Source organism: Comamonas sp. 23, assembly GCF_049601575.1.
Taxonomy (GTDB): domain Bacteria; phylum Pseudomonadota; class Gammaproteobacteria; order Burkholderiales; family Burkholderiaceae_C; genus Comamonas; species Comamonas squillarum.
Genome location: NZ_CP187127.1, coordinates 1,490,926 through 1,714,479 on the forward strand (window position 1 = coordinate 1,490,926; position 223,554 = coordinate 1,714,479).

Genomic DNA, 223,554 nt, shown 5'->3' on the forward strand with positions numbered 1-223,554 from the left:
CGGTTGCAGGCCACTCGCTGGGCGAGTATTCCGCGCTGGTGGCTGCCGGTGTGCTGACCCTGAGCCAGGCCGCGCCGCTGGTGCGCCTGCGGGGTGCTGCCATGCAAGAGGCCGTGCCTGTGGGTGCTGGCGCCATGGCGGCAGTGCTGGGCCTGGATGCGGACAAGGTCAAGGCCGTGTGCGCCCAGGTGACGGCCCAGCTGGGCGGCGCCGAAGTGGTCGAGGCAGTGAACTTCAACGACCCTGGCCAGACGGTTATCGCCGGCTCCAAGGCTGCGGTGGAAGCGGCCAGCCTGGCCGTGAAGGAAGCCGGTGCCAAGCGCGCGCTGCCGCTGCCCGTGTCTGCGCCTTTCCATTCCAGCCTGATGAAGCCCGCCGCTGAAAAGCTCAAGCTGGCACTGGCAGAGCTGCAACTGGCCGCGCCCCAGATTCCGGTGCTCAACAACATCGATGTGGCGATGCCTACCGATGCCGATGCGATCCGTGATGCGCTCTACCGCCAGGCCTTTGGCCCCGTGCGCTGGGTGGAGTGCGTGCAGCGCCTGCGTGCGCTGGGCGCGACCCACCTGGTCGAGTGCGGCCCGGGCAAGGTGCTCACCGGCATGACCAAGCGCATCGACCCTGAACTCGTCGGTGTGGCTCTGTATGACCCCGCCACTTTGCAAGAAACCAAAGAAGCCATCGCATGACTGAAACCACTTCAACAGCCAAAGTCGCCCTGGTTACCGGCGCATCGCGCGGTATTGGCGCAGCCATTGCCCAGGCGCTCGGCGCTGCCGGCTACCAAGTGATCGGCACGGCAACGACCGAAGACGGCGCTGCCAAGATCTCGCAAGCGCTGTCGGCCTTTGCCGGCTCGCGTGGTGTGGCGCTGGATGTGAACAATGGCGCCGCCGTCGAAGCGCTGATCGACAGCCTGGTCAAGACCCAGGGCGGCTTGCATGTGCTGGTCAACAACGCCGGCATCACCCGCGACACGCTGGCCATGCGCATGAAGGACGAGGACTGGGATGCCGTGCTGGGCACCAATCTGAAGGCCGTGTTCGGCGCCAGCCGCGCTGCCATCCGTCCGATGATGAAGCAGCGTTTTGGCCGTATCATCAGCATCACCAGTGTGGTGGGTGCATCGGGCAATGCCGGTCAGGCCAACTACGCGGCCGCCAAGGCGGGTGTGGCAGGTATGACGCGCTCGCTGGCCAAGGAGTTGGGCAGCCGTGGCATCACAGTCAACTGCGTGGCGCCTGGTTTTATCGAGACCGATATGACGGCCCAGTTGCCCGAAGAGCAGAAGAAAGCACTGCAGTCGCAGATTGCCTTGGGCAAGCTGGGACAGCCGCAAGACATTGCCAACGCTGTGGTCTATTTGGCCTCAGATGGCGCCGGTTATGTGACCGGGCAGGAGTTGCATGTCAATGGCGGCATGTATATGTAGATTTGACGAAAGTTGAATGCCGTTTCCTCGCGACGGCAAGTTGCACTCAGGTATTGCTGAAGCAGCTAGAATCGCGGGTTCATTCACAACCCCCAGAGGGAAACCATGAGCGATATCGAAGCACGTGTCAAGAAAATCATCGCCGAGCAACTCGGCGTGGAAGAGTCTCAAGTAACGAACGAAAAGGCTTTTGTAGCCGACCTGGGCGCTGACTCGCTGGACACCGTGGAACTGGTGATGGCTTTGGAAGATGAGTTCGAGATCGAGATCCCTGACGAAGACGCAGAGAAGATCACGACGGTGCAGAACGCCATCGACTACGCCAACAGCCACCAAAAGGCTTAATTGATTGCGCATGCACTTGGCGCCCTTGTGGCGCAAGTGTCTTGCTGCCAATCTTCCGAGAGATCAACAAGAAAGTTGTAACGCATGAGTCGCCGTCGCGTCGTCGTGACTGGTCTGGGTTGCATCAGCCCCGTGGGTAACACGGTTGCTGAAGCCTGGTCCAACATTTTGGCCGGTCAATCCGGCATTGACCTCATTACCAAGTTCGACACCACGGATTTCAGCTGCAAGATTGCAGGTGAGGTCAAGGGCTTCGACCTTGAGTCCTATATGAGTGCCAAGGAAGCACGCACGATGGACTCCTTCATTCATTACGGCATTGCCGCTGCCCAAGAGGCAGTGAAAGACGCCGGCCTGCCTTTGGGCGAGGCACTGGATGAAGAGCTCGCAACTCGTATTGGCTGTGTGATTGGTTCGGGTATCGGTGGTCTGCCACTGATTGAGAACACGCACGGTGAATATGAGCGCCGTGGTGCGCGTCGCATCACGCCTTTCTTTGTTCCCGCGTCCATCATCAATATGGTCGCAGGTCATGTATCGATGCGTTTTGGCTTCAAGGGCCCGAACCTGTCGGTGGTGACTGCTTGCACGACAGGTTTGCACTGCATTGGTGAAGCCGGTCGCATGATCGAGTACGGCGATGCCGACGTCATGATTGCAGGTGGTACCGAAGCAACTGTTTCTCCATTGGGTGTGGGGGGGTTCGCAGCGATGCGCGCGCTGTCCACACGCAATGACGATCCCAAGGCGGCATCGCGCCCCTGGGACAAGGGCCGTGACGGCTTTGTGCTGGGTGAGGGTGCCGGTATCGTAGTGCTCGAAGAGTACGAACACGCCAAGGCCCGTGGTGCCAAGATCTATGCCGAGTTGCTGGGTTACGGCATGAGCGCTGACGCCGGTCACATGACCGCGCCCAATATGGACGGCCCGCGCCGCGCCATGCTGGCTGCTCTGCGCAATGCAGGTGTCAACGCCGACCAGGTGGACTACCTCAATGCCCACGGCACCTCCACGCCGCTGGGTGACCTCAATGAGACCAATGCCATCAAGGCAGCCATGGGCGAGCATGCCAAGAAGCTGGTGGTCAGCTCGACCAAGTCCATGACCGGCCATTTGCTCGGTGGTGCTGGCGGTCTGGAGAGCGTCTTTACCGTGATGGCCTTGAAGGACCAGAAGATTCCTCCGACCATCAATCTGGTGGACCAGGATCCGGAATGCGATCTGGACTACTGCGCCAACACCGCGCGCGATGCCAAGCTGGACATCGCCGTCAAGAACAACTTTGGTTTTGGCGGTACCAACGGCACCCTGGTGTTCAAACGCGTTTGATGGTGGTTGGCGCCTGGTGCGTCACACCAGCCACGCTGGGATAAGGCCTCTGTGACAGAGGCCTTTGTTGTTTTTGCGCTGCTTCGGTCAGCACGGTGTTGGCGCTTCAACACGGGGTTTGCCCTGCGGGATCGCTGATGGGTGCACTGCAGAATGGGGTGATGCCTCTGTCAATAGCCGCCCAGCCATGCCCCACCATCGCCCAACTGCCTTGATGGCCTTGCAGTCCTTTGCGCTGGTGAGCCCAAGCCGCGTCCGCCTGCTGTTGGCCGGCTGGGTCTGCCTGGTCGCGCTGCTGTGCCTGGCCTGGATGCATGCAGCAGCTCCTACGGCCTTGCCGCGCGCCTTGGCAGTGGCGGTAATGGCATTGGCGTTAGGGCTGGTCTGGCGCATGCCGCTGTGGCCGCAGGGAACTTGTTTGCACTGGACTGGCTCTCAGTGGTGCCTTGGGCCAGCCCCGTTGGCGCTGGAGCAGCGCCAGGAACTGGGGCCACTGACCGTGCTGATGGATGGGCAATCCTGGATATTGCTGCAGGCCCAGGGGTTGCCAAGCCGGTGCCCCAGTCAGTGGCTGCTTGTGGCGAGAGCCGCTAATCCAGAGCGCTGGCCGGATATTCGTCGGGTTTTATACTCGTCGCTTGCCGCTGAACCGCAGAACATCCATCAGGTGTAAGCCTACAGCTGAACAACCACAACAATAGCTGCAAGCTTGTAGCGCCAAGAGGGCCTCTTTTATGACGGGAACGCCAACGGCCAGTACCCCGAATGCAAATGACAGCGATCTGCACCTGGTGCAGCGCACGGTGGCAGGAGATCAAAAAGCCTATGGCCTGCTGGTGCTCAAGTACCAGCGCCGCATCGAGCGCCTGATCGGGCGCATGGTGCGCGATGTGGATCTGGTGCCCGATCTGGCCCAGGAAACCTTTTTGCGCGCCTACCGCGCGCTGCCGCAGTTCCGGGGTGATGCGCAGTTCTACACCTGGCTGTACCGAATTGCCGTCAATACCGCCAAGAAGGCGATGGTCGAGCTCAGCCGCAACCCGGTGATGACCGAGAGCGCGCTGCGCGGAAAAGACGATGACGATGAAACTTATGTGCCCGGGCGCGAACTAACGACCGATGAGACGCCTGAAACGGTGATTGCCGCCCAGGAAATTGCCCAGGCGGTGAACACGGCGATGGACGCGTTGCCCGAGGACCTGCGACAGGCCATCGTGCTGCGTGAGATTGAAGGCATGTCTTATGAAGACATTGCCGCTGCGATGGATTGCCCCATCGGTACGGTACGGTCGCGTATTTTCCGCGCCCGCGAGGCGATTTCCGCCAAGGTAAAGCCCATGCTTGAACGCCAGTCTGGCAAGCGTTGGTAGCTGATATGAGTGTGATGACTGGCTGCAAGGGCCTGGGGCCCGCTAGGAATATGGCTATGAATCTCGAAAACCAAGCATCGAACATGAGCATGCAGGCGGCCTGTGAGCAGTTGTCCGCCTGGGTCGATGGTGAGCTGGACGACCAGGCGCTCGGCCAGCTGCTGGCCGAGCTGCCGGAGTTGGCCCAGGACGAGGCCTGCTACGCCTCGGTGCAGTCCTACCAGGTCATTGGCAATCTGATGCGTTCGGCGCACACACCGTGCTCCGACAGCCTGGCATTCCTGGATGCGCTCAATGCCAAGATTGCACTGGAGCCGCCGTTGGCCGACCAGGGCCAACCCGTGCCTGGTGCTGTCGCCGTGCCGGCGGTGGCCGCTGCCGCTGTGCAGACCGTCCAGCCAGCCGCGCAGGATGCTGCGAACCATTCGGTCTTCCGCTGGAAGATGGTGGCTGGCTTTGCTACCGTGGCCGCTGTGGCGATGGTCGGCTGGAACAGCATCGGTTTGCTCTCGGGTGGCGCAGGCAATGAGGCTCGCCAGCAGATGGCAGCAGCTGCTGCGCCGCAGGTGGTTGCTTCGGCTGCATCACCGAGGTCTGCCGCGTCCAATGCCCAAGGCCTGGTGCAGCAGCAGGTCACGGTGGGCCAGAACTCCAGCATCATGCTGCGCGATCCGCGCCTGGATGAGCTGCTGGCGGCACGCGGGCAGATTGGCGGCACCGCCAACCTGCAAATGCCAGCGGGCTTCTTGCGCAATGCCACTTTCAATGCCGAAAAGCGCAGCGATGGCTGCGCCGACAAGGCTTCACGTTTGTGCTGATGATGCGCTGAACCCCTCAAATAACACCTGCATGGCAGGTGTTTTTTTATGCCTTTCGCGCGCAAAGGCTTGAAACCTGGGTTTTGCTGCCTATCTGATGGTGATGCACGCTTGGAACCTTGAGGCCTATTGCCCCTCCAATTGCGGCAGGGCACCACGAGCGACGCGATTGAATCACTGCGTATACGGTGCCGCCATATTGTCAAATTGAGGAGTGATATGTCTCTAAAGCGTTGGAAGCCTTTTCAGATCAGTGCACTGGCGGCCATCCTGTCCGTCAGCAGCGCGATGATGCTGCCGGCAGCGGCCCAGACCCCTGCACCTGCTGTGGTGCGTGGCCTGCCCGATTTCACCGACCTGGTCGACCAGGTGGGCCCATCGGTGGTCAATATCCGCACGATGGAGAAGGTGTCCAACCGCCAAAGCCAAAGCGGCCTCGATCCGGAGATGCTGGAGTTCTTCAAGCGCTTTGGCTTGCCGGTGCCCAGCATCCCCAAGCAGCAACGCCCCCAGCGCCCCGGCGGCGATGGCGATGAGGTGCCCAGCGGCCTGGGTTCGGGTTTTATCCTGACGGCCGACGGCTATGTGATGACCAACGCGCATGTGGTCGATGGTGCCGATGAAGTGATCGTGACGCTGACCGACAAGCGCGAGTTCAAGGCCAAGATCGTGGGCGCCGACAAGCGCACCGATGTGGCTGTGGTGAAGATCGATGCCACCGGCTTGCCCGCCGTCAAGATTGGCGACGTGAACCGCCTGCGCGTGGGCGAGTGGGTGATGGCGATCGGCTCGCCCTTTGGCCTGGAAAACTCGGTGACCGCCGGCATTGTCTCTGCCAAGCAGCGCGACACGGGCGACTACCTGCCCTTTATCCAGACCGATGTGGCCATCAATCCCGGCAACTCGGGCGGCCCGCTGTTGAACATGCGAGGCGAGGTGGTGGGCATCAACAGCCAGATCTACTCGCGCTCGGGTGGCTTCATGGGCATCTCGTTCTCGATCCCTATCGATGAAGCGGTGCGCGTGAGCGACCAGCTGCGCGCCACCGGCCGTGTGGTGCGTGGCAAGATTGGTGTGCAAATCTCCACCGTGAGCAAGGATGTGGCTGAATCCATCGGTCTGGGCAAGGCCCAGGGCGCGATGGTAACGGGTGTGGAAAGCGGCTCGCCCGCCGAGAAGGCGGGCGTCGAAGCGGGTGACATCATCACCAAGTTCGATGGCAAGCCGCTGGAGAAGCTGGCGGATCTGCCGCGCTGGGTGGGCAACACCAAGCCAGGCTCGAAGAGCACCGTCACGGTGTTCCGCCGTGGCAAGACCTTGGACCTGCCGATCACCATCATCGAAATTCCGTCGGATGCTGCTGCAGACGCTGCTGCCACCAGCAAGGAGCCAGAGAAGTCCAAGCCTTCCACTGCTGCCCAGCAACTGGGTCTGGTGGTCACGGATCTGACCGATGCGCAGCGCAAGTCCATGCACCTCAAGGGTGGAGTGCAGATTGTGTCGGCCGATGAAGCCGCTGCCCGTGCTGGTCTCAAGCAAGGTGATGTGATCCTGGGCATTGCCAACACCGAGATCAATGACGTCAAGCAGTTCGACGCTGCCGTGGCCAAGGCCGACAAGTCCAAGCCCGTCAACGTGCTGTTCCGCCGCGGTGAGTGGACGCAATATGTGCTGATCCGCCCGACCAAGTAAGTCACTGCGCGCTTTGTCGCTGTGCTGACCACAAGCCGGTTTCCGCCATGGAAATCGGCTTTTTTCATGGATGGGTGTGAAAGAGCCAGGCACTGCCCAATACCCAATACCCAGCAACGAAAAAGCCTCAGAGCATTGCTACTCTGAGGCTTTACGTTTGGTGCGGCTGGCAGGAATCGAACCCACGACCCCTTGGTTCGTAGCCAAGTACTCTATCCAGCTGAGCTACAGCCGCTAAGCTGTCGATTATAGCACGCAATTTTTGATCACTGCCATCTTTCTGATGTGCTGGCAGCAAGCACGGTGGTCAAGAGGCACTTGCTGCATCCGGATCTGGAGGTGCTGCGCCCATTATTGCGGCACCAGAGGTGAGGCCAGCAGCCTGCAGCGCCCAGGGCAGCCGTAGTAGATATTCACTAATTTTGGGGATTGACCGTTGGCAGGCACAGTCCGATAGTTAGCGACATTGTTAATTTCTGTATATGGCTGCTGATATGAGGTGGTGCAGGTGTTTGGTTCTAGGCTGGTGGATGGCATCGGGCTGCATGCTCACGCATGCCGTGCCCACGGCTGCCTCATCCGGAGACCTGTCGGCAGCCCACAACCTGGGGTCACAGCACACAGGGGCAGATAGCCAAGGGCTCTACGCAGGACGGCGGGCCAGCGCATGGGCACAAGGGGTGGCGGTGCCCAGCCCTGACATGCAGGCTGCCGCCACGGCGCTTGCGCCAGACGATGGCACGGTTTTCCACCGTGTGCGACACAGCATGGAGGCCGTGACCGAGCAGGCGTCTGGTGTCCTGTCTCGGCCCGCTCCCAAGCTGGGTGGGCTGCTACTGGTGTTGTTGACGGTCTTCGCACTGGTGCTGGGATTTTTAAGCCTGCGCTGGCACCGTGAAACGGCGGAATGACCGCATGCTCCGTGCTGACACCGTCGCCTCTGGCCCCTCCACGCATTCCCAAAAAACATCATTGCGATAGAAATAAATAATAAAACGCTGGGCTTGTTTACATCTAGAAGCAACAATGCGTTCCAACGTTTGAAGTGACTATGAAGCTGTTGTTTCGCATTTTTTCAGTAGGCGCGGTCTGGTTTTGGGCATGCTTATGGGCACCGGGCGCGAGCGCTGCCGTGGTTGCCGCAGCGGATGTGGTGCCGGAGGCGACATTCCAATGGGGCAGCAGCGGCCCCGACCAGTGGGGGCAGGTGGGGCAGACCAGTGCAGGCCTGGCCTGGGTCACCACCGACTTTCCCAACAGCGGCAATGGCTCGCTGCGCCTTGACTTGCCTGTCACCTCGTCCAAGGCCGGGCTCGCTTACTACCCTGCTGCCACCTTCGGCAAGCTGTCGGAGCTGACCACCGTCTCCTACCAATGGCTGGTGCACAGCACCGATGTGGTCGACCAGGCGCCCGTGCTGCGGCTGTACCTGCGCAATGCGCAAGGGGTGCATACGCAGACCCTGGTCTACACCCCGGACATCGCCGGCGTGCACGGTGTGGGCCTCAACCAGTGGACCACCGCCGATATGCTCCACGGCATCGTTTGGCAAGGGCGCAGTGCGGCGCAAGGTGGCTTTGATCCCAACATACGACGGCCATTTTCGGACTTCCAGGCCGACCCGCGCTTTGCCGACATGGTGGTCTTTGCCGTCGAGGGTGGCGCCGGCAATGGATCCAGCGGCTTTGTTGGCGCCATCGACAATATCGAAGTGGTCGGGCCGCTGGCCTCGGTATCGGCCAACTTCGAAGTGGTGCCGCCTACGGCCTCCATACTGTGCGACAAGACGCAGCTGTTGGATTCCGACGGGCAAACTGCTAGCTGCACCCTGAGATTGAGCCGGCCTGCGCAGGCTGCGCTGACCGTGGGGCTGAGCACCTCCGGGGACACGGCGCGCTACAGTGGTTGCGCCGGTCCGCTGGAGATTGCAGAGGGCGCCAGCACGGCGAGCTGCACGGTCACGGCCACCGCCAATACCGTGAGAGGCGATGGCCAGGTCAGCGTGTCGGTCGCCATCGTGCCAGCGGCCAACCCTGGCGGCTACAGCTTGCTGGCGGGCACATCGGTGGCTTCCATTTAGATTGCCGATGAAGACGGGGAGGCTGCTGCGCCGGTCGGCGCAACCTCAATACCTGTTCCAGTGCTCTCGCACGGAATGTTTGCGACGCTATCGCTTGGCTTGTTGGCTTGCGGTGCCATGCTCATTCGACGCACTGGCAAGCCTTGACGAGAGGTGGGGTATCTTGTTCTCGTCAGATTTCTCGTTTTTGGCTGACGACCAATTCCACCGTAATAGGACACTTGTGCTGTATTGCCAAGGGAGCTTTCTTTCTCTGATTAGCCCCCCCTCATTGCTTAAGCGAAAGGCTGTGTTTACATTCGTTTGCCCAGTCAAGGGCCGGTGTACTCTTTCAATAGGGCTCAGGCGGTTATGCTATCGGCTTTATTTTTCCGATAGAAGAGGTCGCCGTGCAGAGGCTTTCAAAAATAAAGAGCGCCCATGTCGCACACATGGCGTTGATCTTGGGTTTGGCAGCATGCCTCGGTGCATGCGTGACGCGGCCCAAACCGCAATATAACTATGCTGGTGCAGCAGACGACCCGGTTTTTTTTCTGGAGTCTGACTTCGGGATAGATACCGGCTTTACCGCGCAGATCAATCCTGTCAGAAACGCCAATCTGTGCAAGAGCCGGCAGGGGGTTGCATATATGCAATCAATGGATTCTTACTACCGCGATTCAAGCCTGAAAGGTCCTTGGAAGATTGTTGCGCCTGCCGGGCAACCTGTGGTGATATCCGGTGGCTGGTTTCAGTACGCGACAACATCCACGAACACGACTTTCGGTACCAAATCGATCTCGCCGGGCAGAGGTTGTAGTGCTGAGAACAAGCTCGTTGTTGGCGAAAGGGGCAAGCAATACCGGGTTCACCTGCGCAAGAGCCCAGATGGAAGTGGCTGCACGATGGACATCACGAACCTAGATGGCTCGGTAGTGGAAGCGGAAGCCTATCCGAGATGCCGAATCCGTTGAATGCATGGCGCTCGCGCACATGCTCGGGCCCTTTGCAATGCGCTCGCCCAATAGGATGGGCTCGGATCGCTCGAACCCTTGCTGAGACCGAGGCTGGGCGTATTGCGGTGTGCCCTTGAGTGGCAAGAAAACGTGAATTGATTTTCTTGGCTCGCTCTTGGGTTTGCATCACTGCTTTTCCGATCTTCGTGGTAGTCGAAACTGGCCATTGAGGGCTGGTTTTTGCTGTGCATTGGTTGCAAGCAACGCCCTGTACGAGGTCTTATGAATACTGAATACTTTTTCAGAACGTCAGCAAAGATTCGCACCGTGGGAGCAAGTTGGGGTGGTTGCAGTTTGTTGCATAAGCGTGATTCATTCTCTTCCTCAGCACGGCCTGATTCTGGTATGTCAACCGGATTTCTACGTAGAGAAACCGTCCATCCATGTTATTTGGAGGTGCTTCGACTATCGTTGGCGGCGCTGTTTGATGCGCGGGTTCTGGACGATGGAAAACCGCGGTAGCCAATGTCTGCGTGGCTTCAAGTCCTCGGTTGGATTGAATGCAACTTTAATCCACAGCAGTCAATGGACGCAGTCAAATGCTCCCCGAGCATTGTTGGCGGAGTAAATGGATTGCTCAGTATGGGCATCAGAATTTCCGGGTCCCAGTGCCAAATGCTGGATGGGTTGAAAGTATTTCATCTATAGTGTTTTGTGGAATCGCTATTTGATAGATGAATTACAAGGAGAGTGGCTTGAAATTTACCCAGAATGAATCACAGAAAAGTGGCTTGGTGCGCCTGGACGGGCTTAGTCGGCGGGTATTTCTTTCTGCACTCGGTGGGGGGGCATTGGTATTGACAGGCTGCGGCGGAGGTTCTGACTCAGAGGGCGGTGAAGTGGTGCCAGCACCTCCACCCGCTGTGCAGAAGCCCGGCATTTTTCTTCTGGCTGGTCAACTGGGCGGAGCCGGTTTGCTGGAGGGCAAAGGCGCAGAGGCGCGGTTGCCAATTCGTAATTACTTGAGTATTGCTCCCGGTGGCACTGTCTACATCCCGATCAATGGTGGTCGTCTTGCGAAGGTCGACCAGGATGCGCAGCTCAGTCTCGTTCCAGGTCCCCCTGCAGGTTCAGAATACCAAATAGCTGCAGATGCCCAAGGGCGGCTTCATGCCTTTGCTTTGGCCTGCGTTTACCGCCAAAGCGACACCGGCTGGATACCCATTGCCGGAAATCCTTCGGAGGCTGGCTACGCCGATGGCGATGGCGCGTCCGCACGGATGGGTTATGTGGCATCCCCGGTGTTGGGTGCGGACGGTAGTTTGTACTTTATCGACAAAGGAACCGTGTTTGGAATGCCGGAAGACATGATGGTTCGTAAGCTGACGAGCGGTGGTCAGATTGTTACTGTTGCGGGGCGGCAAGGTCTTCCGCTAGAGCGCAGGGATGGTCAAGGCAGCGAAGCAGGCTTTGTCGATCTCATCCAACTGCTCGGGCAACCGGACGGCAGCCTTCTGGCGCTGGATAGGAGGCATTTCCGCAGCATCACACTGGACGGTCAGGTCCACACTATGTCCAATGCCAACGAGTTGCGTACAAATGTCAGTAATCTGGTGCAGACCAGCGCCACGTCGTTCTATGCCTTGGAGGGCAGCCGCGTTGTCCAGCTGGGTTTGGACGGCTCCTTCACGCCGTTCGTGGGAATTCCGGATGCGCATCTGGACCTCTGGCACGTGAACGATGGTGTGGGCGAGGATGCGCGTTTGCAGCGCCCGTCCTCTATGGTGCAATTGCCTGATGGTGATCTGCTCATTGGCGAGGATTCCAACGCACTGCGCAGGATCAATCTGCAAACCAGAAAGGTCAGCTCCTGGGTGGGCGCCAACGTTGATAGTATTTCGGTGGATGGCCTGGGGTCCAATGCGCGCTTCACGGGCGTGATGAACGGCATGGCGGTCAATGCCAAAGGCGACATTTTCGTGCTTGAGGGCTATGGGGGCATGTACTCCAATGCTGATGCATATCGCCAAGTTGTCAGAAAAATAAGGCCCGATGGCGCTGTTACTACATTGCCCGGCAAATTATCTGACCGCGTGACGGAGATTGCCGCCGATGGGAACGACAACATCTTCTATGCCTCAGGCTGCGCCATCATGCAACTGAAGGCCGATGGCAGTCTGGCGGTATTTGCGGGCAACGTCGAAGAGAAGGGCTATGCAGACGGTTCTGCTTTGCAAGCGCGGTTTGCATCGCCTAGAGGTCTGTCGTTCGACCAGGCTGGCAACCTCTGGGTCATCGATGCACCGGCGTATGAATATGAGCGAGGCGGTGTCGCGCTTCCTAGCCCTCGAGTGCTGCGACTGTGGTATGGACAGACCTTGCGCCGTATCACCCCAGATGGCAGCGTGACCACCTATGCTGGCACGCCAGGCCAGGTATTGGAGCGGCCTTTCCCGGACTACTCGCCGGCATGGCAGCTATGGAATAGCAAGGTCGACTCGCAAGGCCGCGTCTACCTGTACAGCAGCAGCGGGCGTGCTGCGGTGTACCGCGTTGATGGGCAGGGCGCAGAACCCAGCAAGCTATGGCGAAGTGAAAGCGACGTTTCCACCTTTGACCAGATGGCCGTTTCGCCTTCCGGCCAGATCTTTGTGTCGTCAACGCAGCCGGATTTTGTCGGGGGAAGTAGTGCTATCTATGCCATGGAGCCCGGCGGTGGTCTTCGCTTGGTGGCTGGCAGCGAAGCGCTGGGTAACCTGGGTGTCCGTCTTGGAGCGCTGCCCGGCAGTCTTAACTGGGTATACGGTCTGACTGCGCTGGATGACCGCACCCTGGTTCTAGCGAGTGAGAGTGCAGTTTTGCGCGTTAATTTGTAGCAGAGTTGACGCGGTGGAGACGGGGTAAAGACCGCAAGCCAGGTATGCGCAGGCCGTGTATCGCCAACCAGGGCAACGTAGATGTATTGATTGATTTCGGCCCTGGCCTGCGTAACCGTTCTTAAGCCACTTGGTGCCGGTCAATCCTTGCAGCCATTGCCCGGCTCTGCCGGCATGCGCGGAAAAGAGCTGCGCTCAACTCTCCTCCTTGCCCGCATTCTGCTGCGCATCGATCGCCTTCATGTTGTCCAGCAGCTTGAGCAGGTAGTGCAGGGTGTGAACCATGTCATTGCTCGAGAACCCCTCGAGCGCCTGCTCGTAATAGCGGCCAATCGACTCGGCTGCATCGTGCTGCCACACCTGCTGCCCGGCTGGCGTCAATTGCACCAGACGGGAGCGTTTGTCTGCCGGGTCGGGCACGCTGTGCACATAGCCGGCGGCCTCCATGCGTGACAGCAGGCCGGTGAGGTTCTGGCGGCTCACCAACAGGTAGCGGGCCAGGTCGCCCATGCCCATGCCCTGCTCTGATTCGGGCCGCGACAGCGCGCCCATCACCGCCCACTGTTGTGTGGTCAGGCCCTGGGCTTCAACGGCCTTGGTCCCAGTTTTATGCAACATGTTGGCGCATTGGTAGAGCTTGAAATACAGACGATTGGCCAGGTCGGTGCGCAGTTGCTGCGGGTTTTCTCTAGGGTCTTTGGCGAGTTTGCTCATGATTCCGATATTGCCATGGCATGGCATTTGTGTAAATATATTGTCTAATTAAACGATGCAATGCAAAAGAAAGGTGGGATCATGGCACGTTTTGATGGGCAACATGTTGTAGTAACCGGTGGGGGTGGCGGCATTGGTGGGGCTACCTGCAAACGCTTTGCCGCTGAAGGCGCCCGGGTGACCGTGCTCGACAAGCAGCTGGGCGCCGCACAGGCGGTGGCCGATGCGATTGCAGCGGCGGGCGGCCTAGCGCAGGCGCTGGCCTGTGATATCACCGACCGGGCGAGTGTCGATGCGGCAGTGCAGCAGGCCGAGCAATGGGCTGCGATTGATGTGCTCGTCAACAACGCGGGCTGGGATGTGTTCAAGCCCTTCACCAAGACCCATGAGGGCGAATGGCAGCAGCTCATTGCCATCAACCTGGTGGGTGCCCTGCACATGCACCACGCGGTGCTGCCGCACATGGCAGAGCGCAAGGCGGGGCGCATCGTCAACATCGCGTCTGACGCGGCGCGCGTGGGCTCCTCAGGCGAGGCGGTGTATGCCGCCTGCAAGGGCGGGCTGGTGGCGCTGTCCAAAACCCTGGCACGCGAGCATGCCCGCCACAACATCACCGTGAACGTGGTTTGCCCCGGCCCCACCGATACCGCCTTGTTTGCCAGCTACAAGGAGGGCGCGGGCAACCCCGACAGGCTGCTCGAGGCCTTTACCCGTGCGATCCCGCTGGGCCGCATCGGCCAGCCCGAGGACCTGCCCGGCGCAATCCTGTTCTTTGCCTCGGGCGACGCCTCCTATGTGACCGGCCAGGTCATCAGCGTATCGGGCGGCTTGACGATGGCCGGCTGAAGGCCCCCCCCAATAAATAAGGAGACTGGTATGGAATTTGAAGACATCCTCTACGACGTGCGCAACCATGTGGCCTGGATCACCATCAACCGGCCCGAGAAGATGAACGCCTTTCGCGGCACCACCTGCGACGAGCTGATCCGCGCGCTGAACAAGGCGGGCTATGACAAAAGCGTGGGTTGCATCGTGCTGGCCGGCGCGGGCGACAAGGCTTTTTGTACCGGCGGCGACCAGTCGGCGCACGATGGCAACTACGATGGCCGTGGCACCATCGGCCTGCCGATGGAAGAGCTGCACGACGCCATCCGCAATGTGCCCAAGCCGGTGATTGCCCGCGTGCAGGGCTATGCGATTGGCGGCGGCAATGTGCTGTGCACCATCTGTGATCTGACGATCTGCTCGGACAAGGCCATCTTTGGCCAGGTAGGCCCCAAGATGGGCTCGGTCGACCCGGGCTATGGCACGGCATTCCTGGCGCGCGTGGTGGGCGAGAAAAAGGCCCGCGAGATCTGGTACCTGAACAAGCGCTACTCCGGCGAAGAGGCGGTCGCCATGGGCCTGGCCAATATCTGCGTGGCGCCAGAGCAGCTCGATGCCACCGTGCAGGAATGGGCCGAGACTATCTGCGAGCGCAGCCCCACCGCGATTGCGATTGCCAAGCGCAGCTTCAACATGGACACCGCGCACCAGGCGGGCATTGCCGGCATGGGCATGTACGCGCTCAAGCTGTATTACGACACCGACGAGTCGCGCGAAGGCGTGGCTGCGCTCAAGGAAAAGCGCAAGCCCGATTTCCGCAAACACGCCAAGTAACGCAGCCTGCCGCAAGAGGTGTCCATGAATCCGTACTTGAACGATGACTTGATGAGCCTGGCTGCATCGGTGCGCCGGTTTGCCGATGCGCGCGTGGCGCCGGGCTTTTTGGAGCGCGACCGGACCCGCGTGCTGGACCGTGCCCTGATGCGTGAGATGGGCGCCATGGGCCTGATCGCCCCTGAGCTGCCCGAGCAGCTGGGCGGGCAGGGCCTGGGTTGCCTGGCCGCTGGCGTGGTGCATGAGGAGCTGGCGCGCGCCGATCTGAGCATGTCCTATGTGCCGCTGCTGGCCTCGCTCAATGCGCAGATTCTGGCCGCCCACGGCCAGCCGGAGGTGGCGGAGCGCTGGTTGCAAAAAATGGTGGCGGGCGAGGCGCTGTGTGCCATTGCGCTGACCGAGCCGCGCGGTGGCTCGGACGCGGCCAACCTGCGCCTGCGCGTAGAGCGCGATGCACAAGGCTATGTGATCAACGGCGAGAAGACCTCGATCTCTGCCGCAGACCAGTGCGATATCGCCGTGGTGTTTGGCCGCACCGGCACGGTGGAATCGGGCGCGCATGGCGTGACGGCGTTGCTGGTGCCGATGGACTTGCCTGGCATCACGCGCAGCCGCTTGGATTGCCATGGCCAGCGCGCCATTGGCAGGGGCTCGCTGTTTTTTGACCATGTGCGTGTGCCGCTCTCGCATCGCCTGGGTGAGGAGAACCAGGGCTTTGTGCAGGTGATGCAGGGCTTTGACTATTCACGCGCGCTGATCGGCTTGCAGGTTCTGGCCGTGGCGCGTGCGGCGCTCGACGATGCCTGGCAGTACGTCACCCAGCGCCAGGCCTTTGGCAAGCCCTTGTCGGCGTTCCAGGGCGTGTCGCACCCTTTGGCGGATTTGGATACGCAGGTCAGCGCCGCACGCCTTTTGTGCCTGCAGGCGCTGTGGCTCAAGGACCAGCGCAAGCCCCACAGCGCCGAAGCGGCGATGTGCAAATGGTGGGCCCCCAAGCTGGCCTATGACTGCATCCACCAGTGCCTCTTGATGTTGGGACATGGCGGCTATGACCGGGGCGTGATGGAGCAGCGCCTGCGCGATGTGCTGGGCTTTCAGATTGGTGACGGCACCGCCCAGGTCATGAAGACCATCATTGCCCGCGACCGGGCGGGCAGGCAGGCCGTGCCGGCATAGCCGTGATTTGCTACCAAGCGCGGCCCACCAGCGCGGAGCCCCAACCCACAGGAGACAAGCATGCAATTTGATGCCGTATTGCTGGCGCCGCGCCGTGCGCAGATGCGCAGCCAGGGCTGGTGGCGCGACACTACCATCAACGATGCGCTGGACCAGGCGGCGCAGCACTGGCCCGACCGGCTGGCACTGGTGGCGCAGCGCACGGGCGAGGACACTGCGCAGTCCTTCAACTATGCGCAGTTGGCGCGCATGGCCGACCGCGTGGCCATCGGTTTGTGGCGACTGGGTGTGCGGCCTGCCGATGTGGTGGCCTGCCAGTTGCCCAATGTCTGGCAGTTCACGGTGCTGTACCTGGCATGCGCACGCATCGGCGCGGTGCTCAACCCCCTGATGCCCATTTTTCGGGAGCGCGAGTTGCTCTTCATGCTGGGCCACGGGGAGGCCAAGCTGGTCGTGGTGCTGAAGGACTTTCGCAATGTCGATTACGAGGCGATGCTCAAAGGCATTCAGCCACAGTTGCCGCAGCTCCAGCATGTGGTCGCCATCGGTGGTGCCGGTGTAGACAGTTTTGAGGCGCTGCTGACCCAGCCCGCCTGGGAGCGCGATGCCGATGCCGCGCAGGTCCTGAGCTCACACCGGGTCCCGCCCGATGCCATCACCCAGCTCATCTACACCAGCGGCACCACGGGTGAGCCCAAGGGCGTGATGCACTCCTCCAATACCTTGATGGCCAACATCAACGCCTATGCCGAGCGCCTGGCGCTGGGGCGTGACGATGTGGTGCTGATGGCGTCGCCCATGGCGCACCAGACCGGCTTTATGTACGGGCTGATGATGCCGGTGATGCTGGGCGCCACGGCGGTGCTGCTGGATGTGTGGAACGCCGCCACGGCGGCGCAACTGATACGGCAATGGCACTGTACGTTCACGATGGCGTCGACGCCGTTTCTGGCCGATCTGTCACGCGAAGTGGCTGCCAGTGGGGCGGTGCCCAGCCTGCGCACTTTTTTGTGTGCCGGCGCGCCCATCCCCGGCCCCTTGGTGGAGCAGGCGCAAACGGCCTTGGGCGCGCAGATCATCTCGGCCTGGGGCATGTCGGAGAACGGCGCTGTTACCACCACCTTGCCCGGCGATGGCGCGCAGCGCGCGGTGGAGACCGACGGTCTGCCCTTGCCCGGCGCCGAGGTCAAGGTGCTGGACGACCTGGGCCAGGAGCGCCCGCGCGGCGAGATTGGCCAGTTGTGGGTACGGGCCAACTCCAACTTTGGTGGCTATCTGAAACGCCCGCATCTCAATGCCACCACCGATGACGGCTGGTTCGATACCGGCGACCAGGCGCGCATGGATGCGCAAGGCTATATCCGTATCACCGGCCGCAGCAAGGATGTGATCATCCGAGGTGGCGAGAACATTCCGGTGGTGGAGGTGGAGTCTCTGCTCTACAAGCACCCGGCCGTGGCGCAGGCCGCGGTGGTGGCTTATGCGGACGAGCGCCTGGGTGAGCGGGCTTGCGCGGTGATCGTGCTCAAGCCCGGCGCAGCCGAGCCGGCGCTGGCCGATGTGACCGCGTTCTTGCGGACGCAGAAGCTGGCGCCGCACTACCTGCCCGAACGCCTGGTGGTGCTCGCAGACATGCCGGCCACGCCATCGGGCAAGATCCAGAAGTTCAAGCTGCGCGAGCAGCTCAAGGCCTAGACCGCGTCCGACGCGCCCGAGGAGCTGTCGCGGTTGCGCAGCACAATCGTTATCTGCCCGTTGGTCTCAATCGTCGCCTGCTCCACCTCGTAGGTGTGCAGGCAGCCTGCGCCGCGCAGCGCCGCTTTCAGGTCATCACTGGTGAGGAGTTCGGCATCCATCACCTGGCGGTTGACCTGGCCGTTGGATATCAATCGCTTGGGAATGCCATCGACCCAGCGCGACACCCGCCTGCTGCGGTAGCTCAGCTGCGCCACGATGGAGTGGCAGGCGATCAAAGTCGTGGCTGAGATCAGCCCGCCGATCAGCGAGTTGTCGCCTGCATTCATCGAGTTCTGCACGGCGTTGGACAGGATCAGCAGCAGGATGAGATCGAAGGGGTCGTATTGCCCAATCTGGCGCCGGCCGGTCAGCCGCAGAAACACCAGCAGGAATGCGTAGACGACAAAGCCGCGAACGACAAATTCCCACCAAGGAACACTCATAGAGAACATGGCATGACTCCTCAAGCTGGGGGCGGGCAGCGCCTGCATGAACCCTCGGGCTGCCCACTGACCCGGCCATCATAGTCCGCAGTGGCCGCCGGGCGCGATACTGCCGCGTACGCTGGCAGGCCCCGGCATCGTCGTCTTTTTTCGCCAGTTCCGCTGACGCATCAGTGCCGCGCGTGCATGGGGCGGGCCCCATAAATAAAAAGGCGCCAGTGTTGGCTGGCGCCTGCACAGGGGAGGTGGGCTGGGTGGATTACATGCCCTGTCCCAGATCGGAGATCAGCTGTGCCGACAGGTAGAGGCGCCGCGCGATGGGCTCGGTCAGCACATACTCGGCCAGGTTGGAGTGGTAGTTGGCGCCGGGCAGACCCAGACCCTCAATGACTGGCTTGCCCGACAGCGCGGCATAGGCAGCGTCCGAGCCGCCACCGCCGCGCGTGGTGTACATCTGCGATTTACCGCCCACATCGGCATAGATGGTGATCGCCTTCTGGATCAGCTTGACGCCCTCGTCGTTGGCGTTGAAGGCGGGGCGGCCCCGGGTCAGGTTGATGTCGATGGTGGCGCCGTGCACATGGGGCGTCGATGCGGCTTTGTCGAGCATGCCCTTCATCAGGTCCAGATCCTCGTTCTTGCCATAGCGCACGTCGGCATTGACCACGGCCTTGTCCGGGATGATGTTGGTGGCGCTGCCGCCAGCGGTCATCGTGGTCCAGTTAAAGCCGCGTTCCTTGGATTTGTCCTGGATGTCCTGCGTGCGCAGCACCAGGGCCGAGGCCTCGGTCAGCGCATTGATGCCCGCCTCCGGTGCCACACCTGCGTGCGATGCCTTGCCATGCACCACCGCCTGTACATAGGCAATGCCGGAGGTCGCAGTGCCAAAGCCTTCTTCCAGGCCGGAAGGCTCGTAGGACAGCACATAGTCGTGCGAGGCGGCCAGCTTCTGGATCAGGTCGCGCGAACCGAAGGAGCCCTTTTCCTCATCGGTGTTGAACATCACCGTGATGGTCTTGAACTTGCTGAAATTCTGCGCCTTGAGCAGGCCCAGGCTGTGCAAGATGACGGCGATGCCGCCCTTGGCATCGGCAATGCCGGCGCCATAGGCCTTGTCGCCTTCGACCTTGAAAGGCGCCGTAGCCAGGATACCGCTCGCATACACGGTATCCATGTGGGCCATCAGCAGCAGGCTCTTGGTGCCGCTGCCCTGGAACGTGCCGACAATGTTGTCGCCCACCACACCCGCCTCTGCCTTATGGCGCACCACATTGGCGCCGAGTGCCTGTAGGCGGGCTTCGAGGTAGTTGCCCATCTGCGGAATGCCAACGGGGTCATTGGTACCTGTCTCGATGTTGACCAGCTCCTGCAGTGTTTGGAGGACGGCCGCCTTCTCGGCCTGCGAAGCCTGGTCCAGCGTGGCGTTGTAGCGCAGCGAGGAGGCGCTGCTGTCGGAGCAGCCCGATACGCTCAAAGAAAGGGCCGCAGCAGCGGCGATGGCCAGCAAGGTTTTTTTCATGTTCATTTTGGGTGTGGGAGGAGACCGCGGAAAGGGTCACGGGATTGTCATGCGACGGATGCAAGGATAAGAACGGCACCCCGTCAACGCGGTCACGGCTGAGACAAGCGCTGTGGCCATTGCCCCCTGTCATCGCATTGGCCCATTCCGGGCTGCCACGGCGCGATGCCGGCGCTGACGACGCGGATGCAGCGATATGGCCATACCCATGGTCCTGCGTGACCACGGCCAAGCAATGGGTTTCGTTGTCTCCATCGTTGATCGTGTAGCCGTCCGCGGCTGCGGCACTACCTTCCCCTGGGACCGAATCAGAGCGCTCAGGTCGACGCAAAGAGGACACTCCTTGCCTGCGTTTGTGCAGCCATCGCCCTAGGGTGTCGCCCCAGGGATAGGCTGGCGAATGCCGCCTAGGCTTCCCGTTCTGGTGCGTGCAGCAGATTGCGCCCCGTATGGCGATTAAGCCATCCCGCACAGCCCGCACATGGCCTGCACCGCTGCTGCACCAGACACAGCCATGCGGACTTACTGGCGGTCGCGGCGTTCGCCATGTTGGCCTTCACGAAGCTGCGGGTGGGCGCTTGACTGCGCTTGCTGGTGCATCTGTTGCTGGCGTATTTGCGCTGCTTGTGCATGCTGTTGGGCTCTTATTTGTTGTTGCATCTGTTCATGTTGGGCGCGTTGCTGCGCCATCAGTTGTTGGCGTGATTGCTGCTGCTCGGCCCGTTGCTGCGCCATCTGCTGTTGGTGCATCTGGTCTTGCTGTGCGCGCTGCTGTGCCATTTGCTGCTGGCGCGCTTGCGCTTGCTGTGTGTGCTGTGCTTCCAGGGGTTGGCCGTGTGCTGGCGGCTGTGCCATCGGTTGTGGCATGGTCAACCCGCCGGGCCGTTGATGGGCAGGTTCCGGGGTTGTCTGGGCATGGGAGTCTGGAAGCGGCTGCATGGGTGCCACGGCACTGGGGCGGACCATAGGCTGCACGCCCGGGCTGATTGGCATCTTAGCCGGGTCGATGGTCTGGCGTTGGCTGAGTGCGTAGCCGCCTGCCGCTGCTACGCCGGCTGCCAGCGCGCCCCCGTGGCCGTCGGGGAGCTCGCCAGTGGTCATTGCAGGTCGGGCTGACTCTGCCACTGGAGCCGTGTTGACTACATGCACATGGGTGCTGTTGTGGATGTTTTCCACAACGGTGCGGGAGTTGGATATGTAGGTCTGGTCGTTGTAGACAACGGCTGGACGAGCCAGAGGTGGGGGTGGGCGCTTATCCCTGATCCACTAGCCAGACTGACCCGGCTCTCCCCAATGCAAATGCAATGCGTCTTCCTTTTAACTTTACGTTGTCTGCGCTGGAGGAAGGCAGCCTCGAAAAGGACGATGACCTCCACGATCTCTGGGTCCGGCTGACGTCACGGATGCAGGGGTGGGTGATTCTCCGAGGCTTGCCTACATGTGATGTTTCAATAGCTTGTTCAGCTGGACAAGTCTGGCAAACTGGTGTGACCACGCTTCAGCAACTCCGAGGAATTCTGCCGGATGAGCAGCCTTAAGAATTCGCGCGTATCTGCCAAGCCATGGGTATCAAATACACCTTCAAACGGCCCTATGGCCCGCAAACCAATGACAAGGCCGAGCGTTTCATCCAGACGTGCCTGCGTGAATGGACTTACGGGTGCATATGGGAGAACAGCCAAGAGCGCACTGCGTGGTTCCCCGCCTTCTTGTCTTACTACATCGCCCGAAAACCGCACTCAGCCTTCGGCCGCAAGCCTCCAGCCTCCCGACGTGGATTGAACAACCTATTACAGATCAACAGCTAGGTTTGCGCGCTGTACTTCGGTACCTCACCATGCAACTTCGTGGCTATCTCAGGTTGATGGCTCGCTGGCTTGAACTCCAATGTCGGCACTTGGGCGTGTTCGCTGGCTATAAATTGTGTCCTGCAGTCGGTTAGCCTTGCGAGATGCATGCGCGCTACCCTTGTAGCCACTTCCCCACTCGTTTCCCCCGGCCACGCCTTTCAGGGGTGGAGGGTGGGGGGTACCGGATGCAGGAGGTATGAGTGCGCTGCGATCGTGGGAGCTAGGAGGAGGAGATAGTGGCTGGATTGCACTGTATGCGACCTGTGTGCTCGCTCCGGCTTCACTTATGTATGTTCAGCATTTCTTTAAGTTCAGGGCATGGTAGCTATGACTATCTTCGTGTCAATAGCTGTTATGCAAGGTACACTTCATGTATCGAACACTGAGTTGATTTGTATGAGTGCTTACTTAGAGTTATTCGGTACCGCTTTATCTCCCAGATCTCCTGTTGGGGCACTGTTAATTGGTGCTTTGATTCTGGGATTGATACTTGTCGTCGTCTTGTTGATACGTAGAAGTGTCCGACACGTAGCACTACACCTATCAGACACTACGGCATTGCAATTTGTGAGCGAGTTTGCACAGCTATTAACTTGCGTCTTTGGGTTTGTTCTCTACGCGCATTTAATACCGGAGTTGAGAGCTTTGGGTACAGCGCTACTTGCAGGAGTAAGCGTTGTGTCTGTAGTTGTCGGGATGGCAGCTCAGAGTACGCTGGGCAACGTAATTGCTGGCTTTTCATTGGTGCTATATAGACAAATTCGTGTTGGGGATACTATTCAAATTAATTCCCCTCTTGGGGTAGTGACCGCTAAGGTTGAAGTCATCTCTCTAGGGTTTACGCAGTTGATTAATGCTGACGGGCATGAATTAATTGTGCCCAACAGCGTAATGATGGGTAATTCTATTATAAGATTGAGCCGCGGTCTCTGATCATTAGTATTTGTTTGTTAGCTCCCTCCCTGTAGGCTATTTATGATTTATCGGCACCCGAGGAGGTCTAGGCGATTTTTTTGGATGCGTAGACTTTGGAAGTGCCGCCTAGGTTTTTCGTGCTGCGCTGTGGTAACTCTGCATGCAACCTCGGAACAAGAGCAGTTTGATAGCTCTCTGGCTTGACTTTCGACTCCGCACTGGGCATGTTCACAAGTTAGGTACCGTGTACTGCAGCCGTTTAGCCTTCCGGGGTGCAGGAGGTTCGAGTGCGCTACCAGGGTTAGTCATGGCGCACTTGTTATGCTAAGGTGAATCTGCGTCTCCCTTGGATGGGGCTGTCTGGCTCAGCGCTCTGTGATTCACTTGCACCATGATGCTAGCCTGGGGGATGGACGCTTGTTTCCGTCATTCAATGATCGAGACGGTCGGAGACAGACAGCTGCCAGTAATGCTTTGGCTGCTTTCGGGCTTGAGCCAACTATTTTGCAACTCATGCATGCGCTTCGTAAGGGGAGCGCTTCCATCGACGCAGGAAGCAATAGCCATAACAATACACAACATGCCAGCAGCAACCACCGAGAACCCGATACTTGGCACTACTGCCCAGCTTCTCGATCCTTGCTCATGCACGGCGGTTGATTTCTTGCACCAATAAATGATGGTTGTTATAGTGAGCAGGGCCGGACAGCCTATGTTCTTCATGGAGGAGGGCAAGCATGCACTCATGGGTCATCGCCCGTATTTCCTGGATCATAAGCATGGACGATAGGTCTTGCGCTACGAGGTTGTGGTTGTTTCTGACTATTTTTTCGAGCTTGGGCACTTTGATGCCATGTTTCGAATCTTCTATATGGACTCCAGAAAAAAGAGCATAATTTTATACAGCCTTCGGAGAGTCAAGCTCTAAGAATTGCTGCCCTAATTTAATCGAACCTGAAATTTCCCATGCTACACATCTTGAGCAAATGATGCTGGTAGTCATGGCGACCTGCATCTACCGTGTGAATTCCATCCCTCCTAATTAAAGGCTTCATTTGGAGGGCCAATAGATCGTGCAGCGACGTATCAGTTTGTGGATCTTCCAGCATACTGAGCATCATGGGAGGTGCCGTAATAAAACGCGATAAGGGAATGCTTAGGCTTGCACCCGAAAATAGAAAAAGCCTCCCCTGCGCCACTACGGCACTGGTGAGGCTTATTGTTTATTAACTAACCTGTCAGGCGCGGCGACGGAAGCCCACCAAGCCCAGCATCGCAGCCAACATGGCCAGTGACCAGGTTCCCAGCGTCGGCACAGGGGTTGCAGCAGGCAGCGCAGTGACAGTGATGGACTGAGTCACAGGCTCAGCCACCGTGAAATAGTCGTTGCCTTCCTGGTTGGCTTCAATGGTGCAGGTACCCGTTGTCAGCACGCGCACAGAGCTTCCAGCCACTGTGCATACGGTAGGCGTCAGACTGGTGTAGCTCACCGCCAGGCCAGAGCTAGCCGTTGCAGCAGGTTCCAGCGTAAAGCTGTTGCCCGTCACCACGCTGTGGGCAGACTGGGACGGGAAGGTGATGGTCTGCGCGCTTTGCACGGTCACGCTCTGAGTCACCTGCGCGGCAGCGTTGAAAGCCACTATGCCCACAGTGCCCCCCGGCTGGTCGGCAGCGATGGTGCACAGACCACCAGCCAGTGGCGTCACCGTGGTACCTGATACGGTGCAGATGGATGGGGTTAGGCTTGTGTAGCTCACCGCCAGGGTTGAGCTGGCCGTCGCTGCCGGGTCAATGCTGAACGCCCCATCGGCCACATTGCGCTGCAAGGTCTGTGCTGGGAAGGTGATGCTTTGGTCCGGTGGCGCGTCGATCTGCATGCTTTGGCGCACCGCAGGTGCGGGGTCGACGTCGTAGGTCAGACCACCTATCGTTTGGGTACCCGCTGCGGCGTTGGCCTCGATCGTGCACAGCCCGGTCACTGCCGGTGTGACCAATGTAGCAGCGCCTGTGGTGGAGTCCACCGTGCACACGGAGGGGGTCACGCTGCTGTAAGTCACTGGCAAATTGGCACTGCTGGTGGTTGGCGGCGTCGGGTTCCAGGAAACCGAAGCGCCATTCATCGCCGAATAGGTACCAGGCTCAGGTGCCAGAAAGTTGATGACCTGCTTAGTAGGATCGAGCTCGGCCAGACGTGCAATTCCACGGCGCGCCATGCCGGCAACGCTGGTGAACTTCCCGCCCAGATAGACGGTTCCATCATTGTTGGGCAGCACGGCCCATACCCAGCTATTGGCGCTAAAGGAAGTATCGAACTCGGTATCTAACGAGCCATCCGCATTGAAGCGCGCAATACGCTGGCGCGGAGCGTCGGTCAGGACAGCACCATTGACAGGGTTGGTCACACCGGCCCGGCCATAATCGCCACCGACCACAATCTTCTGCTCGCCACCCACGTTCTGCAGGGCCACCGATGAGGCCCACCAGTTCACATAGGACTGGAAGCTGCTATCCACCGTGCCATCGGTATTCAAGCGCGCAATGCGCCAGTGTATTTCATCGGCATAGCGATGCGTGCCGCCAGCATATACGATCTTGCCGTCATCCTGCAACGCCAGCTGATATACAGGCCAGGAGCCGTCCCAAGCGCCATTGCGCCCTGCAATGGCCTGACCAGCGTCAAAGCTGGTATCCACGGAACCATCGGTATTCAGGCGCGCCACGCTCATACGATTGACGCCATTGACTTGCGAGAAAGTTCCCGAGATCAGAATCTTGCCGTCTGCCTGCAGCTTGACATCTTCAATGCCATTGTTCGGGCCGGTGCCGACGTTGAAGCTGGCATCGAGCGTGCCGTCCGCATTCAGACGGGCCACCCGGTTGGCGACCGTGCCATCGACACGGTTGAAATAACCACCAATAATGATCTTACCATCTGGCTGCAGCGCAATGCCACGCACATTGCCATTGGCCTTGACCGAGCCGGCTGGTGCATTCTGGAAGGCCGCATCCAAAGTGCCATCGGCATTGAGGCGCGCAATGCCCCAGAAGGTGGTGAAGCTGGCAGCGCCTTTGGGCTTGACTGACGTGAATTCGCCGCCAATCAGCAGCTTGCCGTCTGGCTGCACCGCAATGGCCTTGACGAAGTCATTGGTCGCCACCTTGAAGCTGGTATCAAGCGAATCGTCGGTATTGAAACGTGCCACGCCCTGGTAGCCAGCTTGGCCTTCCACGGTGTTGAACAAGCCACCAATAACCACCCGACCACTGCCGTCCTTGACCATCACCATGGTCTCCAGATTGGTGCCTCCTCCAGAAGCGAACGTATCTGGAGCGTATACCGCCCCATAGGCCATGCCGAGCGCGCCAGCGAGAGCGGTCACTACAATACTTTTGAGTAGTGTTTTAATTGGGGCTGAATGATTAAAGTTAGTAGGCATGTCGTTGTTCCATTTGGCATTAGCAGTAAAACTCAGTTGAAATTTTGTCTATGTTTGCTATTTTGCTTTTTTGTTTTTCTTGATATTCATTTGCTTTTTGTTATTGTCTCAAGATTAAATAAATTCTTGATGAAAATGGCTGTTGTGATAGAAAAAATAACATGCAAATCTCTGCATCAAGAAGTGGGTGGCTCACCACTGACATGCCTGCCTTTAACCACTTCTACCGCCAGTTTTAAGTCGCAAATGTGGATTTTGATTCGCTCAGGTTATTCACAGGCGTACTTATCCTTCCACCCCCTTAATTGATCGCGTGCAAACCGTAGATTGGCTCAGGCAAACATCGTCTGCACCTTGTTGTCGTTCTTCGACATGCCACAGCCAAGCACCTTGTTGAATCCGGCGTGCTAAAGCAGGCGGATGAGGGGCATGGGTTGATTTCCAACACAGAAGTGATCCACCAACTTGATAGGGTCAGATTACGTGGTAATCAACAGTGTGGGGCTGGTGCAGCACCCACATCCGCGTGCGTCGGCAGTTACCCAATAGCACGCTGATCAGTGTGCTTAACGCCGGGTGTCACCCATTTCCGAGTTTCAATTTTTTCGCTTTAACGCGTTCGCAGATGCCGGCCGCTTGCGCCTAGCTTCGGCATGCGAGGTGGTACCTAGGCATATTTCTCAGGTACTTGGACTATGGGGGTAGCGGCTAGGTCTTTCGAGCTGCGCATCGGTAACTCCTCGTGCAACCTCGGCGCTAGCGTGGTTTCATAGATCTTTGGCGCTGGCCTACACACCCGGAAGATATTGCGCCGTTTGGACTGGTCGCACCGCCTGGTCCCGCAGGGTTCGACGGCAGCTCGTCCTTTCAGAAAAGAGCCGAATGCTAAATCTTGTGATTGCTGCCAACCCTGATGCTCCGCTGCATCGCGTACCATCATCCATACGTAGGGTTTCTGAAGAGCATGCTCAGAAGTCGTTGCGATTTGATCTGTTTGTAGGCTAGGTAGATGGGGCCCAGTAGCAGCATCCATAGCCATGTGGCTTCCCCGAATTCTTCAATTTGTCCGCTGGCTGGGTTACGAAATCGCATGATGTGGGCTGCCGCTGGTTTCAAAGACACTTTGTCAAGGTGGAAGATGAAACCTGAGGTGGTTTATGGGAGCGAGAAGGCAGTTCAGCTGAGAGTCCAAGCTTGAAGCAGTCAAGCTGGTTAAGGAGCGAGGCGTGGCGGTGGCGCAGGCAGCACGCGACCTTGATGTGCACGAGAACGTGATGCGCAAGTGGATACGCGATGCGACGGTCGACCCGCAGCATGCATTCCCCTGGCAAGGGATCATGAGGCCCAGCAGCCAACGCAGTCCGGCCGGTGAGGTGCTCGGCAGCCAGGTGCGCCAAAGCTTTCTGGGCAGCGACCGCATCTATGTCGCGCGGCGCGTGTGGCATGACGTGCTGGCACTGGGTCAACAATGCGGATTGCATCGCATTGAACGGCTCATGCGAGAACAGCCCCTGCGCGCGAAGCCACGACGTCGAGGCTTGCCGCAGGACCGAGACCAACGCAGCGCCATCGCCGACAACGTGTTGGACCGTCAGTTCCAGGCCGATGCACCCAACCAGAAATGGGTGGCCGACTTCACCTACATCTGGACGGCCGAGGGCTGGCTATATGCCGCTGCGGCGCTGGACCTGTACTAGCGTCGCATCGTTGGCTGGTCGATGCAGGACAGCATGACCTCGCAACTCGTGGCCGATGCGTTGATGATGGCCATGTGGCGCCAGGGCAAGCCGGTGGCGTTGCTGCATCACTCGGACTAGGGCAGCCAATACACCAGCGAGCACTTCCAGGAATTGCTCAAGGAGCAAGGCATTACCTGCAGCATGAGCCGCGCGGGCGAGGTCTGGGGCAACTCGGCAATGGAAAGCTTCTTCAGTTCATTGAAGACCGAGCGCACGGCCAAGAAAGTGTATCGCTCCAGGGAGCAGGCTCGTGCTGACGTGTTCGACTACATCGAGCGGTTCTACAACCCGACGCGTCGTCATTCCACGCTCGGCTATGTCAGTCCGATAGAGTTCGAGAAAGCTCAAGAAGCTGAGGTCAGTGTCCATGATTCCGGCAGCAGCCCAATTTGCTGTAGTCTCTACTCGGTGCGTTTTCTATTCCACGAACGATGGAAGAGAGCATGGCGAGCTCGTTTTCGGTTGGGGGGCCACTGTTTATGGTTAAGGTCATCCCTGCGTCTGCGAAGACTTCGTTAGCGCTTGATATTCTTGCGCCTCTAGTTTGTCCATCTACATCTCCAAATTTGCCGCGGCGCGGCTAGCTCATTGCGTATTCTGATAGAGATTGCGTGCTTCATGGGCGAGCTTTGTCACCGCAATGCAAGCGACTGCCAATCTGAGGTAGGTAGGGCGATAGGTAGCATTGGACCGATTGCGGCTCACCCATGCCGGATGCTGCTTCTTAGCGGCGAGGATGGCTACTTTGTGAACTTCAAATTGGCAGATTGCTCACTGTGGGTGCCTAGCTGCAGTACGGTTGTCGTTGCTCTATACAATGGTGCTGAACATTGCCCCTACCCCGGTTGTCATGGCCATAGCGAAGGTGCCCCAGAACGATACCCGGATAGCGCTCTTGAGGACTGGCGTGTTTCCCACAGAGGCAGCCGCAGCTCCGAGCATTGCTAAGAAAATTATGGCTGTCGCGACAATCCAATAAAGCAGGCTGCTTTGAGGTGCGAGCAGCACCACTACTAAAGGCATTATCGCGCCTGCGGCAAAACTTGCCGCTGATGCCAACGCCGCTTGCACTGGACGAGCATTCAAGGTCTCGGATATGCCTAATTCATCTCGTGCATGAGCGCCCAATGCATCGTGAGCCATTAGTTGTGTGGCAAGCTGATGATCAAGACCGCGTTGAATGTAAATTGCTGTGAGCTCCTTGTGCTCTGCTTCTGGATTGTTTAATAGTTCTTCCGACTCTAGTGAAAGATCTGCTTTTTCTGTATCAGCCTGAGAATAAACAGATACGAACTCACCTGCAGCCATGGACATAGCACCTGCAACTAGAGCCGCAATCGCCGTGGTGATGATGCTGGCATGACTCGCACTGGCTGCAGTTACTCCGGCGATCAGACTGGCAGTAGAAATAATGCCATCATTTGCTCCTAATACGGCAGCGCGGAGCCAGCCAATATGTTCAGTGCGATGAGCCTCAAGATGGGTGCGATAGAAAAGCTTGCTCATAGTCAAATATAGGGTTGTGTAATTCTATTTACTAGCTTATGCGCGATTCGCTGGAAGCATGCGAGTGAGAGTGTTATCTCGCATTATATAATGATGAAAAAGAGCTGCTGCTGCATGCCCGGCAATAAGGTAATAACCTAGGTTGCCAACCGTCTCGTGTACATCTTTCAACTGACGAGATAGTTGGATATCTGGGTTGATTACGCTAGGTATAGATAAGCCAAAGAGGACGATCGGCTTTCCTGACGCGCTCAAAGTGAGCCATCCCAGTAGTGGCATAGCAAACATAAATAAGTAAAAAGCGTAATGCATCGCACTCGCAAGCCTGGTTTGCCATTTAGATGGTGGTGGCACAATATCAGGCCCTACCCCAGATTGACTGCGAACAAGAATTCTTATAAAAACCACCGCTAAAACGCTCAGGCCCAAAAGAAAGTGCAATGACTTCATGACATCTCGTGCAATATTTCCTTTGGGAAATAGTCCATGCAGTTCCATGCTCGCATACACTGCAACGATGAGAATTACGGTTAGCCAGTGCACAAATATAACCCACTAGCTATATCGTTGTTGCGAATTTTTAATGCTCATGTGAAACATCTCCGGTGATCAATTGAAAAAGGCTGCTAGAAGATATGCCCATAGTATAGGTGGATGTGCTGCATTCTATTTCGACATCCACTTAAGCGGGCGAGTATATGAATGCGAAAGATTATCAATCGCTATCACTGCCTAGCCTTATCCGCTGCGTGATCATTTAGACGTAGCTGGGTTATGTAGACCTTAACGCATTAGGTGAAATAGAGGCAATGTCACCTGAGATCGTTTCTCCCAGTGCGGTACTGGCGACGATGGACGAGTAGATGGGTGAAGCACTGGTGTACGTGGAGGCTTCAGAGGTTCAATGATTGTTATCTTGTTGAAATATTTGATAAATATCGAGGATGCTATGGCATAGTAACAATACGTACTACCGCAAGGATTTCTAATGAGCCAGTCACTCACTCATCCTGTTCGTAACGCCATCGCTCTGGCTGTTCTATCCCTCTCTTGTACAGCCTACTCTTGGGCCGCCTGCTCTGATGCAGCGTCAGGCAATCCTGCTCTAACGGCCTCCGCAGGCAGCACGTGTAGTGCCGGTCTCACAGCCTACACTGGCAATAATGTGGCAGGTGCATATCAGGATGGTTCAGTACTGAATCTACAGGCCGGCACCAGCATCACGACCACCAGCAACTCCGGTACCTACACCCTGAGCTCAGGAGGGATGAATATTGGAGGCATCGGTGCGCAACCGGCTGCTGCGTTAGTTCATGCGCTAGGTAACTTGAATGTCACATCCCGTGGAGCCAATAGCCGAGGCGTATACATCTATGGCGGTGCAAATGCTGCCAGCCAACAATCCAAGTTGCAGGTGGATGGAAATCTCGTAGTGATGCGCTCACTGGGCGCTGGTGGGGCTGTAGTACAGAACGTCGGTGGCGTAATAGATGTCACAGGCAACATGCGCATTGGTGCGGATGCCTCAACCACAACCCCAGCGCCGGTGGATGGAATTCGTAACAGCGGCTCAAGTGGCACCGTTGGAACTAATCTGTTCAACAATGGGCTTACGCTTTATACCTCTGCCACTGGCATTTCGAACAGTGCTGGGTTGATTCAGGTGCTAGGGTCATCCGCCAGCGTCAATAGCACTGCAGGCACGGGCATCAATATTTCTGCTGGGACTATCGATATGCCAATACCAGCATCAATCATTAGTGGAACCGGTACTTCAATCATTGCCAGTGGAGGGCAAGTTGCGCTGGGCAATAGTTCGCCTACATCGGCTAATCCAGCAGCAGGAACGAGCCTTATCACCATTGGTACGCAGCCGGTGACGGTACAGGGTGCCAATGGGATCCAAGCTGTAGCCGCTGCGGGTAACACGGTTGAAGTGCATGGAGGCAATGTAGTTGCCACTACTGGTGACGCGATCGCAGTGAACTCTACGGCTGCGGCCAACAGTATCAACATCCTTGCAGGTCAGCTGACTGCTACCTCAGGCCGAGCGATTTTTGATGGCCCGGGCAATGGCAATACCAGCGTCACTTTGGCCAGTGGCGCGGTTGTCAGCGGCAACGTCGTTCTGGGTGACGGCTCCGACAGCCTCACGATCAACGGCACGGATATCAGTCAGATAACGCTAGTTGATGGAGGAGATGATGTCTCCCTTGCGGATGGATACATAGATCGCCTGACCTTGGTAGGTATCAATGGTTCGCAGCCCGGCTCCAAATTTCTTAACTGGGAACGTATCAGTTTAACAGGCAATAGTGACCTATCCTTGACTGGCAGCACTTTGGTTGCCGGCGGTGGCTCTGTGGCGGGCGAGGCTATGGGCCTTGTGGTGGACGCAGGCAGTAGCTTACGTGTGCAAGAAACGGCCTTTACCGTTAGCAGTGATTTAAGCAATCAAGGCCAGTTGGTTCTGACCAATGGCCAGGCAGGAGAGACCTTGACGGTCACAGGTAACTACACTGGTGGTGGCAGCTTGGCTTTGGACACCGTGCTGGGAGACAGCAGCTCTGCTTCGGATGTTCTGCACGTCTCGGGAGGCACGACGGGTACAACCATTTTGCAGGTTAATAATCTGGGTGGAACGGGCGCGCTTACTACCGGTGATGGCATCCTGGTTGTGCAGGTTGACGGAAGCTCTTCGGGTACGTTTGCCTTGCCCGGTGGGTCACTGATAGCCGGTCAGTTTCTCTATTCTCTCCAGAAGATCGGTAACAACTGGTACCTGCAATCCCAGGCTAATACGGGCACGGTACAGGTGTCCAAGACGGTCGTGGGCCCAGAGGGTGCTCCAGCATTTAGTGGCAGCATTCCGTTCACACTCACCTGTGTCTCGCCCGACCTCAGCCAGCAAGGCAGCATCGCCGTCGTGAACAATGCAGGCGCAGCCGATCCGATCACGGTTACTGCTGGCAGCTCCTGCTCGGTAGCAGAGGGTGCGTTGCCTGCTGCGCCAAGTGGTTATGGGTGGGGAGCTGCCACGCTGCCCGCAGCGACTGGGCCTGTGCCATTGGGAGGCAACTTGACTCTGGTCATCACAAACACGCTCGTCAAGCAGAATACCCCGACTGCAACCCCCACACCAGTGCCTTCGCTCAGCCAATGGGCACTTGCACTGCTGTCCTTGGTCGTGGCTGGCTTCACCGCGATGGGCTTGCGCCGCTCCAGAATGCGCTGACCTGTTGAGGGTGGAGACTGCTCGTTGCCCCAGGCGGTACTCGTCAGCTCCACCCCTTCAACTCACCCATCCCTGGTCTAGCCAGGGTAGTAGCTACAGAGACGCAGGCACCGGAGAGCATCTTCGCAGTGCTTGCCCGTCACCAGCCGCCATGGCCCCCCTTGCCCGCTGTTCCAGGTTGGTCCGTCCGTAGCAGGCGAGGTGCTCACCCCGCTCAATCACCACCCTCCTGCACATCACAATTTCCAAGAAATCTGCGTTTCTTCCCGAGACCCTCAAATTGCCTGCTACAATTGAAGCTTCGGCGCTGCGGAGAGGTGGCAGAGTGGTCGAATGTACCTGACTCGAAATCAGGCGTACGTGCAAACGTACCGAGGGTTCGAATCCCTCCCTCTCCGCCATAGGCATCGAAAATTAGCGGCTGTAGCTCAGCTGGATAGAGTACTTGGCTACGAACCAAGGGGTCGTGGGTTCGATTCCTGCCAGCCGCACCAAAACGTCAAGCCTCAGAGTAGCAATGCTCTGAGGCTTTTTCGTTGAGATATTCGCGTTGCCTGAATGCCGTTGCGGCCCATGGCTGGCCGAGTTCGCCGTCGTCTGGCGCGGGCAGGGCAGGGGCCGGCGCTTTGCATTCCATCAGCTCCCGTGATGCAGGGGCGTTCCTCACCGACCTTTGTCCAGGTCACCAGTGCTTTGAACGTTCAACTCACAACACCAGGGCATGGGTATCGCTTCTGTCCCACACGCATATAGGCACAGGAGCGCCAATAATCAACAAGGCCTCTCCAGCGCTGCGGGCGCCGAGTGTATCTCCTTCATATTCTTCATAAATGATTGCATATCTGTACGTCGAGGATGACGAGGACATCCGCGAGGGCTTTATGGCGGTGATGGACGCACCGCATCGCCAGATTGTTGGCGCCGAGAGCGCAGAAGCGGCGCTGGACCTCGGCAACCAAGGGCGCTTTGATGTCTTGGTGACGGATGTAAGTTTGCCGGGCATGTCCGGTACGGATCTGGCAAGGCAGTGGCTCGCTCAGGACCAACAGCGCCATGTGCTGCTGATATCAGGCTATGCGTTCAACCATGGCCTGGCCAGCATCGGTCCCAACGTGCGTGCGCTGCTCAAAAGCTGCGAGCCCGAAGAGCTGGAGGCGATGCTTGAGAGCATCGAGGCGCAGCTGCTGGCGCGCCCCTCCTGAAGGTCAAGCGTCTTTTCCGCGCGGGCTGATCAGGGTCTTGATCAAGTCCAGCAGTTTTTGCGGCTGCAGCGGTTTGGCCAGGTGGAAGTTAAATCCGGCAGCGAGAGCGGCTTGGCGGTCTGCCTCGCGTCCAAAGGCGGTGAGTGCGATGGCTGGCACTTGGCAAAAATAGGCGGGTGCTGCGCGCACCTGGCGCATCAGCGCATAGCCATCCTTGCCAGGCAGGCCAATGTCACTGACCAACAGGTCTGCGCCTAGCGAATGCAGCGACGCCATCGCGCTGTCCACATCCGCCGCTCTGGCTACCGTGGCGCCGCGCTCCTGGAGAATCAGCACCAGTAGATGGGCGACTTCTTCGTCGTCTTCCACCACCAAGATCCGGATTCCACGCAGCTCATCGTGGCCGGCATCCTGGCTCAGCCCTGCTTGCTCACCTTTGGACGCGTCTTCGGGTGCGCCACTGCCCAAAGGCAGGCGAACGGTGACCGTCGTGCCCTTACCCAAGCCTTCACTGGCCACGTCGATATCGCCGGCGTGCAGGTCAACCAGGTGTTTGACAATCGACATCCCCAAGCCCAGGCCACCGGAAGAGCGGCTGCCTGGGCTGGCTGCCTGGGTGAATTTTTCGAAAATGCGCTCCAGAAAGCTGGCCTCGATGCCCTTGCCATGGTCGCGCACCTGCATTATCAGATTGGTGCCCTCCACCGCCAGATGCACTTGCAGCAGGCCCGCGTCGTGTGAAAACTTCACCGCATTGCTCAGAATGTTCCAGAAGATCTGTTGGAACCGCGCGGGATCGACCAGCGCTTTGCGGCCCTGCGTCTGCAACTGCACCTCCAGCACCAGGTGCTTGGCGTCGATAGCCGACTTGAGTGAATCCAGCGAGGAGGTGATCAGCGTAGCCGGGTCCACCCATTCGCGCTCCAAGGTGAGCTTGCCGGAATTGATGCGTGAGACATCGAGGATGTCGCTGATGATGCGCGCTTGCGTGCTGGCATTGCGTTTGATCGCGTCCAGGTTCTTGGCAAACTCGGGCGGCGGGGATTTGCGCAGCACTTGGTGCACGTTCATCATGATGGCGCTCAGGGGATTGCGCAGCTCATGGGAGAGCACCGCGACAAAGTCGTCCTTGGAGCGGCTGTAGCGCTCTGCGGTTGCGCGTGCGGCCTGCTCCCGCTCCAGCAGCTGTTTGCGTTCGAGCTCCAGCTGGATGCGGTTGGAGACGTTGGCCACTGCGGCCACGCGCAGCTCGCCCTTGACGCTGGCGGCCATGCTCCATTCCACATGCAGCAGCTGGCCATGGGCGTCCAGCAAGGCCACTTCTTCGCGCCAGACAGCATCCTTGCTGTGCGGCGAGCACAGGGACCCGATGCGCTCTTCGTGGCCTGTTGCGGCGAATGCCGATACCGCCTGCCCCAGCACCTCGGAGGCGGGGCGGCCCAGCATTTCCAGCATGGCGGGGTTGGCATCCACAAAGCGGCCCTGGTCGTCGATCAGCGCAATACCGCTTTGGGCCTGCTCATAGATCGAGCGGAACTTCGCCTCGCTCTGGTGTACACGCACTTCTGCCAGACGCGCGCGCACCAGCGCCTGGATGGTCGCCACCAGCATCGCCGGCTCGGCTGGGTGCGTCAGGTAGGCATCGGCGCCCGCGTTGAGGCCCGCGACCTTGTCGGTGTCGGCTACAAACGCCGCCGACAAATGCACAATCGGCAGTGAGGTGGTCAGCGTGCGCTCGCGGATCATGCGGCACACCTCGAAGCCACCAATGTCGGGCAAATGCACATCCAGCACGACCGCGGAGATATCGCCCAGCGACAGGTCCAGGGCATCCTGCCCGGTGCCCGCTTCCACGGTTTTGAAGCCAGCGGCGCGCAGCGCACGGGCCGTGGCATAGCAGGTGGCAGGGTTGTCATCGACCACCAGGACCGTGTGCTGGGATCGGTCGATGCTGACATTGAGTCTGGCAGTGACGGAGGGCATGGTGTTTACCGGGATGAACGCTCAGCGGCCGCTGGGCTGGGGGCGGCCACCACACTGATCGGAATGGTGACGAAGAACGTGGAGCCTTTTTGCGGCTCACTCTCCATGGCCACGTCGCCTCCCAGAATCTCTGCCAGGCGCTTGCTGAGCGACAAGCCCAGACCGGTGCCCCGCAGACGTTTCTGGACGGGAGAGTCGATTTGCGAATAGTCCTGAAAGATGGCGTGGTGGAACTCTGGTGCAATGCCGATGCCCGTGTCGGCCACGGCAAACTGCACGGCCGTGTCCGAGATGCGCCTGGCGCTCACCCGGATCTCTCCGTGCTGGGTGAACTTCAAGGCATTGCTGATGAAGTTGCGCAGAATCTGCGCCAGCTTGCGGTCGTCGGAGAACAGCTTGGGCACGTTCTGCGGCTCTTCAAAGATCAGCATCACATCCGGGTTGGTGATCACCGGCTTGAACATGCCGCGCAGCGCCGAAAACAGATCCACCATCTCGAACCAGGCGGGCGATACATCAATGCGACCGGCCTCGACCTTGGCCAGGTCCAGCAGGTCGTTGACCATATCGGCAAACTCGGCCGAGGTGGTCTGGATGAAGCGGACCTGTTTTTGCTGCTCTTCCGTCAGGGGCCCGTCGACCTGGTCTTGCAAAATGCGTGCAATGCTCTGGATCGCCCCGATGGGGGTGCGGAACTCGTGGCTCATATAGGCCAGGAAGCGGCTTTTCAGCTCGGTCGCCTGGCGCAGATTGTCGGCCTGGGCATCGAGTTCGGCATACAGCGCCAGCACCCCCCGGTTGGTCTCATCGAGCTCGGCGCGCAACGCTTCCACCTCGGCCTGGGTGGCTGCCATCGCGTGTGCAAGCTCGCTCTCAGGCGCCGGCGCAGCGGAGGTGGCGCCATGCGGTGCGCTGTCTTGTCGGCTTATGTCATTCATTCGTGCCCTCTCAGTCTGCACGGCGCACGATCAGCACGGTCACATCGTCCCGGCCACGGCCATAGTCACGCAGCAGCACCGCCGCTGCCAAAGCCGGGTCACGCCCGAGCAAGGCGGTGATGGCATCCGGGGACCAGCGGGACTGCAAGCCATCGCTGTGACACACCACGATCGCGTGTTCGGGCCAGGCCATCGTCGTCACCTCCACCTGCCGCATCTGCACGCCCACAGTCCCGTTCTGTACCAGCACCGAGCGGTTGTAAATGCCGCTCATCACCCGAATGGCGACATTGCCCGCCCCAGCCGCCAACAAGCTGTTGGCAGCCGCATCCAGCTGCAGACAGCTGATCGCTGCGCCGCGCGTCATGCGCAGAACCTGGTGGGCTTGTTCCAGGCCAGCCTTCATCTCGGCAAAGGGTTGCCTGGCAAACAAATCAACGGCAGCCTCAGAGGCCTCTGCAGCGAGCACGCCGTGCCCCAGGCCATCAGCCACCAACAAGGCGGCACGCTGTCCATCCAGGGCTATCGCCCAGGCATCGCCGCAGACCACCTCGCCCGGCGCCGGCAGCGCCATCGCTGCCACCCGGAACGCGCGCGCGCTCGGGGGCTGGCTCGAAGGCGGCCGAAAGCGCGCCAGCACCACCGTGCCCTTGTCCATGTCTGAATGGATGTCAAAGTCCGTGGCCAGCCGCTGCACGGCGCCCAGGCCTGTGCCGGGCGTGCCTCCGGTCGAATAGCCGTCGCTCATCGCCAAAGGCAGGTTGCCGATGCCCGGCCCGCTGTCTACCGACACGATCTCCAGCTCCGGCTGCGCGCCCTTGTGCGTGGCAATCCATAACTGGCCCTGGCGTGCGTGCTTGCAAAGATTGCTGCCCAGCTCGTTGACCACAATCGCAGCCTGGCCCGCCAGAACCTCGTCAAAACCCAGATCCTGGCACAAGGCGGCTGCATGGCGTCTGGCTTCACCCACGCAGCTGGGGTCGTCGATCGGAAACGACCGGTGGCTGGTGCCTCTGATTATTTCCATCGGGTCACGCTCACACAGGTGCCAACACCGACGGCCGATTCCAACTCGAACTCATGCACCAGTCTTCTGCTGCCAGACAGGCCCAGGCCCATGCCGTTGCCCGAGGTCCAGCCGTCTTTGAGCGCCAGGTCCAGATCGGCAATGCCCGGGCCCTGGTCGCGGAAGCGCAGGCGCAGCCCTTGTTTGATGCCATCGGTCAGCAACTCCCATTCCATCTCGCCGCCGCCGCCATAGACCACGGTGTTGCGGGACAGCTCACTGGCTGCGGTGATCATCTTGGTCTGGTCCACCAGCGAGAACTTCAGCTGTACGGCCAATTTGCGCACCACTTGGCGGCTGGCGACGATGTCGGCTTCTACACGCAAAGGCACTGAGCCCTGTGTTTCATTCGACACGGTGGTCTCCATCGGAGGCCGCTTCCAGCAGCGCCATGCCCCGGCTGACGTTGAGCGCGGTTCTGACGCCGTCCAGCGACATGCCCAGCTCCACCAGTGTGATCGCGACGGCCGGCTTCATGCCGACGACCACGGTGGTGGCATCCAGGATCTGGCCAATGCCCGAGATGGCGGCCAGCATGCGCCCGACAAACGAATCCACGATCTCCAGCGCCGAGATATCGATCAGCACGCCATTGGCGCCCGTCTTGGAGATCTGTTCGGCCAGGTCATCCTGCAGCGCCATGGCGGTCTGGTCTTCCATGTCGATCTGGATGGTGACCAGCAGGGTCCGCCCCATGCGCAAAATAGGAATGCGATACATGGTCAAACGCCTATCTTGGTCTTGGCAACGGTATAGCCATTGCGCTTGAGCGCCAGCGACAAGGCGTCAGCCAAGGTGGCCTTGGTGGTGACCGATTGCAGATCAATGCCCAGGTGAACGATGGTTTGCGCGATTTGCGGACGGATGCCGCAGATGATGCAGTCGGCGCCCATCAGGCGAATGGCCGACACCGTTTTGAGCAGGTGCTGTGCCACCAGGGTGTCCACGGTGGGCACGCCGGTGATGTCGATGATGGCCAGCGACGATTCGGTCTCGACGATGCGCTCCAGCAGCGATTCCATCACCAGCTGGGTTCTGCTTGAATCGAGCGTGCCAATCATGGGCACCGCCAGCACGCCCTCCCAGAGCTTGATGACCGGCGTCGACAGCTCCAACAGGTCTGCCTGCTGGCGCGAGATCAACTGCTCGCGCGTGCGCTGGTAGGCATCCACGGTCCACTGCGCCATGCCATCGACATGGAGCGACACGCTGGAGATGGCATCGAGCAAGCCTTGTGAGTCGGCAGACAGTGCGCGCTGCAGGGCGTCGAACACCGGCTGCTTGAGCCCCAGCACAAAGGCACTGGTATTTCCTGCCGTGCTGCCTTGGGCAGCGCGAGAGGCAGACAGGCTCTCCAACACGTTCTTGAGTGCCTGCCAAGCACTGGAGCCCGAGTTTTGTGCGTCGTTGGATTGGAGGGCGGGCAAGAAGGCGGTGAAAATCTCGGTCGCCTCGGCTCGCACCTTGGCCGAGGCCTGGGGCCCGTTGGTTGCCAGGACCCAGTTGTCAAGAATGGAGGATTTCTCCCGCTCCAACAACCCAACCAAAAACTGCTGATTTGTACTCACGGAAACCCCCTAGCGTATGTGAAGTGCGTTTATATCTGTAACAATTATGAGGGACTGGGCCCGCCTGCAAAGCCTGCGCGGCGCACGCGGATGCATGTCGGCGCTTTGGCTTACAAGCGCTAGGGGTGCCCAATAGCGCGGGGCTCACAAGAAACATTCCGGGAAGTGCTTACAGCGCGCATATTCCCGGTGGACGGACACGGGCCAGCCACCGGTCATCGCGCGAAGGCCATCAGCGCAGCCCTGCGTGCGCGGCCTGCATGGCAAGCCCAAGTTCCGTTCGGCGGCGATTCCCGCCGGTGTAGCCGCTCTAGGAATGCCGCATTGCGCGATCAACGCCGTATGCGCGAATTCATTGTTCGGTGGCCGGACCCATGTCAGCGCTTGGATGGCCGAGTGGCCATCAACGCAGCCACAGCGCCGCGATCACCCCCAGGGCCAACACGATCAGCACCCCACCCGAGATGCGCTCCAACCACGGCAGCGCCCGCGCAAAGCGCCGCAGCACCGCCGGGTTGCCGATCAGCGCGGCAATCAGCAGATCCCAGAGCAGCACGATGCTGAACATCCAGCTGCCATACGCCAGCTTCCAGCCCACGCTGGCATGCGGGCCCGTCAGCATGGCCGCCAGACTGGCGTAGAACAGCGCGTTCTTGGGGTTGAGGATGCCTGAGAGAAACCCCATGCAGGCAGCGCGGCGCCAGGTGGTGGCAGCTGAGGCCGCCCGGCCCGGGCTGGCCACGACGCCCAGCGCACTTTTGCCCGCATGGCGGATAAACAGCAGGCCCAGGTAGAGCAGATAGCCGCAGCCGGCCATCTGCAGCAGGGTGAACAGCCGGCTGCCCGGCTGGAGCACGGCGACACCGGCAAAGGCGGTGGCGATAAACACGCCATTGGCCAAGGCGATACCGAGGCAGGCGGCGCCAGCGCTGCGGCAACCGCTGGCCAGCGAGGTGCGGGCGATCAAAAAGAAATCAGGACCGGGGGAGAGCAGCGCCAGAAAATGGACGGCGGCGATCAGGAAAAACTGTTGCATGCAAAGGGGCCAGGCGGGTGATGGCCTTGCATGGTGGCGGCTGCCGACTGCCTTGTATTGAACGAAATTGCAGCGGTTGCTATGGGCTACGACTAATGAGCCTTACGAAAGCAGCCCGGCGTGACGCCCGTATGCGCCTTGAACACCCGCTGAAAATGCGCCTGGTCGGCAAAGCCCAGTTGCTGCGCCACCGCGGCGATACCGTCCGGCCCGCGCAGCTGCTGCTTGGCCAGATTGATGCGGTGGTTGAGCTGCCAGGCATGGGGCGCCATGCCTGTTACTTTGCGAAAGGCGCGGATGGTCTGGTAGCGGCCCATGCCTGCCAGATCGGCCAGCTGGTCCAGCGGGATGCTGGCGCAGGGACTGGTACGCAGGCAGTCTAGCGCCGGGCGGATCTGCCGCGCCAATTGCGTTGGCACCGCTGGGGCGCAGATGTGCAGGCCTTGCTGGCTGTCGAGGTCGCCGATGAACGCGATCAAGCTGGCCTCCTTGTCGGCCGCTTCTGCCTGTGAAAACAGCAGGGCATTGAGCTGGCAAAAGCGCGCGTAGCGGGCCGGGTCATTGACGATGCGCACTGGCTCGTTGGCCATGCTGGCCGGGTCGATGTATTCCTCGCGCAGCGCCTGCAGCCAGCTGGCATCGAGGTGCAGCATCTGGTAGCTCCAGGCGGCATCGGGCGCAGGGTTGCAGGCATGCACGCGCTCGGCCGGCACAAAGACCAGCGCGCCAGGTGATAGCCGGACGGGGCCGGCCTCGGCCCCGGTAAAGACGCTGTGGCCGCCATCGACCGCGCCAATGGAAAAGCTCGGGTGGTGGTGCGGCTTGTAGCAGGCCCGGCTCTGGCTGGCGCGGCGGCTTTCCACAAAGGGCAGGGCCGGGTCGCGCCAGAACGCCTGGGGTGCATTGCTGACTGGCGTTGTGGAGGACATGCAAGGGCTTTGACAGGGTCAGGGGGCAGTCAGCCGGGATTCTCGCATGGCCGCGCCCAGCCCCACCGCAGCGCCTGCCGCCCCCGTGCGATGGAACGACTGACGTCGTCAGCAGCGATGTCGGGTCAGCGGCCTGTTGCCACTTCGCGACAGAAGACGGGGTTTGCCGAAAGCAAAGTGAAATTAGTAACGAGAATCGTTATCATTGCGAGTTAGCGCTTGCTCATCTTCTGCGGTGTGGACGGGTATTTCCGATCCAAGCCGATGGATCTGCAAGCGTTTTGTTTACTTTGCTTTCCTCGTTTATGACAACACAAACCTATATCAAAAGTCGCAAACATGGTGCTCCCGTTCCTGCCCCCAAGGCCGGTCTGGTGGCAGCGACTGCCATCGCGGTACTGGGCATGCCGGCTTTGGCGCAGAACGCACCCGCACCGACCGTGACGCTGAAAGAAGTGACCGTGGAGGCACCGCGGGAGACCGGCTATGAGCCCAGCCAGCTGTCCTCGCCCAAGTTCACCCAGCCGCTGGTGAACACCACGCAGACGATCTCGGTGGTCAAGGAACAGGTCATGAAGGAGCAGGGCGCCACCACCCTGACCGAAGCGCTGCGCAATGTGCCGGGTGTTGGCACTTTCTACGCGGGCGAGAACGGCAACACCAGCACGGGTGATGCCATCTACATGCGCGGCTTTGACACCTCGAGCAGCATCTATGTGGACGGTGTGCGCGACGTCGGCGCGCTGTCGCGCGATGTGTTCAACACCGACCAGGTCGAAGTGACCAAGGGCCCCGCCGGCACCGATTACGGCCGCAGCGCGCCCACTGGCGCGATCAATATGGTCACCAAACAGCCCAACATGACCGACAGCTTTGGCGGCTCGCTGGGCTTTGGCAGCGGCAGCTACAAGCGCAGCACCATCGATCTGAACCGCAGCCTGAGCCACGAGAATGGCACGGCATTCCGCCTCAATGCGATGGTGCAGGATGCCGGGGTCGCCGGCCGCGACCAGGTCAAGAACGACCGCTGGGGCCTGGCGCCATCGTTCGCCTTTGGTCTGAACACCGATACGCGCGTCTTCCTGAACCTGCTGCACGTCAAGCAAAGCAATGTGCCCGACGGCGGTGTACTGACCATGGGCCTGCCCGGCTACAGTGCGCCCGACCGCAGCAACTATCCCGGCTATCGCAGCTTCCTGAACAGCGCATCGCGCGTGGATTCGAGCAATTTCTACGGCACGGCCTCGGACCACGACGATGTGACCGCCGACATGGTCACCTTGCGCCTGGAGCATGACATTGCACCGGGCAGCACCTTGCGCAACACCACGCGCTGGGGGCAGACCAAGCAGGATTACCTGCTGTCGGCCTTCATGGCGACCGGCTATTCGCAGAACGCCACCACCGGCGCCTGGACGCCGGGCTCCTTGCTGACGCCCAATCCTGCGGATCCCTCCACCTGGACGATGTCGCGCAACATCAATACCAAGGACCAGGTCAACCGCATCCTGACCAACCAGACCAACCTGACCACGGCTTTTGCGACCGGCTCGGTCAAGCACAGCCTGAGCACCGGCCTGGAGCTGACGCGCGAGGAGCAAACCAATTACGGCCTGGCGACGACGGGCGTGGTGCCCACCGTCAGCATCTACCACCCGGATTCCAGCGTGTCGCTGCCGTCCTATACGCGCAACGGTGCGGACAGCAAGGGCACGACCGACACCGTCGCGCTGTATGCCTTTGACACCTTGCAGTTCAATGACCAGTGGCAAGCCAACATGGGCCTGCGCTGGGACCACTACAAGACCAAGTACAACGCAATGGCCGTGTGCACGGCGACCTCCACCACCCAGCCTTGCGGCGCGAACCCGGCTGGCACCGTGGTGCCCACCACGTCGGATGGCCTGCAGGCTTCGGGCAATCTGCTGAGCTGGAAGGCCGGCCTGCTGTACAAGCCCGCACCCAATGGCAGCGTGTATGTGAACTATGCGCTGTCCCAGCAACCACCGGGCGGCAGCAACTTCACGCTGTCTGCGGTGGGCAACAATGCCGGCAATCCCAACCTGGCCCCACAAAAGGCCAAGACGGCGGAAGTGGGCACCAAGTGGGAGCTGCTTGACAAGCGGGTGCTGCTGACCGGCGCACTGTTCCGTACCGAGATCACCAACGAGATCGTGACCGACTCGGACGGCTCGGTGAACCAGACCGGCAAGAAGACGGTACAAGGCCTGGAGCTGGGCGCCACCGGCCAGATCACCCCCGCCTGGGGCGTGACTGCGGGCTACACCATCCAGAACACCAAGGTGGCCACGGGCGCCAACGTGGCGCAGGACGGTTCCAGCGGCCTGACCTACACGCCCAAGAATGCGCTGTCGCTGTGGAGCAGCTACCAGTTCTCCTCGGGCCTGACCATCGGCGGTGGTGCACGCTATTCCAGCGGCCTCAAGCGCGGCACCGATGGCGCCGTGGGCACGCCCAACTTCACCGAGTCCTACTGGGTGTTTGACGCACTTGCCAGCTACCGCATCAACAAGAACGTGGACATCCAGCTGAACGTCTACAACCTGTTTGACAAGCGCTATGTGGCAGCCATCAACAAGAGCGGCTACCGCTACTTCCCCGGTATTCCACGCTCGGCGCGCGTGACGGCGAACTTTAGTTTCTAATTCGTCTTTTTGGGTACCAGCCCCGCGTCTGCCGGGGCTTTTTTTCATGGAGGAGCTCTAACCATGATGCTGCACATTCCCCATGTACTCACGCGCGACGAGGTGGCCGCCATGCGCGCTGCCATCGATGCGGCCGACTGGATAGACGGCCGAGCCACCGTTGGCAGCCAGGGCGCGCAGGTCAAGCGCAACCGGCAACTGCCCGAGACCTCACCGGTGGCGCTGGAGCAGGGGCGCATCATCGAACGCGCGATGGCGGCCAATACGCTGTTCTTTCAGGCCGCGTTGCCGGCGCGCACGATGGCGCCGCTGTTCAACCGCTATGCCGAAAGCGAAACCTATGGCCTGCATGTGGACGGCGCTGCGCGCCGGGAGGCCGGACAGGCGCAGTGGCTGCGCACCGATGTGTCCTCGACCTTGTTCCTGTCGGACCCCGAGGACTACGACGGCGGCGAGCTGGTGGTGGTCGATACCTACGGCACGCACGAAGTCAAGCTGCCTGCCGGCGACCTGATCCTCTACCCCTCATCCAGCCTGCACCGGGTCGAGCCGGTCACGCGAGGTGAGCGGGTCAGCTCGTTCTTCTGGACCCAGAGCCTCGTGCGCGATGATGCGCGGCGCACGATGCTGTTCGAACTGGACCAGAGCATCCAGCGGCTGCGCAACCAGCTGGGCGAGACGGAAGACACCGTCGCCCTGACGGGCCACTACCACAACCTGCTGCGCATGTGGGCAGAGACCTGAGCTCTGCCCATGTCTCCACTGGGTAAAGTATTTGAAAATGAGAGTCATTAGCATTTATTTTCCTTAAAATCCCTGCTTTTGCCCGGCGCAGGCATTCCCCTCTGCCGGGTCCGAAACCTGCCTCTCTCCGCATGAAAGCCAACGCGTCTTCCTCCTCGCAGCGGGCCTACTGGCTCAAGACCTTGCATGAATGGCACTGGGTCAGCTCCGCCATCTGCCTGGTGGGCATGCTGCTGTTTGCGGTGACGGGCTTTACGCTCAACCATGCCGGGCAGATAGAGGCCAAGCCGACCGTGGTATTGCGCGAGGGCAGCTTGCCCGCGCCGCTGCTGCAGGGCCTGCAGCAGGCTGCAACGCGCCACAAAGAGGGCGCAGACGCAGCCCAGGCGCTGCCCGCCGACGTGCAAGGCTGGCTGCGCGCCGAGCTGGGCGCCGACACCCGCCAGCGTGCGGTGGAGTGGAATGAGGATGAGGTCTATGTGGCCTTGCCCCGGCCAGGCGGTGATGCCTGGGTGCGCATTGCGCTGGGCGATGGGCAGGCCGAGCATGAATCCACCGACCGGGGCTGGATCTCCTACTTCAACGATTTGCACAAGGGCCGCCATGCCGGCCTGGCCTGGACCTGGTTCATCGACATTTTTGCGGGCGCCTGCCTGGTGTTCTGCATCACGGGTTTGTTCATCTTGCAGATGCATGCCGGCCGCCGCCCGATGACCTGGCCCATGGTGGGCCTGGGGCTGCTGGTCCCGGCGCTGCTGGCGCTGCTGTTGGTGCACTGACCCCACCCACACCGACTTTTTCTGAGGAGAGCACATGACAAGCACTGTTTCGCGTTTCACCGTGGCCTTGACGGCGGTGGCTGGGCTGCCGGCCGTTGCCGGTGGGCTGAATCTGGGGGTGGAGCTGCCACGCCTGGAGGTGGCCGAATACCACCGCCCCTATGTGGCCGTCTGGCTGGAGCGCGCCGATGGAACAGTGGCGGCCAACCTGTCGGTCTGGTACGAAGTGAAAAAGCGCGATGCCGAAGGCGCCAAATGGCTCAAGGACATGCGCCAGTGGTGGCGCCGCACAGGCCGCGAGCTGAGCGTGCCCATCGATGGCGTGACCCAGCCGACCAAGCCGGCAGGCAAGCATGCGCTGTCGTTCTCCGAAGGCAGCAACCCGCTGCCCAAGCTGGAGCCGGGCCAGTACAAGCTGCAGATCGAGGCCGCACGCGAAGTCGGTGGCCGCGAGCTGCTGAGCATTCCTTTTGAGTGGCCCGCCAAGCAGGCCACCAGCCTGTCGGCCCAGGGCAAGACGGAGCTGGGCGAGATCAAGCTCGAACTCAAGCCCTGATCCACCACACCTACATTTTTGAGGAGAGTCCCCATGTTTTCTGCCACCCGTATTGCCGCCGCGCTGGCGCTCGGCTGCGCCGCCATCGGCGCCCAGGCCCACAGCGTCTGGATGAAGCCTTCGAGCACCGTGCTGTCCAAGGCGGACTGGGTCACGGTCGATGCCGCCGTGTCCAATGACATGTTCTTCTTCAACCACCGCCCGCTGGGCCTGGACAAACTGGTGATCACGGCGCCCGATGGCAGCACGGTGGAGCCCAAGAATGCGCACAAGGGCGAGCTGCGCAGCGTGTTTGACCTCAAACCCGAGCAAGCGGGAACCTACCAGCTGGCCATCGTCAACAGCGGCGTCATGGGTTCCTACAAGGATTCGGCCGGCCAGATGAAGCGGCTGCGCGGCAGCGCCGACGAGATCGCCAAGCAGATCCCCGCCGATGCCAAGGAAGTGCGCGTCGCAGAAAGCATCAGCCGCATCGAGACCTTTGTGACCATGGGCAAGCCCAGCCCGCTGCGTTTGAGCGGCAAGGGCCTGGAGCTGGTGCCTGTGACCCACCCCAACGATCTGGTCACCGGTGAGGAAGCCACCTTTGCCTTCCACGTCGATGGCAAGCCGGCTGCCGATGTCGAAGTGGTGCTGGTGCCCGATGGCAAGCGCTATCGCGATGCCGTCAACGAGATCAAGCTCAAGACCGATGCCCAGGGCCAGGTCAAGGTCAAGTTCCCCACCGCTGGCATGTACTGGCTGGACGCCGACGTCAAGGACGACAAGACCTCGACCCCCATCGCCAAGGAACGCCGCCTGGCCTATGTCGCGACCTTGGAAGTGCTGCCTTAAGGCGCAGTGGCCGGTGACTGCACAACGGACATGCGCCAGGCTGAACGCGGAGCCGCTGTGAGCACGGCACCGCGCATCCACTATGGCGCCGGCATCTGGCAGATCCCCCAGGCCCAGGCCAGGGGGGAAGGCCAGCTGGCCCCGGCAAGCCCTGCGCTGGCCGGCCGCTCCTTTGCATCCCCCGCCTGGAGGGCGCCTGCGATGCACCATGCGCAGGATGCCAGCCTGCACCGCCTGCAGGGCGCGACGATGGGCACCACCTGGTCGCTGCGCCTGGCCAACCCCGACTACGCCCCGCTGGCGCCGGTACAGGCGCTTGTGCAGCAAACGCTGGAGGCCGTCATCGCGCAGATGAGCAACTGGGAGGCGGACTCCTGCCTCTCGCGCTTCAATGGCGCCGCTGCAGATACCTGGCACGCGCTGCCCCTCGAGTTGGCACAGGTGCTGGATGCGGCCCTTTACTGGGCCCGCGCCTGCGATGGCGCCTATGACCCGACCGTCGGCGCGCTGGTGTCGCTCTGGGGCTTTGGCCCGCGTGCAGACCCGCACGCGCCGCACAGCGGCCAGCCACCTGCGCAGGCCGCTATTGACCGCGCGCTGCAGGTCTGCGGCCACCAGCGCCTGCAGTGGCAGCCGCAGCTGCGGCGATTGCTGCAGCCCGGTGGCCTGCAGCTGGACCTGAGCGGCATCGCCAAGGGCTATGCCGTCGACTGGGTCGCCGAGCGCTTGCGCGCCGCGGGCTGGCAGCATGCGCTGCTGGAGATTGGCGGAGAGATTCGGACCTGGGGGCACAAGCCCGGCGGACAGCCTTGGCGCGTGGCAGTGGCGGGTGTGGCCGGCGATGAGCCGCTGGCGGTGCCGCTGGTCGATGGCGCGCTGGCCAGCTCGGGCGACCACTGGCATGTGTTCATGCATGGGGGCCGGCGCTTTTCGCACAGCTTGGATCCGCGCACCGGCCAAGCGGTGGCCCATGCACTGACCAGCGTCACCGTCTACCACGACGAATGCATGCATGCCGATGCGCTGGCCACCGTGCTCACGGTGCTGGGGCCCGAGGACGGCTGGCAGTTTGCGCTGCAGCAGCAGCTGGCGGCCGTCTTTCACAGCCATCCCGATGCCGGGCAGCCGCAAGGCCTGCGCCGGATGACGCCGGCCTGGCAGCAGCGTTTTGCAGGCGGCATGCAGTGATGATCGATTGGATAGCAAGCCCTGCGCGGGTGGCAGGTGCCGCCGCCTTGGTGGCTGGATATACGCTCTTGTGCGCCGCTGTGGCCGGGCGCTTGTGGCGCCAGCGCCGGGCCGAGCGCCAGGAGCAGCTCGCGCTGCAAGCGGGTACGCAGCAGGGCGCGCCGGTGTTGGTGGCCTATGCCAGCCAGACCGGCCGGGCCGAGGCCCTGGCGCATGAGACCGCGCGCGTGCTGCATGCCGGCGGCTGCGCGGTGCAACTGCGGCCGGTGCAGGCGCTGCGCCTGGCCGACCTGCAGGCCTGCGCGCAGAGCCTGTGGCTGCTGTCCACCACCGGCGAGGGCGATGCGCCCGACGACGCGCTGCCATTTGTGCGCCAGGTGCTGGAGCAGGCGCTGCCGCTGCCCGGGCACAACGCCCATGTGCTGGCGCTGGGCGACAGCGAATACGCCGCCTTCTGCGCCTTTGGCCTGCGCGTGCAGCAGTGGCTGCAGCAGCAAGGCGCCAAGGCCGATGTGCTGTGCATGGACAACGGGGATGAGGCCAGCTTGATGGCCTGGCAGGGCCAGACGGCCGAGTTGCTGCAGTTGCTGACCGGCCAGGCCGGCGATGGCTGGAGCCAGCCGGAAGCCGCCCAGCCCTGGGTGCTGCGCCGCCGCCAGTTGCTCAACCCCGGCAGCCAGGGCGGCCCGGTGTACCTGCTCGACTGGCAGCCGCAGTCGGGCTCGTTGCCGCTTTGGGAATCCGGCGACCTGGTATCGCTGGCGGTGCCGGCCGATCCGCAGCGCAGCCGCGATTACTCCATCGCCTCGGTGCCCGAAGATGGCTGCCTGCAATTGCTGGTGCGCCAAAGCAGGCGTGCCGATGGCACACCGGGCCTGGCATCGGGCTGGTTGTGCGAGGGCATGGCCGTGGGTGATGTGCTGCCGATGCGGCTGCGTGCGCACAGTGGATTCAGGTTGGGTGACAACGCCGAGCGCCCTTTGCTGCTGATCGGCAATGGCACCGGCTTGGCAGGGCTGTGCAGCCATATCCGCGCGCGCATGGTGCAAGGGCGCTCTGACCAGTGGCTGGTGTTTGGCGAGCGCCGTGCCGATGAGGATGCGCTGCTGGACGCACAACTGCAGCAGTGGCTGGCCGCTGGCCAGCTGGAGCGCCTGGACCGCGCCTGGTCCCGCGATGCCACCGACCCTTGCTATGTGCAGCAGTTGCTGGAGCGCCAAGCGCAGCGCCTGCGCGACTGGGTCGCGTGCGGCGCTGCGATCTATGTCTGCGGCAGCCAGCAGGGCATGGCGCAGGGCGTGGATGCGGTGCTGCGCCAGGTTCTGGGTGCCGCGGAGGTGGATGCGCTGGCGCTGGCCGGGCGCTACCGGCGTGATGTGTATTGAGAGCTCGTCTGGCTTGACAGCTTAGGCGGTGGCCAGGCTGCTGTCGGCCTTGCTCGCCAGCTCCGTTTTCTCAAACGCAATGGCTGCCCCATGCGCCAGCTTGGCAGCAGCCTGGTCCCAGCTGCCCGTGCCACCCTTGAGCGCAATCACGAACGGCCCTTCGCCCTTGCTCTGCAGTTGCGGCGCCGTCTGCGTCAGCTCCAGCACGCTGTTGCCCAGCGCAATCGTGGCGCTGCTGCCGCCGTCAGCCGCGTGGATGTGCGCGCCATCGCCCAGCAAGGCGCGGTAGCGCTCCAGGCTTTGCAGCAGGTCGCTGACGGCGACGGTCAGGCGCGCCACACCGGTGGCGCCGTTGGCATGCTGGCGCACTTCACCTTCGGGCACGCGCAGCTTGCGTGGTGTGATGTCGCCGCAGAGGAAGGGCAGGTCATGCGTGTGCGGGCGGCCGGTCTGCCATTGCAGCTTTTCGCCATCGGGGCGCAGGCGGCCGCCATCCAGCGGGCCTTGCAACTCCAGGCCGCGCGCCTTGGCCGCAGCAATCACCTCGGCGGTGCTGGTGGGCAGCAGCGCAAAGTCGATGATGCCTTCGCCATGCTGGTCCAGCAGCTGCCACCAGCGGTCTTGCGGCGCAGGGCTGCGCCAGGCGATCAGCTCGAAATAGGCGCCATCTTCAAACACCACCAGCGCATTGTGGGTCGGGCGGCCGGGGTGCTCGCCGCCGCGCACAACGGTAAAGCCGAGGGCCGCGTAGTCGTCAATGGTTTTGTCGAGGTCGTGGACCGCGATCACGATGTGGTCAAGTGTCAGTGCCATGGGATAGATCCGATAAAGGGGAGGGAAGGGTTCAAGCCGCTTGCTTCTGCGTCTGGGCCAGCGAATCGCTGTGCTCAACGCGAGCGCGGATGGTCTGCGGCTGGCGCAGCAGGTTCAGGATCGGGCAGGTCCGCTCGACGGCGGCAAACAGCGCATCGATGTCGGCGCGCGGTGCGGGCGAGTCGATATGCACGGTGTAGGCAATGTCATGGGGCCAGACCGGCGTGGCCTCGTGGCCGGGCTTGCCGGCGCCCGGGTCGATGACACCGCTCACCTCCACCTCCAGGCTGGTCAGCGGTACCTGCTGCGCCGATGCCTGGATCAGAAAGATATGGGTGACGCAGCTGCCCAGCACACCCAGCTGCAGCTCGGGCGAGCTGGGGCCCAGGTTGTAGCCGGCAAAGCTCGGCGGGCTGTCGCTGATGACCTGGTGCTCGCGGATACGGATGCGGCGCACGCCGCTGCGCCCTTCGGCGCTCACGCTGGCGCGCAGGGCCGTGGCCTGGGCCGTGCCGGCATCGATCTGGGCATCGCGGGCCAACACGGCGCCGCGCTTTTCAGCCAGGTAGTCATTCAAGGTAGCAGGGCTTGCACTCATGGAGTCTCTTGGAAATGTGCTGCATCGGCGGGAGGTGATGCATGCCGAAGACCATTGTTGGTGTGGAGAGTCTGCGCGTGAACTGCGCAGATCGCATGTGCATATGCGGCTGCCGCGCATGTGCTTATGCGCAAACCCTCTATGCGGCAGCAGGCCTGGCGGCCGCGCGCTTCCTTGGTTTGCGCATATCGATGCTCCGAAAAATACCTTCTCGCCACGCGCCAAATGTCTAGCATGACAAACCCAGATGGCGGCATTTTCAACAAAGGTGCTGCTGGCCGGTGGCCGCGGTTGGCGCGCCGGTGCAGGCAAGGTTGCCCGATGGTTAGCGAGGGTGGTGTGTGGTGGTGAAAGCAAATAAATTCAAAAAATTGGCGCTATGGAGTGCGGCGCTGCTGGCGCTGAGCGGGCTGCTGTCGGCCTGCTCCAAGAACGAGGGCGTGGCCGAGGCCAAGACCGATACCGGCCCTGCCAGCGGTGGCGCGCTGGTGTACCTGGAGCAGCAGGCGCATACCAACCTCTACCCGCCAGCCGGTGGCTTCTATCCCAATGGCGGCGTGCTCAACCAGATAACAGACAAGCTCACCTACCAAGACCCCAAGACGCTGGAGATCCAGCCCTGGATTGCCAAGAGCTGGACCATCAACGACACGGCCACCGAGTTCACGTTCGAGCTGCGCCCGGGCGTGACTTTCTCCGACGGCACGCCGCTGGATGCAGCAGCGGTGGCCAAGAACTTTGACACCTATGGGCGCGGCAACAAGGCGCTCAAGCTGCCGGTGTCCGAAGTCATCAACAACTACGAACGCAGCGAGGTGCTGGGCCCGCTGACGGTGAAGTTCTACTTCAGCAAGCCCTCGCCGGGCTTCCTGCAGGGCACCTCGGTGATCGGCTCGGGCCTGGTGGCACTGCAGACGCTGGAGCGCCCGTTTGACGAACTGGGTGACGCGACCAAGATCATTGGCTCGGGCCCCTTTGTGGTGGCGAGCGAAACGCTGGGCAAGGAGCTGCTGCTGTCGGCCCGCAAGGACTACAACTGGGGCCCTGCGCAGCTGGCGCACCAGGGCCGCGCGTGGCTCGATGAAGTGCGCTTTATCGTGACACCGGAGGACAGCGTGCGCATTGGCGCGCTGCTGTCGGGCCAGGCCGGTGTGATCCGCCAGGTGCAGGCCTATGACGAAAAACGCGTCGAGGAGCAGAAGTTCGTCATCTACGCGCCGTCCACACGTGGCGTGAACAACAGCATTGTTTTCCGCCCCGACAACGCGCTGGTCGCCGATCTGAAGGTGCGCCAGGCGCTGCTGCATGCCACCAATACCCAGGAGGTCGTGCAGACCCTGTTCTCGCACAACTACCCGCAGGCCACCTCGGTGATCGCAGCCAGCGCGCAGGGCTATGTCAACCTGGCGGGCAAGCTGGCCTATGACCCGCAAAAGGCCCAGCAGCTGCTGGACAGCGCGGGCTGGACGCCCGGGCCCGATGGCATCCGCCAAAAGGACGGCCGCGCGCTGGTGCTGGCTGCCTACGATTCGCTGCCCCAGCCGCAGAACAAGGAAACCCTGCAACTGGTGGCCCAGCAGTGGGGCAAGGTGGGGGTCAAACTGCAGGTGCTGAGTGGCGATGCCGGCGTGCGCGTTGTCGACAACCTGGACCCGGAAAAAACCCCGGTCGCGCCCGGCATGGTGGGCCGCGCCGATCCCGATGTGATCAAGAGCAACTACTACCCGACCAACCGCAACGTGCTGCTGCAGCAAGGCGGCGTGAGCCAGAAGGTCAAGGGCTTTGTCGATCCGCAGCTCAATGGCTTGCTGGAGGCGATTGCCGCGCAGACCGATACGCAAAAGCGCCTGGCGCTGACGGCCGAGGTGCAGAACTACCTGATCGACCAGGCCTATGTGATCCCCATTTTTGAAGAGCCGCAGGCCTTTGCCGCAGCCCCCTGGGTGCGCGAGGTGGGCTTTGAGGCGGTGGGGCGCCCGAGCTTTTACAGCACCTGGCTGGCCAAGCGCTAAGGCGCAGCCCCGCTGAGCGGCAAGGAGCATCCCGATGTCCTTCTATCCCTACCTGGCCCGGCGCAGTGCCCAGGCGCTCTTGGTGCTGTGGGCGGCGTTCACCGCGTCCTTCGTGCTGCTGCAGCTGCTGCCGGGCGATGCGCTGCTGATCAAGTTCTTGAGCCCCGAGCTGGGCCTGGGCCCGCAGGAGGTGGCCGACATCCGCGCCGCCTATGGCGCGGACCAGCCCGTGTGGCAGCAGTACTGGCACAGCCTGACGGGCTTTGTCAGCGGCAACTTTGGTTACTCGCTGCAGGCGGGCGTGCCGGTCAGCCAGGGGCTGGCCACCAGCCTGCCGCCCACCTTGCGGCTGGCGGGGCTGGGCTTTGCCTTGGCGCTGGTGCTGGCCCTGGTGCTGGCGCTGCTGGCCCAGTTGGCACCCTGGCGCTGGCTGCGCGGCGCGCTCTATGCGCTGCCTTCGGTGTTTGTCTCGGTGCCCGTGTTCTGGCTGGGCATTGTGCTGATCCAGCTGGTCTCGTTCCGCCTGGGCTGGATCCCCGTGATCAACCCCGGCAAATGGCAGGGCCTGGTGCTGCCGACCTTGACCTTGGCGATCCCCATTGCCGCGCCGCTGGCGCAGATCCTGCTGCGCAATGTGGACGAGGTGCTGACCCAGCCCTTTGTGGCCGTGGCCCGCGCCAAGGGCGCGCCGCGCCTGTGGGTGTTGCTGCGCCATGTGGCCGGCAACGCTGCACTGCCGATGCTGACGATGGCCGGCGTGCTGTTTGGCGAGCTGCTGGGCGGCGCCGTCGTGACCGAGGCCGTCTTTGGGCTCAATGGCCTGGGGAGCCTCACGCAGCAGGCTGTCGGCAACCAGGACAGCGCCGTGCTGCAGGCGGTCGTGGTCATCTCGGCCACCGCCTTTGTTTTGATCAATCTGGTGGTGGACTTGCTCTACCCGCTGTTCGATCCGCGTTTGCGCAACCGTTTGGGAGTTTGACCATGTCTGCAAGCACTTCATCACCCGCCGGCCTGGGGGCCCTGGCCGCCGAGCCGGCCCTGTTGGGCGCAGCCCGTGGCGCTGCCAGTGCGGCGGTGCAGGCGCCGCCGCAGCGGCTTGCCGCGCCGCGCCGCGCTGCGATCTTTGCTGCCGCCTTGCAGCGCCTGCGCGCCGCACCGCTGGGCCTGTTGCTGGCCTGGGGCGTGCTGGCGCTGGTGGCCTTGTGGGCCATCGCACCGGGCCTGTTTACCAGCCACAACCCGGTGCTGGGCACGGCCGGCCAGCAGCTGCAGGCGCCCAGTGCCGCCCACTGGCTGGGGACGGATGCGCTGGGGCGCGACAGCTATGCCCGCCTGGTCTATGGCGCGGTGCATTCGCTCAGCGGCGCCTTTGTGGCCGTCAGCGTGGGCCTGGTGCTGGGCAGCTTGCTGGGCCTGGTCGCAGGCGCTACGGGCGGCTGGGTGGAGGATGTGGTGATGCGCATCGTCGATGTGCTGCTGTCGGTGCCCTCGTTGCTGTTGTCGCTGTCGGTGATCATCATCCTGGGCTTTGGCACGGTGAACGCGGCGCTGGCCGTGGGGGTCGTATCGGTGGCCAGCTTTGCGCGCCTGCTGCGCTCGGAAGTGGTGCGGGTGCGCCGCTCAGACTACGTGGAGGCAGCGCTGGGCAGTGGCGGGCGCTTTGCGGCTGTGCTCTGGCGCCATGTGCTGCCCAATTCACTGACCTCGGTGATCGCGCTGGCGGCGCTGCAGTTTGGCTCGGCCATTCTGGCCATCTCCACCCTGGGCTTTCTCGGCTATGGCGCGCCACCGCCCACGCCCGAATGGGGCTTGCTGATTGCCGAAGGCCGCAACTATATCTCCACCGCCTGGTGGCTGACGGCAGCGCCCGGCCTGTTGGTCGCAGCGGTGGTGCTGGCGGCCAACCATATCAGCGCCGATCTGACCCGGAGGCGCGCATGACGGACACCGCCATTCCCGTTTTGCAGGTGGAGAACCTGTCGATCGCCTACCACGATGGCCAGGCCGAGCAGCGCACCGTGCACGAGGTCTCGTTCTCCATCGCCGCCGGTGAGGTGCTGGCCCTGGTGGGCGAGTCCGGCTCGGGCAAGACGACCACCGCCCAGTCCATCATGGGCCTGCTGGCCGACAACGGCCGGCTGCAGGCCGGCAGCATCCGCATCAACGGCCAGGACGTGGCAGGCTGGTCGCAGCGCCAGCTGCAGGCGCTGCGTGGCAAGGTGGTGAGCTTGATTCCGCAGGACCCGACCACCTCGCTGAACCCGGTGCGCACCGTGGGCGACCAGGTGGGCGAGATGCTGCGCCTGCATGGCTGGCGCGACAAAAAGCAGATTGCCCAGCGCGTGCTGGAGCTGCTGCACAAGGTAGGGCTGTCGCAGCCCGAGCTGCGCGCGCGCCAGTTTCCGCATGAGCTCTCGGGCGGCATGAAGCAGCGCGTGCTGATCGCCATTGCGATTGCGCTCCAGCCAGCGCTGATCATTGCCGATGAACCGACCAGCGCACTCGATGTGACCGTGCAGCGCCGCATTCTCGATCTGATCGACGACCTGCGCCGCGAGATTGGCACCGCCGTGCTGCTGGTGACGCACGACCTGGGTGTGGCCGCCGACCGCGCCAACCGCCTGGTCGTTCTGCAGGCCGGCCGCATCCAGGAGCAGGGGCCCACGGCCGATGTGCTGCGCAATCCGCAAAGCCGCTATACGCGCCAGTTGCTGGCCGATGCGCCATCGCTGGGCCATGTGCCGGTACGCGCGCCCCGGGCCGTGGATGCCGAGCCGGCGATTGTGGTGCGCGATCTGGTGCATGAGTTTGCGGTGGCCGGCCAGCGCGGCCTGTACCGCGCGGTCGATGGCATCTCGTTTGACGTGCCACGGGGCAGCACGCATGCGATCGTTGGCGAGTCCGGCTCGGGCAAGACCACGACCATCCGCGACGTGGTCGGCTTTGGCAAGCCCACATCGGGCAGCATCATGGTGGAGGGCGTGGATGTGACGGCCTTGCGCGGAGAGGCCTTGCGCCAGTTCCGCAAAACCGTGCAGCTGGTCTACCAGAACCCGTTCAGCTCGCTCGATCCGCGCCAGAGCATCTACGCGATCATCGAAGAGCCGCTGTTGAACTTTGAGCGCCTGGCGGCTGCCGAGCGCGAGCGCCGCGTGCACGACATGCTGGCGCGCGTAGGCCTGCCGCAAGCGGTGCTGACACGCCGGCCGCGTGCGCTCTCGGGCGGCCAGCGCCAGCGCGTGGCCATTGCCCGGGCGCTGATTCTGCAGCCCCGCGTGCTGGTGCTCGACGAGGCCGTGTCCGCCCTCGATGTGACGGTGCAGGCGCAGATTCTGGCCTTGCTCGACCAGCTCCAGCGCGAGCTGCAACTGACCTATCTCTTTATCTCGCACGACCTGGCCGTGGTGCGCCAGATTGCCGACACCGTCTCGGTGCTGCAGGGCGGCCGCCAGGTCGATGCCGGGCCGGTGGACGAGGTGTTCTCGCGCCCCGGCAGTGCCTATACGCGCGAGTTGATCGCCGCCATTCCCGGAAAAAAACACCAGCATGAACCCGAGCCCCTCTCACAACTCGCCGCCTAGAAAACGCCTGGGCTTTTTCAGCCGCCTGCTGGACCAGGCCAGCGCGGCCGAGCGCTACCGCCTGGTGACCGCGCAGATCCAGCATGCCGAAGCCCATGGCTTTGACACGGCCTGGGTCGCGCAGCACCACTTTCATGAAGCCGAAGGCGGCCTGCCTGCACCGCTGGTGTTTCTGAGCCATGTGGCCGCTCGCACGCAGCGCATCCGCCTGGGCACCGGCATTGTCACCTTGCCGATGGAAAACCCGATCCGTGTTGCCGAAGATGCGGTGGTGCTCGATCTCCTGTCGGGCGGCCGGCTGGAGTTTGGCGTGGGCACCGGTGGCACGCCCGAATCCTTTAGCGCCTTTGGCCTGCGCAGCGACGACCGCGCCCGCATCTATGCGCAGCATCTGGCCGTGTTGCGCAATGCCTGGGCCGGGCTGCCGCTGCCCGGGGGTGACCGCCTCTACCCCGCCGGGCCGCAGCTGCTGGCGCGCATCTGGCAGGCCACGTTCTCGGCCGCCGGGGCCGAGCGCGCTGGCCTGGCTGGCGACGGGCTGATGCTCTCGCGCACCCAACCGCGCAGCGCCGAGGCACCGCATGCCAGCCTGGCCGATATCCAGAACCCCTTGATCGACATCTACCTGGCGGCATTGCCGGCAGGTGCCGCGCCGCGCATCCTGGGATCGCGCACCCTGTTTGTGGGCGAAGACCGTCAGCGTGCCTTGCAGCTGGCCGAGCTGGGCCTGCGCCGCAGCCTGGCGCGTGCAGCGGCTGCCAACCCGGGCGGCCCGGCCAGCCAGTGGGGCCCGGATGCACCGCTGGCGCAGCTGCTGGCCGCCTACGACGTACATGTGGGTACGCCCGATGAGGTGATTGCCTCGCTGCGCGCCGACACGGCGCTGGCGCGGGCGACCGATATCTCGTTCCAGGTGCATTCGATCGACCCGCCGCATGCCGACATCCTGCGCTCGATCGCGCTGACCGCGCAGTATGTGGCTCCGGCACTGGGCTGGCAGCGCGAAGACGCACTGGTGCCACCTGCGGCCGCCTCTTATCCCCTGCCAATACCGGCGCTGGCCTGATTTTTTGGAGTGATGACTTGATGACTTCTGCATGGAACCCATCGCCTGGCGATGATGTGATTGACCAGCTCGCCGGCATAGCGCCGGGCAGCCACCTGGATGCCGTGCGCCGCCACCGCCTGCAGGCGCGCGAGCAGGCCCAGCAAAGCTTTCTGGCGCTGTTGGCGCCGCGTGCGCCGCTCAGCAGCGATTGGCCGTTGGCCGAGCGCCTGGCCGTCGCCGCCTTTGTGGCCGGCCTGCACCAGCAGCCGCAGGTGCAGCGCTTTTACCGCGACGCGCTGGCGGCCCAGGCCAGCCTGGCGCTGGGCAAAGCCATTGACGCCGAAGTCGCGCAAGGCCTGGCCCGTGGGCCTTACGGCCAGTACCCGCAAGGCCCTTTGAGCGCCGAAGAACAGGCCGGCCCGGTCTATGCGGTAGGCGCAGAGGCACGCGCGGTGCTGGGCGAGCGTCTGTCCGCTGGCCTGGCGCATGCACATCTGCTGGTCTTCCACCCCCGTGATGCCCAGCCCGCGCATCTGCAGGCCTTGCTCGATGCCGGCTGGAGCGAGACCGACCTCGTGGTGCTGTCGCAGCTGGTGTCGTTCCTGGCCTTTCAGATCCGCGTGGTGGCGGGCCTGCGCCTGTTGCAGGCGCATCCTGCTCCAGCGGCATCTGCCCAACAACCCACCGCCGAGGAGAGCGCGGTATGAGCAAGCACACATTGAACTACCCGAACAGCACCGCGCCCCAGGTCTTTACCCAGGCCCAACTGGACTGGCTGCCCTGGATCGAGCCGCTGCCCGAAGCCGAGCTGACCCCACGCCATATCGAAGGCCTGGTCGATGCATCGCGCGCCAAATCGCCGTACTTTCGGCTGCTGGCGCGCGATCCCGACACCCTGGGCGCGCGCACCCGCACCGACAAGGACATCTTCTACAACCCCGAGGGAGGCTTGCCCCGCGCCGAGCGCGAGCTGGCCGCTGCCGCCACCTCTCGCCTCAACGGCTGTATTTACTGCGCCTCGGTGCATGCACGCTTTGCCTCGCATTTCTCGCGCCGCGAAGACGATGTGCAAAAGCTGCTGGATGATGGCGTGCAGGCCGATCTGGGGCCGCGCTGGAACGCGATTGTTGCCGCCTCGGTTGCGTTGACCGAGACGCCGCTGGCGCTGGACGCCAGCCATATCGATGGCCTGCGCCAGGCCGGGCTGGATGACTATGCGATTGCCGATGCCTTGCAAGGCGCGGCCTTCTTCAACTGGGCCAACCGGCTGATGCTGAGCCTGGGCGAGCCAGCGCTGGAGACGGCGCCGGCCTAGAGCGGCCAAGCAGCTTGAAAAGCCCTGGGAGGAGGCGCAGCGCCACCCAGGGTTTTTTCTTGGGACGGTTGCCGCCGGGCGGCAGAAGAAAAAGCGGATACTTTGGCGCTGTATCCCTTTTAGTCCATGGCTGCCATGCTCTTTCCTCTGCATCCTTCCAGCGGCGGCATACGGCAGCAGCGACCCGTGCCCAGGCGGCGGGCCAGGGGCTCGGTATGAGCGCCTTGCAAGTCTTGCGTGCCTGGTTGGGGTTGCTGGCACTCAGCCTGGGCCTCGCTTGCGCCCAGGCTGCGCCGCCCGACTACCAGGATCTGTATGCCCACCCCGAGCGCGCCATGCCGATGCAGCAGCACTGGCAGATGCAGCCGGTGTCGTCGTCTGCGCCACCCTGGGCAGAGATCTTCATGTTCCAGATCCGCTTTGATCCCCGCCTGGTCGATCGCCTGCGCTGGCTCAGCCTGAACCCCGACCCCGACACGGCACTGGCCCCCGCTTTGTTCGATGCCCTGGATGGCCGCACGCTGTTTCTGGCACCGTCCGCGCGCAGCCTGTGCGATGGCCGCTGGCAGGTGGTGCGGGTCGAATCCATCAGCAACTCCAGCGTCAACAAGGTGCTGCAGCCCGCTACCAAGGTCTGGCTGGTGCAGCACAAGCCAGGGGGCACACTGGAGGCCACCACCGCCTATGGGCGCCTGGATGCGCAGGGCCATTGGGCCGTGCCGCCGCTCACCTGCGACGGCAGCACCACCAATGTGGTGTTCTCCGCCGATGCGCTCGCCTATCTGAGGCCGGACGATGCCCAGCCCCTGCCCTCGGACCTCCAGCTGGACCTGGTATATGCGCAGCCGGGCCTGCGCGATGCCCGGGGCCGCTGGCTGGCGCCGGTGCCGCCCAGCGATATAACGACCGCGCATTGGATGGACTACAAAAAGCAGATCATCACGCCCGGCTCGGGCGGCTCAGGCCTGATCGATCCGCAAGGGCGCATGGTGATTCCGTTCATCTTTGGCGACCTGCCCGATGCGACGGCGCAGCGCCGCATCCACCTGTGCAGCAACGCCGGGCTGCGCCTGCTGCGCGACGCCCGAACGCCCCGGGTGTGCCGCTGGCAGCGCCTGCAGCGCAGCCAGGGCGGCGAGGCGCTGCGCCCCGTGTTGGATGCTGCGAGCGGTCGCTGGGGCTACCAGAATGCGCGCGGCCAGTGGGCGATTGCGCCGCAGTTCCACGAGGCACGCCGGTTTCGCCATGGCTACGCGGTGGTGGCGGCGCCGTTTGCCGATGACTGGCGGCCGCCCGGCTGGCAAGACGCGTGGCCGATGGTCCGGCAGTACTGGCGCATGGGCCGCTACTGGGTGGCTGAGGCACTGGTGCGCAATCCCTCGACTGCCGGGCAGTGGGCCATCCGCTATGGCCTGATGAACGATGCCGGCCAATGGCTCGCGCCGCAGGCGCAACTGCCGCTGCAGATCACCGTGCCATCGCCCGCCGGTGGCCGCAATGGCCACTATGCCCAGATGCTGGCCGCCCATTTGCCGGCGCTGCTGGGCCGCCAGGTCGAGGTGACACATCTGCCCGATGCCAGCGTGGCCGACTACGAACGGCTGGCTGCCCAAGGCGGCAACCGCCAGCTGCTGTTTACGGCCATGACCCTTCCGCGCGGCGGCATCCCGGGCCTGCACCAGGGGCCTCCCATCGATACGGCGCTGCGATCGCTGCAGCCGGTGACCTTGGTCGCGTCGCAGCCCATGGTGCTGGCCATCGACAGCACCCAGGCCGATGCGCTGGGCATCCATAGCACCGATGATCTGCTGGCCTACGCCCGTGCCCACCCGGGCCGGTTGCGGGTGGGCACGGGTGAGGATGGCTGGATCGGGCAGCTGGCGTTGGCCCAGCTGCTGGCTCGCAGCGGCGTGGACCTGCAGCGCGTGGTCTTCCCCGGCAGGTACCCCGACTCCGATGTGGTGACGAAGGCGCATGCGGTGGAGCTGGTGTTGGCGCCTGTGAATGGCGTAGCCACCGCAGTGCGGCGCGGCCAGCTGCGGGTGCTGGGCACCACGGCCGACCCGGCCCATCCGCAAAGCCTCGATGGCATTACCTGGCCCACGCTGGGCGCCCATGCCTTGCTGGCCGGTTTGGCGGTCTACGACCACTTCATCCTCTGGGCCGCTGCCAACTCTGATCCCGCCGCCAACCGCGAACTGCAGCAGGCCATCGCCCAGCTGCTGGCCAAGCCCGAGGTTCAGCAGCAGCTGCAAGAGATCCAGGCCGTGGGCGGCGGCGGCTCGCCCGAGAGCCTGCTGGCGCTGGAGGCGCAGATGCGCGAGCAATGGCTGCGCGCCCAGGCCTTGACGGCGCCGTGAGTGTGATGCAGCTGCGATTGGTCAAATAAGCCTATAAGGCAGTTGCGTTAGACTGCAGCATCCTCGCGCGGGGCCTGCCCGCGCTCCCACCATGACTTTTTGCCGGTCCGGCGACTGACCATGCGACGGGTGCTCTCCAACCGCTCTCCTGGGCGGGCTGCGGCAGCCGGTGTGTCTGAGACGACCGTGCGGGCCTCCCAACACGATGAGCACTTCCTCCCCCTTGCTGACCGACAGCGCAAGAACCGATATCGCACAGCGCGCCTATGTGCTCGATACCCAGGCCGAGCTGGCCAGCACCGTGCTGCCGATGCTGGCCCACCATGACCTGCTGCGCACTGGCCTGCCGGTCGCGCAAGGCGGCCATGGCGGTGATGTGCGCGATGCGATTGCAGCAATCGCCGAGGTCGCCAGCCTGTCGCTGACGACGGCCTTTGTGTTCTGGAGCCAGCGCGCCTTTATCCACTACCTGCAAGCCAGCGGCAATGAGGCCGCGCGCGAGCGCTGTTGGGATGCCTTGCTGCGCGGTGAGATCGCGGGCGCAGTGGGCCTCTCCAATGTGATCAAGTTCCTCTCGCGCATCGAGGCCTTGCAGGTGCAGGCCAAGCCACAGGCGCAAGGCTGGAGCCTCGATGGCGTGCTGCCTTGGGTCTCCAACGTGCGCAGCCAGGGTTTTGTCGTGGCTGCCGCCGTGCAACCCGAAGGCGGGGGTCTGCCGATGGTGATGGCGCTGGAGAGCGGGCTGCCTGGCCTGGTGCGCTCGCCCGATCTGGACCTGCTGGGCATGCGCGCCAGCAATACCGCTGCGCTGCAGCTCAACCAGGTGGCGGTGCCAGCGCATGCTCTGCTGGCCCAGGCCGGGCCGCCCTACCTGAAGGCCGCGCGCCCAGGTTTCTTGGGCATGCAATGCGCGCTGTCGATCGGCCTGGCGCGGGCCGCGCTGCAGGCCGCTGCCCAGGGGGGGGGCGCGCGTGGCCCCTTGCACGGACGGGTGGTGGAGGCGCAGAAGCTGCTGGGCCAGATCGAGGCCGAGCTGCTGGACGGTGTGCTGGGTGACCGCTGGGTTGCTGATGTCAGTCCCTTGTTTGCATTGCGCATGCGCCTGGCGGGCTTGGTGCAGCATGCGCTGCAGCTGGAGCTGCAAGCCACCGGAGGCCGCGCCTATCTGCAGGACCAGCAGCCCGATTTTGGCCGCCGCTGGCGCGAGTCGGCCTTTATCCCGATCGTCACGCCCAGCCTGACGCAGCTGGAGGGCGAGCTGGCCCAGCATGCCGCGCAGGTGTCGGCATGACGGCAGCCCTTGCACCCCGCCAGGCCTTGCAGGGCCGGGGCCTGGCCTATGGCTACCGGGCCGGTCAGCCGGTGTTTGCCGGTATCGATATCGATATCGACAGCCAGGAGATTGTGGCGCTGCTGGGCGGCAGTGGCTGCGGCAAATCGACCTTGCTGCGCACGCTGGCGGGGCTGCAGCCGCCCGATGCGGGAACCCTGCAGTTTCTCGATGCGCCTTTGCGGGCGCCGCACCCGCGCGCCGCCGTGGTGTTCCAGCAGGCCAGCCTGCTGCCCTGGCTGAATGTGCAGGACAACGTGGCCTTTGGCCTGGACTTCAAGCACCAGCCCCAGGCCACGCAACCGGTGATTGCGCAGCGCGTGCAGGCCAGCATCGAGGCCGTGGGCCTGCGCGGCAAGGAAAAGCTTTTTCCAGCCCAGCTCTCGGGCGGCATGGCCCAGCGGGCGGCGCTGGCCCGGGCGCTGGCGCGCGAGCCGCGCCTGCTGCTGGCCGATGAGCCTTTCTCGGCGCTCGATGTGCTCACCCGCAGCGACATGCAGGCGCTCTTGGTGGAGGTCGTGCACCGCTGGCATACCGCCGCGCTCCTGGTCACCCACGATATCGACGAGGCCCTGCTGGTGGCAGACCGGGTGCTGCTGATGGGCAGCACACCCGATGTGCAAGCCGGCGCTGGCCGCATTGTGCAGAGCTGGCGCATCGACATTCCGCACCCACGGCGCATGGACGACGAGCGCGTCGCTGCGATGCGGCTGGAGATCTTGCATGCATTGCAAAGCCTGCGCGGGCAGGCCACGGCCGTCTGACAGACCTGAGACACCCCCCAACGACGAGGAGAGAGAACCATGACTTACCAACACATTTGCGCCTCCAGCCACTGCGACTGCGGCATCAGCCGGCGCGACTGGCTGCGCATTGCCGCCATCAGCGGCGCAGCGGCCACGCCTTGGCTGCGCGCGGGCGATGCCTTCGCACAAAAGTTCAAGGGCGACGATGTGCCCGTGCGCATCGGCTACCTGGCCATTACCGATGCCACCCCGTTCTTTGTGGCGCACAGCCGCAAGCTGTTTGAGGCCGAGGGCCTGCAGACGGAAAAGCCGCGCCTGTTTCGCAGCTGGGCGCAGCTGATCGAGGCCTTTATTGCCGGCCAGGTGAACGTGGTGCACTTGCTGTCGCCCACCACCTTGTCCGTGCGCTACGGCTCCAAGTTTGGTGCCAAGGTGGTGGCCTGGAACCATATGAGCGGCTCGGCCATCACGGTGGCCCCCCACATCAACAATGTGGCCGATCTGGCGGGCACCACGTTTGCGATTCCGTTCTGGTACTCGATCCACAACATCCTCATCCAGCAGGTGCTGCGCAAGAACGGGCTCACGCCGGTCAGCAAGCCCAAGGGCACGGCGCTGGGCGCCAAGGAGGTGAACCTGGTGATCGTGCCGCCCGCCGAGATGGTGGCCGCGCTGGCCTCCAAATCGGTGTCCGGCTTTATCGTGGCCGACCCGTTCAACGCGGTGGCCGAGACCATGGGCGTGGGCAAGGTGGCGCGCTTTTTGGGCGATATCTGGAAGGACCATGCCTGCTGCCTGGTGACCTTGTCCGAGCGCGACATTGCCGAGCGCCCCGAATGGGCCCAGCGCGTGACCACGGCCATCGTCAAGGCGCAGCTGTGGACGCGCGACCACATGGGCGAGACGGCCGAGCTGATGTCCAAGGACGGTGCCAACAAGTACACGCCGCACCCGCTGCCGGTGCTGCAAAAGGTGTTTGACCTGAAGGACTTCGAGCAGTACCGCGCCAAGGGCGTGCTGCAGCACCCCGAGTGGAACCAGCGCCGCATCGATTTCCAGCCCTATCCCTTCCCCAGCTACACGCAGGAGCTGGTCAAGGCCATGCAGGGCACCTTGATGGAAGGCAATGTGGACTTTATCCGCGAGCTGGATCCGGCCTTTGCTGCCAAGGACCTGGTCGATGACCGCTTTGTGAAGCAGGCGCTCAGCCAGGTGGGTGGGCTGAAGGCCTTTGGCCATGCCGATGACTTCAGCCGCAAGGAAGTGATCGCCGCATGATGCAGGCTGGCAAACGCTGGGCGGCGCGCCTGGCCTGGCCGCTGCTGGGCATGGCCATCACGCTGGCGCTGTGGGCGGTGGCGGCCCGGCTTCTGTCCGATGTGGAGGCCATCCGCGCCGCCTTTGCGCCGCAGGCAGGGCTCCAGGCGCTGGTGCATCTGCTGGGCAGTGGCGAGCTGTGGCCGCATATCCGCATGAGCCTGGAGCGCATTGCCATTGCGCTGGCCCTGGCGCTGGCCATCGGTGTGCCGCTGGGGCTGTGTCTGGGGCTGTCGCCGCTCTTTGCGCGCATCAGCGGGCCCACTTTTCAGTTCTTGCGCATGGTCTCACCGCTGTCGTGGATGCCGCTGGCGGTGATGGCGCTGGGCGTGGGCGAGGCACCGGTGATTTTCTTGCTCAGCTTTGCCACCGTCTGGCCCATCATGCTCAACACCGCCGCTGGTGTGGCTGCGCTGGACCCGGCGTGGATGCGGCTGGCGCACAGCCTGTCGGCCACGCGCTGGGAGACCATTGCCCGCGTGGTGCTGCCCGGCTGCATCAGCCATATCCTCACCGGCTTTCGGCTGGCGGTGGGCATTGGCTGGATTGTGCTGGTGCCCGCCGAGATGCTGGGCGTCTCCAGCGGCATGGGCTATTTTGTGCTGGACACGCGCGATCGCCTGGCCTACGACGAGCTGATGGCCGGCATTGTCGTCATCGGCTGCCTGGGCTTTGTGCTCGACTGGCTGGCCCGGGCCCTCAGCAGCCGCTGGACGCAGCGCGGCCAGCAGGGCTGAGCGCCTGCCCCGCCGCTGCCAGCCTCGCTGCTCCTAATCAGTGCGGCGCGCTGCTGGCGCCGCGCTTGCTGCGCAGCGCCAGTTGGTGGATGCCGGCAAAGTCAAATTGCTCGAGCCGGTCCAGCAGCTGGGCGGTGAACAGCGGATGGGCTGTGTGGTCGGTGTGGCGGTTGATCCAGCCTTCGATATCGGTGAGGCGCCCATGCAGGGCCAGCTCGGCGAGCTCATCGAGCGCTGCATCGCCAGGGGTGGCTATCGCAGCGACGGGCGCCAGCGCTGCGCGGGCCGGCTGCCCCGGCTGCGCCGTGGCCGCTGCGCCGCCGCCGTCGATGATCGGCACGGACAGCTCAAAGGAAAAAGTGGTGCCCTGGCCGGCGGCGCTGCTCACCTCCAGGCTGCCGCCCATCGCCATCAGAATGCGCTGCGAGATGAACAGGCCCAGGCCCGTGCTGCCGCCCTCGGCCTGGATTTGCTGGAAGGCGTCAAAGATATCGGGCTTTTGGGCCAGATCGATGCCGATGCCGGTGTCGGCCACGGCCACATGGAGCACGCAGAACTCGCCCTCCTGGCGGGCGTTGACCGACAAGGTCACGACGCCATCGCGGGTGAACTTGGCGGCGTTGGACACCAGGTTCAGCAGCACCTGCTGCAGGCGCTTGCCGTCCATCGCGATGCGCCGGGGCAGGGCGCCGCTGACATGGCTGTGGAAGTGGTTGTTCTGCTGCGAGCACAGTGAGACGGCGTAGTCGGAGATGTCGTCCAACAGCGCCTGCAAATCGAGGGGCGCGGGGCGCACGGCCAGCGGTTGCAGCTCGGACTTGGCATATTCCAGCAGCTCGTCGATCAGGTCCAACTGGTACTTGACACTGCGCTGGATGGTCTTGACCAGGCCCTGCTGCTTGTCCGGGGCCTCTGTCAGTAGCAGATCCGAATAGCCCTTGATCGTTGCGAGCGGCGCGCGCAGGTCATGGCCGATATAGCCCAGCACTTCCACCTTCTGGCGCTCCTTGGTTTGGGCATCGCTCAGCGCCGTGCTCAGGTCGGCATTCAGGGCCGACGTGACCATGGCCGCGTACTTCTCATCCTGGCGGCGCACCACCATCTGGCCCAGGATATGGCAGGACAGCAGGATCAATACCGTACCGACAGCGGCGACCAAAATGGCGGTCCACAGGTGCTGCTCGCGGATGGCCGCCAGGGGCTCCAGCGACGCCAGGGTCAGCAGCTGGTATTGCCGGTTGTTCAGCGGCTGGCGCTTCATCACATAAGGCGTGCCGTCGATCAGCCATTGACCCTCCATGCCTTTGGCCGCGATGGGCTGGATGTCCATGGCATCACCGAGTTCTTCGCCGTCCTCATCGTCCGAGGGGTGCAGCACGCCGGCGGGCAGCATGGCCGCCACATTGCGCAGCATGAAGGGCTCGGACGAGCTGGTGGTCACGCGCCCCTGGCGGTTGACGATCAGCGCAATATGCCGGCCGGTCAGGTAGTGCGCCATATCGGGCGCATCGAACTTGACGGTGACGGAGCCCTGCACGACATCCTGGGCATCGTCGATGCGGCTGGCGACAAAGTAGGATGGGGTCTTGTTGATGCGCGCAATACCAAAGGAATGGCCGCTGCCATCGCGCAAGGCATTGTTCAGGTAGATGCGGCCCGAGTAGATCATGCCGACGATGCTGTCGGGTGCAGCCCAGTTGCTGGCCGTGATCGTGTCGTCGGACAGGTTGTTCTGGTAGATGCGGGCATAGCGCAGGTCGGCCCCCAGCGCGTCCATGAAGTCGCCTACCTTGCGCACCAGCGGGTCGGTGGTGAACTGGGCCGCGCGCTGCTGGCGGGTCAGCGCTTCGAGGCCTGGCGGGTCCTCGCGGTAGCGCGTGGCCAGCTCAATCACCTGGCTTTGGCTGGCCACCATATTGGCCACGCTCACCATCTGGGTAAAAAGCCGGTCGACCACGCGCGCCGTGGTCTCGGCTTCGTAGGCGGCGCTGGAGGCCTGGCTCTGGGTCCACTGCGTGGCCACGCGCTGCGATAGCCACCAGCCCAGACCTGCCACCAGGCAGAGCCAGAAAAGCACGAGCGCAACGGTGGCGCGGCGCACCAGGGGCAGCATCTCCCGGCCGCGTTTCATCGCAGCGGGTGGATTGCTGGCAGCAGCGCTGCTTGGGTCAGCGAATGGCGAAGGCGGGGCAGGTATGTCCATGGTTTTGATGATGCGCAGAGTCAGGTAGCACAGGCCACGGGTGCAGGTCACCGATGCCGAGGTGGGTAGGGCCCAGGCCTCAACGGAACTTGGAAGCGACCAGGTTTTGCAGCACCTGGGGATCGGCCTGGCATTCGCTGCGCAATTGGGTGGGCGATTTTTGCCAGAACTTCTTGAACTCGGTGGAGAAGTTGGCCGAGTTCAGATAGCCCACTTCCAGCGCCACATCGGCAATGCTCAAGGTGCTTTGGGCCAGCATCAGCGCAGCTCGGCGCATGCGCTCCTGGCGGATGAATTCAAAGGCCGACAGGCCGTCGCTGGACTCGAACACCATGTTCAGGCGCCGCATGGACAGGCCCAGGCTGGCGGCGACGTCCGAGCTTTTCAACTCGGGGTTCTGGATATTGCCCAAAATGTATTCGGTCGCCACCTGCTTGAGCGTGAGGTTGGCCGGAGACTGGCTTGGCGGCGCGGCGGCTCCGTCTGCCTGCCCGTCCGGCCCATCCTGGCCTGGCGGCAGGTTGTGCCGGGCCAGCATCAGGTGGATGCGCACGCGCTCCTGGATCTCTTCGACGAAAAAGGGCTTGGTGATGTAGTCCACGCCACCGGCGCGCAGGCCCGAGAGCCGGTCGTCCTGCTCGATGAGGGCCGACAGAAAAATGATCGGAATGTGCTGGGTCGCCGGGTTGGTCTTGAGCAGGCGCGCGATCGTGATGCCGTTGCGCCCAGGCATGCGCACATCGAGCAAGATCAAATCGGGCAGCAGCACCGCAGCCCGCGCATAGCCTTGGTCGCCATTGAGCGCGACGCTGACCCGGTAGGAGGTATTGCGCAATGCGGCGACCAGCAAACGTAGCTGGTCTGGATCATCGTCCACGATCAACACATGTGGAGACTGGATATCTGCATTGCTCATAGCTTCTGTAGAACCTTGATACACCTTTAACGGTTGTCAATTGTCACACATGGGGTCTGGTGTCTTGCTTGTTTGTTTTAAATCAATGTTAACTGCGGCATCCATGATAGGAGCTTCACAACGCCTGCGAAAACGGGGTTTGGCTCTATGAGTACGCCTGTTTTGGTCGCTTTTCGCTGGTTTTTTTTAAATGTCTTTGGTATGTTTTAAATTTCTTGAACTTTATAGAGAAATTGGATAACAAAAAATGTTACCTATTTCCAGTCCTGAGAGGGCCGTGCCGATCTCAGCGCTGGCCGAGGCGCGGGTGGGCTGCTTGCAACGGGGCAGACGCTGCAAAACCGCTGACGAGCAGTTGGGCAGGGGGCGGCATCCCACCCCCAACGCATCCTTTGCTGGCGAGCCTGTGTGCTTGGCCCAGCGAGGGCTTGCACGATCGGGCGCATGCCACTGTCGCCCGCTCCCGTGCCCAGGTCAATGCGGGGGCTTTTGCACAGGGCCCCTAGTGGTGGCCATGCTCGGCGACCGTACCAAGGCGCTGGCGACGCTTGGCCGCATGGGTGTCCCACAGCGCCACGCCCAGGATGAGCAGTGTCGTCAGCCAGCCCAGCACCAACAGATTGCAGACCTGGCCTAGAGTCACCAGCACCAGCACCAGCAGCATCAAGGCGCCCCGCCAGTGCGACGCGGGGGGCGCGCTATAGACCGTCTTCTTATAGATGGCACTGCCTAGTGGTGGCCATGCTCGGTGACCGTACCAAGGCGCTGGCGACGCTTGGCCGCATGGGTGTCCCACAGCGCCACACCCAGGATGAGCAGGGTCGTCAACCAGCCCAGCACTAACAGATTGCAGACCTGGCCCAGAGGCACCAGCACCAGCAGCATCAATGCGCCCAGCCAGTGCGATGCGGGCAGCGCGCCATAGACCGTCTTCTTGTAGATCGCACTGCCCAGCAAGTAGATGGCGGGACCGGCGAGCAAGATGGCGATCTGCGGCGCCGCAGCGAGCGCATGGGGGTGTGCCAGCACCAGGTCGTTGCCCACCGCAGAGGCAATCACCCCGGCGATCAAAATGGCGTGCACATAGTGGAAGTAGGCGCCAATGCGGCCCGGATCAGCGGCGCGGGTGATGGCCTCGGTGGCATCCTGGCTGGAGGTGCCAAAGTACAGCCACCACATCGCCAAGGTGCCGATAAAGGTGGCGCCCAGCGCCATCAGCACATCCCACTGCCAGGTCTTGGTATCGGCCAGCGTGGCGCCGCTGGCCAGCAGCGTCTCGCCCAGTGCCACGATCACGAACAGCTGGCAGCGCTCGGCCATGTGGCCGCCCTCGATGGTCCAGTCCTGCGTCTGGCTGCGGCCCAGGCCCGGCAGCGCAAAGCCGAACATCGGTGACACATACTCGCACAGCACGGCCACCAACCACAAAAGCAGGCGCAGTTGCGGGTCCGCCAGCCCTCCCGCAATCCAGAACACAGCAGAAATACAGACCCAGCCGAGCATGCGGCGGAAGTTGTGTGCCAGCGGGTGCCAGGCCGGCAGCTGCGACCAGATGAACGCGGTGCGTCCCACCTGCATGGCCACATAGGCCAGCGCAAAGACCAGCCCGCGCTCGGCGAAGGCTTCGGGAATGCTGGAGGCCATCAGCAAGCCCAGCAGCATGGTGGAAAACAGCATGCCGCGGATACGGGGTGTCTGCGGGTCGAACCAGTTGGTGACCCAGCAGGTGTACTGCCAGCCCAGCCAGACGGCAAACCAGAGCACCAAGGTCTGTGCCACGCCCATGAAGCCCAGATGGTGCAGCAGCTCATGGCTCAGCTGGGTGACGGCAAACACATAGACCAGGTCAAAGAAGAGCTCTTCATAGGTCACGCGGGCGTGGTGACCGTCACGCTGGCGCAGCAAGGGATGGGAGAAGGCGGGAGTTATCGGCATGGCAGTTCTGCAGTGGCTGGCAGGCCCTCAGGCCTGCGAGAGGATGCGGGTGACAAAGGCGGCCAGCAGCACTGGCACCATCAGCACGATGAGCAGGATCAGCGCTTCGTCGCGCACGCTGTAGCCTGCCTGGGTGACGCCGACCCACATATTGGTGCAGGCAATGAGCAGCCACACCGGCATGAACAGCTTGGCCGCCACCACCATGCCTGCCGTGCTGGCCGACCACAGCCAGCCAAACAGCACAAACACGGCGAGCAGCAGCAGGCCCCCGCCCGTGACCATCAGTACATGCATATAGAAGCTCTCAAAGGTTCAGGATCCATGGTGGCGCTGGTGCACAGCAAGACTGGCGCTGCAAACCCATTGCCCGTGGAGGGGCAGGGATAGGCATCAGCGACACCGCGTTTTGTGGCGGGCCATAGCCCTAGCCTCAGCCCCGCAAGACCATGCCCGCGTTGCGACCCAGGCCGGCGCCAGCGCTGCTCCCGGGCGCCTGCCATGCAGCGCGCGGCAGGCCCCCAGCCAGCATCTTTTACTTCGTGGTGTAGCCGCCGTTGATCAGGATCGTCTGGCCGGTGATCCACCAGCCGTCGGTGACCAGATGGCGGATGAAGGGCACGACATCCTCGATATCGGTGAGGCCCGTATTGCTGAAGCCCGACAGCGCAGCGGCTGTCTTGTGGTAGGCCACCGCATCGGCCCCTTCTGCGGGGTAGAAGAAGTTGGTGTCCATGGGGCCGGGGCCGACGGCAGTGACCGAGATGCCGCGTGCGCCAAACTCCTTGGCCGCTGCACGGGTGTAGTGCTCGACAGGTGCCTTGGTGCCGGCATAGGACGAGTAGAACGGGGTGAAGGCCCCCAGCAGCGAGGTCACCAGCGTGACGATCTTGCCGTTGTCATTGAGGTGCAGGCCCGCTTCCTTCAAAAAGAAAAACGCCGCCTTGCTGTTGGCATTGGACATCTCGTCGAACTCGGCCTCGGAGATATCGACCATCGGCTTTTTGAGCACCTTGCCGACGGTGTTGATGGCGATATCGGGGCGGCCCAGTGCCGCCACCGTGTCTGCAAACAGCTTTTGTACGGCAGCTGCACTGTTCAGGTTGCCTTGCAGTGCGATGGCCTTGGCGCCCAGCTTCTCCACCGCTGCCACGGTGGCCAGTGCTTCATCACGGCTGGCGGCGCTGTTGTAGTGGATGGCTACAGCTTTGGCGCCTTGGCCGGCCAGATCGCGGGCAATCAGGCCACCGAGGTTTTTGCCTCCCCCTGCAATCAGAACGACTTTGTCTTTAACGGTGTGGGCTTTGCGCATGCTGCATCTCCAAATGAGTGATGGGAATCGATGGGTATCACAGTGGAGATTTTTATTGCCTTATTCAATCGTCTGAATTTGCAAAGCGGATGAAGCTTTTGCTAAAACAGCGATTGGTCATTGATTTTTTGTATGCAAGGACCATGGCGTTCATCCGGGGCTTGCCGGCAATGCGCGCTGAATGGCCATGGCCCGAACGGGCTAGGCCATGGATCGCAGCCACGCCAGCAGGTGGTGCTGCACACTGCCTGGCAGCAAGGCATGGGGCGAGAGCAGGCAATACTGCGAGCCGTCCTCGACAAAGCCCAGCGGGGCGACGAGCAGACCGTGGTTAATGTCGTCCTGCACCAGATGCCAGGGGCCAATGGCGACCCCGAGCCCGGCAATGGCCGCTTGCAGGCTGAAGTAGAAATGCTCCAAGCTTTGCCCGGTGGCTGCGGGCAGCGGCCGGCCCGTAGCCGCGCACCAGTCCTGCCAGGCGCCAGGGCGCGTGCGGGTATGCAAGGGCACGGCCTTGGCCTGGAGTGCCGCGCTGCGCGGGCCCATGCGGAACCAGGCCGCTTGCTTGTCCGGGCGGCAAACCGGGCCAATGCGTTCTGCAAACAGGGGCTCGGCATGGCAGCCTGGGGGACAGGCAAAGTCATCCCGGCGAATAGCGAGGTCGATACCGCTGGCAAAGGAGAAGGGTCCGCCACCGGCGACCAGGTGCAGCTCCAGCCTGGGATGGCGCGCCTGGAAATCCGGCCAGCGCGGAATCAGCCAGCGCATCAGCAAGGTGGGCTCGCAGGACAGCACCCAGCGCCGCTGCTGGCGCGCGCGGGCGCGCAGACCGGCAATGCCCTGGCGCATCAGATCCAGCCCCTGGCTCACGGCCTGGGCCAGTGCCCGGCCCTCCGCCGTGAGAAAGACGCGCCGGCTGCGCCGCTCGAACAGCGCCAGGCCCAGGTCGTCTTCGAGCAGCCGCACGGCGCGGCTGACGGCGCCATGGGTGAGGTGCAGCTCGTCTGCAGCGCGGCTGAAGTTCTCCAGCCGGGCGGCGGCTTCAAAGCAGCGCAGCGCCAGCAAGGAGGGCAGGCGGCTGTCAGTGAATGGTGAGTCTGGCTCACCATGGCTGTCAGAAATCATCGTTTTTCATGGCGCAGTATTGCAGGCACCATGCGTGCAGTTGTTACTGTTGCACAGGATACGCGATGACCGAATTGTTAGCTGTTATCACCATCACCTTGCTCGCTGTCATCAGCCCGGGGCCCGATTTTGCGATGGTCACGCGCAACAGCCTGCTGCTGTCGCGCCGCGCCGGCGTGCTGACCGCTGTGGGCATTGGCTTGGGGGTGCTGGTCCATGTGACCTACACCTTGCTGGGTCTGGGCCTGCTGATCCAGCAGTCGCTGTGGCTCTTCAACGCGATCAAGCTGCTGGGCGCGGCCTATCTGGTCTACCTGGGGCTAAAGATGCTGCGCAGCCAGCCCGTAGGGGATACACCGGAGGTGGCTGTAGCACCGCTGTCCGATGCGCAGGCGCTGCGCACCGGCTTTCTGACCAATGCGCTCAATCCCAAGACCACCGTTTTCATGGTGAGCCTGTTTTTGCAGGTGGTGCAGCCCCGGACGCCACTGGCGCTGCAGCTGGGCTATGGCCTCTTTATTTCGGTCGCGCACATGACCTGGTTCAGCCTGGTGGCGCTGTGCTTCTCGGCGGGCGCTGTGCGCAGCCGCCTATTGGCGGCGCGCCACTGGATCGACCGCGCGTTTGGTGGTTTGCTGGTCGGCTTTGGCGTGTTGCTGGCGCTGTCGCGCGGCACGCGCTGAGCGCGCGACCTGGCCATCAACGCGTGTAGCGGAGGCGGCGCTGGCGTATTCCAAACCATCCCAGCAGTACTGCCAGCAATGAGAGACTGTATGCGCCCAGCGTCGGTACTGGTGTGGGCGTTGCCGCCACGGCATTGGGCTGTGGCGCGGACACGCGCACGGTGGCCGTCGCGCAGACCGCCTGGTTGGGCGCTGCCAGGCAGATGTTGTACTGGTAGCTCACCGGGCTGGTCAGCCCACCCGCAGGCGGCACATAGGTGCAAACGCCCGCCGTGCAGCTGACGGTGCCCGTCGTGGGTGGCGTGACGAGGGTGACGGAGGCCGGATCCACCACCCCACCGGTGCTGCTGTCGTTGGTGGCCACCGGCGTTGCAGCGCTGGCGGTGTTGCTGGTCAAGGTCACCCCATCGTCCTGCGCTGTGATGGTAGGGGGGACCAGCGAGAGATCCGCCGTGTTGTTGGTGCTGATCGGATCGGCAGGGCTGCCTGCTTGGGGCTGTGCGGTCACGGTATGCGTGCTGGCTGCCGTGATGCCCGGGCCAGTCCAGGTCACGGTATAGACGGCAGTCTCGCCAGAATTCAAAGCTTGAACCACGGCGCTGATGGGACCACTGCCCGAAGCGGTGGTGCAAGGCGCGCCAGAAGGCTGCAATGTGCAGGACCAGTTCGCGGTTGCGCCATTGGCCGTCGTTGGCAAGGGGTCCGACACGACGGCGCGGGTCGCGTCGGGGCCGTTGTTGTAGACGTTGAAGCTGTAGCCGTAGTTGTTCTGGGCGCCCGCGGGCACGGCGGCGACGGCGCTGGCACTGACGATGATTTCTGCCAAGGTCTGGCGGCTCATCGTGAACAAGGTGTCGTCCCAGGATGCGCGCCCATCGGTATTGGTTGCCGTGCGGTACAGGTAAAAGCGCAAGGCGTAGGGGGTGCCAGGTTGCAGCGTGATGCCGGGGCCAGGGCCGTCCGGGGGGCGGACCAGTTGGAAATCACCACCGGACACCGTGCTGACATCGTCTATCTGCTGCACCAGCGTGCCGACCGGACTGCCGCCAGCGTCCACGACGTAAGCGGCATAGCCAAAGGCGCGCGGATGCGCGTTGTTGTTCAGGTTCCAGCGCTTGGCCGTGACGACCGTATTGACATAAAACAACGCCGCCGATGCTGTCGCATCCGCATACTGCATCGTGCCGGTGGTGAACGGGAACTCGATGTACTGCTGGGCGGCTATTGCCGCAGCGGCCGTATTGTTCGCAAGGCCGGAGATGACCTGAAAATCGGGGTAGATGGGGTCGGGGCTGGCGCTCAAGCCTGCGCCAAAGCGCTGCGGGCCCGTGCTCGACAGGAATGTGCTGTCATGCGTGGGGCCCGAAACCGGCGTGGCGCCCGTACTGCCTTCTGCCGAACCTGGATACCAGTCCTGGGTCAGCGTGCCTGGCGGGCGATTGCTCATCCAGCCTGCGACCCAGCCGTCGATACCGGAATCGGTACTGGGGGCAAACACATACTGCTGCGCCACGCTGGGGCCCGCTGCGCTGGCAAGCCATAAGGCGCCGATGCACCATCCAGAGTGATTTTTTGCGCGAACAAACAGAGATGGCATGGTCGGATCCTTGGGGCAGCAGGGACCCTCGTTGAGCGGGGCTGAAGTGTCACCTGGTGATGTGTTGAAAGAAGCTGTAACTGTGGCTAGTTGTAATAATTATCACCAGGCATGCCAGTGATGGGCCCCACCATGCCCGTTTTTCTCAGCCTGTCGCGGAAATAAAACATGTGGATGGTGTTGAGAAAGGCTGCCGACCACCTGCGCTGAATCTGCTAGGCGGTGGCCTGCGCCTGCGCTGGACCCAGCCCCGTTGGCCAGCAGCAATCGCTGGCGGCGATCATGCGGCATCAGGAGGCGAAGCCGCCGATACCTTCTGGATGTAGATCTCGATCGGCCCCACTGTCACCCGGTCGCCGGTGTAGAGCACCTGGCGCTTGACCTTGGTGCCGTTGACGAAGATGCCATTGGTGCTGTCGTGGTCCTCCACCACCAATACCCCGATGTAGTAGCTGAATGCGCCATGGTCCCTGCTGACACCCTGGTCATTCAGGCGCAAACCACAGCCCTGACCACGGCCAATCAGGGTCTGACCTTTGCCCAGTCTGAGCTGGCTGGGCGATGAAGACTGGGGTGATCGAACCTGGATAAGCGCTGGCATGGAAAACCTCCCACGGTGGAAGGCCAACCTGGGAAAACAGACCCTGGTGGCTATCTTGAGACCAGGGATTCTGTATGAAATTATTGAAATGGATTGTCAGCAATCTCTAACCTTGGCCGCTGCAGATCGGTGTGGCCAGCCCGCAGAATGTCAGCGTTTGGTTTGCAATTAATTACAACCATGACGGCGCCTAGCCGGACCTGTGGCTTGACTTTGCGCAAGCAAGGCTTACATTCTTAAATCATTGACTGAATCGATTAAAAAGTCTTTTGTGAAAGGAGTTGAGTATGCAAAACCAGCCATCATTTCCGATGCTGACCATGCCGACTCGTCCGCTGGTGGCCCATCGCGGCGAGAAAGCGAAGCGCTATGTGCCTTCGGTCTCCACCGACATCAGCAAGACTTTCGAGAAGTACCGCCGGCTGGCTGCGATGCAGCATCCCAAGCCCCTGGGGGATTGATTCGGTTTCCAGCCGCGCGCATGTGGCTCACTCCCAGTCCCACAGACGTATTGCATGCGCCGCCTGCAAAGGCAGCGGCTTTATTTCAGCAAAACGCCCCAGCCTGATCGCCTGTTGGCAGCATCACTGGCGGCGGGCTCTGGGCGCAGCATCTGCAGGCTGTGTCACTGCGCGGGCGGCAGATGTCTGCCCGCCTTATCGGCACAAAAATGGGCTGCCCAGCGGGCGACTGCGGCTCGTGCCCAAAGGCCGGGGGGCGTGCGCATGGTTCTCGCCCTGGCGATGCAAAGGCCGGAGGGTTATGTGGGATGGCGTCGCGGTTGGCGGTGATGGTGTGGCCATTCAGTCCTGCTGCAGATGCTGGTAGACCGCCTGCGAAACACGCATCAGCTCGGCCCGGTCGGCATCTGCCGCTATGGCGTAACCCAGGTGGTTCTCCACCCAGTAGAAGACGTTGACAGGGCCGTCCTGGCCAAACTTGAACTGCGCATCGCTCTGGGTGCTCACCTCGCGGGTCACATACAGGGTCAGGCGCAAGCCCGCCTCGGTCTCGTACATGAATTGCGCCACCGGCCCGCTGTCGCCGGGCAGCAGGCGGCCGCCCATCAGGCGGTAGCCCAACGCATTGAGTGGCGGTGGGCGCACCTGGGTGCCCATGCGCTTGGTCAGCCAGGTGACCAGCGCCTGCTCCTGCTCGGCGCCAACCTCCACCGGGCGCCGCACATCGGGGCTGTAGACCACATGGGCAATCGCGGCGCGCTGGGCAAAACCGCTCAGGGCGCTGCCGCTGGCAGGTGGCAGCGGGGGCTGGGCGGGTCGCGGGCTGTGGGCTGCGGGCTTGCCCGCCATCGCGAGCTGGACGGCCCTGGCATCGACTGCGCCGCGGATCGACCAGGCCGCACCGGCGCTGATGACCGCCACCAGCACGCCGGCGGCCAGGCTGCGCCAGGGCAGGCCGCTGTGTGTGGGGCGCAGCGGCAGGCCCATCGGCAAGGGCTCGTCCATCACGGGGGCCAGCATCTCGCGCAGCCGCGCATTCTGCTGCTGCCAATCCTGCACCCGGGCGCGCTCTTCCGGGTGCTCGTGCAGGTAGTGCTCGACCTGAAGGCGGCGCGCGCTGGGCAATTGCCGGTCCACATAGGCATGCAGATCGGCTTCGGTCACCGGCGGCATGGGACTGGCGTCCAGGGCTTGGAGGTTGGGCTGGTCCATGGTCACTTCACCCGTTGAATTCTTTGCGCTGCATGGCTGACTTTGTCCTGCTCCTTGCGCTGGCTGGGGCTGGCCATCTCGTCGCGCAGCCGTGCGCGCGCCCGCGACAGCCGCGACATCACCGTGCCCAGCGGCACGCCGGTGATCTGTGCCACCTCCTGGTAGCTCAGCGCCTCAACGCTGACCAGCAGCAGCACCTCGCGCTGCTCGGGCGGCAGGCGCTGCAGCAGCCGGTCGAGGTCACGCACTTCCAATGCATCGGTCTGCTGGGCCCGCTGGGGCAGCTCAGGCAGCTCGTCGCCTGCGCTGTCTTCGGGCCGGCTGCGCTGGGCGCGCAGCCGGTCGATGAAATGGTTGTGCATGATGCCGAACATCCAGGCGCGCAGCTCATTGCGCTTTTGCCACATCGACAAGCGCGACCAGGCGCGCTCCAGCGTGTCCTGCACCAGGTCATCGGCGCGGTCCGGGTCACTGACCAGCCCGCGCGCATAACGCCGCAGGCTGGGGATGCAGGCCACAATCTCCGCTTCGTCCTGTGCGCGCATGGGGGCAGTGGGGTCCGGGGTGAGGAGGGGAATCAGCAGCAGCCAGCGCTTACTTGACGACGTGCCAGACGTCCTTGAAGTTGTCGCCCGTGGCGTCGCCGGCCTTCTTGTCCGCAGTATAGGTATAGAGCGGCTTGCCCTGGTAGGCCCACTGCTTGCTGCCGTCGTCGCGGGTGATGATGCTGTAGTCGCCTTCGGGCTTGGCATCGGCCGCCGCAGCGTGGGCTGGCCACAGTGCGATGCAAGGGCCGTTGCACATGCTCTTGTTGCTGCCGGCCACATCCTTGTCAAAGGTGTAGAGCGTCATGCCGCTGGCATTGACCAGCATGCCATGGGCCATCTTGGCCGCTGGCTCAGCCTGGGCCAACGGGGCCAGCAGCGCGGCCAGAGACAGAGCGATCAGGGATGCATAAGGGGTTTTCATGGTGACCATCTTTCAAGGTTGGGTGGAGGAACACCTCTGTAGACGGATGGCCTGCCGGGATTATTCCCGGCATGCTGAGAATTTTGATGGCGCGCAGTTTGCGCTGGTCTGGAGCGCTGAGGCGACGCCCAATCTTCAGACCTTATGGACCGCTTATAGCGACCAGGCCTTGAACCGACCACGGCCCCGCGCCATGCCCAGCAGTGCCAGCAAGGCCGACAGCGCCAGAAGACCCCAGGTGCCCAGGCCAGGAACAGGCGTCGGCGTTGACGCCACGGGCGCTGCCGTGATGGTAATGCTGAAGCTCTGCGTTGCGGTATGGACAGCCGCCGCCTTATCAAAGGACTGTTGCGCGCTTACGCTGTCCGTGACCGTGATGCTGAACTCTTCCGTCTGCACCGTAGTGGGCGTTCCGCTGATCACGCCGGTATTGGTGTTGAGACTGAGGCCTGCAGGCAGGTTACCGCTGAGTGCAAAGCTGTAGGGGAGCAAGCCACCACTGACTTGTATCGGTGCGTTGTAGTTCTGGCCTATGGCGCCTTGGGGCAAAGTAATGGTGGGACCGGCGCCAGAAAAGAGCAAATCTGCGCTGGGGATGACGGCAACGCTTGCAGCTGAGGCGGCGCTGCTGCCGCCCAGATTCTTGGCCACCACCGTAAAGGTGTAGGGGGTGCCGTTGGTCAGACCGGTGATCAGGCAGCTTGTCGACACCGATGTGCAGCTGCCCTGGGGCAGACCCGTCACAACATATTCCGTGATGGCCGAACCATTGTCTGCAGGTACGGACCAGCTCAGCTCTACCTCTGCATTGCCTGCAACGGCCGAAGTGATGGTCGGGGCATCAGGAACCGGCGCTGCTGCAACAAGCGTATTGTTGGATGTGCCGACGATGCCGGGGACGACTGTATCTGTAGCTACGATAGTTTGTGTACCTGTGGTGAGGAATGTTGCCGAGAATGTGCTCTGGCCATTCACCAGTGTTGCACTGGCGGGCAGCGTCGCAGCTGCATCCGAGCTGGAAAATTGCACCGTACCGGTATAGCTCGGCACTTGGTAACCTGCGGCATCGACGGCGGTCACGCTGAAATCGAGCGCCGTGCCTTGGGTTGCGGTGGCAGGTGTTTTGACGGCAAGGCGGCTGGCGGGGCCCACGACTTCGTAGTGGATGGCACCGTTCCAGACCCGAGGTTGGTATACCGCTCCCGTGTTGTTGGTAAAGGGGTATTCCATACCGCCTCCCTCGAAAAATGACAACACACTGTCTGAAGCAAAAAGCGCTCCCACATTGCTGCCATCGCTGTAGTTCAAGCTGACTTCGGTTGATGTGGAGGTGATATAGAACGCATATGTCTGATTGGCAAGCAGGCTTAAAGGGGTGTCCAGTGCTACCGGTACACCTGTACCTGACACATTTGCCGATACCGGTCCTGTTTGCAGCAAGGTCCAGTCAGCAGGCGAATTGGCATGGCCTACCCAGGTGCCGATCCTGTAGTAGATTTCATAATCCGTATTTCCCATCGGCGACATATCAAACTGCGTAATGGCAATGGCCTGGTTGGCCATGACATCGAACATATTGCCTCGATGGTTATTGCCTGCGTTATACGTGGTCGTCAGTGTGGCTGCATGGGCAAGCGCAGTACATAAAAGTGCGATGAGAAAAAGCGATGCGCGCCGCAATATGTGAAGGGATGTGTGCATGGCAAGGGCCTGGTCAAAATGGTCGGTGGTGGTCGAAGTGGTGAAGAGATGGCAGCAAGCCACCCCGTTGGGGTGGCTTGCTGCGCTTATGCGCCAGGGCGTCTGCGAACTGCAGTGAGTCCGACAAGTGCCAGAAGGGCGGACAAACTGAGTGCGGCCCATGCGGATAGCGTAGGCACCGCCGTGGGCACTGCTGCCACAACGGATTGGACAAAGGCTTCGCTCTGGAGTGCGGGGTAGTTGGCATCGCCGCTGTAACTGGCAACGAGGCTGTGCGCTCCCGCAGTAGCAGGCAGTACGGCAGTGATGGTGGCCGTGCCATTGACGAGTGCAGCACTCCCCAGCGATGTGGAGCCGTCCAGGATCTCGACCGTTCCCGTGGGCACTGGCGCTGCTTTTGCCTGCAGAGCAGCGGTCTTGTTGGGATCAAACGTCACCGATACGGTGAACGTCACGCTCTGACCTGGCTGTGAAGGGTTTTGGCTGGAGCTGATGCTGATGCCCGATCCACCTTGAGCGACAGCGACCGTCTGTTGCACCTGGGGAGCGTCGCTGTAGTTGGCGTTGCCCAGTTGGTTCGCTTTGATGCTGCAGTTGCCGGCGCCATTGAAGGAGACCAGGTTGCCGCTGATGCTGCAGACTGACAGGCTGCCGCTGTCGATCGAGAAGCTAACGGCGTTGCCAGAGGCGCCACCATCGGCTGAAACGGTATAGCTGCCGCCTACCTTGGCATTGGCGGGGATGAACGAGCTGAAGCTGATGGTCTGCGCTGCCTTGTCAATGGTGACGTTCTGAGACTGGGACGGCGCAGCTTTGTAGTTCACATCTCCAGCTTGTTGTGCGACGAGTGTGCAGATGCCGCCACTGTTGATGAAGACATTGGTGCCTGCCACCGTACAGACCGCTGGCGTGCTGCTGTCATAGTTCACGGGCAGGAAGGAGCTTGCACTTGCCTGAGGATTGATCGAGAAGCTGCCCCCGGGTGTGTACAGCTGGCTGGCAGGGCTTTGCGATGGGAAGCTGATGGATTGCAATCCCTGTTCCACAGAGATGGAATAGGGCTGGGCTCCCGAACAACCGCTCGCATCGTTCGCCGTGACCGTGAAGTTGGCGGCTCCGGAGGCTGTGGGGGTGCCGGAAATGGCGCCGCTGCTCGACAACGTCAAACCTGGTGGCAGTGCCCCCGAGGTGACGGCGAAGTTTGGAGCGCCCAGCGCGCCACTCTGGCTGAGTGTGGTGCTGTAGCTTTGGCCCACGCTGCCTCCAGCAAGGGCGCCCGCAGGCGTCAGCACGACAGAAGGGCATACATAGGGCGTATAGCTCACAGTGTCGATGCCGATGTAGTCAGAGTTCGTTCCGGACAAACCGCCACTGGTGACGAAATAACGGAAGGCCATGCGTGAGGACGTGGGGGCTGGCAGGCCCGAAACGGTGACGGAGTACTGCGTCCAGGTGGTTGGATAGACCCCCAAGGTGAGGCCAGGGTTGACACTCATCAGCAGCGTCGTGAAATCACCTACGCCAGTGCCGCTGCCGACATTTGTGCTGGCCCCATTCGTGCTGAGGCGCACTTCCAGGCGATCGGCGTAGGTGTCCGGGGAGGGCTTTCTTGTATAAAAAGTCAGCACATCGCCGTTGCGTATGGTTCGATCAGGCATGAGCAGCCAATTGCTGATCGTTCCGACACTGCCAGTGTTGTTGTAATTGGCCCCGATGTACGCATTGGCCGCGCCGCTTTGTGCGTCAAAAGGACCACCTGCAGTGGGCGGATTGCCTTGAAACCAGCCGGTGGACCCGACACCCACGCTGGCATTGCTCATTACCCATCCGCCACTAGCCAGGGTGTTGATGTCGTTAAAAGCTTCTGTAAACGCCTGAGCATGTGCACTGTGGTGCACCCCTATGGAAACCAATGCTGCAAACGCTCCCGCACTTAAAAACTGGTTCACGGCCATTTAGTACACCTTCATAAGCTTTTTACATATGTTGACATTTAAATGTGCGATGTGTGCAAGACGGTGTCAATCCCTGAAAGTGGTGATAGAGCTCACCCTAGTGCCTTCGATGGCGATATAAAAATACTGTATATTCATACAGCATTTTCGATAAACTGGCTAGGCTTGATGTCGCCATCCGGCAGCAGCTGTAAACGAAGCTCTGCGTTGGCTGCCCACAAGAAGAGAGGAGTTCGCATGATTGAAGTAGCCCATGACAACCTGAGCGATGCCTGGGAGGAGGGAGACGGTGCTGCCGCGTTGCCGCAGCTGGCCGCCGCGTCGGTGTTTCGGCAACTGGCGCACAAGCATGGCTTGCTGGCGCCGGGTGAAGAGGCCAGCCCTCAGATGCAGGCGTTTCTGGCCGAGCTGGCGGTGCTTGCGAATCTTTTTTGAGGCCGGTTCGCTGTTGGGCAAGCGGCAATCACTGCGCATTTTGACAAGGAGGAAGAGGGGCCTCATCCCTTTGATGCAGCGCGGATAGACCGCAGACTTGGCGTCTCTCTCTCCTAGGCCAAACCCGGATGTCTGCCAAATTACATTACACGCATAATGTATTTCAGGAGACCCCCCTGTTGTGCCCAACCTGCATCAGATCAAAAGTGAACAGACGCGTGAGCGGCTGATGGATGCTGCGCTCGAGGTGATGCAAGCCAAGGGGCTTGCGAGCCTGTCGATGCATGAGGTGGCCCGTATCGCGGGCATGACGACCGGAGCGGTGCAGCACCATTTCCCGTCCAAGGCCGCGCTGATGCTGCAGATCATTGAGCGGTTGGTGCAGCAGATCGACACCGACGACAGTTTCTGGCCAGCGCCGCACTGGCCCCTGCAGCGGCGCGCCGACCACTTTGTGCAACAGGCCTGGCGGCGGCTGTATGGCCAGCCCCGCTTTGCGGTGGCCTGGGAGGCCTACCTGGCAGTGCGTGCCGACGCCGCGATGGTGGCGCATATCCAGGCCGCACGCGCCCCGATCAACGACAAGCTGCTGCTGCGCATGCTGCGCAGCTTTCCCGAATGGGCCGGTGGGCCCGCCGCTGAAGCGCGCTTTCAGCTGGTGCTGTCCTGCCTGCGCGGCCTGGGCGTGCTCGCGCCGTTCTCCAGCCCGGCTGCGATTGAGCAGCAACTGCAGCAGCTGTCTGTCCTTCTTCAATCTTTTTCCAGCGAGGTGACCCCTTGATCAGAGCAACCCTTCTTGCCTGTGGCCTGTCGGCCTGGGCCCTTGGCGCCGCCGCCCAGACCCCGCTGCAGGTGATCGCGCAGCAACCGCCAGGCAGCGGATCGGACGCGATGACCCGCGCCTGGGGCGAATGCACCGGGCGGCTGATGGGGCGGCCGGTGGTTGTGCAGAACAAGCCCGGCGCCAACGGTATCCTGGCCATCAACTACCTCAAGGGCCAGCCGGCCGATGGCGCGTTTGCGATGACCATCGGCATGTCGCAGATGACGATCACGCCCTATGTGCACCAGCAGATGCCCTATGACCCGCTCAAGGACTTTGCCGGTGTCGCGATGATTGGCTCATCGCCGCTGGTGCTGGTGGTGCCGGCGGGCGCGGGCATCCACAAACTCGCCGACCTGGAGAAGGTCGCCAAGTCCCAGGCCGGCGGGCTGAACTTTGGCTCGCCCGGCAAGGGCAGCCCCGCGCATTTGCTGACCACGGCGCTGACCGATGCGATGCACTGGCCCGCCACCCATGTGCCCTTTGTCGGCGAGAGCGCGGGCCTGACGGCCTTGATGGGCCAGCAGATCCAGGCGATGACTCTGGTGCTCAACACAGCCGCGCCCCAGGTCAAGGCCGGCAAGCTCGTGCCGCTGGCGATTTTCGCTGGCCAGCGCTCGGCGGTGCTGCCCGATGTGCCGACCATTGCCGAGGCCGGTGGGCCGGCCGTGCTGGCGCGGCCGTCATGGATTGCGGTCGTGGCCAAAAAGGGCACGCCGCTGGAGGTGGTCAAGGCCTTGAACGACGCGACCAACCAGTGCTACAGCGACCCGGTCTATGCCAACAGCATGGACAAGATGGGTGTGACCTTGATGCGCAGCCAACCTGCCGATGTGCTGGGCTTTGCCGAGCGCGACATCGCTGTCTGGAAGCCTTTGATCGACAAACTGGGATTGGCCACACAATGAGTTTGGTAGAACACAGCGCCGTCGAGCTGCGCAGCCTGATCCAGAGCCGGCAGATCTCGCCGGTCGAACTGCTCGATGACTGCATCGCCCGCATGCAGGCGCTCAACCCGGCGGTCAATGCACTGTGCGCCACCGATTTTGAGCGTGCCCGCACTACCGCCCAGCTGGCCGAAGCGCAGGTGGGGCGGCGCAGCCAGCTGCCGCTCTTGCATGGCCTGCCCTTGGGCGTGAAGGACTTGCAGGCCACCGAAGGCCTGCTGACCACCAGCGGCAATGTGCGGCTGCGCGGCCATGTGCCGGGCAAGGACAATGCCTTCGTGGCCCGGCTGCGCGGCCAGGGCGCGATCGTGACGGCCAAGACCAATACGCCCGACATGGGCGCAGGTGCCAACAGCCGCAACCCGGTCTGGGGTGCTACGGGCAACCCCTTCAACCCGGATCTGAATGCCGGGGGCTCATCGGGTGGCTCGGCCGCGGCGCTGGCCACCGACATGTTTCCGCTGTGCACCGGCTCGGACACCGGCGGCTCGCTGCGCATTCCGGCGGCGCTGTGCGGCGTGGTCGGCCTGCGCCCCTCGCCGGGCCTGATCGCCAATGACGACCGGCCGCTGGGCTGGTCGGCCATCTCGGTGCTCGGCCCCATGGGCCGCGATGTGGCCGATACCGCGCTGATGATGCAGGCCAGCATGGGCCCGCACCCGATGGATCCGCTGAGCATGGGGGTGAGCCATGCGCCCGTCTGGCCCGTGCCCGAGATGGACCTGCGCGGCCTGCGCGTGGCCTATACCGAGGACTTTGGCACCTGCGCGGTCGACCCGGTGGTGCGCCGTGCCTTTGCAAAGCGCGTGCAGGCCTTGGCCGGTGAGGTGGCCTGCATGGACGCCTTGCCCTGGAACCTGGAAGAAGCGCACCGCTGCTTTGACATCATCCGCGCCGAGAGCTTTGTCGCCGCCTTTGCCGATATCTACCGCACCGCCCCCGAAACGCTGGGCCCGAATGTGCGGGCCAATGTCGAGATGGCTGCGAGCATCAGCCTGGGCGACCGGGCCTGGGCGCATCTGGCGCAGACGCGCATCCAGCGCATGTTCCAGCGCACATTCGAGCAATACGACCTGGTGCTGGCACCGGTGACTCCCCTGTCGCCCTTCCCCTGGCAACAGCTCTATGCGCAGGAGGTGGAGGGCAAGACCCAGCGCAACTACTACGAATGGCTGAGCCTGACCTATGTGGTGACCTTGGCGACCAACCCTGCGCTGTCGCTGCCCTGCGGCCGTGACGAGGCGGGCATGCCTTTTGGCCTGCAGATGATTGGCCCGTTGCACCAGGACGGGCGCCTGCTGGCGATGGCGGCGGCAGTCGAAAAGCTGGGCCTGCACAACAGCGACTTTGCCCGCCCCCGCCCCGACCTGGCTGCACTGGCCCAGCCCCGGCCCGCGCTGCGCAGCATCGTCACCCACCCGCCAGAGCTGGGTGGTGCTGCGCAGGCCAACGTGGGCCAGGCGGTGTAAGCAAAGCGGCCTCCCCTGAGACGGCAAGCCTGCCATGGCGATGGCAGGCTTTTTTCTTTCTGGTGGGAGCCTTCGCCAATCTTTGTTTAAATAGCAGGATGAACAAGGCCTTTACCAAAGAGACAGACAACGACGACGATGATGACCTGCCGCAGCTGCCCAAGATTGCTGGCGGCAAGAACTACATCACGCCCGGGGGCTACCGCGCGCTCGAGCAGGAGCTGCTGCAACTGATCGATGATGAGCGGCCCAAGGTGGTGGAGGTGGTGCACTGGGCGGCGAGCAATGGCGACCGCTCGGAAAACGGCGACTACCTGTATGGCAAGAAGCGCTTGCGCGAGATTGACCGGCGTATCCGCTTTCTGACCAAGCGCATGGAGGCGGCCGAGGTGGTGGACCCGGGGGTGCACCACGGCAGCGACCAGGTGTATTTTGGGGCGACGGTGCACTACTGCGACCAGCATGGCAGCGAGGAGTCGATCACCATCATGGGCATCGACGAGGCCGATGCCAGCCGGGGCCAGGTCAGCTGGGTGGCCCCGATTGCGCGGGCGCTGCTCAAGGCCCGCATTGGCGATGAGGTGCAGCTGCCCACGCCCGGCGGGATGCGGGTTTTGGAGGTGCTGGGTGTGCAGTACCCGGAGCCGGGGACCTCTTGAAATAGCCCGTTCTCAAAATACAAGCGCGCCTTTAAGGCGCGCTGTTGTTGGGGGGCTGTCCCGATCGCTATCGGGAGGAGCTCAGGCGACGGGCAGCACCCGGTGCGCACGCAGCACATAGGGCAGCTTGACCAGCTGGCGCAGCAGCAGCTCAACCTGGGCACGGTCCTTGACGGTCAGCACAAAGCGCAGCGCCATCGTGTCCATCGCCACTTCGTCATCCATCGTGATGTGGGTGATGTCCGAGCCCATGGCGGCAATCTCGGCGGCAATCTTGCCCAACACTCCCTTGCCATTGTTGATGGTGACGACGACGCCGGTGTCGAACTCGCTGGCGGGCTCATCGGCCCATTCCACATCGACAAAATGCTCGGCATCCTTGGCCAGCAGTCGCTTGCAGACGGCGCACTGGGCGTTGTGCACCACGAGGCCGGCATTGCGGTCCAGGTGGGCGGCAATCGGGTCGCCCGGCACGGGGCGGCAGCATTTGGCGTATTTGACAGCGGCATTGGGTGAGCCATCAAGCACCAGCGCTGAGGTGGCGGTGCTGGCGCCGGTCTTGAAGCGCTCCTGGCTCAGCAGCACAGCGTCCGGCCGCTGGCCTTGCTCGGCCAGCAGGTCCACCACCTGCTTGGCGGCAAACACGGCAATGCGCTTGCCCTGGCCGATGTCGTTGAACAGCTCCACCTTGTTGCGCGCTTCAAGGCGGGTGAGCAGGCTGTCCCAGACGGCCTTGTCTTCGGGCAACTGCGAGATGCCTTCGGCCCGCATCGCCTGCAAGAGCAGGCGCTCGCCCAGCGCAGCGGTCTCGTTCTGGCCCTGGGTCTTGAGGTAGTAGCGGATCTTGGACTTGGCGCGGCCCGTGCGCACAATCGTGAGCCAGGAGGGATGGGGCGCGGCATCGGGCGAGGTCGAGATCTCGATCACATCGCCGCTCTTGAGCACGGTGCTCAGCGGCACCTGCTCGTTGTTGATGCGCGCGCCTTGCGTGCGCTCGCCCACATTGGAGTGGATCGCGTAGGCAAAGTCCAGCACGGTCGCGCCCCGGGGCAAGGTGAGCATCTGGTTCTTGGGCGTGAACACATAGACCGAGTCGGGGAACAGGTCCACGCGCACGTTGTCCCAGAACTCATGGGCGTCGTGTGTCTCATCCTGGATGTCGAGGAGCGACTGCACCCATTTGTTGCCCAGCTGCTCGCCGTTGGGCATGGCCCGCGCCTGGATCATCCAGTGTGTGAGCACGCCGTACTCATCGACCAGGTTCATGTCTTCGGTGCGGATCTGGAAATCCATGCTCACGCCCGAGGGGCCGACCAACGTGGTGTGCAGCGACTGGTAGCCGTTCGACTTGGGGTTGGCGATGTAGTCGCGGAATTTGGAGGGCACGGGGCGGAACACCTGGTGCAGCACGCCCAGCGCAGTGTAGCAGTCGATCAGGTTGGGCACGATGACGCGCACCGCGTAGGAGTCGGTCACCTGGGCAAACGACAGGCGCTTGCCATCCATCTTCTTGTAGATGGCGTAGAGTGTTTTTTCCTGGTTGCCCAGGCGGATCTTGATGCCAGATTTGGCAAAGGCCGAATCGACCTCGGCATGGATCTTCTGGACCACGTCCTTGCGCCGGTTGCGCGAGCGGCCCAGCGCCTTGACCAGCGTGTCATGGCGCCAGGGGTAGAGGTGCTTGAAGGCCAGGTCCTGCAGCTCGCGGTAGACCCGGTTGATGCCCAGCCGGTTGGCAATGGGCACATGGATCTCCATGGTCTCGGTCGAGATGCGTCCCCATTTGCTGCGCGGCATGTCGGACATGGTGCGCATGTTGTGGGTGCGGTCAGCCAGCTTGACGAGGATGACGCGCACATCGCGCGCCATCGCCAGCAGCATCTTGCGGAACGACTCGGCCTGGTTCTCTTCGCGCGAGTTGAACTGCAGCTTGTCCAGCTTGGTGAGGCCATCGACCAGCTCGGCCACCGTGTCGCCAAACTGGCGCGCAATGTCATCACGGGTGACGCCGCAGTCCTCCATCGCGTCATGCATCAGCGCGGCCATCAGCGCCTGGGCGTCGAGCTTCCAGCTCGCGCAGATCTCGGCGACCGCAATGGGGTGGGTGATGTAGGGGTCACCACTGCTGCGGAACTGGCCGGTGTGGGCCTTGGCTGCGAAATCAAAAGCTTCTTCGACCAGGGCCAGATCTGCTTCACCGAGGTAGTCGAGCTTCTCCAGAAATTCGGCGTAGGCACTCACCACTACCGGATACGACATGGCAGGCTTGGCTGCGGCGGTAGCGATGACGCCAGAGACTTGGGCGGGTGCGGAGGGGATGGACACGGACTTCACGCCTTAACTGTAGCGTGCGATGACAAATTTGTGTGAATACCAAGAAAAATGGCACCGCCATTCGGTGCCATTTTGTTGCATAAGCAGGGGCTTAGCCGGGTACTTTTTTCAGCATTTCCAGGCCTACCTTGCCTGCAGCGATTTCGCGCAGCGCGGTCACGGCCGGCTTGTTGCGGCTTTCGATTTTGGGCGTGTGGCCTTGGCTCAGCATGCGGGCGCGGTAGGTAGCGGCCAGAACCAGTTGGAAGCGGTTAGGGATTTTGTCGAGGCAGTCTTCAACGGTGATGCGGGCCATCAGGAGTTCTCCAGGGTAACAGGGATGTCGAGTGACGAGAATATTTCGCTGCGAACACGCTTTTGGGCCGAATAGCGCAAGCGTTGTGAATGTACAACGGCCTTCAAATCGAACAAAGCGCGTTCGAACAATTCGTTAATTATAACGAAGTCGAATTTGTGGACCTGCGCCATCTCCTCGCGCGCGTTCGTGAGGCGCTTTTCGATGACGTCGGAGGCGTCCTCGCCGCGGTTCTCCAGGCGCGAGCGCAGCTCTTCCCAGCTGGGTGGCAGGATGAAGATCAGCACGGCGTGGGGGAAGCTTTGCTTGATCTGCAAAGCGCCCTGGTAGTCGATCTCCAGCACGATATCGGTGCCCTTGGCCAGGCGCTCCTCGATGGCCTTCTTGGAGGTGCCGTAGAGGTTGCCATGCACATTGGCCCATTCGACAAACGCATTGGAGGCAATCATGCGCTCGAAGTCATCGCGCGAGGCGAAGTAGTATTCGCGCCCATGCTTTTCCTGGCCACGCGGCGAGCGCGTGGTGTGGGAGATGGAGCGAAAGACTTGCGAGTCGAGCTCGAGGAGGGCCTTGACGAGGGACGACTTGCCCGCGCCGCTGGGGGCTGAGACGACAAAGAGGTTTCCGGGGTATTCCATAGAGAGACTCTGGCTTCTTATTCGATGTTTTGCACTTGTTCGCGCATCTGCTCGATCAGGACCTTCATGTCCACGCTGATGCGGGTCAGATCCAGCGCAGCGGACTTGGAGCCCAAGGTGTTGGCCTCGCGGTGCAGCTCCTGGATCAGAAAGTCCAGGCGCTTGCCGATATCGCCACCCTTGGTCAGCAGGCGGCTGATTTCTTCCAGGTGCGAGCGCATGCGGGTGAGTTCTTCGGCCACATCGATGCGGATCGCAAAGGAGGTCGCTTCGGTCAGCGCACGGTCCTGGGCCGCTTCGGGCGAGACGCTGCCGGCGCTCAGCGCCATCGCTTCTTGCCAGCGCTCCAAAAAGCGCTGCTTTTGCTGTTTGACCAGCTCGGGGATCAGGGGCTCGGCCTGTTCAGCCAGTTGGCGCAGCTGCTTGATGCGGTCTTGCAGCATGTCGGCCAGGCGCTTGCCTTCGCGTTGGCGGGCGTCGAGCAGGGTCTTGAGGGCTTGCTGGCACAGCGCGGCCACATTGTCGGCCCAGTTCTCGGGCAGCTCGATGTTGCCGCTGCCGCTCAGGCGTAGTACTTCTGCCACAGTGAAGGGCTGGGCCGTTGGCATCCAGGCCTTGACAGTGTCCTGGAAGCTGCCCAGCTGCTGGAGCAGGCGGGGCGAGGCGACGGGCACGCTGGAAGCCTGTTCACTGTTGATCAGTACACGTACTTCCACCTTGCCACGCTTGAGACTATTATCTACCAGAGAGCGTAACTGTGGTTCGCAGCTTCTGAGATCTTCCGGAAGCTTGAAAGATAAATCGAGAAAACGGCTGTTAACCGAGCGAATTTCCAGTCCGACGCGCCAGAGGGAGGGAGCATTGTTGTCACCGTCAGGTGGGATGCTTTGCTGGACAGAGGCATAGCCTGTCATGCTGTAAACTGGCATAGGACTGTATGAGGTTGCTTGCAATCGCGCTCATTATCAGGCTTCTCATATACCTGCGTTGTTCATCAAACTATGTCAAAAGTAAAGCCTGCGCCGCTACCAGCCAATACCGTCATCGGTGGCTACCGGATCGTGCGGCGCATATCGGCGGGGGGGTTCGGGGTGGTCTATCTGGCGCTGGCGCCCGATGGCCAGCAGGTCGCCATCAAGGAGTATTTGCCGTCCAGCCTGGCCACCCGTGCGCCGGGGTCGCTGTCGCCGAGCATCGAGCCCGACAAGCTGTCGCTGTACCGCCTGGGCCTCAAGAGTTTCTTTGAAGAGGGCCGCGCGCTCGCCCAGATCTCGCACTCCTCGGTCGTCAGCGTATACAACTTCTTCCGCGAGAACGACACCGTCTACATGGTGATGAACTACCTGCAAGGGGCCACCTTGCAGGATTTTGTCGTCACCGCCCGCGATCTCAAGGAAGCCAAGGTCTTCCGCGAGTCCACGATCCGCTCGCTGTTCGACGAGGTGCTGCGCGGTCTGCGCATCGTGCACCAGCACAAGATGCTTCACCTCGATATCAAGCCGGCCAACATCTTCATCACCGACGACAACAAGGCGGTGATGATCGACTTTGGCGCTGCCCGCGAGGTGCTGAGCAAGGAGGGCAACTTTGTCCGCCCCATGTACACGCCCGGTTTTGCCGCGCCCGAGATGTACCGCCGCGATATGTCGCTGGGCCCCTGGACCGACATCTATGCGATCGGTGCCTGCATCTATGCCTGCATGCAGGGTATTCCGCCCAACGATGCGCCCAAGCGCCAGGAAAAGGACCGCCTGAGCCTGGCCATGTCCAAGGTGCGCGGCGTGTACTCGGACAACCTGATCGAGCTGGTGGAGTGGTGCATGGCGCTTGACCCCCAGGCCCGGCCCCAATCGGTGTTCCTATTACAAAAAGAGCTGGCGCGCGAAGACGAGCGCCGCTATACCAAACTGAGCGTCTCCGAGAAGGTTCGTATGTCGATTGATTCGCTGGTCAGCGATACCAAAAAGCGCGTGGGCGGAGGCCAAACCAAATGAAGTTCTCGGTCTTCCAGCTCAGCCGCAAGGGCGGGCGGGAAAAAAACGAAGACAGGATGGGGTATAGCTATACCAAGGAAGCCTGTCTGTTTGTCGTGGCCGATGGCATGGGAGGGCATCCGGAAGGGGAAGTGGCCGCGCAACTGGCCTTGCAGACGGTGTCGCTGGATTTTCAGCGCCTCGCGCGCCCCAAGCTGGAAGACCCGGCCGAGTTCCTTGAGAACGCGCTGCTCTCGGCGCACCACAACATCCTCAAGTACGCGATTGCCAACAATATGGATGACCCGCCACGCACCACCTTGGTGGCCTCGGTGGTGCAGGATGGCAATATCTGGTGGGTGCATTGCGGCGACTCGCGCCTCTACCTGGTGCGCAGCGGCAAGGTGCTGGCGCGCACGCGCGACCACTCCTATATGGAGCTGCGCGGCTCGGGCGTGACCAGCATCAACCCCGACCGCTTCAACCGCAATGTGCTGTTCACCTGCCTGGGCAGCCCCTCGCGTCCGTTCTTCGATGTGGCCGGCCCCACCGAGATGCACCGCAGCGACCGCATCATGCTGTGCTCCGACGGCCTCTGGAGCAGCGTCTCCGAGACCGTGATTGCCCGCGAGCTGGCCAACAAGTCGGTCTCGCGCGCCATTCCCGACCTGATCGATGCCGCGCTGCGCAAGGCGGGGGCGACCAGCGACAACGTCACGGCCGTGGCGATGGAGTGGGAGATGCCCGGTGCCGAGCGCTTTGAATCCGAAGACCCGGTGAGCGACACCTTGCCGCCAGCGCCTGACCCTGAGGCTGGTGACCAGGCACCGCCCAAGCCCGACGCCCCGGCCGCATAAGCCCGGCACGCACTGCGTTTTGTCGCTGGTCCGATAATTCAGCCTGTCCTGGCATGGCGGCGCAAGGCCGCCAGGCCTGTTTTTACCGTTCTCAAAAAAGCAGCGGGCTGCCCGGGGATCCCGGCGCAGCCGCTGGTGCCGACCCATGAAAATCGTTCTTGCTTCCAACAACCAGGGCAAACTCGCCGAGCTGCAGGCCATGTTCGAGCCCCTGGGCGTGAGCCTGGTGACCCAAGGCGCGTTGATGGAGGGCGAGGCGCCCGAGCCTTATGGCACCTTCCTGGAAAACGCCTTGAGCAAGGCCCGCTTTGCCGCCGAGCGCACCGGACTGCCCGCGATTGCCGATGATGCCGGCCTGTGCGTGGCAGCCTTTGGCGGCCTGCCCGGGGTGGATACCGCCTACTACTGCACGCAGTTTGGCTACGACAAAAGCGATGCCAACAATGTGCGCGCGCTGCTCGAGCAAATGCAGGGCGTCACCGACCGCCGCGCGGCCATGGTGAGCACGCTGGTGGCGGTGCGCCACCCCAAGGACCCGGAGCCGCTGGTGGCCGTCGGCCGCGTGGCCGCCGAGATCACGACCGAGCCGCTGGGCGAGGGCGGCTTTGGCTTTGACCCGGTGCTGCTGATTCCCGCACTGGGCATGACCTTTGCGCAGATGGCCACCGAGGTCAAGCATGCGCACAGCCACCGGGGCCGCTCCTCGCGCCAGATGATGGCACTGCTGCGGGACAGCTGGCTGGCCGGCGCGCCGATGGTGGCCGCTGCCCCCAAGGACTGAGATGGGGGTGCATATTCCGCTGCAAGTGGCGCAGCCTTCTGAGCAGGTGGTGCAGCGCGACATCCAGCATTACATGCGCCCGGGCACCTTGCAGCTGCCCAGCCTGCCGCCGCTGTCGCTCTATGTGCACCTGCCCTGGTGCATCAAGAAATGCCCGTACTGCGATTTCAATTCGCACGAAGTGCGGGACGGCCGCCATGCGGTGCCCGAGGAGCGCTATATCGATGCGCTGATCGCCGACCTGGAGCAGGCCCTGCCGCTCATCTGGGGGCGCAGCATCCACAGCATTTTTCTGGGCGGCGGCACGCCCAGCCTGTTTTCGCCCGAGTCGATTGACCGGCTGATCTCGGCCATTCGCGCCCGCCTGCGCGTGGACGCGGGTTGCGAGATCACGATGGAGGCCAACCCTGGCACCTTCGAGAAGGACCGCTTTCGGGCCTTTCGCGGCGCGGGCATCACCCGGCTGTCGATTGGCGTGCAGAGCTTTGATGACCGCTTTCTGGAGGCCATTGGCCGCGTGCACAATGGCGCGCAGGCGATGGCCGCCGTCGAAGAGGCCGCCAGCAGCTTCGAGACCTTCAACCTCGACATCATGTATGCCCTGCCAGGCCAGACCGCCCAGGACCTGGCGCGGGACCTGGACAAGGCGCTGGGCTTTGCGCCGCCGCACATCTCGATCTACCACCTGACCATCGAGCCCAACACCTTTTTTGCGAAGTACCCGCCCGCCGTGCCCGAGGACGATGTGGCCTATGCCATGCTTGACCAGATCACCGCGCGCACGGCGCAGGCCGGCATGCAGCGCTACGAGGTCTCGGCCTATGCCAAGCCCGGCCATGCCTGCGTGCACAACAGCAACTACTGGCTGTTTGGCGACTACCTTGGCATTGGCGCGGGCGCCCACAGCAAGCTGAGCTTTGCCCACCGCGTGGTGCGCCAGGTGCGGCTGCGCGACCCGGCCCGTTACATGACCCAGGCTTTGCAGGGCAATGCACTGGCGCAGGACGACGAGGTCAAGCGCGCCGATCTGCCGTTTGAGTTCATGCTCAATGCGCTGCGCCTGCGCGAGGGCTTTGCGCTACAGGACTACCTGGACCGCACCGGTCTGCCGCTCAGCTCCATTGCCAAGGCCTTGCACGAGGCCGAGGCCAAGGGCCTCGTGAAGCTGGACTTTCAGAAGGTCACCCCCACAGAGCGTGGTTTTGACTTTCTGAGCGACCTGCAGGAGCTGTTTCTGGCTTGAATCTTCCACAGGAGGCGGTCATTTTTTACCGACTAGTCAATATGTGGACTGCGCTGCCCCTACGCAGAGCGTATAGATATCGCGCACAATAGCGCCCGCTGCTGAGCAACCATGCCGCCGTCTGTGCGGCATTTTTGTGCGCGCAGCTGTCATAACACCTACTACAAAGCGCTTGTCATGTCTTCTTCCGCCGCCGGGTCTGCCGCTTCAGGCACTGCCTCTCCCTCGTCCGATACCGTCAACCGCTATGGCTGGAAGGCCCTGGCCGGCTCGGCCGTGGGCTACGCCATGGACGGCTTTGACCTGCTGATCCTGGGCTTCATGCTCAGCGCCATCCGCGAGGACCTGGGGCTGACCACGGCCCAGGCCGGCTCCCTGGTCACCTGGACCCTGATCGGCGCAGTGCTGGGCGGCATTGTGTTTGGCATGCTCAGCGACCGCTATGGCCGCATCCGCGTGCTGACCTGGACCATCGTGCTGTTTGCGGTGTTCACCGGGCTGTGCGCGTTTGCGCAGGGCTACTGGGACCTGCTGATCTACCGCACCATTGCCGGCATTGGCCTGGGCGGCGAGTTCGGCATCGGCATGGCGCTGGCGGCCGAGGCCTGGCCTGCGCGCTACCGGGCGCGGGTGTCGTCCTATGTGGCGCTGGGCTGGCAGGTGGGGGTGCTGGGCGCGGCCTTGCTCACCCCCTTGCTGCTGCCCCATATCGGCTGGCGCGGCATGTTCCTGGTGGGGGTGATCCCCGCCTTTGTGGCCTGGTTCATCCGCAACCGCCTGCATGAGCCCGAGGTGTTTGTGCGCAGCCAGGAGAAAAAGCAGTCGGTGCTGCAGTGCTTCAAGCTGCTGGTCAAGGACCGCGCCACCACCCGCATCAGCGTTGGCATTGCCGTGCTCACCTCGGTGCAGAACTTTGGCTACTACGGCATCATGATCTGGATGCCCGCTTTCCTGGCCAACAAGCTGGGCTTCAACCTGACCAAGTCCGCGCTGTGGACGGCGGTCACCATCCTGGGCATGATGGCTGGCATCTGGATCTTTGGCCAGCTCGCCGACCGCATCGGCCGCAAGCCCAGCTTTTTGCTGTTCCAGGCCGGTGCGGCGCTGATGGTGCTGTTCTACTCGCAGCTCAATGATCCCCTCACCATGCTCTGGGCGGGTGCGGTGATGGGCATGTTCGTCAACGGCATGATGGGCGGCTTTGGCGCGCTGATGAGCGAGGCCTACCCGACAGAAGCACGCGCCACCGCGCAGAATGTGCTGTTCAACATTGGCCGCGCCGTGGGCGGGGCAGGCCCCGTGGTGATTGGCGCGATTGCGGCGCAGTACTCTTTCCAGATGGCCATTGGGCTGTTGGCCGCCATCTATGTGCTCGATGCGTTGGCGACGGTGTGGTTGATTCCCGAACTCAAAGGCAAAGAGCTGCACTGAGCGCTGCCGCCCAGCCTGTGACAGCGCCAGCTAGCGCGGCTCCTGCTGCGTGCCCGGCGCCTTGGGCAAATGCAGGCTGAAGCACGAGCCCTCGTTGACGCCGCTGGTCACATGGACAAAACCCTGGTGGCGCAGCACCACGGTTTGCACAAAGCTCAGGCCCAGGCCAATGCCCGAGATCTGCGGCTGGCTGTTGTGGTGAAAGCGCTGGAAGGGCTGGAAGAGCTGGTTCAACTGCTCCTGCGTCATGCCAAAGCCCTGGTCGCGCACCTCCACCCGCCAGTACGCGCCATCATCGGCAATGCTGGCCTCCACCGCCGTGCCGCTGGGGCTGTACTTGATGGCGTTGCTGAGCAGGTTGACAAAGCAACGCTGCAGCAAGGAGCGGTCGCCAAAGCAGGCGATATCGGTTTCGGCCGCCTCCAGGGCCCCGGGCAGGTAGCGCACCTGGATCTTTTTCTCCGAGGCCTTGGCCCAGCAGTCGTCCACCGCCTCCTGCAGCAGCACATCGAGGCTGAGCAACTGGGGCTGCATGGCCTGCGACTGGGCCGAGGCCAACTGCACAAAGCTCTCGGCCATCTCCAGCGATTGGTGGGCCAGGCGGTTGATCTTCTGGTGCAGCTCGGCCTCGCTCATCTGGCCGGGAAACTCCTTGTACATCTCCAGCAAGGTGATGATCGAGGACTGGGGCGAGCGGAAATCATGCGAGATAAAGCGCAGCGCCTGGTCGCGCTGCTGCTGGGCCTTGTGCAGCTCGGTCAGGTCCACCAGCATCAGCAGCCAGCCCGCAGGCGCTGGCGCGCGGAAGGCCTCGGCCAGCAGCAGCCAGGGGTGTTCTTCGCGGTCCAGCACCTCGCATTCGGCCGGCAGCGCGCGCAGCTGCTCGGCATTGGCAAAGGACAGCACCTGGCCCGAATCCTTGATGCGCATGCCGCTCAGCGCCGACTGGATCGCGATCAGGCCCTGGCTGGGCATCCCTAGGTTTTGCAGGTAGCGCACCGCTGCAGCATTGTGCAGGCTGACCATGCCCAGCGGATCGACCACAAAGGTGGGCGAGGGGATCTGGCGCAGCGTATCGCGCACAAAGCCATGCATCTGGCGCAAGGTGTCGGTCGCGGTCTCCACGGCCTTGATGCGCCGCTCCAGAAAGTCATCCATCAGCATGCCGCTGCGCTGCGGGGCGCTGGTGGTATCGAGCGCGGCGCGCAGGTTGTGCATCTCCTGCTGCAAAAACCGGGCCGCTGCACTCAGGCGCCGCCAGCTCCAGATGGGGTAGATGACCAACAGGCCCACCAGGGCCGCGCCGGGCGCCAGTTGCAGGCCGGCAAAGCTGCGCAGCGCCAGGCACAGCAGCAGCAGCAGCGCTGCCGCGGCAATCTGGGCGATCAAACCTGCCATGGGGCCCAGCAGCGCAATCGCCATCAGGGCCAGCACGATCGCTCCCAGATTGACTGCCAGATTGGCGCCGGTCGGCAGCGCATGCACATGCTGGTCCGACAGCTGCGAGTCCAGCGCATGGGCAATCAGCTCCACCCCTGCAATATGCCGGGATGCGGGCCGGGCGGGGCTGGCAAAGTAGTCGCCCAGGCCCGAGGCCGTAGCCCCCAGCAGCACATACTTGCCGCGAAAGCTGTCTTCGGGGATACGCCCGGCCAGCACATCTTCGGCCGAATACAGCGTGTAGGGCCGGTCACCGCGGGCAAAGTTGAACATCTCCGGCGAGCGCTGCTCCCACTGCTCGCCGGGCTCGGGCGGGCGGGTGCCCTGGCACAGCGGGTGGCTCTGGCCGCTGGCGCAGAGCATCGCAATGCTGAAGTGGGGCCAGGGCCCGGTGTTCTCACCCTGCGCACCAAAGTAGCGGCGTATCACGCCGTCATCGTCGACAGTCACATTCACATGGCCCAGCTGGCGCGCGGCTTGGCGCAGGCTGGCCAGCGGCAGCTCGGCGCCAATGTCCACATTGGCCATGCGCCAGTCCACCGGCAGCACGACATTGCTGGCCTGGGCAATCGCCTGGGCCAGTTGGGCATCGTCGTCGGGGTGCTGCCTGTCGGGCTCGCTGAACAGCACGTCCACGCCCAAGGCTTTGGGGTGCTGGGCGGCAATGCGTGCGATCAGCTGCGCATGCACGGCGCGGCTCCAGGGCCAGCGCCCCACGCTTTGCAGGCTGGCATCATCAATGGCGACGATGACGATGTCATCGCGCGGCTCCGGTGCGCTGAGCCAGCCGGTGATGTCCTGCACAAAGGTGTTGATGACGCGGGGCTGCTCGCGCAGGCTGGCCCAGGCCACCAGGCCCAGCAGCAGGGCCGACAGCGCCAGCCATTCCAGCCAGCGCAGTTGCGTTCGGCTCAGCGAAAAGGAAGGGGCAGCCATGCGCTAGGGAATGGACGGGGGGTCAACGCGGTCATGCGCATGGGCAGGGGCCGCCGTGCCCCTTACCTCGGGCTGAGCACCGATTTGCCGTCACCGGTTTTGAGCACGCCACCAGCACCGGTCAGAATCGCCGGCTCGACGGGCAGCTTGCGCGGGGCCGAGTAGCGGCTCTTGAGGCCGGACGGGTCCAGCACCTGGATGCGCACATAGTAGTCGCCCGGGGGCAGGCTGTCCGATGCCCATTGCGGGGTATCGAGCGCGAAGGTGCGGGCATCGGTGAAGCTGTCATCAGAGGCCAGCTGCAGGTTGAAGCGCTGACCGGCTTCAGCAGGCCAGGACAACTGCAGCTGGTTGGGGTTGTTGGACTCGGCAGGGCTTAAGGCGTCGGCGCCCAGGGTCGGCGGGTTGCTGCCGGTCTTGAAAGCCTGGGGCTGTGCAAACGGGCCCTGGTCCAGGCTGCCATCGGCGAGCCTGCGCACACTGGCCACGCGCCAGAAATAGGAACCCACGCCCAAGCCGGACGCACTGGCCTGGCAGTTATCGACGACGCCGCTGTCTTGTAGCGGGGTGCTGAAGTCCTGGCTGGCAGCGACCTGGATGCGGTAGCCCACAATGCCCGGGCCGCCTTCGGTGCACAGCAGCTCGCCGTCCGCTAGGCCAATGAGGCCGCCGGGGGCCGGGTTGGCGTAGAGCGGTGGCACCGGTGTAGCCTTGACCTTGACGGTCTGGACTGCCGGTGTGCCCGGGATGTCCTGGCCATCGATGGCCCGGGCGCTCATGTAGTAGGTGCCATCGGCAATGGCGTCGAACTTGAACGTGGGGCTGGAATGGCTTTGCTGAAGCACCACGCGCGCGAGCTCTGGATCCAGGGCCAGAATCACACCGTATTTCTGGGCCTGTGGCACCTCGCCCACCTGCAAAGTCAGAAAATTAGCGTCCTCAAACACTGGCGGATTGGCCTGCAGGCTGGGCGCTGGCAGCAGTGCCACCGTGGGCCCGACCTGGCCGCTGCGGGCCACGGCCACCCCTTGGCCAGCCTGTACGCGCGCCTGCTGCGCCGCCTGGCGGCCCTGGACCTCGACCACCCCTTTGTCGACAGCGGTGATGGCCTTGCCGGAGTCGGAAATGCTGACGGAGAACACGGTGCCGCGCACGCTGGTGGTGGCCATCGGGGTCTTGATCTCGAACTTGCGTTTGCGGCGCTGGTCCATCACCGGCGTGACATGCGACTCTAGCCCGCCGCGGCTCAGGTCCAGCACCGACTGCTGCTCCTCGGTGCGGCTGTTCTTGCGCAATTCGCTCAGTTTGAGTTCGGAGTTTTCGTTGATGCGCACCGAGCTGCCATCGGCAAAGCGCAAGGTCACAAAGCTGCCAGCCGGCACCTGCAGCTCGTCGCCCTCGGTCAAGATGGTGCCCGAAGCTGCACTTTGCCAGTCGCCACCGGCCAGCGGCGAGCGCACGCGCGCCACGCCCTTGACGTGGCTGATCGTCACCTCCTGGTAGCCCACCATGTGCGCGGGGATGACGATCACCGAGCCAATGGGCAGGCGCAAAGGGTCCTTGACGCCATTGAGCGTGCCCACGGCGCGCCACTGCTGCGGGTCCTTCAGGTAGCGCTTGGCCACGGCCTCGAGCGTGTCACCGCTGATCACCGTGTGGCGGATGTCGGGCAACTGGTCTGCCGATGCCGCCAGCGCGAGACCAGGGGCGGCCACGCCAAAGGCCAGCAAAACGGCAGCAGAAAACGGCAGACGAGAAAGATACAAAATGGCTCTCCTTACAGCCAGGCCATGGTGCCTGGCAGGGCCGCTGCATGCGGCAGAGTAAATACGGCCAACACGTGTGGCGTGTTGGCCGTAAACCGCGCTGCATGCAACAGCAGAAATTTATTCAGGCTGCGTCTCGGACAGCGGTTTGACGGCCTCAAACCGGTAGCCGACGCCATAGACTGCCGTGATGATGAAACCGTTCTCCGGTCGCAGATCGAGCAGCGTGCGCAGCCGCGATACATGGGTATCGAGCGAGCGCGAGATGACATCGGAGTTCTGGCCCCAGATGATTTCGCGCAAATGGTCGCGCGACAGCAGGCGGCCCATGTTCTGAAACAGGAACAGCGCCAGGTCGTACTCGCGGTTCTTCAGCTCGACCAGCTTGCCATCGACCTCCAGGGCCCGCGAATCGGAGAGGAACTTGTAGCGGCCAAACTCCAATACGCCCTTGGTGGCAGCCGGGTAGGCGCGGCGCAGCAACGCGCGCACGCGCGCCACCAACTCGGCCACCCGCAGCGGCTTGATCATGAAATCGTCCGCGCCAGACTCCAACCCCTCAACAATGTCGGCCTCACCATGGCGGCTGGTGATGAAGAGCACCGGCAACTCCTGGTTGACGTTCTCTCGTATCCAGCGCACCACCTGCGGACCCGTGGTGTCTGGCAGCTGCCAGTCCAGGATCAGCAGGTCATAGGTCTCGCGGCGCATGTCCTTGATCAGAGAGGCGCCAGAGGAATGGGTTGTACAGGCGTGGCCCTCCGCCTCCATGGTTTTGGAGAGCATATCCAACACCACCAGATCATCATCCAGTGCCACAATTCTCATAACAGCTCACTCCCACTAAGCTCAATAGCTTGCTTTTATTTGATAGCTCAATAATAAAAGCAAATTGAATCACCGGCTCCACACTGCGTTAAACGGGGAAATTGCCACGACGGTGACAGCTTCAACAATTGGTTGCAAATGCAGTATAGGCAGTCTCTTAACTCTCGGCTATCTCTTTCAACGCCAACCGCACATCCGACAGCGAAAAGCCGTCGCCCAATTGCAGGTTGTCCATGGCGTCTTGCAGATTCTGCGGCGCAGCCTGCAAATGGGCAATCATGGCGCCCGCATCCCGGGGGGCATCAAAGCCCTGGCTTTGCAGCAGCAGCCCGCCATCGGCGCGCACCAGTTTGAAATAGAACTTGCCGTCCTTGTCGCGGTACTGCTTGAAAGCAGCGCCGCCTTGCTTGGCCGCAGCCTTGGGCGCAGCGGCCGTGCTGGCCGGCGTCAGTGGCCGCAGGCCAACAGCCGCACGTAACTTGTGTAGTAAAGGGCCCGAATATGCACGCGCCTTTTGTGCGCCGCTTTGCAAAATAGCTTCCACTTCCTGGGGATGGGCCATCAGGTAGTTGTAGCGTTCACGCAACGGGGCGAGCTCCCGGTCAATGCATTCGAACAGCAGGGTCTTGGCCTCGCCCCAGCCAATGCCATCGGCATAGGCCTGGCGCAGGGCTGCGGTTTCCTCTGCGCTGGCAAAGGCCTGGTAGATCTGGAACAGCGCCGAGCCTTCCACGTCCTTGGGCTCGCCCGGTGCACGCGAGTCGGTGACGATGCTGCCGATCAGCTTCTTGAGCTGGGCCTGGGTGGAGAACAGCGGGATCGTGTTGTCGTAGCTCTTGCTCATCTTGCGGCCGTCAAGGCCGGCCAAGGTCGCCACGTTGTCGTCCACCGCCGCCTCGGGCAGCACGAAATGCTCGCCATACAGGTGGTTGAAGCTCGATGCCATGTCGCGCGCCATCTCGATGTGCTGGATCTGGTCGCGGCCCACCGGCACCTTGTTGGCGTTGAAGGCCAGGATGTCAGCGCCCATCAGCACCGGGTACATGAACAGGCCCGCAGTCACGCCGTCATCGCCGTCCTTGCCGGTTTCGGCATTCTTGTCCTGCGCGGCCTTGTAGGCGTGAGCCCGGTTGAGCACGCCCTTGCCGGTAACGCAGGTCAGAAACCAGGTCAGCTCGGGAATCTCGGGGATGTCCGACTGGCGGTAGAAGGTGACGTGCTCGGGGTTCAGGCCTGCGGCCAGCCAGCTGGCGGCAATCTCCAGCGTCGAGCGGTTGACGCGCTCGGGATCCTGGCACTTGATCAGCGCGTGGTAGTCGGCCAGAAAGTAGAAGTTCTCCACATCGCCTGCGCGGCTGGCAGCGATGGCCGGGCGCATCATGCCAGCGTAGTTGCCCAGGTGGGGCGTTCCCGAAGGGGTGATACCAGTGAGATAACGTGTCTTAGTCATAACTATCCATCAATATGCTTTGCGGTGCTGCACGGCAGTGGGGCCGGGCGATCAGCTAAAGGGCATCAGCACCACGCTGACCACAGCGTAGCCCAGGCTCATCAGGGGGCGCATCCAGAAGGTGCTGACGACGCCGGCAATCACCAGACCCATGACGATGAAAAAGCCATAGGGCTCGATCTTGGAGACGGCCACCGCCTGCTTGTAGGGCAGCAGGCCCACCAGTACCCGGCCGCCATCGAGCGGGGGCAGCGGAAACAGGTTGAAGGCCCACATCACGAGGTTGACCAGCACCCCCGCCTGCGCCATCTTGAGGAAAAAGCGCTCATCGACGCCGGAGGCGACCAAGATGCCGTAGACCAGCGCCCACAGAAGGGCCTGCACAAAATTGGTGGCCGGGCCGGCCAGTGCCACCCAGATCATGTCGCGCTTGGGGTTGCGCAGGTTGCCGAAGGCCACGGGCACGGGCTTGGCATAGCCAAACACAAACGCGCCCGAGGTCATGAAATACAGCATCAGCGGCATCAGGATGGTGCCGATAGGGTCGATGTGCTTGAGCGGGTTGAGCGTGAGGCGGCCCAGCATGGCGGCGGTGTTGTCACCAAAATGGCGCGCAGCATAGCCATGCGCTGCCTCGTGCACAGTGATGGAAAACAGCACAGGCAGGGCGTAGATCAGAACGGTTTGTATCAGGTCAGCGTTCACGGAATGGGCAGTGGTCAAAGGGGAGGAGGGCACGCCGCAGCGCACCAGGCAGAGGCGAGCCTATCAGATTTGCCAGTGGCCGCTGCCAGGCCATGGCAATGGCCGTGGCAAACGATTGCGCGGCCCGGGCAGGCAGCCCTGGTGCGGCGCTGCTGCCACCAGCCAGTATGGGGCTACAGGCCCAGCTGCGCCAGCGGGCCGCGGCCCTCGCGCACCACCACCGGCGCGCCACCGGTGCCCATCGGCGTCAGGTCGACAATCGTCGTGGGCTCGAGCGGGCAGGGGCCGGCGTTGACGACCAGCTCGATCTGCGATTCAAAGCGCTCGCGGATCTCCTCGGGGTCGTTGAGCGGCTCGGTCTCGCCCGGCGGGATGAGGGTGGTGGACAGCAGCGGCTCGCCATGCAGCTCCAGCAGCATCAGCAAGCCCTTGTTGTCGGGCACGCGCAGGCCGATGGTCTTGCGCGAAGGGTGGCTGATGCGGCGGGGCACTTCCTTGGTGGCATCGAGAATAAAGGTGAAGGGCCCGGGCGTGCCCAGCTTGAGCATGCGGAACTGGTGGTTGTCCACCATCGCATAGCTCGACAGTTGTGACAGATCGCAGCACAGCAAGGTCAGCATGCGCTTGTCGTCGATCTGACGAATGCGGCGCAGGCGGTCGACCACCTGCTTGTTGTCCAGCGCGCAAACAAAGGCGTAGCTCGAATCGGTGGGCACGGCCAGGATGCCGCCGTCCTTGAGCATGGCGGCGGCCTGCTTGAGCAGGCGCGGCTGGGGATTGTCTGGGTGAACCTCGAAATATTGGGCCATGGTGTTGCTGTTGCTTTTGTTATCGTGAGGCTGCCGTGCGGCTGCAGGGCGCCTGGATCAATGGGCAAGGCCCTGCGGCGGTGGGCGGGGGTGCACAATGCGCCCCTCCAGCGCCTGCCAGACGGGTTGCACCCCGCTGGGCAGCGGGGGCAGGGCACCAAAATCGGTACCCGATTCCCCCGGGCTGTGAAAATCGCAGCCACGCGAGGCATAAAAGCCAAAGCTCTTGGCCATGTCCGCGTAGGTGGTGTATTCATGCGGAAAGTGGCTGCCGGTGACCACTTCCACGCCTTGGCCGCCATAGTCCTTGAAGGACGAGAACAGCGCATGCTCTTCGCCGCCATTCAAGTGGTAGCGCGCCGGGTGGGCAATGACGGCCATACCGCCCGCTTGCACGATCCACTGCACCGCATCCTGCAGCCGGGCCCAGCGGTGGGGCACAAAGCCGGGTTTGCCTTCGACCAGGTAGTAGCGAAACACCTCGGCCGGATCGCGGCAGACCCGCGTATCCACCAAAAAGCGCGCAAAGTGCGTGCGCGAGATCAGATCGGGGTTGCCCACATAGCGCAGCGCGCCCTCATATGCGCCACCGATACCCACTTTTTCCAGGCCAGCGGCCATGTCGCGGGCGCGTTGTTCGCGGCCGCCCCGTGTGCGGGCCAGCCCGGCGCGCAAGCCGGGGTGCTGCCAGTCAAAGCCCAGCCCTACGATGTGCACCGTGGTTTCGCCAAAGCTGACCGAGATCTCCACGCCGCTCAAAAACGCCATCTGCTGCTGGGCGGCAGCGGCGCTCGCCCGGTCCAGGCCGCTGACCTCGTCATGGTCGGTGAGCGCCCACAGCTGCACACCGCGCTCGCGCGCACGCTGCGCCAGCGCTTCCGGGCTCAGGGTGCCGTCGGAAAACGTGGAGTGGCAGTGCAGATCGGCGTTCAGCATGTCTGGCATGAATTTGGCTAGGGGAATAGCGAACCATTGTAGGCCGCGAGCCGCGCCCAGCGTGTCAGACCCGGCGCAGCATCCTGGGGGAATGCGCGGTTTTCCGGCATCTGCTGTCTCTGAAATGTCAGTATTAACCCTTAAATTGTCATTGTTTCGCCGATTTGACGAAAATAACAATGCATCTCGACGTTTTGTGTTTTTTACTAGGGTTTTTAACAGGAATACACTGTCGGTTTTTCACGGTCGCGCAGCCCGTTTTCGCTGCGTCTAGAGGATACGTAGATGTTTTCTGTCAAAAAGTGGATGGGTGCAGCCGCCTTGGTGGTCGCAGGTGTATCGGTGGCTGGCGCGGCCCTGGCGCAAAGCGGTGAGTCCACGATGGACCGCGTCAAGCGCACCAAAGAGCTGCGCGTGGGCACCGTTGCGGGTGCGATCCCCTACTTCAGCAAGGACCTGGTGACGCAGAAGTGGGAAGGCTTTGGCCCTGACTTTGGCGAGAGCCTGGCCAAGAAGCTCGGCGTGAACGTCAAGTTCGTCGAGACCACCTGGGGCAATGCCGTGCTGGACCTGCAGGCCAACAAGATCGACCTGATGTTCGCGATGGCCCCGACCCCCCAGCGCATGGAAGTGGTCAACTTCTCCAAGCCCTTGCTCAACAACACCTTCACGGCCGTCTGCAAAAAGGGCCATGCCCCGGTGCAGACCTGGGAGCAGCTGAACAACCCCGATGCCAAGGTGGTGGTCGATATCGGCTCCAACCAGGACCAGTTCGCCACCCGCGCGCTGCCCAAGGCCAATATTTCGCGTCTGGAGAGCTCGGGCGCGGCGACGATGTCGGTGCAAACCGGCCGCTCCGACTGCCAGGTGCTGGTGGTGCTGCTGTCGCAGCCACTGGTGGCCAAGCGCCCCGATGTGGGCACGGTCTATGTGCCAACGCCGGTCGAGACGGCCAACACCAACGTGGGCCTGCGCAAGGAGCCGAACAAGGACTTCGAGAACGCCGTCAATGCCTGGCTGGATGAAGCCCGCTCCAAGGGCGAGATCCAGTCCGTGGTGCTCAAGAACATGGAAAAGCTGGCCGGCGTCAAGGCCGATTCCTTCCCCAAGGAAGTCAAGTTCTGATGGTTGGTCCACATGGGCGTGGTGCCCATGTGAAACACCCCGGTTGCAGCCGCGTGCTGCCTCCGGGGTGTATGCGTTAAAGGTAAATTGATTTATGTACGAGTGGGACTTTAGTTTCCTGTGGAAGTACCGCATGCTGCTGGTCGGCGGCGTGGGCTACACCTTGCTGTTCACGGTGATCTGTATCCTGGGGGGCCTTGCGGTCGGGCTGGTTGCAGGCCTGGGGCGCCTGTCGAGCAACAAGATCGTCACGGCGCCGCTGCGCGCCTTTGTCGAGGTCTTTCGCTGCACGCCGGTGCTGGTGCAGCTGGTGTGGTTCTACTACGCGCTGCCCGTGCTCACCGGCATCGAGATGAGCGCGCCCGTGGCCGCTGCGCTGTGCCTGTCGCTGTACGGCGGCGCCTTCTATTCCGAAATCATCCGCGGCGGCATCATCTCCACCGATATCGGCCAGACCGAAGCGGGCCAGGCCATTGGCATGACGCGCGGCCAGGTGATGCGCCGCGTGATCCTGCCCCAGGCTTTCCGCAAGATGATTCCGCCGCTGGTCAACCAGTCGATCCTGCAGCTCAAGAACACCTCGCTGCTGATGGTGCTGGCCGTGCCCGATCTGCTCTACCAGGGCCAGGTGATCGCGCATGACACCTACCGCCCGCTGGAGGTCTACACCTTCATCGCCATCACCTATTTCGTGATTCTTTTCCCTGTGACCTTGTGGGCCAAGCGCCTGGAGCACGGCACAGCGGCCGGCAAGGAGGCCTGAGATGCAAGACCAACCGCTCATTTGTATTCGTGGCCTGAAAAAATCCTTTGGCAAGCTCGATGTTCTCAAGGACATCTGCCTGGATGTGAACCGGGGCCAGGTGGTGGCACTTATCGGGCCGTCGGGCTCGGGCAAGTCCACCTTGCTGCGCTGCATCAACCTGCTGACCGTGCCCGATGGCGGCGACATCCGCGTCGATGCGCAGTCGCTGGCCTTCAGCGGCAAGCAGACCCAGCTGCCCAAGGACAAGGTGTTGGCGGGCTTTCGTGCACGCACCGGCATGGTGTTCCAGCATTTCAACCTGTTCCCGCACATGACGGTGCTGCAAAACGTCATGGAAGGCCCGCTCACGGTGCTGCGCATCAGCAAGTCCGAAGCCCAGGCCCGCGCTACGGCCCTGCTGCAAAAGGTGGGTCTGGCCGAGCGCGCGCAGATGATGCCCGACCAGCTCTCGGGCGGCCAAAAGCAGCGCGTGGCCATTGCCCGCGCGCTGGCCATGCAGCCCAGCGTGATGCTGTTTGACGAGGCCACCTCCGCGCTCGACCCCGAGCTGGTTGGCGAGGTGCTCCAGGTCATCCAGTCGCTGGCGCGCGACGGCATGACCATGATCTTGGTGACCCACGAGATCGCCTTTGCCCGCGAGGTGGCCGACAAGGTCGTCTTCATGCGCGATGGTGTGGTGGTTGAGGAGGGCCCGCCCGCGCAGGTGATCGACAACCCGCAGCACGAGGCCACGCGCAGCTTTCTGGGCCGCATCATCGGCCACACCGCCTAACCAGCAGGGAGGAGAACCATGGATTTTCGACTCGACGATATTGACCGCAAGCTGCTGGCACTGTTGCAGGCTGACGCCCGCGAGTCCACGGCCAAGCTGGCGCGCAAGCTCAACCTGGCGCGCACGACGGTGGTTGCCCGCATTGCGCGCCTCGAAAAAGAAGGCGTCATTGCCGGCTACGGCGTGCGCCTGGGCTCCAAGCTCGAGCAGTCGGCCGTGCGCGCCTACTGCGGCATCAGCGTGATGCCCAAGACCGCCCAGGCGGTCATGCAGGTGCTCGAGAGCATCCCCGAGGTCGAAGAGGTCTCGGCCGTCTCCGGCCAGCATGACTACATGATCTTTTTGCGCTGCGACTCCAACGAAAAGCTCGATGCCTTGCTCGACCGCATCGGCCTGATCGAAGGCATTCGCCAGACCTACACCTCGGTGGTGCTGAGCCGCAAGATCGACCGCCGTGGCGCACTGCCGGCGCTGCCCCTGCTTGACTGAACCTGCCCATGTTGCCCGCCACTGCCTCTGTGCCCTTCCTCGGCATCCTGATGCTCGACACCCAGTTCCCGCGCCCGCCCGGGGACATCGGCAACCTGCAGACCTGGGCAGCGCTGGGCATCCCCGTGCAGATGCACAAGGTGCAAGGCGCCTCGCCCGCCAAGATCGTGCGCGAGGCCGATCCCCGCTTTGTGCAGCCCTTTGTCGATGCGGCCCGCGCAATGCAGGCGCAAGGCGCGGCGCTGATCACCACCAGCTGCGGCTTTCTGGCCGCCTACCAGGAGCTGCTGGCCAGCAGCGTCGATGTGCCCGTGGTCAGCTCCAGCCTGCTGCAGTGCGCGCAGCTGCCCCGGCCCGGTGTGGTCACGATTGCCGCTGCCAGCCTCACGCCGCGCATTCTGGCTGCCGCAGGCGTGCCCGAAGGCACCCCCGTGCAAGGCGTGGCGCCGGAGGGGGAATTTGCCAGGCGCATTCTCGGCAATGAATTGGAGATGGACATCGCCCAGGCCGAGCGCGATGTGGTGGCCGCTGCCGTTGCACTGTGCCAGGCCCATCCGCAGCTGGGATCGATCGTGCTGGAGTGCACGAATATGCCCGTCTACCGCGATGCGGTGGCGCGCGCCACCGGGCTGCCGGTGCACGATGTGGTGAGCCTGCTGGCGCAGCGCTGGGCGGCGCTGCCCGCCTGATTCTGGCCAGGCCTGAAGCGCCCGGCCATGCGGCCCGGGCGTAATTACAGAAGTTCTTTAGCCCTTGAGAAAACGCTCGGCGCGGAACGGGCGCACATCGACCGGTGCATCGTCGCCGCGCATCAGCGCCGCCAAAATGGCGCCCGTGCCCGGCCCGGTGCTAAAGCCGATGTGCTGGTGGCCAAAGGCCAGCCAGAGGTTGCGCTGGCCCGGCATCGCGCCAATGATGGGACGGCTGTCGGGCAGGGTGGGGCGGCTGCCCATCCAGGGCGCGGGCTCCAGCGCCTGGCCCATGTCGATCGCCTCGCGGGCAGCGGCTTCGGCCAGGCCCAGCTGCACCGGGTTGGCGGGGGCGTCGATATCGGTCAGTTCCACGCCACTGGTCAGGCGCAGGCCTTGCTCCATCGGGCTGAGCACATAGGCGCCGGCGGTGTCATAGACCGGGCGCGAGATATTGCAGGACGCGGGCGGCGCAAAGTGCATGTGGTAGCCGCGCTCATAGGCCATCGGCACCTTCACGCCCAGGGTCGCCATGAACTGGCGGCTCCAGGGGCCCAGCGCGACCACCACGCGGTCGGCCTCCAGGCCATCGTGCGCACCATCGGCGCGGATGCGCCAGCGGCTGCCGGCCAGCGGCTCGACGGTCTTGATGCGCGCCTGCGCATACTGGCCGCCCTGCTTGCGGAACAGCTCGGCATAGGCCTTGACGACGTCGCCGGGGCTGTCGACCGACCAGCTGTCCTTGATCCACAGCGCGCGCTCAAAAATCGGGTTCAGGGCCGGCTCCAGCTGGCGGATGTGGTCGCGCTCGAGCACCTCGGTGGCCACGCCGAAGTGCGCCATGCGCTCGCGCGCCAGCGCGCCGCCGGCAAAGGCACTGGACTGGCGGTAGAGAAACATCCAGCCGTTGTCGCGCATGCGGTGGGCCGCGCCGCTGGCGCGCAGCAGCTGGGCATGCTCGTTCATCGACAGGCGGATGAGGCTGTCGAGCGCGGTGGTGGTTTCCTCAAACACCTGGGTGCGGGCCTGGGCGACAAAGCGCGCGGCCCAGCCCAGGTTCTGCAGCAGAAAGCGGGCCTGGTAGCGAAAGCCGGCGCTCTGGTTTTTCAGCAGCACCGGCAGGTTGCCCCAGAGGCTGGGGTTGTTGAAGGGCATCAGCGAGCTGCGCGCGATCACCCCGGCGTTACCGTACGAGGTCTCTTCGCCAGGGGCCAGCCGGTCCAGCAAGGTGACGCGAAAACCCTTTTTCTGCAGCGCCAATGCGCTGGCAACGCCCACCATGCCGGCGCCCAGCACGGCCACGGAAATATTGCTCATGGAATGTCTTGGTGCTTCACAGCCATCTAGAAAGTATCTAGCCTATGACTGATATTAAATTAACAATCAAACCCATGGGGTGGGCGACCACTGGCGCCCGGGCCCGTGCCGGACTGGAAGGCCAGCCCGTCCCGCCGCGCACCCCAAGGTCAGAATGCCAGTGCAACACGGATCTTGTGCACGGGCGACTGCGGCGCGTATTTTAGAAAATTACGGTGACCCAGGTCTTCCGCATTCGCGCTATTTCCTTAACTTTTAGTAAAGTCTTGCGGCCCCTCAAACCCCCGGCCCCGCTCAGCTGGGCAGCTGCGCGCCTTCGACCAGGAACTGCAGCTTGCGCTGGCCCTGCCATTCATTGATGTCCAGCCGGTAGGCCAGCAGCACCTTGGCCGGCAGTGGCTCGGTATGGCCAAACCAGATGCCGTCCACCATCTCGCCATGGTGGCGCAGCTTCAGCGACAAATGTTTTTCCCCCACCAGGCGCTGGCTGACGATCTCCAGCTCTTCGCTGAAGGTGGGCGGCGCAAAGCCCTGGCCCCAGACCTGGCTGTTGAGCGTGTCCACGGTCTCGGCATGGCGAAACTGCACCGGCAGCGGGCCATCGGTCTCCAGCTGGCGGGTGAGCGTGCGCTCATCGAGCCATTCCTGCGCAACCTGGGCGAGGGCCTGCTCAAACACCTCGAAATCGTCCAGCGCAATCGTGCAGCCCGCCGCCATCGCATGGCCGCCGAACTTGATCAGCACGCCTGGGTGGCGCTTGGCCACCAGGTCCAGCGCATCGCGCAGATGGAAGCCGGGGATCGAGCGGCCCGAGCCCTTGAGCTCATGCTCATGGCCCGGTGCGCTGCTGGCGGCAAACACAAAGCTTGGGCGGTGCAGCTTGTCCTTGATGCGCGAGGCAACGATGCCCACCACGCCTTCGTGGAAGTCCGGGTCAAACACGCTCACAGCCGGTGGCGGCTCGGTGCCTTCTTCAAACAAGGCCTCTGCCAGCAGCATCGCGTGCTCGCGCATGCCCGTCTCGATATCGCGGCGCTCGCGGTTGATGGCGTCGAGCTGGCGCGCCAAGGTGTCGGCCAGCAAGGTGTCGTCGGTCAGCAGGCATTCAATACCGATGGTCATGTCGGCCAGGCGCCCGGCGGCATTGATGCGCGGGCCCAGCGCAAAACCAAAGTCAAAGGTGCTGGCGGTGGCCGCGCGCCGGCTGGCGGCCGAGAAGAGTGCGCCCAGGCCCGGGGGCATATGGCCGGCGCGGATGCGGCGCAGGCCCTGGGCCACCAGGCGGCGGTTGTTGGCATCGAGCTTGACCACATCAGCGACGGTGCCCAGCGCCACCAGCGGCAGCAGGCTGTCCAGGCGCGGCTGGGCCATGTCGGCAAAGGCGCCGCGATCGCGCAGCTCGGCGCGCAAGGCCATCAGCACATAGAACATCACGCCGACACCGGCCATGGCCTTGCTGGCAAAGCTGCAGCCGGGCTGGTTGGGATTGACGATGGCATCGGCCGCCGGCAGGGTGGCTGCCGGCAGGTGGTGGTCGGTGACGATCACCGTCATGCCCAGCGCCTTGGCACGCGCCACGCCGTCCACGCTGGCAATGCCGTTGTCCACGGTCACCAGCACCTGTGCGCCTTGCTGGTGCACGCGCTCGGCAATCGCTGCCGTCAGGCCATAGCCATCGACCACGCGGTCGGGCACCAGGTAGCTGACCTGCTGGGCGCCCAACATGCGCAGGCCGCGCAGGGCCACGGCGCAGGCGGTGGCGCCGTCGCAGTCGTAATCTGCCACGACGCAGATGCGCTGCTGGCGGCCAATCGCATCGGCCAGCAGCAGCGCCGCCTCGCGCGTGCCCAGCAGGCCAGCGGGCGGCAGCAGCTGCGCCAGGCCATCGTCCAGCTCAGCAGCGGCCTGCACACCGCGCGCGGCAAACAGGCGGGCGAGCAGCGGGTGCACGCCTGCCTGCTCCAGCGCCCAGACGGTGCGCGGGGGAATATCTCGGGCCAGAATTTTCATAAAGAACTTAGAAGCGCCATGGGCTTGGTCGGAGCCAGCCATTGCTTGATTTGGGGTAGCCAGCCGGGGGCCGGGGGCGCCAGCGTGATGGCATTTTTTTCGCCGCACAGGCTGATCTGGCTCCACGCGGTGGAGGCCAGTGTCGCATCCAGCTGCTGCCACTGCTGCTGCCAGCTGCGCCAATCCCCCACCAGGGCGCTGTCGCGCAGCGTGGTGTTCAGCACCGGCGTCTGGGCGGGCAGTTGGTAGCCGGCGGGCAGGGCGCCAGCGCCATGCACCCAGAACGAATTGATGGGCGCGCGGCCACTGGCCTCGCGTGCGTCGCTGAAGGCATGGGTGTAGAGCAGCATCTGCATCTCGGTCTGCAGGCGCTGGAGTACCGCCGCTTGGGCCTTGTCGGGCAGCCAGGGCCGCACATCGCGCAGCGCAATGCGGTCGAGCGCCGCAGTATCGAGCTGCGCAAACACGGGGCCACGCGCCAGCCAGCGGTCGGGCCGGTCGTAGACCAGCGCAATGCCGTCTTCGCTGAACCAGGGCGCCATGATGGCCAGCAGGCTGCGCGATTCGTCCTCGCTCATCTGCGCGGCAGAAAGGTCGCTCATGCGCACCTGGTCGGGCGAGATCTGCCAGTGGCAGGGCGAGAGAAAGGCCCAGGCGGCATCGCCCGGCGCCTGGCCGTTTTGCAGTTGCTGCAGCGCAGCCCAGGGTGTGGCCTTGGGCGGCAGGCCCAAAGCCTTGGCCAGCACACGTTCATGGGGCGGGGCAAAATCTTCCAGCGCGCCGTTGTCGCTGGCGCTGACAGACCACCGCTTGAGCAGGCGTTGCAGGTTCGGCAGGGGGAGCGCCTGCAAGGCTTGCTGGCAGCCCGGCTCGTCCGTGGCTGCGTAGGAGATGATCAAATGCTGGTTTTCCGACATGGGTCTATTGTCGGCGATGCCACAATGCGGTTTGCGGTGCAGTGGATTAAGGTGCTGTATTTGCCGAGCGGATGCACCAAATATATTTTTAGAACGATTTATGCAGATTCCCTATGAATTGGCGCTGGGTTGGCGCTACACCCGTGCGGGCCGTGCAACCCGGCGCAACGGGTTTATTTCGTTCATCTCGGGCGTGTCCATGCTGGGCATTGCGCTGGGGGTGGCGGCCTTGATCATTGTGCTGTCGGTGATGAACGGTTTTCAAAAAGAGGTGCGCGACCGCATGCTCAGCGTGGTCTCTCATATCGAGATCTTCACGCCCGGGGGCGACGCCTTGCCCGATCCGGCCCGCACCATTGCCGAGGCCAAGGCCAACCCGAACGTGATTGGCGCGGCGCCCTTTGTCTCGGCCCAGGCGCTGGTCGCCCGCGGTGAGGACATGCGCGGCGCCTTGCTGCGCGGCATTGACCCGGCGCTCGAGCCCGAGGTCACCGACATGACCACCGGCATCGACCAAAGCAGTTTGCAGGCGCTCACACCAGGCAGCTTCCATGTGGTGCTGGGCTCGGAGCTGGCGCGCATTCTGGGCGTGGGTCAGGGCGACCAGGTCACCTTGATCGTGCCCAGCGGCCAGGTCACACCAGCGGGCACCGTGCCGCGCCTCAAGCAGATGCAGGTGGTGGGCACCTTCAATTCCGGCCACTACGAGTACGACTCCACCCTGGTGCTGATGCACCATGAGGATGCCGAGCGCCTGTTCCGCCTCGAAGGCCCGACCGGCGTGCGCCTCAAGCTCAAGGACCTGCACCAGGCCCCCGAGGTGACCCAGCAGCTGGCCCATAGCCTGAGCGGCAACCTGCTGATCCGCGACTGGACGCAGCAGAACAAGACCTGGTTTGCCGCCGTTCAGGTTGAAAAACGCATGATGTTCATCATCCTGACGCTGATCGTTGCCGTGGCCGCGTTCAACCTGGTGACCACCTTGGTGATGACGGTCACCGACAAGCGCGCCGATATCGCGATCCTGCGCACCCTGGGCGCGAGCCCGCGCAGCATCATGGGCGTGTTTGTCGTGCAGGGCGCGCTCGTTGGCGTCATCGGCACCCTGGCCGGTCTGGGCCTGGGCCTCTTGGTGGCCTGCAATATCGATGTGATCGTGCCCGCCATCGAGCGCGCACTGCACACCAGCTTCCTGCCCAAGGACATTTACCTCATCAGCCAGATGCCCAGCGAGCCCCAGCGCAGCGATATCGTGCCGATTACCGTCATTTCCCTGATCCTGGCCTTTGTGGCCACCCTGTATCCCAGCTGGCGCGCCAGCCGCGTGAACCCCGCCGAGGCGCTGCGTTATGAATGATTCGTCCATCGTCCTGGAGGCCTCGGGCCTGACCAAGCGCTTTACCGAAGGCCTGCTCGATGTGCAGGTGCTCCATGGCATCGACTTGCAGGTGCGCGCCGGCGAGACCCTGGCCATTGTCGGCGCCTCGGGCTCGGGCAAATCGACCCTGCTGCACTTGCTCGGCGGGCTGGATGCGCCCAGCAGCGGCACGGTCAGCCTGCACGGCCAGCGGCTCGATACGCTCAGCGCCAGCCGCCAGGGCGAGCTGCGCAACCAGCACCTGGGCTTTATCTACCAGTTCCACCATCTGCTGCCCGAGTTCAGCGCGCTGGACAACGTCGCGATGCCGCTGCGCATCCGCCGCCTGCCCTATGCCGAATGCGCCGAGCGCGCGCGCGACGTGCTGGCCTCGGTGGGCCTCAAGGACCGCGTGCTGCACCGCCCCGCCGAGCTCTCGGGCGGCGAGCGCCAGCGGGTGGCCATTGCGCGCGCGCTGGTCACGCAGCCCGCCTGCGTGCTGGCCGATGAGCCCACCGGCAACCTGGACCGCGCCACCGCCGACACCGTGTTTGCGCTGATGCTGCAGCTGGCGCGCGAGCGCGGCACGGCCTTTGTCATGGTCACCCATGATGGCGAGCTGGCCCAGCGCTGCGACCGTGCGGTGCGCATGGTCAACGGGCGTTTTGAAGCCTGAGAGCGCTGCTGAGGCCGCATGCCTTTCTGGATTGACACCCACTGCCACTGGGATGCGCCCGAGTTCGATGCCGACCGCGATGCACTGCGCGCCGCTGCGCAAGTGGCCGGGGTGGCGCATTGCGTGATCCCGGCGGTGGAGCGCAGCAACTGGGCCACCGTGCGCGAGCTCGCCCAGCGCTGGGGCGACAGCTATGCGCTGGGCATCCACCCGCTCTACACCGGCCGCGCGGCCGAAGCCGACATTGACGCCTTGGCCACCATGCTCGAAGACTGCCAGGCTGACCCGCGCCTGGTCGCGATTGGCGAGATCGGCCTGGATTTTTTTGTGCCTGGGCTCGATGCCGAGCGCCAGACCTGGTTTTACGAGCAGCAGCTGCAGCTGGCGCGCCGCTTTGACTTGCCCGTGATCTTGCATGTGCGCCGTTCGTCGGACCAGCTGCTGCGGGCGCTGCGCCGCTGGCCGGTGCAGGGCGGCATTGCGCATGCCTTCAACGGCAGCCTGCAGCAGGCGCAGCAATTTATCGAGCGCGGCTTTGCGCTGGGCTTTGGCGGCGCCGTCACCTATGAGCGCGCGCTGCACCTGCGCCGCCTGCTGCAGCAGCTGCCGATGGAGGCCATCGTTGTCGAGACCGATGCACCCGATATTCCGCCGCACTGGCTCTACACCACCGCCGAGCAGCGTGCCGCCGGCCAGGCCCAGGGCCGCAACCAGCCGGCCGAAATTCCGCGCATTGCCCAGGTGATGGTCGACCTGCGAGCCCAGGCCCAAGCGGAGGAGGCATTGACTGCGACGGACTGGCAGCTGGCCACCAGCGCCAATGCCGCAAGGGTGCTGCCAAGGCTGCAGCCTTTGCTGCCCGGCGCCGATGGGGGATCGCCGCATGGCTGATGCGCTGCTGTGCGGTCTGGCCCCGGTTGTGGGGCCGGGCACCAAGGTCGTGATTCTGGGCAGCTTCCCCGGTGTGCAGTCCTTGCAGCTGCAGCAGTACTATGCCCATCCACGCAACCAGATGTGGCCGCTGCTGGCAGCGCTGTGGCCCGCGCACCCGCAGCCCGCCGCCTATGCCCAGCGCTGCGCCTGGCTGCTGGCGCGGGGCCTGGGCCTGTGGGATGTCTATGCCGCCTGCGAGCGCGAAGGCAGTCTGGACACCAGCATCCGCCATGCGCAGCTCAACGATTTTGTGGCGCTCCAGCAGCAGTGCCCGCAGCTGGTGGCTGCCGCCCACAACGGCGGCGAGAGCTTTCGCCATGCGCCCCGGGTGCAGGCCGTGCTGGGCCTGCCCAGCTACCGGCTGCCCTCCAGCAGCCCGGCCAATGCGTCATGGAGCTTTGAGCGCAAACTGGCCGGCTGGCGCGAGGTGATGCATCACTGTGGACTGCTGGCCTGAGCGCTTGCAGCAGCAACGCTTGCGCGCGCAGGGCTTGGAGAGACGGGGCTGCCGCCGACCATGCGCCATGACAGGCGCTGCACTGCAGGCGCCAGCAGCACCACGATCGTGAATGCCGCTGGCCAGGACAGCAGGTAGGCATGCAGCCAGCGCGAGAGAAAATCCCCGACAAAGCCCAGATTCAACCAGGTGACCCAGGCGGTCATCAGGCCCGAGAGCAGCATGGACATGATGACGGAGGACAGAAAGCGTTGTTTGAGAGCGTTGGACATCAGCGAGCCAGAAAAAACAATGCCGCAGTCTAAAGCGATGCATCGCCTGCCAAGTGCCTCACCGTGGTCTGCAAGCGACATTGCCTATCTATGGCAATCGTTTATTTCGAAATAACTATGAAAGGCTTTCAAGGAGCGCATGCTGCCTTGTCCCGATCCGCTCCCAGGCTGGCGGGCCAGGGTTATGCACTGAGCCGGGCAGGACAACGGCTGATAATCCCACCCCATGACGACGAAAAGAAAATCTCCACAGGCGGCCCAGCCGCTGCCCGAGGTCACGATCTCCGACTTTGACGGAGCCCGCTACCTGCACCTGGGCACCCCTTGGGTGCAAGGCTCGATGCGCATCAAGAAGCCTTTTGATATCGACCTGGAATATGTGCAGCGCATGATGGCCTGGCTGCTGCTGGTGGACTGGCCCACAGTGCCCGAGCGCCGTGCGATGCAGCTGGGTCTGGGGGCTGCGGCTGCGACCAAGTTCTGCGCGCAAAAGCTGGGCATGGCCAGCACCACCGCCATTGAGCTCAATCCCCAAGTGATCACCGTCTGCCGCCAGTGGTTCAAACTGCCGCCCGACAGCGACAAGCTCCAGGTTGTGCTGGGCGATGCGGGCGTGGAAATCCAGAAGCCCCAGTACCTGCAGACTGTTGATGCGCTGCAGGTCGATCTGTATGACCACGAGGCCGCAGCGCCCGTGCTCGACAGCCCCGACTTCTACCAGCACTGCCGCAACCTGCTGACCGAGGACGGCTGCATGACCGTCAACCTGTTTGGCCGCACCAACAGCTTTGCCCGCAGCCTCGCCCATATCCAGGAGGCCTTTGGCCCCGACGCGGTCTGGCGCTTTGCGGCGACCAAGGAGGGCAACACCGTGGTACTGGCCCAGCGCATGGCCAGCCGCCCCAGCCGCGAGCTGCTCAGCCAGCGCGCCGACCAGGTGCAGCAGCAGACGGGCTTGCCGGCGCTCAAGTGGTTAAAGGTTTTTAAACCTGTGCAGCCGGTCGCCGCCTGACTTTACGCAGCGAGTCTCGGTCATTCAGGTATAAAGCCAGAAGACAAAAAATACCGAGGGAATAAACCATGGCAGCGCCTGACCAGCCAAGCAAACACCACAAGAGCCGGGGCGATGCCTTGCCCGGCGATACCGCCGTCAAAAGCCGCTCGTCCAGTGGTGCGGGGGGCAGTGGTTCGTCCGGTGCTGCGGCGCCGATCCGGCGCTCGGCGGTCTTTGTGCCTGGCAAGGTGGACGAGGGCCCTGCGCCGTCCCAATCCACGGGGCCGGCCTCGGTGCCGTCCACACCCAACGGGTCGGGCCCGGCCTCGGCGCCACCAGCGCGCAGCGGCCTGCCTGCGCTGATGCAGCGCGGGCTCGAGCTGACCCAGATCATCAACTGGCTGCAGGCCGATGGCTGGATCAGCTCCGAGCTGGCCCAGGCCACCATCAACCGCTGCAGCCACGCGGCAAGCAGCCAGCACCCGATCGTGCGCCTGGCCAGCGTGGTGGTGCCGCGCCAGCAGGACGGCAAGGCGCTCGATGTGGAGCTGCTCACCGAATTCGTCGCCAAGCACTGCGGCCTGCCTTATTACAAGATCGATCCGCTCAAGGTCGATGCCGCCAAGGTGGCTGAAACCATGGGCGCGCCCTATGCGCAGCGCCACGGCATCCTGCCAGTGCAGGTCACCGCCCACGAGGTGGTGATTGCGGTCAAGGAGCCCTGGATTGACGAGTGGGTCAGTGAGGTGGAGCGCCAGGCGCGGCGCAAGGTGCGCCGGGTGCTGGCCAACCCCAAGGACATCGACCGCTACCGCAGCGAATTCTTTGCGCTGGCCAAATCGGTCAAGGCCGCCAGCAAGCTGGGCGGCTCGCTGAGCTCACTGGGCAACTTCGAGCAGCTGGTCGATCTCAGCAACACCAACCAGCAGTTCGATGCCAATGACCAGGGCATCATCCGCCTGGTGGACTGGCTGTGGCAGTTCGCGTTTGCGCAGCGCGCCAGCGATATCCATCTGGAGCCGCGCCGCGACCAGTCGGTGATCCGTTTTCGCATTGACGGGGTGCTGCACAAGGTCTACCAGATGCCGCTGGGCGTGCACAACGCCATCGTCTCGCGCGTCAAGCTGCTCGGCCGCATCGACGTGGTGGAAAAGCGCCGCCCGCAGGATGGCCGCATCAAGACCCGCAACACCTTGGGCGACGAGGTGGAAATGCGTCTGTCCACCTTGCCCACCGCCTTTGGCGAGAAGATGGTGATGCGGATCTTTGACCCGGAAAACACCGTCAAGGACCTGTCGGCCCTGGGCTTTACCGCCCATGATGCGCAGCGCTGGGAGCAGCTGGTTGAGCGCCCCCACGGCATCATTTTGGTCACCGGCCCGACCGGCTCGGGCAAGACCACCACCTTGTATTCCACGTTGAAGCGCCTGGCCACCGAAGAGGTCAATGTCTCGACCGTGGAGGACCCGATCGAAATGATCGAGCCGGCATTCAACCAGACCCAGGTGCAGCCAGCGCTCGATTTCAGCTTTGTCGAAGGCCTGCGCGCGCTGATGCGCCAGGACCCGGACATCATCATGGTCGGCGAAATCCGCGATCTGGAAACCGCTGAAATGGCGGTGCAGTCTGCGCTGACCGGCCACCTGGTGTTCTCGACCTTGCACACCAACGATGCCCCCAGCGCCATCAGCCGCTTGATGGAGCTGGGCGTGCCGCCCTACCTGATCAATGCCACCTTGCTGGGCGTGCTGGCCCAGCGCCTGGTGCGCACGCTGTGCCCGCAGTGCAAGCAGCCTGACGAAGCAGCATCGACCGACGCACTGACCGCCGCCATCCAGCCCTGGAAAATAAAGCGCGACTACCGGCCCTACAAGCCGGTGGGCTGCGAAGAGTGCCGCGACACCGGCTTTCGCGGCCGCATGGGCCTGTACGAGCTGCTCACGGTCTCTGAAGCGCTCAAGGACCAGGTGCATGCCTCGCCGTCGATGTCGGTACTGCGCCGCCAGGCGGTGAAGGACGGCATGCACCCGCTGCGCCTGGCCGGCGCCCTGCGCGTGTCCGAGGGCCTGACCACCATCGAAGAGGTGATGGCCAACACCCCCCCCATCGAGATGGGCGACCGCTAAAAAACCGGCTGCATCGACCACCACCAGCGGACATGGTGGCGTTGCGCCGGCAGGGACTTACCCTTGTCACTGCACGCGCTTGGGCAGCTCTTCATACTGCGCAAACCCGTGTCCAGCTTGGGTTTCGGCGCTGTACGCACTGGTGTCACCCTAGGGGTTTTCCTGTGTGGAATCGTAAGTGGAATCCACATGCGTCAGCTGGCCGTCAGCGTTGACAATGCGCTGCATCCCTAAAATTGTTTGGAGACAAAGGTAATGAAGCTCAAAAGCCAGAAAGACTTCTGGGCGGGCATCATGTACATGGCAGTGGGTATTGGGTTCGCCGTCGGCGCCCAGAACTACTCGATTGGTACAGGTGCTCGCATGGGTCCGGGGTACTTCCCGTTGATTCTCGGCGTCCTGCTGACGCTGATCGGTGCGGCCGTGGCCTTCAAGGGCCTCACTGCCGGCCCCGCTGGCGGAGACCCGATCGGCAAATGGGCATGGCGACAAGTGTTCTTCATCTTGCTGGCCAACTTTGCCTTCGGCATCTTGCTGGTGGGCGTGCCCAGCATCGGCATCCCCGCGATGGGCCTGATCGTCGCCATCTACGCACTGGTCTTCATCGCCAGCATGGCTGGTTCCGAGTTCCGCGCCAAGTCGGTCTTCATTCTGGCCACCATCCTGGCCATTGGCAGTTACGTCGCTTTCGTGTGGGCACTGAACCTTCAGTTCCCCGTGTGGCCTAGCTTTATTACCGGTTAAAAGGGGCCAGGACCATGGAATTGTTTGACAACCTGGCCACCGGTTTCGGTGTTGCCTTTACCTTTCAAAACCTGATTTACTGCTTTGTCGGCTGTCTGTTGGGTACCCTGATTGGCGTGTTGCCTGGTATCGGCCCGGTGGCCACCATCGCGATGCTGCTGCCTGCCACCTACGCACTGCCTCCCGTGGCAGCGCTGATCATGCTGGCCGGTATTTACTACGGCGCCCAGTACGGCGGCTCCACGACAGCGATCTTGGTGAATCTCCCGGGAGAGTCATCGTCCGTCGTGACCGTGATTGACGGCTACCAGATGGCCCGCAAGGGACGCGCCGGTCCGGCACTGGCGGCAGCGGGCATTGGCTCGTTCTTCGCCGGCTGCGTGGGCACCGTGATTCTGGCTGCCTTCGCGCCTCCACTGACTGAAGTGGCCTTCATGTTCGGCCCTGCCGAGTACTTCTCGCTGATGACCCTGGGCCTGATTGGCGCCGTGGTGCTGGCTTCGGGCTCGCTGCTCAAGGCCGTGGGTATGATTGTGCTGGGTCTGCTGCTGGGCCTGGTGGGTACCGACGTGAACTCCGGCGTGGCCCGTTACTCCTTTGACATTCCTGAGCTGACCGATGGCATCGACTTCGTCGTGATCGCCATGGGTGTGTTCGGCTACGGTGAAATCATCGCCAACCTGTCCAAGCCTGACGATGAGCGCGAAGTGTTTGCTGCCAAGGTGACTGGCCTCATGCCCACCAAGGAAGACTTCAAGCTGATGTTCCCCGCGATGCTGCGCGGTACGGCGCTGGGCTCGGCCCTGGGTATCTTGCCCGGTGGCGGCGCGATGCTGTCGGCTTTTGCAGCCTACACGATCGAGAAGAAGACCAAGCTGCGTCCTGGTGAAGTTCCTTTCGGCCAAGGCAATATCCGTGGCGTGTGCGCTCCAGAATCGGCCAACAACGCCGGCTCGCAGACCTCGTTCATTCCACTGCTGACCCTGGGTATTCCACCCAACGCCGTGATGGCGCTGATGGTGGGTGCGATGACCATCCACAACATCCAGCCTGGTCCCCAGGTGATGACCAGCAACCCAGAACTGTTCTGGGGCCTGATTGCCTCGATGTGGATCGGTAACCTGATGCTGATCGTTCTGAACCTGCCGCTGATCGGCGTCTGGATCAAGCTGCTGACCGTGCCTTACCGCTGGTTGTTCCCCTCGATCGTGCTGTTCTGCGCTGTCGGTGTGTACGGCACCAACAACAACAGCTGGGACGTGTGGATGGTGGGTATCTTCGGTTTCGTCGGCTATGTGTTCCACAAGCTCGGTACCGAGCCGGCTCCCTTGCTGCTGGGCTTTATCCTGGGCCCGATGATGGAAGAAAACCTGCGCCGTGCGCTGCTGCTCTCGCGCGGTGACTGGTCGGTGTTCGTCACCCGCCCCATCTCTGCCGGTCTGCTGATTGCTGCTGCGATCTTGCTGGTGGTGGTCTGCTTGCCAGCGGTGAGCAAGAAGCGCGAAGAGGCCTTCGTCGAAGAAGAATGACCGCCCGCAGCGCTGCTGCAAGACTGACAAAGGCACCTTCGGGTGCCTTTTTCCATTTCAGCGGCCCAGGAATGCTGCGGCTTATCGGTGATAATGAGAGTTATTCCCATCTGGGAGGCGGAAGCCGGACCACTGATGGAGACCTTGGCTTTCCATGGGGCAATGCCCGTTCGTGCTTGAGCGCTATTACCGAGAACTGCTGAACTTCTGCCTGCGCAAGGTCAGAGACCGCGACACTGCGGCCGACCTGGCGCAGGAGAGCTATGCGCGCGTGCTGGGCATGCAGCGCGCCGGCAAGGTGATCGAGCAGCCGGCCGCCTTGCTCAAGCAGGTGGCGTTGAACGCCAAGATCGACCTGGACCGGCGCACCCAGCTGCGCCAGCACGAGGACATCGATGCGCTGGACGAGGCCCTGCAGCCGGCCAGTCCCCAGCGCCTGCAGCCCGAAGCGGTCTATGCCTCGTCGCAAACCGTACAGGCCTACCTGGCCACCATTGATGCGCTGCCGCCGCGCTGCCGCGAGGCTTTTTGCATGTACCTGTTCGACGAGCTGTCCAACCAGCAGATCGCCGAGCACATGGGTGTCTCGGTCAGCATGGTCAACCAGTACATCAGCCGTGGCAAGATCGCCTGCGCCGCCCGCAAAAAGGAGCTTGACCTTGGTGACTGATCCAATCCGGCGGGGGGCCGACATGCAGTTTTTCTGCGCCCATGCGTCTATAACTTTGAGATGAGCCGTTTTTCCACCTTGCCCTCCCGTGCATGTGCCCCGTCTGTTGACGAGGCGGCGGAGCAGCGCGCGCTGCAGGCCTTCTTTGGCGAGCAGGACGCGGTGGATGTGCAGGCCGCGCAGTGGCACACCCGCCAGGAGCAGGGCCTGAGCGCGGGCGAGCAGGCGGCGCTGGCGCAATGGCTGCAGGCGAGCGCTGCGCATGCCCAGGCCTGGGCCCGGATCGATGCGAGCGTGGCCAGCTTGCGTGCGCTGCCCACAGCAGCGGTGGCCCAGTGGCGTGCCAGCCAAGTGGCGAGCCCGCCCGCAGCCGCTGCCGCAGTGCCAAGATCCGCAGCCGCAGCCGCACCCGCAGCCGCCAAGCGAGCGCCGGTCCGCCCCCTCACATGGCTGCAGGCGCTGCTGCCCGGCCCGCGTGGCCTGGCCTTGTGCGCCGTGCTGCTGGTGGCGCTGGGCCTGGGCTGGCAGCAGTGGATGCAGCCGGTCTACAGCGCGCACTATGTCGTCCAGCGCGGCCAGCACCAAAGCCTGCAGCTGCCCGATGGCTCTACCTTGGAGCTCGATGCCGAGACCGAGGCGCAGGTGCGCCTCTACCGCGACCGGCGCGAGGTGCAGCTGGCGCATGGCCAGGCGATGTTCATCGTGGCCCCCGATGCCAGCAAGCCTTTTGAAGTGCAGGCCGGCCCGGCCCGCGTCAGCGTGGTGGGCACCCGCTTTGCGGTGCGCTACCGCCAAGACGGCATCGACGCAGGTCAGGTGCGGGTCGAGGTGCAAGAGGGACGGGTGCGCGTGGCCGCCGTGCACAGCCCGGCCACCGCACTGCTGCTGGGCGCCGGCCAAACCACGCAGGTTGCAGGCGATGGTCTGCTGGCACCCGTGGGCAGCGTAGCCCCCGACAGCGTGGGCCTGTGGCGCAAGGGCTTGCTGCGCTTTGACAACACCCCGCTGGCCCAGGCCTTGCAGGAGATGGAGCGCTACGGGCCTACCGGCCTCATGGTGCGCGACCCCGCTGTGGCGGCGCTGCCCCTGGGCGGCAGCTACGCGACGGCCAGGCCGGCCGAGTTGGCCCATATGCTGACCCAGGTACTGCCGGTGCGCCTGGTGCCGGGCCCAGAGGGCCGCGCCGAAATCGTCGCGAAGTCCGATAAAAAATAATTCAGAAAATGCAAAAACGGGGTGCAGTTCTGCGCCTGCAGTGCGTCATAAAAGGTAATGAGATTTATTTACTGCATTGCCTGACCATGTCCAAACCCCGTTTGTCCCTCCGCTCTCCCTCCCGCTCCACTGGCGCATCGGTTGCCACCATGGCCCGCTTCCATCCTGCACCGTTGGCGCTGGCCGCCGCATTGGCGCTGGCGATGCCGCCCGCCGCGTATGCGCAATCTGCCACGCCCGCCCACCAGGCGAGCAGCCTGTCGATTGCGGCCCAGCCGCTGGGCTCCGCACTGCAGGCGCTGTCCGCAGCCACGGGCGTGTCCATCGGCTTTGCGCCGGCGCTGGTCGAGGGCAAGACGGCGCCCGCCGTCTCCGGCACGCTCACGCCGCAGCAAGCGGCCGAGCGCCTCTTGGCCGGCAGCGGCCTGATGGCGCTGCGCCAGGGCGAGGCCCTGGTGATCAAGGCGACGCCCTCGGCTGGCGACACCAGCACCTTGCCCACGGTGACGGTGACCGCACAAGGCGAGCGCAATGCGACCAGCGAAGGCTCGGGCTCGCTGGCGGCCTCGGCCGTCAGCCTCAACAAGGGTGACCAGGCGCTCAAGGACATTCCGCAGTCCATCAGTGTGGTCACGCGCAAGCAGCTCGACGAGCAAGGCATCACCGACTTGCGCGATGCGATGAACAAGGTCACCGGCACCATGGGCGTGCAAGGGGTGGGCCAGGGCATGGTGCTGTCCGCGCGCGGCTTCCAGATCGATGCCTGGCAGTACGACGGTGTGGCGATTCCGCGCAACCACTACTCGCTGGGCAACTGGGGCACCGAAGGCATGGTCTTCTATGACCGGCTGGAAGTGCTGCGCGGTGCCTCGGGCCTGCTGCAGGGCACGGGCAGCCCGGGCGGCGCCGTCAACCTGGTGCGCAAGCGCGGCCAGCGCGAGAAGACCGTCACCGTCACCGCCCGCGCCGGCTCCTGGGACCGCTATGGCCTGCAGCTCGACGCCGGTGGCCCACTCAATGACGAGGGCAGCTTGCGCGGCCGCCTGGTGGTGGACGAGTCACGCGGCCACTCCTTTGTCGACTATGTGAATGAGCGCACACGCTCGCTCTACGCCGCATTGGATTACGACATCAGCCCCGACACCACGGTAGGCTTTGGCGTCAGCCAGCTCGACAGCAAGGGCCGCCCCTTCATCATGGGCCTGCCGCTGTATGCCGATGGCAGCATGACCGACCTGCCACGCTCGACCTTCACCGGCTCTGACTGGAACCGCTCGAACGTCAGGCAAACGACGGTCTATGCCGACCTGAACCACCGCATCAACAACGACTGGAAGCTCAAGGTCTCGGCCCTGCATGTGAGCGAGCAGAACGCCTCCTTGCACCAGCGCATGACCGGCAAGGTCGAGCCCGATGGCAGTGGCGTGACCTATGACAACTGGTACACCGACTTCGACCTGAAAAAAGTGGCCTTCGATGCCTTCATCAACGGCCGCTTTGACCTCGCTGGTTTCCGCAACGATGTGACCGTAGGTGCCAACTATTCCAAGTACCGCTCCAACGATGTCTATGCCCGCACCTTCACGGCGGGCGCGAATCTCTTTGACATCGACCACCACCGCCCCGAGCCCACCCTGGACAGCCTGCTGGCCGCCGGTGGCCGGCAATGGAAGTCGGCCTACGATGTGCGGCAAAAAGGCATCTATGGCAGCTTGCGAACGCGGCTGACCGAGCCGCTCACCGCGATTGTGGGCGCTCGCACCAGCTGGTATGACTCGCTCTACACCAATGCGGTCACGGGTGAACGCCAGGTCACCACCACGTCTGCAGAGATCACCCCCTATGCCGGCCTGGTGTATGCACTCACCCCCGAATGGTCGCTGTACGGCAGCTACACCAGCGTGTTCGAGCCCCAGTCCGAGCGCACGGTCGATGGCAAGGTGCTCGACCCGATCACCGGCACCAACTATGAACTGGGCATCAAGGGCGAGCTGATGAACGGCAAGCTCAACACCTCGCTGGCCCTGTTCCGCTACGACCACAAGAACCGGGCGGTCAACGACCTGGCCTCCGGCTTTGCCTGCGACGGCTGGTACTGCTCGACCTCGGCCGGCAAGGTGCGCAGCCAGGGCGTGGAGGCCGAAGTGAGCGGCGAAGTGGCGCGCGACCTGCAGGCCATGGTGGGCTACACCTTCAACACCAGCAAGTTCCTGAATGACCCGACCAACCAGGGCCAGGTCTTCAGCACCTGGACGCCCAAGCACATGCTGCGCGCCTGGCTGTCCTACCAGCTGCCGGGCGATTGGAACCGGCTGAGTGTGGGCACTGGCGTCGTGGCGCAAAGCCATACCTTGAGCTATGACCGCTCCTTCAAGGTTGCGGGCAACACCATCACCAGCCTGCGCCTGGCCTACCAGGCCACGCCCGAGATCAGCGTCGCCCTCAACGTGAACAACCTGTTTGACAAGCACTACATCCTGCCCGGCTTTGTCGGCTACACCGGCGGCACCTATGGCGATCCGCGCAATGCCATGTTGACCCTGAAGTACACGCCCAAGCTGTGATCGGTCGCTGAACTGCCCAGCTGCAGTGGCAAAGCCTGGCCTTGGTCCAAAAAACGGCAGGGTTCAGGTTTTGCACCACGCAAACTGCGTTAGGCTGCGCGTTGCAATCCGCAAGCGGGTGGGCGGGCCATGCAGGGAACCACCCACTACAGCTTGCACCGGGGCCTGCAACCAGTGCCCCAGGCGATTGCCAACCAGAGCCAGCCATTGCCGGCCCATGCCCCGCGCATGCGGCAGGGAACCCGCCAGCCAGCCATTCAGCCCAAGAGGAGGAGCCATGTCCAAGAACAACCAACCATCCACCCTGTGTCGCCCGCTGCTTGCGGCGGCCCTGGCCGTTTCGGCCAGCTTCGGTGCCGCGCTGCCAGCGCATGCCGATTACCTGTGGCTGCAGACCGAGAACGGCCAGACGCGCGCCCAGGTGGGCGAGCTGCACAAGGCGCCAGGGGCGCTTGGCGAACTGAGCGAGCCGCGCCAGGTGGTGGCAGAAGGCAAGAGCGTGCCCGCATCGGCCGATCCCTATGTGCTGACCCAGCAAGAGGGCGCCCCGGCCGACCAGCGCTTTGCCGCGACGCGCGCGGGCAGCGATGGCGTGCTGACCTACTACCAGGCCCGCTTTGGCCGCCAGGAAACCAAGGCCGTCAATGACCTGGAGCTGGTGCCCACCACGCCCCAGGGCAACACCTACCAGCTGATGTTCAAGGGCCGGCCCGTAGCGGCCAGCCAGGTGAATGTGGACACCAGCGAAGGCTGGCGCCGTGTGCTGGCCCCCGCCAAGGATGGCACGGTGAGCTTTACGCCGTCCTTCCCCGGCCTCTACGTGCTGGAGGTCACAGCCCGCGTCAACAACGGTAGCGTCAAGATCGATGGCAAGCAGTACGACGAGGTGCGCCACACGGCGACCCTGAGCTTTGAGGTGCCGCAGTAACGCGCTAATCCCCCGCAGGGGCGGGCACACCGCTTTTATCGGGCGCCTGCACAAGTATTGGCTTGGCACGACAATTGCAGCAGTTCGACGGCTTGCCGTCTGGTGTTTGCCGCTTTTTGTCTTTCATGAAAAACCTGCCTCTGCTGCAGCAGCACGACCTGCGCCGTGCGCTGCACAACGAAGTCCATTCCCGCCCCCCTGAAGCCCTGCCCGATAACACCGCCGTGTTCTGCACGGTGATGTGGGCCGATGCCGCCGAGCGCGCGGCCAGCCGCCAGTGGCTGCACCAGCTGCTGCGCGATCTGCAGCTGCCCGTGCCCGATGCCGAGGCCAACCACCTGCGCCTGGACCTGGGCAATGGCCGCCTGCGCTGGGAGCTGCACACCGAATTTGTCTCCTGGACCTGGATGGTGCCCATCCGCCCCGAAGCGCTGGACGAGGCCGAGCTGCCGTCTGCCAGCGACCTGGTTCCCGCCCAGTGGCTCGCCGGTTTGCCCGGCCGCTGCCTGCTGGCGATGAATGCCTGGGTGCTGCCCGCGTCCCCCGCGCTGGAGAAAAAGGTCGAGCAACGCTGGCTGTACGAGGACAAGCTGGTCGCCTCCAAGGCCTCCGAGCAGAAGGCGCAGGTCTATACCGATTTTTCCATCCACTCGGATGGCGCATCGCGCCTCTTTGTGCTGAACCAGGGCCTGTCGGCCGCGCGCAATGGGCGCCTGGTGCAGCGCCTGCTGGAGATCGAGACCTACCGCATGGCCGCCTTGCTGGGCCTGCCTGCGGCGCGTGAGACCATGGAAAAGCTCGCCAGCACCGAGACTGAGCTGGCCGAGCTGTCCGCTGCCATCCGCAGCGCGGGCGCGGCCAGCGAGCCGCAGCTGCTCGACCAGCTCACGCGCCTGGCCGCGCAGGTCGAGAGCCAGTACGCCGCCCACCATTCTCGCTTTTCGGCCAGCAGCGCCTACTTTGCATTGGTGCAGCAGCGTGTGGGTGATATCCAGGAGACGCGCCTGGGCAGCTACCAGAGCATCGGCGACTTTATGGACCGGCGCCTGACCCCCGCACGCAACACCTGTGTGTCGGCCCACCAGCGGCTCGAAGCGCTGTCCCAGCGCGTATCGCGCCTGAGCAACCTGCTGCAGACGCGGGTCGATATCAGCCAAAAGCAGGGCCGCCAGGCGGTGCTCAAGGCGATGAACGAGCGCCAGGGCCTGCAGCTCAAGATGCAGTCCACGGTCGAGGGCCTGTCGGTCGCGGCCATCACCTACTACATCACCGGCCTCATCAGCTACCTGGCCAAGGGCCTGCAGAAATGGGGGTGGCCTCTGTCGCCAGAAACGACGGCGGCGCTGGCCATCCCGGTGATAGGCTTGGGCGTCTGGTGGTCGATTCGCCGCATGCACCACCGTTTGTTCCATGGGTCGGCGCACCAGCACTGACTGGTTCTTGGAGAGTTATCTTGTCTGTTTCTGTTGCACCGGCTGCGGTGCTCACGCCCAGTGTGCGCCGCGCCGGCATGGTCTGCGCCGTGGTGGGCGCCATCGCGTTCAGCGGCAAGGCCATCATCGTCAAGCTGGCCTACCGCCATGGGGTCGACGCGATCACCTTGATCATGTACCGCATGCTGTTTGCGCTGCCGCTGTTTGTCATCATGGCCTGGTGGGCCGGGCGGGGCAAACCGGCGCTGTCGCTGCGCGACTGGCTCGCCGTCATCGCGCTGGGCTTTTGCGGCTACTACCTCTCCAGCTACTTGGATTTTGCCGGGCTGAGCTATATCAGCGCGGGCCTGGAGCGGCTGATCCTCTACCTCAACCCCACCTTGGTGCTGGCGCTGGGCTGGCTGCTCTACCGCAGGGTGGCCAGCGGCCGCCAACTGCTGGGCCTGGCCATCAGCTATGCCGGCGTGATGCTGGTGTTTGGCATGGAGCTGTACACCCATGGCGCCGGCCAGCAGGTGGGCTGGGGTGCTAGCTTGGTGTTCCTGAGCGCCGTGAGCTATGCCGTCTACCTGGTCTACAGCGCTCAGTATGTCAAACGCCTGGGCGCGCTGCGCCTGGTGGGCCTGGCCACCAGCTTTGCCTGCCTGTTCTGCATTGCGCAGTTCTTGCTGACGCGGCCACTGCAGGCCGCGCAGGTGGATGCGGCCGTCATCTGGCTGTCTGTCCTCAACGCCACCTTGTGCACTGCCGTTCCCGTCTTGCTGGTGATGCTGGCCGTTGAGCGCCTGGGCGCCGCCACCGTCGCGCAAACCGGCATGATCGGTCCGCTCTCGACGATCCTGATGGGCGTGTGCCTGCTGGGCGAGCCGCTGACGCCGGTGATGGTGGCCGGCACGGCCTTGGTGCTGACTGGCATCTATGTGTTCACCCACCAGGCTAAAAGACAATAAAGGGCATGTCCAGGCGCCTGAGCGCAACTGCCATTTGTGACATAGCATCGATACCCACAAGGAGATTTGAATATGGATTTTGGAATTGCCAACAAATGGGCACTGGTCTGTGCGGCCAGCAAGGGCCTGGGCCGTGGTTGCGCGCAGGCGCTGGTCAATGAGGGCGTCAATGTCGTCATCAACGCCCGCGGCGAAGAAGCGCTGAAGGATACCGCCCGCCAGCTCAAGGTGATGGCCGCGATGTGGGCCGCAGCAGCGCCTGGCCGCGTCGCGCCCCAGGTGATCGCCGTGGCCGCAGACATCACCACCGAAGCCGGTCGCGCTGCGGTGCTGAATGCCGAAGGCGGCCCGGGCCAGCGCTTTGACATTCTGGTGAACAATGCGGGCGGCCCGCCACCCGGTGATTTCCGCGACTGGGACCGTGAGGCCTGGATCAAGGCGCTGGACGCCAACATGCTCACCCCCATTGTGCTGATCCAGACCTTGATCGACGGCATGGCCGAGCGCGGTTTTGGCCGCATCGTCAACATCACCTCCAGCTCCGTCAAGGCCCCCATCGATATCCTGGGCCTGTCCAACGGCGCGCGCAGCGGCCTGACCGGCTTTGTCGCAGGCGTTGCACGCAGCCCCATTGCCGGCAAGGGCGTGACCATCAACAACATCCTGCCGGGCAAGTTCGACACCGACCGCATTGCCGCCACGATCTCGGCCACCGCCAGCAAGACCGGCAAGAGCGAAGCCGACATCCGCGAGGCGCAGCAAAAGCAGATTCCTGCCGGCCGCTACGGCACCGCCGATGAGTTTGGCGCGATCTGCGCGTTTCTGTGCAGCCAGCAGGCGGCCTATATCACCGGCCAGAACATCCTGCCCGACGGCGGCTCCTACGCCGGTACGTTCTAAGAACCTGTTCAAAGTCTCTACGCAGCCGCGTTGGAGTGCAATCGGGATGAGTTCGAAGGGCTGGTCCGCAGCTTGCACCGGGGTGCAAGCAAGGGCCAGCGCGAAGAAATCGCCCGATTTCACTCCAACCCGTAGGGACAGTGGCTTTGCGGCCGCCCGGGCAGGGGCGGTCTGCGGCGTTGCAGCGCTTGCCAATAGCTGGCTATTGGCTGCGCACTGCGCCTAGCATCCCATCCCGCAAAGACACTGTCGCGGCGCGAGGAGACATTGAACAGGTTCTAAGCGCCCGCACCCACCAAGCAAAACCGCCCGAGCAGCTGCCCGGGCGGTTTTTTGATGTCTAACGTTCTGGCCGGCGATCAGGCCTGGTCATCGTCAAAGAAATCAAAGCCATCGTCCCCGCCGTCATAGTCCGCCACGTCCTGGCTGTTGCTATCACTGCTGCCGCTGCTGCTGTCCGTATCCGGCATCCAGCGGTTGGCCGCCGCGTCCACATGGTCGCGCCCGGCTTGCTGGGCGAGCTGGTCCAGGCCACCGTTGTCGCCGCTGCCGCTGCCGCTGGTGTTGGCCGTGCTGGCGCTGTCTGCAGCCGGGCTGCTGCTGGCCGCATGGCTGGGGTTGGCCGCCGCCTGCGCGGGGTTGCTCCAAAGGTGGCTCAGACCATTGAACAGCAACATGCCACCCGCCACACCGGCGGCAGAGGCAGCGGCCTGGCCCAGAAAGCCGCCCGCTGCCGACCCCGCCGAGGGCTGCGCAGGCATGGGGGCGGGCGCTGCCGGGGTGGCTGCTGCCGGGGCCGCGCCAAACCAGCGCCCCGTGCTGGCCGGGGCTGGCGTATCGCCATAGCCTGCGGGCGCAGCGCTGTTGGGCGGATAGCTGGGGGCATAGCCAGCGGGGCTGCGGCTGGCCAGGTTGGCATCCGGGCTGCGGCCAAAATGCGTGTCCAGCCCGGCACCTAAGAAGCTGGAACTGCCGCCAGACGGTTTAGCGGCAGCAGCCCGGGCCTCGACCAGTTGCGCCTGCAACTGCGCCTCTTGCTGCTGAGCCTGTTGCAGCGCCTGCTCCAGCAGCAGGCCGCGCTGGGTCAGCCAATAGAGCGCATCGGGGGTTTGCTGGGCCTGCTGGCGTACCCAGGCTTCTGCCTGGCCGTCCTTGGGCTGGCCATCCAACTGGCGCAGTTGCTGGAAGAGGTTCTCAATCAGGGTCTGTTCTTGCGCGTTCATCTCGGCATCCTCGCAGGTGGTGGTGTCACCGCATATGGGATGCACTGTGCGCTTGCGCAAGGGCGCCAGTGTGAAGCGCGCGTTCTATCCGTAGCAGGTTGTAAACGCCTGGGCCGGCCCGCATCAGGCCCGGCGCGACGAAATCACAATCCCGGCGACCACCAGCACAAAGGCCGCCGCATGGTAGAAGCGGGGCGGCTCGCCCAAAAAGGCGGCCGACAGCACGGCAGCAAACAGCGGCGTGAGGTTGGTAAAAAAGCCCGCCACCGTGGGGCCCACGCGCTGCACGCCCACGCCCCAGCAGCGGTAGGCGACCAGGGCCGGGCCAATGACGATATAGGCAATGGCCCAGAGCAGGGTGCTGTTGATCTGCAGCTGGCTGGCGCCCACGGCCCATTCGCCAGCAGCAAACAGCCCGGACCAGAGCAGGCCAAAGGTCAGCTGGGCCATCAGCAGCAGCGCCCACTGGCTTTTGATGCCGGCCGGATCGGGGGTACGCACCAGCAGCCAGCTGTAGAGCGACCAGCAGGCGGTGGACAGCAGCATGAACAGATCGCCCGGCACCAGGCGCAGTTGGGTCAGCTGCTGCCAGCTGCCATGGCTGAGCACCAGCAGCACGCCGCTGACCGAGAACAGCGCGCCCAGCATCTGCGGCCGCGTGATGCGGGTCTGGAAGAACAGCGCGCCAAAGGCCATCATCCACAGCGGCATGCTGGATGCCACCAGGGTCACATTGATGGGCCCCGAGGTCTTGAGCGCCATGTACTGGAAGGCGTTGTAGCAGCCAATGCCCAGCAGGCCGATGATGGACCAGCGCTTCCACTGCGGCCACAGCGGGCTGCCCCGGCGCAGCAGCGGGTAGGCCAGCGGCAGCATGATCGCAAAGGCCAGCAGCCAGCGCACAAAGTTCAGCAGCATGGGGGAGACCAGCTCGTGCACCAGCCGGCCCACGACGGCATTGCCCGCCCACATCAGCGGGGCGGCGGTCAGCAGCGCCATGGTCGACGGTGTCAGTTTTTGTTGCATCGCGTGACTGTACATCCCCGTGACAGCAGCCGGTGTGAAAGCGTGGCAGCATGGTGACTGACGGCACCAAGCACCTACCCAGAACCTATCTCAGTTCACACAGGAGAATTCCCATGTCTTTGGCAGTACAGATTGCGCGCAATGGCGGACCCGAGGAGATGAAACTGGTCGACGTGGATGTCGGCGCCCCTGGCCCCGGCGAAGTGCGCATACGCCACCATGCCATCGGGCTCAATTTCATCGACGTCTACCAGCGCACGGGCCTCTACACCCTGCCGCTGCCTTTGAACCTGGGCATGGAAGGCGCCGGTGTCGTCGAGGCCGTGGGCGACGGCGTGCAGCACCTGCAGGTGGGCGACCGCGTGGCCTATGCCAGCAACCCACCGGGCAGCTACAGCGAAGTGCGGGTGATGCCCGCCGCCTATGTCTGCCAACTGCCCGACAGCATTGATTTTGAAACCGGCGCGGCGATGATGCTCAAGGGCCTGACGGCCCAGTACCTGCTGCGCCAGGCCAAGCCGGTTGAAGGCCTGCATGCGGGCGACTTTGTGCTCTTCCACGCTGCGGCAGGCGGCGTGGGGCTGATCGCCTGCCAATGGGCCAAGGCGCTGGGCCTGCGCCTGATTGCGACCGCTGGCTCCGCAGAGAAATGCCAGCTGGCGCTGGCCCATGGCGCCGAGGTCGCGATCAACTACCGCACGGAAAACTTTGCCGAACGCGTCAAGGACATCACCGGCGGCAAGGGTGTCAAGGTCGTCTATGACTCGGTCGGCAAGGACACCTGGGATGGCTCGCTGCAATGCCTGCGCGCCTTTGGCCTGATGGTGTCGTTTGGCAATGCCTCCGGCCCGGTTCCGCCATTTGCGCCGGCCATCCTGGCGGCCAAGAGCCTGTATGTCACGCGCCAGGGCCTCTTTACCCACCTGCGCTCGCGCGAGGCCTGCCAGGCCATGGCCAATGACCTGTTCGCCGTCGTGGCCTCGGGCCAGGTCAAGATCCATATCGCGCAGCGTTTTGCGCTGTCCGAGGTGCAGGCCGCGCACCGCGCGCTCGAGGCACGCCAAACCACGGGCAGCAGCATCCTGCTGCCCTGATGGTCCCGTAGCCGATGTCCGCATCGGGTTTTGGGCGGGGGCTGGCAGCCCCCAGGCGCAGATGGACTAACATCCATCTGCTTTTATTTTGATAGTGCACCATGACCCGTGTTTCTCCCCCGCTGTTCGCGCCCGAGCCGCCCACCTGGCTGGCTGCTGCGCGCAGGGCCATGCAGTCGCCGCCGCGCAAGCCCCGGCTGCCGCTGTGGGTCAACGGCCAGGCGGTCGGCTCCCTGGTCGAGCATTTTCTGATCGACACCGGCATCGCCGGGCGCCTGGGCGGTGATGCACTGCTGTCCAAGCGCGAGCGCTCGGGCACGGCGGTGTGGCTGCTTGAATCACCCACGCAGGACGCGACGGCGCTGATGGGCCGCCTGGCCGATGCGCTGCGCGATGCGGGCCGCAGTGGCCCCTGGCGCAACGAGCAGCTGGCCGTGCAGGCGGTCGATGGCAGCCTTATCGGCACCGTCGAGCGCGGGGCGGTGCGCGTGCTGGGCATTGCCACCTTGGCCGTGCACCTGGTGGGCATCGCGCCTGATGGGCGCCTGTGGGTGCAGCAGCGCGCGGCCAACAAGGCCAACTACCCGCTGCACTGGGACACCTTGATGGGCGGCATGGTCTCGGCCCAGGACAGTTTGGATGAAGCCCTGGCGCGCGAAACCTGGGAAGAGGCCGGCCTGCAGATTACTGACTTGCAGGGCCTGCGCCATGGCGGCGTGCTGTGCTTTCGCCAGCCCGACAGCGATGGCGGCGACGACCTGGGCTATATGTACGAAGACATCCACTGGTATGCCGCCACCGTGCCCGAAGGCCAGGTGCCCCGCAACCAGGATGGCGAAGTGGCGCAGTTTGCGCTGTGGCAGGCCGCTGAGGTCCAGCAGCAGCTGGCCCAGGCACGGTTCACGCCCGAGGCCGCCTTGGTCTGGGCCGGTTTTGCAGATTGGATGACATGACAGAGACAGTGAACAAGCAGGGCGCCCCGGTGCAGGCACCCAAGCAGGTGGTGGTCGTCGGCGCCGGTGTGGTCGGCGTAGCTACCGCCCTGGCGCTGCAAAGCTATGGCGTGGCCGTCACCTTGATCGACCGGGGCGAGCCCGGCATGGAATGCAGCTACGGCAACTCCGGCGCGATCAGCCCCGGCTCGGTCGCGCCGCTGGCCCTGCCTGGCATCTTGAAAACCGTGCCCGGCATGCTGATGGACCAGGACGGCCCGCTGTCGATTGGCTGGAAGCACCTGCCCAAGGCGGCGTCCTGGCTGGTGGCCTTTGCGCAATCGGCCGAGCCCAAGCGTGTGGCTGCGGCGGCAGAGCGCCTCAACGACCTGTACCAGGGCGCCGTCGATGCGCATGCGGCGCTGGCGCAGAACCTGGGCGTGTCCGAGCTGTTCATGCGGCGCGGCCATCTGCACCTCTACCCCGATGCCGATTACGCGCAAAAGGATGCCACCGGCTGGCAGCTGCGCGCCAAGTATGGCTACCAGGTCGAGGAGCTGGACCGCGCCGGCATCGAGGCGCTCGAGCCCCATGCACCCCAGGGCTATGCCCATGGCCGTTATCTCGCCGACCACGGCACCATCCTGAACCCGCTGCGCTATGTGCAAAGCATGCTGCATGCCTTTGTGCAGCGCGGCGGCAAGCTGGTGCAGGCGGAGGTCAAGGCCATCCGCCCCGATGACAAGGGCTGGGCCGTGCGCACGGGCGATGCCGCGCTCGATGCGCAGCGCTGGCCGCATATCGTCGTGGCCGCTGGCGCCTGGGCGCCTGCATTGCTCAAGCCGCTGGGCATGCTGCTGCCGATCGAATCGCAACGCGGCTACCACGCCCAGTTTGCCGGTGCCCAGCACCTGGTGGAACGCACCGTGGTGCTGGCCGACAAAAAGGTGTTTATCGCGCCGATGGAAGGCGGGCTGCGCGTGGGCGGCACGGTCGAGATCGCTGGGCTGAAGGCCCCGCCCAACCCGCGCCGCGCAGCGGGCATCGAGCGCATGGCGCGCGAGGCCTTCCCGGCGCTGGCAGGCCTGGAGGCCCAGCACTGGATGGGCCACCGCCCCTGCCTGCCCGGCTCCGTGCCGGTGGTGGGCCATATCGATGCAATCCAGGGCCTGTGGCTGGCCGTGGGCCATGGCCACCTGGGGCTCACCGGTTCGCTGCCCACCGCACAGCGCATTGCGACCGGCATGTGCGGGCCGCAGGCGCTGCCTTTCTGGCAACTGCGCACTGCTGGTTAACTAGCATCACTTGCAGCCGCTTGGCTGATCGCAGGCGCGCTCAGCCCATCAGCTGGGCCAGCCTGCGCACCGCCGCCGGTATCGGCGCAATCACCGGCAGATGCAGGCGCTGGGCCAGCGCAATGGCGGCCTGGCCCAGCGGGCCGCCGCCAATGATCACGGCCTGCGCGCCATCCTCGTCCACACAGCGTTGCACGGCTTGGGCCAGTGCGGCTTCCAGCGCCTGCGCATCACCACTCAAGGCGCGCGGGTCGCCCTCGGTCAGGCGGATGCCGGTGTAGAGGTGTGCCAAACCCACGGCAGCCACGCGCCCGGCAATCGGCTCCACCAAGTCCGGTGTCACGGTGGCCACACCAAAGCGCCGCCCGCCGCTGGCCGCCTCCAGCATCGAGGCCTCGGCAATGCCGACGACGGGCACGGCGCTCAAGGCGCGCAGCCGCTCCAGCCCTGGGTCGCCAAAGGCGCTGATGATGACACCGGCGCAATCGCTGGGCGCCTCGCGCCAGCAGTCTTCTACCTCCAGCGCGGCTTGCGCCAGCTCGGTCGCGTTGACGATCATCAACGGGCCCTTGCCGGCGGTGCGCGGCAGAATCTGCCACGGCGCGGGCGCCGAGCGCTGGGCAATGTCGGCCATCATCGCAGTGGTGGCCTCGGAGGCATTGGGGTTGATCAGCAGGATTTTGGACATGCAGCAAAACTAGGATTGGGCCGTGGCAGGCGTGCCAGCCAGCGGCTCGGCATCGGGGGAGCGGCCATAGGTCTCGGGCACGCATTGCACGCTGATGATGAAAATCAGGTACATCGCAGCGGCCAGGCCAAACACGCCGCCCAGGCCAAAGCCATCAAACAGACGGCCGGCCACCAGCGGCATCAGCGCGCCCGCTGCCGTGCCGGTGGCCAGGATGAAGGCGGTGCCAAAGGCACGCACACGGGTGGGGTAGAGTTCGGGCGCATAGATCCAGATGGTGGTGTTGAGCAGCAGCACAAAGAACTGGAAGGTGGCCCCTGCAATCAGCAGCACCACAATGCTCTTGGCGGCAAAGCCAATCGTGAGCGCCGCCAGGCAGGCGCAGATGGCGCCGGCCGTCAGCACCCGCTTGCGCGGAAAGTGAAAGCCCAGCGCCGACGCCGCAATCGCTCCCAGCAGGCTGCCGCTTTGCATCACCATCGTGAACAGCAGGCTCTTGGACATGCTGTAGCCCAGGCCCACCAGAATCGTCGGCATCAAGGTCAGCACCGAAATCTGCGCGCCATAGGTCATCCAGATGGTGATGCACAGCGGCACCGTGCGGCGGCCGAGCGCGCCCCGGAAAATCTCGGTGATGCGCACCTTGATTTTGGCCGCCGTGGTGCTGGCGCCGTCATCGCTGATATAGGGGTGGGCGGCTTGCGCGGCGCCCGCCAGCTTGCCCGATGCCAGGCGCGTCAGCACCGCATTGGTCTCGGCAATACGGCCTTGCGACAGCAGAAAGCGCGGTGTCTCGGGGATGTAGCGGCGGTAGAACGCCGCCAGCAGCGCAGGCACCATCAGGCAGACAAACAGCCAGCGCCAGCCGTTGTCGCCCGGGAAGATCCAGAACACCAAGAGGCCAAAGGCCGGCGCCAGAAAATTGCCCAGCCCGCCCGCGCCCACATTGACCAGGCCGACTGCCGTGCCCCGGAACTTGGACGAGCAGAACTCCGACAGCATGGTCACCGCAATCGCAATCTCGCCCCCCAGGCCAAAGCCCACCACCGCGCGGCCCAGCGCCATCACCGCCAGATTGGGCGCCATCGCGCAGATACCCGCACCAATCGTGAACAGCAGCAGGTCCACCGTCAGCATCACGCGGCGGCCATAGCGGTCTGCGATATAGCCCGAGACAATGCGGCCAATCGCCGCGCAGGCAAAGGTCACCGAGTTGAGCATGCCGATGTCCGACGCCGTCAGCCCCCATTGCTCCTTGAGCATGGGCCCGATGATGCCGACTGCGTTCTGCTCGAAGCTGTCAAACAGGCAGCCAATCAGGATCAAAAAGATGATCGTGTGGTGCGAGCGGGTCACCCCTATCTTGTCCAAGGCCTGGTCGAGTTCGGCCACCTTGGGAGAGTCGGGTGCAGAGGAAAGTGCAGGTCCACCAGCCATTGAAAGCTCCTTGAGAAGAGTCGTACTTGCTCGATTCGGATCGCTGCGCCAGTGTTGGGCAGTTCATCGAAGTTTGGTATAGGTATTTCACTAATATGGTGCATATGAAATTGAAATTTCATGCGCTAGGCAGGGTTAAGCAAGCAACGTGCCATTCAGGGTGGCATTGGGGGGCAGGGTGGTGGGGGACGTTGAAGCTAGGCCACGGCAGCTGATGCGGCGGCGTAGGTAGCTGTGGCGATAGGGGCTGAGACCAATAGGAAGAGGGCTGCCGACTCAGTGCGTAGGCCATAGTGTTTCGAACGAATTCGCTCACGGGTGTTCCATAAACTGTGTGGCGTTTAACACGGTGAGGGAAGCGGGCTTCATGGATGAACTTTGTGCTTTAAAATCGGGCGCACTGGTTAATTTAAATCCGTTGGTTTCTTTTCAATAATTTAATGAGATATTATTTATGACCTCGCAAACATCTTATTATGCTCAAAATGAACAAATATATCTATTCGAAAGATTGAGGATATGTCGAGACTTGGCAGCAGTTCTGTGCGCCAGTTTGAAAAATAACGAGCTATCACAGTATATCGACAAGGCTGATGCTGAGGCGGGGCGCGAAAAAATTAGAGAAATTCAGTGGCGGTTGAATGTGCTGGCTGAAGCAATATCAGCAGCTTTAGATAATACAAAAACGCCAAGCAATGAAGTTCTGCTGAAGACTCTTGAATGGGTTAAGAATGACATGCAAGGCTTATGAAATTAATGCTTGTATTTTCAAAAGCTTGACGGAACAAGCGTTTGCCGCCACTTGTTTTAAGCCAGTGCTCAAGCGAACTTGCCTACGGCAATCCGCTGATTTTGTTCGTTGAATGTCTGCTTCTTGATTCCATCAACGAAGGCTGACGTCCGATAGCGACTGTCGCAGCCTATCTCGTAGCCAATGATGGTCAAGCTGCGAGCCATTGATTGGAACCAACCCATCTATCGATCCGATTGCGCCCGGAATGCTAGTGCGGCCACGCGTGTCAGACTTTAGGCTTTGCTTTTGGGGCTTTCATGCCAAACACTTGCGACGACTGTGGCTGTAATGAGGGCCAATTGCATGAGCTTTTTTGCCTTCGAGAACGCTGCCCGTTTTGTGGCCAGCAGCTTGCTAGCTGTGGTTGCATATCTGCAGTCCTCAAGCTCTCTCAGGAGGAGCAGCAAGCCGTTGATGACTACATCGATGACTCCATAGAGCCTTTGCTCGGAATCAATGGGCGGTGGATTTCCGCACTTAATCGCAAAGGTAGAGTGCCGTTTTAAAAAATGCGCTGGCACCCACGTAGGGCGTCTGCTTTTATCTTCCGCGACCGGAAGCTTGTGGCCGGAGCCTTAGTCCCAACGTCGAATCCACATCGGACGCTACTAGGCCCAGCTCAGCCAGCGGCCTTGAAGGGCCCATCCGCCTAGTGTCTCTGCTGATCCATCACCCTTCAGCGACCTTTCGCCATCCGCAGGTTCGCCACATGGTTTCTGGAATCTGATGGGAAAACCGTGCTCCAAATCGCTAGCGATACGACGCTCTGCAGGCAGGTCAGCGGGCCTGCACCGCGCCAGTGCAGCCCAGCCAGCATCAAAACTCCCGGTGCTGCTCATGCTGCTGCTCAATCGCAGCCAGGCGCTTGCGCCCCGGCGCTCCCGCAGCCTCCAGCACCATGGTAGCCAGCAGGTCGCAGACGGCCATCACGGCCACATGGTTGTCCAAAAGGCCTGGGCCATGGCAGTCGCACTGGATGGACCAGGTGGCAGCGGCATAGTGGGGGGAGGCCTGGTCGCTGACCAGCAGCACAGCGGCACCCGCCTTGCTGGCGCTGGCCAGCAGTGCGGCCATCTGGCGGGTCTGGCGGCGCATGCCAAAGACGATGACGCAGTCGTTTTGGCTGAGGCTGGCGGTGTACTCGGCAAGTGTTTCGCCCGGGCCGGGCAGGCTGATGACCTGGGGCACCACCTGGATGATCTGCCAGCGCAGGTACTGCGCAAAGGCATGGCTGCTGCGGCTGCCAAAGATGAGCACCTGGCGCGCGGCGATGATGGCCTGCACGATCTCGCTCAGCTGTGGCTCGCTCAGCTGGTCCAGGGTGTTTGTCAGGTTGGCCAGCGAGCGCTCGCGGTGCGTGGCCAGCATCTGCCCGCGCTGAAAAGCTTCGGCCGCCGACTGGAACAGCGGTGAGCCGCTTTGCTTGTCCTCGCGCACCTGGCGGCGCGCTTCTTCGTAGTTCTCATAGCCGAGGCGCCGGATAAAGCGGCTTACCGTCGAGGGCGACACCTTCGCCAGCTGGGCCAGCTCATTGCCGGCGTAGCTGGCCAGCTCGCCGGGGAACTCCAGCACAAAGTCGGCCAGTTGCCGCTCGGTCGCGGGCAGTGCCTGCAGGTGCTGGCGCACCCGCTGCAAAAAGGATTCGGTCGCTGGTGGTCGCATCGCAGGGCGGCGGGCCGGGGGGCCTGCGGCTAAAGGGGGATGAGGGGATTCTAGGCCACCCCATCCACCACGGGGGTGCGTCGAGCCGCTTACTCAGCCTTTGCCAGATAGGGCTTGAGCCAGCCCAGGCCATCGCTGGTGGCATGGGGCGCTGCGCCGCGTGCGGGCTTGTACTCGCAGCCAATCCAGCCGTCCCAGCCCAGGCGGTCAAGCAGCGCAAACAGATAGGGGTAGTGCAGCTCACCCACATCGGGCTCGTGGCGCTCGGGCACGCCGGCAATCTGGATATGGCCGACCTGGCCCGTGGGCAGGTACTGGCGGATCTTCATCGCCAGGTCGCCCTCAACGATCTGGCAGTGGTAGAGGTCCATCTGCACCTGCACATTGGCCGCGCCCATCTCTGCGACCAAGGCATGGGCCTGGTCCTGGCGGCTCAGGAAGAAGCCAGGCATATCGCGGCCATTGATGGGTTCCAGCAGAATGCGTACATCCTGCGCCGCTGCCTGCTCGGCCGCATGGCGGATATTGGCAATATAGGTGGCACGCACGGTAGCGGTATCCACGCCCGCAGGCACCAGGCCGGCCATCACATGCAGGCGTGGGCATTGCAGCGCTTGGGCGTAGCGCAGCGCCTGTGCAATGCCGTCGCGGAACTCGGCCTCACGCCCGGGGATGCAGGCGATGCCGCGCTCGCCCCGGTCCCAATCACCCGGCGGCGCATTGAACAGCACCTGCTGCAGGCCCTGCTGCTGCAGCAAGGCTGCCAGCTGCTCTGGCGCGTAGGCGTAGGGGAAGAGGTACTCCACGGCCGTAAAACCATCGCGGGCGGCGGCGGCAAAGCGGTCCAGAAAGTCCAGGTCGTTGTAGAGCATGGACAGGTTGGCAGCGAAACGGGGCATGGGTGATTTCCAAAAAAGGGGCGGCCGGCAGGCAATCGATCAGTGTGCGGCAGGCCGTGAGGTAGTTTTACCAGTGGGCGCCAAAGCTCTGGCGCAGCTCGTCAATCTGGGCCTCGCTCAGCGGCGCGGGTGCTTGCTGGCGGCACTGGTTCCAGAGCAGGGCCGTTTCTTCCAGCTCTTCCAGTGCGGCCATCGCGGCAGCCGGGCTTTCGTGCCAGACATTGGGGCCCAGGCGTGCCAGCATCACCGCGCGAATCGGCCGGCCCGCTGCCGCGTACTGCGCAATCGCCTCGGCCACGGCCTGCGCCGCATCGGGCGAGCCGGGGCGGTAATAAGGGATATGCGGCACGCGGCCCACCTTCATCACAAAGTAGGGCGTCAGCGCCGGCAGCAGCTCGGCGGCCGGCTCCACCCCCGGCACAGCAGTGGCTTGCAGCGAGCAGGCGACCAGCTGGCGGCTGTGGGTGTGGATCACGCAGCCGGCCGGTGTCGGCGTGTTGGCGCTGGCCTCGTAAATGCGCCGGTGCAGCACGATGGTCTTGCTGGCGCGGTCACCGCTCAGCTGCTGGCCTTGCAGATCGAGCTTGGCCAGGCGCTCGGGCAGCAGTTGGCCCAGGCTGGCATCGGTCGGGGTGATCAGGTAGCCATCGGCCAGGCGCACACTGATATTGCCAGCGCTGGCATGCACATAGCCGCGCTGGAACAGCGATGCGCCTACCCGGCAGATCTCGGCGCGGGCGCTGGGTTCGTCCATAAAGACCATGGTTGTCAGCCTTGCAAAGCGGTGAATGCCTTGGTGAAGAAGTCGGTGCTGCCAAAGTTGCCCGATTTGAGCGCGATGTGCAAGCCCTCGGGCGCTGCCGGGCTGGCCGCATGGCACCAGGGCACCCCCGGGTCAATCTGGCCACCAATGCGCATCTGTGCAATGCCCAGCGCCTGCACGCAAGCGCCCGATGTTTCGCCACCGGCAACGATCAGCTGCCCCACGCCCATTTCCACCAGGCCGCGCGCAATGGCGGCCAGGGTCTGCTCGACCAGCGCACCGGCCTGCTCCACACCCAGCTGGGCCTGGATGCTGCGCACCGCATCGGGCTCGGCGGTGGAGTAGACCAGCACCGGGCCCTTGGCCAGATGCGGCCGGGCCCAATCCAGCGCTTCGCGCACGACCGCATCACCAGCGGCCATGCGCAGCGGCGCAATCGCAAGCGCCGGGCGGCCGCTGGCGATAAAGTGCGCCACCTGGGCATTGGTCGCTACCGAGCAACTGCCCGACACCACTGCTTGCAGCCCACTGGCCGCAGGCAAGGCGGCAGCCTGGTTGCTGGGCTGCAGGCCAAAGTTGGCGGGCAGCGCAATGGCGACGCCCGAGCCGGCGGTCACCAGCGGCAGATCCGCCAGCGCCGGGCCCATGCGCAGCAGGTCATCGTTCGATACCGCATCGACAATCGCAATGCCCACGCCGTCGGCCTTCAGCGCCGCAATGCGGCTGCGGATGGCGTCTGCGTCCTGGGCCACCACGCTGTGGTCGATCAAGCCCACCTTGCGCCGGGTCTGCGACTGCAGCACGCGCACCAGGTTGGGGTCGGTCATGGGGGTCAGCGGGTGGTTCTGCATGCCGCACTCGTTCAGCAGCACATCGCCGGCAAACAGATAGCCCTTGAAGACGGTGCGCTTGTTGTCGGGGAACGCCGGGGTGGCGATGCTGAAGTCGCTGCCCAGCGCATCCATCAACGCCTCCGTCACCGGGCCGATATTGCCGGTGGGCGTGCTGTCAAAGGTGGAGCAGTACTTGAAATAGATCTGCTGCGCGCCCTGGCCCTGCAGCCAGCGCAGGGCATCGAGCGACTGGGCAATGGCCTGGTCAGCGGGGATGGTGCGCGACTTGAGGGCCACCACCACGGCATCCACCTCGGTATCGAGCGGGCCCGTAGGCACGCCAATGGTCTGCACCACGCGCATGCCGGCGCGCACCAGGTTGTTGGCCAGGTCAGTGGCGCCGGTAAAGTCATCGGCAATGCAGCCCAGCTTCAACGCGGCGCCGCTCATCGCTGGCCTCCGTCATTGGCAGCCTGGGGCAGGGTGATGCCGGGGAAGATCTTGATCACCGCGCTGTCGTCTTCCTTGGCATAGCCGGCTGTGGATGCCTGCATGAACATCTGGTGCGCGGTGGCTGCCAGCGGCAGCGGAAACTTGCTGGCGCGTGCCGTATCCAGCACCAGACCCAGGTCCTTCACAAAGATATCGACGGCCGACAGTGGTGTGTAGTCGCCCGCCAGCACATGGGCCATGCGGTTTTCAAACATCCAGCTGTTGCCGGCGCTGTGGGTGATGACCTCGTAGATAGCAGCAGCGTCCACGCCTTCACGCAGGCCCAAGGCCATGGCCTCGGCCGCTGCGGCAATGTGGACCCCTGCCAGCAGCTGGTTGATGATCTTGACCTTGCTGCCCGCGCCGGCCTTGTCGCCCAGGCGGTAGACCTTGCCGGCCATCGCATCGAGCACATCGCCCGCGGCCGCATACGCCGCTGGCGTGGCCGAGGTCATCATCGTCATCTGGCCGGCCGCTGCCTTGGCCGCGCCACCGGAGATCGGGCCATCGACATACAGCACGCCGCTCTGGGCCAGGCGCGCCTCCAGCGCGATAGACCAGTTCGGGTCCACGGTGGAGCACATCACAAAGGTGCTGCCGGGGCGCATCGCTGCAGCGGCGCCATGCTCGCCAAACAGCACGGCCTCGGTCTGCGCAGCGTTGACGACGACCGACACCACCACCTCTACCTGGGCCGCGAGCTCGGCCGGGTGGGCACAGGCCACACCGCCAGCGCTGGCAAAGTCGGCCGCCGCCCCCGGGCGCACATCACAGACATGGACCTGGTAGCCCCGGTTGCGCAAGGTTTGGGCAATGCCCAGGCCCATGGCGCCCAGGCCGATGACGCCTACCTTGGCGCCTTGCTGTTGTGTAGTCATTGGAGATGCTCCCGTGAATCAGAGATAGAGAATGCCCGGCCGGGGGCCGGCGCACAAGAATGCAAGTGACAAATTGGTTCGCGACAAATCAGGCAGCGGATCAGGCCACCAGCGCCCAGACCAGGCAGGTCAGCGCAAAGCCGGCCAGGCCCAGCACCGTTGTCAGCACCGTCCAGCTGCGCAGGCCATCGGCCACGCTCAGGCCCAGGTAACGGGTCACAATCCAGAAGCCCGAGTCATTGACATGCGACAGCCCCAGGCCGCCAAAGCCGATGGCCACCGTCAGCACAGCGACCTGCACGACGCTGTAGCCGCCGCTGTGGATGCTTTCGGCCAGCAGGCCGCAGGTGGTGAGAATGGCCACCGTGGCCGAGCCCTGCGCGGCGCGCAGCGCCAGCGAGATGATGAAACCCAGCAAAATCAATGGCAGCCCCGTGCCCGCCAGCGCCTGCGACAGCGCCGTGCCAATGCCGCTCACCGTCAGCACCTTGGCAAACACGCCACCGGCGCCCGTCACCAAAATCACCGTGGCCGCTGCTGGCAGTGCCGATTCCATCACGTCATTGGTGCGCTTGCGCGTCCAGCCCAGCGGGCGCACCAGCAGTACAAAGGCCAGGCCAATCGCTACCATCAGCGCAAACACCGGGGCGCCGGTAAAGGCCAGAAAATCACGCAGCGCGTCGCCCTTGGGCAGCATGGTCGCGGCAGTCGTGCCCAGCATGATGAGGGCCAGCGGCGCCAGGATCAGGGTCAATACCGCGCCCACGCCGGGCAGCTTGGCGGCAGGCGCATCGGCTGCATCACCGCTGCCAAAGTTGCGGAACTGCGCCTCGGCTTCCGGCTGCATCGCGTAGTGGCGGCGGTTCAAATAGCCGCCCACCCACTGGGCGACAAAGGCCAGCGGAATGCAGATGCCCAGCCCAATCAGCGTGATCCAGCCCACATCGGCCGAGAGCACGGCCGCGCCGCCCACAATGCCCGGGTGCGGTGGCACCACCACATGGGTGGCCAGCATGATGCCGGCCACCGGCAGCCCGAACTTGATGGGGCTGACGCCAGCGGCCTTGCAAAAGCCATAAATGATGGGGATCAAAATGATGAAGCCCACATCAAAGAACACCGGTATCGACAGCACCAGCGCCGCCGCCGTCAGCGCTGCCGGCACCCGCTTGGGGCCCAGCAGCTGGCTAAAGCGCTGTGCCAAGGTATTGGCTCCGCCGGATACCTCGATCATCCGCCCCAGCATCGCCCCCAGCGCCACCAGGATCGCGACTGATCCCAAGGTGCCGCCCATGCCGGATATCAGGGTGGGAATGATCTCCGCGAGCGGTATGCCGGTTGCCAGCGCCACCAACAGGCTCACCAGCATCAGTGCCACAAAGGCATGGACTTCAAATCGGATGATGAGCAGCAGCAGCGCAGCAATGCTGGCGCCCGCAATGCTCAGAAGGGCAATGGTCGTCATAGAAAGGACTTGTCTCGTTGACTCGTTAGAAGAACTCCTGAGACCCTAAAACCTCGGGAGACTGGTATGGTTATCATACAAATTTTGCGGGATCATAGCATTGCCTTGCTGCGGCTTTGCGCGGTACTTTCCCGAGGCGTTGCAGGGTTTTTTGCCGGCACAAGCTGGGCCCATGCGCAGGCTCGAATCGGCCGGTGCTCGCTGGCGATGGACGCAAAAAAGGCGCCACAGCTTTCACTGCAGCGCCTGCTGGCGGGGCTTCAAGGGCGCATCGGCAGCCCCTGAAACTGGCTATCAAGCCAAGGTACGCACCTTAGGCTCGCGGTCCCAGAAGCGCGACTTCGCGCCCTTGATAAATCCGGCCACATCCTTGGGCTCAAACACGCCTTCATCGGGCTTTACGCCAGCGGCATCCAGGATCAGATGCGTTGCCTTGCAAGCGGCAATCGCTTTCAGATGCCCAAAGGCATCGCGGAACCAGTCTTGCGCCGCGCCATCCTTGGCCAGCATTTCGCCCGATGCCATCGGGATGACCGAGGCGACCGCATCAAACTGCGCCGATGGCGCGCCGGCCAGCTGGGCATCGGCGGCGATGTGCTTGCCGTCGCTCAAGGTGGCGCCGCCAATCTTGGGGGCGATGATCTTGACCATGGCCTTCTCGGCCAGGATGGCCTTTTGCAGCGCGGCCACGTTTTCGGCGTTGGAGCCATCGTCCACCAGGATGGCGACACAGCGCCCTTCCAGGGTCGGCTTCATGCGGTCGATGATGCGCAGCGCGGGGCTGGGCGGCAGGTCTTGCACCGGCACTGCAGGCTTGGCGGGCTTGGGCAGCGCCGCCAGGCCCAGGCCCTTGGCCACGCGCTTGCCCAGGTCGTTGTCAATCACCAGCAGATGGGCAACCACGGCTTCACGCACATGGGGCGTCTGCACCTTGGACAGCTCAAACACCAGGGCGCTGGCGATATGGGCTTGCTCCAGCGCGCTCTGGCTTGTGTAGAACAGGCGCGCCTGGCTGTAGTGGTCGGCAAAGCTTTCAGGGCGGATGCGGCTCTTGGCATCGGCCTCCGAAGGCTGCGCAAACGAGCGGAAGCCCTGGGCGCGCGATTCGCGGGGTGAGTTCGGGTCCAGGCTCGATGGCTCATACGCCACACGCCCCTTGGGCACCTGGGTTTGCATATGGCCATCGCGCTGGGTATGCGCAAACGGGCACTTGGGCGCATTCACGGGGATCTGCGTAAAGTTGGGCCCGCCCAGGCGCGAGAGCTGCGTGTCCAGGTACGAGAACAAGCGGCCTTGCAGCAGCGGATCGTTGGAGAAATCAATGCCTGGCGGCACATTGGCCGGGCAGAAGGCGACCTGCTCGGTTTCGGCAAAAAAGTTGTCCGGCCAGCGGTCCAGGGTAAAGCTGCCGATCTTGGTGAGCGGAATCACCTCTTCCGGAATGATCTTGGTCGGGTCCAGGTGGTCATAGGGCAGGGCATCGGCCTCTTCCTGCGTGAACAGTTGCACCAACAGATCCCAGGCGGGCGCATGGCCGGCTTCAATCGCCTCGAACAGGTCACGGCGGTGGTAGTCGTTGTCGGCAGACTGCAGCTTGGCGGCCTCGTCCCAGACGGTGGACTGGATGCCCAGCTGGGGCCGCCAGTGGAACTTCACAAAGGTGCTCTCGCCCTTGTCGTTGATGAGGCGAAAGCTGTGCACGCCAAAGCCTTCGATGGTGCGCAGGCTGCGCGGGATGGCGCGGTCGCTCATCGCCCACATGATCATGTGCATCGACTCGGGCATCAGCGAGATGAAATCCCAGAAGGTGTCATGCGCAGAAGCAGCTTGCGGAAAGCCCCGGTCCGGTTCCATTTTCACGGCATGTACCAGGTCGGGGAACTTCATCGCATCCTGGATAAAGAACACCGGAATATTGTTGCCCACCAGGTCCCAGTTGCCTTCTTCGGTGTAGAGCTTGATCGCAAAGCCGCGTACATCACGCGGCGTATCGACCGAGCCGGCGCCGCCTGCCACGGTGGACATGCGCACAAAGATCGGCACCTTCTTGCCCACTTCGGTCAGCACCTTGGCCGTCGTGTATTTCTTCAGCGAATCGCTCAGCTCAAAATAGCCATGCGCTGCCGTGCCGCGTGCGTGGACGATGCGCTCTGGAATGCGCTCATGGTCAAAGTGCGTGATCTTCTCGCGCAGCACAAAGTCTTCCAGCAAGGTCGGGCCGCGGTGGTAGGCCCGCAGAGAATTCTGGTTGTCCGATACCGGAATGCCTTGCTGCGTCGTCATCACTGGGTGGCCGTCACCGGCCTGCGCATGGAGCTCGCCTGCGTTGCCTTGGGTCTTTGCTGCGGACGAGGTCGATTTGCGAGTGGTCATCGTGGATCTCCGTGGGGTTGGCGTTGTGTTCAGCCGGTGGGCTGGAACCACTAAGGATGACAGTTGCACCACGCCGCGCTTGTAGGTGTTTGGAGGGCTTGGCTGTATGCGTAGGCTGAGGTAGCGGCCTGTTTTCTCCGATGCACCGGCCCAACGCAAAAAGGCCGCTCATCGAGCGGCCTGGGTGCTGGGGGAGCGATCTTCTTAATGGAAGAAGATGGCAATCAAGATGATGATCGGGATCGGCACGCCAATCAGCCAAAGCAGGATGGATCGCATGGTGTTTCCTTTCTAGGCTTGCCCGTAGGCAAAAGGGTTAAATCAAGTCAGGCAGAGGGTGGTTCAAGCGTCGCGCTGGCGGCCGCCAAAGGTGGCAGACAGGCTGCCGACAAAGGCCCCGATCAGCAGCACCACAAACATCCACAGCAGCGAGTAGGCGGTGGCCTTGCGGGCTTGCTCGGCCGCTTGCTTGGCCTTCACTTCTGCGTCTTGCGCAGCTTGCTTGGCCTTGTCGATCTGTTGCTTGACCTGGTCGTAGGTGGCTTGCACCTTCTTCTCAGACTCTTCCTGGCCCATGTCGGTGCGTTGTGCCACCAGGCGGCCCAGGTACTGGCGGTCGTCGTTCGACAGCGAGCCAGCTTGCAGCGAGTGCACAAACACGGTGCTCATCTCGCTGGCGTCATCGGCGGCGGAGCGGGCCTTCTGGGCGGCGTTTTGCGCGCTGTCCTTCATGTCCTGCTTTTGCTGTTCGGTAGGGCCACCCTGGCGCAGCAGGCTGTTGATCCAGTAGTTCAGGTCCGAGCCCGGCTCATTGGCCTTGCCGGCGGTCACGCCAGCAGCGCCGGTCAGTGCGGCAGAGGCGGCACCACCGATCACACCGGTGGCACCACTGGCTGCACCGCCCACCACTTGGGCGGCGCCGCTGACCACCGCACCGGCGGCCTTGGCCGTGCCGGAGATCGCAGCTCCTGCCACCGAGCCGGCTACTGCCACCATCAGCATCGTCGCCAGCGCCCAGGACAGAAAGCCATGGGCGGTGTCGCGGAAGTACACCTCATCGGTGTGCACGCCTTGCCACTTGGTGCGCAGTCGGCCAGCGATATAGCCACCCACGCCGGCCGACGCCAGCTGCGTGAATGCCAGCCAGGCAACCGCGCCCCAGCCAATCGTCTCGCCGTCGGCGCCACGGCCCGACCAGACCGAGACCGACGACAGGCCCAGGCCAATGCCCAGCATGAACAGCAGCAGCGACAGCACGGCTGCTGCCAATGCGCCCGCAAAAATGGCGGCCCAGGAGACCGCACTTTCGCTGCTGCCCGCTAATGCACGCGGTACTGCGCCGGTGACGACACGCTCTTCCTCTACATATGTGGTGACCATGGCTATTCCTTGTTAGATGACGCCCTTATTCTGCTTTTGGCCCCCAAAAAGTTTGTAGTCCAAACGCGGGCCAGACCGTGCGCGCTTCGCTGTTAGCGCCATCAGCCAATCTGCGCAAAGGCGCGCCAGGATTGGGTTTTGGCGTTGCTGCAGCTGGAATGCAGCGCCCGTTTGAGAGAAAGAGGAAGCTGGCGATCAGCAAAGTGCCATCAATACACCGCAATCGGCGCGGTGCCTTCGCCGGCAAACAGCCAGGCATGCAGTGGCTGCACCGCCATCGGCCCCGAGCCGGTGAACTCCGAGAACGCCGGCAGGTTCAGGTAGGGCGCAGAGTAGGCCAAGCAAGGCAGGCGCTTGCACAGCTGTGGCACGCGCATGGCAGGGTGGATATGGCCGTGGATATTGAGCGCAAAGTGGTGCACGCCCGGGCCCATGGGCTCATGGCTCATCAGCACCTGGTGGCGCACCAGGTGGGTGTGCACGTCATCGAGCAGCAGGGCTTCGGTCTGCAAGAAGCGGTCATGGTTGCCACGTGTCAGGCTAAATCGGGTTTTGAGGTTGGCGCGGCGCAGGTTCTGCCACAGCTGAAAGGTGTCTTCGCCAATAAAGCGGCCATGCACAAAGTCGCCCAGAATCACCAGCTCCTGGGGCTGCCATTTCTGCAAGACCTGGTGCAGGCGCAGCAGGTCTTGCCGTTGCACTTCCAGCGGCACGGCCACGCCCCGGCGCCGGAAGATATCGCTCTTGCCCAGGTGCAGGTCGGCAATGATCAGCAAGCTCTCCTGGGGCCAGAACAGCGCCCGCTCTGCCAGTACCAAAAACTCCATGCCGGCAATGCTGGCGGCAACATGGTCCTGGGGCGAGGGGGAGACTTGAATTGGGGAGAAGAGCTGGGCGGAATGCGTACCTGCCATTAAGAACGGTCCTCTGGTTGCCGGGAGCGGCGCGCGCGGCGGGCCGCTCCCTGGGTCGGGGCGCCCGGGTGGGCGGCCTGTCGGGGGTGAGTGTCGCCAAGGCTTTGGCGCTCTTGCTGCGCGGCCATGCGCCGCACCTTGTCCTGCCAGGTCTCATTGCTGAGCTGGCCACGAAAGCTCTCCGCCCACAGCCCAAACGAGAACGGCGTGTGTTTGGCCGGAAAGCGCAATGCGATCTGCCGCCCTGCAATGCTGGCCAGCAGCCTTTGCATCGTTGGCAGGTGCAGCTCCTGGTCCAGCGCCTCTTGCCGGGCCTGGCGCAGCAGCAGGTGCTCGGGGTCATACTTGCTCAGCACATCAAACAGCAGGCTGGCCGAGACCTGCAATTGCCGGTCGCTGGCGCGGCTCTTTTTGCCCGGCACCTTGGACTGCACCAGGCCGGCAATCTGTGCAATTTCCTTGAAGCGCTTGCGTGCCAGCTCGCTGAAGTTCACGGCAGAGCGCAGATCGGTATCCAGCCCGTCGAGTTGAAATATCTCTGACCAGTCCACCGCATTCGCATCGATGGGCAAGGTGGGCTGGATCATCAGCCCAATCTCATTGCAGGCCCAGGCAAAGGTGTTGGGCTGGATGTGGGCCAGGCGCGTGGCAATCAGCACCGCCAGCCCCTCATGCGCCACGCGGCCGGCAAAGGGATAGACAAACAGCGGCGCCGTCTTGCCCGCCTGGACTGTTTGTGTTTTGCCCACCTGCTCGATCAGCAGCTGGCCCGCACCCGGCACCAGCGAGCGCTGGCTTTGCAGCTGCAGCAAGGGCTGCAGCCATTGCAGCTCGCGGGCGTGCGGCGCGTCATCGGCGGCAGGGCTGGTAGCGGCGGTGCTCAGCAGCTGCTGCATGCGCTCACCCAAGGATGAGGACATCGGCATCAGCGAGCCGGCCCAGGCCGGCGTCAGCAGGCCTACCTGGGCACTGCGGCGCACCCAGGCGGTGTTGTTCTCCAGCCGCACCAGCACCAGGCTGCGTCCGGCAAAGTTGAATACATCGCCAGCGTTCAGGCGCGCGATAAACGCCTCTTCAACCGAGCCCAGCCGCGCGCCGCGCAGGTACTGCACATTGACTGCGCCATGCGCGGTGATCGTGCCAATCGACATGCGGTGCATGCGCACCACGCCGGTGTTGGCTGGCTGGCACAGGCCATCGGCACAGTGCAGGCGCTCGTACTGCGGGTACTGCACGAGCGAATCGCTGCCATGCTCCAGAAACGCCAGCACGGACTGCCACTGCGCATCGCTCAGATCACGAAAAGCCGCTGTGCGCCGCACCTCGGCCAACAGCTCCGGCGGCCTGAATCCTCCCGCCAGCGCCGCGCTCATCGCATGCTGGCTCAGCACATCAAAGCACAGGCGCAGGGGCTCGCGCCGCTCATACACCTGGGCCTCGGCCAGCTCGCGCACGGCGGCAAACTCGGCCAGGTCCATCGCCTGGGTGGCAACGGCTTCCACATGCACGGCAGCACCAGGCCGGTGCTTGGCACGGCCGGCGCGCTGCACCATGCGGGCCACAGACCGTGCCCCGCCAATCTGGATCACGCGCTCGACTGCCGGGAAGTCCACGCCCAAATCCAGGCTGCTGGTCGCCACCACGCAGCGCAGGGTGCCAGCGCGCAGGCGCTGCTCCACCGACTGCCGTACGCCCTGGTCCAGCGAACCGTGGTGGATCGCCAAGGTCTCGGCATCTTCCGGCCATATGCTCGCCAGCGCCGTGTGCCACAGCTCGGCCTGCGCGCGGGTGTTGGTAAACACAATCGTGCTGGGCGCGCTGAACACCAGCTTGGCCACCTCGCCCAAATTGGCCAGGCCCAGATGCCCCGCCCAGGGCATGCGTGTGCCCAGCTGCGGCGTGATGCTGTGCAGATGAAAAGGCTTGGGCCGCATGTCCTGGACCAATGCTGGCTCCTTCACCTGCCAGGCGCTCAGCAGCACATCGCTGGCCTCTGCCAGGTTGCCAATCGTCGCCGACAAACCCCAGACCTGCGCGGCAGGTGCCAGCGCCTGGATGCGCGCCAGGTTCAGCTGCAGCAGCACGCCGCGTTTGCTGGGCAAGAGCTCATGCCACTCATCCACCACGATGCAGCGCAACTGGCTGAACTGCTCGCGGCTGCGCTCATGGCTCAGCAGCAGCGCAAGCGACTCAGGCGTTATCACCACCAGCTGCGCCTTGCCGGTATCGGTCAACCGCTTGTCGCGCGATGTGGCGTCGCCGGTGCGCATCGCCACTTGCCAATGGGGCAGCACGGCTGCTACCGGGCCGGTGATGCGCTCGCGGGTATCGCTAGCCAGCGCGCGCAATGGCGTCACCCACAGCATGCGCGGGCCATGCGCTGCGCGGCCCTCGGACGTCTCGGCCTCGGCCATCGCCTGCATCAACGGGCCCCCCAGCGCTGCCAAGGTTTTGCCCCGGCCGGTGGGGGCGGATATCAGACCGCTGTGCCCTTCGGCATAGGCGCGCCAGGCCTGTTGCTGGAAGACGGCCGCGCCTATGTCCTGCTCCTTCAACCAGTCGCGCCAGCGCTTGGCCGCGCGCTGCATCGCGCGGCCGCTGGGGGCCGTAGTTTGGTCCAGATCAGCCATCGGCCAGCTCCAGCAAGGCGCTCAATTGGTCGGCATCTTGCGCGGTCTTGTCCTCGCGCCAACGCAAGATGCGCGGAAAGCGCACTGCCACGCCCGATTTGTGGCGGGTGGAGCGGTTCACGCCTTCAAAGGCAATCTCAAACACGAGGCTGGGCGTGACAGACCGCACCGGCCCAAAGCGCTCCACCGTGTGGCTGCGGATCCATTTGTCCAGCCGCAAAATCTCCACATCGGTCAAGCCCGAGTAGGCCTTGGCGACAGGCACCAGCGCATCGCCGCTCCACACGGCAAAGGTGTAGTCGGTGTGCAAGGTGCTGCGGCGGCCGCTGCCGCTTTGCGCATAGATCAGCACCGCATCAATGCTGAACGGGTCCACCTTCCACTTCCACCAGTCGCCCCGGCGCCGGCCTTCCTTGTAGGGGGAGGCCAGCGCCTTGAGCATCAGCCCTTCGGCGTTGCGCTCTGCAGCGCTATTGCGCAGCGGGGCCAGTGCCTCCCAGTCATCAAACGGCAACTGGGGCGATATGCCCAGCGCGGGCAAGTCGGCATGGTGGATGATCCGCTCCAGCTTGACGCGGCGCTGCTCCAGCGGCTGGGAGCGCAGGTCGTCGCGTTCAAACTCGAGCAGGTCGTAAAACAATATGCGCGCTGGCACCGTCTGCATCAGCTTGGGCGAAGGCTTGCGCTTTTGGATACGGCTTTGCAGCGCGACAAAGCCCAGCGGCTTGTTCTGTTCGTAGTCCCAGGCCAGCAATTCACCATCGAGCACCATGTCGCTCGGTAGCAGCGCAGCAGCAGTCTCCAGCTCGGGAAAGCGGCCATCCAGCCGTTCCTCGCCGCGCGACCACAGGTAAGGCGCATGGCCCTGGCGCCGCACCAGCTGCACGCGGATGCCATCCCATTTCCATTCGGCCAGCCAATCCTTGGGGTCGCCCAGTGCCGCTGGCTCTTGCGGCAGCGGGGAGGCGAGGTAGAAGGGGTAGGGCTTGTCCAGCAGCTGCGCGCTGGTGTCCGGGTCCATCAAGGCCTCATAGGCCTGGGCGCTGGGCAGCCATTCGCCCACCATGCGGTGGGCCATATCGGCGGCAGATATGCCCACCAGGGGCGCCAGGCTGTTTTGCAGGCTGCGCTTGTTAACGCCTGCGCGCAGCGATCCGGTCAACAGCTTGTTAAAGACCAGGCGCGAAGGCGTATCCAGCTGCTGCCAGGCCTGCTGTATCGCGCGCTTGCGCTGCTCGGCACCCGCTGCCACCAGCGGCAGCAAAAACTGCTCGGTCCATTCGTCCAGGCGGCTGTCGTTGTCGGGTGTTTTAAAGGTGGCGCCCAGCAAGCTTGCATGCCAAGGCGCGTCGTCATCGGGGGCAATGGCTGTGCTGGGTGCAGCAGTCAGCTCAGGATGGTTGATACCCTGCTTTTGCCAGGCTGCTACCAACAAGGACAAGGTCTCCGCCAAATCGCCCACCTGGCGGTAGCTCTCTTCCACCAGCCACAGTGGCAGGGCGGTCAGCTCGCTCACCCAGCTGCGCAGCTCGGTGGTGGTGGCCAGGCGGTTCTTGCCGGTGTTGACCTTGCCGCCGCTCAGCACATAAACGGCCCAGGTTGCCTCGGCGGCAGTGGCACCGGCAAAGTACTGCTGCAGGGCCAGCTCGCGGTCGCGTGTGCCGGATGCCTCGTCCAGCAACTGGTACAGCGCCACAAAGCGGTTCATTCGGCCGCCTCCTCTTCATCGCCATAGGCGGTGCGCAGCCGCTCCGCCTGTATGCCCAGGCTCTGCAGGTAGGGGATCAGCGCATCGGTATTGCCATGGGTGGCCAGCACTCGCTGGGCGCCACTTTCGGTAATGGTGTCGACGAGTTCCTGCCAATCGGCATGGTCCGATATGACAAAGCCGCGCTGCATATTGCGCCGCCGCCGGTTGCCGCGCAGCAGCATCCAGCCCGAGGCAAAGCCTTGCTCCACCTGTTTAAAGCGCTTGAGCCAGGCGGAATCTTGTGCAGAGGGCGGCGCCAGCACCATGCGGCCGGCAAAGTCGGTATCGGTGGGCACATCGGCCACCATCTCGGTGGCGGCCAGCGCAATGCCCGCCTGCCGGTAAATATCGGTGCCGCGCGCCATCGCGCCATGCAGTAACACGGGCGCATCCAGCTTGCCCGCCAAGCCTGCCAGCACCCGCTGGGCCTTGCCCAGGCTGTAGGCATACAGCACTGCCGCCTTGCCTTGCTCCTTGCAATGCGCCACCCAGCGCTCAATGCGCTCCACCTCATGGGCCATCGTGGGCCAAGCGTACACCGGGTAGGCAAAGGTCGCTTCGCAAATCAGGGTGTCGCAGCGCAGCAGCTCAAACGCCTCACAAGTCGGGTCAGGCTCGCGCTTGAAGTCGCCCGTGAACACCCATACCGCATCACCGTGCTGCACCCGCACCTGGGCCGAGCCAAGGATATGCCCCGCAGGGTGCAGCGATACCTGCACCTCCCCCATCGTGATCGTCTGCCCAAACGGCAGCGCATGGATGTTCTGCTCCCCCAGCCGCCATCGCAAAATTGGTTCGCTGGTTGTGCTGCAGTAGTACTCGCCCATCCCCACATGGGCATGGTCCGAGTGGCCGTGGGTGACGAACGTGCGGTGTACCGGCTTCCAGGCATCAATAAAAAAATCCCCAGCCGCGCAGTACAGACCTTTGTCGGTCAGCGTGATGACGTCAGCGGGTGGGGCGTTGGCAGATGCAGAAGCAGCGAGCATGGGCAAATTCTGCGGCTGCGGGGGAGGGGGTGGGCGTCAGAGTTTGCCTTGTTGGGGTGCGGGAGTGACGGGTATCTCCTTAGTCAAATCGATATGAAGGTGGATTAGCAGGCTAAGAGCACAGGCTCGATCCTGGTGATAGGCATTAGTCAGCGGATCAATTTAATGGTTTACCCTGAAGTCCAAGGGTGAAAATTTAATTTACAAATAGAATAATTTAGATACAATGCGCTCATACCAGATGTTTCGTCTGGGCTGTTTTCCTGTGTTGATCTAGCTTTAGAGAAGTCTGAGTTTTTCTTTTTGGAAAAACGTTCTGTCCAACAGAACTTTACCGGCTCCTTGGGACGTTGTGCCCCCGTCCACCAGACGGGAACAACTGCGCCTGAGGCTCTCTCCTTGAGAGTCGGTTGTTGTGCTAAAAAGTAAATACCTGAGTCAGCTACAAGTTTTTATTCTCTAGGTTTCCTTTCTTGCGTTGTGCAGGTGTGCCGGCTTCCGGTGCACCAAAACAGAAAGGAAACCATATGGCAAAAAAGTCTAAGCACAAAAAATCAAATTTAGGCCGACGCAAGAAGGCTGCAGGAATGGATAAGAACAAGCGAGGGCGAGTTCTTATTAGCAACAGCGCTAGTAGCTGGCTCGGAAATCTGTGGACCTTAATACGGACTATAGATGGCCTTAAATCCATATTTGAATGGGTTGATTTTAGTCAATTCATCTGATGGTAGGTATTTGCGTTTTCAATTTCTTGAAAATGCGTCCTTATTACAATGCTAAGCCAATAGGTTCGCTTGCTGCACTGTCAAAAACATTGCAAGTAGACTTGGGTATACTTCAGAAAATTTCTAAAGAAATTGCAAATCATTATCATCCGCATGTTGTTCCTAAGAAGAATGGTGGTGATAGGGAAATATGCATTCCCAGTAACTATTTGAAAATAATTCAAAAAAGAATTAATAGAAAGATATTTGATAATGTAGTGTACCCTCATTATTTGCATGGTGGTATATCCGAGAGGGACTACGTTAGGAATGCGGCAACTCATTCAGATGCTGAAGTGGTGATATCGTTGGATTTGAAAAACTTCTATCCAAATATTAAAATTAATAAAGTCGAAGAAATCTTTCAATATTTTTGCAAATTTCCCCCTCCTGTTGCGAAATTGCTATCTGAACTGTGTTGCTTTAATGGGGTTGTCCCACAGGGTGGTTGTAGTAGCTCTCATCTGGCTAATTTAATTCTGAATGGTACAGAGTATAAATTGGTTTCAATGCTGGAGAGTAAAGGATATTGCTATACCCGTCTATTGGATGATATTTCAATTTCTACAAAAAAGATAATAAATCAAAATGAAATTGAAAAAATAATTCTAGCCGTTAAAGCCGATCTTAAGAAATGCGATCTAAAGCTAAATAATCGTAAGCAAAAGATTACCTCTAAATCTAATCCTGAAGATTTAATGGAGGTTACTGGGTTGTGGTTAAATCGCGGTAGGCCTAAAGCACATAAAAGTGATAGACGATTGATTCGTGCCGAGGTGCATAGATGTGAAAAAGAAGCTGCAGTCAGTAGGTATAGTGACAGCTATCATGCGTTACATAATAGTGTATCGGGTAAGGTCGCAAAATTAGCTTACCTAAAACATCCTGAAGCTGAGATTTTTAGAAAAATACTTAGATCAATATTGCCTTTGTATGATGTAAGCGCAACTGCATCTATATTCAAACAGGCTACGTACTTGTCGAAATCAAAAATAGATTATCGTAGTAAATTTGTGTATTTTCAGAAGTATTATAAAGTACAGTATAAATTAAATATTCTGATGCGAAGCGATAAATCTAAAGCAATTGAAATTAAAAGAGTGCTGAAAAATTGCCAGCCCCTCGGTAGAAAGGATGATTTACTCTACAATGAATCAATCTGAAGAAAAAAATTATGATACGGGCACTGTGAAATGCTTTTTCCCGTTCAAAGGATATGGTTTTATTACAAGAGAACGAGGCAAGGATGTTTTCTTTTTTTATAAAAATGTGAAAAACGAAGCTCATATCTTCGAAGGTGCTAAAGTTAAATTTCAGACTGATAAGAATGTAAATGGCAAAGGTCCGTTTGCAATTGAAGTCGAAAGAATTGGTTAACGACCGCAATTCTTTATTGTCATCTATACTTTGATGATATGAATCAATGGCTGAGCTTTTAACTGATTAACCTATTTTTGAAATTTTTAGAAAGTATGGATTTGTAGAATTAATAATATTTTCATTGGGTTGAATTTTAATATTAAATATTAAATCAATTCGATCAAGTGTGAACATTTAATTATTTAATAAAAATATTAAAATAGTGTGTAACACTGCTTCATTTAGCGGAGCAGGCAATGGTGAATGAGACGATTAGCAGTTTTTTTGAAAGACTCGGTTTCAAACTGCGAAATAACAGGAACTCTTGGGGCGCTGCCTCTAATAGAGCAATCTTGCTCCGCACGTGGGATGACGATCTGAGAAATTTCAACTCAGAGGTGATTGTTTTTAAAAATGACCAGATCCCGAGCCGTGCAAGGCGCCCCGGCAGCATTGAGCGAAAATCACATCTCCGTTCGATCTGGCAGGGGGGTATTGCTGCTTACACAGCAATCGTAGAAACACAATCTGTAGGCGAAAACGGCGCTAGAAGCTTGGGAAAGTTTTCAGCGGAGCGGGTTGTTCCGATTGAGCGTCTTATAGAGGACGGGGACGAGATCCTCGCGGTGCTAGGTAAGCCAGTCGAAGTTGAACGACTGGCGGAGCACATGCAGTGGTACAAGGTTGAGGCCAATGGTGATCTTCTTCCCGAGATGCTCAGTGGGCCAGAGCGAGGTAGCAGTGGCGGCTGGACAGATGACGAGCTAAAAGCAACCGTTGCCAGCTATTCAGAAATGATGCAGTTCGATGCGGACGGAACACCATACGTGAAAGCTCACTACTATCGCGAGCTTTCAAAGCGGTTTGGTCGAGTCGAGGGTGCATTTGAACGCCGCATGCAGAACATCTCGTATTTGCTTGAGTCGCAGGGTTTGGAGCGGCTCCCTGGCCTCAAACCTCAAAGGAATGTTGGGGCAAACGTTCAGCCGCGGCTGGAGGGGTTCCTCGATGGGGCTTTTGGCGAGCTGACCACTCCGCTTAGATTTGCGGAAGAACTGGGGGATACCGCTGGCGTCATCGAAGGTGCCAAGAAGCAGGTGACGGTCAACGCGTATGAGCGTGATTCAACAGCGAAGCGACGGTGTATCAAGCGATGGGGCTGTACTTGCGCTGCATGCGGCTTTGATTTTTATAAGGTGTATGGGGATCTCGGCAAAGGGTTCATTCATGTGCATCACCTCAAACCGATTCATACCCTCGGTGGGTCTTATTTACTAGATCCAGAGAATGATCTACGGCCTGTTTGCCCCAACTGTCATTCCATGTTGCATCGTAAGAAGGAGGTTTTGTCGATTGAGGACCTCAGAAACATCCTTGCACGTGAACGAGAAAACTAGGTCAGTCCAACAATAAGTTGGAGATGGATTACCCCTTCCCCCCCAACAACACCCGAGCCAACCGTTCCCCGTCCTGCCGCCAAAACGCCGGATCCGCCTGCCGGATCCGGTCAATCGCGTTATTCATATGCGCGGTCGCTGCCGCCCGCGCAGCGGCCGGGTCGCCCGCCTCAATCGCCTCCACAATCCGCGCATGCTCTTGCGTCACGGCAGCAGCAAAGTCCTGCCGCCGCGCCTCATTGGCGCGGGTGATGCGCGTGGCACCCGCCAGCACCTGCGACAGGTAATCCAAGGTACTGAGCAGGAAAGGGTTGCCGGAGGCCTGGGCGATGACGCGGTGCAGGGCGACGTCTTCGGCTACGCCGTCTTTACCGTCGGCCACGGCTTTGGCCAATGCCTTGACGCCAGCGCGGATGCGGCGCAGATCGGCGGTGCTGCGGCGGGCGGCCGCTAGTTCTGCCACTTCGGCCTCTAGCGCGCGGCGCACTTCTACGATTTGGATGACGGCCTCTTGCGAGGCGGCGTGGCCTTTTTCCAGATCGAGTGGTTCAGCCCGTTGGGCTTGGACAAACACGCCGCTGCCTTGGCGGGAGGCGACCAGGCCGCTGGACTTGAGGCGGGACAGCGCCTCTCGCACCACTGTTCGGCTCACGCCAAACTGTGCGACCAGCAGCAGCTCTGTGGGCAGGCGGTCACCGGGTTGCATTTGCCCTTGCCGAATGCTGGCCTCCAGCGCCTGGGCCACTTGGTCGGCGAGGGAGTTGGCGGCCTTGACGGGCGTGAAGGAGATCGGCATGCGTGGGCAGGAGAGCTGGTTGCTGGGAGTGGGCGCTGGCTGCTGCCAGGCCGCAAGATGGCGCTTACTGTACTCCAGCCCAGGGGCGCTGCCTGCGCCCTAGGCGCAATGGATGGCTATGCCTTGTGTTTGGCCAAGGGGCAGGCCGCTGTGGATGCGGTGGCTACACCTGCCGCAGCGGAGCGATCTGCTGGCCGCCAGCCTGCATAGTCAAGGCACGCCAACTCCAAAGCCGCAGGCCCTTATTGGCGGCCTGCGGCGCGGTGGTGCTAGGTGGCCGCTGCCCTGCATGCTTTGCAGCAGCTGCGGCCCCATCAGCAGATGCCCGCCTTATTTAGGCAGCAGCACCTTGTCGATCACATGGATCACGCCATTGGATTGGTAGACATCGGGGATGGTGACGGTGGCGGTGCCGCCTTTTTCGTCCGTCAGCATGACCTTGGAGCCTTGGGCTTTGGCGACCAAGGTGCCGCCGCTGACGGTCTTGATGCTGGCCATGCCTCCGCCATCCTTGATCATTTTGCTGATCGCTGCGGCATCCCACTTGCCTGCCACCACGTGGTAGGTCAGCACGGTGGTCAGCATGGCCTTGTTCTCGGGCTTGAGCAGGTTGTCTACCGTGCCGGCGGGCAGGGCCGCAAATGCTGCATTGGTCGGGGCAAACACGGTGAAGGGGCCTGGGCCCTTGAGAGTGTCTACCAGTCCTGCAGCCTTGACTGCTGCCACCAGGGTGGTGTGGTCCTTGGAGTTGACGGCGTTGTCGATGATGTCCTTGGTGGGCAGCATGGGCGCTCCCCCCACCATCACATCTTTGGCGATCGCTGCCATGGTGGTGCTTGCCACCATGAAAGCCATGCCATAAGAGACCAGTTTGCGCGTACTTTGGATCGAGGCCATGAGATGCTCCTTGCGTGTGGATGTTCAGCCGAAAAACGTTGCGGCTGTTTGGAATACGCAGCGGGTGGCGCAGTGGATTCAACAAATCTAGAAATAGCTTTGCAAAGAGGTGAAGCAGGGGAGTGATGCAGGGTGCGCAAAAAAATTTTGCATCCACTGCATCCAAATCTGCCCGAGATTACTAGTACTACTAACAGCACACCAAACAGCGCTGTTTTCACTCTCGTCCTTCTGTCCCCCTCACTTAGGAGAACTCGTATGTTGACCTCTCGCACAGCACCCCGTATCGCCGCCATCGCCACCGCAGTGGCCTCCATCGGCCTGCTCACCGCTTGCGGCTCGATGCAGAAAAAGGAAATGGCTTTCTCGCAGGCATCGCTGCCCGCAACCATCCAGGTGCCAGCGGGCCACAAGGTGGCCTGGGAGACGGTGGGCTCGGGTGACATCACCTACGAATGCCGCGACAAGGCCAATGCCCCCGGCCAGACCGAATGGGTGTTTGTGGGCCCCGATGCGGTGCTGAAGGACCGCGCTGGCAAGACGGTGGGCCGTTACTATGGCCCGCCTGCCACCTGGGAGGCGAATGACGGCTCCAAGCTGACGGCAACGCAGCTGGCCGTGGCGCCATCGGGTGCCGGCAACCTGCCCTACCAGTTGGTGAAGGCCAACCCTGCAATGGGCAGCGGTGCACTGGTGGGCGTGAGCCATATCCAGCGCGTGGCCTTGAAGGGCGGTGTGGCACCGGCTGACAAGCCTTGCACGCCAGCGCAGAAGGGCCAGAAGGCGGTGGTGCAGTACCAGGCTGACTACATCTTCTGGAAGCCTATGTAAGTTTCTGTGCGGTAGCGGCTACACTCGAAGAAGGACGTCTTGCTCCTTCTTCCACCTCAATCTCCATGCCGCCAGCCGCATCTGTGACCGACGACAATTTTGACCATGCCTTGGCGCTAGCAGCTTGCGCGCGTGGCGACCGCCATGCGCTGCAGCGTATTTACGAGCAAGAGTCGCGCTATCTGCTGGGGGTGGCGATGCGCATTGTGCGCAGCCGGGCAGCGGCCGAAGATGTGCTGCACGATGCCTTTGTGGCGATCTGGAGCAAGGCGCACAGTTTTGATGCGGCGCGGGGTGCGGCTAGAGGCTGGATCTATAGCATTGTTCGGCATGCCGCATTGAACCGGGTGCGCAGCAGCGCCCGCGAAAGCACACTGGATGAGCCGACCGCCGCTGCCTATGAGGCCAGCGCCGCGATGGCTGCCTGGCAGGAAGAGGGCGATGCCCTGGACCGCCAGGCCCAGCTGGGCCGCCTGGGCCAGTGCCTCGAAGGCCTGGAGCCGCAGCGCCGTGAATGCCTGCTGCATGCCTATGTAGATGGCTGCAGCCACAGTGAGATTGCAGCGCGGGTGCAGGCCCCGCTGGGAACCGTCAAAGCGTGGATACAGAGGGGCCTGCGCGCCCTGCGGGAATGCATGCAATGAGCGCCGATACCAACCACCAATTGCCGCCCGATGGCGACAGCCCGGACGACCTGCAGACGCTGGCCGGCCAGTATGTGCTGGGCACGCAGGATGCTGCAGAGCGTCGCGCAATCGAAGAGCGCCTGCCGCAGGATGCTGCGCTGCGCGCCGCCGTGGATGCCTGGGAGCAGCGCCTGCAACCCTTGACCACTCTGGCCCCGCCGCAAGAGCCGAGCACGGGCCTGTGGCCGCGCATTACCGCCAGCCTGTGGCCCGCAGCCGAGCCGCAGCGCGCCGCCGCCGCAGTGCCGCGCCGCTGGTGGCATTGGGACAGCCTGGCGCTGTGGCGTGGCCTGGCCGGCAGCGGTTTTGCAGCCGCTGCCGTGCTGGCCGGTGTGCTGGTGCTGGGCGATGCCGCAGCGCCCGCCCCCGCACGCTACTTTGTCGTGCTGGCCGCGCCGCAAAGCCAGGCCCCTGGCTGGCTGGTGCAGGCCCAGGCCGCCGACCGGCTGCGCTTGGTGCCGCTGGGCAGCGATGTGGTGCCGGCCGAGAAATCCTTGCAGTTCTGGACCAAGGCCGATGGCTGGAACGCACCGGTATCGCTGGGCCTGGTCAAACCGGGTGAGGCAATTGAAGTGCCCGTGGACAAGCTGCCACCACTGCAGCCCAACCAGTTGTTTGAGCTGACCCTGGAGCCCGCAGGCGGATCGCCGATTGGCAAGCCGACGGGGCCGATCCAGTTCATCGGCCGCGCGGTGCAGATTTAGAGTCGCTAACACAACCCTTGATACGTCGTTGCCGAACCTTGTCGTACTACTGTACTGCCTGCGGCTCGACGCCTAGTCGGGGACGCCTAGTCTCAATCGCAAACCTTCGGTTTGCTGGGTCGTGTTAGCGACTCTTAGCCGCTGTCACCAAACACCAAGGGACCCTTTCATGGAACGGGCCCCTTTGTTGCGGTTGCTGTGATTCAGCCTGAAAGCTTCGATCCGCTTTAGTGGTTGTTCGCGCCTCGGTGCGCCCATGCGGTAGTCCGCTTCTCAACAAAGCTGAACAGCTCGTACATCACCATCGCCATCGCGCCCACCACCAACAGGCCCGCAAAGGCCAGGCCCATTTGCATGGACGAGCCGGCAGAGATCAGCAGGTAGCCAATGCCTTCGTTGGCGGCGGTCATCTCGGACACGGTGGTGCCGACAAAGGCGAGGGTGATGGCAACCTTGAGCGAGCCGTAGAAATAGGGCAGCGAGCGGGGCAGGCCGACCTTGATGAGGACATCCCAGCGTTTGGCGCCCAGCACGCGCAAGACGTCTTCCAGCTCGGGCTCCAAGGTCGCCAGGCCGGTGGCGATGTTGACCATGATGGGGAAGAAGCTGATCAGAAACGCGGTGAGGATGGCCGGGCCAATGCCGATGCCAAACCACACGACGAGAATGGGCACAAAGGCGGCCTTGGGCAGCGCGTTGAAGGCGGTCATCAGCGGGTAGACGGCGGCGTAGGCCAGGCGCGAGCTGCCAATCAAAAAGCCCAGCAAAACACCGACGACGATGGCCACGCCAAAGCCTGCCATCGTCACCCAGAAGGTGCGCCAGGCATGCGCGGCGATGACGGCGTGGAACTCCAGAAACTGCTGCCAGATCAGCAAGGGGCTGGGGAAGATGAACTCCGACACCTGGAAGGCCGAGCAGATGATTTGCCAGACGATGACGACGGCCGCCAGCAGCAGCCAGGGCGACCAGCGTTCGAGCTTGGGGTTGTTGAGCTTGTACATAAGTGAATGGGCCTGGGCGCTTACTGGTTGATCACGGTGCCGGTCTTGCGCATCGCGCCGATGTGGCCGCGCAGCTCATGCACGATGTCGCTGAACTCTTTCGTGTAGGTCAGCTCCAGATCGCGCGGGCGCGGGATGTCGATATCGCGGCGCACCACAAAGCGGCCGGGGCTCTTGCTCATCACGTAGATGGAGTCGGCCAGGAACACGGATTCGCGCAGGTCATGCGTGACGAGGATGACGTTGAACTGCTGCTCGGCATGTAGATCGCGCAGGATGCACCAGAGCTCTTCGCGGGTAAAGGCATCGAGGGCGCCAAAGGGCTCGTCGAGCAGCAGCATCTTGGGCTCATGGATCAGCGCGCGGCAGATGCTGGCGCGCTGCTGCATGCCGCCCGACAGCTCCCAGGGGAACTTGTCCTCATAGCCCGCGAGGCCCACCTTTTGCAGCAGGCGGCGGGCGCGCTCTTCGTACTCCTGGCGCCGGGCCTTGAACTGGCTGCGGTGGGGCTCGACGATCTCCAGCGGCAGCAGCACATTGTCGACCGTGGTGCGCCAGGGCAAGAGTGAGGGCGACTGGAAGGCCATGCCCGATATCTTGAGCGGGCCGGTGACGGGCTGGCCATCGATGCGGATCTTGCCAATGCTGGGCATGCGCAGGCCGGTGGCCAGCTTCATGAAGGTGGATTTGCCGCAGCCCGAGGGGCCGACGATGGCGATGAACTCGCCACGGCGCACTTGCAGGTCAATGGCTTCGACGGCGAACTGGTTCTTGGCCTGCAACTCGTCGTTGTAAGCCAGCCAGACATCGCGAAACTCAACAAAGGCAGGGTCTTGGAGGGAGGCCGTCATAGGGTGCAATCGTCTTCAAAAGGGCAGGGCGCAGGCTGCGCCCTGCAGGCGGCAAGATCAGCGCTTGGGGAGGATGTCCAGCTCGGCAGCGCTGGGCAGAAAGCTGCCGTTCCAGACCGCTTGGGCGGGCACGGGGTTCTTGGTTTCATAGGCCTTGGCGACCTGCTCGGCCATCAGGCCCAGGCGCTCGGGGCGCAGCTGGCCAAAGCCTTCTTCGCGCGCGCCCTTGCTGTCGATGGCGGTGTCGATGGTGAGCTTGAGGCGTTTGACTTCCAGCGGCACATTGACCAGGCCATCCTTGGCCTTGAGCGAGGCGATGGCGGCCTGCGGATCGGCAATCGCTTCCTTGGCGCCTTTCGCAAACGCCTTGAGGAAGGCGCGCACCGCTTCGGGCTTCTCGGCAATCAGCTTGGGGCTGGCGATGATGACATTGCCGTAGAGCTGCACGCCATGGGTGGCATAGGGCAGCACCACCACGTCTTCGGCCTTGATGCCACGCGCTTCCAGGTTGAGCAGGCTGGTGAAGGTGTAGCCGGTGACGGCATCCAGATCACCACGCACCAGCATGGTTTCGCGCAGCGGTGGGTCCATCGTCGTCCACTGCACGGCGCCCACGCCATTGGCTTGCGCAAAGATTGGGAAGGTGCGGCGGCCTGCGTCAAAAATCGGTGCGCCCATCTTCTTGCCGGTCAGGTCGCTGGCCTTGGTGATGCCCGATTTCTTCAGCGCCATCACCGATGCCGGTGTGGTGTTGTAGATCACCATGATGGCCACCGGCTTGATCGGCGCATCGGGGTTGTTGGCATGGAACTCCATCAGCGCCGCCAGGTCGGCAAAGCCCAGGTCATGCGTGCCCGAGGCCACGCGCTGGATCGCGCCCGCGCCGCTGGCAGCTTCCACCGTCACATCCAGACCTGCCTGCTTGAAGTAGCCCTTTTGTTCGGGGTGCACAAAGAGAGCGGCCGGGCCTTCAAAGCGCCAGTCGAGCTGGAACTTGAGCGGCGTCAGCGGCTGGGCCAGGGCGCTGCAGGTGCTGGCGGCGGCCAGCAGGGCGATGGAGGCATGGAGGAAGCTGCGTTTTTTCACGGGATGGTCTCGTCAGGTGGTGGTTGATCAGTGAAAGGGAGCGGGGCGATGCGATGTGCTCAGCTGGTGGATGGCTTACTTCTTGGGGAGCACATCCAGCGCGGCGGCAGGCGGCAGAAAGCTGCCGTTCCAGACGTCTTCGGCCTTGACGCGGGTCTTGGTGCCATAGGCATCGGAGACCTGGGCGGCCATCAGGCTCAGGCGGCTGCTGTCGAGGCGCCCAAAGCCTTCCTTGCGGGCGTCGGCGCTGTTGATGACGGTGTCGATCGCCAGCTGCAGGCGGCGCGTCTCCAGCGCCACATTGGCGATGCCATCACGCGCCTTGACGGACTGGATCGCCTGGGCCGGGTTGGCAATCACGCCCTTGGCGCCCTGGGCAAAGGCGGTCAGGAACTTCTTGATCGCCTCGGGCCGCTCCTGGATCATCCTGGGGCTGGCGATGATCACATTGCCGTAGAGCTTGACGCCATAGTCGGCGTACTGCATCACCACCACATCGCTGGCCTTGGCGCCGCGCGCCTCCAGGTTCAGCAGGCTGGTAAAGGTAAAGCCGGTGATGGCATCGACATCGCCGCGCACCAGCATGGTTTCGCGCAGCGGCGGGTCCATCGCCGTCCAGGCCACGTTGCTGACGCCATTGGCCTTTTCAAAAATGGGGAAGGCCTTGCGGCCGGCATCGAACACCGGCGCGCCCAGCTTTTTGCCAGCCAGATCGGCGGGGGTCTTGATGCCCGACTTCTTGAGCGCCATCACCGAGGCCGGCGTGTTGTTGTAGACCACCATGACGGCGACGGGCTTGTTGGGCGCGTCGGGGTTGTTGGCATGGAACTCCATCACCGAGGCCAGGTCGGCAAAGCCCATGTCGTAGGTGCCCGATGCCACGCGCTGCACCGCGCCGCCCGAGCCATTGCCGGCATCCACCGTCACATCCAGGCCCTGGGCCTTGAACAGGCCTTGCGCGACGGGCTGCAGGAAGAAGGCGGCTGGCCCTTCAAAGCGCCAGTCGAGCTGGAACTTGATGGGCGCATCTGCCGCCTGGGCCGCACCCCAGGACAGCGCCAGAGCGGCGACGGTGGTCTTCAGAAAACTGCGCTTGTGCATGGGGAGCCTCCGATGTTGCATACAAGGTCGTTTGCAAGATCGGTGCCAGTTTGTAAGCCCCTGTATTGGCGTGCGTAGCTGCACCAGCCTGGTGCAAATTCCAGGTGATGCAGCTGGGGCGTGCACGCGCAGATGCATGGCAGCGCATCTGCTTGGTGCAGCTTGTATACATGCTTGGTCGGCTACTGGGGCGGCGCCGCCCGGGCATGGCAATTGCAAGCAAAATGCCCCATTCAGACGATGAGAAAGCGCCCATGACCGAGATCGACTTTGCCCAGCTGGGCACCTACGAACGCTACAAGCTGATGGCCAGCCTGATCGTGCCGCGCCCCATAGCCTTGGTGACGACCCTGGGCGCCGACGGCACCGTCAACGCCGCGCCTTTTAGCATGTTCAACATGATGGGCGAGGACCCACCGGTGGTGATGCTGAGCGTGAACAAGCTGCAGGACACCGCGCAAAAGGACACCGCCACCAACATCCTGCGCGACAAGGAGTTTGTGGTGCACATCGCCGACGAAGCGATGGCCGCCGCCATGCACCGCTGCGGCGACCGCCTGGCCCCGCACGAGAGCGAGCTGGACCACACGGGCCTGACAGCCACCCCCTCCCAAAGCGTGCTCCCCCCACGCATCGTGCAAGCCCCCGTCGCCTTCGAATGCTTGCTGCACGAAACCTTGGAAACCGCGAGCCGCTATGTCTTTATCGGCCGCGTGCAATGGCTGGCCGTGCGTGACGGCCTGGTCGACACCGAAAAATGGCGGGTGCGCCTGCAGGAGTTCTTCCCCGTCGGGCGCTTTGGCGCGAGCTTCTATATCAACTGCCGGGAACGCTTTGCGATTGAGGCGGGGGAAGGGCTGGCGGGGGCGCAGGGTAGCGCTGCAAGTACGGCGATTGATGAGATGTGACGGAGCCGACCGGCGCGTTGGGATCGATTGGTTGCGGGAATGGATAGATCCCTAAAACGCTTGCACAAACAGAACCTCGCGCTGGATACGGGACACCTCGGCTTCATGGAAAGGGAAGACATGGTAGCCGCAGTGTTCCGTGAAGACCGCAATCGCGAACTTCTGCGCATTGACCACATGGAATGCGTGTTCGAACTGAACAAACGAGCCGTCCATCAGTTTGATGTGCAAGCTTCCGTTCGATGGAAAGTCTGCTGCGCCCAGGCCCTTTTGCTGTATTTCTTCAACAGAGCGGCCAAGGACAGGGGCTAGGTCTTCAGCCCATTCAGTGACAAGCTGTTGGGCCAAGCGCGGTACAGGATGCATGTCATTCCTTGGGTTGGGGGAGGCGGGGGATTCCGCTGAAGAGCACTTGGGAGTGGATTCTAGCTACAGGAGGTATGTGAGTTAGGTACGTGCTTGGCGCGTGTACTGCAATGGGGGACCCCGCCCCTCAAGGCAAATTCTCCCGAAAAATGACCTGACTCCGCACAATGTCCACCGCCGTCATCGTGTCGAGCTGGTCGCGCAGATTGCTGAACATGCGGATGCAGCTCATGATGATGCCCAGGTGGCTTTGGGTGATGACGGCGTCCATGGTGCCGTTGATCAGCAGGGCGCGGGTGTCGGGGGTGAGGCCGTGGCCGATGAGGACGACCTGGTGCTCGCGGCCGGCTTCCTGCAATGCGCGGCCTACGCCATCGGATGAACCACCGATGTTGTAGATGCCGGCGATATGCGGGTGGCGTTGCAGCAGCTCCTTGGTTTGCTGGTAGTTGCGGGAGGAGTCGTCATAGCTCTCGCGCAGGCCCAGGATCTGCATGTCGGGGAACTGCTCGGCATGCAGTTGCAGAAAACCGCCCTCGCGCTCCTCATGCGCCAGGTAGCTGCGCGATCCTGCGATCAGTGCGATTTGCGCATCGCGGCGCTGGCTGCCGATAAAGCGGGCCAGCAGGTAGGCGGCGGTGCGGCCGGCGGCCCGGTTGTCCAGCCCCACATAGGCGATACGGGCGCTGTTGTCCAGGTCCGAGATGACGGTCAAGGTCGGCACACCCCGGTCGGCGAGTTGCTGCACCGCTTCGCGCACGGCCGGGTGCTCGATGGCCATGAAGGCGATGCCCTGCACGCGCTTGCCCAGGCGCAGCAAGGTGGCGGCCAGCGCTTCGGGGTTGAAGCTCTCGACATATTCCACCTGGCATTTCACATTGAACGGCGCCTGGTGGCTTTCTGAAAAGCCAATGGTGTCGCCCAGCATACGCAGGTAGGGGTTCTGTCCCTGGGGCAATACAAAGGCCAGCTTCCAGGGCGCGGATTGGGGCGCGGCATCGGCCAGGGCATCGGGCAGGTAGCCCAGGGCCTGCGCGGCCTGGCGCACCTTCTGCACGGTGATGGGGCGCACGCCGGGGCGCTGGTTCAGCACCCGGTCGGCGGTCGCGGTGGAGACGCCCGCCAGGGCGGCCACGGTTTTGAGCGTGAGACGCTGCGGGGGCATTGCTGGGTGGCTAGGCATCAGAAAACATCAGATTCAATCATTTTGTGCGTTTGACTATAGCAAGTCGTTTGCATATCTTCCAGTATGAGATCTGTGCCATTACATCAATTCAAATCAAATATTAGGAGACAAGCATGACCGAACTCAGCCGCCGTTCCCTCATCAAGGGACTGACCGCCCTGCCTGCCGCAGGCGTGGTCTCGGGCTTTCCATTGATCGCCCGTGCGGCCGAGTTCTCGCTCAAATACGGCAACAACCTGCCGCTCAGCCACCCGCTCAACGTCCGCGCGCAAGAGGCGGCCGACCACATCCGCAAGGAAACCAATGGCCGTGTGGAAATGGCCATCTACCCCAACAACCAGCTGGGCGGTGATACCGACATGCTGGCGCAGGTGCGCTCGGGCGGTATCGATTTCTTCACGCCGTCGGCGCTGGTGATTGCGACCCTGGTGCCGGCAGCGGCCATCAACGCGGTGGGCTTTGCGTTTACCAACTACGACCAGGTCTGGAAGGCGATGGATGGCCCGCTGGGCGCGATGGTGCGGGCCGAGATTGCCAAGCGCAAGCTCTATGCGTTCGAGAAGATGTGGGACAACGGTTTCCGCCAGACCACCAGCAGCAAGGGCGCGGTGCAAAGCGCCAAGGACATGGATGGCCTCAAGATCCGCGTGCCGGTGAGCCCGATGCCGATTGCGATGTTCAAGGGCCTGGGCGCGGCGCCGGCCAGCCTGCAGTTCTCCGAGGTGTACTCGTCGCTGCAGACGCGCATTGTGGATGCGCAGGAGAACCCGCTGCCCATCATCCAGGTGGCCAAGCTCTACGAGGTGCAGAAGTTCTGCTCGCTGACCAACCATATCTGGGACGGCTACTGGTTCATTGCCAATGGTCGCATGTGGGAGAGCCTGCCGGCGGAGCTAAAGAAGATCGTGGCCACGGCGATCAACGATGCCGGCATGGCGCAGCGTGCGGATATCAGCCAGCTCAATGCCTCGGTGCAGGCCGATCTGGCCAGCAAGGGCCTGCAGTTCAACCAGCCCGATGCGGAGAGCTTTCGCGCGGCGCTGCGCAGCTCGGGCTTTTACAAGGATTGGCAAGGCCGCTTTGGCAAGGACGTGTGGAGCCTGCTCGAAGGCGCCGTTGGCAAGCTCGCTTGAGCGCTGCTCTGATTCACGCCCTGAAAGAGCATTGCCATGTCCCACCCTGCAACCCCCGCGCTGGCGGGGCACTCTGCTGCGCCGCCCGACAACGCCTTGGCCTCGCTCGCGCGTGGCGTTGACCGTGGCCTGGGCGCCATCGTCGAGACAGCGGCCGCTGCCTTGGTGCTGGCCGAAATCATCGTGCTGTTTGCCGGCGTGGTGGCACGCTATGTGTTCCACCAGCCGCTGGTCTGGTCCGATGAGCTGGCTTCGCTGATGTTTCTGTGGCTGTCCATGCTGGGCGCCGTGGTGGCGCTGCGCCGGGGCGAGCACATGCGCATGACGGCCTTTATCAACAATGTGCGGCCAGGCCTGCGCGCGGCGCTGGAGGCCTTTGCGCTGGCCGCATCGCTGGCCTTTTTGCTGATGGTGCTGGGCCCCGCCTACGAGTACGCGGAGGAGGAGGCCTTTATCACCACCCCGGCGATGGAGCTGAGCAATGCCTGGCGCGCCGCAGCGCTGCCGGTGGGCATGGGCCTGATGGCCGTGGTGGCCCTGCTGCGCCTGCTCACGCAGACGACCTGGCAAAAGGCGCTGGCGGCGGTGGCCATGGTGGCTGCGCTGGTGCTGCTGTTCTGGCTGTGCCAGCCGCTGTTCAAGAGCCTGGGCAAGTTCAACCTGGTGATCTTTTTTGTGCTGGTGGTGGCGGGCACGGTGTTTGCCGGTGTGCCGATTGCGTTCTCGTTTGCGCTGGCCACCTTTGGCTACCTGGCGCTGACCACCCGCACACCGCTGGTGGTGATGGTGGGGCGCCTGGATGAGGGCATGTCGCACCTGATCATGCTGGCGGTGCCGATGTTCATTTTTCTGGGCTCGCTCATAGAGATGACCGGCATGGCCAAGGCTATGATCCAGTTTCTGGCCAGCTTGCTGGGCCGCGTGCGCGGTGGGCTGTCCTATGTGCTGATTGGCGCGATGTACCTGGTATCGGGCATCTCGGGATCGAAGGTGGCCGACATGGCGGCGATTGCGCCGGTGCTCTTCCCCGAGATGAAAAAGCGCGGCGCCAAGGAGGGCGATCTGGTCGCGCTGCTGTCGGCCACCGGCGCGCAGACGGAGACCATCCCGCCGTCCATCGTGCTGATCACGATTGGCTCGGTCACCGGCATATCGATTGCCGCGCTGTTTACCGGCGGCATGCTGCCCGCCGTGGTGCTGGGCGCTGCGCTGTGCTGCGTCGTGTGGTGGCGTTACCGCAAAGAGGATCTGGGCGGTGTGGAGCGCTTTAGCGGCAAGCAGATTGGCCGCTTGCTGGTGATCGCGCTGCCGGCGCTGGCCTTGCCCTTTGTGATCCGCGCCGCGGTCGTGGAGGGCATTGCGACGGCGACCGAGGTCTCCACCATCGGCGTGGTCTATTCGGTGCTGGTGGGCCTGTTCATCTACCGCTGCTTTGACTGGCGGCGCCTCAAGCCCATGCTGGTCGAGACCGCTTCGCTGTCGGGCGCGATCATGCTGATTGTCGGCTGCGCCACTGGCATGGCCTGGGGGCTGACGCAGTCGGGCTTCTCGTCGGACCTGGCCAAGGCGATGACCAGCATGCCGGGCGGCAGCTGGGGGTTCCTCGCGATCTCCATCGTCTGCTTCATCGTGCTGGGCAGTGTGCTCGAAGGCATCCCCGCCATCGTGCTGTTTGGCCCGCTGCTCTTCCCCATCGCCAAGGAGGTGGGCGTGCACGAGGTGCATTACGCAATGGTCGTGATCTTCGCGATGGGCATTGGCTTGTTTGCGCCGCCCTTTGGCGTGGGCTACTACGGCGCCTGCGCGATCAGCAAGGTCAACCCCAACGAGGGCATTCGGCCCATCGGCGGCTACATGCTGGCGCTGTTTGTCGGGCTGCTTTTTGTCGCGGCCATTCCCTGGATTTCTACCGGATTTTTATAAGCGGACTGCGGCCCCAAGGCCACCCGGCCAGCTTCCCGGCCTTGGTCTGCATCGCGTGCACCCACGTGAGGCAGCGCCCATGCCACCAACGCAACAACCAACTTAACAACAAACGAAAGACAAGCTATGAGCCGCTTTTTGGGAGAAATCCGCCAGCTGGGCTATGTGGTCGACGACATCGAGGCCGCGATGCAGTACTGGAGCGAGACCTTGGGCGTGGGCCCCTGGTTCTACAACCCGCAGGTGCCGATCGAGAACTACCAGTACGCAGGCGAGCGCTACCAGCCGCACAACTCGGTGGCGCTGGCCAACTCGGGCTTTGTGCAGGTGGAGCTGATCCAGGTGCGCAACGATGTGCCGTCGATGTACCGCGATTTTCTGCGCGCGGGCCGCACGGGCCTGCAGCATGTGGCGTACTGGACCACCGATTACGACGCCGATCTGCAGCGCTTGCTGGCGCAGGGCTTCAAGCCGCAGATGAGTGGCGAGGTGGGCAAGAACGGCCGCTTTATCTACTTTGACACCGAGTACCACCCGGGCACGGTGATCGAGCTGTCCGAAGTGATGGGCCCCAAGGGAAAGATGTTTGATCTGATCCGTGCGGCCTCGCAGGACTGGGATGGTCAGAACCCCGTGCGCCCTTTCCCTGACCTCAACACCCTGTGATGGCCGGCCCGCCCTGGGCCTGGAAATGCGATGAAATCTACCCATTTTGAAGCCAGCTACCTGATTGAGACGCCGCTGGCGCCCGAGGCCGTGGCCGAGGTGATGGCCGGTGAGCAGTCCTGCGGCACCTTCACCCGCGTGGCCGGCGAGACCGATGACCTGCGCGCGCGCGCACGTGCCCAGGTGCTGCAGGTGCAGCCGCTGGGCACGGTGGAGCGGCCCAGCCTGCCCAATGCCTGGCTGGAGCGCCAAGGCTATGGCGCAGGCGCCAACTGGCAGCGTGCGCGTGTGCGCATTGCCTTCCCCATCGCCAATGTGGGCGCCAATCTGCCCACCTTGGCCGCTACCGTCAGCGGCAATCTGTATGACCTGGGAGAGGTATCGGGCCTGCGGCTGGAGCGCCTGGACCTGCCGCCGGACTACCGCGACCAGTTCGATCTGCCGACGATGGGCGTGGCCGGCACGCGGCGCAGTATTGGGGCCAGCGCAGGCGCCATGGTGGGCACCATCATCAAGCCCAATGTGGGGCTATCGGCCCAGCAGACGGCCGACCTGGTGCGGCAGCTGTGCGACGCGGGTGTGGACTTTATCAAGGACGATGAGGTATCGGCCAACCCGGCGCATGCGCCGCTTGAGGAGCGCATTCCTGCCGTGATGCGCGTGATCCGCGAGCACCGGGAGCGCACCGGCAAATGGGTGATGGTGGCCTTCAACATCACCGATGAGACCAGCGCCATGCTGCGCCATGCCGACCTGGTGCAGCAGGAGGGCGGCAGCTGCGTGATGGCCAGCATCAACTGGTGCGGGCTGTCGGGCATCCAGAGCCTGCGGCGCCACACGCCCTTGGCGCTGCATGCGCATCGCAATGGCTATGGCGCGCTGTCACGCGACCCGATGCTGGGCATGGGCTACCAGGCCTACCAGACCCTGTGGCGCCTGGCTGGTGTGGACCATGTGCATGTGCATGGCTTGCAAGGCAAGTTTGCGCAGCCTGATGCTGAGGTGGTGGAATCGGCGCAAGACTGCCAGCGGCGCCTGTCGGCCGCGCAGGATGACTGCGTGCTGCCCGCCTTCTCATCGGGCCAGTGGGCGGGTACGGTGCCTGCCACCTGGGCGGCGTTGCAAAGCGATGACCTGCTGTTCATGTCGGGCGGCGGCATTCTGGCGCACCCCGATGGCCCCGCCGCTGGCGTGGTGAGCATTCGCCAGGCCTGGGCTGCCGTGCGTGAAGGCAGCAGCCTGGACGACTATGCCTGGCATGCGCCGGAGCTGGCGCGGGCACTGCAGTTTTTTGGCAAGCGTGGATAGGCCACATGCTGGACACCTTGCTGCGCGGCAAGCCCGCTGTCGTCTGGTATGGCGATGACTTTACCGGTGCGACCGACACCCTGGCCACGGTGGCGCAGGCGGGCCTGCGGTCTCTGCTTTTTCTGGAGGTTCCGACCGAGGCGCAACGGGCCCAGGCTGGGCCCTTGCAGGCCATTGGCATCGCCGGTGCGGCCCGCAGCCTGGCCCCCGCTGCGATGGCCGAGGTGCTGGCGCCGGTGGCGCAGTTCATGGCCGCCAGCGGCGCGCCGCTGCTGCACTACAAATGCTGCTCCACCTTTGACAGCGCCCCGCATGTGGGCAGCATTGGCGCGGCTGTGACGGCATTGCGCAAGGTGGCAGTCGCATCGCCAGCGGTGATCGTTGGCGGCCAGCCCAATATCGGGCGCTTTTGCGCCTTTGGCAACCTGTTTGCGCAGGCCGGGCCAGGGGGGGCGGTTCACCGTATTGACCGCCACCCCACCATGCGGCAGCACCCCGTCACCCCCATGGACGAGGCCGATCTTCGCCTGCATCTGGCCAAGCAGCGGCTGGCCGATATTCGGCTGCTGAGCACCCGGCAGCTGGAGCTGGCGGGCGCCGATACCGACGTGCTTCTCCGCTGGATGCAGGCTCAGGAAGGAGCAAGCCCTGTGCCAGATGCCTTGCTGATCGACCTGGTGCACGAAGCCCAGCTGCCGCAGATTGGCGCGCTGCTGTGGGCGCGTGCGCAGCAAGCGCCGTTGCTGGCCGTGGGGCCCAGCGGCGTGGAGCAGTGCCTGATCGCAGGCTGGCGCCAACTGGGGTTGTTGGGGGAAGTGCCAGCGGCTGAACCGCTGGCGCCCGCGCAGGGCCCGGTGCTGGTGCTGGTGGGCAGCTTGTCGCCGGTCTCCAGCCAGCAGATCGCGGCCAGCCAGCAGTTTGACAAGCGGGAGGTGGATGTGGGCCGGCTGTTGGCCGAGGAGGGCTATCTAAGCGCTTGCGCGGCCCAGCTGGCCCAGGGTCTGCACGAGGGGCGCCCTATGCTGGCGCACACCAGCCGACCCGATCAGACCCTAGACGCCGCGACCACGGCAGCGGTGGCACAGCGCAGCGCGCAATTGCTGGCAGAGACCTTGCGCCTGATGGCGGCACAGGGCCAGCCCCTCAAGCGCTTGGGCATTGCGGGCGGCGATACCTCCAGCCTGGCGACGCAGGCGTTGGGGCTGTGGGGGCTGGCCTTCCACAGCACCCTAGCGCCCGGAGTGACCATGAGCGTGGCACGCAGCGATGATGCGCGCATCGATGGGCTGGAGCTGATGCTCAAAGGGGGGCAGATGGGCGATGCGCAGCTGTTCGACCGGCTGGTGACGGGGCCGGGCTGAGAGGCGCCTGGGCTGAGGTGCAGACGTAAAAAAGCCCCAGGCGCGGTGCCTGGGGCTATCTTTTTATGGGCTGTGCAGCGCAAGCAAAGGCGCGGCGGGTGCCGCGCCAGCGCTTACTTGCCTTCCTTGCGCGCTTGGGCTTGGGCGGCGACCAGGGCCGTCATGTTGACCACGCGGCGCACGGTGGACGATGGGGTCAGCACATGGGCGGGGGCCTCGCTGCCCAGCAGGATCGGGCCGATGGTGGTGCCATGCGAGGCGGTGGTCTTGAGCACATTGAACAGGATGTTTGCGGCATCCAGGTTCGGGCAGATCAGCACATTGGCCTCACCGGTCAGGCTCGACTCGATCAAGGTGCGCTCGCGCACGTGTTCGTCCAGCGCGGCGTCGCCATGCATTTCGCCATCGCATTCGATGTCGGGGTTGGCAGCGGCGAACAGGTCGCGGGCAGCGCGCATCTTGAGCGCCGACTTGCGGGTGGACGAGCCGTAGTTGCTGTGCGAGAGGAAGGCCACCTTCGGGGGCAGGCCAAAGCGCTGCACCTCTTGCGCGGCAAGCTTGGCGATCTGGGCCAGCTCTTCGGCGGTCGGATCTTCGTTGATGTAGGTGTCCGCGATAAACAAGGTGCGGCCTTCCAGCATCAGCGCATTCACGGTGGCCAGGCGGTTGGCGTCGGTCTTGTGGCCGAGCACGTCTTCGATATGGCCCAGGTGACGGTCAAAGCGGCCCATCACGCCGCAGAGCATCGCGTCGGCATCGCCCAGGTGCACCATCAGTGCGGCGATCACGGTGTTGGAGCGGCGCACGGCAGACTTGGCCACCTCAGGCGTGACGCCATTGCGGCCCATCAGCGCGTGGTAGGCCTCCCAGTACTGCCGGAAGCGCGGGTCGTCTTCGGGGTTGACGATGTCCACATCCTTGCCCAGTTGCAGGCGCAGGCCGGCCTTGGCAATGCGCGCTTCGATGACCGCAGGGCGGCCGATCAGGATGGGCTTGGCTAGGCCGTCGTCCACCGCCACTTGCACGGCGCGCAGCACGCGCTCGTCTTCGCCTTCGGCGTAGGCCACGCGTTGCACATTGGCTTTGGCTGCTGCAAAGACCGGGCGCATGAACATGCTGGTCTGGTAGACGAAGCGGGTGAGGTTCTCACGGTAGGCTTCGATGTCCTCGATCGGGCGTGCTGCCACGCCGGACTCTTGCGCAGCCTTGGCCACGGCGGGCGCAATGCGCAGGATTAGGCGCGTGTCGAACGGGGTGGGGATCAGGTAGTCGGGGCCGAACTTGAGCTCCTTGCCCTGGTAGGCGGCGGCCACTTCGTCGCTCACGTCCTGCTTGGCCAGCGCGGCAATTTCGCGCACGCAGGCCAGCTTCATCGCTTCGGTGATCTTGCTGGCGCCGCAATCGAGCGCGCCACGGAAGATGTAGGGGAAGCACAGCACGTTGTTGACCTGGTTCGGGTAGTCCGAACGGCCGGTGGCGATGATGCAATCGGGGCGAACGGCCTTGGCCAGCTCGGGGCGGATTTCTGGCTCGGGGTTGGCCAGTGCCAGGATGATGGGCTTGTCGGCCATGGTCTTGACCATGTCGGCGGTCAGCACGCCGGGAGCCGAGCAACCCAGGAACACGTCAGCGCCGTTGACCACGTCGGCCAAGGTGCGGGCCTCGGTCTTTTGCGCGTAGCGCGCCTTGGACGCGTCCAGGCCACCGGGGCGGCCGTCATAGATCACGCCCTTGGAGTCCACCATGAAGATGTTCTCGCGCTTGACGCCCAGGCCCACCATCACATCGACGCAGGCAATGGCAGCAGCACCGGCGCCAGAGACGGCGATCTTGACGTTGCCGATCTGCTTGTCGACCAGCTCCAGGCCGTTGAGCAGCGCGGCGCTGGAGATGATGGCCGTGCCGTGCTGGTCGTCATGGAACACCGGAATGTTCATGCGCTTGGACAGCTCTTGCTCGATGTAGAAGCACTCGGGTGCCTTGATGTCTTCGAGGTTGATGCCACCCAGTGTGGGCTCGAGGCTGGCGATGATGTCGATCAGCTTGTCCGGATCGCGTTCGGCCAGCTCGATGTCAAACACATCGACGCCAGCAAACTTCTTGAACAGGCAGCCCTTGCCTTCCATCACCGGCTTGCTGGCCAGCGGGCCGATATCGCCCAGACCCAGCACGGCGGTGCCGTTGGTGATCACGCCCACCAGGTTGCCGCGCGAGGTGTAGTCAGCCGCCAGGCTGGGATCGGCTTCGATGTCCAGGCAGGGGTAGGCCACGCCTGGCGAATAGGCCAGCGACAGGTCACGCTGGTTGGACAGCGGCTTGGTCGGGGTGACGGAGATCTTGCCCTTGCTGGGGCTGCGGTGGTATTCGAGTGCGGCTTCGCGCAGTGCCTGTTCGGCGGCGGACAGTTGTTGTGCCATAAGAGTGAGTCAATCCAGTGTGTACCAAGCGGATGATAAAGGCGCAGGCCCACCCCTAGGGGGCAGTGGGCCTAAGTTTCGATGCTGCACCGCAGCAATCTTGTCAGTGGGCATCTGCTTGCTGCGCAGCCTTGATGATCTGGGCCTGGTCGAGTTTGGCGCCGTTGAAAAACAGGTTCAAGGCGACGGCACAGATGGAGGCGAGCAGGATGCCCGATTCGATCAGCGGGTGGATGGCATGGGGCATCCATTGGCGGAACTGCGGTGCAATCAGCGGAATCATGCCCACGCCAATGGACACAGCAACGACCATGGCGTTGTAGCGGTTATGGCGAAAATCCACATTCGACAGGATGCGGATGCCGGTGGCGGCCACCATGCCGAACATGACCAGACCGGCGCCGCCCAGCACCATCGTGGGCAGCGATTCGACCAGCGCGCCCAGCTTGGGCAACACGCCCAAAATGATCAGGATAAAGCCGCCGGCCACGCAGACAAAGCGGCTCTGGATGCCGGTGACTGCCACCAGGCCCACGTTTTGCGAGAAGCTGGTGTAGGGGAAGGTGTTGAAGATGCCGCCCAGCAAGGTGCCCAGGCCATCGGTGCGCAGGCCCCGGGTCAGGTCGGCGGGGGTCACTTCCTTGTTGGTCATGTCACCCAGCGCCAGGAACATACCCACCGATTCGATCATCACGACGACCATCACCAGGGTCATCGTCAGGATCAGGATGGGGTCGAACACCGGCATCGCGATCTCGAACGGCATGACAAAGTCAAACCACTCGGCATGCGCGACTTTTTCATAGGTCATCAGGCCCATGGCCGAGGCCACGATGGCGCCGATGACAATGCCGGCCAGCACCGCAATATTGGTCATGAAGCCCTTGGCAAACTTGGTGATCAGCAGGATGGAGACGAGCACCAGCGCGGAGATGCCCACGCCGCTCAGGTCGGCATAGCGGGGGTTGGGCACGGACGGCAGGATGGCCAGGCCCTGCGGGATGGGCGGCAGCGCCGAGCCCGGCGCACCGGCGGCCATCTGGGCACTTTGCAGCCATTTGACATGCTCGGGGTTGGGCACGGAAGGCGCCGTGGGGCCGACCGGGTTGCCAAAGATCCAGTTGATGCCCACGCGCATCAGGCTGATGCCGATCACCGTGATGATGGTGCCGGTGACGACCGGCGGGAAGAACCGCAGCATGCGGCTGACCAGCGGTGAGATCAGGATCGATATGACCCCCGCGCCGATGACCGAGCCAAAGATGAGGCCCGCGCCATAGACGCCTCCTGTGGTCTGCGCCATCGAGATCATCGGCGCCACGCTGGCAAAGGTCACGCCCATCATCACCGGCAGCTTGATGCCAAACCAGCGGGTTGCTCCCCAGGCCTGGATCAAGGTGACCAGGCCGCAGACGAAGAGATCAGCAGAGATCAGCTTCGCTATCTGGTGCGAGTCGAGGTTGAGTGCGCGCCCTACTATCAGCGGCACCGCCACGGCCCCCGCGTACATGACCAGCACATGCTGCAAGCCCAAGGTGGTGAGGCGCCCCAGGGGCAGCACTTGGTCGACGGGGTGTTTGTCAGACTGCATCTTTATCACTCCTCATGCGGGGAATTTCTGACCAGAAAAGCCAGTGTTATGTCTTAAAAATCCATACAAAAAGTGTATACACATGCGCTGATGGCGCACCCCCCTGATTACCCTCAAGCCGCCACCATGCGATGGGGAGTGGCCGGTTGGATGCGCGTGGCTCGTTCACAAAAATGCCTGCCGCCACATGCAAAACCGCCCCCAGGCGCGGGGCCTGGGGGCGGTGGATGTAAAAACCGCTGAGGCGGCGCAGCCGGGCGCCGCGTTGGATCAGGCCAACAGATCGACCAGCGAGCGGGCGATGACCTTGGTGGCGCGGCGCAGGTCTTGCAGGTCCAGGCGCTCGTCGGCGCGCTTGGCATGGCTCTCCAGCACGGTGCGGGGGCCGGCGCCGTAGATCACGCCGGGAATGCCGCGCTCCACATACAGGCGCACATCGGTGTAGAGGGGGGTGCCCACAGCCGGGGGCTTCTCGCCAAACACGGCTTCGCCATGGGTCTGGATGGCATCGACCAGCGGCTGGTTGCCCGCCAGCGGCGTCATCGCATTGGCCAGCAGCAGGCGCTTGATGTCGATGCGCACGGCGTCGTCGCCCTGGTAGCCGCGGTCGCTGTTGAAGCGCTCCACCGCCTGGGCAATGACCTGGCGGATATGGGCTTCGACCTCGACCGGGTTTTCTTCGGGGATCATGCGGCGGTCGATCTTGAGCAGCACCTTGCCGGGGATCACATTGGTGTTGGTGCCCCCTTCAATGCGGCCAATGTTCAGGTAGGGGTGCTTGATGCCGGCGACCTGGGAGCTGACCTTTTGGTAGGCGGTGTTTTCCGCATACAGGTCGTTCATGATCGCGACGGTGGCCTGCAGCGCATCCACGCCGGTGTGGGGCACGGCGGCGTGGGCCATCTTGCCGTGCACGGTGATCTCCATCTGCAGGCAGCCATTGTGGGCGACGACCACTTCGTAGCTGAAGCCGGCAGCGACCATCAGGTCGGGCTTGGTCAGGCCTTTTTCGAGCAACCAGCCGGGGCCCAGCAGGCCGCCAAACTCTTCGTCATAGGTAAAGTGCAGCTCCACCGCGCCCTGGCTGGGCTTGGCCACGGCCTCCAGTGCGCGCAGCGCGTAGGTGAAGGTGGAGAAATCGCACTTGCTCACGGCAGCGGCGCGGCCGTAGAGCTTGCCGTCGACAATGCGGGCGCCATAGGGGTCATGGCTCCAGCCCTCACCGGGTGGCACCACATCGCCATGGGCGTTGAGCGCAATGGTGCGGCCCGAGCCGGCCGAGCCAAAGGGGCGGCGCACGATCAGATTGGTGATCGAGGTCATGCCATAGGCCTCGACATCGGCCTGGGGCACGACATGCTTTTCAGCGGTGTAGCCCATGGCCTGCAGCAGCTCGGCGGTGCGCTCGGCGTGGGGCGTGTTGTCGCCCGGCGGCGTGTCGGTAGGCACTTGCACCAGCTTCTGGAAGAACTGCACCTGCTCATCAAAGTGCTGGTCAATCCAATGGTCCAGGGCGGCGTAGGTGGCGTTGTTCGTGGTCATACGGTTTCGTTTTCTAGTTGTTGAAGGACGTGGCTGAAGCTGTCGATCGCCAGCTGCATGTCATCGGCGGTCGAGGACTCCAGCGGGTTGTGGCTGATGCCGCTGTTGATGCCGCGCACAAAGAGCATGGCCTGGGGCATGATCTCGTGCAGCTTCATCGCATCATGGCCAGCGCCGCTGGGCATGCGAAACAGCGGCACGCCCTGGGCGGCCACGGCTTTCTCCCAGCGCTGCTGCCAGGCCGGTGCGCTGGGGGCCGCTGCGGCCTGCATGGTTTGCTCGGCGCGGTAGCGCAGGCCGCGCTTGTGCGCAATCGCCTCCAGTTGGCCCATCACATCGCGCACCAGCGCGTCGCGCTGCGGATCGGTGGGCGCGCGCATGTCGATGCTGAACTTGCACTGGCCGGGCACAACGTTGATCGAGCCGCTGGGCACTTCGAGCATGCCGACGGTGGCGACCGAATCGCCATCCTGCGCGGCGCGCTGCTCGGCATACAGCATCAGCTCGGCCACGCCACAGGCGGCATCGCGGCGGCGGTCCATCGGCGTGGTGCCGGCATGGCTGGCCATGCCCACCATTTCGCAGACATAGCGCGAGCTGCCGTTGATCGAGGTGACGATGCCCAGCGGAATATCCAGCTCGGTCAGCACCGGGCCCTGCTCAATGTGCACCTCGATAAAGCCCAGGTAATTGGATGCATCGCGCTGGATCTTGGGGATGTCGTCAATGCACAGGCCGGCATGCTGCATGGCTTCGCGCATCGTGATGCCGGCGGCATCGGCCTGGTCCAGCCACTGCGGGTTGAAGTGGCCGATCAATGCGCCTGAGCCCAGGAAGGTGGCCTTGTAGCGCTGGCCTTCTTCCTCCGCAAAGGCCACCACTTCGATGCCAAAGGGCAGGCGCTTGCCGGCGCGGTGCAGCTCGCGCACGCAGGCCATCGGCACAAAGATGCCCAGGCGCCCGTCGTACTTGCCGCCGTTGCGCACGGTGTCGTAATGGCTGCCGGTGAGCAGGTACTTGCCGCCTTCCTGCGCGGGGCGGTAGCGGCCCACGACGTTGCCGACCGCATCGATCTCGACCTCGTCAAAACCGCTGTCGCGCATCCAGTGGCTGATGCGCTGGGCGCAGGCGCGGTGGGCATCGGTCAGGTAGGTGACGGTGAGCTGGCCTTTTTCGGCAAAGCCCTCGTCGCTGTGCTGGGCCAGGCGCTCCTGCCAGTCCCAGACATCATTGCCCAGCACCGGCTCGTAGCCGAATTTGTCGTTCAGGCGGATCTCGGCAATGCGGTGGATGTTGCGCAGCGCCTCGTTGCGTTCGAAATCGGGGTGGTGGTTCAGGCGCCGCGCAAAGGTGGCGATGATCTCCTGCTTAGCGAGGCCCAGGCCCCGTGGCCCGCGCACCGCCAGGATGAACGGAAAACCAAAGCGGGCGTTGTAGTCCGCATTGAGCTGCTGGATCTGCGCGAACTCCTCGGGCGTGCATTGCGTCAGGCCCGCGCGGTTTTGCTCCAGCGTGGACTCTGCCGTCAAGGTGTTGGCCACCATGGCCTTGCCCGCCAGCTCCGGGTGGGCGCGGATCAGGGCCAGCTGCGCATCGATCGGCGCCTGCGCCAGCACGCGCACCATCGCGTGCTTGAGCTGGGCGAGCGAGGCAAAGGGCCGCTGGGCCAGCGCGGCTTGGGCAATCCAGGGCGAGTGCTCGTACAGCCCATCGAGCATGGCCAGCGCCGCATCGGGCGTGGCTTGGTTGAGTTGTTCCAGGGTCAGGGCCATGTGTTTCCTATCGAATGGATGGAGTACTAGCGCTTCTTTTCGCTCGGGCGCGGCGCTGTGTCATCTTTCAAAGCGTGGGGGCGGGAAAGTGCTCGGCCCAGTGGCGGGCAATGTCGATGCGGCGGCAGACCCAGACGTTCTGGTGCTGCTGGATGTGGTCCAGAAAGCGCTGCAGCGCGGTGATGCGGCCCGGGCGGCCCAGCAGGCGGCAGTGCATGCCGATGCTCATCATCTTGGGGCGGTTCTCGCCAGCAGGGTCACCTTCGGCGTACAGCACATCAAAGCTGTCCTTGAGGTACTGGAAGAAGGCATCGGCGTGCGAGTAGCCCTGGGGCAGCGCAAAGCGCATGTCGTTGCAGTCCAGGGTGTAGGGAACGATCAGCTGGTGCGCGGCGCTGCCATCGCTCTTGCCGACCTTCATCCAGAAGGGCAGGTCGTCGCCGTAGTAGTCGCTGTCATAGGCAAAGCCGCCAAAATCGGCCACCAGGCGGTGGGTGTTGGGGCTATCGCGGCCGGTGTACCAGCCCAGGCCGTGGGTGCTGCGGCTGCCGTAGAGGCTGTGGAAGATGTCCATCGCCTGCTGCATATGGGCGCGCTCGACCTCTTCGGGCGTATTTTGGTAATGCACCCATTTGAGGCCGTGGCAGGCCACTTCATGGCCCAGATCGGAAAACGCCTGGGCCAGTTCGCGGTGTCGCTGCAAGGCCGTGGCCACGCCAAACACCGTCAGCGGCAGGCCGCGCTTTTCAAACTCGCGCAGCAGGCGCCAGACGCCGGCGCGCGAGCCGTATTCATAGATGCCATCCATGCTCATGTGGCGGTCCGGGTAAGAGGCCGGGTTGAACATCTCCGAGAGGAACTGCTCGCTGCCCGGGTCGCCGTGCAGCACATGGTTTTCGCCGCCTTCCTCGTAGTTCAGCACAAACTGCACGGCAATGCGTGCGCCCTGGGGCCACTGGGCATGGGGCAGATCGCGGCCGTAGCCGATCAGGTCGCGGGGGTAGGGGGTGGTAGCGTCGTAGGTCATAGCGTGATCGAGGACAGAGCCATGGATAAATCGTTGCTGGGAATCTCGCGTTCGAACTGCAGGCCTTGCTCCACATGCTCCAGGTGCGCGATCATCAGCTGCACGGCGCCTTCGGCATCCTTGCGGGCGAGGGCCTGCACAATCTCTTCGTGCTCCTCATGGGAGTGGGCGGCGGCGCTGGCCGACTGGTACATCAGGGTGATCAGCGCGCAGCGAGAGATCAGATCGCCCAGCAGCTGGGCCAGCACATCGTTGCCCATCAGCTCGGCCATGCGCACGTGGAAGTCGCCCAGGAGTTCGGTGCGCTCGGTGACATCGGCGCGGTGCACGGCGGCGGCTTCCTGGCGCACATGCTCGCGCAAGACCTTGATCTGCTTGGGCGTGACGGTCTTCACAAAGCTGCGGGTCATCTGCGCTTCGAGCATCTTGCGCACGGCAAAGACCTGGCGCGCTTCGGTGACGGACGGGGTGGACACAAAGGCGCCGCGTGCCGGCTCCAGCGTGACCAGGTGGTTTTGCGACAGCTGGAACAGCGCCTGGCGCACCAAGGTGCGCGATACGCCAAAGTGGTCGGCGAGTTTTTGCTCGGCCAGCTTGGTGCCCGGCAGCAACCGGTGCTCGACGATGGCACGGGTCAGGGCTTGGGCAATGGTGGACGTTGAGGTGGATTCCATGTCAGGATAGTAGGCCGAATGACAAAAAGTGTATACACTTTTAGTGCACATCACCAGTCCGATCTTACCCAGAATCATCAGGAGATTTACCTATGGGCCTGAGCACCCACGTTCTCGATACGATGCACGGCTGCCCCGCTGCGGGCATGGACATTGCGCTGTACGCCACCGATGGCGGCGAAGCGCGCCTCATCCGCCGCGAAACCCTGAACCACGACGGCCGCACCCAGACCCCGTTGTTTGACAATGCGACGCTGCGCCCCGGCACCTACCGCCTGAGCTTTGAAGTGGCGGCCTACTTTGCCGCCAAAGGCGTGGAGCTGCCCAGCCCCAACTTTTTGAACCAGGTGAACCTGGACTTTGGCGTGGCCCATGCGGACCAGCACTACCACGTGCCGCTGCTGGTCAGCCCCTGGAGCTATTCGACGTACCGGGGGTCTTGAGGCGGGGCGAGGGCGGGTGGGGCATTGGGGTAGGCGGCTGCCCTTGACCTGTCTCAAACGCGCATCGCCAAAACTGTAGGCCGAAGCCGCAAGTTGCGGCTGCGGCCTTCCAGCGTCATCGGGGATGGCTACTATTTGCTCCTAGGCGCACCGCAGGATTCACAGCGGTGCCAACCTGATCGATATAACAGCAAATTTCATAGGAGTAGGTATGCAACGTTTTTCCATGCGCACCCTGGGTGTCGCCGCTGCAGTGGTTGCCGGTGCTCTGTCGATGGCGGCCTGCACGGTCACCAAGCCTGAAACCAGCAATGCGCCTCGTGCCGATGAGACGTCGGTAGACGCCCGCGCCAACGCCGCGCTCGAGCGCCTGTACCAGACCGCTCCTGGCTCCAAGGACCTGGTCGCACGCTCCAAGGGCGTGCTGGTGTTCCCATCAGTGATTGGCGGCAGCTTTGTGGTGGGCGTGGAGCACGGCCGCGGCGTGCTGCGCGTGGGCAGCCGCAGCGACAGCTACTACAGCACCACGGGTGCGTCGATCGGCTGGCAGGCCGGTGGCCAGTCCAAGGCCGTCATCTATGTGTTCAACACGCCTGAAGCGCTGGCGAAGTTCCGCGACAGCAATGGCTGGTCGGTGGGTGCAGATGCCACCGTGGCCGCAGGCCGCGTAGGCGCCAATGGCAGCATCGACACCACCTCGGCCCAGGCCCCGGTGACCAGCTTTGTGCTGAACAATGCCGGCCTGGAAGCGGGCGTGTCGCTGCAAGGCGCCAAGATCACCAAGATCAAGGAATAAAGCAGCGCCTACAGCGCCTGCAAAGCAGAAACCGGCCAGCAGGCCGGTTTTTTTTGCGCTTGTCGCACCTGTCCTATGCCAGCCTTTATTGCTGGCCTTCGCTCAAGGTATGCAGCTGGAACTTGCCTGAGGCATCCCAGAGCCAGGTCTCGGTGTAGGAGACCATGACCTCGCCGTGGCGCAAGTGCTGGGGGGCGGGAAAGGGCGCAGCGGCCTGCACCAGCGCCTCGATCAGTGGCGGCACCTCCTGGGCCTGCGCGGGCTCGCGCATCCAGTTCATGTCCTGGATATTGCCGTCTTCGTCGAGCAAGAGCTCCAGCACGCCAATGGCATAGAGCATGGGCGGCAGCATGCCAGGGTAGATGCGATCGGCGTAGCGTTCATACAGGTGCTGGGCACACTGCTTGCGGTAGGCCTCGTCGGCGACCGGGTTGAGGACGGAGTCCTGCCCATCGGCTTGCGGGGACCATTGGGGCATGCGCGCGCCGGGCAACTGGGTCAGCACCGAGAGATAACTGTCCTGGTCGTCCTCCTGCTCGGCGGCATGGGGCGGCTTGGCGCTGCCCCTTGCCTGTGCAGGTGTTCGCGACGGGTGCGGTATACGAAAAAGCGTATGCCAAAGTCGTGACAGCAGGGAGGTGGAGGGTCGATCGCTCATGGTACAAATCCGTCTATAGCGGACCTGCAGTATGGCAGGCCGATCTTCATCATGGAACAAGGCATGCCCGTTCTGCAGCAATTATTGGCGCGCCTGGCGACGCAGGAGGCCTGTCTGGTACAGGTGGCGTCGACCCAGGGGTCGGCTCCGCGCGATGCCGGCGCCTGGATGGCCGTGTTTGCGCAGGACCAACTGGGCACGATTGGCGGTGGCCACCTGGAGTGGCAGGCCGCCAACAAGGCCCGCAATCTGCTGGCCAGCAGCGGCGCCCCGCAGAGCGAGCGCTTTGCGCTGGGCCCGCGCCTGGGCCAATGCTGCGGCGGCGTGGTGCATCTGCGTTTTCAGCGGATTGGACAGGCTGACCGCGAACCGCTGGCGCAGCAGCTGGCGCCCGAGTGCAGCCCCGTGGCGGTGTTTGGCGCGGGCCACGTGGGCGCAGCGCTGGTGCAGGTGCTGAGCAACCTGCCTATGCGCATCACCTGGGTGGACAGCCGCGAGGCGCTGTTTCCGGACGCGTTGCCTGCCAACGTGCAGACCGAGTATTCCGACCCCATCGAGCGCGCGGTGGCTGACCTGGCGCCGGGCAGCAGTTTGTTCATCCTCACCCACGACCACCAGCAGGACCTGCAGATCACCCAGGCCTGCCTGCAGCGCCAGCGCAACAGCGGCGATCTGGACCTGATCGGGCTCATTGGCAGTGCTACCAAGCGTGCCAGCTTTGCGCACCGGCTGGCCGAGCGGGGTTTTGCCGATGCGGAGTTTGCCCGCATCACCTGCCCGATCGGGCTGCCGGGCATCCAGGGCAAGGCGCCGGAGGTGATTGCCATTGCGGTGGCCGCGCAGCTTTTGCAGCATCTGCAGCGAACGCAGCATGCCTGATGTGGCTTGCCCCCCGGGCAGGAGCCATGCATGCGGTGTAGAGGCCACCTGCAGCGGGTTTGCTGCGTTGCATCAGGGTTTTATCTAGGGGGTGTGCAGCTTTTTGCCGACCTTTGGGTGGCAGAAATTGCATACACTTTGAGTCTACAAAAGGTCGCAGCGGTGCCCCGGTCATCCCGATGATGGCTGTGGATTGCGGCCTGTCTGCTGCTCAGATCGCCCGCCGTGGTGAGCAGGTTCAACAAGTGGCCGGTGCCTCCACGCTGGCTGCTTGATGAGGAGAGCGGGCATCACCCCTCCCTCGCACTGGCAGACCCCACGCTGCCAAGGATGAGAGCAATGGAAGGCTATATCCTCGATTGGGCGAACCTGTTGTTGCGCTGGCTGCATGTGATCACAGCCATTGCCTGGGTCGGTTCGTCGTTCTATTTTGTGTTTCTCGACAGCAGCCTGACCCCGCCCGAAGACGAAGACCTGAAAAAGCAGGGCGTCAGCGGCGAGCTCTGGGCCGTGCATGGCGGCGGCTTCTACCACCCTGTCAAGTTCAATGTCTCGCCGCCCAAGCTGCCCGACCACCTGCACTGGTTCTACTGGGAGAGCTACACCACCTGGCTGTCGGGCTTTGCGCTCCTGACGGTGTCCTACCTCTGGAACGCCAATATCTACCTGGTCAACCCGGCCGACCCCAATGCGATGAGCGCGCCGCTGGCGGTGTTCACGGCGCTGAGCTTTCTGGCGGTGTTCTGGCTGCTCTATGACGGCATCTGCCGCGTGTTTGGTTTCAAAAAGCATGGCGATGCGATTGTGGGCGCCATGGTGCTGGCGCTGGTCTGCATTGCCGCGTATCTCGCCTGCCATATCTTCCCGGGCCAGGCAGCCTTCTTGCTGATGGGCGCGATGCTGGCCACCTCGATGAGCGCGAACGTGTTCTTCTGGATCATCCCGGGCCAGCGCACCGTGGTGCGGGCGCTCAAGAATGGCGACCCGGTCGACCCCATCTACGGCAAACGCGGCAAGCAGCGCAGTGTGCACAACACCTATTTCACGTTACCGGTGCTGTTTGCGATGCTGTCCAACCACTACGGCTGGCTCTACAACCAGAAGTACAACTGGCTGGTGCTCATCGGCATGATGTTTGCCGGCGCGGCCATTCGCCAGTTCTTTGTGCTGCGCCATGGCCACAAGCTCGGCCGCAACAAGCACCCCTGGCCCTATGCACTGATCGGTGTGCTGGTGATTCTGGGCGTGATCGCCTGGCTGCGGCCCGGCCCCAAGCCCGCAGCAGCCGCTGCGCCCGCATCGGCCCCTGCGAGCCAGCCCGCAGCTGGCGCCGTGCCCTATGGCGAGGTGGCCAAGGTGTTTGCCCAGCACTGCGTGCTGTGCCACAGCTCCACGGGCCTGGCGCAAAAGAATGTGAAGCTCGACAGCCCCGGCGAGGTGGCCCAGCACACCCAGCAGATCTACCAGCAGGTGGTGGTGCTGCGCAAGATGCCCTTTGGCAACCCCGAGGGGTTGAGTGCCGACGAGCGCGATCTGGTCAAGCGCTGGTTTGAATCCGGCGCCTCTACCGCGCCTTGATGGCGGGTGGCAGGGGGCGGGGCAGGGCCCCCGCCCGCCGAAATCCGACTACAGCCTGGGGTGGCTGATCGGCGTAGGATGGGAGGGTTGGGGCATGCCCTAGCCCCTCTTTGCGGTGGGTGGCTGGGGATGCGTGTCACAAATCCACATCTTCTCGCATGTCAAATTTCGATATCCAATTGCTGCTGACCGCCTTGGTGAGCGTGCTGGTGCTGGTGGCGCTGATTGTTTCGCGCATCCGCATGCACCCCTTGCTGGCCTTGCTGATCGTCTGTATCGGTGTGGGCTTTGCCACCGGCATGGCGCCGGGCGACATTGCCAAGAACATCACCAACGGCGCGGGCAAGACCCTGGGCGCGGTCGGCGTGGTGATTGCCTTGGGCGCGATGCTCGGCAAGATCCTGGCCGACTCGGGCACCACCGAGCGCCTGGCCAGCGCCATTCTGCGCCACACCTCGGACCGCATGATCCCCTGGGCGATGACCCTGGTAGCCTTCATCATCGGCATCCCGATGTTCTTCGAGGTGGGCCTGGTGGTGATGCTGCCGCTGATCTTCAGCGTGGCGCGCAAGCTCGAGAGCCGCGAAAACTTCAAGGGCTCGGCCTATGTCTATGTGGGCGTGCCGGTGATTGCGGCACTCGCCTCGATGCACGGCATGGTGCCGCCCCATCCTGGCCCGCTGACCGCGATTGCCACCTTGAAGACCACGGTCGGCCCGACGATGCTCTACGGCTTTTTGGCCGCCTTGCCCGCGATGGTGCTGGGCGGGCCGCTGTACGGCGCCTTCATCACCCCGCGCATGACTACCCGGCCTGAGCAGGCGCTGCTCGACCAGTTCACCGAAGCGAAGCCCGACAGCGGCAAGGACCAGCCGGGCATCGCGATGGGCGTGCTGTCTGCCCTGCTGCCTGCGCTGCTGATGCTCGCCCATGCGCTGGCCGAGATGGCCTTGCCCAAGGGCTCGGCCCTGCTGCAGGTGGCCAGCTTTCTGGGCAACCCGCTGATTGCAATGCTGCTGGGCGTGCTGTTTGCCGCCTTCACCCTGGTCTACCTGCGCGGCGGCGATGCCGAAAAGCTGCGTGACACCCTGGGCGCCAGCCTCAAGCCGATTGCCGGCATCATCATGATCATTGCTGGCGGCGGCGCTTTCCAGCAGGTGCTGACTAGCGCCAAGGTGGGCGACGCCATCGTGCACCTGACGCACCAGTTTGCATTTCCGCCGCTGGTGCTGGGCTGGCTCATTGCGATGCTGCTGTCGGTCTCGACCGGCTCGGCCACCGTGGGCATCGTGGGTGCGGCCGGTTTGCTCGCGCCGCTCGCCGCTGCCGACCCCAGCCTGAACCTGCCTTTGCTGGCGCTGTCGATTGGCTGCGGCTCGCTGTTCTTCAACTATGCCAACCATGCCGGTTTCTGGATGGTCAAGGAATCCTTTGGCATGACCATGGGGGAGGCAACGCGCACGATCACCGTGGTGCAGTCCATCGTCTCGTTTGTGGGCCTCTTGATGGTGCTGCTGTTCAACACCTTGCCGGCGCTGGGCGGCTAGCGCCTTTTCCCATAAGCAAAAGGGCCGCAGCAGCAATGCTGGCGGCCCATTTTGTTGCGCCCAAGGGCGCGGCGCTCAGTCGGCCGGCTTGTCTTGCGCAGGCGCGCCGCTGCTGTCCGCGCCGGTCGCTGGCTCCTGCTCGGGGGCGTCGCCATCAGCGCCATCAGCGCCATCAGGTGTGTCCGAGGCATGCCCGCTGGCCTTGCGCAGGGCTTTTTCTTCCTTTTTCTTCTTCTTTTCCAGCTCACGCTGGCGCTTTTCATACTGGTAATTCGGCTTGGCCATGTTTTTTGTTCCTTATCGGTGTGCAGCCTCCACCATACAGCATGCGCCGTACTCGGGGCGCCGCCATAGGATTGTTTGAAGGCCGCGATGGGTAGAGTGGGCGGTTTGGGGGCCTGGCCGAGGCGGTCAGGATGTCGGCACTGCTCCCACCGGCTGGGAATGCGGGGAGCGGGCAGCAAAAAACCGCCCGAAGGCGGTTATGGGGAGCGGTGCCGGGCGATCAGGCGCCTGCCACTTCAATGCCCTTGAATTCACCGGTGGCGATCTTTTCCTTCCAGATCGCCGGGCCGGTGATATGGGCACTGGTGCCGCCGGCATCCACGGCCACGGTCACGGGCATGTCGACCACGTCGAATTCATAGATCGCTTCCATGCCCAGATCGGCAAAACCGACCACCTTGGCCTGCTTGATGGCCTTGGAGACCAGATAAGCGGCGCCGCCCACGGCCATCAGGTAGGCCGACTTGTGGTTCTTGATCGCTTCGATGGCGACCGGGCCACGCTCGGACTTGCCGATCATCGCGATCAGGCCGGTCTGCGACAGCATCATGTCGGTGAACTTGTCCATGCGGGTGGCGGTGGTCGGGCCGGCGGGGCCGACGACTTCGTCACGCACCGGGTCCACCGGGCCCACGTAGTAGATCACGCGGTTGCTGAAGTCGACGGGCAGTGGCTCGCCCTTGGCCAGCATGTCCTGGATGCGCTTGTGCGCAGCGTCGCGGCCGGTCAGCATCTTGCCGTTGAGCAAGAGGGTGTCGCCCGGCTTCCAGCTGGCCACTTCTTCCTTGGTCAGCGTGTTCAGGTCCACGCGCTTGGACTTGTTGTAGTCCGGTGCCCAGTCGATCTTGGGCCAGGTGTCCAGCGATGGGGGATCGAGGTATACGGGGCCGGAGCCGTCCATCACGAAATGGGCGTGGCGGGTGGCGGCGCAGTTGGGGATCATCGCCACGGGCTTGGAGGCCGCGTGCGTGGGGTACATGTTGATCTTGACGTCTAGCACGGTGGTGAGGCCGCCCAGGCCCTGGGCGCCAATACCGAGGGCATTGACCTTCTCGAACAGCTCCAGGCGCAGCTTTTCCACCTGGTCGAGCTCGGCACCGCTGGCAGCTTTTTGCTGCAGCTCGTACATGTCGAGGTCTTCCATCAGGCTTTCCTTGGCCAGCAGCACGGCCTTTTCAGCGGTGCCGCCAATGCCGATGCCCAGCATGCCCGGTGGGCACCAGCCCGCGCCCATGGTCGGCACGGTCTTGAGCACCCAGTCCACAATGCTGTCGCTGGGGTTCATCATGATCATCTTGGACTTGTTCTCCGAGCCGCCGCCCTTGGCCGCCACGGTCACATCCAGCTTGTCGCCCGGCACGATCTGCACATTGATGACGGCAGGCGTGTTGTCCTTGGTGTTCTTGCGGGCGAACTGGGGATCGGCCACCACGGAGGCGCGCAAGGTGTTGTCGGGGTGGTTGTAGCCCCGGCGCACGCCTTCGTTGATCGCGTCTTCCAGGCCCATCGTGAAGTCTTCCCACTTCACGTCCATGCCCACCTTCAGGAACACGTTGACGATGCCGGTGTCCTGGCAGATGGGGCGCTGGCCGGTGGCGCTCATCTTGGAGTTGGTCAGGATCTGGGCCATCGCATCCTTGGCCGCCGGGCTTTGCTCGCGCTCATAGGCCCGTGCCAGGTGCTGGATGAAATCCGGTGTGTGGTAGTAGCTGATGTACTGCAGGGCGCCCGCGATCGAGTCGATCAGGTCCTGCTGACGGATGGAGGTGGTCATCGTGCTTGTGGGGTGGGTTTTGGATTGCGCAAGGCTATGGTGCCGTTGGCGCTCGGTATCACGGGGGCAATTATCGGCCTTTCGCCAGGCCGGTGGTGGCAAATGCCCGATAAGTCTTCTAGAAGACTCAGGTGTCGAGATGGTGCAAGAGCATGCGCCCAGTATGGCTGCTTGATGCAGATGAGAACGGCTGTCATTGCCTGCGTTAGGATGCGATTCCGCGCCCGCTTTGCCGCAAAGCGGGCGGCATCCTATTTACGAATCCTGCGGCCCACCAGCCACATGCTTACCAGCCAGACGAGCCGCGTTGCAATTGTTGAGATACAAGGAGTGATCCAGACATGACAGCTACCCGCCAGGAAAAAGACACCTTCGGCCTGATCGATGTGCCGGCCGACAAACTCTGGGGTGCCCAGACGCAGCGCTCGCTGCAGAACTTTGACATCAGCGGCGAGAAGCAGCCCGGCGAGATCATCCACGCGCTGGCGCAGGTGAAAAAGGCCAGTGCCACCGTCAACCACGCGCTGGGCCTGCTCGACGAGAAGAAGGCCAAGGCTATCAATGCGGCGGCCGACGAGGTGATTGCCGGTCAGCACCCCGATGAGTTCCCGCTGGTGGTCTGGCAGACCGGCTCGGGCACGCAGACCAATATGAACGTCAACGAAGTGCTGGCCAACCGCGCCAGCGAGCTGCTGGGCGGCGAGCGCGGTGAGTCGCGCCTGGTGCACCCCAATGACGAGGTGAACAAAAGCCAGTCCAGCAACGACGTCTACCCCACCGCCATGCATGTGGCCGCCGTCACCGCCATCGAGCGCAAGCTGCTGCCCGCGCTGGAAAAGCTGCGCCGCACCCTGCAGGCCAAGAGCGAGGCCTTCAACGACATCGTCAAGATCGGCCGCACCCATTTGCAGGATGCGACGCCGCTAACCCTGGGCCAGGAGATCTCCGGCTGGGTGGCCCAGCTCGAACACGGCGCCAAGCACATCAAGTCGGCGCTGCCCCATTTGTATGAACTGGCGCTGGGCGGCACGGCTGTGGGCACGGGCCTCAACGCCCCCAAGGGCTATGCCGAGGGTGTGGCCCAAGAGCTGGCCAAGCTGACCGGCTACCCCTTCATCACCTCGCCCAACAAGTTCGAATCGCTGGGTTCCTGCGACGCGCTGGTGTTTGGCCATGGCGCCCTCAAGACGCTGGCCGCCAGCCTGATGAAGATCGCCAACGATGTGCGCTGGCTGGCATCGGGCCCGCGCAGCGGCCTGGGCGAGATCTCCATCCCCGAGAACGAGCCGGGCTCGTCGATCATGCCGGGCAAGGTCAACCCCACGCAGTGCGAAGCGATGACCATGCTCTGCGCCCAGGTGTTTGGCAATGACGCGGCGATCAACGTGGGCGGTGCCTCGGGCAACTTTGAGCTCAACGTGTTCCGCCCCATGGTGGCGCACAACTTCCTGCAAAGCGTGCGCCTGCTGGCCGATGGCATGGTAAGCTTCAACGACCACTGCGCCGTGGGCATCGAGCCCAACCGCGAGCGCATCACCGAGCTGGTCACCCGCTCGCTGATGCTGGTGACCGCCCTGAACACCCATATCGGCTACGACAAGGCGGCCTATATTGCGAAGAAGGCGCACAAGGAAGGCAGCAGCCTGCGCGATGCGGCCGTGGCCAGCGGCCATGTGACCGCCGAGCAGTTTGACCAGTGGGTCGTGCCCGAGCACATGGTGGGCAATCTGTAAGCGCCAGCCAGACGCACTTGACCGTTCCAGGGCCCGCATGACTGCGGGCCTTGTGCTTTTACACTGGCGGTTTCTGCCTTTTCCCTTTGGACCATTCATGCCCTCAGCGCCCATGCAGTCGTTGACCGCCAACTCCCAGCCAGGTGAAGGCTTGGTGGTCGGTGGCCTGGATATCCATGTGCTGGCCCAGGCGCTGGGCGTGCCGGTGTTCCAGACTCCCTGGCATATGCCGCAGTACGAGTTGGGCGAGCAGGGCGCCTGGCGGCTGCTGCGCGGCGGCATGGGGCTGGACAGGGGTTACTACAGCGGCAGCTGCGTCTATGCGGGCTCTACCGCGCTGTTGCGCCAGAACGCACAAGGCGGCTGGGATACGTGGATGTCGCTGTCGCCTTTCGAGATCGAGAGCCAGGAGCTGGCCTGCCGCCATGCGCATGGCCACACGGTGGTCATGGGCCTGGGGATGGGATGGGTGACGGCCAATATAGCGCTGAACCCGTCCGTGGAGCGGGTCACCGTGGTCGAGCGTGATCCAGAGGTGATCGCGCTGTTCCAGCGTATGCAGGTGCTGGAAGGCTTGCAGGCAGATGTCGCCGCCAAGATTCATATTGTGCAAGCCGATGCGCTGCAGTGGCGCCCGGCGCCGCAGCAGCCGGTGGACTTTCTGTATGCCGATATCTGGCTGCAACTGGCCGAGCCCCAGGCGATGGCCGAAGTGCGGCAGATGCAGGCAAATGTGCAGGCGACGCAACTGTACTTTTGGGGCCAGGAGTGGGTGCTGGCTGCTTCTTTGCAAGCACTGTGGGGCAGCCCAAGTTGGTCCCCTGCATTGGCAGACGCTTTGACCGCCACGCGCCTGCCCTTGCTCACCGCCGTGGACGGCGGATTTGCCCCCTGGGTGGAGCGCATCTGGCGTGAGCGCCTGGCACGCACGCCTGCTTCAAGCATTCGGTGATCTAGGCCCGCGCCCGCGCTGCCCAGACCGAGCGGCCGCCTTGCCAGGCCAGCATGGACAAGGCCAGCAGCATCGCCACATTCACCGCCTGCCAGCCCAGCGTCTGGATCAGCACGCCGCAGCTGAGCGACATCAGCGCGGCGCTGCCGTTGTTGCTCCACTCCATCATCGGCTGGGCCTGGGGGCGCTCCTCGGGCGTACAGGCCTGGTTCAGCAAGCTGGTGCCGGCGAGGATCATCAGGTTCCAGCCGGTGCCCAGAAGCAAGGAGCTGAGCAGGAACGGCACAAATTCCGTACCGATCAGCGCCACGCCTGCGCTGGCGGCCAGCAGCGCCGCGCCCAGCCAGGCCAGGCGCCGCGCGCCAAAGCGGTCCACCGCGCGGCCCGCAAACAGCGACGGCGCAAACATTCCCAGCACATGCCACTGGATCACCTGGGTGGAACTGGCCAGCGAGTGGCCCGCGCCATGCATGGCCAGCGGGGTGGCGTTCATCACCAGCACCATCAGCCCATGGCCGCAGGCGCTCAGCACAATGGCCTGACGCAGCGCAGGGCGCTGCCACAACTGGCGCCGCGAGATGGCGGGCTGGCCAGCGGTCTTGGCCTGCATCGGCAGCTGCAGGCGGGGCGGCAGGCATTGCAGCAGCGCGCAGGCCAGCAAGGCCAGCACGGCAATGGCCAGGTAGGCGCCGGCCAGCGGTGTGGCCAGGGCGCCTGCGGTGTGGATGGCCAGGCTGGGGGCGAGCAGGGCGGCCGCCATGCCCCCTGCCAGCACCCAGGCTGCGGCACGGCCGCTGTGCTCGGCCGGCATGCCGTCCAGCGCGGTGAAACGGTAGAAACCGGCCGAGGCCTGGTAGCCGCCCAGCAGCAGCATCGCCAGGCAAAACAGCCCAAAGCTCGCCTGCACCACCGCCCAGGCCGCCAGCAGCCCCGCTGCGACCCCCAGCAGTGCGCCACCCTGCAGGCCCCGGGCGCGGCCATGCCGCTGCATCCAGCGGGCCAGTGGGCCAATCGACAGCAGATTGCCCGCCACCAGCAAGGTCAGCGGCACCGTGGCCAGCACCGGCCAGGGCGCCAGCTGCCGGCCCACGAGGCCAGTGAGGGCGATGCCGATGATGGAGCAGGACCAGTACAGCGCTTGCGCGATGCTGAGGGTGAGCAGTTGGGGATGGCGTTGGAGCAGCATGGGCGGTGATTTGGGACTAAAGGGGCGTGTGGGTGCTGCCGGGCAGCATCGGCTGTCCGGATCGCATGGTTTGGGCGGGAGGATTCAGCCGCTTAGTGGCGGGCGCTGGTTAACCCACGCCAAAGCGCTCGGCAAAGGCCTGGGGGCTGACGGCCAAGGTCTTGTGAAAGCTGCGGCGCAGGTTTTCCGGGTGGCCAAAGCCGCACAGCTGCGCCACGGTGGAGACGGAGGCCTGACGCTGGCTGAGCAAGGTGGTGGCGGCCTGCAGCCGCACCCGTTCCACATAGCGGGCCGGCGTGGTGCCCAGCTCTTGCTGGAACACCCGCGCCAAGGTGCGGGGCGGCAGGCAGGCCTGCGCGGCCAGCTGCTCCACACCCAGGCGCTCGCCCAGGTGGCCGGGAATCCATTCAAGCAGGCCAGCCAGGCGCGGCGCCTGCGTGGTCTCGGCTGCCAGCAGTGGGCTGAACTGCGCCTGGCCGCCGGGCCGGCGCACAAACATCACCAGGTGGCGGGCGACGGCCAGCGCCATGCTGCGGCCCAGATCGGCCTCGACGAGGCTCAGCGCCAGGTCGATGCCCGAGGTCACCCCCGCCGATGTGAAGATATGGCGCTGCTGCGGATCGCTGGCATCAAAGGTGTGCAGCCGGTCGCCATCGACCTGGATGGGGCGCTCCATCGCCGCGAGCTCGGCCAGGCGGCACCAGTGGGTGGTGGCAGGCAGGCCATCGAGCAGGCCGGCGCGCGCCAGGATCAACGCACCCGAGCAGACCGAGCCCAGGCGCTGCACCTGGGGCGCCGTGCGCTGCAGCCATTGGCGCAGGCCGCTGTGGTGCTGCACATCGACCACGCCATCGCCCCCCGGCACCAGCACCGTGCTGTTGGCGCCCGGGCGCAGCTGGCCCAGGCCCTCGGTGGCGATGGTCTGCAAACCGCAGGACAAGGTCACCGGCCCGGCCTCCAGCCCGGCAAAGACCAACTGGTAGAAGGCAGGCAGGCCCTGGCGCTGGCGCACATCGTTGGCGGTGGCAAACACCTGCATGGGCCCGGTGATGTCCAGGCTCATCGCGCGCGGGTAGGCAATGCAGATGACGTGGTGGCCGGGCTGGGCGCTGTGGGCGGCGGTGGTGCGGGATGGAGACATGCGCACAGTGTGCATGCAGCGCGATGTGGCAGCAATGACATTGATCGCACAGATTCTGCCAAGCTGCGGCTCAAGCGCAACAGCTATGGGGGTGATTGGGCAATGCAAACGGACAAGCGCGGAGTTTGTAGGACAGCTGCGCGACAATAGCCGATTGCCATCCAACCGCCAAGACGCAGCGGCACAGCTGCGCGTCCCCAAATGATGACCGCTTTGAACCAACCCGGAATCCTGCTGGCGCTGCCAGCTGCCAGCCGCTACCAACTCTGGAAACTCTCGGGCGACGCCCCGGCCGTGCGCGCCGCGCTGGCGCGCCTGCAGCAATGGGCCGATGGCGAGCAGGCTGTCGTCTGCATTGGCCAGCCGGTGGCCGATCTGCTGGGCGTGCAGGTGCCGGGCCTGCGCAATTTTCCGGCCATCAACGGGCCCCAAGGCCCGCTGGCGCTGACGCCCCATGCGCTGTGCCTGTGGCTGCGCGGCAATGACCAGGGCGATGTGCTGCGTCTGTCGCGCGAGGCCGCTGCGCTGCTGGCGCCGGCCTTCAGCCGCGAGAAGGTGGTCGATTGCTTCCGCCATGGCTGGAACGGCAAGGACGCGGTGCGCGATCTGACCGGCTATGAAGACGGCACCGAAAACCCCCAGGACGATGACGCCGTGCATGCCGCCATTGCCGATGGCATGGGCCCGGGACTGGATGGCGGCAGCTACTTTGCCGTGCAGCAGTGGCTGCATGACATGGACGCCTTTGCCCGCATGAGCGCCTTGCAAAAGGACCACATGATTGGCCGCCGCCTGAGCGACAACGAGGAGCTGGACGACGCGCCCGAGTCGGCCCACGTCAAGCGCACCGCGCAGGAGAGCTTCGAGCCCGAAGCCTTTATCCTGCGCCGCAATATGCCCTGGTGGAAGGTGCAGCCCGATGGCAGCGACGCCGTGGGCGCCATCTTTGCCGGTTTTGGCCGCAGCTTTGAGGCCTTTGAGGCGCAGATGCGCCGCATGGCGGGCGAGGAAGACGGCATTGCCGACGGCCTGTTCCAGATGTCCAACCCGGTCACCAATGCCTACTACTGGTGCCCGCCGATGCGGGACGGGCGCATTGATCTGCGCGCGCTGGGTTTGTAAAACGCTAGTTCCAAAGCGTGGGTTTGTTGACCATCAGGTAGTACACGCCCAGCATCGCCACAAAGGCCGGGTAGCCCAGCGCCTCCCAGCGCCCGGCCAGGCGCCGGTAGGCGTCGGGCAGCGGCAGGCCCTGGGCATCGGCCTGGGCGGCCATGTGGGCCATGCGGATCTGCATGGCCACCACTGGCAACCAGCACAGGCCTGCTAGCACATACAGTGCCATCGACAAGAGCAGCCAGGGCGTGTGCCAGGGCCAGCCGGCCATCACCATCATTGCCCAGCCGCTGAGTGGCTGGATGATGACCGCTGGCGTCGTGAACCACCAGTCGGCCCGCACCACCAGGCGGCTGACCACCGCCTGGGCCGCTACATTGCCGCTGCGGTTGGCAAAGAACATATAGAAGGCCGAGCCAAAGCCGGTGCCGACCATCAGCACGCTCGACAGGATATGCAGCGTTTTGAGCAGCAAATAGGTGTTCATCATCGGCTCCATCCGTCGCGGGCGCTGCTTTGCCACAGCAGCCACAGCGCAGCGGCAATCGGCAGGTTCTTGGACAAGGGGCCCAGCGGGTGCAGCCACAGGCTGGGCAGCAGGGTGGTGGCGGCCAGGGTCATCGCCAGCATCGCTGCCAACGATGCGGCATAGGCCCGGCGCCCGGGCCGGCACAGCAGCCACAGACCCAGCAGCAGATCCAGCGCAGCGCCGCCGCCTATCAGCCAGGCTTGCAGGCGAGGATCAGCAATGCCGCCCGCTACCAAGAGCGCGGTGCTGTCGCCCTGCCACTGCAGCCAGCTGGCTGCGGCCGTCCACAGCCAGACGGCGACCAAGCTCAGGCGCAATAGCTGCAAGGGCTGCTGCATGGGCTGAGCGCGGGGCGGGGTGGTCATGCGCGGCTTTCGGGCGATGGGTGGGCTGCCGGGTTGCGGATCAGGGCCAGCATCTGCGCCGGATCGGTGGGCGCACGCCCCAGCCACTGCGCCATTGGCGCGGGGTCGCAGCAGTTGTCCAGCGATGCCAGTTGCAAGGAGGCACTGCACCAGGGGCTGGTGGGTACTGCATCGCCCAGGCGTGCACTGGCCTGGGTGGCCCAGCCGGGCAGGCGCAGCTGCAGCGCCTTGCTGCGGCCCGCTTGCTGGCGCAGGCTGTCAATCATCTGCGCCATGCTGAGGCGCTGGGGCCCGCCCAGCAGCACAACGCCGGTGGTGGGTGATTGCAGCAGCCGCACCATCACCTCGGCCAACTCGTCAACGGCGACCGGCTGCATCAGGCGCTGCTGCATCACCGCTGGCAGCACCAGCACCGGCAGCAGCGCCAGGCGCATGAACAGCTGGGTGCTGGCGCCTTGCGCGCCGATGACGATGCTGGGCCGCACGACGATGCCTTCGAGCTGGCCCTGCGCGGTCAGCGCCAGCAAATGGGCATCGGCCGCACGCTTGGTGCGGGCGTAATCGGTGTCGTTGCTCTCCACCCCCAGGGCCGAGAGCTGCATCACGCGCCGCACGCCCGCCTGGGCGCAGGCATCGAACAGCGCTTGCGGGCTGGTCTGGTGCAGCGCCTGCAAGGGGGCGCCGTTGGGCCCGGGCTGGTCGCGCAGGCTGCCCACCGCGTTGATGACCATGTCCACGCCTTGCAGATAGGGCAGCCAATCGGACGGCTGCTGCATCTTGCCAAACTGCAGCGGCGGCTGCGAGCGCCTGCTGGCTGCGATAACCCGCAGGCCCAGGGCGCGCAACTGGCGCGCCAGCGCCTGGCCGATAAAGCCCTGGCCGCCGCAGAGCAGGACGGTGGGTTGGGGAGCATTGGGGGTATGCATGGTCTCTCCTGATTGGCCAAGGGCGTTGGGGGTTGCAGCGCGTTTAGCGCGGGCGGTCGATGTCGCAGGCGTCGCTGCCGCGTGCGCAGGCCTCGCTGCGCGCTGCGGCCTGCCGGGCCTGGCGCCGTACGGTGCATTGCAGGCCCTGCTCCAGTACCCAGGCCATCGGGGCCAGCGGCAGGCGGTAGCGGTTGCGGGCCAGCAGCGGGTAGAGCGTGTCCAGTGCACCGGCCACCAGCGGCAGCCCGGCCAGCCGGGGCACCCAGTCCCAGCCCACGCCCAGGTAGGCGCGCGTCAGGCAATCGACGCCGGTGTAGACCTGGCCGTCGGCCCCCATGCCATGGATGGACTGCATCAGCGCGGCCTTGTCGGCCGGGGCCTGGCTCAGATCGGCGGTGCTGGCATCGACAAAGAGGAGCTTGCCCGCGCGGTTGCGCAGCATCAGATGGCGCATCTCGGCATTGCACATGCGGCAGCTGGCGTCGTAGTAGATCGTCAGCGGAAACTGGGTGGCAAAACTGTCACGGCGGGGCATATGCTGTCCTTTCAATATTTCTGTCAAAACAGAAATAAATAGGTCAAAAAAAGGCCGGTGCCCTGTCGGGCGCGGCCGCTGTGTCTCAGGGCTTGCTCAGCGCCTCGGGCTCCTGCGCTGCCGCACTGCCGCGCACAAAACGCTGCACGGTCGCGCCCAGGGTCAGGATCTTGTCCAGGGTGGCGGGCGAGAGGCGCAGCATCTCGTCGCTCCAGGCGCCCAGCTTTTGCATCAGCTCCAAGGTCGCCAGGATGCGGTCCTGGCCATCGGCGCTCTCGCGGGCAAAGTCGGGGCTGTTGACCAAGGACTGCAGCAGGCGGGTGGTGGGGTCGAACTCGCGCTCCTTGCGCTCCCGCACGATGGTGCGAAACAGCTCCCAGACATCGACGCTGGTCTCGAAATAGTCGCGCCGGTCGCCCAGCACATGCGTCACCCGCACCAGCTGCCACGATTGCAGCTCCTTCAAGCTGTTACTGACATTGGAGCGCGCCACATTCAAGGTCTCGCTCAGCTGCTCGGCATTGAGTGGCTTGCCCAGCACAAACAGCAGCGCATGGATTTGCGAGACCGTGCGGTTGACGCCCCACATCGATCCCATCTCGCCCCAGTGCAGCACAAATTGTTGTTGGATGTCGGTCATTTGCATGGTTGCAATTCTATGGCTTCATTAATTTCTGTCAATAGAGAAATTTGAATTCGATAAAAAGGCCATCGCGGAGGATGGCCTTGTAAGGGGGCATTGCTGGCGGTCTGGTGACAGATACCGCCAGCGCCGTGCTCAGTGCAGCAGGTTATTGCCCGGCGCCTGGGGTTGCACGCGGAAAAAGCCGGTGCCGCAGGTGCCCGTGCCAATCTCTTGCTCGGTTGCCTCGCGCACGCCAGCGACCTGGATGTCCAGGCGAATGGCGATGCCGGCCAGCGGATGGTTGCCGTCCAGCACCACATGCTCGGGGTAGAGCTCGGTGACGGTGTAGATCATGTCGCGCGGCGCATCGGGGTTGGTGCCCTGGGGCAGAGCATGGCCTTCGATGGTCATGCCTTCTTCCAGATCGGCGGGGAAGAGCGCGCGCGATTCCAGAAAGACTTTTTCTTCGTCGTAATCGCCAAAGGCATCTTCGGGCTCCAGGTGCAGCTGCACGCGGCTACCCACGGTATGGCCTTGTAGCGCCTGCTCCACGCGCGCCAGCAGATCCTGGCCTCCGACCAGGAATTCCACGGGCTCGTCGAGCACATCCAGGGTCTCGCCCAAAGTGTCTTTCAGCGTCCAGGTCAGTGCGACCACGCATTGATCAATGATTTCCATAGGACAATTGTCGCAGTTTGGGCCCGGGCGCCCAGAGGATTACCGAGAAAGCCATGCAAATCGAACAAGCACTGCCTCTGCTGGGGGGCATCTCCCCGGCCCAGTTCATGCGCCGTTACTGGCAGAAAAAACCACTGCTGGTGCGCGGCGCCGTCAGCGACTGGAAGGACCTGCAGTTGCCGCTGCCGCGCAGCGAGCTGTTTGCGCTGGCCGGCGAGGAGGGTGTTGAGTCGCGCCTGATCCAGCACAAGGCGGGCGCCTGGACGGTCAAGCACGGGCCTTTCAGCCGTCGCGCGATCCCCTCGCTCAAGACGCCGGAGTGGACCTTGCTGTTGCAGGGCCTGGATCTGCACAGTGACGCCGCCCATGCGCTGCTGCAGCGTTTTGCCTTTGTGCCGGCCGCGCGCCTCGATGACCTGATGGTCAGCTACGCCAGCGATGGCGGCGGCGTGGGCCCGCATTTCGACAGCTATGACGTGTTCCTGCTGCAGGCCCATGGCAAGCGCCGCTGGCGCATCGGCAAGCAAAAGAACCTGGCGCTGAAGGACGGCATTCCGCTCAAGATCCTGGCCGAGTTCGAAGCGCAAGAGGAGTATGTGCTTGAGCCCGGCGACATGCTCTACCTGCCGCCGCGCTACGCGCACGACGGTGTGGCCGAAGGCGAGTGCATGACGTACTCGATCGGCTTTCGCTCGCCCGCGCAGCAGGAGCTGGCCGGCGAGCTGCTGATGCGCATGTCCGAGAGCGACGAGATGGACGAGGTCAACGCCAAGGCCGCCTCGCCAATCTACCAGGACCCCAAGCAGACGGCGGTGCAGGCGCCCGGAGCGATACCGCCTGCGATGCTGGACTTTGCCCGCGCGGCGATCGAAAAGCGCCTGGCCGAGCCGCTGGCGCTGGCCCGTGCGCTGGGCGAGGCGCTGACCGAGCCCAAGGCCAATGTCTGGTTCGAGCCCGAGGACTCGCCCGCCATGCTCGAAGCCGTGGCGCTGGACCGCAAGACCCGCATGGTGTACGACGAGCACCATGTCTTCATCAATGGCGAGAGCTACCGCGCCGCAGGCCGTGACTTCAGCCTGATGAAGAAGCTGGCCGATGGCCGCCACCTGGACCGGCGCGACATCAGCGGCGCCAGCGACGATGCCTTGCAGCTGCTGTCGCAGTGGTGCGAGGACGGCTGGGCCCACGCGGTGCCGCAGTGATGGCCAGCGCCAGCCCAGCCCCCGCAGCATCGCAGCCTGCAGGCGGCCTGAGTGGCCGTTTTGAGGGCCGGGCTGCGTTCGATGCGCAGGTGCTGCATTTTCTGCAGCAGGCCGCGGTGCAGGGCTGGCGCCAGGTCATCGTCGCTGACACGGATTTTGCCGACTGGCACTGGGGCAGCGCCGATGCGGTGGAGTTGCTGCACCAATGGGCGCGCCAGGGCGGGCAGATGACGGTGCTGGCCCACCGCTTTGACCGCCTGGTGCAGCGCCACCCGCGCTGGGTGCAATGGCGCAGGACCTGGGACCACCGCCTGCAGTGCCGCAGGCTGCTCAGCCGCGACGAGGCGCAGGTCCCCAGCGCGCTGTGGTCGCCCCAGTGGGCCGTGCAGCGCCTCGATGCGGCGCGCTGCGTGGGCGTGGCCAGTGCCGAGCGCAGCGCCATCGTGCCCTTGGGCGAGCGCCTGCAGGAGTGGATCCGCTCGGCCAGCACGCCGGACTTTGCCGCGACGGTGCTGGGTTTGTAGGCCATTGTTGACAAGCGTGTCTTTCGTTGCTGCGCGGCAACGAAAGACATACGCCTGGCATAGTCAGCCAGACCGGGTAATCCCTATAATTCATTTCAGACGCTCAGGCGTTAATTACTTTGTGCTACGCACTCTTGGCCCGGGCGTTCTGTTTGCCCTGGCCCGTTCCACAAAAATCCACCGTCGTTAGGAATATCCAAATGAAGAAATCCCTTGTTATCGCATCGTTGATGGCTGCTGTTGCTCTGGCTGCTTGCGGCAAGAAGGAAGAAGCTGCTGTGCCCGCACCAGCACCTGCGCCCGTGGAAGCGCCTGCACCTGCACCGGCACCTGCTGTTGAAGCTGCCAAGGATGCCGCCAACGCTGCAGCTGACGCTGCCAAGGACGCTGCTGCCGATGCCAGCGCTGCTGCTTCGAAGGCTGCCGACGCTACCAAGGAAGCTGCTGGCAATGCCGTCGATGCGACCAAGGACGCAGCCCACAACGCTGCTGAAGCCGCCAAGGACGCAGGCGCTGCTGCCGCTGACGCTGCCAAGTCGGCTGCTGACGCTGCTGCCAACGCCGCTACCGCTGCCAAGGAATCGGTGAGCAAGTAAGCGCTGAGCCGCTGGCCTGGTGGATGCCGGGCCTGCGCTGCAGACTTGCCTGAACGAGCCCGTGCTTTGCACGGGCTTTTTTATTGGCGCGCGCGGGGTGCATTGCGAGCAGCCGCTGGCATGGCTCTGAAGTCAATGTCCTTGGCTGCCCACAGTCCATTCCATAGCCCGCGCCCATGAAAAAAGCCACTGCGTCGGCGCAGTGGCTTCGGGGGTGTTGCGGTACACGGCCAGGTCAGGCCGCGCAGCGCATCACTTCATGTCGTCTGCCAGCACCTTCAGAATGCGCTGGGCGTTCGCCGAGGTGTCGGCCTTGCCGCTCTCGTTGAGCACGGTGACATTGCTGGTGTTGGCTTCGCTCTTGACCTGGATGCGGTACTTGATCGGGTCCGGTGCATCCGGGTTGCGGTTGAAGATCTTGGCAAAGAAACCGTCGGGCTTCTTGTTCAGATCGGTCGGGTCGATGTAGCGCACAAAGTACACGCCCTGGCTGCGGTCGCGGTCCTCAACGGTAAAGCCCGTGCGGTCCAGCGCCAGGCCCACACGGCGCCAGGTGCGGTCAAACGGATCGCTGACCTGCAGCACGGGCGAGCCATCGGCAGCGGTCGCGATCTTGGAGGTGCTCACAGGGGCCAGCGGCGCTGCGGCAATCGCCTTGGACTGCTCTTCGCTCACGCCCAGCTTGACCATGATGCGGCGCAGGAATTCGGTTTCCAGCTCTGGATCGGCCTTGCGCGGCTGCCAGATAGTGCTGTCCTTTTCCTTGTTGGAGTAGACCTCTTCCATGCCGCGGTGGCTCACGTAGATTTCGGTCTTGCCATCGGGGCGGCGCTCGATGCGGGTGCGGAACTTGTCCTGCTCGCCGGTCGAGTAGATCGAGTCAAACACCTTGCCAATGGAGCGGCGGATGAAATCCTGCGGCAGCTTGGCGCGGTTTTCGGCCCAGTCGGTTTCCATGATGCCGATGTCGGGGCGCTCGATGGTCAGCGCAAAGCCGCTTTCCTGCCAGAAGTCCTTGACCGGCTCCCAGACCTTGTCGGCGGGGCGGTCGATGACCAGCCAGCGCTGGTTGCCATCGCGCTCGATTTGCACGTCGCCAATCTGCGACGCGGCGGTGTTGGCCGTGCCCTTGGGGGCCGCATCCTTTTGCACCTGGTAGGCCGCAGCCGAGACCGTGCCGCCAGGCACGACATAGCGCGAGTCCTTGGACAGCTGGGTCAGGTCCGGGGGGACTTCCAGCGTTGGCCCCTTGGAGGCGCTCTTGTAGTCGATCTTGTCGCCTTCGAGAATATTGCCGGTACCGCAAGCGGCCAAAGTGACAGACAGGCTCAGCACGCTGAGTTTTGCGAGGGAATTCACGTTCAAATCCTTAACAGAGGCAACGCGCGGGTGTTGCTTTAGAGCAAGGAGGCTCCGCGCATTGCAGCTTCCACCGTGCCATGCAGACCGGCGGAAAGCTCGGTCATCGGCAGGCGCAGGGTCGGGCCACACAGGCCCATCTTGTTGGCCGCCCACTTTACCGGAATGGGGTTGGCCTCCAAGAAGAGGGCTTTATGCAGCGGCAGCAGTTTATTCTGAATTTCCATAGCCCGACCAACATCCTTGGCAATTGCCGCCTGGCATAGCTGGCTCATCAGGCGTGGCGCGACGTTGGCGGTGACGCTGACATTGCCGTGTCCGCCGCACAGCATCAGGGCCACGGCGGTGGGGTCATCGCCTGAGTAGATGCCAAAGCCGGCTGGCGCATCCTTGATCAGCCACTGGGCGCGCTCGATGTTGCCGGTCGCTTCCTTGATGCCGACGATGCCGGGCACTTCGGCCAGGCGCAGCACCGTGTCGTGCTGCATGTCGGCCACGCTGCGGCCCGGCACGTTGTAGAGGAAGATGGGCAGGTCGCCCACCGCTTCGGCAATCGCCTTGAAGTGCTGGAACTGGCCTTCCTGGGTCGGCTTGTTGTAGTAGGGCACGACCTGCAGCTGGCTGTCGGCGCCCACGCTCTTGGCGTACTTGGCCAGCGTGATGGCTTCGTGGGTCGAGTTGGCGCCACAGCCGGCCATGATGGGCACGCGCTTGTTGGCCTGCTCGACGGAGACGCGGATGATCTCCATGTGCTCTTCGACGGTGACCGTGGGCGACTCGCCCGTGGTGCCCACCACACCGATGCAGTTGGTGCCTTCGGCGATATGCCAGTCGATCAGTTTTCGCAGGCTTGCATAGTCCACGCTGCCATCGGCATGCAGGGGGGTGATCAGGGCAACAATACTACCGGTCAATGGAACACTGGTGGAAGTCATAGCGTGGAATGGAAGCTGGATGGAAGATTCTAGCGGGGGCTGGACTGCCGCCGCCGCAGGCAGTATAGCGCGCCCAGCAGCAATTGCTGTCATATTGATTGCAAACACGTTTATTGTTTGGTCATTTTGAATGTCTTGTAGCAGTTATTTGGTTAATTTGACGTAAATTTTGGGGTGATGGCTTGATATCGATTGTGTAATCGAATGCGCATGGGTGCGGGTAAGTCCTGTGGCTCCCACTGGGGATGGCGCTGCCTGCCGTGAACTGCGGCACAATGCCTGCCATGCTGATGTATCCCCAATTTGACCCGATTGCCATCAAGCTCGGCCCGCTGGCCGTGCATTGGTATGGACTGACCTATCTGGTCGCCTTTGGCCTGTTTTTGTTCCTGGGCATACGCCGCCTCAAGGACCAGCCCTTTGCCTCGGTCACCACGCCCACGCGCTGGCAGCGCAAGGATGTCGAGGACATTCTGTTCTATGGCGTGCTGGGCGTCATCGTCGGCGGCCGCCTGGGCTACTGCCTGTTCTACAAACCCGCTTACTACCTCAGCCACCCGCTGGAGATCTTGGCCGTCTGGCAGGGCGGCATGAGCTTTCATGGCGGCCTGGTGGGCGTGATCGTGTCCATGGTGCTGTATGCCAAGCTCAAGGGCCGGCCCTGGCTGCAGGTGGCCGACTTTGTCGCGCCCTGCATCCCGCTGGGCCTGGCCTCGGGCCGCGTGGGCAACTTCATCAATGGCGAGCTCTGGGGGCGCTTCTCAAGCCCCGATCTGCCCTGGGGCATGGTATTTCCGCAAAGCGGCTCGATGCTGCCGCGCCACCCCTCGCAGATCTACCAGTTCCTGCTCGAAGGCGTGCTGCTGTTCGTGGTGATGTGGCTGTACTCGCGCAAGCCGCGTGGCGAGGGCCAGGTCGCTGGCGTCTTTCTGATCGGCTACGGCCTGCTGCGCTTTATTGCCGAGTACTTCCGCGAGCCCGATGACTTTTTGGGCCTGCTGTCGCTGAACCTGAGCATGGGCCAGTGGCTCAGCCTGCCGATGGTGCTGCTGGGGATTTACCTCTGGAGCCGGGGCCGCAACCAGCCGGTGTTGACGACGGCCTAAACCGCGTATCCCCTGAATTTATAGGGCTATACTGATCAGCCGCTGTGCCGGATTCCTCTGGCACAGCGGCTTTGTTTTTTGTCTGAGCGGAGATAGGACGATATGACCAAAAAATGGGTGCTGGGCCTGGTGGCCGGTGTGTGCGTGCTGGGCAGTGCAGCGGTGTCTGCGCAGCAGGCCTTGCCCGATCTGAAAGTGGCCGTGGACCTGAGCTATGAGCCCTTTACCTACAAGCTGCCCACAGGCCAGCCCGCCGGTTTCGACGTCGACATCGCCAACGCGCTGTGCGCCCAGATCAAGCGCAAGTGCGTGTTTGTCGAGCAGGTCTGGGACGGCATGATCCCCGGTCTGCAGGCCAAGAAGTACGACGTGATCATCAGCTCGATGGCCAAGAACGAGGACCGCGCCCGTGTTGTGGACTTCACGAACAAGTACTACCACACCGGTGCGCGCATCGTGATGCCCAAAGGCTTCAAGTACACCGGCCCCGAATCACTCAAGGGCAAGAAGATTGGCGTGCTCAAGGCCAGCATCCAGGAGAAGTGGGCGCTGACCTACCTCAAGCCCGCAGGCGCCGATGTGGTGTCCTACCCCGGCCGTGACCCGGTCTACCTGGACATCAATTCCGGCCGCCTGGACGGCTCGGTCGCCGACAGCGTCGAGATCGCCTACGGCTTTTTGAAAAAGCCCGAGGGCCAGAACTTTGAGTTTGTCAGCGACACCTTGGTGGACAAGAAGATCTTTGGCGAAGGCGCCAGCATTGCGATGCGCAAGGGCCAGCCCGAGCTGAAGAAGTCACTCAATGATGCGATTGCCGCCATCCGCGCGGACGGGCGCTACAAGCAGATCGCCGACAAGTACTTTGACTTTGACCCTTACGGCAAGGACTGAGAACGCAACGTAGTTCGCAGCGGCAGGGGGCGTGGCCCCCACCAATGACGCAAGCAGGTCTGGAGCAACCGGTGCCTGCTTTTTTTGTGTCCGCAAAGCGGGAGGGTAAGCGTTTGCACCGGTAACAGTGGTCGCGGGGTATGAACCGGGTGTTAACACGGGGGCCAAAATGCGCTGTAATTTCTCATAATTACAGCATTGCACCGTTGATTCGGCCCTCTGAGTCAGAGTCAATGCCAGAGCCAACCTGAGATTTTGGCGCGGACGGTGCAGAACGACTTTTTCCAAAGGAGTGAGCGGATGGCGGTTGCCGGACAGTCCTTGCACGACACGGTGGCGATCCAGGTGCGCGACCTGATCTTTGCCGGCACCTTGGCGGCGGGCGAGCTGCTCGATGAAAAGGCGCTGTGCGACCAGCTCTCCGTCTCGCGCACGCCGCTGCGCGAAGCGCTCAAACTGCTGGTCTCCGAAGGGTTACTGCGCCATGAGCCGCGGCGTGGCTGCTTTGTCGAGACCGTGACCGAGCGCGATCTGGACGATATCTTTCCGGTCATTGCGCTCTTGGAAGGGCGCGCCGCGTACGAGGCCACCAAGAAACTCAGCAGCGCCGACCGCGCCGTGCTCGATGTGATGCACGAGCAGCTGGCCCACTACGCCGAGGCGGGCGATATCGCGGCCTACTACCGCATGAACCACCAGATCCATGAGGCCTTCATCACCCTGGCCGACAACCGCTGGCTGGCCCAGGCCATTGCCGATCTGCGCCGCATTTTGCGCCTGGCGCGGCTGCACCAGCTGCGCGCGCCGGGCCGCCTGCAGGCCAGCTTGCAGGAGCACCTCGATATCTATGCCGTGATGCTGACCGGTGACGCCGATGCCGCCGAGCAGACCATGCGCAACCATTTGCTGCAGCAGCGCAAGGCCCTGCTGCGCACCACCCCCCTTTCACTGTCAAGGATTGCTTTATGACCACCGCTACCGAAACTTCGCCCGCTACCGCGGTGGACAGCGCCGCCAACAACTGGCTGCAAAAAAGCGCGGCCTGGCTGCGCTCGGTCGGCATTCCTACCGAGTTGGGCAGCAGCAGCGCTGCCGAAGGCGAGCGCAGCACCACCGAGCGCCTCAAGGCCACCTTGCGCCGGGGCAATGAGGCGCTGTCGCCGCGCGAGTTGCGCCGCCTGCTGGCGGACCTGCAGGCCGTGGGTGCCAGCGAGGTGAGTGACGCCGAAGGCGGGCGCCTGGCCGAGCCGGTGATGCAGTGGTATGCCGCCGCCCAGCCCGAGCAGCGCCTGGACTGCTGGCGCCTGCTGTGCGAGCAGTTCATGCCCGATGTGACCAAGATCGGCCAGGCGCGCCAGCGCTACGAAGACGCGATCGGCACCGCCAGCATGGCCGCTGCCGAGCGCCACCTGCGCAAGGCCTTGCAGACCCCGCGCATGCGCCTGTTTCAGCGCTTTGCGGTGCCCGCGCAGGGCATGCGCTTCTTGCTCGATCTGCGCGCGCAGATGCTGCCCCAGCTCAAGAGCCAGGAATGGCTGGTCGCTGTGGACGCCGATCTGGAATACCTGTTCTCGACCTGGTTTGACATCGCCTTTTTGGAGCTGCGCAGCCTCAGCTGGGATTCGCCCGCGTCGCTGCTCGAAAAACTCATCAAGTACGAAGCGGTGCATGACATCCGCAGCTGGACGGACCTGAAAAACCGCCTCGACAGCGACCGCCGCTGCTACGGCTTTTTCCACCCGCGCCTGCCCAACGAACCGCTGATCTTTGTCGAGGTGGCCCTGGTCGACAAGATGTCGGACAGCATCGCGCCGCTGCTGGACGAGGCCGCTGCCGCAGCCGATGTGAACAAGGCCAGCACGGCGATCTTCTACTCGATCAGCAACACCCAGACGGGTTTGCGCGGCGTGAGTTTTGGCGATTCGCTGATCAAGACCGTTGTCGAGCAGTTATTGCAGGAGTTTCCCAAGCTGCGCCAGTTCGCGACCTTGTCGCCGATACCCGGTTTTCGCAGCTGGCTGGGCAAGAACGCTGGCGAGGTCTGGGAGGGCGCCGACAAGCGCCTGCGCGCTGAGCTGGGCAAGGCGCTGGACAAGGCCGAGCCGACGGTGGACGACTGGATGGCCGCGCTGGAGCAACCGGGCCAGTGGCAGGCGGGCGATGCGGCCGCCAAGCTGCTGCTGCATGCCGCTGCCCGCTACCTGGGCAAGAGCCTGGTCAAGGACAAACCGGTGGACCCGGTCGCGCGCTTTCACCTGGGCAATGGCTCGCGCGTCGAGCGCCTGAACTGGGCGGGCGATACCTCGGCCAAGGGCATCAAGCAGTCCTATGGTTTGATGGTGAACTACCTGTACGACTTGAAGCGCCTGGACAAGCACCGCAATGCGCTCGCCCAGGGAAAGATTCCGGTGTCATCGGGCATTGAGGCGCTGGCCAAGGTCTGAACCTGTTTTTGAGGATGGCAGGCCAGCATCGCGCCCCCGGGCGCTGCGCTGGCCTGGAGAGAGCTGCAGGCCCCCATAGGGCCGCAGCCTGGGTGGTAGGCATTCTTTGCTGACCACCTAGGGCCTGAGCGTTGCTGTCGGCGCGCGCAGGCGGGTGTGCGTGGATCTTTAAAAATAACCGTTAGGAGACAAGATGACCAAGAGTAATACACCTTCCCCGTCCAGAAGACGAACTGTCCTGGGCCTGGCCGCTGGCATGGCGGGCAGCGCGCTGCCCGCCTGGAGCTGGGCCAGTGCGGCCGCTGCGCGCGACTGGCCGAGCAAGCCGGTGACCTGGGTGGTGCCCTTTCCTGCAGGGGGTGGCACCGATGCCTTTGCGCGGCCGCTGTCCTCGCAGTTCTCGAAAATCTCGGGCAAGACCCTGGTGATCGACAACAAGGGCGGCGCAGGCGGCACCCTGGGGGCCAGCTTTGCCGCGCGCCAGCCCTCCGATGGCTACCATTTCTTTATGGGCGGCACCCACCATGTGATTGCGCCCTCGGTCTATCCCCGGCTTGATTACGACATTCAGAAGGACCTGGTGCCGCTGGCCTTGCTGGCGACGGTGCCGCAGGTGCTGGTGGTCAACCCCAAGCGGGTGACGGCGGCCAATATGCAGCAGCTGCTGGCCCAGCTCAAGGCCAACCCGGGCAAGATGAGCTTTGCCTCGGCTGGCGCCGGCACCAGCCACCACCTGGCCGGCGAGCTGTTCAAGATCCAGAGCCAGACCGACATCCTGCATGTACCCTACAAGGGCGCGGGCCCGGCGCTGCAGGACCTGATTGCCGGCAATGTGGACATGCTGTTCGATGGCCTGGGCTCGTCGGCCGCGCATATCGCCGCCGGGCGCATCAAGTGCCTGATGGTCTCGGGCAGCCAGCGCAACCCCTCGCTGCCCGATGTGCCCTGCGCTGCCGAAGTCGGCTTGCCCGACTACAACGTGACCACCTGGTACGGCCTCTGGGCCATCAAGGGCACCTCGCCCGAGCTGCAGGCGCGCATGTTCGAAGAGGCCAAGCGCATGGGCGCCTCCGAAGAAATCAAGGCCATCTGGGCCAAGAATGGTGCGGAATATGGCAGCATGACGCAGCCGCAGTTTGCCGCCTTTGTGGCCGACGAGGTCAAGCGCTGGGCCGAGGTGGTCAAGGCCTCGGGCGCGAAGATTGAATGACAAGAGGAGCGAGATGATGGCGGGGCAGGTTCGTGTGCAATCGTGGGTGGCGGGCGAGGAGGCATCCCGCGCGCAGGCCGTGCGCGTGGTGCTGAACCATGCGGGCAAGCGCAATGCCATGTCGCGCGCCATGTGGCGCCAGCTGCGCAGCGTGTTTGAGGACCTGCAGCGCCAGCCCGGGCTGCGCTGCATCGTGCTGCAAGGCGAGGGCGAGGCCTTTTGTGCCGGTGGCGATATCTCGGAGTACGCCGACTTTCGCTTTGCCCCAGAGAGCCTGGCCGCCTTCCACGAAGGCGAGGTCTGGCCGGCGCTCAACGCCATGCTGCAATGCGATGTGCCGCTGGTCGCTGCCATTGAAGGCGCCTGCATGGGCGCGGGCGTGGAGCTGGCCAGCTGCTGCGACATGCGCCTGGCGGCCGACACCGCCCAGTTTGGCGCGCCGATTGCCAAACTGGGCTTTCCGATGGCACCCAAGGAGGCGGCGTTGGTGCTGAGCCAGGTGGGGCCTGCCAAGACGCGGCAGATGCTGCTGGAGGCAGCGCTCTTTGGCGCCGACCAGATGCTGGCCTCGGGCTTTTTGAGCCAGGTTCACCCCGCTCAAGACCTGCAGGCCCAGCTGGAACGCAGCGTGGCCCGCATCTGCGGCCTGGCGCCCCAGGCTGCCCGCATGACCAAGCAGCTGCTGCGTGCACTGGCCGAAGGCGATGCCCAGGCCCCGGTGCTGCAGCAGCCCTATGCCTATGCCGATTCGGCAGAACACCGCGAAGGCATTGCCGCCTTTGTCGACAAAAGAGCAGCCCAGTTTTGACCGTGCCTGCGCTGGCCACCGGCCGGGCCGCAGGCGCCAAGGAAACCACCAACCAAGTAGACAAACATGACCAACGACAACCTGTTCTGCGCCCTGCGCGCGGCCTTTCCTGAGGACCTCGATGCCATCGCCGTGGAGACCACGTCGGCCAGCGGTGAGCCGCTGAACTACAGCTGGCGCGATCTGGACCGCATGAGCGCGCGCATCGCCAACCTGCTCGATTCGCTGAATATTCCTTCCGGCAGCCGCGTGGCGGTGCAGGTGGAAAAGTCGGTCGAAGCGATGGCGCTATACCTGGCCACCTTGCGTGCCGGCCATGTGTTTCTACCGCTCAACACCGCCTACCAAAGCGCCGAGATCGAGTACTTTGTCACCAATGCCGAGCCGGCCGTTGTGGTCTGCTCACCGGCCAACTTTGGCTGGGTCTCCAAGATCGCCTTCCAGTGCGGCACGCAAAGCGTGTTCACCCTGGGCGATGACCGCAGCGGAACCTTGCTGGAGCGTGCGGTGCACTGCGCCGATGCACACACGCCTGCGCAGAAATCTGCCGACGACATGGCCGCCATCCTCTACACCAGTGGCACCACTGGGCGCAGCAAGGGTGCGATGCTCAGCCACGGCAACCTGCTGAGCAATGCCGTCATGCTCAAGGACTACTGGGGCTGGAAAAAGGGCGATGTGCTGATCCATGCGCTGCCGATCTTCCATGTGCATGGCCTGTTTGTCGCGATCCATGCGGCCTTGCTCAATGGCAGCAAGATGATCTGGTTTGCCAAGTTCGAGCCCAAGGCGGTGATTGCCGCGATGGCGCGGGCGACGGTCTTCATGGGCGTGCCGACCTTGTATGTGCGCCTGCTGGCCGAGCCGGGCCTGACCAAGGCAGCGGCCCAGCACATGCGTCTGTTCATCTCCGGCTCGGCGCCGTTGCTGATCGAGACCTTCCGCGACTGGCAGACCCGCACCGGCCACACCATCCTGGAGCGCTATGGCATGAGCGAGACCATCATGCTGGTCTCCAACCCCTACCAGGCCGATGCCCGCCATGGCGGCCAGGACGAGCGCCGGGGCGGCACGGTGGGCTTTGCGCTGCCGGGTGTGGGCGTGCGGGTGCAGGGCGATGACGGCCAGGCGCTGGGCGCCGACGAGATCGGCCATATCCAGGTGCAAGGCCCCAATGTGTTCAGCGGCTACTGGCGCATGCCCGAGAAGACCGCGCAGGAGTTCACTGCCGACGGCTGGTTCAAGACCGGCGACGTAGGCAAGATCGATGCGCGCGGCTATGTGACCATCGTCGGCCGCAGCAAGGACCTGATCATCTCCGGCGGCTACAACGTCTACCCGGCCGAGATCGAGGGCTTCATCAACGAACTGCCGGGCGTCGCGGAAAGCGCGCTGGTCGGCGTGCCGCACCCCGATTTTGGCGAAGTGGGTGTGGCGGTGGTCATTGCCAAGGCGGGCCAACCGCTCGATGCCGACGGCATCATTGCGACCTTGAAAAAGCAGCTGGCCAATTTCAAGATTCCCAAGCGCTGCTTTGTCGTGGGCGAGCTGCCACGCAACACCATGGGCAAGGTGCAAAAGAACCTGCTGCGCGACCAGTACCAGGACCTGTTCAAGGGCTGATGCGCCTATGGAGGCGGCATGCGCCGCCATGACAAAACCCTCGCGCTGTGGCCGCTCAGAAGCTGCCGCAGGCGAGGGTTTGCTATGGGGATGATGCGGTTATACGGCGATCAGCGCAGTACCAGCACCGGTATCGTGGCATGGGTCAGTACATGCTGTGTTTCGCTGCCCAGCAGCAGGCGCTTCAAGCCCCGGTAGCCGTGCGATGCCATGACGATCAGGTCGCAGTTTTCCTTCTTCGCCGTCTCCAGCAGCGCCTCGGCAATCATGTCGGACTTGATCACCAGGGTCTTGATGGGCACGCCGGTCGCGGCGCCTTCGGCCACCACCTTATCGACAATGCCTTGCGCTGCGCGTTCCCAGCCATCCTCGATGCGCGCAATGTCATCGGGGTTTTGCATGGTGCTGCCTTCGAAGTAGCTGCGCGGGTAGTTGGGCGAGATGTTGACGGCAGTCACCGTGGCATGGCTCAGCTTGGCAAGCGCCAGTGCGTGGCGCACGGCCTTCTCGGACAGCTCAGAGCCATCGGTGGCAAGCAGGATATGTTGGTACATGGCAGGCTCCTTTCAGGTCAGACATGGGGCAGGGCTGTGGGTGGCAGCCTTGCCGTGGATGCAACTCAGAGCATCGCCGCTTGCGGCTTGAGCGGATGTCGGATCAGACCGCGTTTGTATCCGCTGGCGGAGCGACTTGGAACAGGGTCTTAAGCCGAGCAGGCCTGGGTGTTGATCAGGCCCTGGAGCTTGTCGGTGTCCAGAATGCGCACATGGCGCTGCTTGACCTCGATGATGTTCTCCTCGGCAAACTTGGAGAAGGTGCGGCTGACGGTCTCGAGCTTGAGGCCCAGGTAGCTGCCGATTTCCTCGCGCGTCATGCGCAGGATCAGCTCATGCTGCGAAAAGCCCCGGGCATGCAAGCGCTGCACCAGGTTCAGCAAGAAGGCGGCCAGGCGCTCTTCGGCGCGCATGCTGCCCAGCAGCAGCATGACGCCATGCTCGCGCACGATCTCTCGGCTCATGACCTTGTGCACATGGTGCTGCAAGGCGGTCACCTCGCGCGACAGGTCTTCGAGCGAGGAGTAGGGCATCACGCAGACCTCGGCATCTTCGAGCGCAATCGCGTCGCAGGAATGGCGGTCGTTGACGATGCCGTCCAGGCCGATGATCTCACCCGCCATCTGGAAGCCGGTGACCTGGTCGCGCCCGTCTTCGGTGGCGATGCTGGTCTTGAAGAAACCGGTGCGTATCGCATACAAGGAGGTGAAGGTCTCACCGTTGCGGAACAGCGCGCTGCCGCGCTTGATCTTGCGCCGGGTGGCGACGATCTCGTCGATGCGCTCCATCTGTTCGGCCGACAGTCCCACGGGCATGCACAGCTCGCGCAAATTGCAGCTGGAGCACGCTACTTTGATGGAGTTGGATGTCATGTATCAATACCCGTGAACAACTATTCAGATAGGAACGACGTTCCTTGGATGGGCCTATTGTGCGTGCTGGCGCCCAGAGGCTTCTTGATGTACATCAAGGACGCGTGGCAGGCCTTGGGGCACATTGGGGCGTCCGCTAGGAAGAAGAACCATGATTTCCCTGACCCCCGAACTGCTGTGCCGTTTTGATGTTCCCGGCCCCCGTTACACCTCGTATCCTACCGCAGACCGATTTGTTGAAGCCTTTGCTGCGAATGAGTACAAGCTGGCGCTGGCGCAACGCGGCACCGGTCTGGCGGGCCGGCTGTCGCCGCTGTCCTTGTATGTGCATGTGCCGTTCTGCGCCTCGCTGTGCTACTACTGCGCCTGCAACAAGATCATCACCAAGCACGCCGAGCGGGCCGACGAATACCTGGATTACCTCGAGCGCGAGCTGGACCTGCAACTGGCCCATGTCAGCGCCCGCCCGACCATCAGCCAACTGCACCTGGGTGGGGGCTCGCCCACCTTCCTGACCGATGCCGGCCTCAGCCGCCTGATGGATATGGTCAAAGAGCGTTTTCATCTGCAGCCCGGTGGCGAGTACGCGATCGAGGTCGACCCGCGCACTGTGAGCGGCGAGCGCCTGCAGCACCTGTACCGGCTCGGCTTCAACCGGCTGAGCTTTGGCGTGCAGGACTTTGACCCGCTGGTGCAAAAGGCGGTGCACCGCGAGCAGCCCGCTGACCAGGTGTTTGCCTTGGTCGAGCAGGCGCGCGCTATCGGCTTTGAATCCATCAATATCGATTTGATCTATGGTCTGCCCCAACAAAGCCCGGCCAGCTTTGTGCGCACCATGGAGCAGGTCAACGCGCTGCGGCCCGACCGCATTGCGCTGTATGCCTATGCGCACCTGCCCGAGCGCTTCAAGCCCCAGCGCCGCATCCAGGCCCAGGACCTGCCCAGCCCCGCCGACAAGCTGGCGATGCTGGCCCAGGCCCTGGCGGCGCTGGAAGCCGCCGGTTATGTGTATGTGGGCATGGACCATTTCGCCTTGCCCGACGATGCCTTGGCGGTGGCCAAGCGCCAGGGCCGCCTGCACCGCAACTTTCAGGGCTACAGCACCCAGCCCGATTGCGATCTTATGGCGCTGGGCGTGTCAGCCATCGGACGCATTGGCGCCACCTACAGCCAAAATGCCAAGACCCTGGAGGAGTACTACGACCTGATCGACCAGGGCCAGATTCCCGTGGTGCGTGGGCTGGCACTGACGCGCGACGACCTGCTGCGCCGCACGGTGATCATGGGCCTGATGTGCCAGGGGTGCCTGGCCATTGAATCGCTGGAGCAGGCCTGGCTGATTGATTTTGCGCAGTACTTTGCCGCCGAGCTGGCCCAGCTGCGTGAGCTGCAGGAGCAGGGCCTGGTGCAGCTGAGCGACGAATCGATCAATGTGACCGAGCTGGGCTGGTACTTTGTGCGTGGCGTCGCCATGGTGTTTGACAAGAACCTGCAGGCCGACCGCAACCGGGCGCGCTTCTCGCGGATTATCTGAGGGCAGGGCGTGGGCAGGCCTCAGCCCTGCCAGGCCGCCAGGCTCTTGTAGAGCATGTAGAGCGCCAGGCACAGCAAGATGCCGCCAAAGATCTTCTTGAGCTGGCCCACCGGCAGCCGGTGCGCGGCGCGGGCGCCCAGCGGCGCGGTCAGCACGCTGCAGGTGGCAATGGCGGCCAGGCCGGGCAGCCAGATATAACCCAGCGAATGCGGTGGCAGCCCCTGCAGGTGCAGGCCGGCCACCATGAAGCCGATGACATTGGTGACCGCAATCGGAAAGCCCAGCGCCGAGCTCGTGGCTACCGCGTTGTGCATCGGCACGCTGCACCAGGTCATGAAAGGCACGCTGATGAAGGCGCCGCCCGCGCCCACCAGGCCCGAGAGGCAGCCGATCACGCCACCCGCAGCCAGCTGGCCGGCCGTGCCCGGCATGGCGCGCATGGCCTGGCTGTTGGGCTTGCGGAACATGCGCAGTGCCGAGTAGCCAATGAACAGGCCAAAAAACAAACCCAGGTAGCTGCCCTTGAGCACCGCAAAAATACCCAGGCTGGCCAGCAGGCCGCCCAGCACAATGCCCGGGGCCAGGCGTTTGACAAGGTCCCAGCGCACCGCGCCATGCTGGTGGTGGGCGCGCACGCTGGACATCGAGGTGAAGACGATGGTCGCCATCGAGGTGGCAATCGCCATCTTGATCGCCAGCTCCGGCGCCACGCCCTGGGTGCCCAGGATGTAAGTGATGAAGGGCACCAGCACCATGCCGCCGCCAATGCCCAGCAGGCCCGCCAGAAAACCGCCGATCAGGCCCAGAAACGACAGCGGCAGCAAAACAAGAGGATCAGTCATGGCGCGCAGTAAAAAGGCCACCTGAAACAGGTGGCCTGAAACCCCGCTGTCGCGGAGAGGAGAAGACAGGTTGGGCGGAGCCTGCCCGAAAAATCAGGTGTTCGCAGCGGATCCACTGGACCGTCATCCTGAACCGGGGGTTCAGGTGGGCGAGGGCAACCTATCGTTGGGTTCATCTGACGCGAGACGATCACGCTCAATAGGTAATGTACCAAGCCCGTGCTCGTAGAGCATTGGTTCAAGGAACTATAAAGTCCAGCAGGGCTGCGAACGCTTTCATTGTAATCGCTCGCGCCTGCCGCACCCACCAAAACTGCAATTCAATGTGCCTGGATTGGTCAAAAAAGATAGCTGGTTAGCCAGATTGAGCAATGGGTGGCGTGATATTTTGCAGCCAGGCATTGCATGGCGCGGCAATCTGGTGTTGGCGCCTGCTCGCGGCAGTGCCTCAAGCGCTGGTGCCCAGGGTGTCGGCCGGTTGCGCGGGGGCCGGCGCCAGCGCCGCGTCCAGCCGTTGCATCACCGACTGCACACGGGGCGCATCCCAGTCCAGGCTCGCCTGGTCCCCAGGGGCGGTCTGGGCCTGAACCTCAACCATCGCGGCAGACTGCGCAGCAGCTTGCGCCTGCAGGGCGTCTGCGGTCTGGCTGAGCTGGCTGTTTTGCGCTTGCAAATCAAGCAGGTCAAAAGCGACATTGAGGGCCGCCAGCACAGCGATGCGCTCGCGGCCACGGATCTTGCCCGCGTCGCGGATGCCGCTCATGGCCTCATCGACATGCTTGACGGCAGCCAGCAGACGTGCTTCCTGGCCTTCGGGGCAGCCCAGCATATAGCTTTGCTGCATGATGTGTACTTCCAGCTGTTTCATCATTCGTCCTGGTCAAAGGTCTTGGGCAGGCGTTCGATCAGTGCATCCACGCGGGCGCGGGCCGCTGTCAGGCGCGATTGGAGGGAGTCGCGCTCCTGGGTCAGGGTGGTGACTTGCTCTTGCAATTGGGCGTGGGCGCGTTGCAAAGCCTCATGACGGCTCAGCAGTGCCTCCACCCGCTCAAGCATCAGATCCATAGAAGGCGTAGTGGCCATAGAGAGACAGTCTTCTTAAGTGCGCAATGGGTTTAACGCTAAAATTGTACCCGTTGGTGCTCGCCCCAGTGGTTCACATGGGGGCAGTTCAACGGGAAGCAGGAGCGCCGCTTGTGCCCTACAAGCCTTACGCAACCTGCGCTGCCCCCGCAACGGTAAGCGATGGTTGGCTTTTGCGCCATCCACAGCCACCACTATGCCACTGAATACCTTGAACAAGTGTTTGGGAAGGCGTGTGCTGTGTCATCGCCAGCCCGGATACCGGCCAACAATAGTGGAGGCGCGTGGCTGAGGCCTTGCCGCGGCTTCCGTGTTCCCCATTGCCGGCGGGGAGGCTGGCGCGGGGTGGTTCATCACCAACTCAGTGCATGTTTTCCTCTGCTTTTTCGACACGCCCCTGCGCGCGTCCCGCGCTTGCGCCCCGCTCGCGCACCCTCCATACCCCCCGTTTTTTGGCCTTGGCCATCGCAGCGGCGCTGCCCCTGTTTGCGCTGCCAGCACAGGCGCAGCAGGCCCCAGCCGCCCTGGAAACAGAGGGTAAAAACCTGCAAGAGATGGTGGTGACCGCCAACCGCATCGAGCAGCCGCTGTCCGATCTGGTGGCCGACATGTCCATCATCGATGCGCAGACCATCGAGCGCCAGGGCCCGGGCAGCGTGGCCGATGTGCTCGCGCGCGTGCCGGGCATCCAGATTTCGCGCAACGGCGGGCCGGGCACGACGACCAGCGTGTTCATGCGTGGCGCCGATTCGCGCTTTACCGCTGTCTATGTCGACGGCGTGCGCATGGACTCGCAATCGACTGGCGGCGCCTCCTGGCAATCGATTCCGCTGGCGCTGATCGATCGCATCGAAGTGCTGCGCGGCCCGGCCGCTGCCGTCTACGGCTCGGACGCGATGGGCGGCGTAGTGCAGATCTTCACCAAGAAAGGTGAGGGCGCGCCCCAGCCCTATGTCGGCCTGGGCGTTGGCAACCGGGGCACGTTCACGGCCGAGGCCGGTATCTCCGGCGGCGCCGACGGCTGGGATTACGCGCTGGGTCTGAACCGCTCGCAGACCGATGGCTTCAATGCCCGCACCGTGGCCACCGCCAACCCGGACAAGGACGACTACCGCAGCAATGCGGTCAGCGGCCGCCTGGGCTACCAGCTCAACGGCCAGCACCGGCTCGAAGCCACCTTGCTGGCCAGCGATGTGAACTCGGGCTACGACAGCAGCCTGACCGAGGACGACCGCAGCCTCAACAAGATGTATGCGCTGGGCCTGAACTGGCAGGCGCAGTGGACCGAGCACTACAGCACCAAGCTGCAGTTCAGCCAGTCGCGCGACTATTACGAGACCCGGCCCTCGCCCTACCAGACGGACACGCGCCTGCATAACTACCTGTTCCAAAATACCTGGCGCCTGGGCGTCCACACCTTGACGGCCGCACTGGAGCGGCGTGACGACGCGCTGACGAATGGCGGCATTGACCGCGACCGCCACCAGAATGCGCTGGCGCTGGGCTATGGCCTGAACACCGGCCCGCACACGGTGCAGCTGAATCTGCGCCGGGATGACGACAGCGAGTTCGGCGGCAAGACCACCGGCAGCGCTGCCTATGGCTATGCCTTTGCAACCAACTGGCGCGCCACCGCGACAGTGGGCACGGCCTTTCGCGCGCCCACGCTCTACCAGCGCTTTAGCGAATACGGCGACGCATCGCTGCAGCCCGAGAAAAGCCGCAATGCCGAGCTGGGCCTGCGCTGGGCGCAGGGTGCCGACAGCTTCTCGGCCACGGCCTACCGCAACCGGGTCACCAACCTGATCAACTTCTCGTCGCCCGGCAGTTGCGACAGCGAATTCGGCTGCTATGCCAATGTGGGCAAGGCACGCCTGGAAGGCATTACCTTGGCGGCCACGACCAAGCTGGGCGCGTTCAACCTGCATGGTTCGGTCGACTTCCAGAACCCGCGCGATACCGAAAACGACAAGCTGCTGGCGCGCCGCGCCAAGCGCTATGCCACCCTGGGCGCCGAGACGCGTGCAGCCGGTTGGACCTGGGCGGCCGACCTGCAGACCAGCGCCAAGCGCTTTGACAATGCCGCCAACACCAATGTGCTGGGCGGCTACACCTTGTTCAACCTGTCGGCGCAGACCGAGGTGGCCAAGGATGTGAACCTGATCGCCCGTATCAACAACCTGGCCGACAAGCGCTACCAGACCGCACGCACCTATGCCACCGAAGGTCGCAGCGTGTATGTGGGTGTGAAGTGGATGCCGCGCTGAGCGCAGAGGGGATAAGCCAGCCATGACAGAGACGACGGTTCAGGACCGCCCAACGGCCGCTTGCGTGGCACTGCTGATTGCGGCGCCCGCATCGGGCCAGGGCAAGACCACGGTGACGGCAGCCTTGGCGCGCCTGCATGCCCGCCAGGGCCGGCGGGTCCAGGTGTTCAAATGCGGCCCGGATTTTCTCGATCCGCAGTGGCTGCGCCTGGCCAGCGGCCAGCCCGTGCATGCGCTGGACCGCTGGATGAACGGTGAAGTGGATGTGCGCGCACGCCTGTTTCAGGCCGCGCAAA

General features: G+C 63.3%; 202 protein-coding genes, 3 tRNA genes, 4 pseudogenes and 1 riboswitch (2 of these 210 cut by a window edge). Of the genes and pseudogenes, 112 read left to right on the forward strand and 97 right to left on the reverse strand.

Annotation, left to right across the window (positions count from 1 at the left end):
* The 8 genes from fabD to ACPEE1_RS06680 all read left to right on the forward strand — a co-directional run.
* Window positions 1–689: the 3' portion of an ACP S-malonyltransferase gene (fabD, locus tag ACPEE1_RS06645; protein ID WP_116927550.1), read on the forward strand. The gene continues 256 nt to the left of window position 1, outside the view; 689 of the gene's 945 nt are visible here — the last part of the coding sequence; the start codon falls outside the window, past its left edge; the stop codon is at window positions 687–689.
* Window positions 686–1,432, forward strand: a complete 747-nt coding sequence (gene fabG, locus ACPEE1_RS06650) for a 3-oxoacyl-ACP reductase FabG (protein WP_116927551.1) — start codon at window positions 686–688, stop codon at window positions 1,430–1,432. Before fabD ends, fabG begins: the two co-directional genes overlap by 4 nt.
* Before the next feature lie 105 nt (window positions 1,433–1,537).
* Window positions 1,538–1,777, forward strand: a complete 240-nt coding sequence (gene acpP, locus ACPEE1_RS06655) for an acyl carrier protein (RefSeq protein WP_021027954.1) — start codon at window positions 1,538–1,540, stop codon at window positions 1,775–1,777.
* An 84-nt stretch (window positions 1,778–1,861) separates the two neighbouring features.
* The gene (gene fabF, locus ACPEE1_RS06660; RefSeq protein ID WP_021027955.1) at window positions 1,862–3,106 is read left to right on the forward strand and encodes a beta-ketoacyl-ACP synthase II; all 1,245 of its coding nucleotides are present in this window, start codon (window positions 1,862–1,864) and stop codon (window positions 3,104–3,106) included.
* 211 nt (window positions 3,107–3,317) lie between these two features.
* On the forward strand, window positions 3,318–3,779 hold the full coding sequence (locus ACPEE1_RS06665) for a hypothetical protein (RefSeq protein ID WP_423935630.1): 462 nt from the start codon (window positions 3,318–3,320) through the stop codon (window positions 3,777–3,779).
* Between the two features lie 61 nt (window positions 3,780–3,840).
* Complete coding sequence (gene rpoE, locus ACPEE1_RS06670; RefSeq protein WP_182343191.1) at window positions 3,841–4,476, forward strand: RNA polymerase sigma factor RpoE; 636 nt, start codon at window positions 3,841–3,843, stop codon at window positions 4,474–4,476.
* A gap of 56 nt (window positions 4,477–4,532) precedes the next feature.
* Window positions 4,533–5,294 carry a sigma-E factor negative regulatory protein gene (locus ACPEE1_RS06675; protein ID WP_423935632.1) on the forward strand — a complete coding sequence of 254 codons (762 nt, stop codon included), beginning with the start codon at window positions 4,533–4,535 and terminating at the stop codon, window positions 5,292–5,294.
* A gap of 219 nt (window positions 5,295–5,513) precedes the next feature.
* Window positions 5,514–6,986, forward strand: coding sequence for a DegQ family serine endoprotease (locus tag ACPEE1_RS06680; RefSeq protein ID WP_423935634.1), 1,473 nt, complete (start codon window positions 5,514–5,516; stop codon window positions 6,984–6,986).
* A gap of 158 nt (window positions 6,987–7,144) precedes the next feature.
* Here the strand turns inward: ACPEE1_RS06680 and ACPEE1_RS06685 are convergent.
* A tRNA-Arg gene (locus ACPEE1_RS06685) sits at window positions 7,145–7,221 on the reverse strand.
* Between the two features lie 532 nt (window positions 7,222–7,753).
* Here ACPEE1_RS06685 and ACPEE1_RS06690 point away from each other — a divergent pair.
* The 4 genes from ACPEE1_RS06690 to ACPEE1_RS06705 all read left to right on the forward strand — a co-directional run bounded on the left by ACPEE1_RS06690 (window position 7,754) and on the right by ACPEE1_RS06705 (window position 12,877).
* On the forward strand, window positions 7,754–7,897 hold the full coding sequence (locus ACPEE1_RS06690; RefSeq protein WP_165841243.1) for a hypothetical protein: 144 nt from the start codon (window positions 7,754–7,756) through the stop codon (window positions 7,895–7,897).
* A 221-nt stretch (window positions 7,898–8,118) separates the two neighbouring features.
* Window positions 8,119–9,066: a hypothetical protein gene (locus ACPEE1_RS06695; protein WP_260720190.1), complete on the forward strand. Its 948-nt coding sequence runs from the start codon at window positions 8,119–8,121 to the stop codon at window positions 9,064–9,066.
* A 431-nt stretch (window positions 9,067–9,497) separates the two neighbouring features.
* Complete coding sequence (locus ACPEE1_RS06700; RefSeq protein ID WP_182343184.1) at window positions 9,498–10,019, forward strand: hypothetical protein; 522 nt, start codon at window positions 9,498–9,500, stop codon at window positions 10,017–10,019.
* 737 nt (window positions 10,020–10,756) lie between these two features.
* Window positions 10,757–12,877 (forward strand): hypothetical protein, encoded by a 2,121-nt coding sequence (locus ACPEE1_RS06705; protein ID WP_182343182.1) that lies wholly within the window; start codon window positions 10,757–10,759, stop codon window positions 12,875–12,877.
* Window positions 12,878–13,072: 195 nt separating this feature from the next.
* Here ACPEE1_RS06705 and ACPEE1_RS06710 read toward each other — a convergent pair whose 3' ends face one another.
* A complete protein-coding gene (locus ACPEE1_RS06710; RefSeq protein ID WP_116927119.1) occupies window positions 13,073–13,591 on the reverse strand; it encodes a MarR family winged helix-turn-helix transcriptional regulator in 519 nt (172 codons plus the stop codon).
* A gap of 81 nt (window positions 13,592–13,672) precedes the next feature.
* Here ACPEE1_RS06710 and ACPEE1_RS06715 point away from each other — a divergent pair, with 81 nt between their 5' ends.
* The 4 genes from ACPEE1_RS06715 to aliA are packed head-to-tail and all read left to right on the forward strand — an operon-like array spanning window position 13,673 to window position 18,121.
* Window positions 13,673–14,437, forward strand: a complete 765-nt coding sequence (locus ACPEE1_RS06715; RefSeq protein ID WP_182343181.1) for a glucose 1-dehydrogenase — start codon at window positions 13,673–13,675, stop codon at window positions 14,435–14,437.
* A gap of 30 nt (window positions 14,438–14,467) precedes the next feature.
* Window positions 14,468–15,250, forward strand: coding sequence for a 2-ketocyclohexanecarboxyl-CoA hydrolase (badI, locus tag ACPEE1_RS06720; RefSeq protein WP_182343179.1), 783 nt, complete (start codon window positions 14,468–14,470; stop codon window positions 15,248–15,250).
* A 24-nt stretch (window positions 15,251–15,274) separates the two neighbouring features.
* Window positions 15,275–16,426, forward strand: coding sequence for a cyclohexanecarboxyl-CoA dehydrogenase (gene aliB / locus ACPEE1_RS06725; protein WP_116927121.1), 1,152 nt, complete (start codon window positions 15,275–15,277; stop codon window positions 16,424–16,426).
* Window positions 16,427–16,486: 60 nt separating this feature from the next.
* Window positions 16,487–18,121, forward strand: coding sequence for a cyclohexanecarboxylate-CoA ligase (gene aliA, locus ACPEE1_RS06730; RefSeq protein WP_423935639.1), 1,635 nt, complete (start codon window positions 16,487–16,489; stop codon window positions 18,119–18,121).
* On the opposite strand, the gene ACPEE1_RS06735 is transcribed toward aliA, so the two are convergent.
* The 3 genes from ACPEE1_RS06735 to ACPEE1_RS06745 form a co-directional block, all read right to left on the reverse strand.
* On the reverse strand, window positions 18,118–18,615 hold the full coding sequence (locus ACPEE1_RS06735; RefSeq protein WP_116927123.1) for a DUF421 domain-containing protein: 498 nt from the start codon (window positions 18,613–18,615) through the stop codon (window positions 18,118–18,120). The genes aliA and ACPEE1_RS06735 overlap by 4 nt on opposite strands.
* A gap of 250 nt (window positions 18,616–18,865) precedes the next feature.
* Complete coding sequence (locus tag ACPEE1_RS06740; protein WP_232539418.1) at window positions 18,866–20,131, reverse strand: glutamate carboxypeptidase; 1,266 nt, start codon at window positions 20,129–20,131, stop codon at window positions 18,866–18,868.
* A 516-nt stretch (window positions 20,132–20,647) separates the two neighbouring features.
* Window positions 20,648–20,992, reverse strand: a complete 345-nt coding sequence (locus tag ACPEE1_RS06745) for a hypothetical protein (RefSeq protein WP_423935641.1) — start codon at window positions 20,990–20,992, stop codon at window positions 20,648–20,650.
* 674 nt (window positions 20,993–21,666) lie between these two features.
* Between ACPEE1_RS06745 and ACPEE1_RS06750 the strand changes: the two are divergent.
* Window positions 21,667–21,933, forward strand: a pseudogene (locus ACPEE1_RS06750) (integrase core domain-containing protein); the annotation flags it as partial.
* Window positions 21,934–22,302: 369 nt separating this feature from the next.
* Entirely contained in the window at window positions 22,303–22,908 is a 606-nt protein-coding gene (locus tag ACPEE1_RS06755) for a mechanosensitive ion channel family protein (RefSeq protein WP_260720184.1), read from the forward strand.
* A gap of 408 nt (window positions 22,909–23,316) precedes the next feature.
* On the opposite strand, the gene ACPEE1_RS06760 is transcribed toward ACPEE1_RS06755, so the two are convergent.
* Both ACPEE1_RS06760 and ACPEE1_RS06765 read right to left on the reverse strand, forming a co-directional pair.
* Window positions 23,317–23,625 (reverse strand): hypothetical protein, encoded by a 309-nt coding sequence (locus tag ACPEE1_RS06760; RefSeq protein WP_423935643.1) that lies wholly within the window; start codon window positions 23,623–23,625, stop codon window positions 23,317–23,319.
* Window positions 23,626–24,128: 503 nt separating this feature from the next.
* The gene (locus ACPEE1_RS06765; RefSeq protein WP_423935645.1) at window positions 24,129–26,270 is read right to left on the reverse strand and encodes an IPTL-CTERM sorting domain-containing protein; all 2,142 of its coding nucleotides are present in this window, start codon (window positions 26,268–26,270) and stop codon (window positions 24,129–24,131) included.
* Window positions 26,271–27,535: 1,265 nt separating this feature from the next.
* On the opposite strand from ACPEE1_RS06765, the pseudogene ACPEE1_RS06770 reads away from it, so the two are divergent.
* Window positions 27,536–28,408 (forward strand): annotated as a pseudogene (locus tag ACPEE1_RS06770) (IS3 family transposase); the annotation flags it as partial.
* Between the two features lie 468 nt (window positions 28,409–28,876).
* Here the strand turns inward: ACPEE1_RS06770 and ACPEE1_RS06775 are convergent.
* Window positions 28,877–29,572: a VIT1/CCC1 transporter family protein gene (locus tag ACPEE1_RS06775; protein WP_423935647.1), complete on the reverse strand. Its 696-nt coding sequence runs from the start codon at window positions 29,570–29,572 to the stop codon at window positions 28,877–28,879.
* Window positions 29,573–29,608: 36 nt separating this feature from the next.
* A complete protein-coding gene (locus ACPEE1_RS06780) occupies window positions 29,609–30,115 on the reverse strand; it encodes a cytochrome b (RefSeq protein ID WP_332839213.1) in 507 nt (168 codons plus the stop codon).
* Window positions 30,116–30,560: 445 nt separating this feature from the next.
* Here ACPEE1_RS06780 and ACPEE1_RS06785 point away from each other — a divergent pair, with 445 nt between their 5' ends.
* The 4 genes from ACPEE1_RS06785 (at window position 30,561) to ACPEE1_RS06800 (ending at window position 34,009) form a co-directional block, all read left to right on the forward strand.
* Window positions 30,561–32,807 carry an IPTL-CTERM sorting domain-containing protein gene (locus ACPEE1_RS06785; protein WP_182343165.1) on the forward strand — a complete coding sequence of 749 codons (2,247 nt, stop codon included), beginning with the start codon at window positions 30,561–30,563 and terminating at the stop codon, window positions 32,805–32,807.
* Window positions 32,808–33,118: 311 nt separating this feature from the next.
* Window positions 33,119–33,208: transfer RNA gene (locus tag ACPEE1_RS06790), tRNA-Ser, on the forward strand.
* Between the two features lie 16 nt (window positions 33,209–33,224).
* Window positions 33,225–33,301: transfer RNA gene (locus ACPEE1_RS06795), tRNA-Arg, on the forward strand.
* Window positions 33,302–33,637: 336 nt separating this feature from the next.
* A complete protein-coding gene (locus ACPEE1_RS06800) occupies window positions 33,638–34,009 on the forward strand; it encodes a response regulator (RefSeq protein WP_182343134.1) in 372 nt (123 codons plus the stop codon).
* Between the two features lie 3 nt (window positions 34,010–34,012).
* Here ACPEE1_RS06800 and ACPEE1_RS06805 read toward each other — a convergent pair whose 3' ends face one another.
* The 8 genes from ACPEE1_RS06805 to ACPEE1_RS06840 all read right to left on the reverse strand — a co-directional run bounded on the left by ACPEE1_RS06805 (window position 34,013) and on the right by ACPEE1_RS06840 (window position 41,529).
* Window positions 34,013–35,992 (reverse strand): response regulator, encoded by a 1,980-nt coding sequence (locus ACPEE1_RS06805; protein WP_182343132.1) that lies wholly within the window; start codon window positions 35,990–35,992, stop codon window positions 34,013–34,015.
* Window positions 35,993–35,997: 5 nt separating this feature from the next.
* Window positions 35,998–36,846 carry a sensor histidine kinase gene (locus ACPEE1_RS06810; RefSeq protein ID WP_232539699.1) on the reverse strand — a complete coding sequence of 283 codons (849 nt, stop codon included), beginning with the start codon at window positions 36,844–36,846 and terminating at the stop codon, window positions 35,998–36,000.
* A 94-nt stretch (window positions 36,847–36,940) separates the two neighbouring features.
* Window positions 36,941–37,957, reverse strand: coding sequence for an ATP-binding protein (locus tag ACPEE1_RS06815; protein ID WP_182343128.1), 1,017 nt, complete (start codon window positions 37,955–37,957; stop codon window positions 36,941–36,943).
* Window positions 37,948–38,352 (reverse strand): anti-sigma regulatory factor, encoded by a 405-nt coding sequence (locus ACPEE1_RS06820; RefSeq protein WP_198424337.1) that lies wholly within the window; start codon window positions 38,350–38,352, stop codon window positions 37,948–37,950. Before ACPEE1_RS06820 ends, ACPEE1_RS06815 begins: the two co-directional genes overlap by 10 nt.
* Window positions 38,342–38,716: an STAS domain-containing protein gene (locus ACPEE1_RS06825; protein WP_116927135.1), complete on the reverse strand. Its 375-nt coding sequence runs from the start codon at window positions 38,714–38,716 to the stop codon at window positions 38,342–38,344. The genes ACPEE1_RS06820 and ACPEE1_RS06825 overlap by 11 nt, the downstream gene beginning before the upstream one ends.
* Window positions 38,717–38,718: 2 nt before the next feature.
* Complete coding sequence (locus tag ACPEE1_RS06830; protein WP_116927136.1) at window positions 38,719–39,564, reverse strand: STAS domain-containing protein; 846 nt, start codon at window positions 39,562–39,564, stop codon at window positions 38,719–38,721.
* A gap of 403 nt (window positions 39,565–39,967) precedes the next feature.
* Window positions 39,968–40,600, reverse strand: a complete 633-nt coding sequence (locus ACPEE1_RS06835) for a LysE family translocator (protein WP_116927137.1) — start codon at window positions 40,598–40,600, stop codon at window positions 39,968–39,970.
* A gap of 92 nt (window positions 40,601–40,692) precedes the next feature.
* The gene (locus ACPEE1_RS06840) at window positions 40,693–41,529 is read right to left on the reverse strand and encodes an AraC family transcriptional regulator (RefSeq protein WP_423935652.1); all 837 of its coding nucleotides are present in this window, start codon (window positions 41,527–41,529) and stop codon (window positions 40,693–40,695) included.
* A gap of 305 nt (window positions 41,530–41,834) precedes the next feature.
* On the opposite strand from ACPEE1_RS06840, the gene ACPEE1_RS06845 reads away from it, so the two are divergent.
* From ACPEE1_RS06845 to ACPEE1_RS06875, 7 genes are all read left to right on the forward strand, one after another.
* Window positions 41,835–44,195: a catecholate siderophore receptor Fiu gene (locus tag ACPEE1_RS06845; RefSeq protein ID WP_116927139.1), complete on the forward strand. Its 2,361-nt coding sequence runs from the start codon at window positions 41,835–41,837 to the stop codon at window positions 44,193–44,195.
* 63 nt (window positions 44,196–44,258) lie between these two features.
* Complete coding sequence (locus ACPEE1_RS06850; protein ID WP_182343118.1) at window positions 44,259–44,939, forward strand: Fe2+-dependent dioxygenase; 681 nt, start codon at window positions 44,259–44,261, stop codon at window positions 44,937–44,939.
* A 131-nt stretch (window positions 44,940–45,070) separates the two neighbouring features.
* On the forward strand, window positions 45,071–45,718 hold the full coding sequence (locus ACPEE1_RS06855; protein WP_116927141.1) for a PepSY-associated TM helix domain-containing protein: 648 nt from the start codon (window positions 45,071–45,073) through the stop codon (window positions 45,716–45,718).
* A 34-nt stretch (window positions 45,719–45,752) separates the two neighbouring features.
* Complete coding sequence (locus tag ACPEE1_RS06860) at window positions 45,753–46,274, forward strand: DUF2271 domain-containing protein (protein WP_116927142.1); 522 nt, start codon at window positions 45,753–45,755, stop codon at window positions 46,272–46,274.
* A 33-nt stretch (window positions 46,275–46,307) separates the two neighbouring features.
* Window positions 46,308–47,108, forward strand: coding sequence for a DUF4198 domain-containing protein (locus ACPEE1_RS06865; protein WP_116927143.1), 801 nt, complete (start codon window positions 46,308–46,310; stop codon window positions 47,106–47,108).
* A 201-nt stretch (window positions 47,109–47,309) separates the two neighbouring features.
* Window positions 47,310–48,296, forward strand: coding sequence for an FAD:protein FMN transferase (locus tag ACPEE1_RS06870; RefSeq protein WP_423936403.1), 987 nt, complete (start codon window positions 47,310–47,312; stop codon window positions 48,294–48,296).
* The gene (locus ACPEE1_RS06875; protein WP_423935656.1) at window positions 48,293–49,681 is read left to right on the forward strand and encodes a sulfite reductase subunit alpha; all 1,389 of its coding nucleotides are present in this window, start codon (window positions 48,293–48,295) and stop codon (window positions 49,679–49,681) included. The genes ACPEE1_RS06870 and ACPEE1_RS06875 overlap by 4 nt, the downstream gene beginning before the upstream one ends.
* A 21-nt stretch (window positions 49,682–49,702) precedes the next feature.
* Here ACPEE1_RS06875 and ACPEE1_RS06880 read toward each other — a convergent pair whose 3' ends face one another.
* Both ACPEE1_RS06880 and ACPEE1_RS06885 read right to left on the reverse strand, forming a co-directional pair.
* Complete coding sequence (locus tag ACPEE1_RS06880) at window positions 49,703–50,494, reverse strand: VOC family protein (RefSeq protein ID WP_423935658.1); 792 nt, start codon at window positions 50,492–50,494, stop codon at window positions 49,703–49,705.
* Between the two features lie 31 nt (window positions 50,495–50,525).
* Window positions 50,526–51,092, reverse strand: coding sequence for an OsmC family protein (locus ACPEE1_RS06885; RefSeq protein WP_423935660.1), 567 nt, complete (start codon window positions 51,090–51,092; stop codon window positions 50,526–50,528).
* 347 nt (window positions 51,093–51,439) lie between these two features.
* Between ACPEE1_RS06885 and ACPEE1_RS06890 the strand changes: the two genes are divergently transcribed.
* From ACPEE1_RS06890 to ACPEE1_RS06945, 12 genes are all read left to right on the forward strand, one after another.
* Window positions 51,440–53,104, forward strand: coding sequence for a TIGR04028 family ABC transporter substrate-binding protein (locus tag ACPEE1_RS06890; protein ID WP_423935662.1), 1,665 nt, complete (start codon window positions 51,440–51,442; stop codon window positions 53,102–53,104).
* Between the two features lie 34 nt (window positions 53,105–53,138).
* Entirely contained in the window at window positions 53,139–54,083 is a 945-nt protein-coding gene (locus ACPEE1_RS06895; RefSeq protein WP_260720136.1) for an ABC transporter permease, read from the forward strand.
* Between the two features lie 2 nt (window positions 54,084–54,085).
* Window positions 54,086–55,045 (forward strand): ABC transporter permease, encoded by a 960-nt coding sequence (locus tag ACPEE1_RS06900; protein ID WP_423935664.1) that lies wholly within the window; start codon window positions 54,086–54,088, stop codon window positions 55,043–55,045.
* Window positions 55,042–56,685: a dipeptide ABC transporter ATP-binding protein gene (locus ACPEE1_RS06905; protein ID WP_423935666.1), complete on the forward strand. Its 1,644-nt coding sequence runs from the start codon at window positions 55,042–55,044 to the stop codon at window positions 56,683–56,685. Before ACPEE1_RS06900 ends, ACPEE1_RS06905 begins: the two co-directional genes overlap by 4 nt.
* A complete protein-coding gene (locus tag ACPEE1_RS06910; protein ID WP_423935668.1) occupies window positions 56,651–57,751 on the forward strand; it encodes a putative FMN-dependent luciferase-like monooxygenase in 1,101 nt (366 codons plus the stop codon). The genes ACPEE1_RS06905 and ACPEE1_RS06910 overlap by 35 nt, the downstream gene beginning before the upstream one ends.
* A 20-nt stretch (window positions 57,752–57,771) precedes the next feature.
* Window positions 57,772–58,440, forward strand: a complete 669-nt coding sequence (locus ACPEE1_RS06915; RefSeq protein ID WP_423936405.1) for a CMD domain protein — start codon at window positions 57,772–57,774, stop codon at window positions 58,438–58,440.
* Entirely contained in the window at window positions 58,437–59,048 is a 612-nt protein-coding gene (locus tag ACPEE1_RS06920; protein WP_423935670.1) for an alkylhydroperoxidase domain protein, read from the forward strand. The genes ACPEE1_RS06915 and ACPEE1_RS06920 overlap by 4 nt, the downstream gene beginning before the upstream one ends.
* A 215-nt stretch (window positions 59,049–59,263) precedes the next feature.
* Complete coding sequence (locus tag ACPEE1_RS06925; protein WP_423935672.1) at window positions 59,264–61,408, forward strand: tripartite tricarboxylate transporter substrate-binding protein; 2,145 nt, start codon at window positions 59,264–59,266, stop codon at window positions 61,406–61,408.
* Window positions 61,409–61,613: 205 nt separating this feature from the next.
* Window positions 61,614–62,699 carry an acyl-CoA dehydrogenase family protein gene (locus tag ACPEE1_RS06930; protein WP_423935674.1) on the forward strand — a complete coding sequence of 362 codons (1,086 nt, stop codon included), beginning with the start codon at window positions 61,614–61,616 and terminating at the stop codon, window positions 62,697–62,699.
* A complete protein-coding gene (locus ACPEE1_RS06935; protein WP_116927154.1) occupies window positions 62,696–63,502 on the forward strand; it encodes an ABC transporter ATP-binding protein in 807 nt (268 codons plus the stop codon). The genes ACPEE1_RS06930 and ACPEE1_RS06935 overlap by 4 nt, the downstream gene beginning before the upstream one ends.
* Window positions 63,503–63,541: 39 nt before the next feature.
* On the forward strand, window positions 63,542–64,762 hold the full coding sequence (locus tag ACPEE1_RS06940; RefSeq protein WP_116927155.1) for an ABC transporter substrate-binding protein: 1,221 nt from the start codon (window positions 63,542–63,544) through the stop codon (window positions 64,760–64,762).
* Window positions 64,759–65,538 (forward strand): ABC transporter permease, encoded by a 780-nt coding sequence (locus ACPEE1_RS06945; RefSeq protein ID WP_423935677.1) that lies wholly within the window; start codon window positions 64,759–64,761, stop codon window positions 65,536–65,538. The genes ACPEE1_RS06940 and ACPEE1_RS06945 overlap by 4 nt, the downstream gene beginning before the upstream one ends.
* 37 nt (window positions 65,539–65,575) lie before the next feature.
* Here the strand turns inward: ACPEE1_RS06945 and ACPEE1_RS06950 are convergent, their stop codons facing one another.
* The 8 genes and pseudogenes from ACPEE1_RS06950 to ACPEE1_RS06985 form a co-directional block, all read right to left on the reverse strand.
* Window positions 65,576–66,205 carry an ATP-binding protein gene (locus tag ACPEE1_RS06950; protein ID WP_423936407.1) on the reverse strand — a complete coding sequence of 210 codons (630 nt, stop codon included), beginning with the start codon at window positions 66,203–66,205 and terminating at the stop codon, window positions 65,576–65,578.
* Between the two features lie 156 nt (window positions 66,206–66,361).
* Window positions 66,362–67,669: pseudogene (locus tag ACPEE1_RS06955) on the reverse strand (histidine kinase dimerization/phospho-acceptor domain-containing protein); the annotation flags it as partial.
* 151 nt (window positions 67,670–67,820) lie between these two features.
* Complete coding sequence (locus tag ACPEE1_RS06960) at window positions 67,821–68,657, reverse strand: response regulator transcription factor (RefSeq protein WP_116927157.1); 837 nt, start codon at window positions 68,655–68,657, stop codon at window positions 67,821–67,823.
* A 502-nt stretch (window positions 68,658–69,159) separates the two neighbouring features.
* The gene (locus ACPEE1_RS06965) at window positions 69,160–69,324 is read right to left on the reverse strand and encodes a hypothetical protein (RefSeq protein ID WP_165841228.1); all 165 of its coding nucleotides are present in this window, start codon (window positions 69,322–69,324) and stop codon (window positions 69,160–69,162) included.
* Window positions 69,325–69,386: 62 nt separating this feature from the next.
* Window positions 69,387–70,592 (reverse strand): low temperature requirement protein A, encoded by a 1,206-nt coding sequence (locus ACPEE1_RS06970; RefSeq protein ID WP_182343094.1) that lies wholly within the window; start codon window positions 70,590–70,592, stop codon window positions 69,387–69,389.
* 27 nt (window positions 70,593–70,619) lie between these two features.
* Window positions 70,620–70,889 (reverse strand): hypothetical protein, encoded by a 270-nt coding sequence (locus ACPEE1_RS06975; protein ID WP_116927159.1) that lies wholly within the window; start codon window positions 70,887–70,889, stop codon window positions 70,620–70,622.
* A 238-nt stretch (window positions 70,890–71,127) separates the two neighbouring features.
* The gene (locus ACPEE1_RS06980) at window positions 71,128–71,904 is read right to left on the reverse strand and encodes an SDR family oxidoreductase (protein ID WP_116927160.1); all 777 of its coding nucleotides are present in this window, start codon (window positions 71,902–71,904) and stop codon (window positions 71,128–71,130) included.
* A gap of 201 nt (window positions 71,905–72,105) precedes the next feature.
* Window positions 72,106–73,029 (reverse strand): LysR family transcriptional regulator, encoded by a 924-nt coding sequence (locus ACPEE1_RS06985; RefSeq protein WP_423935681.1) that lies wholly within the window; start codon window positions 73,027–73,029, stop codon window positions 72,106–72,108.
* Window positions 73,030–73,094: 65 nt separating this feature from the next.
* Here ACPEE1_RS06985 and ACPEE1_RS06990 point away from each other — a divergent pair, with 65 nt between their 5' ends.
* A complete protein-coding gene (locus ACPEE1_RS06990) occupies window positions 73,095–73,712 on the forward strand; it encodes a LysE family translocator (protein WP_423935683.1) in 618 nt (205 codons plus the stop codon).
* A 16-nt stretch (window positions 73,713–73,728) separates the two neighbouring features.
* Here ACPEE1_RS06990 and ACPEE1_RS06995 read toward each other — a convergent pair whose 3' ends face one another.
* On the reverse strand, window positions 73,729–75,210 hold the full coding sequence (locus ACPEE1_RS06995; protein ID WP_423935685.1) for an IPTL-CTERM sorting domain-containing protein: 1,482 nt from the start codon (window positions 75,208–75,210) through the stop codon (window positions 73,729–73,731).
* Between the two features lie 379 nt (window positions 75,211–75,589).
* Window positions 75,590–75,910 carry an FHA domain-containing protein gene (locus tag ACPEE1_RS07000; RefSeq protein ID WP_423935687.1) on the reverse strand — a complete coding sequence of 107 codons (321 nt, stop codon included), beginning with the start codon at window positions 75,908–75,910 and terminating at the stop codon, window positions 75,590–75,592.
* Between the two features lie 287 nt (window positions 75,911–76,197).
* On the opposite strand from ACPEE1_RS07000, the gene ACPEE1_RS07005 reads away from it, so the two are divergent.
* Window positions 76,198–76,371, forward strand: coding sequence for a hypothetical protein (locus ACPEE1_RS07005; protein ID WP_021026347.1), 174 nt, complete (start codon window positions 76,198–76,200; stop codon window positions 76,369–76,371).
* A gap of 342 nt (window positions 76,372–76,713) precedes the next feature.
* Here the strand turns inward: ACPEE1_RS07005 and ACPEE1_RS07010 are convergent, their stop codons facing one another.
* The 5 genes from ACPEE1_RS07010 to ACPEE1_RS07030 form a co-directional block, all read right to left on the reverse strand.
* On the reverse strand, window positions 76,714–77,583 hold the full coding sequence (locus ACPEE1_RS07010; RefSeq protein ID WP_423935689.1) for an anti-sigma factor family protein: 870 nt from the start codon (window positions 77,581–77,583) through the stop codon (window positions 76,714–76,716).
* Window positions 77,584–77,585: 2 nt separating this feature from the next.
* A complete protein-coding gene (locus tag ACPEE1_RS07015; RefSeq protein WP_116927166.1) occupies window positions 77,586–78,128 on the reverse strand; it encodes an RNA polymerase sigma factor in 543 nt (180 codons plus the stop codon).
* 49 nt (window positions 78,129–78,177) lie between these two features.
* Entirely contained in the window at window positions 78,178–78,552 is a 375-nt protein-coding gene (locus ACPEE1_RS07020) for a COG4315 family predicted lipoprotein (RefSeq protein WP_021026344.1), read from the reverse strand.
* 153 nt (window positions 78,553–78,705) lie between these two features.
* A complete protein-coding gene (locus ACPEE1_RS07025; protein ID WP_423935692.1) occupies window positions 78,706–80,253 on the reverse strand; it encodes an IPTL-CTERM sorting domain-containing protein in 1,548 nt (515 codons plus the stop codon).
* A gap of 86 nt (window positions 80,254–80,339) precedes the next feature.
* On the reverse strand, window positions 80,340–82,208 hold the full coding sequence (locus ACPEE1_RS07030) for an IPTL-CTERM sorting domain-containing protein (protein WP_423935694.1): 1,869 nt from the start codon (window positions 82,206–82,208) through the stop codon (window positions 80,340–80,342).
* Window positions 82,209–82,445: 237 nt separating this feature from the next.
* On the opposite strand from ACPEE1_RS07030, the gene ACPEE1_RS07035 reads away from it, so the two are divergent.
* The 5 genes from ACPEE1_RS07035 (at window position 82,446) to greB (ending at window position 86,541) form a co-directional block, all read left to right on the forward strand.
* A complete protein-coding gene (locus ACPEE1_RS07035; RefSeq protein WP_116927169.1) occupies window positions 82,446–82,643 on the forward strand; it encodes a hypothetical protein in 198 nt (65 codons plus the stop codon).
* 181 nt (window positions 82,644–82,824) lie between these two features.
* Complete coding sequence (locus ACPEE1_RS07040; protein ID WP_116927170.1) at window positions 82,825–83,424, forward strand: TetR/AcrR family transcriptional regulator; 600 nt, start codon at window positions 82,825–82,827, stop codon at window positions 83,422–83,424.
* Window positions 83,421–84,374 (forward strand): Bug family tripartite tricarboxylate transporter substrate binding protein, encoded by a 954-nt coding sequence (locus ACPEE1_RS07045; protein ID WP_243419415.1) that lies wholly within the window; start codon window positions 83,421–83,423, stop codon window positions 84,372–84,374. The genes ACPEE1_RS07040 and ACPEE1_RS07045 overlap by 4 nt, the downstream gene beginning before the upstream one ends.
* Entirely contained in the window at window positions 84,371–85,882 is a 1,512-nt protein-coding gene (locus ACPEE1_RS07050; protein ID WP_116927171.1) for an amidase, read from the forward strand. The genes ACPEE1_RS07045 and ACPEE1_RS07050 overlap by 4 nt, the downstream gene beginning before the upstream one ends.
* A 98-nt stretch (window positions 85,883–85,980) precedes the next feature.
* Window positions 85,981–86,541, forward strand: a complete 561-nt coding sequence (greB, locus tag ACPEE1_RS07055) for a transcription elongation factor GreB (protein ID WP_116927172.1) — start codon at window positions 85,981–85,983, stop codon at window positions 86,539–86,541.
* 81 nt (window positions 86,542–86,622) lie between these two features.
* Here greB and ACPEE1_RS07060 read toward each other — a convergent pair whose 3' ends face one another.
* The 4 genes from ACPEE1_RS07060 to ACPEE1_RS07075 all read right to left on the reverse strand — a co-directional run bounded on the left by ACPEE1_RS07060 (window position 86,623) and on the right by ACPEE1_RS07075 (window position 90,737).
* Window positions 86,623–88,800 (reverse strand): RelA/SpoT family protein, encoded by a 2,178-nt coding sequence (locus ACPEE1_RS07060; protein ID WP_116927225.1) that lies wholly within the window; start codon window positions 88,798–88,800, stop codon window positions 86,623–86,625.
* A 166-nt stretch (window positions 88,801–88,966) separates the two neighbouring features.
* On the reverse strand, window positions 88,967–89,170 hold the full coding sequence (gene rpoZ / locus ACPEE1_RS07065; protein WP_021026333.1) for a DNA-directed RNA polymerase subunit omega: 204 nt from the start codon (window positions 89,168–89,170) through the stop codon (window positions 88,967–88,969).
* Window positions 89,170–89,808 carry a guanylate kinase gene (gene gmk / locus ACPEE1_RS07070; RefSeq protein WP_116927173.1) on the reverse strand — a complete coding sequence of 213 codons (639 nt, stop codon included), beginning with the start codon at window positions 89,806–89,808 and terminating at the stop codon, window positions 89,170–89,172. The genes rpoZ and gmk overlap by 1 nt, the downstream gene beginning before the upstream one ends.
* Window positions 89,809–89,825: 17 nt before the next feature.
* Window positions 89,826–90,737, reverse strand: coding sequence for a YicC/YloC family endoribonuclease (locus ACPEE1_RS07075; protein ID WP_182343076.1), 912 nt, complete (start codon window positions 90,735–90,737; stop codon window positions 89,826–89,828).
* A gap of 72 nt (window positions 90,738–90,809) precedes the next feature.
* Between ACPEE1_RS07075 and ACPEE1_RS07080 the strand changes: the two genes are divergently transcribed.
* The 5 genes from ACPEE1_RS07080 to ACPEE1_RS07100 all read left to right on the forward strand — a co-directional run bounded on the left by ACPEE1_RS07080 (window position 90,810) and on the right by ACPEE1_RS07100 (window position 96,093).
* Window positions 90,810–91,802: a serine/threonine protein kinase gene (locus ACPEE1_RS07080; protein ID WP_021026330.1), complete on the forward strand. Its 993-nt coding sequence runs from the start codon at window positions 90,810–90,812 to the stop codon at window positions 91,800–91,802.
* Window positions 91,799–92,638 (forward strand): PP2C family protein-serine/threonine phosphatase, encoded by an 840-nt coding sequence (locus tag ACPEE1_RS07085; protein WP_116927175.1) that lies wholly within the window; start codon window positions 91,799–91,801, stop codon window positions 92,636–92,638. The genes ACPEE1_RS07080 and ACPEE1_RS07085 overlap by 4 nt, the downstream gene beginning before the upstream one ends.
* A 145-nt stretch (window positions 92,639–92,783) precedes the next feature.
* Window positions 92,784–93,419, forward strand: coding sequence for a non-canonical purine NTP pyrophosphatase (locus ACPEE1_RS07090; protein WP_423935699.1), 636 nt, complete (start codon window positions 92,784–92,786; stop codon window positions 93,417–93,419).
* Window position 93,420: 1 nt separating this feature from the next.
* Window positions 93,421–94,662 (forward strand): radical SAM family heme chaperone HemW, encoded by a 1,242-nt coding sequence (gene hemW / locus ACPEE1_RS07095; RefSeq protein WP_182343072.1) that lies wholly within the window; start codon window positions 93,421–93,423, stop codon window positions 94,660–94,662.
* Window positions 94,663–94,950: 288 nt separating this feature from the next.
* Entirely contained in the window at window positions 94,951–96,093 is a 1,143-nt protein-coding gene (locus ACPEE1_RS07100) for an MFS transporter (protein WP_409935201.1), read from the forward strand.
* A gap of 30 nt (window positions 96,094–96,123) precedes the next feature.
* Here ACPEE1_RS07100 and ACPEE1_RS07105 read toward each other — a convergent pair whose 3' ends face one another.
* The 7 genes from ACPEE1_RS07105 to ACPEE1_RS07135 all read right to left on the reverse strand — a co-directional run bounded on the left by ACPEE1_RS07105 (window position 96,124) and on the right by ACPEE1_RS07135 (window position 104,972).
* Window positions 96,124–98,469: a CHASE2 domain-containing protein gene (locus ACPEE1_RS07105; RefSeq protein WP_423935702.1), complete on the reverse strand. Its 2,346-nt coding sequence runs from the start codon at window positions 98,467–98,469 to the stop codon at window positions 96,124–96,126.
* Between the two features lie 62 nt (window positions 98,470–98,531).
* The gene (locus ACPEE1_RS07110) at window positions 98,532–100,235 is read right to left on the reverse strand and encodes a FecR domain-containing protein (protein ID WP_423935704.1); all 1,704 of its coding nucleotides are present in this window, start codon (window positions 100,233–100,235) and stop codon (window positions 98,532–98,534) included.
* Window positions 100,236–100,355: 120 nt separating this feature from the next.
* On the reverse strand, window positions 100,356–101,063 hold the full coding sequence (locus ACPEE1_RS07115) for a response regulator transcription factor (protein WP_116927181.1): 708 nt from the start codon (window positions 101,061–101,063) through the stop codon (window positions 100,356–100,358).
* 157 nt (window positions 101,064–101,220) lie between these two features.
* Window positions 101,221–102,513 carry a tryptophan--tRNA ligase gene (locus ACPEE1_RS07120; protein WP_423935706.1) on the reverse strand — a complete coding sequence of 431 codons (1,293 nt, stop codon included), beginning with the start codon at window positions 102,511–102,513 and terminating at the stop codon, window positions 101,221–101,223.
* Window positions 102,514–102,564: 51 nt separating this feature from the next.
* Complete coding sequence (locus tag ACPEE1_RS07125; protein WP_043339503.1) at window positions 102,565–103,218, reverse strand: site-2 protease family protein; 654 nt, start codon at window positions 103,216–103,218, stop codon at window positions 102,565–102,567.
* Window positions 103,219–103,391: 173 nt separating this feature from the next.
* Entirely contained in the window at window positions 103,392–104,027 is a 636-nt protein-coding gene (locus tag ACPEE1_RS07130; protein WP_021026320.1) for an L-threonylcarbamoyladenylate synthase, read from the reverse strand.
* 57 nt (window positions 104,028–104,084) lie between these two features.
* Complete coding sequence (locus tag ACPEE1_RS07135) at window positions 104,085–104,972, reverse strand: 3',5'-nucleoside bisphosphate phosphatase (RefSeq protein WP_423935709.1); 888 nt, start codon at window positions 104,970–104,972, stop codon at window positions 104,085–104,087.
* A 276-nt stretch (window positions 104,973–105,248) separates the two neighbouring features.
* On the opposite strand from ACPEE1_RS07135, the gene ACPEE1_RS07140 reads away from it, so the two are divergent.
* From ACPEE1_RS07140 to ACPEE1_RS07160, 5 genes are all read left to right on the forward strand, one after another.
* Entirely contained in the window at window positions 105,249–106,088 is an 840-nt protein-coding gene (locus tag ACPEE1_RS07140) for a transporter substrate-binding domain-containing protein (RefSeq protein WP_243419416.1), read from the forward strand.
* 94 nt (window positions 106,089–106,182) lie between these two features.
* Window positions 106,183–106,851 carry an amino acid ABC transporter permease gene (locus tag ACPEE1_RS07145; protein WP_423935711.1) on the forward strand — a complete coding sequence of 223 codons (669 nt, stop codon included), beginning with the start codon at window positions 106,183–106,185 and terminating at the stop codon, window positions 106,849–106,851.
* Between the two features lies 1 nt (window position 106,852).
* Complete coding sequence (locus tag ACPEE1_RS07150; protein ID WP_423935713.1) at window positions 106,853–107,626, forward strand: amino acid ABC transporter ATP-binding protein; 774 nt, start codon at window positions 106,853–106,855, stop codon at window positions 107,624–107,626.
* Between the two features lie 18 nt (window positions 107,627–107,644).
* Complete coding sequence (locus ACPEE1_RS07155) at window positions 107,645–108,115, forward strand: Lrp/AsnC family transcriptional regulator (RefSeq protein ID WP_021026316.1); 471 nt, start codon at window positions 107,645–107,647, stop codon at window positions 108,113–108,115.
* Window positions 108,116–108,123: 8 nt separating this feature from the next.
* Window positions 108,124–108,804 (forward strand): aspartate/glutamate racemase family protein, encoded by a 681-nt coding sequence (locus tag ACPEE1_RS07160; protein ID WP_116927187.1) that lies wholly within the window; start codon window positions 108,124–108,126, stop codon window positions 108,802–108,804.
* Between the two features lie 57 nt (window positions 108,805–108,861).
* Here the strand turns inward: ACPEE1_RS07160 and ACPEE1_RS07165 are convergent, their stop codons facing one another.
* The 3 genes from ACPEE1_RS07165 to ACPEE1_RS07175 form a co-directional block, all read right to left on the reverse strand.
* The gene (locus ACPEE1_RS07165; protein ID WP_116927188.1) at window positions 108,862–110,121 is read right to left on the reverse strand and encodes an NAD(P)/FAD-dependent oxidoreductase; all 1,260 of its coding nucleotides are present in this window, start codon (window positions 110,119–110,121) and stop codon (window positions 108,862–108,864) included.
* 294 nt (window positions 110,122–110,415) lie between these two features.
* Entirely contained in the window at window positions 110,416–112,131 is a 1,716-nt protein-coding gene (gene recJ, locus ACPEE1_RS07170) for a single-stranded-DNA-specific exonuclease RecJ (protein WP_116927189.1), read from the reverse strand.
* On the reverse strand, window positions 112,128–113,048 hold the full coding sequence (locus ACPEE1_RS07175; RefSeq protein ID WP_116927190.1) for a phosphoglycerate mutase: 921 nt from the start codon (window positions 113,046–113,048) through the stop codon (window positions 112,128–112,130). The genes recJ and ACPEE1_RS07175 overlap by 4 nt, the downstream gene beginning before the upstream one ends.
* A 100-nt stretch (window positions 113,049–113,148) precedes the next feature.
* On the opposite strand from ACPEE1_RS07175, the gene ACPEE1_RS07180 reads away from it, so the two are divergent.
* The 4 genes from ACPEE1_RS07180 to ACPEE1_RS07195 are packed head-to-tail and all read left to right on the forward strand — an operon-like array spanning window position 113,149 to window position 116,471.
* Window positions 113,149–114,405, forward strand: a complete 1,257-nt coding sequence (locus ACPEE1_RS07180; RefSeq protein ID WP_116927191.1) for a lipoprotein-releasing ABC transporter permease subunit — start codon at window positions 113,149–113,151, stop codon at window positions 114,403–114,405.
* Window positions 114,398–115,081, forward strand: coding sequence for a lipoprotein-releasing ABC transporter ATP-binding protein LolD (gene lolD, locus ACPEE1_RS07185; protein ID WP_116927192.1), 684 nt, complete (start codon window positions 114,398–114,400; stop codon window positions 115,079–115,081). Before ACPEE1_RS07180 ends, lolD begins: the two co-directional genes overlap by 8 nt.
* An 18-nt stretch (window positions 115,082–115,099) precedes the next feature.
* Entirely contained in the window at window positions 115,100–115,972 is an 873-nt protein-coding gene (locus tag ACPEE1_RS07190; RefSeq protein ID WP_182343053.1) for a TatD family hydrolase, read from the forward strand.
* Complete coding sequence (locus tag ACPEE1_RS07195) at window positions 115,965–116,471, forward strand: DNA-deoxyinosine glycosylase (RefSeq protein WP_260720115.1); 507 nt, start codon at window positions 115,965–115,967, stop codon at window positions 116,469–116,471. Before ACPEE1_RS07190 ends, ACPEE1_RS07195 begins: the two co-directional genes overlap by 8 nt.
* Here the strand turns inward: ACPEE1_RS07195 and ACPEE1_RS07200 are convergent.
* The gene (locus ACPEE1_RS07200; RefSeq protein ID WP_116927195.1) at window positions 116,450–116,743 is read right to left on the reverse strand and encodes a DUF2798 domain-containing protein; all 294 of its coding nucleotides are present in this window, start codon (window positions 116,741–116,743) and stop codon (window positions 116,450–116,452) included. The genes ACPEE1_RS07195 and ACPEE1_RS07200 overlap by 22 nt on opposite strands.
* 226 nt (window positions 116,744–116,969) lie before the next feature.
* Here ACPEE1_RS07200 and ACPEE1_RS07205 point away from each other — a divergent pair, with 226 nt between their 5' ends.
* The 11 genes from ACPEE1_RS07205 to ACPEE1_RS07255 all read left to right on the forward strand — a co-directional run bounded on the left by ACPEE1_RS07205 (window position 116,970) and on the right by ACPEE1_RS07255 (window position 130,796).
* Window positions 116,970–117,755 (forward strand): spermidine synthase, encoded by a 786-nt coding sequence (locus ACPEE1_RS07205; protein WP_423935719.1) that lies wholly within the window; start codon window positions 116,970–116,972, stop codon window positions 117,753–117,755.
* 344 nt (window positions 117,756–118,099) lie between these two features.
* Entirely contained in the window at window positions 118,100–119,863 is a 1,764-nt protein-coding gene (locus ACPEE1_RS07210; protein ID WP_116927227.1) for a GspE/PulE family protein, read from the forward strand.
* A 255-nt stretch (window positions 119,864–120,118) separates the two neighbouring features.
* Window positions 120,119–120,607: a tripartite tricarboxylate transporter TctB family protein gene (locus tag ACPEE1_RS07215; RefSeq protein ID WP_116927197.1), complete on the forward strand. Its 489-nt coding sequence runs from the start codon at window positions 120,119–120,121 to the stop codon at window positions 120,605–120,607.
* 14 nt (window positions 120,608–120,621) lie between these two features.
* Window positions 120,622–122,136 carry a tripartite tricarboxylate transporter permease gene (locus tag ACPEE1_RS07220; RefSeq protein WP_116927198.1) on the forward strand — a complete coding sequence of 505 codons (1,515 nt, stop codon included), beginning with the start codon at window positions 120,622–120,624 and terminating at the stop codon, window positions 122,134–122,136.
* 172 nt (window positions 122,137–122,308) lie between these two features.
* The gene (locus ACPEE1_RS07225) at window positions 122,309–122,806 is read left to right on the forward strand and encodes a sigma-70 family RNA polymerase sigma factor (RefSeq protein ID WP_232539411.1); all 498 of its coding nucleotides are present in this window, start codon (window positions 122,309–122,311) and stop codon (window positions 122,804–122,806) included.
* A gap of 60 nt (window positions 122,807–122,866) precedes the next feature.
* Window positions 122,867–124,021: a FecR family protein gene (locus ACPEE1_RS07230; protein WP_423935722.1), complete on the forward strand. Its 1,155-nt coding sequence runs from the start codon at window positions 122,867–122,869 to the stop codon at window positions 124,019–124,021.
* Window positions 124,022–124,107: 86 nt separating this feature from the next.
* Window positions 124,108–126,585, forward strand: a complete 2,478-nt coding sequence (locus ACPEE1_RS07235) for a TonB-dependent siderophore receptor (RefSeq protein ID WP_423935724.1) — start codon at window positions 124,108–124,110, stop codon at window positions 126,583–126,585.
* Between the two features lie 277 nt (window positions 126,586–126,862).
* The gene (locus tag ACPEE1_RS07240; RefSeq protein WP_116927202.1) at window positions 126,863–127,513 is read left to right on the forward strand and encodes a hypothetical protein; all 651 of its coding nucleotides are present in this window, start codon (window positions 126,863–126,865) and stop codon (window positions 127,511–127,513) included.
* 125 nt (window positions 127,514–127,638) lie between these two features.
* The gene (locus tag ACPEE1_RS07245; RefSeq protein ID WP_116927203.1) at window positions 127,639–128,946 is read left to right on the forward strand and encodes a DUF3422 family protein; all 1,308 of its coding nucleotides are present in this window, start codon (window positions 127,639–127,641) and stop codon (window positions 128,944–128,946) included.
* A 77-nt stretch (window positions 128,947–129,023) separates the two neighbouring features.
* Window positions 129,024–129,896, forward strand: a complete 873-nt coding sequence (locus ACPEE1_RS07250) for a DMT family transporter (protein WP_260720281.1) — start codon at window positions 129,024–129,026, stop codon at window positions 129,894–129,896.
* A 72-nt stretch (window positions 129,897–129,968) separates the two neighbouring features.
* Complete coding sequence (locus tag ACPEE1_RS07255; protein ID WP_116927204.1) at window positions 129,969–130,796, forward strand: SDR family oxidoreductase; 828 nt, start codon at window positions 129,969–129,971, stop codon at window positions 130,794–130,796.
* Between the two features lie 359 nt (window positions 130,797–131,155).
* Here ACPEE1_RS07255 and ACPEE1_RS07260 read toward each other — a convergent pair whose 3' ends face one another.
* Both ACPEE1_RS07260 and ACPEE1_RS07265 read right to left on the reverse strand, forming a co-directional pair.
* On the reverse strand, window positions 131,156–132,019 hold the full coding sequence (locus ACPEE1_RS07260; protein WP_133248199.1) for a DUF2076 family protein: 864 nt from the start codon (window positions 132,017–132,019) through the stop codon (window positions 131,156–131,158).
* Between the two features lie 123 nt (window positions 132,020–132,142).
* On the reverse strand, window positions 132,143–133,045 hold the full coding sequence (locus ACPEE1_RS07265) for a DMT family transporter (protein ID WP_423935727.1): 903 nt from the start codon (window positions 133,043–133,045) through the stop codon (window positions 132,143–132,145).
* Between the two features lie 113 nt (window positions 133,046–133,158).
* On the opposite strand from ACPEE1_RS07265, the gene ACPEE1_RS07270 reads away from it, so the two are divergent.
* The 3 genes from ACPEE1_RS07270 (at window position 133,159) to ACPEE1_RS07280 (ending at window position 136,366) form a co-directional block, all read left to right on the forward strand.
* The gene (locus ACPEE1_RS07270; protein ID WP_423935729.1) at window positions 133,159–134,139 is read left to right on the forward strand and encodes a quinone oxidoreductase family protein; all 981 of its coding nucleotides are present in this window, start codon (window positions 133,159–133,161) and stop codon (window positions 134,137–134,139) included.
* Between the two features lie 101 nt (window positions 134,140–134,240).
* Window positions 134,241–135,092 carry an NUDIX hydrolase gene (locus ACPEE1_RS07275; RefSeq protein WP_423935731.1) on the forward strand — a complete coding sequence of 284 codons (852 nt, stop codon included), beginning with the start codon at window positions 134,241–134,243 and terminating at the stop codon, window positions 135,090–135,092.
* Window positions 135,089–136,366 carry an NAD(P)/FAD-dependent oxidoreductase gene (locus ACPEE1_RS07280; RefSeq protein WP_423935733.1) on the forward strand — a complete coding sequence of 426 codons (1,278 nt, stop codon included), beginning with the start codon at window positions 135,089–135,091 and terminating at the stop codon, window positions 136,364–136,366. Before ACPEE1_RS07275 ends, ACPEE1_RS07280 begins: the two co-directional genes overlap by 4 nt.
* Window positions 136,367–136,406: 40 nt before the next feature.
* Here the strand turns inward: ACPEE1_RS07280 and ACPEE1_RS07285 are convergent, their stop codons facing one another.
* On the reverse strand, window positions 136,407–137,054 hold the full coding sequence (locus tag ACPEE1_RS07285; protein ID WP_423935735.1) for an aspartate/glutamate racemase family protein: 648 nt from the start codon (window positions 137,052–137,054) through the stop codon (window positions 136,407–136,409).
* A gap of 9 nt (window positions 137,055–137,063) precedes the next feature.
* Window positions 137,064–138,491, reverse strand: coding sequence for an MFS transporter (locus ACPEE1_RS07290; protein ID WP_021027198.1), 1,428 nt, complete (start codon window positions 138,489–138,491; stop codon window positions 137,064–137,066).
* 454 nt (window positions 138,492–138,945) lie between these two features.
* Here ACPEE1_RS07290 and ACPEE1_RS07295 point away from each other — a divergent pair, with 454 nt between their 5' ends.
* Window positions 138,946–139,242, forward strand: coding sequence for a hypothetical protein (locus tag ACPEE1_RS07295; RefSeq protein WP_423935737.1), 297 nt, complete (start codon window positions 138,946–138,948; stop codon window positions 139,240–139,242).
* Between the two features lie 858 nt (window positions 139,243–140,100).
* On the opposite strand, the gene ACPEE1_RS07300 is transcribed toward ACPEE1_RS07295, so the two are convergent.
* From ACPEE1_RS07300 to ACPEE1_RS07325, 6 genes are all read right to left on the reverse strand, one after another.
* A complete protein-coding gene (locus ACPEE1_RS07300) occupies window positions 140,101–140,946 on the reverse strand; it encodes a MurR/RpiR family transcriptional regulator (protein WP_423935738.1) in 846 nt (281 codons plus the stop codon).
* A gap of 89 nt (window positions 140,947–141,035) precedes the next feature.
* Window positions 141,036–141,845, reverse strand: coding sequence for a 2-oxo-tetronate isomerase (gene otnI / locus ACPEE1_RS07305; RefSeq protein WP_423935740.1), 810 nt, complete (start codon window positions 141,843–141,845; stop codon window positions 141,036–141,038).
* A gap of 67 nt (window positions 141,846–141,912) precedes the next feature.
* Window positions 141,913–142,599 carry an aldolase gene (locus ACPEE1_RS07310; protein ID WP_423935742.1) on the reverse strand — a complete coding sequence of 229 codons (687 nt, stop codon included), beginning with the start codon at window positions 142,597–142,599 and terminating at the stop codon, window positions 141,913–141,915.
* A 14-nt stretch (window positions 142,600–142,613) separates the two neighbouring features.
* The gene (gene otnK, locus ACPEE1_RS07315; protein WP_423935744.1) at window positions 142,614–143,891 is read right to left on the reverse strand and encodes a 3-oxo-tetronate kinase; all 1,278 of its coding nucleotides are present in this window, start codon (window positions 143,889–143,891) and stop codon (window positions 142,614–142,616) included.
* Window positions 143,888–144,811, reverse strand: coding sequence for an L-threonate dehydrogenase (gene ltnD / locus ACPEE1_RS07320; RefSeq protein WP_339558551.1), 924 nt, complete (start codon window positions 144,809–144,811; stop codon window positions 143,888–143,890). The genes otnK and ltnD overlap by 4 nt, the downstream gene beginning before the upstream one ends.
* Before the next feature lie 100 nt (window positions 144,812–144,911).
* Window positions 144,912–146,276, reverse strand: a complete 1,365-nt coding sequence (locus ACPEE1_RS07325; RefSeq protein WP_423935747.1) for a GntP family transporter — start codon at window positions 146,274–146,276, stop codon at window positions 144,912–144,914.
* A gap of 66 nt (window positions 146,277–146,342) precedes the next feature.
* On the opposite strand from ACPEE1_RS07325, the gene ACPEE1_RS07330 reads away from it, so the two are divergent.
* Window positions 146,343–146,561, forward strand: a complete 219-nt coding sequence (locus ACPEE1_RS07330; protein WP_339533619.1) for a hypothetical protein — start codon at window positions 146,343–146,345, stop codon at window positions 146,559–146,561.
* Between the two features lie 9 nt (window positions 146,562–146,570).
* Here the strand turns inward: ACPEE1_RS07330 and ACPEE1_RS07335 are convergent, their stop codons facing one another.
* The 6 genes from ACPEE1_RS07335 to ACPEE1_RS07360 all read right to left on the reverse strand — a co-directional run bounded on the left by ACPEE1_RS07335 (window position 146,571) and on the right by ACPEE1_RS07360 (window position 156,312).
* On the reverse strand, window positions 146,571–148,649 hold the full coding sequence (locus ACPEE1_RS07335) for a catalase (protein WP_423935749.1): 2,079 nt from the start codon (window positions 148,647–148,649) through the stop codon (window positions 146,571–146,573).
* A 342-nt stretch (window positions 148,650–148,991) separates the two neighbouring features.
* Entirely contained in the window at window positions 148,992–150,029 is a 1,038-nt protein-coding gene (locus ACPEE1_RS07340) for a hypothetical protein (RefSeq protein WP_423935751.1), read from the reverse strand.
* A gap of 209 nt (window positions 150,030–150,238) precedes the next feature.
* Window positions 150,239–150,943 carry a ligase-associated DNA damage response endonuclease PdeM gene (gene pdeM, locus ACPEE1_RS07345; RefSeq protein ID WP_423935752.1) on the reverse strand — a complete coding sequence of 235 codons (705 nt, stop codon included), beginning with the start codon at window positions 150,941–150,943 and terminating at the stop codon, window positions 150,239–150,241.
* The gene (locus tag ACPEE1_RS07350; RefSeq protein WP_423935754.1) at window positions 150,943–153,573 is read right to left on the reverse strand and encodes a ligase-associated DNA damage response DEXH box helicase; all 2,631 of its coding nucleotides are present in this window, start codon (window positions 153,571–153,573) and stop codon (window positions 150,943–150,945) included. Before ACPEE1_RS07350 ends, pdeM begins: the two co-directional genes overlap by 1 nt.
* Window positions 153,566–155,281 carry an ATP-dependent DNA ligase gene (locus ACPEE1_RS07355; RefSeq protein WP_423935756.1) on the reverse strand — a complete coding sequence of 572 codons (1,716 nt, stop codon included), beginning with the start codon at window positions 155,279–155,281 and terminating at the stop codon, window positions 153,566–153,568. The genes ACPEE1_RS07350 and ACPEE1_RS07355 overlap by 8 nt, the downstream gene beginning before the upstream one ends.
* Complete coding sequence (locus ACPEE1_RS07360) at window positions 155,278–156,312, reverse strand: ligase-associated DNA damage response exonuclease (protein ID WP_423935758.1); 1,035 nt, start codon at window positions 156,310–156,312, stop codon at window positions 155,278–155,280. The genes ACPEE1_RS07355 and ACPEE1_RS07360 overlap by 4 nt, the downstream gene beginning before the upstream one ends.
* A 757-nt stretch (window positions 156,313–157,069) precedes the next feature.
* On the opposite strand from ACPEE1_RS07360, the gene ACPEE1_RS07365 reads away from it, so the two are divergent.
* The 3 genes from ACPEE1_RS07365 to ACPEE1_RS07375 all read left to right on the forward strand — a co-directional run bounded on the left by ACPEE1_RS07365 (window position 157,070) and on the right by ACPEE1_RS07375 (window position 159,832).
* Entirely contained in the window at window positions 157,070–158,239 is a 1,170-nt protein-coding gene (locus ACPEE1_RS07365; protein ID WP_423935760.1) for a reverse transcriptase family protein, read from the forward strand.
* A complete protein-coding gene (locus ACPEE1_RS07370; protein WP_423935762.1) occupies window positions 158,226–158,453 on the forward strand; it encodes a cold shock domain-containing protein in 228 nt (75 codons plus the stop codon). The genes ACPEE1_RS07365 and ACPEE1_RS07370 overlap by 14 nt, the downstream gene beginning before the upstream one ends.
* Before the next feature lie 242 nt (window positions 158,454–158,695).
* Entirely contained in the window at window positions 158,696–159,832 is a 1,137-nt protein-coding gene (locus ACPEE1_RS07375) for an HNH endonuclease (protein WP_423935764.1), read from the forward strand.
* Window positions 159,833–159,860: 28 nt separating this feature from the next.
* Here ACPEE1_RS07375 and ACPEE1_RS07380 read toward each other — a convergent pair whose 3' ends face one another.
* Together ACPEE1_RS07380 and ACPEE1_RS07385 are read right to left on the reverse strand one after the other, a co-directional pair.
* On the reverse strand, window positions 159,861–160,628 hold the full coding sequence (locus ACPEE1_RS07380; RefSeq protein ID WP_423935766.1) for a FadR/GntR family transcriptional regulator: 768 nt from the start codon (window positions 160,626–160,628) through the stop codon (window positions 159,861–159,863).
* A gap of 330 nt (window positions 160,629–160,958) precedes the next feature.
* Complete coding sequence (locus ACPEE1_RS07385; RefSeq protein ID WP_423935768.1) at window positions 160,959–161,525, reverse strand: fasciclin domain-containing protein; 567 nt, start codon at window positions 161,523–161,525, stop codon at window positions 160,959–160,961.
* Between the two features lie 258 nt (window positions 161,526–161,783).
* Between ACPEE1_RS07385 and ACPEE1_RS07390 the strand changes: the two genes are divergently transcribed.
* The 3 genes from ACPEE1_RS07390 to ACPEE1_RS07400 all read left to right on the forward strand — a co-directional run bounded on the left by ACPEE1_RS07390 (window position 161,784) and on the right by ACPEE1_RS07400 (window position 163,746).
* The gene (locus ACPEE1_RS07390) at window positions 161,784–162,356 is read left to right on the forward strand and encodes a DUF3455 domain-containing protein (protein ID WP_423935770.1); all 573 of its coding nucleotides are present in this window, start codon (window positions 161,784–161,786) and stop codon (window positions 162,354–162,356) included.
* 65 nt (window positions 162,357–162,421) lie between these two features.
* Window positions 162,422–163,000 (forward strand): sigma-70 family RNA polymerase sigma factor, encoded by a 579-nt coding sequence (locus tag ACPEE1_RS07395; protein ID WP_116925984.1) that lies wholly within the window; start codon window positions 162,422–162,424, stop codon window positions 162,998–163,000.
* Window positions 162,997–163,746 carry an anti-sigma factor gene (locus ACPEE1_RS07400; RefSeq protein WP_423935772.1) on the forward strand — a complete coding sequence of 250 codons (750 nt, stop codon included), beginning with the start codon at window positions 162,997–162,999 and terminating at the stop codon, window positions 163,744–163,746. The genes ACPEE1_RS07395 and ACPEE1_RS07400 overlap by 4 nt, the downstream gene beginning before the upstream one ends.
* Window positions 163,747–163,973: 227 nt before the next feature.
* On the opposite strand, the gene ACPEE1_RS07405 is transcribed toward ACPEE1_RS07400, so the two are convergent.
* The 4 genes from ACPEE1_RS07405 to ACPEE1_RS07420 form a co-directional block, all read right to left on the reverse strand.
* Complete coding sequence (locus tag ACPEE1_RS07405; protein WP_116925797.1) at window positions 163,974–164,750, reverse strand: ABC transporter permease; 777 nt, start codon at window positions 164,748–164,750, stop codon at window positions 163,974–163,976.
* A gap of 20 nt (window positions 164,751–164,770) precedes the next feature.
* Window positions 164,771–165,601 carry an ABC transporter ATP-binding protein gene (locus ACPEE1_RS07410; RefSeq protein WP_021027056.1) on the reverse strand — a complete coding sequence of 277 codons (831 nt, stop codon included), beginning with the start codon at window positions 165,599–165,601 and terminating at the stop codon, window positions 164,771–164,773.
* A 57-nt stretch (window positions 165,602–165,658) separates the two neighbouring features.
* Entirely contained in the window at window positions 165,659–166,687 is a 1,029-nt protein-coding gene (locus tag ACPEE1_RS07415) for an ABC transporter substrate-binding protein (RefSeq protein WP_021027055.1), read from the reverse strand.
* Between the two features lie 75 nt (window positions 166,688–166,762).
* Window positions 166,763–167,788 carry an ABC transporter substrate-binding protein gene (locus tag ACPEE1_RS07420; RefSeq protein ID WP_182343003.1) on the reverse strand — a complete coding sequence of 342 codons (1,026 nt, stop codon included), beginning with the start codon at window positions 167,786–167,788 and terminating at the stop codon, window positions 166,763–166,765.
* 254 nt (window positions 167,789–168,042) lie between these two features.
* Between ACPEE1_RS07420 and ACPEE1_RS07425 the strand changes: the two genes are divergently transcribed.
* The gene (locus ACPEE1_RS07425; RefSeq protein WP_423935775.1) at window positions 168,043–168,696 is read left to right on the forward strand and encodes a flavin reductase family protein; all 654 of its coding nucleotides are present in this window, start codon (window positions 168,043–168,045) and stop codon (window positions 168,694–168,696) included.
* Window positions 168,697–168,747: 51 nt separating this feature from the next.
* Here the strand turns inward: ACPEE1_RS07425 and ACPEE1_RS07430 are convergent, their stop codons facing one another.
* Window positions 168,748–169,062 carry a hypothetical protein gene (locus tag ACPEE1_RS07430; RefSeq protein ID WP_423935777.1) on the reverse strand — a complete coding sequence of 105 codons (315 nt, stop codon included), beginning with the start codon at window positions 169,060–169,062 and terminating at the stop codon, window positions 168,748–168,750.
* A gap of 127 nt (window positions 169,063–169,189) precedes the next feature.
* Window positions 169,190–170,227 (reverse strand): LacI family DNA-binding transcriptional regulator, encoded by a 1,038-nt coding sequence (locus ACPEE1_RS07435; RefSeq protein WP_232539409.1) that lies wholly within the window; start codon window positions 170,225–170,227, stop codon window positions 169,190–169,192.
* Between the two features lie 134 nt (window positions 170,228–170,361).
* Here ACPEE1_RS07435 and ACPEE1_RS07440 point away from each other — a divergent pair, with 134 nt between their 5' ends.
* From ACPEE1_RS07440 to ACPEE1_RS07460, 5 genes are all read left to right on the forward strand, one after another.
* Window positions 170,362–171,381, forward strand: coding sequence for a TRAP transporter substrate-binding protein (locus tag ACPEE1_RS07440; RefSeq protein WP_423935780.1), 1,020 nt, complete (start codon window positions 170,362–170,364; stop codon window positions 171,379–171,381).
* 36 nt (window positions 171,382–171,417) lie between these two features.
* Window positions 171,418–173,304 (forward strand): TRAP transporter large permease subunit, encoded by a 1,887-nt coding sequence (locus ACPEE1_RS07445; protein WP_116925803.1) that lies wholly within the window; start codon window positions 171,418–171,420, stop codon window positions 173,302–173,304.
* Window positions 173,305–173,430: 126 nt separating this feature from the next.
* Window positions 173,431–173,970, forward strand: coding sequence for a VOC family protein (locus tag ACPEE1_RS07450; protein ID WP_182342991.1), 540 nt, complete (start codon window positions 173,431–173,433; stop codon window positions 173,968–173,970).
* A 30-nt stretch (window positions 173,971–174,000) separates the two neighbouring features.
* The gene (locus tag ACPEE1_RS07455) at window positions 174,001–175,278 is read left to right on the forward strand and encodes a ribulose-bisphosphate carboxylase large subunit family protein (protein WP_116925804.1); all 1,278 of its coding nucleotides are present in this window, start codon (window positions 174,001–174,003) and stop codon (window positions 175,276–175,278) included.
* A 5-nt stretch (window positions 175,279–175,283) separates the two neighbouring features.
* Window positions 175,284–176,639, forward strand: coding sequence for a four-carbon acid sugar kinase family protein (locus ACPEE1_RS07460; protein ID WP_423935783.1), 1,356 nt, complete (start codon window positions 175,284–175,286; stop codon window positions 176,637–176,639).
* 113 nt (window positions 176,640–176,752) lie between these two features.
* Here the strand turns inward: ACPEE1_RS07460 and ACPEE1_RS07465 are convergent, their stop codons facing one another.
* The 6 genes from ACPEE1_RS07465 to ACPEE1_RS07490 form a co-directional block, all read right to left on the reverse strand.
* The gene (locus tag ACPEE1_RS07465) at window positions 176,753–179,056 is read right to left on the reverse strand and encodes an NADP-dependent malic enzyme (protein ID WP_260720064.1); all 2,304 of its coding nucleotides are present in this window, start codon (window positions 179,054–179,056) and stop codon (window positions 176,753–176,755) included.
* Window positions 179,057–179,159: 103 nt separating this feature from the next.
* Window positions 179,160–180,647, reverse strand: a complete 1,488-nt coding sequence (locus tag ACPEE1_RS07470; protein ID WP_260720062.1) for a nucleobase:cation symporter-2 family protein — start codon at window positions 180,645–180,647, stop codon at window positions 179,160–179,162.
* Between the two features lie 270 nt (window positions 180,648–180,917).
* A complete protein-coding gene (locus ACPEE1_RS07475) occupies window positions 180,918–182,189 on the reverse strand; it encodes a M20/M25/M40 family metallo-hydrolase (RefSeq protein ID WP_423935785.1) in 1,272 nt (423 codons plus the stop codon).
* The gene (uraD, locus tag ACPEE1_RS07480) at window positions 182,186–183,961 is read right to left on the reverse strand and encodes a 2-oxo-4-hydroxy-4-carboxy-5-ureidoimidazoline decarboxylase (protein ID WP_423935787.1); all 1,776 of its coding nucleotides are present in this window, start codon (window positions 183,959–183,961) and stop codon (window positions 182,186–182,188) included. Before uraD ends, ACPEE1_RS07475 begins: the two co-directional genes overlap by 4 nt.
* Before the next feature lie 67 nt (window positions 183,962–184,028).
* Entirely contained in the window at window positions 184,029–184,988 is a 960-nt protein-coding gene (puuE, locus tag ACPEE1_RS07485; RefSeq protein ID WP_423935789.1) for an allantoinase PuuE, read from the reverse strand.
* Window positions 184,985–185,662, reverse strand: coding sequence for a GntR family transcriptional regulator (locus ACPEE1_RS07490; RefSeq protein ID WP_182342983.1), 678 nt, complete (start codon window positions 185,660–185,662; stop codon window positions 184,985–184,987). The genes puuE and ACPEE1_RS07490 overlap by 4 nt, the downstream gene beginning before the upstream one ends.
* Before the next feature lie 92 nt (window positions 185,663–185,754).
* Between ACPEE1_RS07490 and uraH the strand changes: the two genes are divergently transcribed.
* Together uraH and ACPEE1_RS07500 are read left to right on the forward strand one after the other, a co-directional pair.
* Window positions 185,755–186,105, forward strand: coding sequence for a hydroxyisourate hydrolase (gene uraH / locus ACPEE1_RS07495; protein WP_021027040.1), 351 nt, complete (start codon window positions 185,755–185,757; stop codon window positions 186,103–186,105).
* A 211-nt stretch (window positions 186,106–186,316) separates the two neighbouring features.
* Window positions 186,317–186,901, forward strand: coding sequence for a BPSL1445 family SYLF domain-containing lipoprotein (locus tag ACPEE1_RS07500; RefSeq protein WP_116925812.1), 585 nt, complete (start codon window positions 186,317–186,319; stop codon window positions 186,899–186,901).
* An 85-nt stretch (window positions 186,902–186,986) separates the two neighbouring features.
* Here the strand turns inward: ACPEE1_RS07500 and ACPEE1_RS07505 are convergent, their stop codons facing one another.
* Entirely contained in the window at window positions 186,987–187,559 is a 573-nt protein-coding gene (locus ACPEE1_RS07505) for a hypothetical protein (protein ID WP_423935792.1), read from the reverse strand.
* Between the two features lie 63 nt (window positions 187,560–187,622).
* Here ACPEE1_RS07505 and xdhC point away from each other — a divergent pair, with 63 nt between their 5' ends.
* The 3 genes from xdhC to ACPEE1_RS07520 all read left to right on the forward strand — a co-directional run bounded on the left by xdhC (window position 187,623) and on the right by ACPEE1_RS07520 (window position 191,563).
* Complete coding sequence (gene xdhC / locus ACPEE1_RS07510) at window positions 187,623–188,438, forward strand: xanthine dehydrogenase accessory protein XdhC (RefSeq protein ID WP_423935794.1); 816 nt, start codon at window positions 187,623–187,625, stop codon at window positions 188,436–188,438.
* Window positions 188,439–188,777: 339 nt separating this feature from the next.
* Complete coding sequence (locus ACPEE1_RS07515; protein WP_423935796.1) at window positions 188,778–190,016, forward strand: urate hydroxylase PuuD; 1,239 nt, start codon at window positions 188,778–188,780, stop codon at window positions 190,014–190,016.
* A 158-nt stretch (window positions 190,017–190,174) separates the two neighbouring features.
* Window positions 190,175–191,563 (forward strand): GntP family permease, encoded by a 1,389-nt coding sequence (locus ACPEE1_RS07520; protein ID WP_116925814.1) that lies wholly within the window; start codon window positions 190,175–190,177, stop codon window positions 191,561–191,563.
* Window positions 191,564–191,638: 75 nt separating this feature from the next.
* Here ACPEE1_RS07520 and ACPEE1_RS07525 read toward each other — a convergent pair whose 3' ends face one another.
* The gene (locus ACPEE1_RS07525; RefSeq protein ID WP_423935798.1) at window positions 191,639–191,848 is read right to left on the reverse strand and encodes a hypothetical protein; all 210 of its coding nucleotides are present in this window, start codon (window positions 191,846–191,848) and stop codon (window positions 191,639–191,641) included.
* Window positions 191,849–192,068: 220 nt separating this feature from the next.
* Complete coding sequence (locus ACPEE1_RS07530) at window positions 192,069–193,622, reverse strand: fumarate hydratase (RefSeq protein WP_021024731.1); 1,554 nt, start codon at window positions 193,620–193,622, stop codon at window positions 192,069–192,071.
* Window positions 193,623–193,963: 341 nt separating this feature from the next.
* On the opposite strand from ACPEE1_RS07530, the gene fumC reads away from it, so the two are divergent.
* Both fumC and ACPEE1_RS07540 read left to right on the forward strand, forming a co-directional pair.
* Entirely contained in the window at window positions 193,964–195,355 is a 1,392-nt protein-coding gene (gene fumC, locus ACPEE1_RS07535; protein WP_423935800.1) for a class II fumarate hydratase, read from the forward strand.
* A 97-nt stretch (window positions 195,356–195,452) separates the two neighbouring features.
* Window positions 195,453–196,307, forward strand: a complete 855-nt coding sequence (locus ACPEE1_RS07540; protein ID WP_423935802.1) for a hypothetical protein — start codon at window positions 195,453–195,455, stop codon at window positions 196,305–196,307.
* Window position 196,308: 1 nt separating this feature from the next.
* Here the strand turns inward: ACPEE1_RS07540 and ACPEE1_RS07545 are convergent, their stop codons facing one another.
* Window positions 196,309–197,493, reverse strand: coding sequence for an MFS transporter (locus ACPEE1_RS07545; protein ID WP_423935804.1), 1,185 nt, complete (start codon window positions 197,491–197,493; stop codon window positions 196,309–196,311).
* Between the two features lie 109 nt (window positions 197,494–197,602).
* Window positions 197,603–198,634 (reverse strand): GlxA family transcriptional regulator, encoded by a 1,032-nt coding sequence (locus ACPEE1_RS07550; RefSeq protein ID WP_116925988.1) that lies wholly within the window; start codon window positions 198,632–198,634, stop codon window positions 197,603–197,605.
* Between the two features lie 204 nt (window positions 198,635–198,838).
* Between ACPEE1_RS07550 and ACPEE1_RS07555 the strand changes: the two genes are divergently transcribed.
* Entirely contained in the window at window positions 198,839–199,756 is a 918-nt protein-coding gene (locus ACPEE1_RS07555) for a Dyp-type peroxidase (protein ID WP_423935806.1), read from the forward strand.
* 4 nt (window positions 199,757–199,760) lie between these two features.
* Here the strand turns inward: ACPEE1_RS07555 and ACPEE1_RS07560 are convergent, their stop codons facing one another.
* From ACPEE1_RS07560 to ACPEE1_RS07585, 6 genes are all read right to left on the reverse strand, one after another.
* Window positions 199,761–200,237 carry a DUF2269 family protein gene (locus tag ACPEE1_RS07560; protein WP_423935808.1) on the reverse strand — a complete coding sequence of 159 codons (477 nt, stop codon included), beginning with the start codon at window positions 200,235–200,237 and terminating at the stop codon, window positions 199,761–199,763.
* Window positions 200,237–200,644 carry a DoxX-like family protein gene (locus ACPEE1_RS07565; RefSeq protein ID WP_423935810.1) on the reverse strand — a complete coding sequence of 136 codons (408 nt, stop codon included), beginning with the start codon at window positions 200,642–200,644 and terminating at the stop codon, window positions 200,237–200,239. Before ACPEE1_RS07565 ends, ACPEE1_RS07560 begins: the two co-directional genes overlap by 1 nt.
* On the reverse strand, window positions 200,641–201,570 hold the full coding sequence (locus ACPEE1_RS07570; RefSeq protein ID WP_423935812.1) for an NAD-dependent epimerase/dehydratase family protein: 930 nt from the start codon (window positions 201,568–201,570) through the stop codon (window positions 200,641–200,643). Before ACPEE1_RS07570 ends, ACPEE1_RS07565 begins: the two co-directional genes overlap by 4 nt.
* 43 nt (window positions 201,571–201,613) lie before the next feature.
* On the reverse strand, window positions 201,614–202,105 hold the full coding sequence (locus ACPEE1_RS07575) for a thiol-disulfide oxidoreductase DCC family protein (RefSeq protein ID WP_423935814.1): 492 nt from the start codon (window positions 202,103–202,105) through the stop codon (window positions 201,614–201,616).
* Window positions 202,106–202,190: 85 nt separating this feature from the next.
* Window positions 202,191–202,751: a GbsR/MarR family transcriptional regulator gene (locus tag ACPEE1_RS07580; protein WP_423935816.1), complete on the reverse strand. Its 561-nt coding sequence runs from the start codon at window positions 202,749–202,751 to the stop codon at window positions 202,191–202,193.
* A 132-nt stretch (window positions 202,752–202,883) separates the two neighbouring features.
* Window positions 202,884–203,408, reverse strand: coding sequence for an FKBP-type peptidyl-prolyl cis-trans isomerase (locus tag ACPEE1_RS07585; RefSeq protein ID WP_423935818.1), 525 nt, complete (start codon window positions 203,406–203,408; stop codon window positions 202,884–202,886).
* A gap of 53 nt (window positions 203,409–203,461) precedes the next feature.
* On the opposite strand from ACPEE1_RS07585, the gene ACPEE1_RS07590 reads away from it, so the two are divergent.
* The 3 genes and pseudogenes from ACPEE1_RS07590 to ACPEE1_RS07600 form a co-directional block, all read left to right on the forward strand.
* Window positions 203,462–204,610 carry a cupin domain-containing protein gene (locus ACPEE1_RS07590; RefSeq protein ID WP_182342965.1) on the forward strand — a complete coding sequence of 383 codons (1,149 nt, stop codon included), beginning with the start codon at window positions 203,462–203,464 and terminating at the stop codon, window positions 204,608–204,610.
* Complete coding sequence (locus tag ACPEE1_RS07595; protein ID WP_423935821.1) at window positions 204,610–205,134, forward strand: hypothetical protein; 525 nt, start codon at window positions 204,610–204,612, stop codon at window positions 205,132–205,134. Before ACPEE1_RS07590 ends, ACPEE1_RS07595 begins: the two co-directional genes overlap by 1 nt.
* A gap of 200 nt (window positions 205,135–205,334) precedes the next feature.
* Window positions 205,335–205,548, forward strand: a pseudogene (locus tag ACPEE1_RS07600) (hypothetical protein); the annotation flags it as partial.
* A gap of 434 nt (window positions 205,549–205,982) precedes the next feature.
* Here the strand turns inward: ACPEE1_RS07600 and bamC are convergent.
* Window positions 205,983–207,089, reverse strand: a complete 1,107-nt coding sequence (bamC, locus tag ACPEE1_RS07605) for an outer membrane protein assembly factor BamC (protein ID WP_116925991.1) — start codon at window positions 207,087–207,089, stop codon at window positions 205,983–205,985.
* Between the two features lie 38 nt (window positions 207,090–207,127).
* Window positions 207,128–208,024 (reverse strand): 4-hydroxy-tetrahydrodipicolinate synthase, encoded by an 897-nt coding sequence (gene dapA, locus ACPEE1_RS07610; RefSeq protein ID WP_116925824.1) that lies wholly within the window; start codon window positions 208,022–208,024, stop codon window positions 207,128–207,130.
* A gap of 275 nt (window positions 208,025–208,299) precedes the next feature.
* Between dapA and lgt the strand changes: the two genes are divergently transcribed.
* The 7 genes from lgt (at window position 208,300) to ACPEE1_RS07645 (ending at window position 216,106) form a co-directional block, all read left to right on the forward strand.
* Entirely contained in the window at window positions 208,300–209,130 is an 831-nt protein-coding gene (gene lgt / locus ACPEE1_RS07615; protein ID WP_116925992.1) for a prolipoprotein diacylglyceryl transferase, read from the forward strand.
* 102 nt (window positions 209,131–209,232) lie between these two features.
* Window positions 209,233–210,021: a transporter substrate-binding domain-containing protein gene (locus tag ACPEE1_RS07620; RefSeq protein ID WP_182342961.1), complete on the forward strand. Its 789-nt coding sequence runs from the start codon at window positions 209,233–209,235 to the stop codon at window positions 210,019–210,021.
* 300 nt (window positions 210,022–210,321) lie between these two features.
* Entirely contained in the window at window positions 210,322–210,990 is a 669-nt protein-coding gene (locus ACPEE1_RS07625) for a GntR family transcriptional regulator (RefSeq protein ID WP_116925826.1), read from the forward strand.
* Window positions 210,987–212,465 carry a malonyl-CoA decarboxylase gene (locus ACPEE1_RS07630; RefSeq protein ID WP_260720032.1) on the forward strand — a complete coding sequence of 493 codons (1,479 nt, stop codon included), beginning with the start codon at window positions 210,987–210,989 and terminating at the stop codon, window positions 212,463–212,465. Before ACPEE1_RS07625 ends, ACPEE1_RS07630 begins: the two co-directional genes overlap by 4 nt.
* Before the next feature lie 193 nt (window positions 212,466–212,658).
* A complete protein-coding gene (locus tag ACPEE1_RS07635; protein WP_116925828.1) occupies window positions 212,659–213,675 on the forward strand; it encodes a Bug family tripartite tricarboxylate transporter substrate binding protein in 1,017 nt (338 codons plus the stop codon).
* Between the two features lie 16 nt (window positions 213,676–213,691).
* Complete coding sequence (locus ACPEE1_RS07640; protein ID WP_116925993.1) at window positions 213,692–214,483, forward strand: enoyl-CoA hydratase/isomerase family protein; 792 nt, start codon at window positions 213,692–213,694, stop codon at window positions 214,481–214,483.
* Window positions 214,484–214,549: 66 nt separating this feature from the next.
* Window positions 214,550–216,106 carry a malonate--CoA ligase gene (locus tag ACPEE1_RS07645; protein ID WP_116925829.1) on the forward strand — a complete coding sequence of 519 codons (1,557 nt, stop codon included), beginning with the start codon at window positions 214,550–214,552 and terminating at the stop codon, window positions 216,104–216,106.
* A gap of 110 nt (window positions 216,107–216,216) precedes the next feature.
* Here the strand turns inward: ACPEE1_RS07645 and ACPEE1_RS07650 are convergent, their stop codons facing one another.
* Complete coding sequence (locus ACPEE1_RS07650) at window positions 216,217–216,660, reverse strand: universal stress protein (RefSeq protein ID WP_021027068.1); 444 nt, start codon at window positions 216,658–216,660, stop codon at window positions 216,217–216,219.
* Between the two features lie 149 nt (window positions 216,661–216,809).
* Window positions 216,810–217,532: a fumarate/nitrate reduction transcriptional regulator Fnr gene (gene fnr / locus ACPEE1_RS07655; protein ID WP_116925830.1), complete on the reverse strand. Its 723-nt coding sequence runs from the start codon at window positions 217,530–217,532 to the stop codon at window positions 216,810–216,812.
* A 151-nt stretch (window positions 217,533–217,683) separates the two neighbouring features.
* On the opposite strand from fnr, the gene hemN reads away from it, so the two are divergent.
* On the forward strand, window positions 217,684–219,066 hold the full coding sequence (hemN, locus tag ACPEE1_RS07660; protein ID WP_260720030.1) for an oxygen-independent coproporphyrinogen III oxidase: 1,383 nt from the start codon (window positions 217,684–217,686) through the stop codon (window positions 219,064–219,066).
* Window positions 219,067–219,086: 20 nt separating this feature from the next.
* Here hemN and ACPEE1_RS07665 read toward each other — a convergent pair whose 3' ends face one another.
* From ACPEE1_RS07665 to ACPEE1_RS07675, 3 genes are all read right to left on the reverse strand, one after another.
* Entirely contained in the window at window positions 219,087–219,908 is an 822-nt protein-coding gene (locus tag ACPEE1_RS07665; protein ID WP_116925832.1) for a sulfite exporter TauE/SafE family protein, read from the reverse strand.
* A 448-nt stretch (window positions 219,909–220,356) separates the two neighbouring features.
* Window positions 220,357–220,776: a cell division protein ZapA gene (locus tag ACPEE1_RS07670; RefSeq protein ID WP_423935827.1), complete on the reverse strand. Its 420-nt coding sequence runs from the start codon at window positions 220,774–220,776 to the stop codon at window positions 220,357–220,359.
* Window positions 220,776–220,991: a hypothetical protein gene (locus ACPEE1_RS07675; RefSeq protein ID WP_021027064.1), complete on the reverse strand. Its 216-nt coding sequence runs from the start codon at window positions 220,989–220,991 to the stop codon at window positions 220,776–220,778. Before ACPEE1_RS07675 ends, ACPEE1_RS07670 begins: the two co-directional genes overlap by 1 nt.
* A 39-nt stretch (window positions 220,992–221,030) precedes the next feature.
* A riboswitch (cobalamin riboswitch) is annotated at window positions 221,031–221,275 on the forward strand.
* An 84-nt stretch (window positions 221,276–221,359) separates the two neighbouring features.
* Here ACPEE1_RS07675 and ACPEE1_RS07680 point away from each other — a divergent pair.
* A complete protein-coding gene (locus tag ACPEE1_RS07680) occupies window positions 221,360–223,258 on the forward strand; it encodes a TonB-dependent receptor domain-containing protein (protein ID WP_423935829.1) in 1,899 nt (632 codons plus the stop codon).
* A 22-nt stretch (window positions 223,259–223,280) separates the two neighbouring features.
* Window positions 223,281–223,554, forward strand: partial view of a cobyrinate a,c-diamide synthase gene (locus ACPEE1_RS07685; protein WP_423935831.1) — the 5' end (the start) only. The gene runs 1,148 nt beyond the window's last position; only the first 274 of its 1,422 coding nucleotides appear in the window; the start codon lies at window positions 223,281–223,283; its stop codon lies beyond the right edge, outside the window.

Excerpts from the sequence above, each read along its gene's own strand:
- ACPEE1_RS07650 (WP_021027068.1), bottom strand. The coding sequence starts at position 216,660 with ATGTACCAACATATCCTGCTTGCCACCGATGGCTCTGAGCTGTCCGAG.
- ACPEE1_RS06870 (WP_423936403.1), top strand. The coding sequence starts at position 47,310 with ATGCACCATGCGCAGGATGCCAGCCTGCACCGCCTGCAGGGCGCGACG.
- ACPEE1_RS06885 (WP_423935660.1), bottom strand. The coding sequence starts at position 51,092 with ATGAGTGCAAGCCCTGCTACCTTGAATGACTACCTGGCTGAAAAGCGC.
- fumC (WP_423935800.1), top strand. The coding sequence starts at position 193,964 with ATGACAGCTACCCGCCAGGAAAAAGACACCTTCGGCCTGATCGATGTG.
- ACPEE1_RS07030 (WP_423935694.1), bottom strand. The coding sequence starts at position 82,208 with ATGGCCGTGAACCAGTTTTTAAGTGCGGGAGCGTTTGCAGCATTGGTT.
- ACPEE1_RS07670 (WP_423935827.1), bottom strand. The coding sequence starts at position 220,776 with ATGAAACAGCTGGAAGTACACATCATGCAGCAAAGCTATATGCTGGGC.
- ACPEE1_RS06935 (WP_116927154.1), top strand. The coding sequence starts at position 62,696 with ATGACGGCAGCCCTTGCACCCCGCCAGGCCTTGCAGGGCCGGGGCCTG.
- ACPEE1_RS07440 (WP_423935780.1), top strand. The coding sequence starts at position 170,362 with ATGACCGAACTCAGCCGCCGTTCCCTCATCAAGGGACTGACCGCCCTG.
- ACPEE1_RS07050 (WP_116927171.1), top strand. The coding sequence starts at position 84,371 with ATGAGTTTGGTAGAACACAGCGCCGTCGAGCTGCGCAGCCTGATCCAG.
- ACPEE1_RS07005 (WP_021026347.1), top strand. The coding sequence starts at position 76,198 with ATGCAAAACCAGCCATCATTTCCGATGCTGACCATGCCGACTCGTCCG.
- ACPEE1_RS07395 (WP_116925984.1), top strand. The coding sequence starts at position 162,422 with ATGCCGCCAGCCGCATCTGTGACCGACGACAATTTTGACCATGCCTTG.
- ACPEE1_RS07625 (WP_116925826.1), top strand. The coding sequence starts at position 210,322 with ATGGCGGTTGCCGGACAGTCCTTGCACGACACGGTGGCGATCCAGGTG.
- ACPEE1_RS07215 (WP_116927197.1), top strand. The coding sequence starts at position 120,119 with ATGAAGCTCAAAAGCCAGAAAGACTTCTGGGCGGGCATCATGTACATG.
- ACPEE1_RS07680 (WP_423935829.1), top strand. The coding sequence starts at position 221,360 with ATGTTTTCCTCTGCTTTTTCGACACGCCCCTGCGCGCGTCCCGCGCTT.
- ACPEE1_RS07450 (WP_182342991.1), top strand. The coding sequence starts at position 173,431 with ATGAGCCGCTTTTTGGGAGAAATCCGCCAGCTGGGCTATGTGGTCGAC.
- ACPEE1_RS06815 (WP_182343128.1), bottom strand. The coding sequence starts at position 37,957 with ATGGAAATAATCAGAGGCACCAGCCACCGGTCGTTTCCGATCGACGAC.
- ACPEE1_RS07530 (WP_021024731.1), bottom strand. The coding sequence starts at position 193,622 with ATGACCACCTCCATCCGTCAGCAGGACCTGATCGACTCGATCGCGGGC.
- ACPEE1_RS06900 (WP_423935664.1), top strand. The coding sequence starts at position 54,086 with ATGTCTGCAAGCACTTCATCACCCGCCGGCCTGGGGGCCCTGGCCGCC.
- ACPEE1_RS06895 (WP_260720136.1), top strand. The coding sequence starts at position 53,139 with ATGTCCTTCTATCCCTACCTGGCCCGGCGCAGTGCCCAGGCGCTCTTG.
- ACPEE1_RS07120 (WP_423935706.1), bottom strand. The coding sequence starts at position 102,513 with ATGACTAAGACACGTTATCTCACTGGTATCACCCCTTCGGGAACGCCC.
- ACPEE1_RS07505 (WP_423935792.1), bottom strand. The coding sequence starts at position 187,559 with ATGAGCGATCGACCCTCCACCTCCCTGCTGTCACGACTTTGGCATACG.
- greB (WP_116927172.1), top strand. The coding sequence starts at position 85,981 with ATGAACAAGGCCTTTACCAAAGAGACAGACAACGACGACGATGATGAC.
- ACPEE1_RS07635 (WP_116925828.1), top strand. The coding sequence starts at position 212,659 with ATGACCAAGAGTAATACACCTTCCCCGTCCAGAAGACGAACTGTCCTG.
- ACPEE1_RS07675 (WP_021027064.1), bottom strand. The coding sequence starts at position 220,991 with ATGGCCACTACGCCTTCTATGGATCTGATGCTTGAGCGGGTGGAGGCA.
- ACPEE1_RS07330 (WP_339533619.1), top strand. The coding sequence starts at position 146,343 with ATGGTTATCATACAAATTTTGCGGGATCATAGCATTGCCTTGCTGCGG.
- ACPEE1_RS07445 (WP_116925803.1), top strand. The coding sequence starts at position 171,418 with ATGTCCCACCCTGCAACCCCCGCGCTGGCGGGGCACTCTGCTGCGCCG.
- ACPEE1_RS07240 (WP_116927202.1), top strand. The coding sequence starts at position 126,863 with ATGTCCAAGAACAACCAACCATCCACCCTGTGTCGCCCGCTGCTTGCG.
- ACPEE1_RS07460 (WP_423935783.1), top strand. The coding sequence starts at position 175,284 with ATGCTGGACACCTTGCTGCGCGGCAAGCCCGCTGTCGTCTGGTATGGC.
- ACPEE1_RS07540 (WP_423935802.1), top strand. The coding sequence starts at position 195,453 with ATGCCCTCAGCGCCCATGCAGTCGTTGACCGCCAACTCCCAGCCAGGT.
- hemN (WP_260720030.1), top strand. The coding sequence starts at position 217,684 with ATGATTTCCCTGACCCCCGAACTGCTGTGCCGTTTTGATGTTCCCGGC.
- ACPEE1_RS07090 (WP_423935699.1), top strand. The coding sequence starts at position 92,784 with ATGAAAATCGTTCTTGCTTCCAACAACCAGGGCAAACTCGCCGAGCTG.
- ACPEE1_RS07335 (WP_423935749.1), bottom strand. The coding sequence starts at position 148,649 with ATGACCACTCGCAAATCGACCTCGTCCGCAGCAAAGACCCAAGGCAAC.
- ACPEE1_RS06680 (WP_423935634.1), top strand. The coding sequence starts at position 5,514 with ATGTCTCTAAAGCGTTGGAAGCCTTTTCAGATCAGTGCACTGGCGGCC.
- ACPEE1_RS07580 (WP_423935816.1), bottom strand. The coding sequence starts at position 202,751 with ATGCAAATGACCGACATCCAACAACAATTTGTGCTGCACTGGGGCGAG.
- ACPEE1_RS07525 (WP_423935798.1), bottom strand. The coding sequence starts at position 191,848 with ATGGCCAAGCCGAATTACCAGTATGAAAAGCGCCAGCGTGAGCTGGAA.
- ACPEE1_RS07175 (WP_116927190.1), bottom strand. The coding sequence starts at position 113,048 with ATGTCGGAAAACCAGCATTTGATCATCTCCTACGCAGCCACGGACGAG.
- ACPEE1_RS06735 (WP_116927123.1), bottom strand. The coding sequence starts at position 18,615 with ATGTTCTCTATGAGTGTTCCTTGGTGGGAATTTGTCGTTCGCGGCTTT.
- ACPEE1_RS06755 (WP_260720184.1), top strand. The coding sequence starts at position 22,303 with ATGACTATCTTCGTGTCAATAGCTGTTATGCAAGGTACACTTCATGTA.
- ACPEE1_RS07340 (WP_423935751.1), bottom strand. The coding sequence starts at position 150,029 with ATGGTCACCACATATGTAGAGGAAGAGCGTGTCGTCACCGGCGCAGTA.
- ACPEE1_RS07455 (WP_116925804.1), top strand. The coding sequence starts at position 174,001 with ATGAAATCTACCCATTTTGAAGCCAGCTACCTGATTGAGACGCCGCTG.
- rpoE (WP_182343191.1), top strand. The coding sequence starts at position 3,841 with ATGACGGGAACGCCAACGGCCAGTACCCCGAATGCAAATGACAGCGAT.
- ACPEE1_RS07230 (WP_423935722.1), top strand. The coding sequence starts at position 122,867 with ATGAGCCGTTTTTCCACCTTGCCCTCCCGTGCATGTGCCCCGTCTGTT.
- otnK (WP_423935744.1), bottom strand. The coding sequence starts at position 143,891 with ATGAGCGGCGCCGCGTTGAAGCTGGGCTGCATTGCCGATGACTTTACC.
- ACPEE1_RS06860 (WP_116927142.1), top strand. The coding sequence starts at position 45,753 with ATGACAAGCACTGTTTCGCGTTTCACCGTGGCCTTGACGGCGGTGGCT.
- ACPEE1_RS07390 (WP_423935770.1), top strand. The coding sequence starts at position 161,784 with ATGTTGACCTCTCGCACAGCACCCCGTATCGCCGCCATCGCCACCGCA.
- ACPEE1_RS07355 (WP_423935756.1), bottom strand. The coding sequence starts at position 155,281 with ATGAACCGCTTTGTGGCGCTGTACCAGTTGCTGGACGAGGCATCCGGC.
- ACPEE1_RS06745 (WP_423935641.1), bottom strand. The coding sequence starts at position 20,992 with ATGCCACAACCGATGGCACAGCCGCCAGCACACGGCCAACCCCTGGAA.
- ACPEE1_RS07545 (WP_423935804.1), bottom strand. The coding sequence starts at position 197,493 with ATGCTGCTCCAACGCCATCCCCAACTGCTCACCCTCAGCATCGCGCAA.
- ACPEE1_RS06945 (WP_423935677.1), top strand. The coding sequence starts at position 64,759 with ATGATGCAGGCTGGCAAACGCTGGGCGGCGCGCCTGGCCTGGCCGCTG.
- rpoZ (WP_021026333.1), bottom strand. The coding sequence starts at position 89,170 with ATGGCCCGCATCACCGTTGAAGACTGCCTCGACAAAATCCCTAACCGC.
- ACPEE1_RS06850 (WP_182343118.1), top strand. The coding sequence starts at position 44,259 with ATGATGCTGCACATTCCCCATGTACTCACGCGCGACGAGGTGGCCGCC.
- ACPEE1_RS07060 (WP_116927225.1), bottom strand. The coding sequence starts at position 88,800 with ATGTCGTATCCGGTAGTGGTGAGTGCCTACGCCGAATTTCTGGAGAAG.
- ACPEE1_RS06855 (WP_116927141.1), top strand. The coding sequence starts at position 45,071 with ATGAAAGCCAACGCGTCTTCCTCCTCGCAGCGGGCCTACTGGCTCAAG.
- ACPEE1_RS07250 (WP_260720281.1), top strand. The coding sequence starts at position 129,024 with ATGGTCTGCGCCGTGGTGGGCGCCATCGCGTTCAGCGGCAAGGCCATC.
- ACPEE1_RS07285 (WP_423935735.1), bottom strand. The coding sequence starts at position 137,054 with ATGTCCAAAATCCTGCTGATCAACCCCAATGCCTCCGAGGCCACCACT.
- ACPEE1_RS07155 (WP_021026316.1), top strand. The coding sequence starts at position 107,645 with ATGGATTTTCGACTCGACGATATTGACCGCAAGCTGCTGGCACTGTTG.
- ACPEE1_RS07665 (WP_116925832.1), bottom strand. The coding sequence starts at position 219,908 with ATGACTGATCCTCTTGTTTTGCTGCCGCTGTCGTTTCTGGGCCTGATC.
- ACPEE1_RS07080 (WP_021026330.1), top strand. The coding sequence starts at position 90,810 with ATGTCAAAAGTAAAGCCTGCGCCGCTACCAGCCAATACCGTCATCGGT.
- ACPEE1_RS07595 (WP_423935821.1), top strand. The coding sequence starts at position 204,610 with ATGGCCAGCGCCAGCCCAGCCCCCGCAGCATCGCAGCCTGCAGGCGGC.
- ACPEE1_RS07165 (WP_116927188.1), bottom strand. The coding sequence starts at position 110,121 with ATGAGCAATATTTCCGTGGCCGTGCTGGGCGCCGGCATGGTGGGCGTT.
- ACPEE1_RS06825 (WP_116927135.1), bottom strand. The coding sequence starts at position 38,716 with ATGTATCGCATTCCTATTTTGCGCATGGGGCGGACCCTGCTGGTCACC.
- ACPEE1_RS07100 (WP_409935201.1), top strand. The coding sequence starts at position 94,951 with ATGGACGGCTTTGACCTGCTGATCCTGGGCTTCATGCTCAGCGCCATC.
- ACPEE1_RS06905 (WP_423935666.1), top strand. The coding sequence starts at position 55,042 with ATGACGGACACCGCCATTCCCGTTTTGCAGGTGGAGAACCTGTCGATC.
- ACPEE1_RS06920 (WP_423935670.1), top strand. The coding sequence starts at position 58,437 with ATGAGCAAGCACACATTGAACTACCCGAACAGCACCGCGCCCCAGGTC.
- ACPEE1_RS07405 (WP_116925797.1), bottom strand. The coding sequence starts at position 164,750 with ATGTACAAGCTCAACAACCCCAAGCTCGAACGCTGGTCGCCCTGGCTG.
- ACPEE1_RS07035 (WP_116927169.1), top strand. The coding sequence starts at position 82,446 with ATGATTGAAGTAGCCCATGACAACCTGAGCGATGCCTGGGAGGAGGGA.
- ACPEE1_RS07150 (WP_423935713.1), top strand. The coding sequence starts at position 106,853 with ATGCAAGACCAACCGCTCATTTGTATTCGTGGCCTGAAAAAATCCTTT.
- ACPEE1_RS07420 (WP_182343003.1), bottom strand. The coding sequence starts at position 167,788 with ATGCACAAGCGCAGTTTTCTGAAGACCACCGTCGCCGCTCTGGCGCTG.
- ACPEE1_RS06835 (WP_116927137.1), bottom strand. The coding sequence starts at position 40,600 with ATGCAACAGTTTTTCCTGATCGCCGCCGTCCATTTTCTGGCGCTGCTC.
- ACPEE1_RS06910 (WP_423935668.1), top strand. The coding sequence starts at position 56,651 with ATGAACCCGAGCCCCTCTCACAACTCGCCGCCTAGAAAACGCCTGGGC.
- ACPEE1_RS07210 (WP_116927227.1), top strand. The coding sequence starts at position 118,100 with ATGCAGCGCGGGCTCGAGCTGACCCAGATCATCAACTGGCTGCAGGCC.
- ACPEE1_RS06840 (WP_423935652.1), bottom strand. The coding sequence starts at position 41,529 with ATGTCCTCCACAACGCCAGTCAGCAATGCACCCCAGGCGTTCTGGCGC.
- ACPEE1_RS07585 (WP_423935818.1), bottom strand. The coding sequence starts at position 203,408 with ATGGAAATCATTGATCAATGCGTGGTCGCACTGACCTGGACGCTGAAA.
- ACPEE1_RS06845 (WP_116927139.1), top strand. The coding sequence starts at position 41,835 with ATGACAACACAAACCTATATCAAAAGTCGCAAACATGGTGCTCCCGTT.
- ACPEE1_RS07075 (WP_182343076.1), bottom strand. The coding sequence starts at position 90,737 with ATGCCAGTTTACAGCATGACAGGCTATGCCTCTGTCCAGCAAAGCATC.
- ACPEE1_RS06915 (WP_423936405.1), top strand. The coding sequence starts at position 57,772 with ATGACTTCTGCATGGAACCCATCGCCTGGCGATGATGTGATTGACCAG.
- ACPEE1_RS07645 (WP_116925829.1), top strand. The coding sequence starts at position 214,550 with ATGACCAACGACAACCTGTTCTGCGCCCTGCGCGCGGCCTTTCCTGAG.
- ACPEE1_RS07640 (WP_116925993.1), top strand. The coding sequence starts at position 213,692 with ATGGCGGGGCAGGTTCGTGTGCAATCGTGGGTGGCGGGCGAGGAGGCA.
- ACPEE1_RS07010 (WP_423935689.1), bottom strand. The coding sequence starts at position 77,583 with ATGGACCAGCCCAACCTCCAAGCCCTGGACGCCAGTCCCATGCCGCCG.
- ACPEE1_RS07145 (WP_423935711.1), top strand. The coding sequence starts at position 106,183 with ATGTACGAGTGGGACTTTAGTTTCCTGTGGAAGTACCGCATGCTGCTG.
- fabG (WP_116927551.1), top strand. The coding sequence starts at position 686 with ATGACTGAAACCACTTCAACAGCCAAAGTCGCCCTGGTTACCGGCGCA.
- ACPEE1_RS07135 (WP_423935709.1), bottom strand. The coding sequence starts at position 104,972 with ATGCCAGACATGCTGAACGCCGATCTGCACTGCCACTCCACGTTTTCC.
- ACPEE1_RS07260 (WP_133248199.1), bottom strand. The coding sequence starts at position 132,019 with ATGAACGCGCAAGAACAGACCCTGATTGAGAACCTCTTCCAGCAACTG.
- acpP (WP_021027954.1), top strand. The coding sequence starts at position 1,538 with ATGAGCGATATCGAAGCACGTGTCAAGAAAATCATCGCCGAGCAACTC.
- ACPEE1_RS07085 (WP_116927175.1), top strand. The coding sequence starts at position 91,799 with ATGAAGTTCTCGGTCTTCCAGCTCAGCCGCAAGGGCGGGCGGGAAAAA.
- xdhC (WP_423935794.1), top strand. The coding sequence starts at position 187,623 with ATGCCCGTTCTGCAGCAATTATTGGCGCGCCTGGCGACGCAGGAGGCC.
- ACPEE1_RS07465 (WP_260720064.1), bottom strand. The coding sequence starts at position 179,056 with ATGGCACAACAACTGTCCGCCGCCGAACAGGCACTGCGCGAAGCCGCA.
- ACPEE1_RS06740 (WP_232539418.1), bottom strand. The coding sequence starts at position 20,131 with ATGAACATGAAAAAAACCTTGCTGGCCATCGCCGCTGCTGCGGCCCTT.
- ACPEE1_RS06865 (WP_116927143.1), top strand. The coding sequence starts at position 46,308 with ATGTTTTCTGCCACCCGTATTGCCGCCGCGCTGGCGCTCGGCTGCGCC.
- ACPEE1_RS06810 (WP_232539699.1), bottom strand. The coding sequence starts at position 36,846 with ATGGCAGCCACCCAGGCCGAGGTGGAAGCGTTGCGCGCCGAGCTCGAT.
- ACPEE1_RS07435 (WP_232539409.1), bottom strand. The coding sequence starts at position 170,227 with ATGCCCCCGCAGCGTCTCACGCTCAAAACCGTGGCCGCCCTGGCGGGC.
- ACPEE1_RS07360 (WP_423935758.1), bottom strand. The coding sequence starts at position 156,312 with ATGCTCGCTGCTTCTGCATCTGCCAACGCCCCACCCGCTGACGTCATC.
- uraH (WP_021027040.1), top strand. The coding sequence starts at position 185,755 with ATGGGCCTGAGCACCCACGTTCTCGATACGATGCACGGCTGCCCCGCT.
- ACPEE1_RS07140 (WP_243419416.1), top strand. The coding sequence starts at position 105,249 with ATGTTTTCTGTCAAAAAGTGGATGGGTGCAGCCGCCTTGGTGGTCGCA.
- ACPEE1_RS07270 (WP_423935729.1), top strand. The coding sequence starts at position 133,159 with ATGTCTTTGGCAGTACAGATTGCGCGCAATGGCGGACCCGAGGAGATG.
- ACPEE1_RS07490 (WP_182342983.1), bottom strand. The coding sequence starts at position 185,662 with ATGGAATCCACCTCAACGTCCACCATTGCCCAAGCCCTGACCCGTGCC.
- ACPEE1_RS07555 (WP_423935806.1), top strand. The coding sequence starts at position 198,839 with ATGACCGCTTTGAACCAACCCGGAATCCTGCTGGCGCTGCCAGCTGCC.
- ACPEE1_RS07160 (WP_116927187.1), top strand. The coding sequence starts at position 108,124 with ATGTTGCCCGCCACTGCCTCTGTGCCCTTCCTCGGCATCCTGATGCTC.
- ACPEE1_RS07590 (WP_182342965.1), top strand. The coding sequence starts at position 203,462 with ATGCAAATCGAACAAGCACTGCCTCTGCTGGGGGGCATCTCCCCGGCC.
- ACPEE1_RS07220 (WP_116927198.1), top strand. The coding sequence starts at position 120,622 with ATGGAATTGTTTGACAACCTGGCCACCGGTTTCGGTGTTGCCTTTACC.
- ACPEE1_RS07410 (WP_021027056.1), bottom strand. The coding sequence starts at position 165,601 with ATGACGGCCTCCCTCCAAGACCCTGCCTTTGTTGAGTTTCGCGATGTC.
- ACPEE1_RS07115 (WP_116927181.1), bottom strand. The coding sequence starts at position 101,063 with ATGAGAATTGTGGCACTGGATGATGATCTGGTGGTGTTGGATATGCTC.
- ACPEE1_RS06775 (WP_423935647.1), bottom strand. The coding sequence starts at position 29,572 with ATGAGCAAGCTTTTCTATCGCACCCATCTTGAGGCTCATCGCACTGAA.
- ACPEE1_RS06930 (WP_423935674.1), top strand. The coding sequence starts at position 61,614 with ATGAGCACTTCCTCCCCCTTGCTGACCGACAGCGCAAGAACCGATATC.
- lgt (WP_116925992.1), top strand. The coding sequence starts at position 208,300 with ATGCCTGCCATGCTGATGTATCCCCAATTTGACCCGATTGCCATCAAG.
- ACPEE1_RS07350 (WP_423935754.1), bottom strand. The coding sequence starts at position 153,573 with ATGGCTGATCTGGACCAAACTACGGCCCCCAGCGGCCGCGCGATGCAG.
- ACPEE1_RS07475 (WP_423935785.1), bottom strand. The coding sequence starts at position 182,189 with ATGACCACGAACAACGCCACCTACGCCGCCCTGGACCATTGGATTGAC.
- ACPEE1_RS07280 (WP_423935733.1), top strand. The coding sequence starts at position 135,089 with ATGACAGAGACAGTGAACAAGCAGGGCGCCCCGGTGCAGGCACCCAAG.
- ACPEE1_RS07630 (WP_260720032.1), top strand. The coding sequence starts at position 210,987 with ATGACCACCGCTACCGAAACTTCGCCCGCTACCGCGGTGGACAGCGCC.
- ACPEE1_RS06800 (WP_182343134.1), top strand. The coding sequence starts at position 33,638 with ATGATTGCATATCTGTACGTCGAGGATGACGAGGACATCCGCGAGGGC.
- ACPEE1_RS07565 (WP_423935810.1), bottom strand. The coding sequence starts at position 200,644 with ATGACCACCCCGCCCCGCGCTCAGCCCATGCAGCAGCCCTTGCAGCTA.
- ACPEE1_RS06805 (WP_182343132.1), bottom strand. The coding sequence starts at position 35,992 with ATGCCCTCCGTCACTGCCAGACTCAATGTCAGCATCGACCGATCCCAG.
- ACPEE1_RS07205 (WP_423935719.1), top strand. The coding sequence starts at position 116,970 with ATGACGACGAAAAGAAAATCTCCACAGGCGGCCCAGCCGCTGCCCGAG.
- fabF (WP_021027955.1), top strand. The coding sequence starts at position 1,862 with ATGAGTCGCCGTCGCGTCGTCGTGACTGGTCTGGGTTGCATCAGCCCC.
- ACPEE1_RS07620 (WP_182342961.1), top strand. The coding sequence starts at position 209,233 with ATGACCAAAAAATGGGTGCTGGGCCTGGTGGCCGGTGTGTGCGTGCTG.
- aliA (WP_423935639.1), top strand. The coding sequence starts at position 16,487 with ATGCAATTTGATGCCGTATTGCTGGCGCCGCGCCGTGCGCAGATGCGC.
- ACPEE1_RS06785 (WP_182343165.1), top strand. The coding sequence starts at position 30,561 with ATGAGCCAGTCACTCACTCATCCTGTTCGTAACGCCATCGCTCTGGCT.
- hemW (WP_182343072.1), top strand. The coding sequence starts at position 93,421 with ATGGGGGTGCATATTCCGCTGCAAGTGGCGCAGCCTTCTGAGCAGGTG.
- ACPEE1_RS06690 (WP_165841243.1), top strand. The coding sequence starts at position 7,754 with ATGGAGGCCGTGACCGAGCAGGCGTCTGGTGTCCTGTCTCGGCCCGCT.
- ACPEE1_RS06675 (WP_423935632.1), top strand. The coding sequence starts at position 4,533 with ATGAATCTCGAAAACCAAGCATCGAACATGAGCATGCAGGCGGCCTGT.
- ACPEE1_RS07500 (WP_116925812.1), top strand. The coding sequence starts at position 186,317 with ATGCAACGTTTTTCCATGCGCACCCTGGGTGTCGCCGCTGCAGTGGTT.
- gmk (WP_116927173.1), bottom strand. The coding sequence starts at position 89,808 with ATGGAATACCCCGGAAACCTCTTTGTCGTCTCAGCCCCCAGCGGCGCG.
- recJ (WP_116927189.1), bottom strand. The coding sequence starts at position 112,131 with ATGAAAATTCTGGCCCGAGATATTCCCCCGCGCACCGTCTGGGCGCTG.
- ACPEE1_RS06970 (WP_182343094.1), bottom strand. The coding sequence starts at position 70,592 with ATGCCGATAACTCCCGCCTTCTCCCATCCCTTGCTGCGCCAGCGTGAC.
- ACPEE1_RS07180 (WP_116927191.1), top strand. The coding sequence starts at position 113,149 with ATGCAGATTCCCTATGAATTGGCGCTGGGTTGGCGCTACACCCGTGCG.
- ACPEE1_RS07265 (WP_423935727.1), bottom strand. The coding sequence starts at position 133,045 with ATGCAACAAAAACTGACACCGTCGACCATGGCGCTGCTGACCGCCGCC.
- pdeM (WP_423935752.1), bottom strand. The coding sequence starts at position 150,943 with ATGGCAGGTACGCATTCCGCCCAGCTCTTCTCCCCAATTCAAGTCTCC.
- ACPEE1_RS06715 (WP_182343181.1), top strand. The coding sequence starts at position 13,673 with ATGGCACGTTTTGATGGGCAACATGTTGTAGTAACCGGTGGGGGTGGC.
- ACPEE1_RS07235 (WP_423935724.1), top strand. The coding sequence starts at position 124,108 with ATGTCCAAACCCCGTTTGTCCCTCCGCTCTCCCTCCCGCTCCACTGGC.
- aliB (WP_116927121.1), top strand. The coding sequence starts at position 15,275 with ATGAATCCGTACTTGAACGATGACTTGATGAGCCTGGCTGCATCGGTG.
- ACPEE1_RS07310 (WP_423935742.1), bottom strand. The coding sequence starts at position 142,599 with ATGGACGAACCCAGCGCCCGCGCCGAGATCTGCCGGGTAGGCGCATCG.
- lolD (WP_116927192.1), top strand. The coding sequence starts at position 114,398 with ATGAATGATTCGTCCATCGTCCTGGAGGCCTCGGGCCTGACCAAGCGC.
- fnr (WP_116925830.1), bottom strand. The coding sequence starts at position 217,532 with ATGACATCCAACTCCATCAAAGTAGCGTGCTCCAGCTGCAATTTGCGC.
- ACPEE1_RS06975 (WP_116927159.1), bottom strand. The coding sequence starts at position 70,889 with ATGCATGTACTGATGGTCACGGGCGGGGGCCTGCTGCTGCTCGCCGTG.
- dapA (WP_116925824.1), bottom strand. The coding sequence starts at position 208,024 with ATGACTTCCACCAGTGTTCCATTGACCGGTAGTATTGTTGCCCTGATC.
- badI (WP_182343179.1), top strand. The coding sequence starts at position 14,468 with ATGGAATTTGAAGACATCCTCTACGACGTGCGCAACCATGTGGCCTGG.
- ACPEE1_RS07200 (WP_116927195.1), bottom strand. The coding sequence starts at position 116,743 with ATGTCCAACGCTCTCAAACAACGCTTTCTGTCCTCCGTCATCATGTCC.
- ACPEE1_RS07325 (WP_423935747.1), bottom strand. The coding sequence starts at position 146,276 with ATGACGACCATTGCCCTTCTGAGCATTGCGGGCGCCAGCATTGCTGCG.
- ACPEE1_RS07560 (WP_423935808.1), bottom strand. The coding sequence starts at position 200,237 with ATGAACACCTATTTGCTGCTCAAAACGCTGCATATCCTGTCGAGCGTG.
- ACPEE1_RS07550 (WP_116925988.1), bottom strand. The coding sequence starts at position 198,634 with ATGTCTCCATCCCGCACCACCGCCGCCCACAGCGCCCAGCCCGGCCAC.
- ACPEE1_RS07000 (WP_423935687.1), bottom strand. The coding sequence starts at position 75,910 with ATGCCAGCGCTTATCCAGGTTCGATCACCCCAGTCTTCATCGCCCAGC.
- ACPEE1_RS06710 (WP_116927119.1), bottom strand. The coding sequence starts at position 13,591 with ATGAGCAAACTCGCCAAAGACCCTAGAGAAAACCCGCAGCAACTGCGC.
- otnI (WP_423935740.1), bottom strand. The coding sequence starts at position 141,845 with ATGCCCCGTTTCGCTGCCAACCTGTCCATGCTCTACAACGACCTGGAC.
- ACPEE1_RS06880 (WP_423935658.1), bottom strand. The coding sequence starts at position 50,494 with ATGGCACTGACACTTGACCACATCGTGATCGCGGTCCACGACCTCGAC.
- ACPEE1_RS07245 (WP_116927203.1), top strand. The coding sequence starts at position 127,639 with ATGAAAAACCTGCCTCTGCTGCAGCAGCACGACCTGCGCCGTGCGCTG.
- ACPEE1_RS07575 (WP_423935814.1), bottom strand. The coding sequence starts at position 202,105 with ATGCCCCGCCGTGACAGTTTTGCCACCCAGTTTCCGCTGACGATCTAC.
- ACPEE1_RS07130 (WP_021026320.1), bottom strand. The coding sequence starts at position 104,027 with ATGGCCCAATATTTCGAGGTTCACCCAGACAATCCCCAGCCGCGCCTG.
- ACPEE1_RS07430 (WP_423935777.1), bottom strand. The coding sequence starts at position 169,062 with ATGCATCCTGTACCGCGCTTGGCCCAACAGCTTGTCACTGAATGGGCT.
- ACPEE1_RS07385 (WP_423935768.1), bottom strand. The coding sequence starts at position 161,525 with ATGGCCTCGATCCAAAGTACGCGCAAACTGGTCTCTTATGGCATGGCT.
- ACPEE1_RS07275 (WP_423935731.1), top strand. The coding sequence starts at position 134,241 with ATGACCCGTGTTTCTCCCCCGCTGTTCGCGCCCGAGCCGCCCACCTGG.
- ACPEE1_RS06950 (WP_423936407.1), bottom strand. The coding sequence starts at position 66,205 with ATGGACGGCAAGCGCCTGCAGCAGGTGCTGCTGAACCTGGTGTCCAAC.
- ACPEE1_RS07570 (WP_423935812.1), bottom strand. The coding sequence starts at position 201,570 with ATGCATACCCCCAATGCTCCCCAACCCACCGTCCTGCTCTGCGGCGGC.
- ACPEE1_RS06960 (WP_116927157.1), bottom strand. The coding sequence starts at position 68,657 with ATGAGCAATGCAGATATCCAGTCTCCACATGTGTTGATCGTGGACGAT.
- ACPEE1_RS06985 (WP_423935681.1), bottom strand. The coding sequence starts at position 73,029 with ATGATTTCTGACAGCCATGGTGAGCCAGACTCACCATTCACTGACAGC.
- ACPEE1_RS07400 (WP_423935772.1), top strand. The coding sequence starts at position 162,997 with ATGAGCGCCGATACCAACCACCAATTGCCGCCCGATGGCGACAGCCCG.
- uraD (WP_423935787.1), bottom strand. The coding sequence starts at position 183,961 with ATGGCCCTGACCCTGGAACAACTCAACCAAGCCACGCCCGATGCGGCG.
- ACPEE1_RS07025 (WP_423935692.1), bottom strand. The coding sequence starts at position 80,253 with ATGCACACATCCCTTCACATATTGCGGCGCGCATCGCTTTTTCTCATC.
- ACPEE1_RS07515 (WP_423935796.1), top strand. The coding sequence starts at position 188,778 with ATGGAAGGCTATATCCTCGATTGGGCGAACCTGTTGTTGCGCTGGCTG.
- ACPEE1_RS06940 (WP_116927155.1), top strand. The coding sequence starts at position 63,542 with ATGACTTACCAACACATTTGCGCCTCCAGCCACTGCGACTGCGGCATC.
- ACPEE1_RS07370 (WP_423935762.1), top strand. The coding sequence starts at position 158,226 with ATGAATCAATCTGAAGAAAAAAATTATGATACGGGCACTGTGAAATGC.
- ACPEE1_RS07290 (WP_021027198.1), bottom strand. The coding sequence starts at position 138,491 with ATGGCTGGTGGACCTGCACTTTCCTCTGCACCCGACTCTCCCAAGGTG.
- ACPEE1_RS06980 (WP_116927160.1), bottom strand. The coding sequence starts at position 71,904 with ATGCGCAAAGCCCACACCGTTAAAGACAAAGTCGTTCTGATTGCAGGG.
- ACPEE1_RS07365 (WP_423935760.1), top strand. The coding sequence starts at position 157,070 with ATGCGTCCTTATTACAATGCTAAGCCAATAGGTTCGCTTGCTGCACTG.
- ACPEE1_RS07255 (WP_116927204.1), top strand. The coding sequence starts at position 129,969 with ATGGATTTTGGAATTGCCAACAAATGGGCACTGGTCTGTGCGGCCAGC.
- ACPEE1_RS06925 (WP_423935672.1), top strand. The coding sequence starts at position 59,264 with ATGAGCGCCTTGCAAGTCTTGCGTGCCTGGTTGGGGTTGCTGGCACTC.
- ACPEE1_RS07190 (WP_182343053.1), top strand. The coding sequence starts at position 115,100 with ATGCCTTTCTGGATTGACACCCACTGCCACTGGGATGCGCCCGAGTTC.
- ACPEE1_RS07520 (WP_116925814.1), top strand. The coding sequence starts at position 190,175 with ATGTCAAATTTCGATATCCAATTGCTGCTGACCGCCTTGGTGAGCGTG.
- ACPEE1_RS07295 (WP_423935737.1), top strand. The coding sequence starts at position 138,946 with ATGACCTCGCAAACATCTTATTATGCTCAAAATGAACAAATATATCTA.
- ACPEE1_RS07425 (WP_423935775.1), top strand. The coding sequence starts at position 168,043 with ATGACCGAGATCGACTTTGCCCAGCTGGGCACCTACGAACGCTACAAG.
- ACPEE1_RS07020 (WP_021026344.1), bottom strand. The coding sequence starts at position 78,552 with ATGAAAACCCCTTATGCATCCCTGATCGCTCTGTCTCTGGCCGCGCTG.
- ACPEE1_RS07015 (WP_116927166.1), bottom strand. The coding sequence starts at position 78,128 with ATGCGCGCACAGGACGAAGCGGAGATTGTGGCCTGCATCCCCAGCCTG.
- ACPEE1_RS07105 (WP_423935702.1), bottom strand. The coding sequence starts at position 98,469 with ATGGCTGCCCCTTCCTTTTCGCTGAGCCGAACGCAACTGCGCTGGCTG.
- ltnD (WP_339558551.1), bottom strand. The coding sequence starts at position 144,811 with ATGACTACACAACAGCAAGGCGCCAAGGTAGGCGTCATCGGCCTGGGC.
- ACPEE1_RS07300 (WP_423935738.1), bottom strand. The coding sequence starts at position 140,946 with ATGCGACCACCAGCGACCGAATCCTTTTTGCAGCGGGTGCGCCAGCAC.
- puuE (WP_423935789.1), bottom strand. The coding sequence starts at position 184,988 with ATGACCTACGACGCTACCACCCCCTACCCCCGCGACCTGATCGGCTAC.
- ACPEE1_RS07195 (WP_260720115.1), top strand. The coding sequence starts at position 115,965 with ATGGCTGATGCGCTGCTGTGCGGTCTGGCCCCGGTTGTGGGGCCGGGC.
- ACPEE1_RS06700 (WP_182343184.1), top strand. The coding sequence starts at position 9,498 with ATGGCGTTGATCTTGGGTTTGGCAGCATGCCTCGGTGCATGCGTGACG.
- ACPEE1_RS07470 (WP_260720062.1), bottom strand. The coding sequence starts at position 180,647 with ATGCAGTCTGACAAACACCCCGTCGACCAAGTGCTGCCCCTGGGGCGC.
- ACPEE1_RS07380 (WP_423935766.1), bottom strand. The coding sequence starts at position 160,628 with ATGCCGATCTCCTTCACGCCCGTCAAGGCCGCCAACTCCCTCGCCGAC.
- ACPEE1_RS06990 (WP_423935683.1), top strand. The coding sequence starts at position 73,095 with ATGACCGAATTGTTAGCTGTTATCACCATCACCTTGCTCGCTGTCATC.